The 230,686-nt window shown below is 74.4% G+C and carries 179 protein-coding genes (2 of these 179 cut by a window edge); 88 read left to right on the top strand and 91 right to left on the bottom strand.

Annotated elements, in window-relative coordinates:
• Both ACNJ93_RS25930 and ACNJ93_RS25925 read right to left on the bottom strand, forming a co-directional pair.
• Positions 1-13,143, bottom strand: the 5' portion of a protein-coding gene (locus ACNJ93_RS25930) for a non-ribosomal peptide synthase/polyketide synthase (RefSeq protein ID WP_418959854.1). Its footprint begins 5,037 nt before the window's first position; the window shows 13,143 of its 18,180 coding nt (coding positions 1-13,143); its start codon is at positions 13,141-13,143; its stop codon lies off the left edge, out of view.
• A complete protein-coding gene (locus ACNJ93_RS25925) occupies positions 13,140-27,374 on the bottom strand; it encodes an amino acid adenylation domain-containing protein (protein ID WP_418959853.1) in 14,235 nt (4,744 codons plus the stop codon). The genes ACNJ93_RS25930 and ACNJ93_RS25925 overlap by 4 nt, the downstream gene beginning before the upstream one ends.
• A 301-nt stretch (positions 27,375-27,675) precedes the next feature.
• On the opposite strand from ACNJ93_RS25925, the gene ACNJ93_RS25920 reads away from it, so the two are divergent.
• Positions 27,676-28,674 (top strand): polyprenyl synthetase family protein, encoded by a 999-nt coding sequence (locus tag ACNJ93_RS25920; protein ID WP_418959852.1) that lies wholly within the window; start codon positions 27,676-27,678, stop codon positions 28,672-28,674.
• A complete protein-coding gene (locus ACNJ93_RS25915) occupies positions 28,664-29,809 on the top strand; it encodes a hypothetical protein (RefSeq protein WP_418959851.1) in 1,146 nt (381 codons plus the stop codon). Before ACNJ93_RS25920 ends, ACNJ93_RS25915 begins: the two co-directional genes overlap by 11 nt.
• Positions 29,810-29,918: 109 nt before the next feature.
• On the opposite strand, the gene ACNJ93_RS25910 is transcribed toward ACNJ93_RS25915, so the two are convergent.
• The 8 genes from ACNJ93_RS25910 to ACNJ93_RS25875 all read right to left on the bottom strand — a co-directional run bounded on the left by ACNJ93_RS25910 (position 29,919) and on the right by ACNJ93_RS25875 (position 37,899).
• Positions 29,919-30,848: a TauD/TfdA family dioxygenase gene (locus tag ACNJ93_RS25910; RefSeq protein ID WP_418959850.1), complete on the bottom strand. Its 930-nt coding sequence runs from the start codon at positions 30,846-30,848 to the stop codon at positions 29,919-29,921.
• Positions 30,845-31,717 (bottom strand): enoyl-CoA hydratase/isomerase family protein, encoded by an 873-nt coding sequence (locus tag ACNJ93_RS25905; RefSeq protein WP_418959849.1) that lies wholly within the window; start codon positions 31,715-31,717, stop codon positions 30,845-30,847. Before ACNJ93_RS25905 ends, ACNJ93_RS25910 begins: the two co-directional genes overlap by 4 nt.
• Entirely contained in the window at positions 31,704-32,540 is an 837-nt protein-coding gene (locus ACNJ93_RS25900; protein ID WP_418959848.1) for an alpha/beta hydrolase, read from the bottom strand. The genes ACNJ93_RS25905 and ACNJ93_RS25900 overlap by 14 nt, the downstream gene beginning before the upstream one ends.
• Positions 32,537-34,105, bottom strand: coding sequence for an amino acid adenylation domain-containing protein (locus tag ACNJ93_RS25895; RefSeq protein ID WP_418959847.1), 1,569 nt, complete (start codon positions 34,103-34,105; stop codon positions 32,537-32,539). Before ACNJ93_RS25895 ends, ACNJ93_RS25900 begins: the two co-directional genes overlap by 4 nt.
• Positions 34,089-35,288: an acyl-CoA dehydrogenase family protein gene (locus ACNJ93_RS25890; RefSeq protein ID WP_418959846.1), complete on the bottom strand. Its 1,200-nt coding sequence runs from the start codon at positions 35,286-35,288 to the stop codon at positions 34,089-34,091. The genes ACNJ93_RS25895 and ACNJ93_RS25890 overlap by 17 nt, the downstream gene beginning before the upstream one ends.
• A complete protein-coding gene (locus tag ACNJ93_RS25885; RefSeq protein WP_418959845.1) occupies positions 35,285-36,700 on the bottom strand; it encodes a TrpB-like pyridoxal phosphate-dependent enzyme in 1,416 nt (471 codons plus the stop codon). The genes ACNJ93_RS25890 and ACNJ93_RS25885 overlap by 4 nt, the downstream gene beginning before the upstream one ends.
• The gene (locus tag ACNJ93_RS25880; protein WP_418959844.1) at positions 36,697-36,981 is read right to left on the bottom strand and encodes a phosphopantetheine-binding protein; all 285 of its coding nucleotides are present in this window, start codon (positions 36,979-36,981) and stop codon (positions 36,697-36,699) included. Before ACNJ93_RS25880 ends, ACNJ93_RS25885 begins: the two co-directional genes overlap by 4 nt.
• 138 nt (positions 36,982-37,119) lie before the next feature.
• Positions 37,120-37,899, bottom strand: coding sequence for a thioesterase II family protein (locus tag ACNJ93_RS25875; RefSeq protein WP_418959843.1), 780 nt, complete (start codon positions 37,897-37,899; stop codon positions 37,120-37,122).
• 257 nt (positions 37,900-38,156) lie between these two features.
• Between ACNJ93_RS25875 and ACNJ93_RS25870 the strand changes: the two genes are divergently transcribed.
• The 5 genes from ACNJ93_RS25870 to ACNJ93_RS25850 all read left to right on the top strand — a co-directional run bounded on the left by ACNJ93_RS25870 (position 38,157) and on the right by ACNJ93_RS25850 (position 43,916).
• Complete coding sequence (locus tag ACNJ93_RS25870) at positions 38,157-39,587, top strand: aldehyde dehydrogenase family protein (protein ID WP_418959842.1); 1,431 nt, start codon at positions 38,157-38,159, stop codon at positions 39,585-39,587.
• Positions 39,588-39,657: 70 nt separating this feature from the next.
• A complete protein-coding gene (locus ACNJ93_RS25865; RefSeq protein WP_418959841.1) occupies positions 39,658-40,665 on the top strand; it encodes a terpene synthase family protein in 1,008 nt (335 codons plus the stop codon).
• A gap of 254 nt (positions 40,666-40,919) precedes the next feature.
• Positions 40,920-41,822: an oxygenase MpaB family protein gene (locus ACNJ93_RS25860; protein ID WP_418959840.1), complete on the top strand. Its 903-nt coding sequence runs from the start codon at positions 40,920-40,922 to the stop codon at positions 41,820-41,822.
• A gap of 5 nt (positions 41,823-41,827) precedes the next feature.
• On the top strand, positions 41,828-42,850 hold the full coding sequence (locus ACNJ93_RS25855; RefSeq protein WP_418959839.1) for a cysteine synthase family protein: 1,023 nt from the start codon (positions 41,828-41,830) through the stop codon (positions 42,848-42,850).
• A gap of 34 nt (positions 42,851-42,884) precedes the next feature.
• Complete coding sequence (locus ACNJ93_RS25850) at positions 42,885-43,916, top strand: ornithine cyclodeaminase (RefSeq protein ID WP_418959838.1); 1,032 nt, start codon at positions 42,885-42,887, stop codon at positions 43,914-43,916.
• Between the two features lie 101 nt (positions 43,917-44,017).
• On the opposite strand, the gene ACNJ93_RS25845 is transcribed toward ACNJ93_RS25850, so the two are convergent.
• Positions 44,018-45,169, bottom strand: coding sequence for an acyl-CoA dehydrogenase family protein (locus tag ACNJ93_RS25845; RefSeq protein ID WP_418959837.1), 1,152 nt, complete (start codon positions 45,167-45,169; stop codon positions 44,018-44,020).
• On the bottom strand, positions 45,166-46,305 hold the full coding sequence (locus ACNJ93_RS25840; RefSeq protein ID WP_418959836.1) for a CaiB/BaiF CoA transferase family protein: 1,140 nt from the start codon (positions 46,303-46,305) through the stop codon (positions 45,166-45,168). Before ACNJ93_RS25840 ends, ACNJ93_RS25845 begins: the two co-directional genes overlap by 4 nt.
• A gap of 233 nt (positions 46,306-46,538) precedes the next feature.
• Between ACNJ93_RS25840 and ACNJ93_RS25835 the strand changes: the two genes are divergently transcribed.
• Both ACNJ93_RS25835 and ACNJ93_RS25830 read left to right on the top strand, forming a co-directional pair.
• Positions 46,539-48,206 (top strand): class I adenylate-forming enzyme family protein, encoded by a 1,668-nt coding sequence (locus ACNJ93_RS25835; RefSeq protein ID WP_418959835.1) that lies wholly within the window; start codon positions 46,539-46,541, stop codon positions 48,204-48,206.
• 89 nt (positions 48,207-48,295) lie between these two features.
• The gene (locus ACNJ93_RS25830) at positions 48,296-49,339 is read left to right on the top strand and encodes an LLM class F420-dependent oxidoreductase (RefSeq protein WP_418959834.1); all 1,044 of its coding nucleotides are present in this window, start codon (positions 48,296-48,298) and stop codon (positions 49,337-49,339) included.
• A 54-nt stretch (positions 49,340-49,393) separates the two neighbouring features.
• Here the strand turns inward: ACNJ93_RS25830 and ACNJ93_RS25825 are convergent, their stop codons facing one another.
• Both ACNJ93_RS25825 and ACNJ93_RS25820 read right to left on the bottom strand, forming a co-directional pair.
• On the bottom strand, positions 49,394-50,044 hold the full coding sequence (locus ACNJ93_RS25825; protein WP_418961523.1) for a response regulator: 651 nt from the start codon (positions 50,042-50,044) through the stop codon (positions 49,394-49,396).
• Positions 50,045-50,046: 2 nt separating this feature from the next.
• On the bottom strand, positions 50,047-51,270 hold the full coding sequence (locus ACNJ93_RS25820) for a sensor histidine kinase (protein WP_418959833.1): 1,224 nt from the start codon (positions 51,268-51,270) through the stop codon (positions 50,047-50,049).
• An 83-nt stretch (positions 51,271-51,353) separates the two neighbouring features.
• On the opposite strand from ACNJ93_RS25820, the gene ACNJ93_RS25815 reads away from it, so the two are divergent.
• Both ACNJ93_RS25815 and ACNJ93_RS25810 read left to right on the top strand, forming a co-directional pair.
• Positions 51,354-52,319: an ATP-binding cassette domain-containing protein gene (locus ACNJ93_RS25815; RefSeq protein WP_418959832.1), complete on the top strand. Its 966-nt coding sequence runs from the start codon at positions 51,354-51,356 to the stop codon at positions 52,317-52,319.
• Between the two features lie 2 nt (positions 52,320-52,321).
• Positions 52,322-53,071 carry an ABC transporter permease gene (locus tag ACNJ93_RS25810; protein WP_418959831.1) on the top strand — a complete coding sequence of 250 codons (750 nt, stop codon included), beginning with the start codon at positions 52,322-52,324 and terminating at the stop codon, positions 53,069-53,071.
• 72 nt (positions 53,072-53,143) lie between these two features.
• On the opposite strand, the gene ACNJ93_RS25805 is transcribed toward ACNJ93_RS25810, so the two are convergent.
• From ACNJ93_RS25805 to ACNJ93_RS25785, 5 genes are all read right to left on the bottom strand, one after another.
• Positions 53,144-55,186: a BTAD domain-containing putative transcriptional regulator gene (locus ACNJ93_RS25805; RefSeq protein ID WP_418959830.1), complete on the bottom strand. Its 2,043-nt coding sequence runs from the start codon at positions 55,184-55,186 to the stop codon at positions 53,144-53,146.
• Between the two features lie 71 nt (positions 55,187-55,257).
• Entirely contained in the window at positions 55,258-55,446 is a 189-nt protein-coding gene (locus ACNJ93_RS25800; protein ID WP_418959829.1) for a hypothetical protein, read from the bottom strand.
• A 136-nt stretch (positions 55,447-55,582) separates the two neighbouring features.
• Complete coding sequence (locus ACNJ93_RS25795; RefSeq protein ID WP_418959828.1) at positions 55,583-58,663, bottom strand: AfsR/SARP family transcriptional regulator; 3,081 nt, start codon at positions 58,661-58,663, stop codon at positions 55,583-55,585.
• Positions 58,664-58,847: 184 nt separating this feature from the next.
• Positions 58,848-59,912: a hypothetical protein gene (locus ACNJ93_RS25790; protein WP_418959827.1), complete on the bottom strand. Its 1,065-nt coding sequence runs from the start codon at positions 59,910-59,912 to the stop codon at positions 58,848-58,850.
• A gap of 294 nt (positions 59,913-60,206) precedes the next feature.
• Positions 60,207-60,566 (bottom strand): winged helix-turn-helix transcriptional regulator, encoded by a 360-nt coding sequence (locus tag ACNJ93_RS25785; protein WP_418959826.1) that lies wholly within the window; start codon positions 60,564-60,566, stop codon positions 60,207-60,209.
• A 73-nt stretch (positions 60,567-60,639) separates the two neighbouring features.
• Between ACNJ93_RS25785 and ACNJ93_RS25780 the strand changes: the two genes are divergently transcribed.
• The 4 genes from ACNJ93_RS25780 (at position 60,640) to ACNJ93_RS25765 (ending at position 68,284) form a co-directional block, all read left to right on the top strand.
• The gene (locus ACNJ93_RS25780) at positions 60,640-61,293 is read left to right on the top strand and encodes an NADPH-dependent F420 reductase (protein ID WP_418959825.1); all 654 of its coding nucleotides are present in this window, start codon (positions 60,640-60,642) and stop codon (positions 61,291-61,293) included.
• Positions 61,294-61,413: 120 nt separating this feature from the next.
• Positions 61,414-62,010, top strand: coding sequence for an ArsR/SmtB family transcription factor (locus ACNJ93_RS25775; RefSeq protein ID WP_418959824.1), 597 nt, complete (start codon positions 61,414-61,416; stop codon positions 62,008-62,010).
• A complete protein-coding gene (locus tag ACNJ93_RS25770; RefSeq protein WP_418959823.1) occupies positions 62,010-63,356 on the top strand; it encodes an MFS transporter in 1,347 nt (448 codons plus the stop codon). Before ACNJ93_RS25775 ends, ACNJ93_RS25770 begins: the two co-directional genes overlap by 1 nt.
• 440 nt (positions 63,357-63,796) lie before the next feature.
• Positions 63,797-68,284, top strand: coding sequence for an amino acid adenylation domain-containing protein (locus ACNJ93_RS25765; RefSeq protein ID WP_418959822.1), 4,488 nt, complete (start codon positions 63,797-63,799; stop codon positions 68,282-68,284).
• A gap of 154 nt (positions 68,285-68,438) precedes the next feature.
• Here ACNJ93_RS25765 and ACNJ93_RS25760 read toward each other — a convergent pair whose 3' ends face one another.
• Entirely contained in the window at positions 68,439-69,434 is a 996-nt protein-coding gene (locus tag ACNJ93_RS25760) for a hypothetical protein (RefSeq protein WP_418959821.1), read from the bottom strand.
• 14 nt (positions 69,435-69,448) lie between these two features.
• Positions 69,449-70,309, bottom strand: coding sequence for a hypothetical protein (locus ACNJ93_RS25755; RefSeq protein ID WP_418959820.1), 861 nt, complete (start codon positions 70,307-70,309; stop codon positions 69,449-69,451).
• A gap of 408 nt (positions 70,310-70,717) precedes the next feature.
• Between ACNJ93_RS25755 and ACNJ93_RS25750 the strand changes: the two genes are divergently transcribed.
• From ACNJ93_RS25750 to ACNJ93_RS25715, 8 genes are all read left to right on the top strand, one after another.
• Positions 70,718-70,945, top strand: a complete 228-nt coding sequence (locus tag ACNJ93_RS25750) for an MbtH family protein (RefSeq protein WP_418959819.1) — start codon at positions 70,718-70,720, stop codon at positions 70,943-70,945.
• Positions 70,942-71,286 carry a phosphopantetheine-binding protein gene (locus tag ACNJ93_RS25745; RefSeq protein WP_418959818.1) on the top strand — a complete coding sequence of 115 codons (345 nt, stop codon included), beginning with the start codon at positions 70,942-70,944 and terminating at the stop codon, positions 71,284-71,286. The genes ACNJ93_RS25750 and ACNJ93_RS25745 overlap by 4 nt, the downstream gene beginning before the upstream one ends.
• A gap of 7 nt (positions 71,287-71,293) precedes the next feature.
• Complete coding sequence (locus tag ACNJ93_RS25740; protein WP_418959817.1) at positions 71,294-78,616, top strand: amino acid adenylation domain-containing protein; 7,323 nt, start codon at positions 71,294-71,296, stop codon at positions 78,614-78,616.
• Between the two features lie 29 nt (positions 78,617-78,645).
• On the top strand, positions 78,646-79,629 hold the full coding sequence (locus tag ACNJ93_RS25735; protein ID WP_418959816.1) for a TauD/TfdA family dioxygenase: 984 nt from the start codon (positions 78,646-78,648) through the stop codon (positions 79,627-79,629).
• A gap of 116 nt (positions 79,630-79,745) precedes the next feature.
• Positions 79,746-81,023, top strand: coding sequence for a M20 family metallo-hydrolase (locus tag ACNJ93_RS25730; protein WP_418959815.1), 1,278 nt, complete (start codon positions 79,746-79,748; stop codon positions 81,021-81,023).
• A gap of 80 nt (positions 81,024-81,103) precedes the next feature.
• Positions 81,104-81,754 (top strand): TIGR00730 family Rossman fold protein, encoded by a 651-nt coding sequence (locus ACNJ93_RS25725; RefSeq protein ID WP_418959814.1) that lies wholly within the window; start codon positions 81,104-81,106, stop codon positions 81,752-81,754.
• 29 nt (positions 81,755-81,783) lie between these two features.
• A complete protein-coding gene (gntD, locus tag ACNJ93_RS25720; RefSeq protein ID WP_418959813.1) occupies positions 81,784-82,806 on the top strand; it encodes a guanitoxin biosynthesis L-enduracididine beta-hydroxylase GntD in 1,023 nt (340 codons plus the stop codon).
• 41 nt (positions 82,807-82,847) lie between these two features.
• On the top strand, positions 82,848-83,735 hold the full coding sequence (locus ACNJ93_RS25715) for a dimethylarginine dimethylaminohydrolase family protein (protein WP_418959812.1): 888 nt from the start codon (positions 82,848-82,850) through the stop codon (positions 83,733-83,735).
• A 46-nt stretch (positions 83,736-83,781) separates the two neighbouring features.
• On the opposite strand, the gene ACNJ93_RS25710 is transcribed toward ACNJ93_RS25715, so the two are convergent.
• Positions 83,782-84,735 carry a ScbA/BarX family gamma-butyrolactone biosynthesis protein gene (locus tag ACNJ93_RS25710; RefSeq protein WP_418959811.1) on the bottom strand — a complete coding sequence of 318 codons (954 nt, stop codon included), beginning with the start codon at positions 84,733-84,735 and terminating at the stop codon, positions 83,782-83,784.
• A 111-nt stretch (positions 84,736-84,846) separates the two neighbouring features.
• On the opposite strand from ACNJ93_RS25710, the gene ACNJ93_RS25705 reads away from it, so the two are divergent.
• Both ACNJ93_RS25705 and ACNJ93_RS25700 read left to right on the top strand, forming a co-directional pair.
• The gene (locus tag ACNJ93_RS25705; RefSeq protein WP_418959810.1) at positions 84,847-85,473 is read left to right on the top strand and encodes a ScbR family autoregulator-binding transcription factor; all 627 of its coding nucleotides are present in this window, start codon (positions 84,847-84,849) and stop codon (positions 85,471-85,473) included.
• The gene (locus ACNJ93_RS25700) at positions 85,470-86,450 is read left to right on the top strand and encodes an NAD-dependent epimerase/dehydratase family protein (protein WP_418959809.1); all 981 of its coding nucleotides are present in this window, start codon (positions 85,470-85,472) and stop codon (positions 86,448-86,450) included. Before ACNJ93_RS25705 ends, ACNJ93_RS25700 begins: the two co-directional genes overlap by 4 nt.
• 110 nt (positions 86,451-86,560) lie before the next feature.
• Here the strand turns inward: ACNJ93_RS25700 and ACNJ93_RS25695 are convergent, their stop codons facing one another.
• Positions 86,561-87,124: a TetR family transcriptional regulator gene (locus ACNJ93_RS25695; RefSeq protein WP_418959808.1), complete on the bottom strand. Its 564-nt coding sequence runs from the start codon at positions 87,122-87,124 to the stop codon at positions 86,561-86,563.
• Between the two features lie 266 nt (positions 87,125-87,390).
• Between ACNJ93_RS25695 and ACNJ93_RS25690 the strand changes: the two genes are divergently transcribed.
• From ACNJ93_RS25690 to ACNJ93_RS25675, 4 genes are all read left to right on the top strand, one after another.
• A complete protein-coding gene (locus ACNJ93_RS25690; protein WP_418959807.1) occupies positions 87,391-88,575 on the top strand; it encodes an IS701 family transposase in 1,185 nt (394 codons plus the stop codon).
• Between the two features lie 206 nt (positions 88,576-88,781).
• Positions 88,782-91,937: an amino acid adenylation domain-containing protein gene (locus tag ACNJ93_RS25685; RefSeq protein ID WP_418959806.1), complete on the top strand. Its 3,156-nt coding sequence runs from the start codon at positions 88,782-88,784 to the stop codon at positions 91,935-91,937.
• Positions 91,937-92,641: a LuxR C-terminal-related transcriptional regulator gene (locus ACNJ93_RS25680; protein WP_418959805.1), complete on the top strand. Its 705-nt coding sequence runs from the start codon at positions 91,937-91,939 to the stop codon at positions 92,639-92,641. Before ACNJ93_RS25685 ends, ACNJ93_RS25680 begins: the two co-directional genes overlap by 1 nt.
• Before the next feature lie 27 nt (positions 92,642-92,668).
• The gene (locus ACNJ93_RS25675; RefSeq protein WP_418959804.1) at positions 92,669-94,327 is read left to right on the top strand and encodes a PP2C family protein-serine/threonine phosphatase; all 1,659 of its coding nucleotides are present in this window, start codon (positions 92,669-92,671) and stop codon (positions 94,325-94,327) included.
• Between the two features lie 21 nt (positions 94,328-94,348).
• Here the strand turns inward: ACNJ93_RS25675 and ACNJ93_RS25670 are convergent, their stop codons facing one another.
• The 3 genes from ACNJ93_RS25670 to ACNJ93_RS25660 all read right to left on the bottom strand — a co-directional run bounded on the left by ACNJ93_RS25670 (position 94,349) and on the right by ACNJ93_RS25660 (position 96,021).
• Positions 94,349-94,750 (bottom strand): ATP-binding protein, encoded by a 402-nt coding sequence (locus ACNJ93_RS25670; RefSeq protein WP_418959803.1) that lies wholly within the window; start codon positions 94,748-94,750, stop codon positions 94,349-94,351.
• 88 nt (positions 94,751-94,838) lie between these two features.
• Positions 94,839-95,231: an STAS domain-containing protein gene (locus ACNJ93_RS25665; protein ID WP_418959802.1), complete on the bottom strand. Its 393-nt coding sequence runs from the start codon at positions 95,229-95,231 to the stop codon at positions 94,839-94,841.
• Positions 95,232-95,343: 112 nt separating this feature from the next.
• Positions 95,344-96,021 carry a type III effector protein gene (locus tag ACNJ93_RS25660; protein WP_418959801.1) on the bottom strand — a complete coding sequence of 226 codons (678 nt, stop codon included), beginning with the start codon at positions 96,019-96,021 and terminating at the stop codon, positions 95,344-95,346.
• Between the two features lie 129 nt (positions 96,022-96,150).
• Here ACNJ93_RS25660 and ACNJ93_RS25655 point away from each other — a divergent pair, with 129 nt between their 5' ends.
• From ACNJ93_RS25655 to ACNJ93_RS25620, 8 genes are all read left to right on the top strand, one after another.
• Positions 96,151-96,585 (top strand): Hsp20/alpha crystallin family protein, encoded by a 435-nt coding sequence (locus ACNJ93_RS25655; RefSeq protein WP_418959800.1) that lies wholly within the window; start codon positions 96,151-96,153, stop codon positions 96,583-96,585.
• Between the two features lie 108 nt (positions 96,586-96,693).
• Complete coding sequence (locus tag ACNJ93_RS25650) at positions 96,694-97,143, top strand: DUF2267 domain-containing protein (RefSeq protein WP_418959799.1); 450 nt, start codon at positions 96,694-96,696, stop codon at positions 97,141-97,143.
• A 95-nt stretch (positions 97,144-97,238) separates the two neighbouring features.
• Positions 97,239-97,571 (top strand): hypothetical protein, encoded by a 333-nt coding sequence (locus ACNJ93_RS25645; protein ID WP_418959798.1) that lies wholly within the window; start codon positions 97,239-97,241, stop codon positions 97,569-97,571.
• Positions 97,572-97,728: 157 nt separating this feature from the next.
• Complete coding sequence (locus tag ACNJ93_RS25640; protein ID WP_418961522.1) at positions 97,729-98,394, top strand: nucleotidyltransferase family protein; 666 nt, start codon at positions 97,729-97,731, stop codon at positions 98,392-98,394.
• On the top strand, positions 98,387-98,683 hold the full coding sequence (locus ACNJ93_RS25635; protein ID WP_418959797.1) for a hypothetical protein: 297 nt from the start codon (positions 98,387-98,389) through the stop codon (positions 98,681-98,683). Before ACNJ93_RS25640 ends, ACNJ93_RS25635 begins: the two co-directional genes overlap by 8 nt.
• Positions 98,680-99,474 (top strand): metallophosphoesterase family protein, encoded by a 795-nt coding sequence (locus ACNJ93_RS25630; protein WP_418959796.1) that lies wholly within the window; start codon positions 98,680-98,682, stop codon positions 99,472-99,474. The genes ACNJ93_RS25635 and ACNJ93_RS25630 overlap by 4 nt, the downstream gene beginning before the upstream one ends.
• Before the next feature lie 85 nt (positions 99,475-99,559).
• Positions 99,560-99,886, top strand: a complete 327-nt coding sequence (locus ACNJ93_RS25625; protein ID WP_418959795.1) for a plasmid stabilization protein — start codon at positions 99,560-99,562, stop codon at positions 99,884-99,886.
• Positions 99,887-99,955: 69 nt separating this feature from the next.
• Entirely contained in the window at positions 99,956-100,396 is a 441-nt protein-coding gene (locus tag ACNJ93_RS25620; protein WP_418959794.1) for a VOC family protein, read from the top strand.
• Between the two features lie 52 nt (positions 100,397-100,448).
• Here the strand turns inward: ACNJ93_RS25620 and ACNJ93_RS25615 are convergent, their stop codons facing one another.
• From ACNJ93_RS25615 to ACNJ93_RS25605, 3 genes are all read right to left on the bottom strand, one after another.
• The gene (locus ACNJ93_RS25615; protein ID WP_418959793.1) at positions 100,449-101,462 is read right to left on the bottom strand and encodes an iron-containing redox enzyme family protein; all 1,014 of its coding nucleotides are present in this window, start codon (positions 101,460-101,462) and stop codon (positions 100,449-100,451) included.
• Complete coding sequence (locus tag ACNJ93_RS25610) at positions 101,459-101,749, bottom strand: CDGSH iron-sulfur domain-containing protein (RefSeq protein WP_418959792.1); 291 nt, start codon at positions 101,747-101,749, stop codon at positions 101,459-101,461. Before ACNJ93_RS25610 ends, ACNJ93_RS25615 begins: the two co-directional genes overlap by 4 nt.
• A 105-nt stretch (positions 101,750-101,854) precedes the next feature.
• Complete coding sequence (locus ACNJ93_RS25605; RefSeq protein ID WP_418959791.1) at positions 101,855-102,235, bottom strand: STAS domain-containing protein; 381 nt, start codon at positions 102,233-102,235, stop codon at positions 101,855-101,857.
• A gap of 127 nt (positions 102,236-102,362) precedes the next feature.
• Between ACNJ93_RS25605 and ACNJ93_RS25600 the strand changes: the two genes are divergently transcribed.
• Positions 102,363-103,616 (top strand): cytochrome P450, encoded by a 1,254-nt coding sequence (locus ACNJ93_RS25600; protein ID WP_418959790.1) that lies wholly within the window; start codon positions 102,363-102,365, stop codon positions 103,614-103,616.
• On the opposite strand, the gene ACNJ93_RS25595 is transcribed toward ACNJ93_RS25600, so the two are convergent.
• The 6 genes from ACNJ93_RS25595 to ACNJ93_RS25570 all read right to left on the bottom strand — a co-directional run bounded on the left by ACNJ93_RS25595 (position 103,567) and on the right by ACNJ93_RS25570 (position 108,454).
• The gene (locus ACNJ93_RS25595; protein ID WP_418959789.1) at positions 103,567-105,366 is read right to left on the bottom strand and encodes a thiamine pyrophosphate-requiring protein; all 1,800 of its coding nucleotides are present in this window, start codon (positions 105,364-105,366) and stop codon (positions 103,567-103,569) included. The genes ACNJ93_RS25600 and ACNJ93_RS25595 overlap by 50 nt on opposite strands.
• Entirely contained in the window at positions 105,363-106,370 is a 1,008-nt protein-coding gene (locus tag ACNJ93_RS25590) for an LLM class F420-dependent oxidoreductase (protein ID WP_418959788.1), read from the bottom strand. The genes ACNJ93_RS25595 and ACNJ93_RS25590 overlap by 4 nt, the downstream gene beginning before the upstream one ends.
• Before the next feature lie 100 nt (positions 106,371-106,470).
• Entirely contained in the window at positions 106,471-106,764 is a 294-nt protein-coding gene (locus ACNJ93_RS25585) for a hypothetical protein (protein WP_418959787.1), read from the bottom strand.
• A complete protein-coding gene (locus ACNJ93_RS25580) occupies positions 106,757-107,284 on the bottom strand; it encodes a flavin reductase family protein (protein WP_418959786.1) in 528 nt (175 codons plus the stop codon). The genes ACNJ93_RS25585 and ACNJ93_RS25580 overlap by 8 nt, the downstream gene beginning before the upstream one ends.
• Before the next feature lie 31 nt (positions 107,285-107,315).
• Positions 107,316-108,029 carry a HemK2/MTQ2 family protein methyltransferase gene (locus ACNJ93_RS25575; protein ID WP_418959785.1) on the bottom strand — a complete coding sequence of 238 codons (714 nt, stop codon included), beginning with the start codon at positions 108,027-108,029 and terminating at the stop codon, positions 107,316-107,318.
• Positions 108,030-108,097: 68 nt separating this feature from the next.
• The gene (locus ACNJ93_RS25570; RefSeq protein ID WP_418959784.1) at positions 108,098-108,454 is read right to left on the bottom strand and encodes an STAS/SEC14 domain-containing protein; all 357 of its coding nucleotides are present in this window, start codon (positions 108,452-108,454) and stop codon (positions 108,098-108,100) included.
• A gap of 230 nt (positions 108,455-108,684) precedes the next feature.
• On the opposite strand from ACNJ93_RS25570, the gene helR reads away from it, so the two are divergent.
• A complete protein-coding gene (gene helR / locus ACNJ93_RS25565; protein ID WP_418959783.1) occupies positions 108,685-110,877 on the top strand; it encodes an RNA polymerase recycling motor ATPase HelR in 2,193 nt (730 codons plus the stop codon).
• Between the two features lie 157 nt (positions 110,878-111,034).
• Here the strand turns inward: helR and ACNJ93_RS25560 are convergent, their stop codons facing one another.
• From ACNJ93_RS25560 to ACNJ93_RS25545, 4 genes are all read right to left on the bottom strand, one after another.
• On the bottom strand, positions 111,035-111,850 hold the full coding sequence (locus tag ACNJ93_RS25560; RefSeq protein WP_418959782.1) for an SCO2400 family protein: 816 nt from the start codon (positions 111,848-111,850) through the stop codon (positions 111,035-111,037).
• 200 nt (positions 111,851-112,050) lie between these two features.
• Positions 112,051-112,674, bottom strand: a complete 624-nt coding sequence (locus ACNJ93_RS25555; RefSeq protein ID WP_418961521.1) for a hypothetical protein — start codon at positions 112,672-112,674, stop codon at positions 112,051-112,053.
• Between the two features lie 121 nt (positions 112,675-112,795).
• Positions 112,796-113,392, bottom strand: a complete 597-nt coding sequence (locus ACNJ93_RS25550; RefSeq protein WP_418959781.1) for a TetR/AcrR family transcriptional regulator — start codon at positions 113,390-113,392, stop codon at positions 112,796-112,798.
• Positions 113,393-113,513: 121 nt separating this feature from the next.
• On the bottom strand, positions 113,514-114,782 hold the full coding sequence (locus ACNJ93_RS25545) for an amino acid deaminase/aldolase (protein WP_418961520.1): 1,269 nt from the start codon (positions 114,780-114,782) through the stop codon (positions 113,514-113,516).
• A gap of 156 nt (positions 114,783-114,938) precedes the next feature.
• Here ACNJ93_RS25545 and ACNJ93_RS25540 point away from each other — a divergent pair, with 156 nt between their 5' ends.
• Entirely contained in the window at positions 114,939-116,273 is a 1,335-nt protein-coding gene (locus ACNJ93_RS25540) for a D-arabinono-1,4-lactone oxidase (protein WP_418959780.1), read from the top strand.
• On the opposite strand, the gene ACNJ93_RS25535 is transcribed toward ACNJ93_RS25540, so the two are convergent.
• Complete coding sequence (locus ACNJ93_RS25535) at positions 116,270-117,340, bottom strand: hypothetical protein (RefSeq protein ID WP_418959779.1); 1,071 nt, start codon at positions 117,338-117,340, stop codon at positions 116,270-116,272. The genes ACNJ93_RS25540 and ACNJ93_RS25535 overlap by 4 nt on opposite strands.
• 139 nt (positions 117,341-117,479) lie before the next feature.
• Here ACNJ93_RS25535 and ACNJ93_RS25530 point away from each other — a divergent pair, with 139 nt between their 5' ends.
• The 4 genes from ACNJ93_RS25530 to rfbB all read left to right on the top strand — a co-directional run bounded on the left by ACNJ93_RS25530 (position 117,480) and on the right by rfbB (position 123,123).
• Positions 117,480-119,072 carry an AMP-binding protein gene (locus tag ACNJ93_RS25530; protein WP_418959778.1) on the top strand — a complete coding sequence of 531 codons (1,593 nt, stop codon included), beginning with the start codon at positions 117,480-117,482 and terminating at the stop codon, positions 119,070-119,072.
• Between the two features lie 281 nt (positions 119,073-119,353).
• Positions 119,354-120,331: an NADPH:quinone reductase gene (locus ACNJ93_RS25525; protein WP_418959777.1), complete on the top strand. Its 978-nt coding sequence runs from the start codon at positions 119,354-119,356 to the stop codon at positions 120,329-120,331.
• 88 nt (positions 120,332-120,419) lie between these two features.
• Entirely contained in the window at positions 120,420-121,985 is a 1,566-nt protein-coding gene (locus ACNJ93_RS25520; protein WP_418959776.1) for a class I adenylate-forming enzyme family protein, read from the top strand.
• Positions 121,986-122,118: 133 nt separating this feature from the next.
• Positions 122,119-123,123, top strand: coding sequence for a dTDP-glucose 4,6-dehydratase (gene rfbB / locus ACNJ93_RS25515; RefSeq protein WP_418959775.1), 1,005 nt, complete (start codon positions 122,119-122,121; stop codon positions 123,121-123,123).
• Here rfbB and ACNJ93_RS25510 read toward each other — a convergent pair.
• A complete protein-coding gene (locus tag ACNJ93_RS25510; protein WP_418959774.1) occupies positions 123,111-124,247 on the bottom strand; it encodes an N-acetylmuramoyl-L-alanine amidase in 1,137 nt (378 codons plus the stop codon). The genes rfbB and ACNJ93_RS25510 overlap by 13 nt on opposite strands.
• 264 nt (positions 124,248-124,511) lie before the next feature.
• Here ACNJ93_RS25510 and ACNJ93_RS25505 point away from each other — a divergent pair, with 264 nt between their 5' ends.
• Genes ACNJ93_RS25505 through ACNJ93_RS25495 form a run of 3 tightly spaced genes read left to right on the top strand, consistent with a single transcriptional unit; the run spans position 124,512 to position 127,470 of the window.
• Positions 124,512-125,663, top strand: coding sequence for an acyl-CoA dehydrogenase (locus tag ACNJ93_RS25505; protein ID WP_418959773.1), 1,152 nt, complete (start codon positions 124,512-124,514; stop codon positions 125,661-125,663).
• 28 nt (positions 125,664-125,691) lie between these two features.
• Positions 125,692-126,477 carry an electron transfer flavoprotein subunit beta/FixA family protein gene (locus ACNJ93_RS25500; RefSeq protein WP_418959772.1) on the top strand — a complete coding sequence of 262 codons (786 nt, stop codon included), beginning with the start codon at positions 125,692-125,694 and terminating at the stop codon, positions 126,475-126,477.
• 36 nt (positions 126,478-126,513) lie between these two features.
• Positions 126,514-127,470: an electron transfer flavoprotein subunit alpha/FixB family protein gene (locus ACNJ93_RS25495; RefSeq protein ID WP_418959771.1), complete on the top strand. Its 957-nt coding sequence runs from the start codon at positions 126,514-126,516 to the stop codon at positions 127,468-127,470.
• A 107-nt stretch (positions 127,471-127,577) separates the two neighbouring features.
• Here ACNJ93_RS25495 and ACNJ93_RS25490 read toward each other — a convergent pair whose 3' ends face one another.
• The 4 genes from ACNJ93_RS25490 to ACNJ93_RS25475 form a co-directional block, all read right to left on the bottom strand.
• On the bottom strand, positions 127,578-127,964 hold the full coding sequence (locus ACNJ93_RS25490) for a zinc ribbon domain-containing protein (RefSeq protein ID WP_418959770.1): 387 nt from the start codon (positions 127,962-127,964) through the stop codon (positions 127,578-127,580).
• A 129-nt stretch (positions 127,965-128,093) separates the two neighbouring features.
• Positions 128,094-128,771, bottom strand: coding sequence for a TetR family transcriptional regulator (locus ACNJ93_RS25485; RefSeq protein WP_418959769.1), 678 nt, complete (start codon positions 128,769-128,771; stop codon positions 128,094-128,096).
• A gap of 83 nt (positions 128,772-128,854) precedes the next feature.
• Complete coding sequence (locus ACNJ93_RS25480) at positions 128,855-129,616, bottom strand: SDR family NAD(P)-dependent oxidoreductase (RefSeq protein ID WP_418959768.1); 762 nt, start codon at positions 129,614-129,616, stop codon at positions 128,855-128,857.
• A 32-nt stretch (positions 129,617-129,648) separates the two neighbouring features.
• Positions 129,649-130,803, bottom strand: coding sequence for an acyl-CoA dehydrogenase family protein (locus ACNJ93_RS25475; protein ID WP_418959767.1), 1,155 nt, complete (start codon positions 130,801-130,803; stop codon positions 129,649-129,651).
• 125 nt (positions 130,804-130,928) lie between these two features.
• Between ACNJ93_RS25475 and ACNJ93_RS25470 the strand changes: the two genes are divergently transcribed.
• Positions 130,929-131,534 carry a TetR/AcrR family transcriptional regulator gene (locus ACNJ93_RS25470; RefSeq protein WP_418959766.1) on the top strand — a complete coding sequence of 202 codons (606 nt, stop codon included), beginning with the start codon at positions 130,929-130,931 and terminating at the stop codon, positions 131,532-131,534.
• An 18-nt stretch (positions 131,535-131,552) separates the two neighbouring features.
• Here ACNJ93_RS25470 and ACNJ93_RS25465 read toward each other — a convergent pair whose 3' ends face one another.
• The 5 genes from ACNJ93_RS25465 to ACNJ93_RS25445 form a co-directional block, all read right to left on the bottom strand.
• Positions 131,553-132,704, bottom strand: a complete 1,152-nt coding sequence (locus ACNJ93_RS25465; RefSeq protein ID WP_418959765.1) for a glycoside hydrolase family 6 protein — start codon at positions 132,702-132,704, stop codon at positions 131,553-131,555.
• A 99-nt stretch (positions 132,705-132,803) separates the two neighbouring features.
• Positions 132,804-134,384 carry a serine/threonine-protein kinase gene (locus ACNJ93_RS25460; RefSeq protein WP_418959764.1) on the bottom strand — a complete coding sequence of 527 codons (1,581 nt, stop codon included), beginning with the start codon at positions 134,382-134,384 and terminating at the stop codon, positions 132,804-132,806.
• A gap of 98 nt (positions 134,385-134,482) precedes the next feature.
• Positions 134,483-135,664 (bottom strand): XdhC family protein, encoded by a 1,182-nt coding sequence (locus ACNJ93_RS25455; protein ID WP_418959763.1) that lies wholly within the window; start codon positions 135,662-135,664, stop codon positions 134,483-134,485.
• Between the two features lie 44 nt (positions 135,665-135,708).
• A complete protein-coding gene (locus tag ACNJ93_RS25450) occupies positions 135,709-137,184 on the bottom strand; it encodes an NCS2 family permease (protein ID WP_418959762.1) in 1,476 nt (491 codons plus the stop codon).
• A 156-nt stretch (positions 137,185-137,340) separates the two neighbouring features.
• Positions 137,341-137,658: a hypothetical protein gene (locus ACNJ93_RS25445; RefSeq protein ID WP_418959761.1), complete on the bottom strand. Its 318-nt coding sequence runs from the start codon at positions 137,656-137,658 to the stop codon at positions 137,341-137,343.
• 310 nt (positions 137,659-137,968) lie between these two features.
• On the opposite strand from ACNJ93_RS25445, the gene ACNJ93_RS25440 reads away from it, so the two are divergent.
• Positions 137,969-139,663 (top strand): PucR family transcriptional regulator, encoded by a 1,695-nt coding sequence (locus tag ACNJ93_RS25440; RefSeq protein WP_418959760.1) that lies wholly within the window; start codon positions 137,969-137,971, stop codon positions 139,661-139,663.
• A 59-nt stretch (positions 139,664-139,722) separates the two neighbouring features.
• On the top strand, positions 139,723-140,514 hold the full coding sequence (locus ACNJ93_RS25435; protein ID WP_418959759.1) for a DUF4253 domain-containing protein: 792 nt from the start codon (positions 139,723-139,725) through the stop codon (positions 140,512-140,514).
• A gap of 8 nt (positions 140,515-140,522) precedes the next feature.
• On the opposite strand, the gene ACNJ93_RS25430 is transcribed toward ACNJ93_RS25435, so the two are convergent.
• Together ACNJ93_RS25430 and ACNJ93_RS25425 are read right to left on the bottom strand one after the other, a co-directional pair.
• The gene (locus tag ACNJ93_RS25430) at positions 140,523-141,425 is read right to left on the bottom strand and encodes an EamA family transporter (RefSeq protein ID WP_418961519.1); all 903 of its coding nucleotides are present in this window, start codon (positions 141,423-141,425) and stop codon (positions 140,523-140,525) included.
• Positions 141,426-141,493: 68 nt separating this feature from the next.
• Complete coding sequence (locus ACNJ93_RS25425; protein WP_418959758.1) at positions 141,494-142,021, bottom strand: DUF6584 family protein; 528 nt, start codon at positions 142,019-142,021, stop codon at positions 141,494-141,496.
• Positions 142,022-142,246: 225 nt separating this feature from the next.
• Between ACNJ93_RS25425 and ACNJ93_RS25420 the strand changes: the two genes are divergently transcribed.
• Both ACNJ93_RS25420 and ACNJ93_RS25415 read left to right on the top strand, forming a co-directional pair.
• Positions 142,247-143,041 carry a hypothetical protein gene (locus ACNJ93_RS25420; protein WP_418961518.1) on the top strand — a complete coding sequence of 265 codons (795 nt, stop codon included), beginning with the start codon at positions 142,247-142,249 and terminating at the stop codon, positions 143,039-143,041.
• Positions 143,042-143,356: 315 nt separating this feature from the next.
• The gene (locus ACNJ93_RS25415; RefSeq protein ID WP_418959757.1) at positions 143,357-143,677 is read left to right on the top strand and encodes a protein-tyrosine phosphatase family protein; all 321 of its coding nucleotides are present in this window, start codon (positions 143,357-143,359) and stop codon (positions 143,675-143,677) included.
• Between the two features lie 24 nt (positions 143,678-143,701).
• On the opposite strand, the gene ACNJ93_RS25410 is transcribed toward ACNJ93_RS25415, so the two are convergent.
• Positions 143,702-145,393: a hypothetical protein gene (locus ACNJ93_RS25410; RefSeq protein ID WP_418959756.1), complete on the bottom strand. Its 1,692-nt coding sequence runs from the start codon at positions 145,391-145,393 to the stop codon at positions 143,702-143,704.
• 7 nt (positions 145,394-145,400) lie between these two features.
• A complete protein-coding gene (locus tag ACNJ93_RS25405; protein WP_418959755.1) occupies positions 145,401-146,264 on the bottom strand; it encodes a GntR family transcriptional regulator in 864 nt (287 codons plus the stop codon).
• Positions 146,265-146,413: 149 nt separating this feature from the next.
• Here ACNJ93_RS25405 and ACNJ93_RS25400 point away from each other — a divergent pair, with 149 nt between their 5' ends.
• A complete protein-coding gene (locus ACNJ93_RS25400) occupies positions 146,414-147,271 on the top strand; it encodes a (2Fe-2S)-binding protein (RefSeq protein ID WP_418959754.1) in 858 nt (285 codons plus the stop codon).
• 295 nt (positions 147,272-147,566) lie between these two features.
• Positions 147,567-148,640 carry a DUF2637 domain-containing protein gene (locus ACNJ93_RS25395; RefSeq protein ID WP_418959753.1) on the top strand — a complete coding sequence of 358 codons (1,074 nt, stop codon included), beginning with the start codon at positions 147,567-147,569 and terminating at the stop codon, positions 148,638-148,640.
• A gap of 34 nt (positions 148,641-148,674) precedes the next feature.
• Here ACNJ93_RS25395 and ACNJ93_RS25390 read toward each other — a convergent pair whose 3' ends face one another.
• The 6 genes from ACNJ93_RS25390 to ACNJ93_RS25365 all read right to left on the bottom strand — a co-directional run bounded on the left by ACNJ93_RS25390 (position 148,675) and on the right by ACNJ93_RS25365 (position 158,847).
• Positions 148,675-149,145, bottom strand: a complete 471-nt coding sequence (locus ACNJ93_RS25390) for an ATP-binding protein (RefSeq protein WP_418959752.1) — start codon at positions 149,143-149,145, stop codon at positions 148,675-148,677.
• Between the two features lie 194 nt (positions 149,146-149,339).
• Positions 149,340-150,725 carry a hypothetical protein gene (locus ACNJ93_RS25385; protein WP_418959751.1) on the bottom strand — a complete coding sequence of 462 codons (1,386 nt, stop codon included), beginning with the start codon at positions 150,723-150,725 and terminating at the stop codon, positions 149,340-149,342.
• Positions 150,665-151,327, bottom strand: coding sequence for a delta-60 repeat domain-containing protein (locus ACNJ93_RS25380; protein ID WP_418959750.1), 663 nt, complete (start codon positions 151,325-151,327; stop codon positions 150,665-150,667). The genes ACNJ93_RS25385 and ACNJ93_RS25380 overlap by 61 nt, the downstream gene beginning before the upstream one ends.
• A 144-nt stretch (positions 151,328-151,471) precedes the next feature.
• Positions 151,472-153,214: a pyruvate dehydrogenase gene (locus ACNJ93_RS25375; protein WP_418959749.1), complete on the bottom strand. Its 1,743-nt coding sequence runs from the start codon at positions 153,212-153,214 to the stop codon at positions 151,472-151,474.
• Between the two features lie 41 nt (positions 153,215-153,255).
• Positions 153,256-154,980 (bottom strand): protein phosphatase 2C domain-containing protein, encoded by a 1,725-nt coding sequence (locus ACNJ93_RS25370; RefSeq protein WP_418959748.1) that lies wholly within the window; start codon positions 154,978-154,980, stop codon positions 153,256-153,258.
• A 108-nt stretch (positions 154,981-155,088) separates the two neighbouring features.
• The gene (locus ACNJ93_RS25365) at positions 155,089-158,847 is read right to left on the bottom strand and encodes a S8 family peptidase (RefSeq protein ID WP_418959747.1); all 3,759 of its coding nucleotides are present in this window, start codon (positions 158,845-158,847) and stop codon (positions 155,089-155,091) included.
• Positions 158,848-159,040: 193 nt separating this feature from the next.
• Here ACNJ93_RS25365 and ACNJ93_RS25360 point away from each other — a divergent pair, with 193 nt between their 5' ends.
• Both ACNJ93_RS25360 and ACNJ93_RS25355 read left to right on the top strand, forming a co-directional pair.
• Positions 159,041-160,024, top strand: a complete 984-nt coding sequence (locus tag ACNJ93_RS25360) for a helix-turn-helix domain-containing protein (RefSeq protein ID WP_418959746.1) — start codon at positions 159,041-159,043, stop codon at positions 160,022-160,024.
• Positions 160,025-160,506: 482 nt separating this feature from the next.
• Positions 160,507-160,989 carry a DUF456 domain-containing protein gene (locus tag ACNJ93_RS25355; protein WP_418959745.1) on the top strand — a complete coding sequence of 161 codons (483 nt, stop codon included), beginning with the start codon at positions 160,507-160,509 and terminating at the stop codon, positions 160,987-160,989.
• 86 nt (positions 160,990-161,075) lie between these two features.
• Here ACNJ93_RS25355 and ACNJ93_RS25350 read toward each other — a convergent pair whose 3' ends face one another.
• The 3 genes from ACNJ93_RS25350 to rsgA all read right to left on the bottom strand — a co-directional run bounded on the left by ACNJ93_RS25350 (position 161,076) and on the right by rsgA (position 164,235).
• Positions 161,076-161,516, bottom strand: coding sequence for a GNAT family N-acetyltransferase (locus ACNJ93_RS25350; protein WP_418959744.1), 441 nt, complete (start codon positions 161,514-161,516; stop codon positions 161,076-161,078).
• Between the two features lie 4 nt (positions 161,517-161,520).
• Positions 161,521-163,011 carry an AlkA N-terminal domain-containing protein gene (locus tag ACNJ93_RS25345; protein WP_418959743.1) on the bottom strand — a complete coding sequence of 497 codons (1,491 nt, stop codon included), beginning with the start codon at positions 163,009-163,011 and terminating at the stop codon, positions 161,521-161,523.
• Positions 163,012-163,107: 96 nt separating this feature from the next.
• Positions 163,108-164,235, bottom strand: coding sequence for a ribosome small subunit-dependent GTPase A (rsgA, locus tag ACNJ93_RS25340; RefSeq protein WP_418959742.1), 1,128 nt, complete (start codon positions 164,233-164,235; stop codon positions 163,108-163,110).
• Between the two features lie 428 nt (positions 164,236-164,663).
• Here rsgA and ACNJ93_RS25335 point away from each other — a divergent pair, with 428 nt between their 5' ends.
• Positions 164,664-166,961 (top strand): N-acetylmuramoyl-L-alanine amidase, encoded by a 2,298-nt coding sequence (locus ACNJ93_RS25335; protein WP_418959741.1) that lies wholly within the window; start codon positions 164,664-164,666, stop codon positions 166,959-166,961.
• Here the strand turns inward: ACNJ93_RS25335 and ACNJ93_RS25330 are convergent.
• Together ACNJ93_RS25330 and ACNJ93_RS25325 are read right to left on the bottom strand one after the other, a co-directional pair.
• Positions 166,930-168,180 carry a cation:proton antiporter gene (locus tag ACNJ93_RS25330; protein ID WP_418959740.1) on the bottom strand — a complete coding sequence of 417 codons (1,251 nt, stop codon included), beginning with the start codon at positions 168,178-168,180 and terminating at the stop codon, positions 166,930-166,932. The genes ACNJ93_RS25335 and ACNJ93_RS25330 overlap by 32 nt on opposite strands.
• 1 nt (position 168,181) lies before the next feature.
• Positions 168,182-168,649, bottom strand: a complete 468-nt coding sequence (locus ACNJ93_RS25325; RefSeq protein ID WP_418959739.1) for a cation:proton antiporter regulatory subunit — start codon at positions 168,647-168,649, stop codon at positions 168,182-168,184.
• Between the two features lie 210 nt (positions 168,650-168,859).
• Here ACNJ93_RS25325 and ACNJ93_RS25320 point away from each other — a divergent pair, with 210 nt between their 5' ends.
• Positions 168,860-169,255 carry a VOC family protein gene (locus tag ACNJ93_RS25320; protein ID WP_418959738.1) on the top strand — a complete coding sequence of 132 codons (396 nt, stop codon included), beginning with the start codon at positions 168,860-168,862 and terminating at the stop codon, positions 169,253-169,255.
• Here the strand turns inward: ACNJ93_RS25320 and ACNJ93_RS25315 are convergent.
• A complete protein-coding gene (locus ACNJ93_RS25315) occupies positions 169,195-169,920 on the bottom strand; it encodes a helix-turn-helix domain-containing protein (RefSeq protein ID WP_418959737.1) in 726 nt (241 codons plus the stop codon). The genes ACNJ93_RS25320 and ACNJ93_RS25315 overlap by 61 nt on opposite strands.
• A 49-nt stretch (positions 169,921-169,969) precedes the next feature.
• Entirely contained in the window at positions 169,970-171,082 is a 1,113-nt protein-coding gene (locus ACNJ93_RS25310) for a YihY/virulence factor BrkB family protein (RefSeq protein ID WP_418959736.1), read from the bottom strand.
• A gap of 17 nt (positions 171,083-171,099) precedes the next feature.
• Here ACNJ93_RS25310 and ACNJ93_RS25305 point away from each other — a divergent pair, with 17 nt between their 5' ends.
• From ACNJ93_RS25305 to ACNJ93_RS25240, 14 genes are all read left to right on the top strand, one after another.
• A complete protein-coding gene (locus tag ACNJ93_RS25305) occupies positions 171,100-172,734 on the top strand; it encodes an acyl-CoA dehydrogenase family protein (RefSeq protein WP_418959735.1) in 1,635 nt (544 codons plus the stop codon).
• Between the two features lie 223 nt (positions 172,735-172,957).
• Entirely contained in the window at positions 172,958-174,259 is a 1,302-nt protein-coding gene (locus ACNJ93_RS25300) for a GAF domain-containing protein (protein ID WP_418959734.1), read from the top strand.
• Between the two features lie 119 nt (positions 174,260-174,378).
• Positions 174,379-174,951 (top strand): GNAT family N-acetyltransferase, encoded by a 573-nt coding sequence (locus ACNJ93_RS25295; protein WP_418959733.1) that lies wholly within the window; start codon positions 174,379-174,381, stop codon positions 174,949-174,951.
• 170 nt (positions 174,952-175,121) lie between these two features.
• Entirely contained in the window at positions 175,122-175,205 is an 84-nt protein-coding gene (locus ACNJ93_RS25290) for a putative leader peptide (protein WP_360326930.1), read from the top strand.
• Positions 175,206-175,331: 126 nt separating this feature from the next.
• On the top strand, positions 175,332-177,029 hold the full coding sequence (locus tag ACNJ93_RS25285) for a nitrite/sulfite reductase (RefSeq protein WP_418959732.1): 1,698 nt from the start codon (positions 175,332-175,334) through the stop codon (positions 177,027-177,029).
• Positions 177,030-177,057: 28 nt separating this feature from the next.
• The gene (locus ACNJ93_RS25280) at positions 177,058-177,237 is read left to right on the top strand and encodes a hypothetical protein (protein WP_418959731.1); all 180 of its coding nucleotides are present in this window, start codon (positions 177,058-177,060) and stop codon (positions 177,235-177,237) included.
• The gene (locus tag ACNJ93_RS25275) at positions 177,234-177,941 is read left to right on the top strand and encodes a phosphoadenylyl-sulfate reductase (protein WP_418959730.1); all 708 of its coding nucleotides are present in this window, start codon (positions 177,234-177,236) and stop codon (positions 177,939-177,941) included. The genes ACNJ93_RS25280 and ACNJ93_RS25275 overlap by 4 nt, the downstream gene beginning before the upstream one ends.
• Complete coding sequence (cysC, locus tag ACNJ93_RS25270) at positions 177,938-178,504, top strand: adenylyl-sulfate kinase (protein WP_418959729.1); 567 nt, start codon at positions 177,938-177,940, stop codon at positions 178,502-178,504. The genes ACNJ93_RS25275 and cysC overlap by 4 nt, the downstream gene beginning before the upstream one ends.
• 91 nt (positions 178,505-178,595) lie before the next feature.
• Positions 178,596-179,531: a sulfate adenylyltransferase subunit CysD gene (gene cysD, locus ACNJ93_RS25265; RefSeq protein ID WP_418959728.1), complete on the top strand. Its 936-nt coding sequence runs from the start codon at positions 178,596-178,598 to the stop codon at positions 179,529-179,531.
• Positions 179,531-180,874 carry a sulfate adenylyltransferase subunit 1 gene (locus ACNJ93_RS25260; RefSeq protein WP_418959727.1) on the top strand — a complete coding sequence of 448 codons (1,344 nt, stop codon included), beginning with the start codon at positions 179,531-179,533 and terminating at the stop codon, positions 180,872-180,874. The genes cysD and ACNJ93_RS25260 overlap by 1 nt, the downstream gene beginning before the upstream one ends.
• A gap of 203 nt (positions 180,875-181,077) precedes the next feature.
• Positions 181,078-182,184: an aliphatic sulfonate ABC transporter substrate-binding protein gene (locus tag ACNJ93_RS25255; RefSeq protein ID WP_418959726.1), complete on the top strand. Its 1,107-nt coding sequence runs from the start codon at positions 181,078-181,080 to the stop codon at positions 182,182-182,184.
• 35 nt (positions 182,185-182,219) lie between these two features.
• The gene (locus tag ACNJ93_RS25250; RefSeq protein WP_418959725.1) at positions 182,220-183,017 is read left to right on the top strand and encodes an ABC transporter ATP-binding protein; all 798 of its coding nucleotides are present in this window, start codon (positions 182,220-182,222) and stop codon (positions 183,015-183,017) included.
• Complete coding sequence (locus tag ACNJ93_RS25245; protein WP_418959724.1) at positions 183,004-183,891, top strand: ABC transporter permease; 888 nt, start codon at positions 183,004-183,006, stop codon at positions 183,889-183,891. The genes ACNJ93_RS25250 and ACNJ93_RS25245 overlap by 14 nt, the downstream gene beginning before the upstream one ends.
• A 4-nt stretch (positions 183,892-183,895) precedes the next feature.
• On the top strand, positions 183,896-184,633 hold the full coding sequence (locus ACNJ93_RS25240) for a sirohydrochlorin chelatase (RefSeq protein WP_418959723.1): 738 nt from the start codon (positions 183,896-183,898) through the stop codon (positions 184,631-184,633).
• Between the two features lie 41 nt (positions 184,634-184,674).
• Here ACNJ93_RS25240 and ACNJ93_RS25235 read toward each other — a convergent pair whose 3' ends face one another.
• The 6 genes from ACNJ93_RS25235 to ACNJ93_RS25210 form a co-directional block, all read right to left on the bottom strand.
• Positions 184,675-185,304, bottom strand: a complete 630-nt coding sequence (locus tag ACNJ93_RS25235) for a DsbA family protein (protein ID WP_418959722.1) — start codon at positions 185,302-185,304, stop codon at positions 184,675-184,677.
• 86 nt (positions 185,305-185,390) lie between these two features.
• On the bottom strand, positions 185,391-185,942 hold the full coding sequence (locus ACNJ93_RS25230) for a DUF1697 domain-containing protein (RefSeq protein WP_418959721.1): 552 nt from the start codon (positions 185,940-185,942) through the stop codon (positions 185,391-185,393).
• A gap of 72 nt (positions 185,943-186,014) precedes the next feature.
• Positions 186,015-187,211, bottom strand: coding sequence for a S8 family peptidase (locus ACNJ93_RS25225; RefSeq protein ID WP_418959720.1), 1,197 nt, complete (start codon positions 187,209-187,211; stop codon positions 186,015-186,017).
• Between the two features lie 180 nt (positions 187,212-187,391).
• On the bottom strand, positions 187,392-188,702 hold the full coding sequence (locus ACNJ93_RS25220) for an ABC transporter substrate-binding protein (RefSeq protein WP_418959719.1): 1,311 nt from the start codon (positions 188,700-188,702) through the stop codon (positions 187,392-187,394).
• Positions 188,702-189,544 carry a carbohydrate ABC transporter permease gene (locus tag ACNJ93_RS25215; protein ID WP_418959718.1) on the bottom strand — a complete coding sequence of 281 codons (843 nt, stop codon included), beginning with the start codon at positions 189,542-189,544 and terminating at the stop codon, positions 188,702-188,704. Before ACNJ93_RS25215 ends, ACNJ93_RS25220 begins: the two co-directional genes overlap by 1 nt.
• Positions 189,541-190,482, bottom strand: coding sequence for a carbohydrate ABC transporter permease (locus ACNJ93_RS25210; protein WP_418959717.1), 942 nt, complete (start codon positions 190,480-190,482; stop codon positions 189,541-189,543). Before ACNJ93_RS25210 ends, ACNJ93_RS25215 begins: the two co-directional genes overlap by 4 nt.
• 136 nt (positions 190,483-190,618) lie before the next feature.
• Here ACNJ93_RS25210 and ACNJ93_RS25205 point away from each other — a divergent pair, with 136 nt between their 5' ends.
• The gene (locus tag ACNJ93_RS25205) at positions 190,619-191,476 is read left to right on the top strand and encodes a phosphotransferase (protein WP_418959716.1); all 858 of its coding nucleotides are present in this window, start codon (positions 190,619-190,621) and stop codon (positions 191,474-191,476) included.
• A gap of 46 nt (positions 191,477-191,522) precedes the next feature.
• Positions 191,523-192,353 (top strand): alpha/beta fold hydrolase, encoded by an 831-nt coding sequence (locus ACNJ93_RS25200; protein WP_418959715.1) that lies wholly within the window; start codon positions 191,523-191,525, stop codon positions 192,351-192,353.
• Between the two features lie 11 nt (positions 192,354-192,364).
• On the opposite strand, the gene ACNJ93_RS25195 is transcribed toward ACNJ93_RS25200, so the two are convergent.
• The 4 genes from ACNJ93_RS25195 to ACNJ93_RS25180 form a co-directional block, all read right to left on the bottom strand.
• Positions 192,365-193,084: a 3'-5' exonuclease gene (locus ACNJ93_RS25195; protein WP_418959714.1), complete on the bottom strand. Its 720-nt coding sequence runs from the start codon at positions 193,082-193,084 to the stop codon at positions 192,365-192,367.
• A 107-nt stretch (positions 193,085-193,191) separates the two neighbouring features.
• A complete protein-coding gene (locus ACNJ93_RS25190) occupies positions 193,192-194,457 on the bottom strand; it encodes an SAV2148 family HEPN domain-containing protein (RefSeq protein ID WP_418959713.1) in 1,266 nt (421 codons plus the stop codon).
• Between the two features lie 99 nt (positions 194,458-194,556).
• On the bottom strand, positions 194,557-195,864 hold the full coding sequence (locus ACNJ93_RS25185; RefSeq protein ID WP_418959712.1) for a copper amine oxidase: 1,308 nt from the start codon (positions 195,862-195,864) through the stop codon (positions 194,557-194,559).
• Between the two features lie 49 nt (positions 195,865-195,913).
• On the bottom strand, positions 195,914-196,726 hold the full coding sequence (locus ACNJ93_RS25180; protein WP_418959711.1) for a Tat pathway signal sequence domain protein: 813 nt from the start codon (positions 196,724-196,726) through the stop codon (positions 195,914-195,916).
• A gap of 135 nt (positions 196,727-196,861) precedes the next feature.
• Between ACNJ93_RS25180 and glgX the strand changes: the two genes are divergently transcribed.
• On the top strand, positions 196,862-198,982 hold the full coding sequence (glgX, locus tag ACNJ93_RS25175; RefSeq protein WP_418959710.1) for a glycogen debranching protein GlgX: 2,121 nt from the start codon (positions 196,862-196,864) through the stop codon (positions 198,980-198,982).
• 63 nt (positions 198,983-199,045) lie between these two features.
• Positions 199,046-201,373, top strand: coding sequence for a malto-oligosyltrehalose synthase (treY, locus tag ACNJ93_RS25170; protein WP_418959709.1), 2,328 nt, complete (start codon positions 199,046-199,048; stop codon positions 201,371-201,373).
• A gap of 7 nt (positions 201,374-201,380) precedes the next feature.
• Here the strand turns inward: treY and ACNJ93_RS25165 are convergent, their stop codons facing one another.
• From ACNJ93_RS25165 to ACNJ93_RS25155, 3 genes are all read right to left on the bottom strand, one after another.
• A complete protein-coding gene (locus tag ACNJ93_RS25165) occupies positions 201,381-203,129 on the bottom strand; it encodes a protein kinase domain-containing protein (RefSeq protein WP_418959708.1) in 1,749 nt (582 codons plus the stop codon).
• A 107-nt stretch (positions 203,130-203,236) separates the two neighbouring features.
• Positions 203,237-204,193 (bottom strand): cytochrome P450, encoded by a 957-nt coding sequence (locus ACNJ93_RS25160; protein ID WP_418959707.1) that lies wholly within the window; start codon positions 204,191-204,193, stop codon positions 203,237-203,239.
• Between the two features lie 139 nt (positions 204,194-204,332).
• On the bottom strand, positions 204,333-204,881 hold the full coding sequence (locus tag ACNJ93_RS25155) for an FHA domain-containing protein (protein ID WP_418959706.1): 549 nt from the start codon (positions 204,879-204,881) through the stop codon (positions 204,333-204,335).
• A 156-nt stretch (positions 204,882-205,037) separates the two neighbouring features.
• On the opposite strand from ACNJ93_RS25155, the gene ACNJ93_RS25150 reads away from it, so the two are divergent.
• Positions 205,038-205,991, top strand: a complete 954-nt coding sequence (locus tag ACNJ93_RS25150; protein ID WP_418959705.1) for a GNAT family N-acetyltransferase — start codon at positions 205,038-205,040, stop codon at positions 205,989-205,991.
• Positions 205,992-206,058: 67 nt separating this feature from the next.
• The gene (gene treZ / locus ACNJ93_RS25145; RefSeq protein WP_418959704.1) at positions 206,059-207,816 is read left to right on the top strand and encodes a malto-oligosyltrehalose trehalohydrolase; all 1,758 of its coding nucleotides are present in this window, start codon (positions 206,059-206,061) and stop codon (positions 207,814-207,816) included.
• A gap of 18 nt (positions 207,817-207,834) precedes the next feature.
• Here treZ and ACNJ93_RS25140 read toward each other — a convergent pair whose 3' ends face one another.
• The 4 genes from ACNJ93_RS25140 to ACNJ93_RS25125 form a co-directional block, all read right to left on the bottom strand.
• Complete coding sequence (locus ACNJ93_RS25140; protein ID WP_418959703.1) at positions 207,835-209,007, bottom strand: M24 family metallopeptidase; 1,173 nt, start codon at positions 209,005-209,007, stop codon at positions 207,835-207,837.
• Positions 209,008-209,097: 90 nt separating this feature from the next.
• Complete coding sequence (locus ACNJ93_RS25135) at positions 209,098-210,057, bottom strand: hypothetical protein (protein WP_418959702.1); 960 nt, start codon at positions 210,055-210,057, stop codon at positions 209,098-209,100.
• A gap of 112 nt (positions 210,058-210,169) precedes the next feature.
• Positions 210,170-211,057 carry a LysR family transcriptional regulator gene (locus ACNJ93_RS25130; protein ID WP_418959701.1) on the bottom strand — a complete coding sequence of 296 codons (888 nt, stop codon included), beginning with the start codon at positions 211,055-211,057 and terminating at the stop codon, positions 210,170-210,172.
• Between the two features lie 7 nt (positions 211,058-211,064).
• A complete protein-coding gene (locus tag ACNJ93_RS25125; RefSeq protein ID WP_418959700.1) occupies positions 211,065-211,589 on the bottom strand; it encodes a tetratricopeptide repeat protein in 525 nt (174 codons plus the stop codon).
• Positions 211,590-211,686: 97 nt separating this feature from the next.
• Here ACNJ93_RS25125 and ACNJ93_RS25120 point away from each other — a divergent pair, with 97 nt between their 5' ends.
• Positions 211,687-212,460: a glutamine amidotransferase-related protein gene (locus ACNJ93_RS25120; RefSeq protein ID WP_418959699.1), complete on the top strand. Its 774-nt coding sequence runs from the start codon at positions 211,687-211,689 to the stop codon at positions 212,458-212,460.
• A 20-nt stretch (positions 212,461-212,480) separates the two neighbouring features.
• Here ACNJ93_RS25120 and ACNJ93_RS25115 read toward each other — a convergent pair whose 3' ends face one another.
• The gene (locus tag ACNJ93_RS25115) at positions 212,481-213,116 is read right to left on the bottom strand and encodes a nucleoside/nucleotide kinase family protein (RefSeq protein WP_418959698.1); all 636 of its coding nucleotides are present in this window, start codon (positions 213,114-213,116) and stop codon (positions 212,481-212,483) included.
• Between the two features lie 117 nt (positions 213,117-213,233).
• Between ACNJ93_RS25115 and ACNJ93_RS25110 the strand changes: the two genes are divergently transcribed.
• From ACNJ93_RS25110 to ACNJ93_RS25070, 9 genes are all read left to right on the top strand, one after another.
• Positions 213,234-214,394, top strand: a complete 1,161-nt coding sequence (locus tag ACNJ93_RS25110) for a hypothetical protein (protein ID WP_418959697.1) — start codon at positions 213,234-213,236, stop codon at positions 214,392-214,394.
• A gap of 71 nt (positions 214,395-214,465) precedes the next feature.
• Positions 214,466-214,588 (top strand): hypothetical protein, encoded by a 123-nt coding sequence (locus tag ACNJ93_RS25105; RefSeq protein ID WP_418959696.1) that lies wholly within the window; start codon positions 214,466-214,468, stop codon positions 214,586-214,588.
• A gap of 62 nt (positions 214,589-214,650) precedes the next feature.
• Positions 214,651-216,510 carry a RiPP maturation radical SAM C-methyltransferase gene (locus ACNJ93_RS25100; protein WP_418959695.1) on the top strand — a complete coding sequence of 620 codons (1,860 nt, stop codon included), beginning with the start codon at positions 214,651-214,653 and terminating at the stop codon, positions 216,508-216,510.
• On the top strand, positions 216,507-216,983 hold the full coding sequence (locus ACNJ93_RS25095; RefSeq protein ID WP_418959694.1) for a DUF5825 family protein: 477 nt from the start codon (positions 216,507-216,509) through the stop codon (positions 216,981-216,983). The genes ACNJ93_RS25100 and ACNJ93_RS25095 overlap by 4 nt, the downstream gene beginning before the upstream one ends.
• A 2-nt stretch (positions 216,984-216,985) precedes the next feature.
• Complete coding sequence (locus ACNJ93_RS25090) at positions 216,986-218,290, top strand: MFS transporter (RefSeq protein ID WP_418959693.1); 1,305 nt, start codon at positions 216,986-216,988, stop codon at positions 218,288-218,290.
• Positions 218,291-218,500: 210 nt separating this feature from the next.
• Entirely contained in the window at positions 218,501-220,702 is a 2,202-nt protein-coding gene (locus ACNJ93_RS25085) for a choice-of-anchor P family protein (protein ID WP_418959692.1), read from the top strand.
• Positions 220,703-220,719: 17 nt separating this feature from the next.
• Positions 220,720-222,180, top strand: coding sequence for a choice-of-anchor P family protein (locus tag ACNJ93_RS25080; RefSeq protein WP_418959691.1), 1,461 nt, complete (start codon positions 220,720-220,722; stop codon positions 222,178-222,180).
• 102 nt (positions 222,181-222,282) lie between these two features.
• Complete coding sequence (locus ACNJ93_RS25075) at positions 222,283-222,978, top strand: DNA alkylation repair protein (RefSeq protein ID WP_418959690.1); 696 nt, start codon at positions 222,283-222,285, stop codon at positions 222,976-222,978.
• A gap of 394 nt (positions 222,979-223,372) precedes the next feature.
• Positions 223,373-224,218, top strand: a complete 846-nt coding sequence (locus ACNJ93_RS25070; RefSeq protein WP_418959689.1) for an NADase-type glycan-binding domain-containing protein — start codon at positions 223,373-223,375, stop codon at positions 224,216-224,218.
• 12 nt (positions 224,219-224,230) lie between these two features.
• Here the strand turns inward: ACNJ93_RS25070 and ACNJ93_RS25065 are convergent, their stop codons facing one another.
• From ACNJ93_RS25065 to ACNJ93_RS25040, 6 genes are all read right to left on the bottom strand, one after another.
• Positions 224,231-225,772: a BTAD domain-containing putative transcriptional regulator gene (locus ACNJ93_RS25065; protein ID WP_418959688.1), complete on the bottom strand. Its 1,542-nt coding sequence runs from the start codon at positions 225,770-225,772 to the stop codon at positions 224,231-224,233.
• 151 nt (positions 225,773-225,923) lie between these two features.
• On the bottom strand, positions 225,924-226,439 hold the full coding sequence (locus ACNJ93_RS25060) for a phage tail protein (RefSeq protein ID WP_418959687.1): 516 nt from the start codon (positions 226,437-226,439) through the stop codon (positions 225,924-225,926).
• 19 nt (positions 226,440-226,458) lie between these two features.
• Positions 226,459-228,405, bottom strand: a complete 1,947-nt coding sequence (locus tag ACNJ93_RS25055; protein ID WP_418959686.1) for a putative baseplate assembly protein — start codon at positions 228,403-228,405, stop codon at positions 226,459-226,461.
• A complete protein-coding gene (locus ACNJ93_RS25050; protein WP_418959685.1) occupies positions 228,402-228,842 on the bottom strand; it encodes a GPW/gp25 family protein in 441 nt (146 codons plus the stop codon). The genes ACNJ93_RS25055 and ACNJ93_RS25050 overlap by 4 nt, the downstream gene beginning before the upstream one ends.
• A 5-nt stretch (positions 228,843-228,847) precedes the next feature.
• Complete coding sequence (locus tag ACNJ93_RS25045) at positions 228,848-229,129, bottom strand: PAAR domain-containing protein (protein ID WP_418959684.1); 282 nt, start codon at positions 229,127-229,129, stop codon at positions 228,848-228,850.
• 111 nt (positions 229,130-229,240) lie between these two features.
• On the bottom strand, positions 229,241-230,686 hold the 3' portion of the coding sequence (locus ACNJ93_RS25040; RefSeq protein ID WP_418959683.1) for a VgrG-related protein. 408 nt of this gene lie beyond the right edge of the window; 1,446 of the gene's 1,854 nt are visible here — the last part of the coding sequence; its start codon lies off the right edge, out of view; its stop codon occupies positions 229,241-229,243.

Genomic DNA, 230,686 nt, shown 5'->3' with positions numbered 1-230,686 from the left:
CCACGACACCCCGTCGACGACCAGGTGGTGCAGGAGGACGAGGAGGAGTCCCTGCTCGTCGGGGCCGGCGTCGAACCAGACGACTTCGAGCAGGCGGCCGTTCTCCGGGTCGAGCCGGCGCCGGGCCGCCTCGCCCTGAGCCGACACGGCCGCGGCGAGGTCGCCGGCGTCCCGCAGGTCGACGCGGGTGACACAGGCGCGGGCGTCCACGCTGCCGCGCGGCGCGGTCTCCAGGTTCCAGGGCAGACCGAGCTCGGCTCCGGTGAGCCGGGCGCGCAGGACGTCGTGGTGGTCGACGACGGCCTGGACGGCCGAGGTCAGCGCGTCCTGTCCGAGGCCGCCGGGGACCCGCAGCAGGACGGACTGGTTGAGGCCCTGGAAGGGGCCGCCGAGCTGGTGCAGCCAGCGGACCACCGGGGTGCCGGGGATCGCCCCGACGCCGTCGTCGGCGACGGGTGCGGCCTCGGCGGCGGGCCGGACCGCGGCCACCAGCTCCGCCACGGTCTGGTGGCGGAAGATGTCCCGCGGGGTGAGGACCAGGCCGGCCTGCCGGGCGCGGCCGGCGACCTGGATGGCGTTGATGCTGTCGCCGCCGAGGGCGAAGAAGTTGTCGTCGGCACCGACCTCGGCCAGGTGGAGCACCTCGCCGACGATCCCGCACAGCAGGGCCCGCGGGTCGTCGCCGGCGACGTGCTCGCGTCCCCGCGCCGCCGGGGCGGCGGGCGCGGGCGCCGGCTGCTCGGGGGCGGGCAGCGCGGCCTTGTCGGTCTTGCCGTTGACGGTCAGCGGGATCCGGTCGAGCTCCATCAGGACGGACGGCAGCAGATGCGCCGGCAGGGCGGCGCGCAGGTGCGTCCGCACCGCGCCCAGGTCCAGGCCGCGGCCGGCCTCGGGCACGAGGTAACCGACGAGCTGCCGGACGCCGGGGCGGTCCTCCCGGACGGTCGCCACGGCACGCGCCACGCCGGGCGCCTCGGCCAGGGCGGCCTCCACCTCGCCGAGTTCGATCCGGAAGCCGCGCAGCTTCACCTGGTCGTCGGCGCGGCCGACGAACCGCAGCCGTCCGTCGCGCAGCCGGCTGACCACGTCGCCGGTGCGGTACATCCGGCTGCCGGCCGGGCCGAACGGGTCGGCCACGAACCGCTCGGCGGTCAGGCCGGGGCGGCCCAGGTAGCCGCGGGCCACGCCGATCCCGGCGACGTACAGCTCGCCGGGGACGCCGACGGGCACGGGCCGCAGCCGGTCGTCCAGCACGTAGGCGCGCATGTTGGGCAGCGGCCCGCCGATCGGCGGCACGCCGGCCTCGGGCGCCAGCGGCCCGGCCATGGTGCAGGACACGGTGGTCTCGGTGGGCCCGTACGCGTTGAACATGCGCCGCCCTGGCGCCCAGGTGGCGACCAGGCCCGCCGGGGCGGCCTCGCCCGCCGTCACGAGGGTGCGGACGGTGCGCAGGCTCGCGGGCGACAGCTGGGCGAGCACCGCCGGCGGCAGCGTCGCGTGAGTGACACCCTGCTCGCGCAGCAGCGCGGGCAGTTCGGCGACCTGAAGCAGCATGTCGGCCGGGCCGAGCACCAGGCAGGCGCCGGCGGACAGCGGGGTGCAGATCTCCGACATCGCGGCGTCGAAGCTGAGCGACGCGAACTGCAGGGCCCTGCTCCCCGGGCCCATCGCGTACGGACCGGTCCTGGCCAGGACGATGTTGGGGATGCCGCCGTGCTCGACGACGACGCCCTTGGGGCGGCCGGTGGAGCCGGACGTGTAGATGACGTACGCGGGGGTCCGGGCCGTCAGCGGGGCGGTGCGGTCGGCGTCGGCCGGGTTCCGCACGGGCTGCGCGGCGAGCGCGGCCGCGGTGTCGGGCGCGTCGAGGACGATCCGCTCGGCGTCCGTCGCGTGCGGGATCCGGGCCTCCGCGTCGCCGGTGGTGACCACCAGGCGCGGCCGGGCGTCGTCGAAGAAGTACGCGATCCGGTCGGCGGGGTACTCGGTGTCCACCGGCAGGTAGGCCGCGCCGGACTTCAGCACGGCGAGGACCGCGACGACCATCTCGGGCGAGCGCGGCACCGCGATCGCGACGACCGACTCGGGCCCCGCGCCGCGGCCGATCAGCAGATGCGCCAGCCGGTTGGCACGCTCGTTCAGCTCCGCGTACGACAGCTCGGTCTCGCCCGCGGCGAGGGCGGGCGCGTCCGGGGTGCGGGCGACCTGCGCCTCGATCAGCTGCGGAACGAGGAGGCCGGGCAGCGGGCGGGCGGTGTCGTTCCAGCCGTGGATCAGCTGGTGGTGCTCCTCGGCGGTCAGGATGTCGAGGTCCTCGATCCGCCGGTCCGCGTCCGCGACCACGGCGCGCAGGACCGCGACGAACCGTCGCGTCATCGCCTCGACGGTCTCCCGGTCGAACAGGTCCGCGGCGAAAGCCACGGTGCCGTGCAGGCCCGCCGGCGCGCCCTCGTCGGAGCGCCGCTCGGAGAGCCGCACCGACAGGTCGAACTTGGCGCGTCCCGCACCGTCCCCGGCGGGCTCGCCGACGGCCTCGACGGTCAGCCCCGCGAGGTCCACGTCGGCCCGGGAGACGTTGTCCAGGGACAGCATGACCTGGAACAGCGGGTGGTGCGCGGGCGACCGCCGCGGAGCCGCGGCGTCCACGACGCGCTCGAAGGGCACGTCCTGGTGGGCGTAGGCGGCGAGGTCGGTCTCGCGGACCCGGGCCAGCAGCTCGCGGAAGGACGGGTTGCCGGAGGTGTCGGTGCGCAGCACCAGGGTGTTGACGAAGAAGCCGACCAGGTCGTCGAGCGCCTCGTCGCCGCGGCCCGCCACGGGCGTGCCGATCGGGACGTCCGTGCCCGCGCCGAGGCGGGTCAGCAGGCCCGCGAGCGCCGCCTGGAGGACCATGAAGACCGTGGTCCTGCTGGAGCGCGCGAGGTCGAGCAGACCGGCGTGCAGCTCGTCGTCGAGCGCGAGGGACACCAGTCCGCCCTCGTGCCCGGCCTCCTCCGGACGCGGCCGGTCGGTGGGCAGGGCCAGGACGTCGGGAAGGCCCTGGAGGGTCTTCGTCCAGTGCGCGAGCTGGCGGGAGATCTCGCTGTCCGGGTCCGCCTCGTCGCCGAGCAGCTCGCGCTGCCACAGGGCGTAGTCGGCGTACTGGACCGGCAGCGGCGCCCACTGCGGGGCGCCGCCCGCGCAGCGGGCCGTGTACGCGGCGGCCAGGTCCTGCACCAGGGGGCGCATGGAGGACGCGTCGCCGGCGATGTGGTGCAGCACCAGTACCAGGACGTGGTCCTCCGGGCCGAGCTCCAACAGCTGGGCGCGCAGCGGCAGATCGGTGTCCAGCGCGAAGTCGAGGCGCTGCGCGGCGGCGACCGCCGCGTCGACGCCGGACTCCTCGACCCGCACGACGTGCAGGTACGGACGCGCCTCGGCCGGGTCGAGGACGACCTGCGTGGGCGTGCCGTCGGGGGCGGGGAAGACGGTGCGCAGCGACTCGTGGCGGGTCACCACGTCCGCGAGCGCCGCTTCCAGCGCGGCCGCGTCCAGCGGGCCGCGGAGCCGGGTGACCATCGGGATGTTGTACGTCCCGGCCGTGGCGCCCAGCTGGCTCAGGGCCCACAGGCGGCGCTGGGCGTACGAGAGCGGCACGTCGACGGGCCGCTGCTGCGGGACGAGCGCCGGCCTGGCCTCCCCGCCTCGCTCCAGGAGCGGGGCGAGGGCGGCGACGGTCGGGGTCTCGAACAGCGCCCGCACGGGCAGTTCCACGCCCAGGACCGCACGGATGCGGGAGACGAGGCGGGTCGCCAGCAGGGAGTGCCCGCCGAGGTCGAAGAAGCCGTCGTCGATGCCGACCCGGGACAGGCCCAGGATCTCCGCGAACAGACCGCACAGGATGTCCTCCTGCGCCGTCCGCGCCTCACGGCGGGCCGCACCCGAGGACGTCGGCGCAGGGAGCGCCTTGCGGTCCGTCTTGCCGTTGGGCGTCAGCGGTACGGCGTCCAGGACGACGACCGCCGACGGGACCATGTACTCCGGCAGCACCGCGGCGACGGCGCGCCGAAGTGCCTCCGGATCCAGCGCCGTTGCGTCCGTCGGAACGACGTAGCCGACGAGGCGGCGGTCGTTCGGCGCGTCCTCGCGCACCATGGCCACGGCCCGCGCGACGCCGGGGACGCCGGCGAGGGCCGACTCCACCTCGCCCAGCTCGATCCGGTAGCCCCGGACCTTCACCTGGTCGTCCACCCGGCCCACGAACTCCAGCACCCCGGCGTCGGTCCACCGGACCAGGTCACCGGTGCGGTACATCCGCGCACCGGGCGCACCGAACGGGTCCGCCACGAAGCGCTCGGACGTCAGACCGGGGCGACCGAGGTAGCCCCGGGCGACCCCGTCGCCGGCGATGTACAGCTCACCGGCCACGCCCGGCGGGACGAGGCGCAGCCGCCCGTCGAGGACGTAGACCTGCGTGTTGGCGATCGGCCCGCCGATCGGCGTGGCCCCGTCGCCCGTGATGAGCGCGCTGGTCGACCAGATCGTGGTCTCCGTCGGCCCGTACATGTTCCAGACCGCCGCACCCGCGTCGGCAAGGGCGTCGGCGAGCTGCGCGTCCAGCGCCTCGCCGCCGACGAGCACGCGCAGACCTCGCGCGGCCTCCGGATCCTCGTCCAGCAGCGCACGCCACAGGCTGGGCGTCGCCTGCATCACCGACACGCCCTCGGACCGCACCAGCCGGCCCAACCGCACCGGATCACGCACCACATCACGCTCGGCCACCACCACCGCGGCACCAGAAACGAGCGGCAGGAACACCTCCAGCAACGAGATGTCGAACCCGAACGTCGTCACCGCCAGCCACTTCTCCCCCGCCGACAGCCCCACCTGGGAGCCCATCGACCACAGGAAATTCGCCAGCGCACCATGCGGCACCACGACGCCCTTCGGACGCCCCGTCGAACCCGACGTGTACAGCACGTACGCCGCGTCCCAAGCCGACACCCCGCACTCCACCGCCAGTTCGGCGGCGGGCTCGACGGTGTCGAGGAGCAGCACCGGGACTCCGGCCGCCTCGGGCAAGCTGTCCTCGCTGTCGCGGGTCGACAGGATCACCGACGGGGCGGCGTCGTGGAGGATGTACGCGATCCGGTCCGCCGGGAAGTCCAGGTCCACCGGCAGGAACGCCCCGCCCGCCAGACCCACACCCAGCATCGCCGCCACCGCGTCCACCGAACGCGGCACCGCCAACGCCACCACCGAACCACGCCCCACACCCACACGCGACAGCGCGTTCGCCACACCCACCGCACGGGACCACAACTCCCCGTACGACAGACGCACCCCACCGCACACCACCGCAAGCTCGCCCGGCACCCGCGCCGCACGCTCCGCGAACCACCCCGGCACCACACCCGCCGGCACCACCGCACCCGACGCGTTCCAGCCGCCCAACAACCGCTCACGCTCGGCCGAGTCGAGGACGTCGATGTCGGCGATGGAGCGGTCGGGGTCGGCGACGGCCGCGCGGAGCAGGCGCTCCAGGCGGGCGACGACGGTGTCGACCGTCTCGCGGTCGAAGAGGTCCGCGGAGTAGTCGGCGACGCCTTCGAGGCCGTTCGGGACACCGTTCGCGGTGTGCCGCTCGCCGAGTCCCAGGGAGAGGTCGAAGCGGGCCCAGGCGGACGTGCCGGCCTCGGCGGACACGGACAGGCCCGGCAGTTCGAGGGCGGCGTCACGCGAGTTCTGCACGGTCAGCGTCACCTGGAAGAGGGGGTGACGGGTCAGCGACCGCTGCGGGTTGAGCGCCTCGACGATGCGCTCGAACGGCAGGTCCTGGTGGGCGTACGCCGCGAGGTCGGTCTCCCGGACCCGGGCGAGCAGCTCGCGGAAGGACGGCGCGCCGGAGGTGTCGGTGCGCAGGACCAGGGTGTTGAGGAAGAAGCCGACGAGGTCGTCGAGGGTGTCGTCGGTGCGGCCCGCGATCGGGGCGCCGATCGGGATGTCGTCGCCCGCGCCGAGCCGGTTCAGGACGGCCGCGAGTCCGGCCTGCAGGACCATGAAGAGGCTCGTGCCCGTGGCGCCGGCCAGGGCGAGGAGCCGCCGGTGCAGCTGGGCGTCGAAGGAGAACCGCAGCTTCGCGCCGCGCTGCGCGCCGCTCGTCGGGCGGGGCCGGTCCGTGGGCAGGGCGAGCTCCTCCGGCAGTCCGGCAAGTGCCTCGGTCCAGTGCGCGAGCTGGCGGGCGATCTCGCTGTCCGGGTCGGACTCGTCGCCGAGCAGTTCGCGCTGCCAGAGCGTGTAGTCCGCGTACTGGACGGGCAGCGGCGCCCATTGCGGGGCCGTGCCCTGGAGCCGGGCCGCGTACGCCGTGGAGAGGTCCGCGGCGAGCGGGGCGAGGGAGCCGGCGTCGCCGGCGATGTGGTGCAGGACGAGGACGAGAAGGTGCTCGTCCGGTCCTGTGGCCAGCAGCGTGGCCCGCAGGGGCGCTTCCCGGGTGAGGTCGAAGCCGCGGCCGGCCAGCCCGGCGATCAGCGCCTGGGCGTCGGCCCCGTCGGAGGCGTCGGCCCCGTCGGAGGCGTCGAGGACGGTGAGGCCGACGGGCTGCGCCGCGCCGTCGAGGACGGCCTGGCGCGGTTCGCCGTCCTCCGCCGGGAAGACGGTCCGCAGGCTCTCGTGCCGCAGCACCACGTCGGCGACGGCGGCGGCGAGGGCGTCCCGGTCGAGGGCTCCGGCCAGCCGGAGGACCATGGGGATGTTGTAGAGCGGGCTCTCCGGGTCCATCCGGTTGACGAACCACAGGCGGCGCTGGGCGTACGACAGCGGGACGGAGTCGGGCCGGACGGCCGGCGCGGGCGCCGGGCGGGCCGTGGCCGCCCCGTCGAGGCGCTCGGCGAGTCCGGCGACGGTCGGGGCCTCGAACAGGGCCCGGATGCCGAGCTGGACGCCCAGCACCGCGCGGATGCGGCTGAGCAGCCGGGTGGCGAGCAGCGAGTGCCCGCCCAGCTCGAAGAAGCCGTCGTGGACGCCGACCCCGCCGACGCCGAGGACCTCGGCGAACAGGCCGCAGAGGATCGCCTCCTGCGGGGTGCGCGGCTCCCTGCCCCGTACCGGCGCGGTCTGCTGCGGCGCGGGCAGGGCCGTGCGGTCGGTCTTGCCGTTCGGCGTCAGCGGCACCGCGTCGAGGACGACGAGGGCCGACGGCACCATGTACTCGGGCAGGACGGCCGCGACCTGGCGGCGGACCGCCTCCTCGTGCGGGGCGGCGCCCTCGGCGGGCAGGAGGTAGCCGACCAGGCGGCGGTTGCCGGGGGTGTCCTCGCGGACGGCCGCGACGGCGCGGGCGACGCCGGGGACGGCCGCGAGCGCGGCCTCGACCTCGCCGAGCTCGATGCGGTGGCCGCGGATCTTGACCTGGTCGTCGGCGCGGCCGACGAACTCCAGGACGCCGTCGGCGCGGCGGCGCACGACGTCGCCGGTGCGGTACATGCGCGTGCCGGCGGGCCCGTACGGGTCGGCGACGAAGCGTTCGGCGGTGAGGCCGCGGCGGTTCAGGTAGCCGCGGGCCACGCCGTCGCCGGCGAGGTACAGCTCGCCGGGAACGCCGGCCGGGACCGGGGTGAGGCGGCGGTCGAGGACGTAGGCCCGGGTGTTGCGGAGCGGGCGGCCGATCGGGACGGCGCCGTCGGGCAGTTCCTCGCCCGGGCCGATCCGGTGCTGGACGGCGCTGACGGTGGTCTCGGTGGGGCCGTAGACGTTGAACAGCGCGCCGTCCGGGTGGAGCCGGCGCCAGGAGGCGAGGGCGGCCGAGGTCAGGGCCTCGCCCGCGACGAGGAGTTCGGCGTCGGCGGGGGCCGACCCGACGGAGTCGCTGAGCATGCCGAGGTGGCTGGGCGTCACCTTCAGGAGGGTGAAGTCCTTCTCGACGGCGCCTTCGAGGAAGTCGGTGAGACGGATGTGCCCGCCGACGGTCAGCGGCACGTGCAGCGAGGTCACCGTGGTGTCGAAGGAGACGGAGGAGTGGAGCAGCACCGCGCCCGACACGCCCCGGTAGTCCTCGGCCGCGCCGACGACGTAGTCGGCGAGGCCCGCGTGCCGGACGACGACGCCCTTGGGGGTGCCGGTCGAGCCGGAGGTGTAGATGACGTACGCGGCGTGGTCGGGCAGCAGCCGGCTCGTGCGGTCGGCGTCCACCGGGTTCCGCGCGGGCTGGGCGGCCAGCTCGTCGGCGGTCGCGGGGGCGTCGAGGACGACGACCGGCTGCGTGGCGCCCTTGGGCAGGTGCGGCCGGACGTCCTGGGTGGTGACGACGAGGGCCGGCGCGGAGTCGGCCAGCATGTAGGCGATGCGGTCGGCGGGGTACTCGGTGTCCACCGGCAGGTAGGCCGCGCCGGACTTCAGCACGGCGAGCACGGCGACGACCATCTCGGGCGAGCGCGGCACCGCGATCGCGACGACGGACTCGGGACCCGCGCCGCGGCCGATCAGCAGATGCGCCAGCCGGTTGGCACGCTCGTTCAGCTCCGCGTACGAGAGCACCGCCTCGCCGCCGGACACGGCCGGCGCGTCCGGGGTACGGGCCGCCTGGGCCTCGATCAGCTCCGGCACGAGGAGGCCGGGCAGGGGGCGGTCGGTGTCGTTCCAGCCGTGGATCAGCTGGTCGCGCTCCTCGGCCGTCAGGATGTCGAGGTCCTCGATCCGGCGGTCCGCGTCCGCGACCACGGCGCGCAGGATCGCGACGAACCGTCGCGTCATCGCCTCGATCGTCTCCCGGTCGAACAGGTCGGTGGCGAACTCGGCGAGGGCGTCGAGGCCGGCGGGGGCGCCCTCGTCCGTGAGGCGCTCGTTGAGGCCGAAGGACAGGTCGAAGCGGGCCACGCCGCCGCTGCCCGGCTCGGCGCCGACGGTCAGGCCCGGCAGCTCCAGCGTGGGCTGCGCGGTGTTCTGGAGGGCCAGCACGATCTGGAACAGCGGGTGACGGCCCAGCGACCGGGGCGGGTTGACGGCCTCGACGAGGCGCTCGAAGGGGACGTCCTGGTGGGCGTAGGCGGCGAGGTCGGTCTCGCGGACCCGGGCCAGCAGCTCGCGGAAGGACGGGTTGCCGGAGGTGTCGGTGCGCAGCACCAGCTCGTTGATGAAGAAGCCGACGAGCTCCTCCACGGCGTCGTCCGTGCGGCCGGCGATCGGCGTGCCGAGGGGGATGTCCGTGCCCGCGCCGAGACGGGTCAGCAGGCTCGCCAGCGCCGCCTGGAGCACCATGAACAGGCTGGTCCCGGACTCCCGGGCGAGCGTCAGCAGCTGCCGGTGCAGGGCGGCGTCCAGCTCGAAGCGGATCCGCTCGCCCCGGTGCGAGGAGGCGTCGGGGCGGGGCCGGTCGGTGGGCAGGGTCAGCTCGTCGGGGAGGCCCTGGAGGGTCTTCGTCCAGTGGGCGAGCTGGCGGGAGATCTCGCTGTCCGGGTCCGCCTCGTCGCCGAGGAGCTCGCGCTGCCACAGGGCGTAGTCGGCGTACTGGACCGGCAGCGGCGCCCACTGCGGGGCGCCGCCCGCGCAGCGGGCCGTGTACGCGTCGCCCAGGTCGCGGGCGAGCGGGCGCATGGACCAGGCGTCGCCGGCGATGTGGTGCAGCACCAGCACGAGGACGTGCTCCTCCGGCCCGACCGTGAGCAGCCTGGCGCGCAGCGGCGTCTGCTCGGCCAGGTCGAAGCCCCGGCGGACGGTGTCGGCGACGTACGCGGCGACCTCGTCCCGCGCCACGTCGGCCGTGCTCAGCACGCGGTCCGCGACGGTCCCGGCGTCGAGGACGACCTGCGTGGGCGTGCCGTCGGGGGCGGGGAAGACGGTGCGCAGCGACTCGTGGCGGGTCACCACGTCGGCGAGCGCCGCCTCCAGCGCGGCCGCGTCCAGCGGGCCGTGCAGACGCAGCCCCAGGGAGATGTTGTACAGCGGGCTCTCGGTGTCCAGCTGGTTGATGAACCACAGGCGGCGCTGGGCGTACGAGAGCGGAACCTCGGCCGGCCGCCGCTGCGGGACGAGCGCGGTACGGGCCTCGGCCAGGCCGCCGCCGTCGAGGCGACGGGCGAGGGCGGCGACGGTCGGGGTCTCGAACAGCGCCCGCACGGGCAGTTCCACGCCCAGGACGGAACGGATGCGGGAGACGAGGCGGGTCGCGAGCAGGGAGTGCCCGCCGAGGTCGAAGAAGCCGTCGTCGATGCCGACCCGCTGCAGGCCGAGGATCTCCGCGAACAGACCGCACAGGATGTCCTCCTGCGCCGTCCGCGCCTCACGGCGGGCCGTGCCCGAGGACGTCGGCGCAGGGAGCGCCTTGCGGTCCGTCTTGCCGTTGGGCGTCAGCGGTACGGCGTCCAGGACGACGACCGCCGAGGGAACCATGTACTCCGGCAGCGATTCCGCCACCGCACGGCGCACCGTCTCCCCGTCCAGCACCGTCCCGTCCACGGGGACGACGTAGCCGACGAGGCGGCGGTCGTTCGGCGCGTCCTCGCGCACCATGGCCACGGCCCGCGCGACGCCGGGGACGCCGGCGAGGGCCGACTCCACCTCGCCCAGCTCGATCCGGTAGCCCCGGACCTTCACCTGGTCGTCCACCCGGCCCACGAACTCCAGCACCCCGGCGTCGGTCCACCGGACCAGGTCACCGGTGCGGTACATCCGCGCACCGGGCGCACCGAACGGGTCCGCCACGAACCGCTCGGACGTCAGACCGGGCCGGTTCAAGTACCCCCGCGCCACGCCGTCGCCGGCGATGTACAGCTCCCCCGCCACACCGGGCGGCACCGGCCGAAGGCGCCCGTCGAGGACGTAGACCTGCGTGTTGGCGATCGGCCCGCCGATCGGCGTGGCCCCGTCGCCCGTGATGAGCGCACTGGTCGACCAGATCGTCGTCTCCGTCGGCCCGTACATGTTCCACACGGACGCACCGGCGTCCGCCAGCAGACCCGCCAGCGGGCCGTCCAGCGCCTCACCGCCGACCAGGATCTTCAGCCCCTGCGCGGCCTCCGGGTCCGCCTCCGTCAGCGCACGCCACAGGCTGGGCGTCGCCTGCATCACCGACACGCCCTCGGACCGCACCAGCCGGCCCAACCGCACCGGATCACGCACCACATCACGCTCGGCCACCACCACCGCGGCACCGGAGACGAGCGGCAGGAACACCTCCAGCAACGAGATGTCGAACCCGAACGTCGTCACCGCCAGCCACTTCTCCCCCGCCGACAGCCCCACCTGGGAGCCCATCGACCACAGGAAATTCGCCAGCGCACCATGCGGCACCACGACGCCCTTCGGACGCCCCGTCGAACCCGACGTGTACAGCACATACGCCGCGTCCCAAGCCGACACCCCGCACTCCACCGCCAGTTCGACGGCGGGGGCCACCTCGTCCAGCAGGACGACGGGCGCGTCCACGCCGTCGGGCAGCCCGGCCACCGCGTCCGCGGTGGAGAGCACGGCCACCGGCCGGGCGTCGTCGAGGATGTACGCGATCCGGTCCGCCGGGAAGTCCAGGTCCACCGGCAGGAACGCCCCGCCGGCCAGACCCACACCCAGCATCGCCGCCACCGCGTCCACCGAACGCGGCACCGCCAACGCCACCACCGAACCACGACCCACACCCACACGCGACAGCGCGTTCGCCACGCCCACCGCACGGGACCACAACTCCCCGTACGACAACCGCACCCCACCGCACACCACCGCAAGCTCGCCCGGCACCCGCGCCGCACGCTCCGCGAACCACCCCGGCACCACACCCGCCGGCACCACCGCACCCGACGCGTTCCAGCCGCCCAACAGCCGCTCACGCTCGGCGGGGTCCAGCACGTCGACCGCGCCCACGGGCTCGTCCGCGTCCATGACCGCCGCGCGCAGCACGCGCTCCAGACGGCCGAGGACCCGCTCCGCCTCCGCGCGGTCGAAGAGGTCGGTCCGGTAGTCGACGCGCAGCCGCACGCCCTCGGCCGTCCGGGAGACGACGAGGGTCAGCGGGTAGTGGGTGGCGTCGCGGCCCTTGGCGCCGACGAGGCGCAGGCCGGAGTCCAGCCGGGTGCCCTCGGCGGCCGGGTCCACGGGGTAGTTCTCCACGAGGACGGTGGTGTCGAAGAGTTCGCCGGCGCCGGCGAGCGTCTGGATCTCGGCGAGGCCGAGGTACTGGTGGGGGCCCAGGTCGGACTGCTCGTTCTGCACCCGCGCGAGCGCCTTGGACCAGGGCTCGTCCTGGTCGAGGACGACGCGGACGGGGACGGTGTTGATGAAGAGACCGACCATGGACTCGACGCCGGGCACGTCGGCGGGGCGGCCGGCCACGGTGGTGCCGAACACGACGTCGTCGCGGCCGGTCAGACGGCCGAGGACGACGGCCCAGGCGAGCTGGACGACGGTGTTGAGGGTGACCGCGCCGGAGGCGGCGAGCTCGGCGATGCCGTCGCCGAGGTCGGCCGGGAGCAGGGTCTCGACGCGCTCGGGCATCCGCGCCTCGCGGACGGCGCCGGCCGGGGCGAGGCGGGTGACCTCCTCGACGCCGGCGAGCGTGCGCCGCCAGACCTGCTCGGTCGCGGTCCGGTCCTGGGCGGAGAGCCACTGGAGGTAGTTCTTGTACGGGGTGACCGGCGGCAGGGCGCTCTCGCCGCGCTCGTACACGGTGAACAGCTCGCGCAGGACGACCGGCATGGACCAGCCGTCGAGCAGGATGTGGTGGTTGGTGACGACCAGCCGGTGCAGCTCTTGCTCGCGGCGGACCAGCAGGCAGCGGACGAGCGGCGGCTGGGCCAGGTCGAAGCGCTCGGCGCGGTCCCGGTCGGCGAGCCGGCCGAGTTCGGCCTCCCGCTCGTCGGCGGGCAGATGGGTGAGGTCGGCCTCGCGCCAGGGCAGTTCGACGTCGCGCAGGATGAACTGCACCGGCTTTCCGGACCGTACGGACCGGAATCCGGCGCGCAGGTTGGCGTGCCGGCGCAGCAGCGCGGTCATCGCGTCCTTGAGGCGGGCCGCGTCGAGCGGGCCCTCCAGGTCGACGGCGAGCTGGACGGCGTAGACGTCGGGGCCCGTGCCGTCGTCGAGCAGGGAGTGGAACAGGAGCCCTTCCTGCAGGGGGGTCAGGGGCAGGACGCCCTCGAGTCCGGACGGCTTGCGGGCCGGTCGGCTGGTGTGCGTCACTTCAGATCCTCCAGGTCGGCCAGGTCGGCCTCGAGCTCGTCGATCTCGTCCTGGGCCAGGTCCGCCAGGGAGAGGTCGGATGTCGTCAGACTGCGGGCGGCGCCCCCGTCGGGGGCGGCGTGAGCGGTGGCGTACCGCGTCAGGGCGTCGAGGGCCTCGAACCAGAGGCCGGTGAGGTCGTCGACGTCGGCGTCGTCGAAGAGGCCGCCGGGCCACGTCCACGTCACGGTCAGCTCGGGCCCGGAGGGCCGGTCGTGGGTGACCGCGTTCACCTCCAGGCTGTGGGCGAACGGCAGGCCGGGGTCCGTCGGGGCGATGCGCACGTCCTCGGGCGCGGCGCCCCAGTCGGCGGGGCCGGCCGTGTGGTCGGTGCGCACGCGGCCCAGGTAGTTGAAGCCGATCTGCGGCGTGGTGCCGTCGCGGAGCAGCTCCGCGGTGCGCGGGTTGAGGTGGCGGAGCAGGCCGTATCCGGCGCCCTTGGCGGGGATCGCGCGGATCTGGCCGGTGACCCGGCGCAGCGCCTCTCCCGCGCCGGGGGCGCCGTCCCTGATCTCGTGCCACTTGACGCCGGGGTCGAGGCGCAGCGGGTGCATCGTGGTGAACCAGCCGACGGTGCGGGACAGTTCGGCACCGCCGTCGTCGGTGCGGCCGTGGCCCTCCACGTCGAGCAGGACACCGCCGCCGTGGGCGCCGCGGCCGCGGGCGCGGCGCCATTCGGCGAGCGCCAGGGCGAGTCCGGCGAGCAGGATCTCGTCGGGGCCGGCGCCGGTGGCGGCGGGCACGGCGGTCAGCAGGGCCTCGGTGCGGCCGGCCGGCAGGGTCCGGGCGCGGCGGCGGGTGGTGGCGTGGGTGTCCACGGCCGGGTCGAGGGGCCGCGCGGCGAGGCGCGGGTCGGTCTGCGCGGTCATCCGTTCCCACAGCGCAAGTTCGGCCTCGACGGCGCCGGTCAGGGCGCGGTCGGCGAGGTGCCGGGCCCAGGTGCGGAAGGAGGTGCGGGCGGGCGCGACGGCGGGCTCGCGGCCGGCTTCCGCGTCCGCCCAGCAGCTCATGAGCTCGGGGACGAGGACGCGCCAGGAGACGCCGTCGACGACGAGGTGGTGGGCGAGGAGCAGCAGGCGTCCGTCGCGTTCCGGCCCTGCGTCGAACCAGACGGCGCGGAACATGACGCCCCGGTCGGGGTCGAGCGCCCGGCGGGCGGTCTCGGCCTCCTCGGCGAGCAGGGCGCCGAGGGCGTCGTCGGAGACCGCGCCGATGTCGACGCGGCGGACGGCGTCGGCGGCGTCGGTCTTGCCGGCCGGCGGGACGTCGAGGGCCCAGGGGCCGTCGCCGGTCCGGTCGAGGCGGGCGCGGAGCAGGTCGTGTCCGTCGAGGACCGCCTGGACGGCGGCCACGAGGGCGCGTTCGCCGAGGTTCCCGCCGGTGCGCAGCAGGACGGACTGGTTGAAGCCCTCGACGGGGCCGCCGAGTCCGCGCAGCCACTCCATGATCGGCGTCGCGGGGACGCGACCGGAGCCGTCGTCCGGCGCGGTCGCGGCGTCCGTGTCCGGGGCGGTCGCGGCGAGGGCCAGGGCCTCGACGGTCTGGTGCCGGAAGATGTCGCGCGGGGTGAGGACGAGTCCGGCCTCGCGGGCGCGGCTGACGAGCTGGATGGAGACGATGCTGTCGCCGCCCATGGCGAAGAAGTTGTCGTCGACGGCGACGTCGGCGACGCCGAGCAGGTCCGCGAAGAGCGCGCACAGCAGCTGCTCGCGCTCGTTGCGCGGGGCGCGGCCGCCGCCGCCCGTGTAGTCCGGTGCGGGCAGCGCCCTGCGGTCCAGCTTGCCGGTGCGGGTGAGCGGCAGCTCCGTCAGCTCGACGAACGCGGTGGGCGTCATGTAGTCGGGCAGCAGGGCGGCGACGTGGGCGCGCAGGACGTCGGCGTCGGGCGCGGCGCCGGCCGCCGGGACGACGTACGCGACGAGGCGCTTGTCGCCGGGCCGGTCCTCGCGGACGACGACGACGGTCTGGGCGACGGACGGGTGGGCGGCGACGGCGGCCTCGACCTCGCCGAGCTCGATGCGGAAGCCGCGGACCTTGACCTGGGCGTCGGCGCGGCCGGCGAACTCCAGGGTGCCGTCGGCCCGCCAGCGGACCCGGTCGCCGGTGCGGTACATCCGGGATCCGGGGACGCCGAAGGGGTCGGCGACGAACCGTTCGGCGGTGAGGCCGGGGCGGTTCAGATAGCCGCGGGCCAGGCCCTCGCCGGCGACGTACAGCTCGCCGGTGACGCCGTCCGGGACCGGCCGCAGGCGCTCGTCGAGGACGTAGACGCGGGTGTTGTCGAGGGGGCGGCCGATGGGGAAGGAGTTGCGGGCGACGTCCTCCTCGGTGAGGGCGTGGTGGACCACGCACAGGGTGGTCTCGGTGGGGCCGTAGCTGTTGGTGAGCCGGGCGCCTGGGGTCTGCTCCAGGACCTTGCGGACGGCGGCGGCGGAGGTGGTGTCGCCGCCGACGTAGACGTCGCGCAGGTCGCGGAAGGCGTCCGCGTGGTTCTCGGCGAGGAGCCGGAACACGCCCTCGCTGAACAGGCCGACGGTGACGCGGTGCGCCGTCATCACGGCGGCCAGGGACGCGAGGTCGGTGGCGTCGCCTTCGGAGGCGACGATCCGGGCGCCGCTGAGGAGCGGGCCCCACAGCTCGTACGTGGACGCGTCGAAGGACGGCGGGGAGTGCATCAGCACCCGGTCGTCGGCGCCGTGCCCCCAGTAGCGGTCGCGGGCGAGCCCGGCGACGTTCCGGTGGGTGACGGTGACGCCCTTCGGCTCTCCGGTCGAACCGGAGGTGTACATGATGTACGCGAGCTGGTCGGGGCGGGTGACGGGCAGCCGGGCGCCGGGCGCGTCGGCCGGCGGAAGTCCGCCGTCGACCAGGAGCACGGGCGCGGAGCCGTCGGGGACGCGTGCGGCGGTGGCGGTGTCGGCGAGGACCAGAACGGCCTCGGTGCCGTCGAGAATCCGCCGGGTGCGGGCCTCGGGGCTGCGGAGGTCCAGCGGCACGTAGACGCCGCCGGCCTTGGCGACGGCCAGGGTCGCCACGACGTGGGCGGCCCGGTCGGCGAGGAGCAGCGCGATCCGGTCCTCGGGACGGGCGCCGTGCGCGACGAGGGCGCGGGCGAGCCGGTCGGAGCGCTCGTCGAGGGCCGCGTACGTCAGGGCGAGGTCGCCCCGGACGAGCGCGACGGCGTCGGGGGTTCGGGCGGCCTGCGCGCGGAACAGCTCCGGCAGGGACGCCTCGGGCCGCGGGACGTCGGTGGCGTTGCGGGCGACGAGGAGGTCGTGGAGTTCCTCGTCGGCGAGGACGGCGAGGCTGCCGATCGACAGCTCGGGCTCGTGCGCGGCAGCCGTCAGGAGCCGCTGCAGGCGGGCCGCGAGCGCTTCGGCGGTGGACCGGTCGAACAGGTCGAGGGCGTACTCGATCCGGCCCAGGACGCCGTCCGCGGCCCCGTCGTCGGTGTGCCGCTCCCAGAGGCTGACGGACAGGTCGAACTTGGCGACGGGGGCGTCCGCGCCCTCGACGTCGACCCGCAGTCCGGGCAGGTCGATCTCGGGGCGGGCGGTGTTGTGCAGGATCAGCATGACCTGGAACAGCGGATGGCGGGCCAGCGACCGGACCGGGTTCAGCTCCTCGACCAGCCGCTCGAACGGCAGGTCCTGGTGGGTGTACGCGGCGAGGTCGGTCTCCCGGACCCGGGCGAGCAGTTCGCGGAAGGTGGGGTCGCCGGACGTGTCGGTGCGCAGGACCAGGGTGTTGACGAAGAAGCCCACCAGCTCGTCGAGGGCGTCGTCGGTGCGTCCCGCGATCGGCGTGCCGATCGGGATGTCCCCGCCGGCGCCGAGCCGGGTCAGCAGGGCCGCGAGGCCGGCCTGGAGCACCATGAAGAGGCTGACGCCGTGGGCGCGGGCGAGCGCGGCGAGCGCCGCGTGGGTCTCGGCGCCGACCTCGAAGGGCACGTGGGCGCCGCGGTAGGTGGCGACCTCGGGGCGCGGCCGGTCGGTGGGCAGGTCGAGTTCCTCCGGCAGGCCGTCGAGGGCGGTCCGCCAGTGGTCGAGCTGCCGGGCGAGCTGGCTGTCCGGGTCGTTCTCGTCGCCCATGACGGCCCGCTGCCACAGGGTGTAGTCGGCGTACTGGACGGGCAGCGGCTGCCGGTCGGGGACGGCGCCGGCGGTGCGGGCCGTGTAGGCGCGGGACAGGTCGGCGAGGAGCGGGGTGAGGGACCAGCCGTCGCTGGCGATGTGGTGGGTGACGAGGACGAGCACCGCGGTGTCGGGGGCGTCCGTGGTGAGCAGACGGGCGCGCAGCGGGGGCTGGACGGTCAGGTCGAAGCCGCCGAGGACGGTGTCGGTGATCGCCTGCGGGAGTTCCGCGGCGTCGACGTGGCGTTCCTCCAGGACGGCGGCGCCCTCGACGGGCCCGAGGACGTGCTGACCGGGGACGCCGCCGGTCTCGGGGAAGACGGTGCGCAGGCTCTCGTGGCGGTCGGTGACGTCGCGCAGCGCGGCGCGCAGCGCGGTCCGGTCGAGCGCCCCGGAGAGGCGGAGCACCAGGGGCACGTTGTAGGTGGCGTTGGGGCCTTCGAGCCGGTTGAGGAACCACAGCCGGGTCTGGGCGAAGGACAGCGGGACGCGGTCGCCGCGGTCCGCGGGCACCAGCGCGGGGCGGGTCTCGCCGGGGGTGGTGAGCCGGGCGGCGACGCCGGCGACGGTCGGGGCGTCGAAGAGCGCCTTGACGCCGACGCGGACGCCGAGGGTCGAGGCGATCCGGCTGAGCAGCCGCATGGCGAGCAGGGAGTGGCCGCCGAGGGCGAAGAAGTCGTCGTCGACGCCGACGCGGGCGACGCCGAGCACGTCGGCGAACAGCCCGGCGAGGATCTCCTCCTCCGGGGTGCGCGGGGCGCGGCTCACCGGGGCGCCGAGGTTCTCGGGGGCGGGCAGCGCGGCCCGGTCGACCTTGCCGTTGGCGGTGAGCGGGAGTTCGCCGAGGACGACGACGGCGGTGGGCGTCAGGTACTCGGGCAGCCGGCCGGCGACGTGTTCGCGGACGCGGTCGGGCACGAGCCGCTCGCCGTGCTCGGGGACGACGTACGCGGTGAGCCGCTTGTCGTCCTGCCGGTCCTCGCGGACCAGCGCCAGGGCCTGGCGGACGCCGGGGGCGGACAGCAGCGCCGCCTCGACCTCGCCGAGTTCGATGCGGAAGCCGCGGATCTTGACCTGGTGGTCGGCGCGGCCGACGTACTCCAGGACGCCGGCGGCGTTCCAGCGGACCCGGTCGCCGGTGCGGTACATCCGGGAGCCGGGCGGGCCGAACGGGTCGGCGACGAAGCGCTCGGCGGTGCCGCCGGGGCGGCCGAGGTAGCCGCGGGCGAGGCCGGTGCCGGCGATGTACAGCTCGCCGGTGACGCCGTCGGGGACGGGCAGCAGGGCCTCGTCGAGGACGTAGGCGCGGGTGTTCCACATCGGGCGGCCGAGCGGGACCGGTCCGGCGGCCAGCGGGGCGCCGGCCGGGACGCGGTGGTCGAGGACGCCGACGGTGGTCTCGGTCGGGCCGTAGTGGTTGACGACGGCGACCTGCGGGTGCCGGGCGCGCCAGGCGGCGAGCTGCTCGGCGTGCAGGGCCTCGCCGCCCGTCATCAGCTCGACGGCCGGGGAGAGTTCGCCGGGCAGCGTGTCGAGGATGGGCAGGTGGCTCGGGGTGGCCTTGAGGAACGTCAGGCCGCCCGGGACGTCGAGGGTCTCGTCGAGGTCGCCGACGTACAGGCAGCCGCCCGCGAGCAGGGCGCCGTACAGGGTGGTGACGCCCAGGTCGAAGGAGAGCGGCGAGTGGAGCAGGGCGCGCCCGCTCAGCCCGGGGTACTCGGCGGCGCAGCGCACCACGTAGTCCACCAGGGCCCGTTGCTCGACGACGACGCCCTTGGGCGCGCCGGTGGAGCCGGACGTGTAGACGACGTACGCGGCGTCGAGGGGGGTGACGGGCGCGGTGCGGTCGTCGTCGGCCGGGTCGTCGGTGCGGGCGCGGCCGAGCGCGTCGGCGACGTCGGGGGCGTCCAGGACGAGGACCCGGGCGCCGGCGCCGGCCAGGTGCGGGGCGGCCTCCAGGGTCGCGGCGGTGGTGAGCAGGAGGGCGGGGCGCGCGTCGGCGAGCAGCCGGGTGACGCGCTCGCCGGGGTGCTCGGGGTCGAGCGGCAGGTAGGCGGCGCCCGCCTTGCCGACGGCGAGCATCGCCTCGACGGCGGCGGCCGAGCGGGGCAGCGCGAGGGCGACCAGCGTGTCCTGGCCCGCGCCGTGCTCCAGCAGGAGGTGGGCGAGGCGGTTCGCGCGCTCGTTGAGCGCGGCGTAGGTGAGCCGCTGCTCGCCGTGGACGAGGGCGGGGGCGTCGGGGGTGCGGGCCGCCTGGGCCTCGAACAGCTGCGGGAGGGTGGCGTCGGGGGTGTCGTGCGCGGTGGCGTTGCGGGTGACGAGCAGGTCGTGCCGCTCGCTGCCGTCCATCACGGCGAGCCGGCCGATCGGGCGGTCGGGGTCGCCGAGCGCGGATTCGAGGAGCCGCACGAACCGGCCGGCGAGCGCCTCGACGGTGGGACGGTCGAACAGGTCGGCGGAGTAGCCGGCCGCCGCCTCGACTCCCTGCGGTTCGCCGTGCTCGTCGTACCGCTCGGCGACGGAGAGCAGCAGGTCGAACTTGGCCATGTCGGGGTCGATCCGGGCGACGTCGGCGTGCAGGCCGGGGAAGTCGACCTCGGGGCGGTCGAGGTTCTGCAGGACGAGCTTGATCTGGAACAGCGGGTGGCGGTTGAGGGAGCGGCGCGGGTTGAGCGCCTCGACGAGGCGCTCGAACGGCAGGTCCTGGTGGGCGAAGGCGGCGATGTCGGCGGCGCGGGTGCGCTCCAGGAGCTCGGCGAAGGTGGGGTCGCCGGAGGTGTCGGTGCGCAGCACCAGGGAGTTGACGAAGAAGCCGACGACGTCGTCCAGGGCCTCGTCGGTGCGCCCGACGACCGATCCGCCGATGGGGATGTCGGTGCCGGCGCCGAGGCGGGTGAGGAGGGCGGCGAGCGCGGCGTGCAGCACCATGAAGGAGGTCACGCCGTGGGCGCGGGCGAGGCGCAGCAGGGCGCGGTGGGTCTCGGGGCCGAGGTGGAAGGGCACCAGGCCGCCGCGGTGGCTGGGCAGCGCGGGGCGGGGCCGGTCGGTGGGGAGCGCGAGCTCCTCGGGGAGGCCGGCGAGGGCCTCCTTCCAGTAGGCGATCTGGCCGGAGATGACGCTGTCCGGGTCGGTCTCCTCGCCGAGCCGGTCGCGCTGCCACAGGGTGTGGTCGGCGTACTGCACGGGCAGCGGGGTCCAGGCCGGGGCCCGGCCTTCGAGGGCGGCGGCGTAGGCGACGCTGAGGTCGCGGGCGAGCGGGGCGGTGGACCAGCCGTCGCCGGCGATGTGGTGGACGACGACCACGAGGAGGTGCGTCTCGGGGCCGAGGACGACGAGGCGGGCGCGCAGCGGGGCCTCGCGGGTGATGTCGAAGCCGCGGCCGACCGCCTCGGCGACCAGGGCGTCGGCGTCGCGTCCGGCGGCGTCGACGACGTCGAGGCGGGGGCGGGCCTGCCCGGGGTCGAGGACGACCTGACGGGGGACGCCGTCGGTCTCGGGGAAGACGGTGCGCAGGCTCTCGTGCCGGCCGGCGACGTGGGCGAGGGCGCGGCCGAGCGCGTCGTGGTCGAGCGGTCCGGTCAGCCGCAGGACGAGGGGGATGTTGTACGTGCCGTCGGCCGGGTTCATCCGGTTGAGGAACCACAGGCCGCGCTGGGCGTACGACAGCGGCAGCACGTCGGGGCGGGGGCGGCGGGCCGCTCCGGCGCGGGCGGGGCCGGCGGAGGCGAGCCGGGCGGCGAGGCCGGCGACGGTCGGCGTCTCGAAGAGCGCGGCGACGTCGAGGTCCGCGTCGAGGGCGGTGCGGACCCGGGCGACGAGGCGGGTGGCGAGGAGGGAGTGGCCGCCGAGGGCGAAGAAGTCGTCGTCGACGCCGACCCGGTCGAGGCCGAGCATCTCGGCGAAGACGCCGCAGAGGATCTCCTCCTGCGGGGTGCGCGGGGCGCGGCGCTCCACCGCGTCGAAGTCGGGTGCGGGCAGGGCCTTGCGGTCGGTCTTGCCGTTCGGCGTGAGCGGCATGGCGGGCAGGGCGACGAGCACGGCGGGCACGAGGTGTTCGGGCAGGGCGGCGGCGAGGGCCTCGCGGACGCGCCGGACGTCGTCGGCGCCGACGACGTAGCCGACGAGCTGCTTGTGTCCGCCGGGGCCGGGGACGACGGCCGCGGCGGCGTCGGTGACGCCGTGCTGGGCGCGCAGGTGGGCCTCGACCTCGCCCAGTTCGATGCGCTGGCCGCGGATCTTCACCTGGGCGTCGCGGCGGCCGATGAACTCCAGCTGCCCGTCGGGGCGGTGGCGGACGAGGTCGCCGGTGCGGTACATGACGCTGCCGTCGTCGGCGAACGGGTCGGCGACGAACGCGGCGGCGGTGCGGTCGGGGTCGCCGAGGTAGCCGCGGCCGACGCCGGTGCCGGCCACGTACAGGTCGCCGGGGACGCCGGGCGGGACGAGCTCCAGTTCGTCGCTGAGGACGTACAGGGCGGTGTTGCGCACGGCGCGGCCGATGGGCGCGGTGATCCGGTGCGCGTCGAGGGTGCCGGGGGTGATGACGGCGTGGGTGACGTCGTCGGAGCACTCGGTGGGCCCGTACGCGTTCATCATCGGGACGCCGGGGAAGCGGGCGAACCAGCGGCGGCACAGGTCGGCGGGCAGCTCCTCGCCGGTGACGACGAGCCACCGCAGCGTGGGCAGTCCGGGGACCTCGGCGCCCTCGTCCCAGGTGTCGAGGGCGGCGCGCAGCAGGGAGGGGACGACCTCCAGGACGGTGACGCCGTCGTGGGCGACGAGCCGGAACAGGCCCAGCGGGTCGGCGGCGAGGAGCTGGTTCACGGCGAGGACGCGGCCGCCGGTGAGCAGCGGGGCGATCATCTGCCAGACGGAGACGTCGAAGGTGAGCGGGGCGTTCTGGACGACGGTGTCGGCGCCGGTGAGGGCGAGGTCGTCGACCTTGGCGAGCAGGTGGTTGTTCATGCCCCGGTGGTGCACCATCGCGCCCTTGGGGCGCCCGGTGGAGCCGGAGGTGAAGATGACGTACGCGAGCTGGGCCTCCGCCGGCGGCGCGGTCGCGGCGGCGGGAGCCGTGTCGGCCGGGTCGTCGACCGGCAGGGCGCGGGTCCCGGTCCCGGCGACGATCGCGGCGGCCGTCTCCTCGTGTCCGGGGCCGGTGAGCAGCAGGGCGGCCGAGGCGTCGGCGAGCAGGGACGCGGACCGCTCGTGGGGGGCGCGGGTGTCGAGCGGGAGGTAGGCGGCGGAGGCGGCCTGGATGCCGAGGAAGGCGGTGATCGCGGCGGCGCCGCGGTCGGCGAGGACGGCGACGACGGTGTCCTCCCGGGCGCCGCGGGCGCGCAGCCGGGCGGCGAGCCGGTCGACGCGGTCCATGAGGGCGCTGTACGTGACGTCGCCGTGGTCGTCGGTGACGGCGACGGCGCCGGGGTGCTCGGCGGCGACGGCGCGGACGCGGGCGACGACGTCGGTCATGGTCTCCGGCGCGGCGGTGTCGTTCCACTCCACGAGGAGCCGGTGGACCTCCTCGTCGGACAGGAGCGGGGCGCTGCCGATGCGGGTGCCGGGGGCGGTGGTGGCGGCCTCGGCGAGGCGGGCGAGGCGGGCCAGGAACGCTTCGGCGGTGCCGCGGTCGAAGAGGTCGGTGCGGAACTCCAGGGCGACGAGCAGGCCGGCCTCGTCGCCGCCGGGCGCGCGGTGCTCGCGGACGTTGAACGACAGGTCGAACTTGGCGGCGCCGGTGGGCACGTCGACCAGGCCGAGGGCGAGTCCGTCGGCGGCGGGCAGCGAGCGCTCCGAGCTGTCCATGGAGATCATGACCTGGAACAGCGGGTGGTGGGAGGTGGAGCGGGCCGGGTTGAGCACTTCGACGAGGCGCTCGAAGGGGAGTTCCTGGTGGGCGTAGGCGTCGAGGTTGCTCGCGCGGACGCGGCCGAGGAGTTCGGCGAAGGTGGGGTCGCCGGAGGTGTCGGTGCGCAGCACCAGGGTGTTGGTGAAGAAGCCGACGAGGGCGTCGAGGCTGTCCTCGGGGCGGCCGGTGACGGGCGTGCCGAGGGCGATGTCGGTTCCGGCGCCGTGCCGGGTGAGCAGGGTGGCGACGAGGGCCTGGACGACCATGAACGTGCTGGTGCCGGTGGCGCGGGCGAGTTCCGCGAGGCGGCGGTGGGCGGCCGCGTCGAGGTCGAGGGCGACCAGGTCCGCGGGGGCGGCCGAGGTGGCCTGCCGGGGGTGGTCGGCGGGCAGGTCGAGGTGGTCGGGCAGGCCGTCGAGCTGCTTCTTCCAGAAGGCGATCTGGCGGGCGGCGACGCTGTCGGGGTCGTTCTCGTCGCCGAGGGCGCGCCGCTGCCAGGCGGCGTAGTCGGCGTACTGGACGGTGAGCGGGGCCTGTTCGGGGGCGTGTCTGGCGCGGCGGGCGGTGTAGGCGCCGGTGAGGTCGCCGAGCAGGGGGGCGAGGGAGCCGGCGTCGGCGGCGATGTGGTGGAGCAGGATCAGCAGGACGTGCCGGTCGGGCGCGAGGGCGAACAGGGTGGCCTTCAGCGGGGGTTCGCCGGCGAGGTCGAAGCGGTGGGAGACGGCGGCGGCGAGTGCGGCGTCGAGGGTGGCGTCGTCGGCGGTGCGCACGTCGAGTCCGGGCGCGGTGCCGGCGGGCAGGATGTGCTGGGCGGCGACGCCGTCGGCCGTGCGGTAGACGGTGCGCAGGATCTCGTGGCGGTCGGTGAGGTCGCCGAGCGCGGCGGTGAGGGCGTCGCGGTCCAGCGGGCCGTCGAGGGTGAGCACGAGCGGGATGTTGTAGGCGGCGCCGGGGCCTTCGAGCTGGTCGAGGAACCACAGTCGCTGCTGCGCGTAGGACAGGGCGAGGTCGCCCTCGCGCGGTACGGGGGTGAGCGCGGGGCGCTCGGTGGAGGCGCCGTCGAGGCGGCCGGCGAGCCGGTGGACGGTCGGGGCGGCGAAGAGCGCCTCGACGCCGCAGTCCAGGCCGAGTTCGGCGCTGATGCGGCGGGCGAGCCGGGCGGCCATGAGGGAGTGGCCGCCCAGCGTGAAGAAGTCGTCGTCGGCGAGGACGGCGTCGAGGCCGAGGGCGTCGGCGAAGAGGGCGGCGAGGGCGTGTTCGAGCGGGGTGCCCGGGGCCCGGCCCGCGCCGGCGGCGGCCGGCCCCGGCTCGGGCAGGGCCTTGTGGTCGACCTTGCCGTTGGGGGTGACGGGGATGGCGTCGACGACGGTCACGGTCGCGGGGACGAGGTAGTTGGGCAGGACCTCGGCGAGGGCCTCGCGGACGGCGGCGGCATCGAGGCCGGCGTCGTCCGCGCCGGCGGCGGGCACGACGTACCCGGCGAGGGCGGGCGTGCCGTCCGCGTCCCGGCGCACGGTGACGGCGGCCAGGGCCACGTCGGGCAGGCGCAGCAGCGCGGCCTCGGCCTCGGCGGGCTCGACGCGGTAGCCGCGGATCTTGGCCTGGTCGTCGGCGCGGCCGACGAACTCCAGGGAGCCGTCAGGCAGTTGGCGGACCAGGTCACCGGTTCGGTACATGCGCTCGCCGGGCAGTCCGAAGGGGTTGGCCACGAACCGCTCGGCGGTCAGCCCGGAGCGGCCGAGGTAGCCGCGGGCCAGGCTGGGCCCGGCGACGTACAGCTCGCCGGTGACGCCGGGCGGCACGGGCAGCAGCGCGCGGTCGAGGACGTACACGCGGGTGTCGGCGATGGGGTCGCCGATGGGGGGCGTGCGGGTGCCGTCGAGGGCCTCGCTCATGGTGGCGCAGACGGTGGTCTCGGTGGGGCCGTAGCCGTTGACGAAGAGCCGGCCGGGCGCCCAGCGGGACACCAGTTCCTCGCCGGCCGCCTCGCCCGCGATGAGAATGGTCATGCCCGGGGGCAGGTCGGTCGCCGGGTCCATGACGGCCAGCGACGAGGGCGGCAGGATCGCGTGGGTGATCCCGGCCTCGCGGGTGAAGGCGGCGAGCGGGCCGCCGGGCAGCAGCCGCTCGGCCGGGGCGAGGACGAAGGTCGCGCCGGCGAGCAGGCCCATGCACAGCTCGGGCACCATCGCGTCGAAGCCCATGGAGGCGAACTGCAGGACCCTGCTGCCGGGGCGGACGCCGAGGCGCCGGACGAAGGTGTCGGCGAGGCCGGGGATGCCGGCGTGGGTGACGACGACGCCCTTGGGGCGGCCGGTGGAGCCCGAGGTGTAGATGACGTACGCGGCGTGGGCGGCGGTCAGCGGGGCGGTGCGGTCCGTGTCCGCGAGGTCGGCGCCGGACAGCGACGCCAGCTCGCCGAGGAGGGCCGGGTCGTCGAGGGCGAGCACGGCGCGCCCGGCTGCCTCGGCGACGGCGGCGGTGGAGGCGTCCACGAGGACGCGCACGGGGGCGGCGTCGTCGAGGATGTGGGCGATGCGGGCGGCGGGGTACGCCGGGTCGACGGGGACGTACGCGGCGCCGGCCTTGACCACGGCGAGGAGCGCGACGACGAACTCGGCCGAGCGCGGCAGCAGCAGCGCCACCCGCTCCTCGGGCCCGACGCCGCGGGCGGCGAGCAGCCGGGCGAGCCGGTTGGCGCGCCGGTTCAGCTCGGCGTAGTCGAGGACGGTGTCCTCGAAGGCGAGGGCGGGCGCGTCGGGCGATGCGCGGACCTGGCGCTCGAAGAGCGCGGCGAGCGTGGGGCCTTCGGCGGCGTCACAGGCGGCGGCGTCCTGCGCGGCGGGGAGGGCGACGGCCGCGGCGAGCTCGGCGTCGTCGAGCAGCCCGATCCGGCCGAGCGGGGTGCCGGGCTCGTCGAGCGCGCGGGCGATCCGGCCGACGAACCGCAGGTAGCGGTCCTGGTGGGCGGCGAGTTCGGCGGGGGCGTACAGCTCGGGGTGGGCGTCGAAGTCGACGCGGATGCCGCCGCCGTTGCCCCGGTCGTAGACGGAGACGGCGAGGTCCTCGATGAGCCGCAGCGACATGTTGTGCGCGTCGGCGCGCAGCCCGGCGAAGCTCAGGTCGTAGTCGAAGGGGACGACGTTGAGCAGGGGGCCGAAGAAGCGCCGGTGGTCGTTGGGCAGCCCGAGATCGCGGCGCAGCTCCTCGCCGCGGTAGCGCTGGTGGGCGACGAGACCGCGCAGGGCGACCCGGGTGCGCTCCAGGAGTTCGCCGACGGTGGTGGCGTCGTCGACGGCGACGCGCAGCGGGACGACGTTGGCGGCCATGCCGGGCGCGGTGCGGGACCGGGGCCCCGGCCGGGCGGTCACCGGCAGGCCGAGCACGATGTCGGTGAGGCCGGTCATGCGGTGCATGTAGGCGACGGTGGCGGCGATGACGACGCGGGAGCGGGCGGTGCCGGCCTGCTCGGCCGCGCGCACGAGGTCCGCCCGGACGTCCTCGGGCAGGTGGGCGCTGCGCCGGACGAAGTCGGCGGAGGGCTTCAGCGGGCGGGCGGAGAGGGCGACCGGCTCCGGCCGGTCGGCGTACTGGCCGTGCCAGAAGGCCCGGTCGTCGGCGAGGTCCCGCGACGCGCGGTAGTCGGCGTCCTCGGCGAGGAGGGTGCGGACGGAGGAGAACGGGGTGGCGCCGGGGTCCTCGCCGGCGGCGAGCGCGGTGTACACGTCGGCGACGCGGCGGACCAGGAGGGCGGCGCCGACGCCGTCGAGCAGGATGTGGTGGTACGCGTGGTACCAGAACCAGCGGTCCTCGGCGGCCTTGAAGAGCGCGTAGGTGAACAGCGGGGAGCCCGTCAGGTCGATGCGGCGGCGCAGGTCGCGGCCCATCCATTCCTCGGCGGCGCGGCGGGGGTCGGCCTCGCCGGAGACGTCGACGGTGTGCAGGGTCCACGCGGGATCGGCGCCGATCAGCTGGCGGGGGCCGTCCTCCGTGTCGGTGAAGCGGATGTGCAGGGCGTCCGCCTCCGCGGTCATCCGCCGCAGCGCCCGCTCGAACAGCTCCGGATCCAGGGCTCCGTGGATCTCCAGGTACTCCGCGGCGCGGAAGATCGGGCTGTCGGGTTCGACGGCCTGCGCGAACCACACCCCTGCCTGAGCCCCGGTCAGCGGCAGCAGCTGCTCGCCGTCGGCAAAAGACTGAGACAGGTCCATGATTCCTCGCCATCCACCTACGGGTGCGCGGCAGGAATTCCTTCCGCGCACCGCAAGAACAAACAGGTCAGTGGTTTCTCTCGCAGACAGCGTCTGCACACTGGCGAGGACGGTAGTCCCTGCTGCCCCGACCCCTCTGGACAGCGCCTATACGCCAAGCTGCCTCTTTCCGGGGGCCCTTGGGTGTGCGAGAAAGAGCGTGTTGAGGTCTACCCGGTATCAGGAGATCCGCATGTCCACTACCTTCCCAGTGAGTCATGAATTCACTGGTGTCGCCGTCCGCGAAACACGCGACCGCATCTTGGCGCGGGTCGAGCGACGCATTCATGAATTCCTCGCCGAGGAGCGCCGTTCCTGGGCGGCGCTCAACGCGGATTCGGCCGAACTGATCGACTGTGTGAGCCGCATGGTGGGCAGCGGGGGCAAGCGCCTGCGGCCCGCGTTCTGCGTGGCCGGCTACCTCGCCGGCGGCGGGGATCCGGAGGCGCAGGTCGTCGTCGACGTCGCGGCGGCCCTGGAGCTGCTGCACACCTTCGCGCTGCTCCACGACGACGTCATGGACGACTCGGGGCTGCGCCGCAACGAGCCGACCGCGCACGTCGTGCACTCGACGCTGCACACGGAGCGCGACTGGCGCGGCGAGCCGCGCCGGTACGGCGAGAGCGTGGCCGTCCTCGCCGGCGATCTCGCCCTGGTGTACGCGGAGCGGCTGCTCGCCGACTGCCCGCCGCACGCCCGGCGCATCTGGGGCGAGGTGTGCACGGAGCTGATGATCGGTCAGTTCCTGGACGTACGGGCCGCGGCCCGGTTCGTGCCCGATCCCGAACTGTCCAGCTGGATCGCGCTGTTCAAGTCCGGCCGCTACACGGTCTACCGGCCGCTGGCGATGGGCGCCGAACTCGCCGGCGCGCAGGGGCTGCGTCCCGCCTTCGAGACGTACGGCCTCGCCCTCGGTGAGGCGTTCCAGCTGCGGGACGACCTGCTGGACGCGTTCGGCAGTTCGGACGTGACCGGCAAGCCCGCCCAGCTGGACTTCAAGCAGCACAAGATGACGCTGCTGATGTCGATCGCCCTGCGCCACGAGCCCGAGGTCAGGGAGCTGGTGGCGGACGATCTCGCGGGCGCGGACCCGGAGCGGCTGCACGAGGTGCTCATCCGGACCGGGGTGCGCGACCGGGTGGAGCGGGTCATCGCGGAGCGCATCGAGACCGCGCGGGCCGCGGTCGGCGGTGCGCTGGACGCGGACTGGGCCGACGAGCTGCACGCCATGGCGAGGCAGGCCGCCTACCGTGACAAGTGACCTGACCGCCCCGGCCCCCGCCGTCGCCGGGCCGGTGGTCGCGGGCGGCCCGGCGCGGGCCGCGTCGGGGCGGCTCGCCTCCGAACGGGTCGTCGTGGACTGGGAGTTCGCCCCGGTTCCGGGCTCCCCCGCGTCCTTCTGGGACACGGTCGACCCGGTCGCGGGGCTCGACGTGTTCGCCCGGGCCCTGTCGCGCGGCCCCGACGCCCCGCCCGCCGGTCCGGCGGTCCGTCTGCGGGTCCGGACGGCGGAGGCGTACCGCCCGCCGGCCGGCGAGCCCCCGCCGGCGCCGGGCGGGCCGTGGGCCTCGTACGGCGAGAGCGGGGAGGTCCGGCGCATCCACTGGCCGGCCCGGGAGGCGTCGGGCACGGCCGGGCTGCTGACGGCGTCGCCCGACGCGCCCGGCGCCGACGGCCTGCCCCGCACGCTCGTCGAGGTGTCGGCGAGCCACGAGGGCTTCCGCCGCAAGCTGTCGCGCACGGCGCTGATCGCCCCGCTCGTGCTGAGCGGCGGGATGGCCCTGATCCACGGCGTGGCCGTCGCCCGCGACGACGGGTTCACCGTGCTGCTCGCCGGGGCCTCCGGCTCCGGCAAGAGCACCCTGGGCCTCGCGGCCTTCGCCCACGGCTGGCGGGTGGTCGCGGAGGATCTGGTCTTCGTCACCGCGGACCGGGCCGTCGTCCCGCTGTTCCTGAGCGGCGCGTGGGAGTGCCGGGCGCACCCCGACGACCGGGCGCTCATCGAGCGGGTCACGGGGACGCCGGTGACCGGGCACGCCTCGGGGCTGCCCGCGGACCACCGGGGCCGGGAGTACCTGTTCCCGTCGCGTCCGGGGGCCGGCCCGGCGCCGGACCGGCCGCTCCCGGTGGACCTGGTGGTCTTCGTGGACCGGGACGGCGACGCCCCGGCGTCCCCCGGCGCCCGCGCCGGCCAGGTGCTCGGCGCCGGTCCCGGCAGCACGCTGGGCGCGGTGGCGAAGCTGCTGCGGCTCGACTTCGCGCCGGTGGTGCGGGAGACGGAGCGGACGCTCCGCGGCGTCGTCGAGGGGCTGCCGTCGCGGCGGTTCGCGGCGACCGGGCGGATCGCCGACGACGTGCCGGCGTTCCTCGCCGCCCTCGACCGCTGGGCGTCCTGACGTCCGTGGCGTGCGGAAGCCTCGCGCGGAAAGCCTCGAAGGGCCGGCCCGATCGGGCCGGCCCTTCGAGGCTCGTTCACCGGGTCGGGCCGCCGGCCCGCGCGGCGGGTCAAGCCATCGCGACCAGGATGCGGCGCCGGCCGGTGAACGCCCGGCGGCCGTGCGCGACCGCGACGTTGTCGACGAGGAGCAGGTCGCCGGTCTCCCAGGCGACGTCCACGGCCGTCTTCATGCCCACCTCCTGGACGTGGGTGATGTAGTCGGCCGGGATGGGGCTGCCGTCGGCGAAGAACGCGTTCTGCGGCAGCTCGTCCTCCGGGATCAGCTCGGCGAGCGCGGCGGCGTCGTCGCCGAGTCCGGCCACGTGCCACTGGTCGGCCTGGTTGAACCAGACCTCGGTCCCGGTGACCGGGTGCTCCAGGGTCGCGCGGCGCAGCTGGCTGACCCGCAGGGTGCCGTCGGGCTGCCAGCTCCACTCGGCCTCGGCGCCGTCGAGGAACGCCTCGACCTCCGCCCGGTCCTCGGTCTCGAAGGTGGCCTGCCAGCTCTTGCCGAAGCCCATGCCGTCGTGCAGGTTCTGGGTGTACCGCACGCCGGGGGCGAAGGCCGCGCGGATCTCCGGGTCGATCGACTCCAGCCAGAGCCGGCCGTCGACGAGCGGGGTGGCGCCGCCGGTGGCGGCCGCCACGTCGCAGAAGAACAGGATCCGCGAGGGCCAGGCGTGCGCGTACGACATCTCGTTGTGCATGGAGATCTCGAACTCGGCCGGGTACTCGGTGGAGGTGTACAGGTTCCGGCCGACCTTGGTGCGCGGCGAGTTGCCGTGGACGTACGCGAGCCGGTTCGGCAGCAGCAGGTCGGCGGCGCCGTCGTAGGTGTCGGCGGTGATGCCGAACCCCCGGAAGAAGACGGCCCGTTCCTCGACGAGGAGCCGGCCGACGTCGGCGCCGCGCAGGTACTCCTCCAGCCCCTGCGGGCTGGCGTCGGCGCCCACGTCGGCGGGGCGCAGGATCCGGGGCTGCCAGGCGTGCTCGGTCATGCGGGTGTCCTTTCGTCGGTGGCCGACCGCGCGGGGGCGTCGTCGGCGTGCTGGGGGTCGTGCGGTCCGGCGGTGCCGAAGTCGGGGGCGCGCCGGGCGCGGAAGGCGGCCACCGCCTCCCGCACGTCCGGCGAGTGGGCGGCGACGACCTGGACGGGGGCCTCCCGTTCCAGGGCGGCCTCCAGGGAGGGCGCGTCGGTGTTGGCCTGGAGCACCTGCTTGGTGAGGGCCAGGGAGACGGGGCTGTGGGCGGCGATCTCGGCGGCGAGGCCGAGCGCGGCGGCGGACAGCTCGCCGGGGGCGGTCACCCGGCTCACCAGGCCGCGGGCCAGGGCCTCGTCGGCGGCCACGAACCGGCCGCTGAGCATCATGTCGGAGGCGAAGCCGAGGCCGGTGAGCCGGGGCAGCAGCCAGGAGGCGCCCATGTCGCCGCCGGAGAGCCCCATCTTCACGAAGGAGGCCCGGAACCGGGCCCCGGGGGCGGCGAGCCGGATGTCCGCGGCGAGCGCGAGGGACAGTCCGGCGCCGACCGCGGGGCCGTCGACGGCGGCGATCACGGTCTGCGGCAGGTCGCGCAGCCCGGTGATCGCCCGGGCCTGGCGGCGCAGCAGGGCGAGCAGGTCGAGCGGGGGCAGCGCGGCGATGCGGCCGACCTCGTCGATGTCGTACCCGGCGCAGAACGCGTCGCCGGCGCCGGTGAGGACGAGGACGCGTACGGACGGGTCGTCCTGCAGTGCGGCGCACAGGTCGGTGAGGCGGGCGAACAGCTCCTCGTTCAGGGCGTTCCTGCGGTCGGGGCGGTTCAGCACCGCCACGGCCACGCCGGGTTGCGGCCGGCTGACGAGGAGGGAGGGTTCAGATGCGTTCATGCGTCCTCTCCGGGGAGGCGGCGGCCGCCTCGGTGTGGCGGGCGACGAAGGCGAGCGCGGCGGGGAGCGCGCGGTCGACGAACTGCCAGTCGTGGCCGCCGGGCCGCTCGTGGTACGTGACGGCGTGGCCGCGCTCGCGCAGGGCGTCGCGCACCCGGCGGTTCATGGCGCGCATGCGGTCGTGGTCCTCGGTCCCGACGTCGAGGTACAGGGCGGGCGGCGGCGTGCGGCCGTCCTGGGCGATCAGGCGGTACGGGTCGTAGCGGCGGCGGGTCTCGCTGCCGGGAGGCCCCCACACCCGTTCGTGGCTCTCCACGGTGGGCATGGCGAAGGCGGGGTCGGAGCGGAACCGGGCGTACGGGTCGCCGACGCGCAGCGGCGCCTCGAAGGCCCCGGCGTGCGAGGCCACCGCGCCGAAGACGCCGGGATGGCGCAGGCCCAGGAAGAGCGCGGCGGCCCCGCCCATGGAGAAGCCGCCGACGGCGCGCCCGGAGCGGTCGGCGCGGGTGTGGAACCGCGCGTCGACCGCCGGCACCAGCTCGTGGACGAGGTGGTCCTCGTACCGCAGTCCCGCGTGGTCGTTGACGAACCAGCGGCGGCCGCTCTGCGGCAGGACGACCACGGTGCGGCTGTCCCGGACCAGGTCCACCAGACGGGTGTTGACCAGCCAGGTGTCCTTGCTGCCGCCGTAGCCGTGCAGGAGGTACAGCACCGGATGCGGGGGGCCGTGCTCGCTGTAGCCGCCGGGCAGGACGACGTTGACGCCCTTGTCGCGGCCGAGCAGCCGGCTCGGCCAGCGCAGGGTGAGCACGCGGGCCGTCACGCCGCCTCCCCCAGGGGCCGGGCGGCCAGAGCGCGCCGGTCGGTCTTGCCGGTGGAGGTGCGGGGGAAGGAGGCGACGAGGTGGAAGGCCGCGGGGACCATGTAGCGCGGCAGGGCGGCGCGGCAGTGGTCGCGCAGCTCGGCCGGGTCCGGCACGGCGCCCTCGGCCGGCACGACATGCGCCGCGAGCTCCTTGTCGCCGTCCGCGCCCTCGACGGCGACGCAGACGGCCTCGTGGACGGCGGGCAGCCGCATGAGGACGGCCTCGATCTCCTCGGGCTCGACCCGGTGGCCCCGGATCTTGATCATGTGGTCGCGGCGGCCGAGGTAGAGGTAGCCTCCGTCGCCCAGCGACCGGACGAGGTCTCCGGTGCGGTGGGGCCGGGCCGTCGCCGCGGACGCGCCGGCGGCGGCGCGGTCCCAGTACCCGAGCATCACCGAGTCGCCGGACACGCTCAGTTCGCCCTCGGCGCCGGGGACGTCGGGGACCGGCCGCCCGTCGCTGCCGAGGAGTTCGGTCTCCGCGTACGGGCAGGGGCGGCCGATGGGCGGGGACGCGGTGCGGTCCGGGGCGAGGTCGGCGTCCGTGACCCGGTGGTGGGTGCAGACGTTGGTCTCGGTCGGGCCGTAGAGGTTGTGCAGGGCCGCCCCGGGCAGCGCCTCGCGCAGCCGCCGCAGGTGCTTGAGCGCGAACGGCTCGCCCGCGAACAGCACCGTCCGCAGCCGCGAACCGGTGAGCAGCGCGCGGTTCTTGGCGTCGAGCATCCGGATCAGGGCGCCCGGCACGGAGTACCAGACGGTGATCCCCTCCTCGGCGACCAGCCGGTTGAGCGCCGGGCCGAGCGCCCTGTGGTGCTCGGGCACGAGCACCAGGCAGGCGCCGGCGCCCGCGGCGGCGAAGACGTCGAAGACGGACAGATCGAAGTGGACGGGCGCGTGGGAGGACAGCCGGTCGTCCCCGGTCAGGCCGAACGCGGCGACGGCCCAGTCCACGAAGGCCAGCGCGTTGCGGTGCGAGAGCATGACGCCCTTGGGCGTCCCGGTGGATCCGGAGGTGTACAGGACGTAGGCGAGGTCGTCGGGTCCGACGGCCGCGGGCGCGAAGCCGTCCGGCACGGGCCGGCCGGCGGCCTCCTCCCAGCCGGTGCACCGGATCGCCGCGGCCGGCGCCGGCTCGTCGCCGACGACGACGGCCGTGCGCAGGGCGGCGGGTGTGCCGTGCTCTTCGAGCACGGCGAGCCGCGGCGCGTCGGTGACCAGGCAGCGGACGGCGCAGTCGTCGAGGATGTAGGCGGCACGGGCGGCGGGCGTGGCCGGGTCGACCGGGACGTACGCGGCCCCGCACTTGAGGATCGCGTACAGGGTCACGATCGTCTCGGTCGACTTGGCGAACCACAGGCCCACCCGGTCGCCGGGGCCCACACCGTGCTCGCGCAGGGTCGCGGCGAGCGCGCTCGCCGCCCGGTCCAGGGCGGCGTAGTCGGTGGAGCGGCCCCGGTGGCGGACCGCCTCGGCCGCGGGCCGGGCGGCCACCGCGCGGGTCAGCAGATCATTCAGCGTGCGCATGGCGGTCTCCTGCGGGGCGGGGGGACGCGGCCCGGGCACGGGTGCCGAGGCCGAGCTTCTCGGCGATCACCAGCCGCTGCATGTCGGAGGTGCCGGAGGAGATCCGGGTGCCGAGCGCGTCGCGCAGATTGCGTTCGACGTCGGTGTCGGTGGTGTAGCCGAGGCCGCCGTACACCTGGAGGGCGTCGAGGAAGGTCTCGACGGCGGACTCGCTGGTCCGCAGCTGGGCGGCCTCCGCGTAGTGGGAGGAGACGCCCCGCTCCAGGTCCCAGGCGGCGCGGTGGGTGAGCAGCCGGGCCTCGTCCAGGCGGATGCGCATCTCGACGATCCGGTGGGACACCGACTGGAATCTGCCGATGTGGCGGCCGAACTGTTCGCGGGTGCGGGCGTGCCGGACGCAGTCGTCGATCTGGCGGCCCATGGCGCCGAGCAGCGGGGCGAGGATCAGCGAGCGTTCCCAGGCCATGGTGGCGGCGAGGATCCGGGAGCCCTGCTTCTCCGCGCCGAGCCGGGCGGAGAGCGGGACGCGGCAGCCGCTGAGGGTGATCTCGCCCCAGGGCGCGGTGCGCAGGCCGGCCTTCTCGAAACGGGTCTCGACGGTGAGTCCCTCCTGGCCGCGCTCGACGAGGAAGGCGGTGACGCCGGTGAACCCGAGGGCCGGGTTGACCGTGGCGTAGACGAGGAAGACGTCGGCGAGCGGCGCGTTGGTGACGAAGCGCTTGGTGCCGTCCAGGACGTAGTGGTCGCCGTCGCGGCGGGCGGTGGCGGCGAGGGAGAGGGCGTCGGAGCCGGCTCCGGCCTCGGTGATGGCGTGGGCGCCGATCAGCCGGCCGTCGCACAGCCCGGGCAGGAAGCGCCGCTTCTGTTCCTCGGTGCCGAACAGCAGCAGCGGGATCTCGGCGGCCCAGATGTGGGCGCCCAGGGCGATCATGAGGCCGTTGTCGCGGCAGCCGGCGCCGAGGCCCTCCAGGGCCAGTGCGCAGGTCAGCGGGGAGAGGCCGAGTCCGCCGTACGCGCGGGGCACCGGGAGTCCGAGGACTCCGGCGTCGGCGAGGCGCTGCCAGTCACCGGGCTGGAGCGTCCCGGTGCGCTCCCGGGCCGGGAGGTCGGCGCCGAGGTCCTCGCCGAGGCGGCGGAGGCGGTCGGCGAGGGCGGTCTGCTCCTCGGTGGGGCTGAGGTTCACGGGCGGCCGCCGGCCGGGTCGAGGGCGGGCAGGCGGGCCAGGGAGGCGGCGATGTGGCTGTCGGGCACCACGTGGTCCTCCAGGGTGCCCGCGAGGTACTGGTCGTACGCGGACAGGTCGAGCAGGCCGTGGCCGCTGACGTTGAAGAGGATCACGCGCGGCTGGTTCTCCTCGCGGGCGCGCACGGCCTCGTCGAGGGCGCACTTGACGGCGTGCGCGGACTCGGGGGCGGGGATCAGGTTCTCGGTGCGGGCGAAGAAGGCACCGGCCTCGAACACGTCCTTCTGACCGTAGGCCACGGCCTCCATCAGGCCGCGGTCGTACAGGGCGCTGACGAGCGGCGCCGCGCCGTGGTAGCGCAGTCCGCCGGCGTGCACGCCGGGCGCGACGAAGGTGTGGCCGAGCGTGTACATCTTGGTCATGGGGGTGGTGCCGGAGAAGTCGTTGTAGTCCCAGGCGTAGCGGCCCCGGGTCATCTTGGGGCACGCCTCGGGCTCCACGGCGACCAGCCGCGTGGCGGCGCCGGTGCGGAGCTTCTCGCGGTGGAAGGGGAAGGCGAGGCCGGCGAAGTTGCTGCCCGCGCCCATGGCGCCGATGACCACGTCGGGGAACTCCCCGGCGAGTTCCATCTGCCGCAGGGCCTCCTCGCCGATGACCGTCTGGTGCAGCAGGACGTGGTTCTCGCCGCTGCCGACGGAGAACGCGCCGCGGGTGACGGTCCGGGCGTGTTCGAGCGCCTCGGCGTTGGCGATGGCCACGCTGCCGGCGCCGTCGGGGGAGGCCGCGAGCAGGGCGCGGCCGGCCTCGGTCGTGCCGCTGGGGCTGGGAATGACGCGGGCGCCGTTGAGCTCCATCAGGACCCGGCGGTAGGGCTTCTGCCGGTAGCTGACGTTCACCATGAAGACGGTGCAGGCGAGGTCGAGGGCGTGGCAGGCCATCGACAGGGCGGTGCCCCACTGGCCGGCGCCGGTGCCGGTGGTGATCTCCTGGACGCCGGCCTTCTTGTAGTAGTACGCCTGCGCCAGGGCCGAGTTGAGCTTGTGGCTGCCGGAGGCGTTGGCGCCCTCGTACTTGTAGTAGATGTGGGCGGGGGTGTCGAGCGCCTGCTCCAGGCGGTGGGCGCGGATCAGCGGGGTGGGGCGCCAGCGCTGGTACTGCTCGCGCACCGGGTCGGGGATCTTCACATGGCGCTCGGTCCCGACGCTGCCGCGGTACATGGACAGCGGGATGTTGGCCCCCGTGGAACCGCGGTCCTCGGGGGCGGGGCGGCCGTCGCCGTCGCCGTCCGGCCGCGGGGCGGGTCTGGCCCGGCGTACGTCGGAGGCGGGCACGTCGAGGTCGGCGAGGATGTTGTACCAGTGGGTGGGGACGTCGTCCTCGTCGAGCAGGTACTGGTTGCGCACGGCTCTCATGCCGGGGTCTCCGTCCGCAGGCCGGCGACGTGCCGGCGGACCAGCTCGACCAGGTCGCCGACGGTCTCGAGGTCCGCCTCCATGACGTCCTCGTCCTCGATGTGGCCGCCGAACTCGGCCTCCACGGCGAGCAGCAGCTGGAGCAGGTTGAGCGAGTCGAGCTGGATCACCGGCGAGTAGAGCGAGACCTGCGGACCGATGTCCCGCGGGTCGAGCCGGAGATCGAGGGCCTCGACCATGATCTCGCGGACCTTCTGGGCCACGTGGTCGTCAGACAGCATTTTCGGGGCTCCTAGGACAGGGAATTCGTCGGGTGGGATGTCCGCGCACGGGCGGCACCGGGGGCGCGGGGCGCGCGGAACTCTGAGGAAATGCGCGGGTACTGCGCACGCGGAATGCGGCCGGGCGGCGGACGGGTGTCAGTGCGCACCGGCGAGTACGCCGGCGACGTCCGTCACGATCTCGGGTCCCTGCACCAGGGAGAAATGGTCGCCGGGAAAGACCCGCAGGGAGAATTCCGCGGACGTCAGGTCCGACCAGGCGGCGGCGTGCGCGACGGGGACGCCCGGGTCGGCGTCCCCCACGTACGCCGTCAGCGGCACGGTGACCGGCCGCGAGCCGGCGGGCCGGTAGGTCTCGATCAGGGTGAGATCGGCGCGGAACGAGGGCAGCAGCAGGGCCAGGAGCTCGGGCTCGGCGACCAGGCCCGGGTCCATGCCGCCGAGTTCGAGCAGCCCCTGCACCATCGCCTCGTCGTCGCGCAGATGGAGGTCGCGGCCGCTGCGCGGGCTGAGCGGCGAGCCGTGTCCGGAGACGAACAGCCACCGCGGCCTGGCCCGGTACAGCGCCTCCAGGCGCAGCGTGACCTCGTACGCGAGGGCCGCGCCCATGCTGTGGCCGAGCAGCGCGACGGGCCGGTCGAACAGCGGCAGCAGGACCTGAGCGACGCTGTCGGCGAGCGGCCCCATGGCCGGGACGCAGGGTTCGGCGAACCGGTCCTGGCGCCCCGGGTACTGCACCGCGACCAGCTCCACGTCGTCCGGCAGGGCCTCGGCCCAGTCGCGGAAGGCGCCCGCCGTGCCGCCGGCGTGCGGCAGGCACACGAGGCGGATCCTCGGGGCGGGCAGGGGGCGGAGCCGGCGCAGCCAGCGACCGTCCTGGCTCGCGGCGTTCCTGGCTCGTACCGGGGTGGGTATCACGTGCGGCCTGCTTCCCATGGGCTTCCCGAACGGCCGGGAACTGGATCGTCCCGGCATTTCAAGCACCGCACATTAACGCCTTTTCACGGGTCGTCACCACCCGATTCGAGCGGCAGTTCCGCATACAGAATTCATCCAGCCCACGGCTCGAACATGTTCGTACAGTGGTCCGCCTCATGCAGTGAATTCCCTTGCCTCCGCCCGCCCGTCGGAGGAATTCGACTCATTCGAGCCTGCCGAAAGAGATCCGTCACGCCATGAATTCCCTACCCCTGCGCCAGATGTACGTCGGCGGCCGGTGGACCGAGCCGCGCGCCACCGGGACGATCGCCGTCGAGAACCCGGCGACCCTGCGGGTCGTCGGCGAGATCCCGGACTGCGGCGGCGAGGACGTCCGGCGCGCGGTGGAGGCGGCCCGCGGGGCGCTGCCCGGCTGGGCGGCGAGCGGGACCGAGGAGCGCGCGGCGGCCCTGTCGGCGCTGCGCGAGGCGCTGGTGAAGCACCAGGACGAGCTGGCGGAGACCGTGACCCGCGAGATGGGCGCGCCGATCACGTTCTCCCGGCGCGTCCAGGCGGGGCTTCCGGTGCGGGTGCTCGACGGCTTCCTCGACGGGCTCGCCGCGGCCACCGCCGAGGAGCGCGTCGGCCACTCCCTGGTGGTGCGCGAGCCGGTGGGCGTGGTCGGCGCCATCACGCCCTGGAACTACCCGGTGCACCAGGCGGTCGCCAAGATCGGCGCGGCCGTCGCCGCGGGCTGCGCCCTCGTGCTCAAGCCGAGCGAGCTGGCGCCGCTCTCCTCGTACCTGCTGGCGGAGCTCATCGACGGGATCGGGCTGCCGCCGGGCGTCTTCAACCTGGTCCCCGGCCGGGGCGCGACGGCGGGCGTCGCGCTCACCGTCGACGACGGCGTGGACCTGGTGTCCTTCACCGGTTCGCTGGAGGCCGGCCGGCAGGTCGGCGCGGCGGCGGCCCGGACCGTGAAGCGGACCTGCCTGGAACTGGGCGGCAAGTCCGCCACGCTGGTGCTGCCGGACGCCGACCTCGCGGCGGCCGTCGAGGACGGCGTGCGCAGCGCCCTGCACAACGCGGGCCAGACGTGCACCGCCCGCACCCGGCTGCTGGTCCCCCGTGCGCGCCTGGACGAGGCGCTGGACGTGGCCCGCGCGGTCGTCGCCGCCTACGTCCCGGGCGACCCCGAGGACCCGGACACGCTCCTCGGCCCGCTCGCCTCCGCCGGCCAGCGGGAGCGCGTGCTCGGCCACCTGGAGCGGGCGGCCCGGTCGGGGGCGCGGCAGGTCGCCGGGCAGGACCTGGCGGACCGGTTGCCGGACACCGGCCACTACGTGGCGCCCAGCGTGTGGACGGACGTGAGCCCGTCGTCGCCGCTGGCCCGCGAGGAGATCTTCGGCCCGGTCCTCGCCGTCCTGGCCTACGACGGCGAGGACGAGGCGGTGGCACTCGCCGACGACTCCGACTACGGGCTCGCCGCCACCGTGTGGTCCGGGGACCCGGAGCGCGCCGTGGCGGTGGCCCGCCGGCTGCGGGTCGGCCAGGTCGACGTCAACGGCGCGAAGTTCAACGCCGCGGCGCCCTTCGGCGGTCACCGGCAGTCCGGCGTCGGGCGGGAGCTCGGCCGCCACGGCATCCAGGAGTTCCAGGAGGTCAAGTCCCTCCAGCTGCCCGGCTGACCGCCCCGCCCCACGCCCCCTGATCCCGCACCAGCGACTCGAAACGACGGGTGACACCGTGTCCCTGCGCATGCCGCACATCCATGTGGAGTTCCCCCCGGAGCTCAGTCCGCACGCCGACCGGGCGGAGGCCGGCGCCCGGGCCTTCGTGGCCCGCCACGGCCTGGCCCCCGACGAAGCGGCCCGCCGCCACCACGAGCGCTCCCTGCTCGGCACCCTCATGGGCAGGGCCTACCCGCACTCCGGCCCCGAGGAGCTCCAGCTCGTGACCGACTGGATCAGCTGCATGCTGGTCCTCGACGACCAGTTCGACGAGACCTCGCTGGGCGCCGAGCCCGAGCGGCTGCGGGAGGTCTGCGACGAGGTGCTCGCCTGGTTCACCGAGGACGGCTCCGTCGACGACGACCCGGCCCCCGCGGGCCACTCGCTGACGCGGGTGTTCCGCCCTGCGTACGCCGAACTGTGGCGCCGCACCGCGCCGCTGACCTCCCCGGCGTGGCGCCGGCGGCTCGCCGCGCACATCGGGGCCTTCTTCGACACCTGTGTCTGGGAGTCGCAGAACCGGCTGACCGGCCGCGTCCCGGACCTGGACGAGTACATCGCGCACCGCGGCCGGGCCCTCATGCCGTACCTCGACCTCATCGAGGTCACCACGCACGCCGAGGTGCCCGAGGAGCTCTACACGCTGCCGGCGTTCGCCGAGATGAACGCGGCGCTGTCCGACGCGGACCTGTGGACCAACGACCTCTTCAGCTGCGAGAAGGAGGACCTCCTCGGCGACCCGCACAACCTCGTGCTGGTGCACCGCCACGCGCACGGCACGGATCTGCAGACCGCCGCGGACGCCGTCGGACGGATGGTCCAGGGCCGCTTCGACCGCTTCACCGAACTCAGCCGCACCTTCCCGGACATGCTGACGCCGGCCCAGCGCGCGCTCTTCCCCGGGGACCGCCTGGAGCGCCACATCGCGGGGCTGCGCAGCTGGCTCACCGGCCAGCTCCAGTGGCGCTTCGAGACCCTGCGCTTCGACCCCACGCGGCCCGAGGTCACCAGCGCCACCGGCTCCGCCCCGCTCTAGGGGGTGTCTCGCCGATCATGCCGGGCTCCCGACGCCTGGCACGCACGCTCGCCGCGTTGTCGTCGGTCGCCAACGCTCCGCGTTGACTCCCTCCTCCGCCTTGCGATCGCACGCACCAGACGCCGCTCGCTGATCCGGCCTGATCGACAAGACACCCCCTAGGCCCGCCCCAGGCCCGCTCCAGGCCCGCCCCAGGCCCGCCCCAGGCCCGCCGGCCGACTCCCCCACCGTGACCCACCGTGAACGGGGTTCGCATGCGAGATCGCTACGCCACACTCAGACGACTGGAGACCCTCGACCCGAAGACGGACCACCAGGAGATCCACCGCGTCTCCTCCGACAGCGAGTTCCCCTGGGACTACGGCCGGGGGCTCGAAGTGGCGATCTGGCGCACCTGCTGCGTGCCCGCCATCTCGGGTGTCCTGGACGGCACCGGAGAGTTCGCCCTGCGCGCGCAGAAGCGGTACGACGACACCCGGATCCTGCTCGGCGAACTGGTGCGCGGCGGATACGACTCCGACCGCGGACGCCAGGCGATCCGGCAGATCAACCAGGCCCACCGCAGGTTCGACATCGCGAACGAGGACATGCTGTACGTCCTGTCGACGTTCGTCCTCGAACCCGTGCGGTGGATCGACCGCTGGGCCTGGCGGCCGACCTCCGAGACGGAGCGGCTGGCCGCCTTCTACTTCTTCGTGAACGTGGGCAAGCGGATGAACATCCGCGAACTGCCCACGGAGTACGCCGCGTTCGAGCGTTTCAACCGCGAGTACGAGCGGCTCCGCTTCCGGCGGGCGGCGAGCAACCACCGCGTCGGCACCCAGATCATCGACCTGTACGCGTCCTGGTACCCCCGCCCGCTCGACGGCCTGGTCGCGGCCACGCTGCCGTGCCGTCTCGACGCGCCGGCGCTGGACGCCCTGGGCCTGCCCGCCCCGCCCCTGTGGGCGCGCGTCGCCCACCGCGCCGGGGTGCGCGGCCACGCACGGGCCGAACGCGTCGCGCCCCGGCTGATGGCGCGCCTGATGACCCGGCCCACGGCACGGACGTACCCGGGCTACCCGCACGGCTACGACCTCGCCGACATAGGCCCGCACCGAACCTCCCCGCCCGTGCGGCAGCAGCCGACGGCCCGTGCCGACAGCCCCGAGGACTGACCACCATGACGGAAACCACTGCTCTGGCCGCCCCTCCGGCCGCCATCGGCGACACGCCCCTGCGGCCGGTCGTCGTCCCGGTCGGCGACCGGACCGTGCGGCTCTGGCTGAAACTGGAGGCCGAGAACCCCTTCGGGTCGATCAAGGCCCGTACGGCACAGGCGCTGATCGACGCGCTGGAGACCGGCGGGACGCTGCGTCCGGGGATGCGGGTGGTCGAGTCGACCTCCGGCAACCTGGGGGTGGCCCTGGCCGGCCTCTGCGCGGAGCGGGGCTACGGCTGCACGCTGGTGGTCGAGCCGAGCACCCCGCCCGCCAGCGTCGCGCGGATGCGGGAGTACGGCGCGGAGGTCGTGACCGTCCGCGAGGTGCCGGGCGGCCGGACGCTCGGCGCCCGCCTCCGGGCGGTGCGCGAGATCCTGGCGGCCGGCTCCGACGTCGTGTGGACCAACCAGTACGAGAGCCCCGCCAACCCCGGGGTGCATGAGGGGCGGACGGCGGCGGAGCTGCTGAAGGCCGCGCCGGGCGGCCGGTTCGACGCGGTCGTCGTGGCCGTGTCGACCGGGGGCACGCTGGCGGGGATCGCCCAGTACTTCCGCGACCACGCCCCCGCGACGCAGGTCGTCGCGGTCGACGCCGTGGGTTCCTCCGCGCTCGGCGGGGCGCCCGCCGAGCGGCCGTTCAAGCTGATGGGCTTCGGTTCCGGGCAGGTGTCGGGGTTCGTCCGGCCCCACCACGTCGACCAGGTGGTGCGCGTGACCGACCAGGCCGCCGCCGCGGCCTGCACGCTGGTCGCCCGGCGGACCGGGATCTCGCTCGGCGGCAGCGGCGGCGCCGCGGTGCTCGCCGCCGTCTCCCGCGCGCTGCGCGACCCGTCGCTGCGGGAGCTCGCCTGCGTCTGCCCGGACAGCGGCGAGAAGTACCCGCAGCTGTGCGACGCCCCGGCCGACGGCGGGCCCGGCTGCACCGACGAGATGCGCACGGCTCTGGAACTGCTGCGCGGGGTGCGCGCCGAGGAACCCTCGTGACCCGCCCTGCCGATCCCCGGAAGAGAGACGCCCGATGACGCTCCCCGACTCCTCGACGATCACCTATCTGGACAGCGCGGACGTCGCGCGGCTGTGCGCCGGGCTGTCCGTCGTCGACCTCGCGCACGACACCCTGCTCGCCTACCGCCGCAAGGAGGCGGGCCTCACCCCCGAGGCCGCGCTGCGCTGGACCACCCCGTCGGGGGCGTCGGCGCGCAGCCTGATCCTGCCGGGCTGGTCCGGCGACTCCTACGGCTGCAAGATCATCAACGCGTCGCTGGGCAACCACCTGCTGGGCCGGCCGCGCGCCGCCGGGCTGGTCGTGCTCAACGACCCGGAGACCGCGCGCCCGGTCTGCATCATGGAGGGCGGCCGGATCAGCGCGCTGCGCACCGCCGGCGTCTCGGTCGCCGCGCTGCGGGCCGTACGCGACCCGGCAGCCGTCCGCAGCGTGGCCTTCCTCGGCTGCGGCCGCCAGGCCGAGGTGCACGGGGAGCTGCTCGCGGGCGCCTGTCCCGGCGTCACCGAGGTCTTCGTGCACGACCAGGACGCCCGGCGGGCCGAGGAGCTGGCCGCCCGGTGGCGCGCCGCGCACCCGTCGGTCGCCGTGACGGTGGCCGAGGGCGCACGGGCGGCGGTCGAGCGGGCCGAGGTGACCGTCGCGGTGACGACGACGACGCAGCCGTACGTGGAGCTGGACTGGGTGCCGGCGGGCGGGACCTTCGTCAACGTGTCGCTGGACGACGCGGCGGAGAGCCTGCTGCTCGGCTGCGATCACCTGTTCGTCGACGACTGGGAGCTCGTGGTGGACGACGACCACCGGCTGCTCGGCAGACTGGCGCGGGCCGGCCGCGTCGCGGGGCCGGGGTCCGCCGCCCCGGAGGGCGGCCGGGCCGTGGACGCGTCCCTGCCGGCGCTGTTCTCGGGCGAGTACGCGCGGGCCGTCGCCCCGGGCGACCGGGTCGTCGTGAACCCGTTCGGCATGGGGGTCCAGGACATCGCGCTGGCCGCCGCCGTGTACGCGCGCGCGGCCGAGCAGGGCGTCGGGCTCTCCCTGGCCCACTGAACCCGGGCGGTGCGGATCCCCCGCCGTGCCGCCCCTCCCCCACGACCGTGGCCCCGCCGGTGATCGGCGGGGCCACGGTCGTGCGCGGCGGGGGCGCGCGGTCAGTACGACTTGGGCAGGCCCAGGGTGTAGTGGGAGACGAAGTTGAGGATCATCTCCCGGCTGACCGGGGCGATCCGCGGCACCCGGGACAGCGTCAGCAGCGAGGCGAGGCCGTACTCGGCGGTCAGGCCGTTGCCGCCGAGGGTGTGGATCGCCTGGTCGACGGCGCGGGCGCACGCCTCGGCCGCGGCGTACTTGGCCATGTTGGCCGCCTCGCCCGCGGCCATGTCCTCGCCCGCGTCGTACAGTTCGGCGGCCTTGCGGGTCATCAGCCGGGCGAGCTCCAGCTCCACGTGGATCCGCGCGAGCGGGTGCGCGACGGCCTGGTGGGCGCCGATCGGCACCGACCACACCTGGCGGGTGCGGGCGTAGTCCACGGCCTTGTCGAGGGCGTGCCGGCCGAGACCGGCCGCGAACGCGGCGATCATGATCCGTTCGGGGTTCAGCCCGGCGAAGAGCTGCTGCAGACCGGCGTCCTCCTGGCCGACCAGCGCGTCGCCCGGCAGCCGCACCTCGTCCAGGACGAGTTCGAACTGCCGCTCGGGGGCGCTGAGTTCCATGGGGATCTCGTGGTGGGCGAAGCCGGGCGCGTCCCGGGGGACGACGAAGAGACAGGGCTTGAGGCGGCCCGTGCGGGCGTCCTCGGTCCGGGCCACGATCAGGGTGGAGTCGGACTCGTCCACCCCGGAGACGAAGACCTTGCGGCCGGTGAGCAGCCAGTCGGCGCCGTCGCGGCGCGCGGTGGTGGTCAGCCGGTGCGCGTTGGAGCCGGCGTCCGGCTCCGTGATGCCGAAGGACATGCGGGCGGAGCCGTCGGCGAGTCCGGGGAGCAGCCGGCGCTTCTGCTCCGGGGTGCCGAAGCGGGCGATGACCGTGCCGCAGATCGCGGGCGACACCACGAGCATCAGCAGCGGGTTGCCGGCCGCGCCCAGTTCCTCCATGACCAGCGACAGTTCGGTGATGCCGCAGCCTCCGCCGCCGTACTCCTCCGGGAGGTTGACGCCGAGGTAGCCGAGGCGGCCCGCCTCGGCCCAGAGCTCCTGCGGGCTGCGCGGGTCGGGCCCGTCGCCGCGGCCGCGCGCGAACGCGGCGACGGCCTCCCGCAGGGCCCGGTGCTCGGCGCTCTCCGCGAACGCGGGGCGCGCGCTCACCGGTCCAGCTCCGCGAGGATCTCGTCGGTGTGCTCGCCGTGCCCGGGGGCGGCGGCACGCAGCGAGTCGAGGCCGGAGCCGAACAGCACCGGGAAGCGGACCTGACGGCGCGGCTCCTCGGTGGCCGAGCCCGGCAGGGTGCCGACGAGCTCGCGCGCGGCGACGTGCGCGTCGGCCAGGAAGGCGTCCGCCGTCTCGTAGACGGGGGCCCAGGGCAGGTCGAGGCCCGACAGCGCGGCCGACCACCAGGCCAGGTCGCGGCGGGCGAAGACGCCGTCGAGCAGCTCGCGCACCCGGACCCGGGCCTTGGTGCGCACGGCCCGGCGGTCGTAGGCGTCGTCGTCGAGTTCGGGGAACTCCGCGGCGAACGCCGTGCGGAAGGCCAGCCAGAACTTGTCCTCGAAGGTGGCCAGCGCGATCCGGCCGCCGTCGGCGGTGGTGAACAGGTCGTTGTCGCCGGTGACCAGCGGGCTGTCGGCGGGGTCGGCCGGCGCGCGCAGCGGCAGCGCCAGCGGCGCGGCCCAGGCGGCCGCCGCCTCGTGCAGCGACACGTCCAGGTGCTGGCCCTGCCCGGTGGCCCGGGCGGAGGTCACCGCCACGGCGGTGGACAGCGCCGCGTACATCGCGCCGGCGAGGTCGGCGATCCGCAGGCCCACCCGGTCGACGGTCTCGCCGGGGCGGTGGGGCACGGCGAAGAAGCCCGACAGGGCGAGGAAGTTGAGGTCGTGGCCCGGCCGGGAGGCGTAGGGCCCGTACTGTCCGAAGCCGGTGAGGGAGCAGAGCACCACCCGCGGATTGGCCTCGCGCAGCCGCGCGTACCCGAGCCCCATGGCGTCCAGGACCCCGGGCCGGTGGCTCTCCACGACGACGTCGCTGCGCTCCACCAGGCGCAGCAGGGTCTCCCGGCCGGCCGGGGTGCGCAGGTCCAGGACGAGGGAGCGCTTGTTGCGGTTGAGCGCCGCGAACGTCTCGGGCTCGACCAGCCGGCCGTAGTCGCCGCCGTCCGGGCTCTCCACCTTGATGACGTCGGCCCCGAGATCGGCCATCAGCACCGTGGCGAATCCGCCGGGCAGCAGCCTCGACAGATCGAGGACCCGTACGCCGTCCAGGGCCGGCCGGCCCGCCGTCACTTCCACTGCCACTCCTTCCGGCCCGCCCCCGTCCGGGCGCGGGCGCAAACCAGGCGCACGGTAACGGCGGTGCGGCGGCCGGGACTGGACGCGGTCTGCACGGCTTCTGCCTCCCTCCCCCGGTTCCCTCCCGGGAGGGAACGGCTTCCAGCCGCCGGGGGATCCGGCGACCGGGGCCCCGGCGGTGGGATGGGACCAGCGCCGGACGGACCGGCAGCACCCCGCCGAGGAGATTCCCCATGCAGGTCAGCACCGTTCCGGCCGCCCCGCGCACCGACGCCCCGCTCACCGAGTCCCTCCGCCCCGCCGACTCGGGGCTGCCACTGTCGGACCACACCGTCGGCTCCCTGCTGCGGGAGGTCGCCGCCCGCCGCCCGGACGCCCCCGCCCTTGAGTCGGTGCCGGACGACGGCGGCGCGCCGCGCCGCTGGACGTACGCCGAACTGCTCGCCGAGGCCGAGAGCGTGGCGGGCGGGCTGCGGGAGCGCGTCGGCCTGGGCGCGCGGGTCGCGCTGTGGGCGCCGAACCTTCCGGAGTGGCCGATCGTCGCGTACGCGGCGGCGCTGGCCGGGGTGACGCTGGTGACCCTGAACCCCGCGCTGCGGGCCGGCGAGCTGACGCACGCCCTGCGCACCTCCGAGGCCGAGATGCTGATCCACGCGGACGCCGGCCGCGGCTACCCGATGGGCGAGGTCGTCCGCGAGGTGGCGCCGGGTCTGCCGGGTCTTCGGCACATCGTGCCGCTCGCCGCGTGGGACGCGCTGCGCGGCTCCGCCCCGCTGCCCTCGCGGCAGGAGGTCGCGTCCGTACCGGCGCAGATCCAGTTCACCTCGGGCACCACCGGCGACCCGAAGGCGGTGCTGCTTTCGCACCGTTCGGTGGTGAACGTCGCCCGGCTGACCTTCGAGGGGCTCGGCGTCCGGGACGGCGCGACCGTCGTCTCGCCGCTGCCGATGTTCCACACCGCCGGGTGCGTCATCTCCTGCCTGGGGCCGCTGTGGAGCGGCGGCGTCTTCACCCTGATGGAGCGCTTCGACCCGAAGGTCCTCTTCGAGGTGCTGCGCCGCTCCCCGGGCGCGGTGCTGACCAGCGTGCCGACGGTGCTGACCGCCCTCAACGACGTGGCCCGCGCCTGGGACGGGGAGCCCGCGCGGCTGTCCTCCGTCCTGACCGGCGCGGCGCCGGTCCGCCCGCAGCTGATCACCGAGACCGAGGAGCTGTTCTCCACCACGGTGTTCAACCTGTACGGGCAGACCGAACTGGCCTCCGTGGTCACCCTGACCCGGCCGGACGACAGCGCCGAGGACAAGACCAGCACGGTGGGCCGCCCGCTCCCGCACGTCGCGTGCAAGATCGTGGACCCGGACACCGGCCGGGTGCAGCCCCTCGGCGTCCCCGGCGAGATCTGCGCCCGCGGCTACCAGCAGCTGCTGGCGTACTACGGCGACCCGGAGGCCACCGCCCGGAAGGTGGACGCGGACGGCTGGCTGCACACCGGCGACCTCGGGTCGATGGACGCCACCGGCGCGGTCCGGATCGAGGGCCGGCTGAGCGACCTGATCATCCGGGGCGGCGAGAACATCGCGCCCGGCCCCCTGGAGTCCTTCCTCAGCACGCTCCCGGGCGTGCGCGACGCCCTCGTGGTGGGCGTTCCCGACGACCGGTGGGGCGAGATCGTGGCCGCCGTGGTGCTGCCCGCCGCCGACCGCCCCGAGGGCCCGGACCTGGACGCGTGCGTCGCCCGCTGCCGCGAGCAGCTCTCCCCGCACAAGATCCCGGCCCGCTGGTACCTGGCCGAGGGCCTGCCGCTGACGGCCTCCGGGAAGATCCAGAAGTTCCGGGTGCGGGAGCTGATCGCCGAGGGCGTCCTCCGCCGCCTCGACGCCCCTGCCGCGCAAGCCGCCTGACGTTCCGTCACCGACGTGGCCGCCCCGCCCGTCGCCGCCCGCTTCGCACCTCCGCCCCCCGTCCCGCCGTCACCCCCGGAGCGCCCGCCATGAAGATCTCCATGCAGCTGAAGTACGACACCGACATCGTCGCCGCCGCCGGACAGGTCGCCGAACTGGAGCGGGCCGGGCTCGACCTCGTCTGGGTCCCCGAGGCGTACGGCTACGACGCCCCCAGCTTCATGGGCTTCCTCGCGGCCCGCACCGAGCGCATCGGGATCGGCTCCGGCATCCTGTCCGTGTTCAGCCGCACCCCCGCACTGCTCGCCATGACGGCGGCCGGCGTCGACGCCCTGTCGGGCGGGCGCTGCCACCTGGGCCTCGGCTCCTCGGGCCCGCAGGTCGTGGAGGGCCTGCACGGCGTGCCGTACGCCGCGCCGGTGGCCCGTACCCGCGAGACCATCGAGGTCATGCGCGCCTTCTGGCGGCGCGACGAACCGGTGCGCCACCAGGGCCGCACGGTGACGCTGCCGCTGCCCGAGGGCCAGGGCACCGGACTGGGCAAGCCGATGCGGCTGCTGACGCCGCCGGTCCGCCCCTGCGTGCCGGTGTGGGTGGCGGCGCTGGGCCCGAAGAACGTCCGGATGGTCGCGGAGACCGCCGACGGCTGGCTGCCGCTGTTCTTCGTCCCCGAGTGGTGCGACCGCGTGTGGGGCCCGGCGCTGAAGGAGGGCGCCGCCGCACGGTCTTTGGAACTCGGGCCGCTGCAGATCTCCGCGGGCGGCCTGCTCGCGATCGGTCCGGACGCGGAGCGGGCGCGGGAGCTGGCCCGGGGTCAGCTGGCGCTCTTCGTCGGCGGCATGGGCGCGCCGGGCCACAACTACTACCACGACCTGGTCAGCCGGTACGGCTACGCCCGCGAGGCCGAGGCCATCCAGCGGCTGTTCCGGGCCGGCGACAGGGCCGGGGCGGCCGCGGCGGTGCCCGACGCGCTGCTGGAGGCCACCACGATCTGCGGCACGGCGAGCTATGTGAAGGACCGCCTCGACGCCTACCGGGAGGCGGGCGTCACCCACCTCCAGGTCGTCCCGGTGCCGCAGGAGGGCGAGTCCGAGGCGGCGGTCGTCTCCCGGCTGCGGGACCTCATCGGCTGAGGCGTCGCCGCCCCGCCCCTCCCGGGTCCGCCGCCGGCGGGCCCCGCGGCCGTCTCAGCCCACGCCGACGAACCCGGACTCGTACGCGAGGACCACCGCCTGCGTGCGGTCGCGCGCCCCCAGCTTTGCGAGGGTGCTGCTGACATGCGTCTTGACGGTCTGCACGCCGAGGAACAGCCGCCCGGCGATCTCCGCGTTGGACAGCCCCTGCGCCATCAGCCGCAGCACGTCCGCCTCCCGCTCGGTGAGCTGGGCGCGGGCGAGCCCGTCGCCCGCCTCGCGCGCCGGACGTCCCTGGACCAGCGAGCGGATCGCGGCGGGGAACAGCACCGAGTCCCCGGTCGCCACGGTACGGACGGCCTGCACGATCTCGGCCGGCCGGGACCGCTTGAGCAGGAAGCCCGACGCCCCTTCCCTGAGCGCCTCGTAGACGTAGTCGTCCCGCTCGAAGGTGGTGATCACCAGCACCCGCGGCGGATCGGGCACGGCGGCCATGAGGTCGCGGGTGGCGGTGATGCCGTCGACCGTGGGCATCCGCACGTCCATGACGACGACGTCCGGGCGGAGCGCGCGGACGAGCGGCACCACCTCGCAGCCGTCGGATGCCTCGCCGGCCACGGTGATGCCGGGGGCGTTGCCGAGAATGGCCGACATGCCGGCCCGGACGAGTTCCTCGTCGTCGACGAGCAGCACGGAGATGTCCATGATCACGATCCCAACCGTAGGGGGAGACGGGCGCTGACGGTCCAGCGCCCCGAGTCGGCTCCGGCGGTGGCCCGGCCGCCCAGCAGCGCGGCGCGCTCGCGTACGCTGCGCAGCCCCTTGCCGGTGCCGCGGGCCGCGGGCGCGTCCTCGACCAGCCGGTTCGCCACGGACAGGCGGACCTGCTCGTCCGTGACGTCGACCACGACGTCGACGGGGGAACCGGGCGCGTGCTTCATGGCGTTGGTCAGCGCCTCCTGGAGGATGCGGTACGCCTCGCGGGAGACCACGCCCGGGACCGCGTCGACGTCGGCCGCGGTGCTGGCCCGCACCGTGACGCCCGCCGCGCGGCTCGCCTCCAGGAGCTGTCCGACGTCCGTGAGCGTGGGGCGGACGGTACGGGTCGCCGGCTCGCCCTCCTTCAGGTAGCCGAGGGTGCGCTCCAGGTCGTCCATCGCGCGCCGGCCGGTCTCCTCGATGGCGGTCAGCGCCCGGATCACCGCGTCCCGGTCGGCGTCGAGGAGTTCGCGCGCCACGCCGGCGTGGAGCACGGTGACCGTGAGGGCGTGACCGATGGAGTCGTGCAGTTCGCCCGCGAGCGAGTTGCTGGCCAGCAGCCGGTCCGCCCTGCGCTCCGCCTCCGCCAGCCGTTCGGCCGTGGAGGGGCCCAGGAGCCTGCGCGCCAGAGCCAGTTGGGCGTCGCCGGCCGCCACGACCATGGCGAAGGCGAGGAGCAGCAGCGGCGGCACCAGGCCCACGTACCAGATGTACCGGTGACCGCCCGGGACGGTGACGCCCAGCAGCGTCCGGGAGGTCTCGACGGCCGGCGCGGTCGCCAGCGTCCCGGCGGCGGACAGCAGTTGGGCCACGACACTGGCCACGAGCAGCCCCCACCAGCACCGCAGCACCAGCCAGACGCTGGTACGCCAGCGGTCCGAGAGGTTCCTGGCCGGGCCGCGGCCGATCGCGTCCGGGTCGTCCGGCACGAGCAGCAGCAGCGCCTGGATGCCCTCCGCACGCCGCACCCCCGGCACCAGGCCGAGCAGCAGCAGCGGGACCACCGGCACCAGCGCGCAGGCCGCCAGCGTGCGCCCCAGGTTCTCCGTGATGCCGGGCCACACCAGCACGCAGACCGGTCCCACGGCCGCGCCGACCAGCAGATGCAGTCCGCGGGTGTACGTGCGCCCCTGGCGCAGGGCGAGGACCAGGCGGGACGTCGGACGTCTCATGTGGATCGGCTCCCTCTCCGGGGGGAAGCGGCTCCCGCCGCCGGGGGATCCGTCCGGGGCCGCCGGACGGTTGGCTGGAGGACATGAACAGCGACGACGCAACGGCACGGGGTGCGGGGGACGCACCCGCCGTCGAAGTACGGGGCCTGGTGAAGGCCTACGGCGACCGGACGGTGGTGAACGGCCTCACCTTCCAGGTGCGGGCCGGCGCGGTCACCGGGTTCCTCGGCCCGAACGGGGCCGGGAAGTCCACCACCCTGCGGATGATCCTGGGCCTCGACCGGCCCACGGCCGGGGAGGTGCTGATCGGGGGCCGGCCGTACGGCCGGCTCGTGGAGCCGCTGCGCCATGTCGGGGCCCTGCTCGACGCCGGGGCGGCGCACCCGGGGCGGACCGCCCGCGACCATCTGCTGTGCGTCTCCCACGCCGGGCGCCTGCCGCGGACCCGGGTCGACGAGGTGCTGGAGCAGGTGGGCCTGGAGTCGGCGGCGAAGCGGCGGATCGGCGGGTTCTCGCTGGGCATGCGCCAGCGCCTGGGCATCGCCGCGGCGCTGCTCGGCGACCCCGAGGTGCTGATCCTCGACGAGCCGGTCAACGGCCTGGACCCGGAGGGCATCCGCTGGCTGCGGCACTTCCTCAAGGGCCTTGCGGCCCGGGGCCGGGCGGTGCTGATCTCCAGCCACCTGATGACGGAGACGGCTCTGCTGGCGGACCGGCTGGTCGTCATCGGCCGGGGCCGACTGCTGGCGGACGTGTCCATGGCCGAGTTCGCCGCGGAGCACGGCCGTTCCCGGGTGAGGGTGCGCGCCGACGAGCCGGAGCGGCTGCGCGAGGCCCTGGTGCGCAAGGGCCTGCGGGTGGCGGCGGGAGACCGCGGCGCGCTGGAGGTGTACGCGGCCGAGGCCGCAGACGTCGGCCGGATCGCGGCTCACGAGGGGACCGCCGTCCTGGAACTGGTCCAGGTCGAGGACTCGTTGGAAGAGGCTTTCATGCGGATGACCGCCGATTCGGTGGAGTACGGGGGACGCCCCCTGGAAGAGGTGGCCTGAAGATGACTGTCAACGCGGTGCTCCGGTCGGAGTGGACGAAGATCCGCTCGGTGCGGCCGGTCCTGTGGTCGCTGCCCCTGGCCGCCGCCCTGCTCGTCGGCATCGGCGCCGGGGTGTCGGGCTCGGTGGGGGCCGAGGAGGCGGACGGACCGGGCTTCGACCCGGTGCAACTCGGCTACTACGGCATCCTCTTCGCCCATGTCGTCGTGATCGCCTTCGCCGTCCTCGTGGTCGGGAACGAGTACCAGCACGGCGCGATCCGCGTCTCGCTGGCCGCGGTGCCCCGGCGGGGCCTGATGTACGCGGCGAAGCTGACGGTCGCGGCCGCGCTGGCCCTGGCGGCCGGGGTGGTGGCCTCGCTGGGCACGTTCTTCCTCTCGCAGCGGCTGCTCGGCTCGTACGGCATGGCGTTCGGGGAGGCGGGGACGGCGCGGGCGGTCGTGGTGTGCGCGCTGTACTTCCCGCTGCTCGCCATCATGTGCATGGGGTTCACGGCGATGCTGCGGAGCCTGATGCTCTCCATGGGCGTCCTCGTGCCGGTGCTCTTCCTGGTCTCCCCCGTGCTGGCCGAGATCCCGGGCCTGAAGGAGCTGGCCTGGTACCTGCCGGACCGGGCCGGCCAGTACGGGCTGCGTCTGGAGCCCGCCGTGGCGGCCCCCTACAGCCCGATGACGGGTGTGCTGGTCATGGCCGCGTGGGCGGCCGCGGCGGCGGTCGGCGGCTGGCTGACACTGCGCGTCCGTGACGCCTGACCGGCGGGCCGCCGGAGGGATCGCGTGAGGGGACGGGGACGGTGGGCATCGACGACCGTCCCCTCACGCCGTTCACTGCTCCCAGGCGTGCAGGCGCACGAGCGGCGGGAACGCGTACGTCCCGCCGGCGCCGCCCTGGGGTTCGAGCAGCTGGTGGTCGACCAGCCGCTCCAGGAGGTCCTCCGCCTGGCGTCCCCCGCAGCGCAGCACGGCGGCGGCATCGGCGGGGGTGAACGCCCGGGCGCCGGACCGGGCGAGGGCGCGCACGGCGTCCCGCAGCACGGGCTCCAGGGCGTCGTGCGCGGAGCCGAGGCGCTCCCGTACGGACAGGTCGCCGGCGACCAGCTCCGACAGCCGGCGGTCCTCGTCGGCCAGCCGGTCGGCCAGCCGGGCGAGCGTCCAGTGCGGGCGGGCGGCGAGCCGCATGCCCGCGATCCGGACGGCCAGCGGGATCCCGTCGCACAGCTCCGCGAGGGTCTCGGCCGCCGCCCGCTCCGACAGCACCCGCCGCTCCCCCGCGATCCGCGCGAGCAGCGAGACGGACTGGTCGGTGGTGAAGCGTTCGACGCGGAAGTGCTGGGCGCCCTCCAGGCCGGACAGCGGGGCCCGGCTCGCCAGCAGGGCGGCCGCGCCGGGCCCGGCCGGCAGCAGGGGCCGGACGGCCTGTTCGCCCGCCACGTCGTCGACGACCACGAGAACCCTGCGGCCGGCCACCAGCTCCTGGTACCGGGCGGCGACGTCGAGCAGGCCGGCGGACGGCCCCGCGGCCGGCCCGCCCAGGGCGCGGACGAAACCGGTCAGCACCGTGCGGACCTCGTCCGGAGTGCCGGTGCGCATCCGGGCGTGCAGGACGCCGTCGGGGAAGTGGCGCGCGACGGCCGCGGCGATCTGGACGGTCAGCACGGACTTGCCGACGCCGACGGGTCCGTGGAGCGCGGCGACCGGCGCCGCGCCGAACGCCGCGAAGGGCCCCCGGCCCGTCAGGTACTGGCGGATCGGGAAGTGCTCGACGCGGCCGACGAAGTCGCCGACGGCCTGCGGGAGCGGGGTGGTGTGCGCGGCGGTGCGGCCGGCGGTCGCCGTCGCGGCGTCCTCGCGCAGCACCGCCATCTGGGCGTCGCGCAGTTCGGCGCCGGGCTCGATCCCGCTGTCGGTCCGGAGCCTGCGGTCGACCGCGGCGAACAGCTCCAGGGCCTCCGCCCGTCGGCCGGAGCCGGCGAGCGCGGTGAGCAGCCGGGCGTGCAGGCCCTCGTGCAGCGCCTCGTGCCGGGCGATCGGTCCGAGCCGCGCGAGCACCTCCTCGTGCTGCCCCCGGGCGAGGGCGAGGTCGGCGAGCCGCAGCGCCGCGGCGACCCGTCGCCGGGAGTGCTCGACGGCGGCGGGGTGGCCGGTCAGGCGGGGGGACGCCCCGTCGAGGATCGGCCCGCGCCAGAGCCGCAGGGCCTCGCCGAGCAGGGCCTGCTCGTCGACCGCGTCGTCGCAGGCACGGGCGTGCTCGGCCTCGCGGGTCAGCCGGCCGAACTCGAGGACGTCCAGCCGGTCGTCTCCGAGGCGGAGTTCGTAACCGCCGCCGCGGCGCAGGACCGTGGCGCGGTCCGGGCCGGGGGCCGTGCGCGTCTCCAGCAGCACCCGGATGCGGGAGACGTAGGTGTGGATCAGCTGACCGAAGGTGTCGGGCAGTTCCCCGTCCCAGAGGACCTCGACGATCTCGTCGCGCTCGACCACCTGATTGGCCTGGAGCGCGAGCAGTCCGAGCAGGGTCTGCTGCTTCGGCGTGCCGGTGACCAGCTCCGCCGTGCCGCGTGCGGCGGAGAGCCGGCCGAGGATCCGCAGGACCAGCGGGTCGTCCTCGGTGACGTCCCCGTCGGCGTCGGCCGCGCCGGCCACCCGCGCCAGCAGTTCGGGCTCGTGCAGGGCCTCGGCGATCCTGCGCAGCGACCCGGCGCGCGGGGCGCGGACCCGGCCGCGCTCGATCTCGCGCAGCGTGCGCAGCCCGATCCCGGACCGCTCGGCGAGGTCCCGCTGGCTGACCCCGTTGCGGGTCCGCGCGGTGCGGACCAGATGGGCGACGTCGCGTTCCCCGCACGCCGTCGCCGGAGTGTTACCACCCGTCATGATTCCCCCATGGCGTGTCGATCGCGTTCCCCGGTCCGTCCCGGTCGACGGTGACGGACCGTGCCGGCGAGTCAGCCGCGGCTGTTCCACTCCTCCTGGGGGTCGGTGATGATCGGGCCGTCGGCCACCACGGCGGTCGGCGCGGGGGCCGCGAGGTCCGTCCCGGCGGCGGCCAGGAGGGCGAGGCCGAGCACCGCGGCGGCGGCGCAGGCGGTGCGCAGGGTCACGAAGGCGCGGGTGGTGGAGGTGTGGGCTCGCATGCGCTCGGTCTTCCGTTCGCTCGTCGTTCGTGCTGTCGAGTGAGACTGTGCCAACTGCCGATCTACGCTGGATAGTTCCTGGATATGCGCTCTGACCTGCGCATATATCCGTCCGCCCGGCGGAGCGGCGAGCGCGTCACGGGTGCGCGCCGAGCGTGGCGAGCAGCCCCGCCGCATGCTCGGCGTCGGGGAGCCCGAGCCGGGTGAAGAGGGTCTGCGCCTGCCGGGCCCTGACCGCGGCGGCCTCGGTGTCGCCGCGGTCGGCGAGGGTACGGGCGAGGACCAGCAGGGCGAGCCCCTGGTCGCGCTCGGCGCCGCGCCGCGCGCAGAGCACGAGGGCGCGGGTGGCCTCGCCGACGGCCTCCTCCAGGCGGCCCATGACCCGCAGGGTCTCGGCCAGCCGGAACCGGGCCTGCGACTCCTGGCCGAGGATCTGCCACGTCTCGCACAGGGCGAGGCACCGGGTGTGACTCTCGACCGCCTCGGCGTACCGGCCCAGCTCGTGCAGGGCCATGCCCCGCACGCAGAGCGCGTAGGCGGCGCCGTGGTGGTCCTCGACCTCCAGGAGCGCGGCCAGGGCCTCGCCGCAGGCGGCGAGCGCCTCCTCGGCCCGGCCGCTGCGCAGCCTGGCCTGTGCCGCGTTGAGCCGGGTCACCAGCTCGCCCGACCGGTGCCCGAGCTTCTGCGCCAGCTCGATCGCCTGGTCGTAGCAGCGCACCGCGTCCTCGTAGCGGTGCTGGAACTGGGCGATCAGGCCGCGGTCGTTCAGGGTCTGCCGCAGGATCACCAGGTCGCCGACCCGCTCGCAGGCCTCCGCGGCGCGGCGGGCGTACTCCTCGGCCTCCGCGAGCCGGGCGCTCTGCAGCGCCGTGTTCCCGCACACGAAGTACGCCCGGCCGGCGACGTGGTCGTCGCCGCGCCGCGCGGCGGTCTCCGCCAGCGCCTTCGCCGCGGCGGCGAGTTGCCCGTACGGGATGTCCTTGCCGAACGGGGTCAGGGCGATGAACAGGTCGGCGGCCACCCGCAGGGTGCGCGACCCGGCCCCGGCGGGGCTGCGGACCGCCAGCGCCAGCGCGTTGGTGAGGCACTCGAACTCGGCGGTCACCCAGGCGCGCGCCTCGGCGAGGCCGGCGAAGTCCTGCCCCGGAGCCACCCCGTCGGTGAGGAAGATCCCGTCGGGATCGCCGGGCACCATGCACTGGAAGGCGGCGCGCCCGGCGGCCAGCAGGTGCTCCAGCAGCGGCAGGAGGACGGGGATGCCGCTCTCGACGCCCCCGTCCCCCGGCGGGACGCCGAGCTGGAGCGCGAAGGCCCAGACGAGGTCGTGGTAGCGGTACCGGCCGGGCCGCGGCGCCTCCAGCATGGCCGCGTCGACCAGGGACTCCAGCAGTTCCTCGGCGTCGTACGCGTCGATGCCGAGGGCCGCGGCGGCCACTTCGAGGCCGATGCCGGCCCGGGCGACGGGGGCGAGCAGCTGGAACGCCCGGGCCTGCTCCGGGGGGAGCTGGCGGTGGCCGAGCTCGAAGGTGGCGGCCACCGCCAGGTCGCCGGCGCGCAGCTCGCCGATGCGCCGGCGCTCGTCGGCGAGCCGGCGGGTCATCGTCTCGATCTGCCAGCGCGGGCGGGCCGCGAGGCGCGCCGCCACGATCCGCACCGCGAGCGGCAGATGGCCGCAGGCGGTCACGAGGGCGGAGGCGGCGTCGGGCTCCGCCGCCACGCGTTCCTCGCCGACGATGGCGGTGAGCAGGGCGATGGCCTCGTCGGACCCGAACACGTCCAGGGCCACGGCGGTGACCGCGCTCGGGATGCCGACGAGCCGGGTACGGCTGGTGACGAGCACGGCGCAGTCGGCGGAGCCCGGCAGCAGCGGGCCCACCTGGGCGGGGTCGCGGGCGTTGTCGAGGAGCAGCAGCACGCGCCGGCCGTCGAGCAGGGTGCGGAAGAGCCGCGCCCGGTCCTCGGTGGTGGCGGGCAGCGCGTGCGTCGGCACGCCCATCGCCGAGAGCATGCTGCCGAGGACGGCCGACGGCTCGGCGGGCTCCAGCCCGCTGCCGCGCAGATCGGCGTAGAGCTGGCCGTCGGGGAACTCGTGCTTGATCCGGTGGGCGACGCGCAGCGCGAGCGTGGTCTTGCCGAGGCCGCCCATGCCGCTGATGGAGGCGACCGGCAGTGAGGTGCGGCGCGGGTCGGTGAGCACCCGGCAGAGCTCCGTCACCTGCTCGGTCCGGCCGGTGAAGTCGAAGGCGTCGGGCGGGAGTTGGGCCGGTCGGACGAAGGCCGGCACGGCGGGCTTCGGGTCCGGGTCCGGGCCGGGGGCCGGCGCGGGGCCCGGGGCCGCGATCGCGGAGGCGGCCGCCGACGCGCCTTCCGGGGGGCCGGTCGCGGCGTCCGGGGCGGCGGCCGTCCCGCGCGGGACCGGCCGGGCGCCAGGAGGGCCTCCGGCGGCCGCCGGGGCCGGCTCGGCGTCGCGCGCGGGCGGGCCGAGCAGCGGGTCGCCCGCGAGGACCCGCTCGTGCAGGGCGGCCAGTTCGGGGCCGGGGTCGACGCCGAGCTCCTCGGCGAGGACGTACCGGGCCCGGGCGAAGACGGCGAGCGCGTCCGCCTGACGCCCGGAGGCGTACAGGGCGCGCATGAGGAAGCCGTACGGCCGCTCCTGGAGCGGGTGTTCCTGCGTGAACACGGTCAGGTCGGGGATGACCGCGCCGTACCGGCCGGCGCTCAGCTCGTGCTCGAAACGTTCCTCCTGGAGCCGGAGCCGCAGCTCGACGAACCGGGCCCGCTGCTGCTCGGCGTACGGGCCCGGCACGCCGGCCAGCGGCGCGCCCTGCCAGAGGCCGAGCGCCTCGGTCAGCAGCCGCCCGTACGTCTCGCCGTCGCCCGCGGAACGCGCGCGGCCGGCGTCGGCCGCGAGCTGCTCGACGCGGTGCAGGTCCACCGAGAGCGGCGGGACGACCATGCGGTAGCCGTCCGGCTGGGAGAGCAGTAAGCGCGGGGCCCCGGAGTCCTCCTCCAGGAGCTGCCGGAGCCGCCACACGTAGGTGCGCAGGCTGGCGAGGGCGGAGCTCGGGGGCTCCTCGCCCCAGACGGAGTCGATGAGTTCCTGCGTGGCGGCCACCCGCCCGGAGCGCAGCAGCAGCGCCACGAGGAGGGCCTGCTGCTGCGGCGAACCGATGGTGACCGGAGTCTCGCCCCGGAGCACGGACACGGCTCCGAGCACGCTGAACCGGATAAGCCCCCCCATGGCTCCTGCCTTCTGCGCTCACCGCTGCACGACCCCCGTGTCGCGCAGTCTCCGGACGCGAGGCATCCGGTCACGAGATCATTACATGAGGAACTCAGAACCGGCACCTGCCGAGCTTCGCTGACCGCGAAGCCCGGCACCGGGTCGCCATGACGGTGCGTCAGTCCTCCGTCAGGACCACCTGCACCAGATACGGGAGGAGGCGCACGGCCCGCGGATCGTGGTCCAGCAGCACCGCCACGGGGGTGCGCCCGCGGGCCCGGAGCGCCTCGACGAATCCGGTCCGCCCCGGCGTTCCGCGCTCCGCCGGAACCGGAGGGCCGGGCGCCTCCTGCTCCCGGGTCACGGCGGGAACGCACGGGACCGCGGAGCCCGCCGGCACACTCGGGCCCGCGCCGAGGATCAGCGCGCGCCGCACCGCGGTCGCGACGGCCTCCGTCCGGGTGGCGCCGACGGCGACGACCGTGCCGGTGCCGCCGTCCCGGTCCGCGGCCGCAGGCAGCCGGATCGCGCAGGCCGGCACCGAGAGCAGCGCCGACAGGTCGTGGGCGACGGGTTCGCCCAGGTCACGCAGCGCGCGCAGGGGGGCGTCGGCGTCGCCGGGCAGGGCCAGCCGGGGGACCCGCGCCCCGGGCTCGGCGAGCCGGTGCGCCACCAGCTCCTCGCAGTGCCGGGTCAGCGCGGTCTCCACGGCCGCGCCCCAGGTCAGCCCGGCCGCCGCACCGGGCAGCGGCCGGAACGGCGCCCCCGGCGCCGGGGCGGCGTACGCCTCGGCGGCCGGCACGCGGCGCAGCCGCCCGGTGACGAGGTCGAGGCCCCAGACCTCGCGGACGCGCCGAGCGTGGGCCACGGCGGCGAACGTCCCGGACACGGCGAGCGCGCCGAGCACCGCGTCGAGGCGGGCGCTCCGCGCCGCACCGCCGTACCCGGGGACGAGGACGCCGGGCGTCCCGTCGGGCAGCACGCCGAACGGGTCGAGCACGGAGATCCCGCACGCCCACAGCCCCGCCGGTCCGGGCTCGGCGTCCGGCACCGCCGCGAAGAGGCCCGTACGGGGGTCGGCCGCGGCGGCGGCCCGTTCCAGGAGTTCGGCCGGGTCGGCGCCCGCGCCCGCCTGCCGGCCGAGGAACGCGGCTCGGGCGCCGGCCTCGGTGCGCGCGGGCCCGGCGATCCGGGCGTCGCCGTCCGGGCGCGGCCGGAAGTCCTCACTCCATCGCGGATGCATGGTTGCCTCGGCTCCGTTCCCTCGGTCATGTCGGTCGTCAGAAGCTCACGGAGCCCCCGTGTCCCGATGAAAGAGGACGGAGATCTGCGTCCGATCAACGCGCGATATACCCTGGCCGAATCCCGCTCCCCGGCACCCCGGCCACCGCCCCGAGACGCCCGTCTCCTCGGCGGCCCCGGGCCCCCCGCGCCGTGGCCGGCTCTCCCCAACATGGCCGACACGCCCCCACCCGGACCGCGCCTTCCCGTCAAGTCGCCCCGGGGAGACCGCTGCCGACGCGGGACCGGCCGTGGGCTACCGGTCGGCGGTGCGCGCGGTCTCCTGGGCCGCCATGACCTCGTCGCCGTGCTCGAAGGCCCAGGCGCCGAAGGCGTCGATGGGGGCGAGCAGGGTCCGGCCCAGGCCGGTGAGCCGGTAGTCGACGCGGGACGGTGCGTCGGGGCGGGTCCGCCGGTCGACCAGGCCGTTGAACTGCAGCCTGCGGAGCGTCTCGGTGAGCACCTTGGAGCTGATGCCGCCGATGCGCTCCCGCAGTTCGGCCGGGCGCAGGGGCCCTTCGCGCAGCACCCAGATCACCACGGGGTCCCAGGTGTGGGAGACCAGGTCGAAGGCGAGGCGGGCGCGGCAGTCGGCGAGAAAGGTGTCGGTCGTCACGCACCACATGGTGCCCGAGCGCCTGTCTAGCGTTCCTGTGAACGGTCGAAGCCGGCACGGAGAGGAACGTGTGATGAGGATCGGCGTACTGGGCACGGGCAACATGGCCGACGCGCTCGCCACCCACTGGGTGCGGGCCGGGCACGAAGTGACCGTCGGCGGACGGGACATCGACAGGGCGGAGCGGCTCGCGGCGCGCATCGGAGGCGGGGCGAAGCCCGCCGGCCTGCGCGCGGCGGCCGAGGCCGGCGAGGACGTGGTGCTGGCCGCGCTGCCGTACGCGGCGGGGGCGGACGTGGCGCGGGAACTGCGCGCGGCCCTGGCGGGCAAGGCCCTGATCGACTGCTCCAACCCGCTCGGACCGGACTTCCGGCTCCTGACGGAAGGCGGCCCCTCGGCCGCGCAGCGGCTGTCCGCGGCGGCGCCGGAAGCCCACGTGGTGAAGGCGTTCAACCTCTGCCACGAGGACGTCTGGCGCATGCGGCCGCCGGTCTTCGACGGGCGCCCGCTGGCCGTGCCCGTCTGCGGGGACGACGACGGAGCGCTGGCGCTGGTACGGGAGTTGGTGCGCGACACCGGCTGCACCCCCGTCGCCGGCGGCGCCCTCGCCCGCGCGGGCCTCCTGGAGGCGACCGCCGCGCTGTTCATCGCCCTGTGGATCGTCGAGGGCGCGGACGCCCAGGCGATCGCCCCGCCACTCGCCTACGCGGCCGGACCGAATCACTAGTCCACGGCGGCCGTTTCATCTCCTCCGCGCCCGGAGGACTCGTGCCCCGGGGGCCCCTCACGGAGGAGAACCGCCAAGAGGTCTTTGCAAAGAAGCCTTTGCGGTCTATGGTGCTGTGACATGGCACAGATTCCCGCCGAGAACTCCGTCGTCCTGGACGCCAAGGGCCTGCGCGCCCTGGCGCATCCCGTGCGTGTGCAGCTCCTCGGGCTGCTGCGGGCACACGGGCCCGCCACGGCCACGCAGTTGGCCGCGCGTCTGGCCCTGAACTCCGGGGCCACCAGCTATCACCTGCGCCAGCTCGCCGCGGCCGGCTTCGTGGCCGAGGACGCGGAGCGGGGGAACGCGCGGGAGCGGTGGTGGCGTTCGGTGCACCAGCTGACGCGCTTCAGCTCCGAGGACCTCGCCGACCGCGAACCCGAGGCGGCGATGGCGTACCTGCAGTCGGTGCACACCACGTACACCCTGCGCACCCAGCAGGCGCTCGACGGTCTGCAGACGCTGCCCCGGCCGTGGCGGGAGGCGTTCGACATGAGCGACGCCGCCCTGCGGCTCACTCCCACGGAGGCCCAGAACATGCGGGACGAGATCTGGTCCGTGATCGACCGGTACCGGCGCGCGCCGGGCGACACCGAGCCCCAGGACGCCGAGCGGGTGTGGGTGAACGTCCACGTGCTGCCGGACATCGACATCGCCGAACAGGAGGCGGAGAGCTGATGTTAGAGACGGAGACGGAGAAGGAGAAGGCCGGGCGGGCGCGGCTGCGGCCGCTCGCGGGGGTGCTCGCCGCGATCCTGGTCGCGCACAGCGGCACCAGGATCTCGGCCATCGCCCTGCCCTGGTTCGTGCTCGTCACGACCGGCAGCGCCACGCAGACCGGTCTCGTCGCGTTCTGCGAGATGGGCCCCTACGTGGCGGTCAAGGCGTTCAGCGGGCCGCTGGTCGACCGGGTCGGCCCCCGCCGGATCTCCTGGATCGCCGACGTCGTCAGCGCGGCCGCCGCGCTGACGATTCCGCTGCTGCACGCCAGGGGCATGCTGTCGTTCGGGACCCTGCTCGTCCTCGTCGGGGTGATCGGCACGGTCCGCAGCCCGGGCGACCTGGCGAAGGACGTCATGATCCCGGAGGCGGCCGGGCTCAGCCGGGTTCCGCTGGAACGGGCGACCGGCCTGCAGGGCGTCGTCGAGCGCCTGTCCGGGACCGTCGGCCCCGCCGCCGGAGGCGCGCTGGTGGGATTCGTCGGCCCGATGGTCGGCCTGGGCGTCAACGCGGCCTGTTTCGCCCTGGGTTCGCTGATCATCGCCATGGCACTGCCGCGCGCCATGGGCCGGCCGCAAGAGCGCCCTGCGGAGAAGGCGACAGCGGCCGAAGCCGGCGGCCGGGACGGCGGCTACTGGCACAGCTTCCGGCAGGGCTTCGCGTTCCTGCGCCGGGAGCCGATGCTGCTGACGCTCTCCGTGATGCTCGGCATCACGAACCTGCTGGACGCCGCGTACGCCGCCGTGCTCATCCCCGTGTGGGCCAAGGAGTCCGGCCACGGTCCGGCGGCGATCGGGCTCATGCTGGCCGCGTTCAGCATCACGGCGACGCTCGGCAGCTTCGTCGCCGCGGCGGTGGCCCACCGGCTGCGCCGCCGGCCGGTGTTCTTCCTCGGCTGGCTCGTCATGGGCGCGCCGCGGTTCCTGATCCTCATGACGGACGCGCCGCTGTGGGTCGTGGCGGCCGTGATCGGCGTCGGCGGCCTCGGGGGCGGGTTCATCAACCCGATCATCGGCGCGGTCACGTACGAGCGGATCCCGCCGGACATGGTGGGCCGGGTCCGGGGCATCGGCGAGGCCCTCACCTGGGCCGGCATCCCCCTGGGCGGCCTGCTCGGCGGCGCCGCCGTGGCCGGCGTGGGCCTCGCGCCGGTGCTGCTGACCGCGGGCGTCCTGTACTTCCTCACCACCAACCTCGCGGGTCTGCGCCCCGAGTGGCGCGAAATGGACCGCCACCGCGGCAAGGCGGCGGGCGGGCCGAACCTCCCCGCCACCCCGGTGGAGACCGCCCGAGCGGCCTCGTAGAAATCTGCCGCCGGCCGGACCTCGGCACCGTCTCCCGAGAAATGCAGGGAGGCGGTGCCGTTTCACTCTTCCCTTCCCTTGGGTTCCTTGGGCAGGGAATCCGGCGATTCTAGATTTCCCGTCGTTCGGTCGCCATCCACCACCGGGTGGAAGCGGTGTCGAACTTCATCCCCGCGGGGGAGGAACAGGCGCCGTGAACAGCGCATATGACCTCCTCCCCGGAGCGGCGGAGGGCTCCCGCAATGGCCTCGACGAGTGCGTTCTCCGATCGGCCGCGCCTATAGTCCTCGCGTCGGCTGCGGTGGGCCTCATCGTTGTTTCGCCGGCGTCGGTCCACTTCGCAGCCGTCGCCAGGCTTTCGAATTCCATGAGCCGAGCTGCGCGCGACGGTTGATCTCCAGTGGTGTCAGACATCGACCGATCAGGAGCTTGGAGAGACGATGACGGAGTTCAGCGAGTCGAAATTCCCCGCCGCGCCCGCGGCGTCCGGCGTTCCGGACGGATGGGCGCCGCGGCGGGCCATCCGGGCGGAGACGATCCACGGCGGGTTCGAGGCACAGGCGTCCCGTACTCCGCACCGCGTCGCCCTGCGCACCCGCGGTGCGACGCTGACGTACGAGGAGCTCAACGGCCGGGCGAACGTCCTGGCGCGCCGGCTGCGTGCCCACGGAGTCGGCGCCGAGTCGCTCGTCGTCGTGTGCCTGCCGCGGTCCGTGGAACTGCTGGTCGCCTTCCTCGCGGTGATGAAGGCCGGCGGGGCGTACGTGCCGCTGTCCCCCGGCGACCCGGAGCAGCGGCGGCGGCACATCGTGGAGGACGCCCGGCCCACCGTCGTCCTCACCGACGCCGGGCATCTGGACGACCGGGAGTTCGCCGGCACGACGGCGTTACGCGTCGACGAACTGCTGGAGCACGTCGCGACCGCCGGCCCGGCGGAACGCGGCGATCTCGGCGTGGACGTCCTCCCGCAGCAACTGGCGTACGTCATCTACACGTCCGGGTCGAGCGGGCGCCCCAAGGGTGTGATGTGCCATCACCACGGGGTGGCCAACTACCTGGACTGGGCCGTCGAGACGTACACGAAGCTCGGCGACGAGGGTGCGCCGCTCTTCTCCTCGGTCGGCTTCGACATGGTCGTGCCCAACATCTACGCGCCCCTGTGGTGCGGCCAGGCCGTGCGGCTCGTCCCCGACGACCAGGACCTGCCCGCACAGATCGCCGAGGTGCTGTCCTCGGGGCCGTACGGATTCATCAAGCTGACCCCGGGCCAACTCGACCTGATCACCTCGACGGTCGACTCGGACGCGGCCCGGAGCCTGGCCGGTCTGCTCGCTGTGGGGGCGGACCGCTTCCCGGTGCAGGCGCTGCATCGGTGGCGCGCGCTCGACTCCGGCACACCCGTACTCAACGAGTACGGCCCGACCGAGGCTTCGGTGGCCAACGCCTTCTTCATGACGCCGGACTCCTTCTCCGGGGAGATCATCCCGATCGGCAGGCCGATCGAGAACACCTCGATGTACATCCTGGACGACGACCTCCGGCCGGTGCCGGCCGGCGAGGAGGGGGAGATCTTCATCGGCGGGGTGTGCTGCGCCCGCGGCTATCTGGGGCGGCCCGACCTGAGCAGCGAGAAGTTCGTTCCCGACCCGTACGCGTCCGAGCCCGGATCCCGGATGTACCGCACCGGCGACCGGGCGGTCTGGGACGACGACGGCAACGCCGTCTTCCTGGGCAGGTCGGACCGTCAGCTGAAGATACGCGGCTACCGCGTCGAACCGGGCGAGACGGAGGCGGCGCTCCGTCTGCACCCGGCCGTCCGTGACGCGGCGGTCGTGGGCCATGCCGCCGGGCCCGACGTGCCGCTCGTCCTGAAGGCCTACCTGGTCGTCGACGGGGCGGTGCCGGAGGGCCTGCCCGAGTGGCTGGCAGACCGGGTCCCGGACTATGCCGTCCCGCGGCAGTACGCCGCCGTGGACGCGATCCCGCTCGACGCCAACGGGAAGGTCGACCACGGGGCACTGGCGCGCCAGGAGACCGAGCGGACTCCCGAGCCGGCGCCGGCCCCCGACGGCCCTGCCGGGGAAGGGGCGCAGGACGTGCTGCGCGAGGCGTGGAGGTCCGTGCTGGGGGTGAGCGAGGCCGGACCCGAGGCCAACTTCTTCGAGCTGGGCGGCGATTCGATCGCGACGGTGCGTCTGAGGGCGGCCCTGCGGGAGCAGGGCTACGAGCTGAGCCTCGCCGATGTGTTCCGCTCGCCGACGCTCGGCGCCCTGGCGTCCCTGGTGGTCCGCTCGGACACGGTGGCCGAGACCGCGGTCGACGTGAGCGGACCGCTGCCACTGACACCGATCCAGCAGTGGTTCGTCGACCGCGTACGCGTGGACCGGGACCACAACAACCAGTCGATCCTGCTGGAGTGGAAGGACGAGCCGGAGGTCTTCGCTCTGGAGAGCGCCCTCGAAGCGCTCGTCGGCGCCCATGACGCCCTCCGGTTGCGCTTCATCCAGGGGGCGGACGGCTGGCGGCAGGAGGTCGGCGAGGTACCGCCCGGCTTCGAGCTGCTGTCCGAGGTCCACCTCGACGAGGACGCCTACGCGGAGCAGGCGCTCCAGGAGGCGGCCACCCGGCTGCAGCGCTCGCTCGACATCGAGAACGGCCAGGTGCTCCGCGCCGCGCTCATCTCGAGCGCCGCGCGCCCGAGTCTGCTCCTGATCGCCGTCCACCACCTCGCGGTCGACACCTTCTCCTGGCCGCGGATCGTGCGCGATCTGGACGTCGCGTACACGAACCTCGCCGCCGGACGCGAGCCCGGCCTGCCCGAGGACTCGTTCGCCTTCTCGCAGTGGGCAAGCGCGCTCGCCGCCGCACGGCCCCGCGACGCGGGCGCGTCCGGCGGCGCCGGGGAGGCGGCGCGCGAGGCGGTCTCGCTGCCCCGCGACGTGCCCGAGGGTCCGAATACCGTGGGGAGCGCCGAGTGCGTCGAGGTGCGGCTGCCGGAGTCCGCCACGCGCACGCTGCTGCGCAGGACGCCGAGCGACTACAGCAGCCCGGTCGAGGTGGTGATCCTGACCGCGCTCGCCGATGCCCTGGGCGCGGCGCACGACCTGCCGTCGGTGGCCTTCGACGTGGAACGGCACGGCCGGGACAGCCGCGTCCCCGGTCCCGACCGCTCCGACGCGGTGGGCTGGTTCGCGGGCGTGCACCGGGTGACGCTCGACTCGTTCACCCTCGACGCCGAGAGCGACCCGGCGCTGCGCGAAGCGGTGCACCGGGTCAAGGCGGCCCTGGTCGCCGGGCCCCCGGACCGGCTGGAGTGCGACATCGAGGCTGCGCCGGCCAACCCGGGCATCGTCCTGTTCAACTACTCGGGGCATCTGGAGACGCAGTTTCAGGCGGAGAGCTTCGGAGCCGCCCTGGGGGCCGCCGGCGAGGAACGCTCGGCCCGCCAGGAGCGCAGCCACGACATCGAGCTGGAGGTGGAGGTCGCCGACGGGCAGCTCACGTTCCGCTGGTTCCACGCGCCGGCGCTGCACCGGCGGCAGACGGTCGAGTCGGTCGCGCGGCGCTGCGTGCGCACCCTGGAGCTCCTGGTCCGACGGGGGGCGGGGGTGCGTGCCGCGCGGGTGCCGTCCGACTTCCCGCTGGCGTCGGTCACGCAGGAGCAGCTGGACCGGGTGCTCAAGGAGACCGGCGGGGCGGACGACCTGTACGACCTCACGCCCCTCCAGAGCGGCATGCTGCTGCACAGCCTGACGGGCGGCGACTACGGCGGCTGTCACGTCATCGAGTGCGCCCCCGGGCTGGACGACTCCGTTGTGGCCGAGGTGTGGCGCGAGCTGGTCCGGCGGCATCCCGTGCTGCGCAGCAGCGTGCAGTGGCAGGGACTGGACCGGCCCGTACAGGTGGTGCATCCGGCGGAGTCGGCGGACGTCGAGCTCGCCGACTGGTCGGAGGCGCTCATCGACACGGCGTCCGACCGGGGCCGGGACTGGCGCCCGCGGGTCACCGTGGCGCGGATGGGCGACGGCCGGCTGAAGGTGGTGCTCAACTGCCATCACCTGTGGATCGACGGCTGGAGCGTCGGCGTCCTGACCGACGAGGCGAGCCGGCTGCACCGGGCGCGCACGGGCGGCGGAGGGTCGCTGCCGGCACCGGTCCCGTACCGCCGCTACGTCGAGTGGCTGCGCGACCCGGAGCGCCGGGCCGCGGCGCGCGACTACTGGAGCGGGAGGCTCGGGGGCAGCCGTGCCTGCTATCTCGATCCGTGCCGCCGGTCCGCCGGGGGCCGGGAGCGGGCGCTGACCGTCGAACTGTCGGAGACGACCCGGACGCGCCTTCAGCGCCTGGTGAGCCGGCACGGCGTCACGCCCGCCGTGGCCACGCTCGCGGCGTGGGCGGTCACGTTGTCGGCCGCCGTGGACCGGGACGACGTCATGGTGGGATGCGTGGTGGACGGCCGGACCTGGGACCTCGCGGACATCGACCGCATCGTGGGGCTGGTCATGAACACCGTGCCGGTCGTCTGGGACCCGGCCGGCGGGGCGACGCCCGCCGCGGCCCTGGCGGACCTCAGGGACCAGCTGAGCGAGTCCGTGCGCCACGGCCACCACTCGCTGGCCGATCTGCAGCGGACGGTGCCGGGCGCCCAGGGGGAGCCCTTCGACAGCATCTTCGTCGTCGAGGACGTGTCGGACGCGAGTTCCGCCAGGACGTTCCAGCGCGCGGACGGCCACGAAGAGGTGCACTACCCGCTCTCGCTCACGCTCCTGGTGGACGGCGGTCAGCCCGTCGCGCTGCGGTTCGCCCACCACGACGGGGGCCTTCCGGCCGACGAGGTCCGGAGGCTGGCGGAGCGGGTGCTGAAGGCACTCGACCTCATGGCGTCGGACGCTTCCGGCACGGTACGCGCCCTGCGGGCGCTGCTGTGAGGTAGGCGCCGGCGCGCCCCGGCCACGTGCCGGTGTGCCACCCCCCGGTCCACCGAACGGTGGCCGGGGGGTGGCCCTTTCAGGCACGCTTTCCCCCCGGGACATACGACTGCCGGCCGGGGCGAAGGCCCCGGCCGGCGGTGGCACCGGTTGGCTAGGCGGTGGGGAGCAGGTCGGCGAAGCAGACGTCCTCGCCCGTGCATCCCCGGCGGAGTTTCGGCGAGTCGTGCCCGATGCCGAGCTCCAGCCGGCGCGCGCCCTGCGCGAGGGCGGCGCGGAGCGGGCCGAGCATGCAGGCGAAGTGGTAGACCACCGTGCGGTCGAGCTCGGGTACGTCGGAGATCCCGAGGGTGTGCGCGTCCATGGCGTCGTCGAACGTCCGGCACAGCATGTGCGCGATCGCCCGGCCCTGCCATCGGGTGCGGACGAAGAAGTGCCGGCCCGGGCGCCGGCGGTAGTTGTCGATCCGCCACCGGACGATGTCGACGGACTCGTGGATGCCGTTGCGCCGGGAGACGCCGGCGATGCCCGCGGCGGCCTCGGCGACAGCCTCGTCCGAGAACGGCACGACGTCGTGCTCGAGCCCGAGTTCCGCCGCTTCGCGGACGTCCCGGTTCCAGTGCCGCCGGCGCCGTGCCGGAAGGCGCTGGAGGAAGTCGGCGACGTCGGCGGCCCCGCCGAGCTCCAGCGTGCACCAGACGCCGTGCTCGCGGACGGCGGCCGCGGGGACCGCGTCGAGGTAGGCCGGCAGGTCGCCGGCCGTGAGGAAGGGGGACACGACCGCGTCGGCCGTCTGCGCCGCGCGGTCGACGGCGGCCGCGACCAGCGCGGCCAGCAGCTCGCGGCGCTCCTCCGGCGCGACTCCCACGAGGGAGCTGCCGGACCGCAGCCGGGCCGGTCCGCCGCCGACGAGCGCCACCGCGCCCTTGTGGGCGTCCAGCCCGAGATACCGGCGATAGTCGTCGTTGAGCGACTCGACCTGCTTGATCAGGACGACGGGCAGCCGCCCGCGCCCGCGTCCCGCCCGGTGCTGGACCTCGAAGTAGTCGAGCCGGACGTCGAGTGCGCACAGCGCCTTGTCGTCCGTCATGGCGTGAGCGTTGCGGGCCAGGACGGAGCGGGTGACCTCGTCGGACAGGTGGCTCACCATGGCGTGCTCCCCCTTCACCACAGCAGCGCGCGGACCTCGTCCGGCCAGCGGACGGTGTCCGGTCCGTGGGCGGCGACGAGGGCGAACGCGAGCCGCTCCAGGCCGAAACCGACACAGGCGCTGTGGGCGGGCTCCCCGTCGGCCGACCGGATGTCGAAGATGCGGCCGAAGTGGTCGCGGTGGCAGTTGATCGACGCGACGGCGACGGGGTGGTCGCCGATCGGGACGACGACCTCCGCCTTCATGCCCTCCTCCCGCTGGTTCTCGGCCATGACCTGCCCGGTCGTGCCGAAGAACGGGTCCGACGCGGCCTCGACCCGTACGTCGAGGCCGAGCCGGCGGAGGAAGGCGGGGGCGCGCTCGTACCAGGTGCCGAACCAGGCGGCCGCGTCCGCGGGGCTTCCGATCGTCACGAATTCACGCAGCCGGAACGACACCAGACGTCCGGGCTCGGTCGACGGTTCGTGACGGAAGCAGAATCCGCTCGCGTCCACCGTCTTTCCGCCGTCCAGCACCGTCCCGCCGTAGAGGGGATACACCGAATAGCACACGGCGGGGGCCAGGACGAAGTCGGTCAGCCGTGTCCGGTCGCTCCAGTCCTCGCCCTCCGCGACCGCCCGCTCCAGGATTTCGTGGGCGCACTCGTCGCCCTGGAAGGCGTGTATCGCGCCGAAGAGTTGCGGGAACGACGCGACGTACTCGCTCTTCTCGAAAACGGCACGCGGAAGGATCGGCGGAAAGCGCAGCACGACGGGGCGGGCGTCCTCGGCCTCCGCGGACAGCGCGCGCGTCAGGCCCTCGTAGACCGCTTCGAGTTGGGCGCCCCATCCGTACAGTCCCGTGGCCGTGTTGACCAGGAGACCGTGGTCGCGCAAGGCATTCGGAAGGGTGGCCGGAATGGTCTCCCCCAGCCCTTTCACCATATCGTCTGTCATCTTTTTCCCATCGTGGAGGAGCGTGCTTTTCCGTCGGGGTGGGAAGTTCGGTCGCCGGCGGCCCTTCGTGCGCGGCCCGGCCGACGCGAGGACTATAGGTCCGCGGAGCCGCCGGCGTACCGGGAAGGCCCCGCCGGAAGCGCCGCGCTCCTCCCGCGGGACACAGCGAATCGGCAGGTCAACCCGCCCGCCTCTCCCTCGCGGGGATGAAGTTCCAACTCGGTTCAGCCCGGCGGTGGATGGTGACCCGTCCTGCTCGGGAGCTAGCTTCTTCGGCGAATGGTTCGACCGCCCGAAAACCATGCGGGCCGATTCCCGTGTCGCGCTCAGAGCATTCATGGAGTGGCCATGCCCCAGGAGCAGTCCAACGAGCAGTTCGATGAGCAGGAGTTCACCGTCGTGGTGAACCACGAAGAGCAGTACTCGATCTGGTGGTCGCACCGGCCGCTGCCGTCCGGATGGACCGACGCCGGTTTCCGCGGCAGCCGCGAGGAATGCCTCGCGCACATCGCCGAGGTGTGGACCGACATGAGGCCGCTCAGCCTCCGCGCGCGCATGGACGGAGTGCCTGCGTGACGACGGAGAACAGCGCGCCGGCCCCTGCGGAGCAGTCGCGGCGGAATGCGCCCGCGCACGGTGTCGAAGAAGTCGTCCGCGGAATCTTCCGGGACGTGCTCGCCAAGGACGAGCCGGTGGACGTCTCGCGCAGCTTCTTCCGCATGGGCGGCACGTCCATCATGGCCGCCAAGGTGGCCGCCCGGATATCGGCCCGATTCGGCATACGGCTCTCCCTGAGAACCGTCTTCGAGTATCCGGCCGCCGAAGATCTGGCCCAGGTTGTGGAATCCGAGATTCGCAGCGACGTGTCCGGCCTCTCGGACGCCGAGATCGTCGCCATGACGACGCGTGAGAAGTGAGGTCAGCATGACCGAGGACATCCAGGCCCTCCGAGAACGCATCCTGAGGAGCCGCCTCGAGGGCACTGTGTCCTCGGCGGCCCCTGTCGCCCCCGTGGCCGGCCGGGGACGAGCCGCGCCGCTGTCGCCGAGTCAGCGCCGGCTCTGGTTCCTCGACTCGATCAACCCGGACAGCGGCGAGTACCTCGTCCCCATGGTGCTGCGCCTGCGTGGCACGGTCGACGCCCGGGCCCTGGGAGGGGCCTGGGCGCGCGTCCTGGAGCGGCACGAGGTTCTGCGCACCCGCTACCGCGCCGAGGGCCCGGAGCCGGTACAGGAGGTGACGGACCATCCGGGGAGCGCACTGGTCCACAGCGATCTGCGTGACCTGGACGCCGACGTCCGAGAGAGCCGCGGGCAGGAGCTGGTGCGGGGCCTGGCCCGCTCCCCCCTGTCCCCGGCCGAGGGCCTGGTGGCCCGCGCCGGCCTGGTCACCCTGGCGGCGGACGACCACTACCTCGTGGTGACGGTTCATCACATCGCCTTCGACGCCTGGTCGGAGCCGATCCTCTGGCGCGAACTGTCGCTCGCCTACCGGGCCGAGCGCGGCGATGCCGACGCGCTCCCGCTGCCGCTCCCGATCCAGTACGCGGACTACGCCGAGCTGCAGCGGACCCGGCTCGCGGACGGCACGCTGGCGGACTCGCTGGCGTTCTGGCGACGGCAGCTCGCCGGCCTCGTGCCGCTGGAGCTGCCCACGGACCGCCCCCGCCAGGCCGTACGGTCCTCCGCGGGCGCGTCCCTGCCCGTCACCGTCCCACCTGCCGTCGCGGCCGCCGTCCGGGCGGCCGCGGAGGAGCACGACACCACCCCGTTCGTGGTGCTCCTGACCGCCTTCCAGATGCTGCTGAGCCGCTACACCGGCCGGCGGGACATCGCCGTGGGCGTGCCGACGGCCGGCCGCGACGAGGAGGCGACGCAGGAGCTCATCGGCTGCTTCGTCAACACGGTCGTCGTCCGTACCGACTGGTCCGACGACCCCGGATTCTCCGACCTCGTCCGGCGCAACAAGCCGCGGATCCTGGACGCGCTGGAGCACGCCCAGGTCCCCTTCGACGTGCTCGTCGGCGAATTGGCGCCGGAACGGGACCTCTCTACGCCGCCGCTGGTCCAGGTCATGTTCAGCTACGGCGACGGCGACCCCGACGGGATCGCGCTGCCCGGCGTCGAGGCCGTGCGCGTCCCGGACCTCAGTGAGAACTCCAAGCTCGACCTGACCCTGCAGCTCGACTCCGCGGCCGACGGCACCATGTCCGGCGCCCTCGAATACTCCACGGCGCTGTTCGACCCGGACACCGCACGGCGGTTCGCCGCCAACTTCCTCCGGCTCCTCGAGAGCGCGACGAACAGCCCCGGCACACCCCTGTCCGCCCTGGACCACATCACCGCCGAAGAGCTGGACGCGCTGCTCGCCGCGGCGGACGGCGGCACGGCGGAGCGGCCCCCAGGCGCGTTGCACGAGGTGATCGCCGAGCAGGCCCGGCTCTCCCCAGACGCGCCGGCCGCCCTCGCGGGCGGCACACGCCTCACCTTCGGCCAGCTGGACGCGGAGGCGAACCGCCTCGCCCGGCACCTGCGCGGCCTCGGGGTCGCGCCCGGCTCGGTCGTCGGCGTGCACCTGCCCCGGGACACACGTCTCGTCGTCGCGCTCCTGGCGGTCCTGAAGGCCGGCGCCGCCTACGCCCCGCTGGACCCCGGCGACTCCGCCACCAGGCGGAGCTACATTCTGAGCGACGCCGGCGCCCACGTCGTGGTGACCGACGAGCCCGGCGCGAGCGCCCTGGCCGAGGGCCTGGACGGGCGCACCGTCGTCCTGGTGGACCGCGACGCCGCCGCGATCGGCGCGCATCCGGCCGACGGTTTGGACGCCCCCGCCGACCCCGACGCCCTCGCCTACCTCATCTACACCTCGGGGACGACCGGACGGCCCAAGGGCGTCATGGTCACCCACCGCGGCCTCATGAACTACCTGTGGTGGACGGTCGACACCTACCTGCGGGCCCCGGGTGGCACCGCGCTCTTCTCGTCCGCCGCCTTCGATCTGGGCGTCCCGAACCTCTACACCTCGCTCCTGCGCGGCCGCCCGGTCCACCTGCTGCCCGACGCCGATCCCACCGAGCTGGGCGCGCGGCTCCTCGCCTGCGGGCCGCTGAGCTTCGTGAAGATGGCGCCGGGCCACCTGGAACTGCTGGCCGAGCAGCTCGGTCCGCGGCAGCGCCGCGCCCTGGCCGGGCTCGTCGTCGCCGCGGGCGACCGCTTCAGCAGCACGCTCGCCAACGACTGGCTGGCCGACGCCGGCCCGGGAAGCGTCGCCGCCGAGTACGGGCCGACGGAGATCACCGTCGGCAACTCCGGGCTGCGTCTGGACGAGCCGGTCGGGACGGAGCTGGTGCCGATCGGCTCGGCCATGCCCGACACGACGATGTACGTGCTGGACGAGGCCATGCGGCCGGTGCCCTTCGGCGTCGTCGGCGAGGTGTACATCGGCGGGGTCGGAGTCACCCGCGGGTACCTGGGCAAGCCGGCCCTGACGGCGGAGAAGTACCTGCCCGACCCGTTCTCGCGGACGCCCGGCGCGCGTCTGTACCGGACGGGCGACCTCGCGGCGGTGCGGCCCGACGGCCAGGTGCACTTCGTGGGCCGGGTCGACAAGCAGGTCAAGATCCGCGGCTACCGGGTGGAGCCGGCCGAGGTCGAGAACGCGATGGCCGCGCACCCCGCGGTGCGGACCGCCCTGGTCGTGGCCCGGCGGTCGGACGCGGGCCGGCACGAACTGGTCGGCTACGCGGTGCCCTCGGCGGAGGGCACCGCCATCGACCAGGCCGCCCTGCGCGCGTTCGTGGGCGAGCGGCTGCCCGAGTACATGGTGCCGTCGGCGATCGTCGTCCTGGACGCCCTGCCGCTGACGGACGTCGGCAAGATCGACACCGAGGCGCTGCCGGCTCCCGACCGGGCGTCCCGCGGCGTCGGCGACGAGCTGGTCACTCCCCGCACCGATGCCGAGGCGGAGGTCGCGGCGGTGTGGCGCACGGTGCTGGACGCCTCCGACTTCGGCGTCCGCGACAACTTCTTCGCCCTCGGCGGGGACTCGGTGCGCGCGGTGGCCGTGGTGGGCGCCCTGCGGCGCAAGGGCTACGAGGTCACCGTGCGGGACGTCTTCGAGCACCGGACGGTGGAGGCCTTCGCCCGCATCCTGGGCCCCCGTTCCGACGGAAGCGTCGACGCGCCGCTGGTCGAGCCGTTCGCGCTGCTCGACCCGGCCGACCGGGAGCGGCTGCCCGACGGGGTGACCGACGCGTACCCGCTGTCCCGCATCCAGCTCGGGATGATCCTCGAGATGGAGTCCTCGGGCGACGAGGCCAATTACCACAACGTCACCTGCTACCTGGTCCGCGACGAACGGCCGTACCGCCACGACCTCCTGCAGGAGGCGATCGACGCCACCGTGGCCCGGCACGAGGTCCTGCGCACGTCGATGGACCTCACGACGTACAGCGAGCCGCTGCAGCTCGTGCACGCCGAGGCGCACCTCTCCGTCGGCACGGAGGACGTCCGTCATCTGCCGCCGGAGGCGCAGCGGAACGCGGTGCACGCCTACATGGCCGCGGAGCGGGACCGCCTGTTCGACCTGAGCGCGCCGCCGCTGTTCCGGTACTTCGTCCACCGGTGCGAGGACCACTGGTGGCTGACCTTCACCGAGTTCCATCCGATCCTGGAGGGGTGGAGCTTCCATGTGCTCCTCGCCGAGGTGTTCGACCGGTACCGGGCCCTGTACGACGACACGCCGTACACGCCCGATCCACTGCCCCGGCTCCGCTACGCCGACTTCGTCGCGCTCGAGCAGAAGGACATGGGCGACCCGGCGCACGCCGCCTACTGGCGGGACGTCGTCGCGCACCACGCGAAGCTGGAGCTGCCGTCCGCGTGGGGCGGCGCCCCGGGGCCCGTACGACGCCTGGTCACGCGCTACGACGACCTGCTGGACGGCCTGGGCGAACTGGCCCGGACGGCGGACGCCTCGCTGAAGAGCGTGATGCTCGCGGCCCATCTCCGCGTGATGAGCATGATCACCACGGAGGAGGCGTTCTCCACGGGCCTGGTGTGCGACACACGTCCGGAGGTCGAGGGCGCGGACCGCGTTCCGGGCCTGTACGTCAACACGGTCCCCTTCCCGTTCCGGCGCGGCGCCCGCACCTGGCGGGAGCTGGTGCAGCAGGTGCGCGACACGGAGATCGCGATGTGGCCGCACCGCCGGTATCCGCTCGGCGACATCCAGGAGGGCCGCCGGCACGGCCGCATGATCGACGTGGCCTTCGCCTACCTGGACTTCCACGTCCTCGACTGGGACCTCATCGACGAGGACGCCGTCGAGGACGACAGCCCGAACGAGTTCCGGATGATGGCCGTCGCGCAGACCGGGATGCTGACGGTGTCCAGCCGGCCCCAGGACGCGGATGCCCGTGACCAGGCCCTGCTGGGCGCGCTCTACCGCGCGGTGCTGGAGGCCATGGCCGCCGATCCGGACGGGGACGCCCGGCAGGTGCTGACGCCTGCCGCGTACCGGTCCCTCGCCCACGGGCCCGAGTCGCCGGCGGCCCCGGCCGACGAGGAGGAGCTCTCCGTCCACGGGCTCGTGGAGCGCCAGGTCGCCCGCGTCCCGGACTCCCTCGCGGTGGTCTGCGGCAAGGACGAGCTGACCTACCGGGAGCTGAACGCCCGCTCGAACCGGCTCGCGCGCCGTCTGGTGGCGCACGGTGTCGGTCCCGAAGCGGTCGTGGGCGTCCATCTGGAGCGCTCCGTCGACCTGGTCGTCGCGTACCTGGCGGTCCTCAAGGCGGGCGGCGTCGTCCTGCCGCTCGACCCCGAGTATCCGCGCGAGTGGCGGCGCTCGCTGCTGGCGCAGGCGGGGCCCTCGGCCCTGGTCACGCAGGAGACCTGGCTGCCCGACCTCGGGGAGCTGCGGATACCGGCCGTGTGCCTGGACGGCGAGCAGGACCCGCCGGCCGACGGCTCCGAGGAGAACCTGACCGGCGGGTGGTACGGGGGCGACCAGCTCGCGTACGTCATCTACACCTCCGGGTCCACGGGCCGGCCCAAGGGTGTGGAGAATACGCACCGCGGGCTGGCCAACACCCTGCGGTGGGGCCAGGACCGGATCCCGCTGGGGCCGGACGACGCGGTGCTGCAGATGGTGCCGATCAGCTTCGACGTGTCGCTGTGGGAGATGTTCCGCCCGCTGACCGTGGGCAGCCGGCTGGTGCTCGCGGAGCCCGGCGGCCACCGGGACCCGCACTACTTGGCCGACCTGGTGGCGAGCCGCCAGGTGACGGCGATCCACCCTGTGCCGTCGATGCTCGCCATCTTCCTGGACACGCCCGAGGTCGCGCGGCGGTGCGGCAGCCTGCGCCACATCGTGCCCGCCGGCGAGGCGCTGCCGCACGAGTTGCAGCAGCGGACGCTGCGGGAACTGCCGTGGGTCCGGCTCCACAACCACTACGGCCCGGCCGAGGCCGCGATCATCGCCACCGCCTGGGAATGCCGGGCGGACGACGGGCGGACCACCGTGCCCATCGGCCGGCCCGTCGGGCGGAGCCGGGCGGTCGTCTGCGACAGCGACCTCAACCCGGTGCCGGCCGGGGCAGCGGGTGAACTCTGCCTGGCCGGCGACCTGCTGGGGCGCGGGTACCACGCCGCCCCGTCCCTGACCGCCGACCGGTTCGTCCCCGCCCCGATGGGCGCCCCCGGCGAGCGCATGTACCGCACGGGCGACCTGGCGAGGATGTCCGCGGACGGGGTGATCGAGTTCCTGGGCCGCATCGACCGGCAGGTCAAGCTGCACGGCGTACGGATCGAGCCGAGCCAGATCGAGTCGGTGCTGGTCGAGCACCCCGCGATCCGCGACGCCGTCGTGGTCGTGGACGGCACCGGCGGCGCCAAGCGGCTGCTGGCGTACGTCGTGCCGGACGCCGTGACCGCGGCGGAGGTGCGCCGCCAGCTGGCCGGCGCACCTCCGGCCGCCGGGCCCGCTCCGCAGGACACGCCGGCGGACGGGACGTGGACGCAGCCCGAGGCGCTCGTCGCGGGCGTACGGCGCTGGTGCCAGGAGCGGCTGCCCGTGGCGCTGGTGCCGAGCGCGGTGGTCCTCATGGACGGGTTCCCGCTCTCGCACAACGGAAAGCTCGACCAGGCGGCGCTGCCCGCGCCCTCCGCGGCGGCGGCCGGCCCGCGACTGGCGCCGCGCAGCCGGACGGAGCTGGACCTGCTGCACATCTGGGAGCGGACCCTGGGGACCGGGTCCATCGGCATCGAGGACGACTTCTTCGCGGCGGGCGGCAACTCCCTGCTCGGCGTGCGTCTCATCGCGACGATCAGGAAGGAGCTCGGGATCGATCTGCCCATGGCCGGTCTCCTGGACGCGCCCACCGTGGCGGCCCAGGCCGCTTCCCTGGTCGCCCGCCGGCCCCGGCGGCCGCGGACCCTCGTCCCGCTCCGGCTCGGCGACGGTCGTCCCACGTTCTGTGTGGCTCCCGTGGGCGGCACGGCGTTCTGCTACCTCGACCTGGCGCGGGCGCTGCCCGGGGACGGGCCGGTCCACGGCCTGCAGTCGGTCGGCGTCGAGCCGGGCGAGCGGCCGCACACCGGCGTCGCCGCCATCGCCGCGGCCCATCTGGCCGTCGCTCGCCGGGCGCAGCCCGAGGGCCCGCTGCGGCTGGCCGGCTGGTCGTTCGGCGGCCTGGTGGCCCACGAGATGGCCCGGCAGTGCGCCGAGGCCGGCGATGAGGTCGAGCTGCTCGCCCTCATCGACCCGGCCCTGCCGCCCTCGCTCCTGCCGCGCCCGCCGGCCGAGGCGGCCGGCGGCGAGGAGGAACCGGCGGTCGTCGCCGCCTACCTGGCCTTCCTCGACCGGCTGCACGAGGTGGACCTGGCCCTCGGCGCCGACGCACTGGCGGCGATGTCCCCGGCGGAACGGCGCCGGCTGCTGGTGACGCGGATGCGCGCCGCGCAGCTCGTCCCCGCGGACGCCGCCGACGGCGAGGAGCTGCGGCTCTTCGAGGTCTTCGCGGCCAACTGGCGCGCCCTGCGGGACCACCGGCCGCGTCCCTACGCCGGCCGGGTCCTCGTCTTCGGCGCCGACGACGGCGACGAGGACGGACCGGCCGCGGCGGCCCGCCGCGTGTGGACGCGCCTGTGCCCGGGCGACGCGCGGTTCGTCTCCCTGGCCGGCGACCACTACGCGGCCGTGAAGGCGCCGAACACCGCCACCGTGGCGCGTGCCGTGGCGAGGTCCTGATGCCACCCACGGAACTCTCACCGGAGCAGATGATGACGAAAACCGGTCCGATCACCACCACCCAGGAAAAGGAGTCCATCCATCTCGGCCTGGAGGTACGGCAGGAGGTCAAGCGGCTCGCCGAGCAACTGGCGGGGACCGCGCCGGGCCTGCTGGACGAACCCCGCTGGCTGGCCGCGGCCCGCGACCTCTCCTGCGGCCTCCCTGCCGCCGTGCGGGCGGCGCTGCGGAACTTCGCCGCGGACTCCGGCCAGGCGGGCGTGATACAGATCCACGGCCTGCCCGTAGGGCCGCTGCCCCCCACCCCCACCCGCCAGGAGTCCGTGGAGCGGACGGCCACGGTTCCCGCCTCGGCGCTCGTGCTGTGCGCGATGGTGCTGGGCGAAGTGGTGGGCTTCGCCGGCGAGAAGCACGGCGCCATGGTGCACAACGTGGTCCCGGTGCCCGGCGAGGAGCGCACCCAGAGCAACGCGGGGTCCGTCGGCCTGGAGCTGCATACCGAGAACGCGTTCCATCCCCACCGGCCCGACTTCGTAGCCCTGTCCTGCCTGCGCCAGGATCCGGACGGGGAGGCCGGACTGCGCATCGCGTCGCTCCGTCGGGCCGTCGGGCTGCTCACCGACGGACAGCGGGCGGTCCTGGCCGAGCCCCGCTTCCGGACGGAACCGCCGCCGTCGTTCAACGGGACGGGGACGGCCGTGGCGCACCCGGTGCTCTCCGGCGCGTACGAGGATCCCGACGCCCAGGTGGACTTCCACGCCACCACGCCGCTGGACGCGGGCGCCGCGCGGGCCATGGCCGCGCTGCGCGAGGCGCTCGAAGCGGTCCGCGACACCGTCTACTTCGCCCCCGGCGACCTGGCGATCGTCGACAACCGCGTGGCCCTGCACGGCCGCACCCCGTTCACGCCCCGGTACGACGGCCACGACCGGTGGCTGCACCGGGTGTTCGTCCACACGGACATCCGTCGCTCCCGGGCCCTGCGCGAAGGCGGCGGTCATGTCGTCGGCTGAGCGGCCCCGTGCCCCGCACGAACGGATCCGGCGCATCCCTCCGAAGCTCTCACCGTCTCCCGACTCCCGGTCCGGCCGGCGTCCCCGGAGCCCGATCGCCACGACAGGTGGTAACGATGCATAACCCTGTACCCGTCGCAGACAAGCTTCGCTCCGACGCTCCCCCTCGGATCGACGGCGCCCGGCTGCTCGACCGTCTCGACCGTCTGGCCGAGATCGGCGCGGGCGAGAACGGCGGCGTCACCCGGATGGGTTTCAGCGAGGCCGACCGGGAAGCCCGGGCGCATGTGGCCCGGCAGGCGGTGGAGGCCGGTCTCACGGCCGCCGTCGACGCCGGCGGGAACCTGCTCATCCGGCGCCCCGGCGGTCACCACGGCTCCGGTCGTCCGCCGGTCCTCGTCGGCTCGCACCTGGACACGGTGGCGAACGGCGGCCGCCTTGACGGGGCCTACGGGGTGATCGCCGCGCTGGAGGTGCTGCAGACCCTGCACGAGGCCGGGGCGGAGACGGACCACGAGACCATCGCCGTCGCCTTCGCCAACGAGGAGGGCTCGCTCTTCCCCCAGCCCTTCTGGGGTTCCATGGTGTTCGCGGGACGCCTGGACGCGCTGCCGAGCGAGCCGGAGGACTACTCCGGCAAGCCGCTGCGCGAGGCCCTCGCACGGGCCGGCGGCGACCTGTCGCGGCTGGCGTCGGCGACCTGGGCGCCGGGCTCCCTCACCGCGTACCTCGAACTCCACGTGGAACAGGGCCCGGTCCTCGAACGGCTGGACAGGACCATCGGGGTGGTCGATTCCATCACCGGACGTACCCAGCTCTCCGTGCAGGTTCACGGCAGGGCGGGGCACGCGGGAACCACGCCCATGGAAGGGCGCCGGGACCCGCTCGTCGTCGCGGCCCGGCTGGTCGACGCCGTCCAGGCGCTGGCCCGCGAGGAGAAGCTCTGCCGGGTGGCCACCGTCGGACGGCTGGACGTCCGGCCGAACTCCCCCAACACCATTCCCGACCTGGTACGGCTCGACGTCGACCTGCGGGACAGCGACCCCGCCCGGCTCCGCGCGGCCGAGCGCACGGTGCGGGAGACCCTGGCGACCCTGGCACGCGCGGGGAACGTACGGGTCTCGGTCGACGCCGGCGTGCGCACGGCCCCCGTGCAGACGGACCCAGCGATCCGGGACGCCATCGCCGCGTCGGCGACCGAACTCGGGTACGCGCAGCTGACGCTGCCGAGCGGCGCCGGTCACGACGCGCAGATCGTCGCCGACATCGGGCCGGTCGGCATGATCTTCGTCCCCAGCGTCGACGGCGTCAGCCACGTTCCCGCCGAGCGCACCGCCCCCGACGACCTGGTCGCCGGCGCCGAGGTGCTGCTGCGCACGGTGCTGAAGCTCTGACCGGACACGGCCCCTTCCCGCATCGCGCGGCGGCTCACCCGTGCCGCTCACCCCTTCCCTGCTCTGATCGGAGTTCTCCCATGCACGACTTGCGTCAACGTCCCGCGGTCATCGCGGCGTTCTGCGGGGCACGCCCCGGCAAGGATCCCGTCCACACCGCCCTCGCCCGGGAGTTCGGAGCGGCTCTGGGTCGGCGCGGCTGCGGGCTGGTCTACGGCGCCGGCGGCGCCGGCGTGATGGGCGCGGTGGCCGGTGCCGCCCTGGCCAACGGCGCCGGCGTCACCGGCGTGGTCCCCCAGGACCTCCACGAGCGCGAGCGCTCCCAGCAGGCGCTGGGGCAGATCTTCGTCGTCCGGACGATGCACGAGCGCAAGGCCCTGATGTACCGGCTGTCCACCGGTTTCGCCGTTCTGCCCGGCGGGTTCGGAACGCTCGACGAGCTCATGGAGGTCGCCACCTGGAACCAGCTCGGCCTGCATCGCAAGCCGGTGGTCCTCCTCAACGCGAAGGGCTACTTCGACGCGCTCCTGGCCTTCCTCGACCGTGCGGCGCAGGAGGGCTTCCTGGCCCCCGAGGACCGGGCGCTCGTCCGCGCCACCGACGACGTCGAGGAGGCCCTCGACCTGCTGATCTCGCCGACGTGGGAGGCCGCCGCGGCGCTCGCCGCGCACGGGACTCCGGCCCGCGACGAGCTGCGGCCGGCCCTGGACGCTCAGGCACCGACCCGGTGAGCCCGGGTCCTTTCATCGGAGGTTCGCTGATGCCCACACCGCACCCCGTCGACGTGCTCCACTACGACGTGACGCCGACGGACCTCACCGTGATCGAGAGTCTCCTGGCGCGCACCGCCGACGTCTACGGCGACCCGGAGGCGCCTGAGTTCCTGCTCGACGCGCCGCGGCTCGCCGCCGGCCTGCCGGACGCGCTCATACGTTTCCTGCGCACGTTCCGGCTGACCGAGCCGGCCGCCGCCGTGGTCGTGCGCGGCTTCCCGGTGGACGACGAGGCCATCGGGCCGACCCCGCTGCACTGGTCGAAGCAGGCCGATCCGGCGTCCACGCGGCGTGAGGAGTTCTTCTTCGCGCTGCTGGCCTCGGTCCTGGGCGAGCCGTTCGGCTGGTCCACCCTGCAGAACGGCCGGCTGGTGCACAACGTGATCCCGATACCGGGCGAGGAGTGCCAGCAGAGCGGCCACGGCAGTACGGATCTGCTGGAGTGGCACACCGAGGACGGCTTCCACCCGAACCGCTGCGACTATCTCGGCCTGATGGGCCTGCGCAACCACGGCGAGGTGCCCACCACGTACGCCAGCGTCGTCACCCTGGACCTGCCGGAGGACGTCCTGCAGGTGCTGGCCGAGCCGCGGTTCCTGATCCGCCCCGACACCGAGCACCTGCGCAACGCGGCCGCCGGCGCGGCGGGTCCACGGTCGACGGTGCAGCAGATCGGTACGGCGCCCGTCCCCACGGCCGTGCTCTTCGGCGGCCCCGACCGGCCGTACCTGCGGATCGACCCGTACTTCATGTCGTCGGTGCCGGGGGACGGCCGGGCCGCGGACGCGCTGGAGCTGGTGATCAAGCAGCTCGAAGCGAACCTGGAGGACTTGGTCGTGCACGCCGGGGAAGTCCTGTTCATCGACAACTACCGCGCCGTACACGGCCGCCGTCCGTTCCGCGCCGCGTACGACGGCACCGACCGCTGGCTGAAGAAGCTCGTGCTCAGCCGCGACCTGCGCACCTCACGCGCCCTGCGGCAGAGTGTCGACTCGCGCGTTCTGCATTGACGGCGCCGACCGGGCCGTGTCTCCGCACTGAGAGGGCAACCATGAACGACCGCTCTTCCGCAGCAGCGCCGGGAAATCCGCTGAAGCGGTTCCTGCTGTGCAGTCCCGACCACTTCGACGTCACGTTCGAGATCAACCCGTGGATGTCAGCCCGGCGGCGTCCCGACAGGAAACAGAGCTGGGCGGAGTGGGATGCCCTGGTGGCCGCGCTGCGGGCGGCGGGCGCCGAGGTCCACCACTTCCCCTCGCTGCCCGGCCTGTCGGACATGGTCTTCCCCACGGACGTGGGCGTGGTGGGCGGGGACCGCTTCGTGCGGGGCCGCTTCCGGCATCCCGAGCGCCGGGACGAGGCCGCGCACGGCGCGACGTGGCTCCTGGAGCACGGTTTCACGGAGATTCCGTGGCCCGACGACCCCGGCATGTACCTGGAGGGCGGCGACGTGCTCCGGTTCGGTGACGTGCTGCTGTGCGGCAACGGTCCGCGTACGTCGCCCCGCGCTGCGGAGCACCTGTCGCGGGTGTTCGACGTGCCCGTGGTGACCGTTCCCCTGGTGGATCCGCGCTTCTACCACCTGGACATGTCGTTCTGCCCGCTCGACGCCCGGCGGGCGGTGTACGCGCCCGACGCGTGGGACCGGGAGGGGCGGCGGGCCGTCGCGGAACTGGTGCCGGAGCCGCTGATCATCAGCATGGAGGAGGCGCTCACGTTCAGCGCGAACTCGGTGGTCGTCGGGCGCACGGTGGTGATGCCTTCCTGCCCCTCGCGGATCAGGACGCAGCTCGAGGACTGGGGCTTCACCGTGTGCGTCTCGCCGGTCGGCGAGTTCCTCAAGGCCGGCGGCGGCATCCGCTGCATGGCGCTCGACCTCGATCTGCTGGGCGGCTCCCGGGCCGCGGCCGGACCGCTCCAGGATCCCACGCACGCCTGACCGGGCGTCACCCGCCGGACTTGTGGGCGGGTGACGCCCGTCCCGGCTAGTCGACCCGCCTCGCCTCGGTGGTGGCCGAGAAGACCCGGTCCCCGTTCTGGAGGCCGTGCAGCGCGATCGTGCGGGGCAGCGGGGACGGCCGGCTGTCGTCGGACTCGACGGTGAGGGTGCACGGGGTGTCGAACTCCACGTACCGGTGAAAGGCGATGTCCATGGCGATTGGCATGAGCATGTCATCCATGGGATGCAGGGCGTGCACGGCCTGGCGCACGGCCTCCAGCAGCAGCATCCCGGGGACATGATCGACCGGGTGGTCGAAGAGCACCGGATGCCCGGTGTCGATGCGCAGCCGCCACGCCGGGGACTGCGGCGTCACGTCGACCCCGGAGAGCACCACGTCCTCCTGCCGGCCTCGCCCCACCGCGCCGGCGGGCAGCGGTTCGGGCGGAATGGGGGCGGACCGGAACACCCCGAGGGTGTTGCTGCGCTCCGCTCGCATCCGCCGGTAGACCGCCGGCGTGTGGCAGCCGAAGCGGGTGTCGGCGACCGCGAGCAACATCTCGTCGCGGACCACGGCGAAGTGCATGGACATCTCCGCGGGAAGGCCGCGCACCCGCCGGATGTCGGAGCAGGTGACCTGCAGTTCCAGTTCGGCCGGCGCGTCCCCGATGCGCATGGCCTCCGGGTTCGCCGTGAACGAGAAGTGGGACCAGCTCAGCTGGTGCCCGAACGGCACCTGGTAGGCGGCGTGGACGAGCAGCGGGAAGGTCTGACGGATCGTCTCGCACAGCAGCAGCGGGTCGTAGAGCCGGCGGCCGGTGGTGTAGAAGCTGTGGCGGCGGGGCCATTGGGCGCTGACGGTGAACCGGTCCGGTGCGGTGGCCTTCCAGTCGGTCAGAAAGACCTCGGCCAGTGCTGTCCGGTGCACGTACTCCCGGGGGACGGTGGTGGTGAGCCCCGGGTGGACGAGCTTGGATGGGTGTTCCGCGGATGTCAGCATGCGTCTCCTAGGGGAGGTCGTTGAAGGCTGGCCTTCGAAGCGTGCTGAAGACTGGTGCTGTAAAAAATAGAGGTCACTCTGTTTGTTTCCAAGGGTTGTGAGAGGCCGAAAATGGCAGATGTGAAACAGGAACGGGCGATCCGCACACGGGAGTTGATCATCCGCGCGGCGGCCGAGGCCTTCGACGAGACCGGTTACCACGCGGCCAGCATCACGACGATCAGCAAGAAGGCGGGCGTCACCCAGGGCGCCATGTACTTCCACTTCAAGACCAAGCAGGCGTTGGCGCAGGCGGTGATGCTGGCGCAGGGTTCCTTCGTCGAACTGCCCGGGCAGAGCACCGGGCTGCAGCGACTTCTCGACACCAACTTCTATCTGGCCCGGCAGTTGCAGCAGAACGTCCTGTTCCGGGCGGGCGTCCGACTCGCGGTCGAGCAGGGTGACTTCGGCCTTCAGGACGACACGGCCTACCAGGAGTGGGCCGACCAGTTCCACGCCATCCTCGTCGAGGCCGACACGTGCGGGGAGTTGCTGCCGGACGTGGACACGCGGGAGTTCGCCCAGGTGCTGGTGGGCGCGTACAGCGGGGTCCAGTTGTTCTCCAAGATCGCCTCGGGGTCCGCCGACCTTCCGCAGCGCATCGCCTCGCTGTGGCGTTACCTGCTGCCGGCGATCGCCACACCCGAGACCATCGCGCGGCTTCGCGTGGAACCCTCCGGGCACGACCAGAGTTCATGAGCGGCCGCCGCATGGTGCTCACCGGCGCCACCGGTTTCATCGGGGGCGCCGTGCTGCACGAGCTCGCCGGGCACCGTGCCGCCGAGGGCCGCGCGGCCGGCCCGCACGTGCGGGTGGTGGGGCGCCGTCCACCGGCCGGCCCCACGGGCGGCTATGACGAGTGGGTCGCCGCGGACCTGGCGGAACCGGCCTCCCTGCGGGGAACGTGCCGGGACGCGGACGTCCTGCTGCATCTGGCGTCGGCGCTCGGGCCGGACGCGGCCCGGTGCGCGGACGTCAACGACCGTGGCACGGCGGCCGTGATGGAGGAGGCCCGCCGGGCCGGCGTCGGGCGCATCGTGCACCTGTCGACCGCCGCGGTCTACGGTCCGGGCCCGCACCGCGGCATCGAGGTGGACGAGGTCGCCCCGGCTCCGGTCTCGCCGGCCAGCGTCAGCAGGCTGGCCGGCGAGCGTCACGCCCGCGCGGCCGGCGCGTGGGTACTGCGTCCCGGCCTGGTCGTGGGCCGGGGGGACCGCTGGGTCGTCCCGGCACTCGCCGAGCTCGTACGCCGCGTGCCCGCCCGGTGGGACGAGGGCCGCGCCCTGCTGTCCATGGTCGCCGTCGCCGATCTCGCCCGGCTGATCGCCCGATTGGCCGGAACGGACACCGAGCCCGGCACCTTCCACGCCGGGCATCCGCTGCCGGTGCGCAACGCGGACGTGATGGAAGTGCTGGCGGAGCACGGCGTACTGCCCGCCGTGGACGTCGGCCTGCCGTGGGACGCGTGCCTGGACCGACTGCGAGCCACGTCCGGCCGGATCGGCGAGCGCCAGTTCTCCCTGCTGGCGCGCGACCACTGGTACCGCAGCGACCGGATCTGGCAGCTGGCCGACTGTCCGCCCGGGCCCGGGCCGCTGACGGCCCTGGCCGACGCGGCGGCCTGGTACCGCCGTCTGCTCGGCGCCCCGGCGGAGGGCGAGGCCCCACCCGCGTAGCACCCGCCCGACCTCGGACCAGGAGGTGTCCGGAACGCAGCTTCGTCCGCCCTGAGGGCAGGGCTCGCGGCACCAGGCGTCGCGAGCCAGGCGGGACTTGCCGGACGCCCCTAGTGCGCCGCCGGTGCGATGCCGTTCAGGACGAGGCGCCAGCTGCGCTGCAGCCGGGCGACCGATCCGTCGTGGCCGGCCGCCGCCGACGTGTCGGCGCCCTGCAGGGAGACCTCGGAGCCCCTGACCAGCAGCTCGATCAGCAACGTCACATCGTCCGGCAGTGCGCCGACGTCCAGTTGGCCGCTCTCATGCGCCTGGCTGGCAAGGCTGCTCACCAGCGGCCGCCACAGCGCCGGCCAGGCGGAGCCGCCGGTCCGTTCCCGCGACAGCCGCACCGCGCACCGTACGAGAGGGTCCGCCTCCAGGAGACGGGTCAGCTCCATCGCCAGGCCGACGGCCCGCTCCAGCGGCGGCGCCTGCCGCTGGGCGACGTGCTCCACCAGCGCGCGGACCGGGGACAGGCCCGTTTCCACGACGGCGTCCGCGAGTTCGGCCTTGCTGGAGAAGTGGAAGGTCAGGGCGCCCATGGAGATCTCCGCAGCCTTGCAGATCCGCGACAGCGACGTCCCGTGGAACCCCTGCCGGCTGAACTCGTCCGCCGCGGCCCTGATCAGGAGCATGCGCGTGCGAAGCGCCCTCTGTTGCTTGACCATAGCCAGCTGTCTCTCCTGTCGTCGTTGCGTGCACCAGCCACCCTCAAGGGCACACGGGATCGGCACCAAGGGGAAGTTGCCTGTGTCGGACGGTTCTGGCCGGAATGTACGCATGCGCGCGGGCCGAGTTGCCGAAGTCGTGCGGAGTACCGCTTCCGGGGGTGAAAAAAAGAGGGTGACCGTTATTCTTTTTGCCTGTCCCTCTCCCAACGCGCCGACAGGAGACATGGGTTGTGCTCACTTCACGCGCGCTCCGGCCTCGGGTCACGGCCATCGACTTCGCTGAACGGATCTTCGCCCACCTCCCGCGGGCGGATCAGCGACACTGGGCGCACGCCTACCTGGAGGGCCTGCTGCGCACCCCGGGGAAGAAGTCGCTGCGCCGGCTCGCGGCCTCCGTCTCCGACTCGCCGACCGCCTCGCAGTCGCTGCACCAGTTCGTCAACGACAGCCCCTGGGACTGGGATCCGGCCTACCGTCAGCTGATGGGCTGGGCCGAGCAGTGCCTGAACCCGCGAGCCTGGGTCATCGACGTCGCCGTGCTCCGCAAGCAGGGCGAGCACTCGTGCGGGGTGCACCGCCGCTTCGTGCCCGGCACCGGACGGTCCGTCAACTGCCAGGTGGGAGTGGGAGGGTTCCTCGTCACCGCAAACGAGGCCGTACCGGTGGACTGGCGGCTGCTGCTGCCCAGGACCTGGACGGCCGACCCCCGGCGCCGCTCCCGGGCGCGCATCCCCGACGGCGCGTCCTGCGCCGGCCCGGAGGGCCACGCCCTGGACCTGGTCCGGTCGATGAGCGGGCGCACCCGGCTCGCCGGCGTGCCGGTCGTCGCCGACCTCACCGCCCACGACACCTCCGCGACGCTGGTCCGCGGCCTCGGTGCGCTCGGCCGCGACTTCGTCGTCGCGGTGCCCGGGCTCCTCCCCGTCGTGGCCGGCCGGCACCTGGTGGCCCGCCGCCGCGACGGCGGCGGGCCGCCGACGGCGCTGGAGGCGGGCCGCTGCCTCGCTCCGGCGCACGACCGCGGCAGCGGCACCGAGAGCGCGACCGTGCACGACGAGCAGGGCCGGCCGCTGGCGGTCCGGTCCGCTCCGGTGCACCTGCCGGGCCCGGGTTCCGCCGGCACCGCACTGCACCGGACCTTCCGCCTGTTCTCCGTACGCCCGCTCCACCACCACGGGCCGGCCGGCCTGTGGCTCACCAGCATGACCGGCAGGAGGCTCGACGAGCTGGTCGCGCTGTCCCGGCTTCGGGTCCGGGCAGCGCAGACCGTCCGGGTGCTGGAGAGCGACTTCGGGCTGCGCGACTTCGAAGGCCGGTCCTATCCGGGCTGGCACCGCCACACGACCCTCGTGACGGCCGCCTACGCGCACAGCCGGCTGAACCTGGCCGACCGGCGCACCGCCCTCTCCTCCTGACCGCCGTCGAGGAGGCTCCCCCGTGGCGGGGGCTCGCCCGTCCGCCGGGCGCCACCCCGACCTGCCCGCACGAACGGTCACGCGGTGACCGCCGCACCACGCCCCGGAGCCATGGTCCCGCACCGGATCCGCGCACCCCGGGGTCGAGTCCCTTCCCGTCACCGGTACCTCAACGACGTCTGGAGCAGGAAGCGTTGAAGACATCAATGCCTGAACAGCGCCCCGTCCACGAGCTGTTCGCCGCGCGGGCCCAGGCCCGCCCCGACGCCCTCGCCGTGATCTGCGGCGCCCGGACGCTGACCTACGGCGAGCTGGACGCCCGCGCCGGCGGGGTCGCCAGGCTGCTGACGGACCTCGGCGTGGGCCCTGGTGTTCCCGTCGCGGTCTGCGTCGAACGGTCGGAGCACCTGATCGTGGGCCTGCTGGGCGCGCTGAAGGCCGGGGGCGCGTACCTGCCGCTCGACCCCGAGTATCCGGCGCAGCGCAACCAGTTCGTCCTGAAGGACACCCGGGCCCCGGTGGTGCTGACCACCCGTACGCTCGCCCCCGGGCTGAAGGACGGCGAGGCCCGCGTCCTGCTCCTCGACGAGCTGGGACCGGAGCCGGCCCGTACGGCGGGGCCGCCGCCGACGGCCGGTCCCCGGGACCTGGCGTACCTCATCTACACGTCCGGCTCGACCGGGACGCCGAAGGGCGTGATGGTCGAGCACGGCAACCTGACCAGCCACCTCCGCGCGATCACGGAGGCCTTCGCCTACACCGAGGACGACCGGACCCTCGTCTCGGTGAGCGCCGCCTTCGACGTATCCGTCGAACAGATGCTCGCCCCGCTCGTCCGCGGGGCGACCGCGGTCGTCCGGCCCGACGACGTCGTCGCGCCCCGGGACCTGATCCGGTACGTGCGGGACCACTCCGTCACCATTCTCAACACGACACCCGTCTATCTGGAGGCGGTGCTGCGCGAGAATCCCGACCTGCCCAGCGTCCGGCTCGTCATCTCGGGCGGCGACGTGTTCCGCCCCGAACTCGTCCAAGCGGCCCGCACCGGCCTCCCGGGACGCCGCGTGCTCAACGTCTACGGCCCGACCGAGGCGACCGTCACCGCCGTGGTCCAGGACGTCGGCGAGGTCGCCGAGGGCGAGCCCGTCCCCATCGGCCGGCCGGTCTCCGGCACCCGGGTCCATCTGGTCGACGAGGACGGCGACGAGGTCGCAGCGGGCGAGGTCGGGGAGATCGCCATCGGCGGGGACAGGGTCGCCCGCGGCTACCTCAACCAGCCCCTGCTGACCGCTCGGCAGTTCGTCCCCGACCGCTTCGGCCCGCCCCACGGACGGCTCTACCGGACCGGCGACCTCGGCCGGTGGCTGCCCGGCGGCTCGCTGGAGTTCCTCGGACGCGTCGACGACCAGGTCAAGATCCGCGGCTACCGGATCACGCTCGGCGAGATCGAGACGGCGCTGGCCGCCCTGCCCGACGTGTCCGGCGCGGTCGTCGTGGAGCGCCCCGACGCCGCCGGCGACAGCCGGCTCATCGGCTACGTGACGACGACGGGCGCCGGCGCCGCGAAGCCCGCCGAACTGCGCGAGGCGCTCCTGGCCGTGCTGCCCCGGTACATGGTGCCGGCGGTCGTCGTGGAGCTGGACGCCTTCCCCCTCACGCCGAACGGCAAGATCGACCGCGAGACCCTGCCCGAGCCGGCCCCGGCGCGCTCCTCGGCGCCGCAGGCCGCCGCCCGGCCGGCGAGCCCGGCCGAGGACCGGCTGGCGGCGATCTGGGCCGACGTCCTGCGCCTCGACAGCGTGGGCGTGCACGACAACTTCTTCGCGCTCGGCGGCCATTCGCTGCTCGCCTTCCAGCTCGCCTCCCGGGCCAGTGCCGCGACCGGCCGGGACATCCCGCTCAACGCCGTCTTCGAGCACCCGACGGTCGCCGGCATGGCCGCCTTCGCCGAGTCCCTCCGGCCGGCCGGCGACGGCGCCCCGGCGCCGACGCGCGACCCCGGGCGCACCGAAGGGCCGCTCTCGGCCGGGCAGGAGCGCCTGTGGATCGTCCAGAGCCTGGACGCCGAGGGACACCACTACAACGTGCCCTCCCTGTGGCACCTGTCGGGCGAGTTCGACGCCGACGCGCTCGAGACGGCGCTCGACGCGCTGGTCCGGCGTCACGAGATCCTGCGCACGGCCTTCGTCGCCGGGCCGGACGGCCCGCGCCAGATCGTCCGGCCGGCCGACGCGGCACGGCTGCGCCTGACGCACGAGTCCGTCGAGCACGCCGCGTTCCGCCCCGAGAACGGCATCCCCGCCCAGGCCCGTGCGTTCGCCGAGGAACCGTTCGACCTCGGCGACCCGCCCCTGGTCCGCGCCCGCCTCTTCACCGATGAACACCGTCCGGGCGACGGCCTGTTGCTGCTGGTCTTCCACCACATCGCGGTCGACGGCACCTCGCTCGCCACGGTGTTCCGCGACCTGGAGGCCCTCTACCGCCGGGCGGCCGGGGAACCGCACGCCGCGCTCGCCGAGCCCGCTCTGCAGTTCCTCGATTACGCGGTCTGGGCACGGCAGCGGACGACGGCGGGAGAGGACCGCGAGTCCCCGCTGGCGTACTGGCGCGACCGGCTGAAGGACCTGGCGCCTCTGGAACTCCCGGCCGACCGGCCGAGGCCCGCCTTCTGGTCCGGGCGCGGCGCCGCGGTGGACTTCGCGCTGCCCGCGGACGCGGTCGCGGGGCTGCGCGGCCTCGGCCGCGAGGAGAACGCGAGCTCCTTCATGGTCCTGCTGGCCGCCTTCCAGGTCGTCCTGGCCCGCTGGAGCGACCAGCGGGACATCGCGGTCGGGGCGGCCATGACCAGCCGCTCGCTCCCCGAACTCCAGGACCTCGTCGGCTTCCTCACCGACACCATGGTCCTGCGCTGCCGGGTGACGGACGGGCAGACCTTCCGCGACGTCCTGGCGGACGTCAGGGCCACGACCCTCGCCGCGATGGAGCACAACCAGGTGTCGTACGACCAGGTCGTCGAGGAGCTGCGACCCGAACGGCACCTGGACCGCAACCCCGTGTTCCAGGTGTTCTTCTCGCACGAGACGGAGAACGACGTTCCGCACTGGACGCTGCCGCGCGCCACGGCGACCCACCGCCACTGGCCGATGTCCTCGTCGAAGTTCGACCTCGACCTGACCTGTGTCGAGACGAAGCAGCGGATCTCCTGCTCCCTCACCTACGCCACGGACCTCTTCGACGCCGCCACCATGGAGCGGTTCGCCGGCGACCTGCAGTCCCTCCTGGGGTTCCTGGCGCGTACCGGCGGCCCCGACACCCCCCTCGCACAGTGGCAGCCGCCCACGACCCGAAAGGACGCCGGCTGATGCACACCAGGACAGCCGTCATCGCCACCGAGGCCCTCGTCCGCGACGGCATCCGGTCCATGCTGTCGGCCGACCGCACCATCAGCGTGGTGGGCGAATCCGCGCACGCGGACGACATGGCCGCCCTGCGACGACGGGCCCAGCCCGATCTGTTCATCATGGACGCGTCCACGCTCCCCGCCCGTGAGACCGTCCACGCAGGGCAGATCCGCACCCTGGTCGCCACGGCGGACCGCCCGCTGATCCTCCTGGCCGACGAGAACGTCCCCACCGACATGGAACTCCTCCGGCTCGGGGCCTGCGTCCTCAAGCGGGCGACCATGACCTCCACCGACCTGGTCTCCTCCGTCAAGCTCCTCGCCACCGGCTACGTGCCCGTCGAGCGCCGTCTCGCCCAGCAACTCGCCCGCCGGGCCCTCGAACAGCGGACCGACGAAGCCGCTCACCTCCGGCTCCTCACCCCCCGCGAACGGGAGGTCTTCCAGCTCCTCGCCCGAGGCATGTCCAACACCGAGATCGCCACCTCCCTCACCCTCGCCAACAGCACGGTCAAGACGCACGTCCAGCAGATCCTCAAGAGACTCGGCCTCACCAGCCGGCTCGAAGTGGTGATACTCGCCCACCGGCCCGGCCGCGCCACCCGGCCCCCGGCCGCCCACGCGCGGAACGGGCGGCGCATTCCGTCCCGGGCGGGGGACGGGTGAGGGCGCCCGGCATGACATGCTCGTGTTATGACGGGTGACCGCGACGACGCACGAGTGCCCGAACCGGGAAGCGAGCGCCTCGTGGAACCGGACGGGGCCTCCCTGTTCGCCACGAGCCGTTACCTGGCGCGCCGCCCTGTGACGACGGTGGGCGCCGGGGCTCCGGTGCTGCCGGTGGCCGGCGTCCAGGAGGTGCTCGACGGCCTGCCCGGTTCGGTGATCTTCCTGGTGCCCCTGTTCGGGCCGGGCGGCGAGGTGACCGACTTCCGGATCATGGCGGCCTCGCCCGACGCGACCGACGTCGCGGCCCGCCGCGGCAGGGAACTCGTCGGGCTGAGCATCCTGGACACCTACCCGACGGTGGCCGGAACGGAGCTGTGGGACGGCTATCTGCGGGCGCTGGAGAGCGGCGGCCTGTACGAGGGGGAGCCTTTCGAGTACGAGGAGATCCTCGCCGGCGTCCCCCGGCTGTCCCGCTTCGCCGTCCGGGCGGCCGCCTGCCAGGGCGGGCTGATCGTGTCCTGGGTGCGCCTGGACAGCGGCGAGCGCGAGCAGCGCCGCCTCACGGTGATGCAGCGGCTGGGCAGCATGGGCTGGGCGGACTGGGACCTGGTCCGGAACAGCATCACGTGGTCGGACGAGGTGTACGTGATCTTCGGCCGGCACCGGGCGCTGGGCCCGATGACGCTGGAGGAACTGCCCTCCCGCGTCGTCCCCGAGGATCTGGACGCGCTGGGCGAGGCCGTACGGCGGCTCCTTGAGGACGGCGTGCCCGTCGACCACGTCTTCCGCATCACCGCGCCGGGCGAGGACGTACGGCACATCCGCATCGTCGCCGAGGCCGAGGTGGACGCCCTGGGAGCGCCGGTGGAGGTCCACGGCTTCTTCCAGGACCTGACCGCGGCGAAGCGAGCCGAGGAACAGCTGCTGCGGCAGGAGCGCGCGGTCCTGGCCCAGCACGGGCTGCTCGCGGCGGAGCGGGAGCTGGCCGCCCGGCTGCAGCACGCGCTGCTGCCGCTGCCGCAGCAGTCGCTGCGCCTGGCCGGCCTCACCGTGAACGTGGCCTACCGGCCGCTGCAGGAGGGCCTCAACGTCGGCGGCGACTGGTACAGCGCCATCGAACTGCCGGACGGCAGCGCCCTGCTCGTCGTCGGCGACGTCGCCGGTCACGGCCTCGACGCGGTCGCCACCATGGCGCAGCTGCGGTTCACCGCCAAGGGCATGGCGATCACCGGGACGCCGCTCGCGCGGATCCTCTTCCGCCTGAACACGCTGCTGCTGCACGGCCCCGAGGGCAGTTTCCGGACGGCCACGATGATCGTGGCCCGCTACGACCCCGCCACCTCCCTGCTCACGTGGGTGTCGGCCGGTCACCCGCCCCCGCTGCTGCTGCGCGGCGGCGAGGCGCGCTACCTGCCGGCTCCCGAGGGCGTCCTGCTGGGCGCGATGACCGCGCCGCGGTACGAGGCGGCCACCCTGCGCATGCTGCCCGGCGACGAGCTGCTCCTGTACACGGACGGGCTGATCGAGAAGCCGGGCGAGGACATCGACCAGGGCCTGGACCGGCTGGCCCGTACGGCGGCCGACTGCGGCGGCGGAAGCGACGTCCTCGACGGGGTCCTGGGCTGCCTGCTCCGTCCGGACACGCGCCACGACGACGTCTGCGCCCTGCACGTACGACTCTGAGCCCGGGGCACGCCCCCGGGCTCAGCCCGGGACCGGCAGTTCGGCCCAGACGGTCTTGCCGTGCGGCTCGGGCCGGGTCCCCCAGTCCAGAGCGAGGTTGTCGACGATGAACAGGCCGTGCCCGCCGGTCGCCTCGGCCCGGTGGGCACGGGGCCGGGGCGGGTCGGGGCTGGGGTCGGTGACGGCGATGCGCAGTACCCCGTCGCGATGGTCCAGGGACAGGCGCAGGATGCCGCCGGCGTGCCGGGCGGCGTTCGACAGCAGCTCGGCGGCGACCAGGACGGCGTCGGTGTCATGCGCCGCGAGGTGCCACTCGGTCAGCGTCTGGCGTATCCATCCGATCCAGGCGCTGAACGCCCGGGCGTCCCCGGGCCCGTCGAGAGCGAGTTCGCCGTGGTGCACAGCGGAGGGCTGAAGCCCCATGACCGGTCCCCTTGGATGCCGTCGGCTTCTGTGAACCAGGCGACTGCCCACCGTCCGCGCGGCTACACGCCGTCGGGGCCGTCCGTCGTCACGCTGCGTCGCGCGCGGCCGCGGCCTCCTCGACCGTGGCGTGCACGGAGAAGCACACGGCGGCGCCCGTCACGCCCAGCACCCGCCGCACCGTCGGGCTCGGGGCGACCAGGGCGAACGGCACGGCGTCGAGGCGGGCGGCGTCCCGCACCGCCAGGAGGACGTTCAGGCCGGCGGCCGTGAACAGCTCCACGGCGTCGAGATCGATCGCGAGCAGGGCGGGACGCGAGTCCAGCGCGCGGAACAGGACCGCGCGGGCGGCGTCCTGCGTGCCTTCGTGCAGGTCACCGGCGAGGACGCAGACCACGGTGTCCCCCTTGCGCACGGTGTCGGCCTTGAGTTCGGACGCCGGCATCAACGGTTCGGCCCCCTGCGACGGATCGGTGCTCATGACCGCCTCCTTGCCGCTCGGTCGCCTCGGCGAGCCGCCGCAGGCGTGGCGGGCGGACTTCGGTCGGAGCTGTTACCACCGTACGCCCCTCCCGGTCCCGCCGCCGGGGGCGTCAGCCGCCGCGGCGCTGGTGGCCGCTGTCCCGGCGGAGCTGTTCGGTGCGGTGGACGACGGCGTGGACGCGCGCGGCGAGCTCGGGGTGCCGCGGCTCCAGGTAGCCGTGGGTGCCGGTCAGCGGGCCCACGAGGCTCGCGGCGTCGTCGTCGGCGAGGGCCCCGGCCAGATCGGCGAGCGGGGTGCGGGCGGCCGGGGGCAGGTCCGTGAGGGCCGCGATCCGGCCGGCGAGTCCGCGCAGGTCGGCGGCGTTGGCGCGGGCCCAGGCGGTGACGGTGCGGTCGGCGGCGCGGCGGTCCCGGGTGGCCTGGACGCGCTCCTCCCCCGTGCTGCCGGGGGTGCCGGGCCGGAGGCGCAGATAGCGGCGCTCGGCGGCCTGGCGGCTGGAGACGCCGAGGGGATGGGCCAGGTCCGCCCAGCTGGCGCCCGCCTCCCGGGCGGCCTCGATGAGGCCGGGCTCCCAGCCGGCGAGCTGGTCCCGTACCTCGCGCAGCAGCAGGAGCGCGGCGAGGGCCTGCTCCGGGCCGGCCGGCTCGGGGCCCGAGTACCGGTCCGCCGGCGTCTGCGCGGCCTGCACGGCCTCGTTGATGCTGGTCAGCGCGGCGGCCGCGGCGAGGAACGACGCCGGACCGGTCCCGCGCGGCGTCGGCGGCGTGGGCTGTTCCTCGGCGGTCATGGCGCCTCCTCCCCTGTGTCGTCGGAAGGACGACATCGACGGTTGTCATCGGATGGACGACATGCTACAACGGAAGCAGGTGAAGCGCATTGGCGAAGAGAGCCTGAGCAGCACTGGAGGTGTTCGACGATGTTGATGCGCACCGACCCGTTCCGTGAGCTGGACCGTTTCGCCCAGCAGCTGCTGAACACCAGCGGCACCTGGTCCCGGCCCTCGGCGATGCCGATGGACGCCTACCGGGAGGGCGACGAGTACGTGATCGCCCTCGACCTTCCCGGCGTCTCGACCGACGCCATCGACATCGACGTCGAGCGGAACATGCTGACGGTGAAGGCCGAGCGCCGGCCCGTCGCCAAGGCGGACGGCGTGCAGATGGAGCTCTCCGAGCGGCCCCTGGGAGTCTTCTCGCGCCAGGTCATGCTGGCCGACACACTGGACACGGAACACATCAGGGCGGACTACGACGCGGGCGTGCTCACCCTGCGGATCCCCATCGCCGAGCGGGCCAAGCCGCGCAAGATCTCCATCGGCGGCGGCTCCGAGCGCAAGGAGATCCGCGGCTGAGCCGTTCCGGCCGCGCCGTGACGCGGGGGCGGGACATCCCCTCCGGCCTCGCCCCCGCGCCGCCGGAACCCCGAGGAGGGGCGGCCGACACCCGAGAAGGGGGCAGCGATGCCGATGCGATGGGAGGCGTTCCTCGACCGGGTCGTGGAACGCGGTGAGTACGCCTCGGCCGAGGAGGCCGAGCGCGCGGCCCGCACGGTCCTGGGGCTGCTGGGCGCCCACCTGGTGGGCGAGGTACGGGCCGAGCTGGCCGCCCGGCTTCCGGAGTCCTTCGCGCTCATCCTGCTGAACCCGCTGCCCGCCGTCGAACCGCTCTCCCCCGAGCGGTTCGTCCGCGCCACGGCGGCGTGGATCGAGGGGGCCACGGAACGGACCGCGACCTGGGACGTGGGCGCGGTCCTCAGCGTGACCGCGGACGCGGCGGGCGAGGACATCACCCGCCGGATGCTGCTGCAGCTGCCCGCGGGATACGACCTGCTCTTCGGCCGCCCCCAGCACGCGACGGCCGCGGCGTCCCCGGCCTCCCGGGGGGACGTCCCGCCGCCGGACGCGGGCTGACCCGGGCCCGGGCCGCCGGTCGGCGGCCCGGGCCCTTCGCCGCCGGCCGCGGGCGCCCGCATGCCGACGCGGACCGCTCCGGGGATGCTCGGAACATGACCGGGAACGACATGACCGAGAACGAGATCAGACTCAAGGCCATCGCCGCTCTCACGGGCCTGCGCGCCGGAGTCGAGGAGAGCTTCGTCTCGGACCTCCTGGGCGAGGTGATCCCCACCCGGTTCACCGTGCCCGCCGACGCGGGCGTCGAGGAGGTCGGCACGGCGGTCCTGGGGCAGCTGTCGGCCCCCCTGAGCGCGCTGATCAGCGGCTTCATCACGGCGTTCGAAGCGGTCGCGGACGCCTACGACGGCACCGGCGCGGAGCCCCACACCGACAGCATCCTCCAAGAGCTGGCGCTGCGGCTGGCCGGCGACGACCTGGACTGACGGCCGGGCCCGGGCCGGGCCCGGCCGGGGGAGGGTCGCGCATTCTTCGCGGCCGACGGGGTACAGGCAGGTCCCCGGGTTCTCGCCGAGAGAGGCGCGCGTGCGGCAGGAGGAGACTGAAATGAACCTCGTCGAAGGTGCCCCCTCGACCGTGAGCATGCCACCTTCCGGCCCGCGCCCCCTGGGGGCCGGGGTCACGGCGCGTGCCGCGGGCGATCACCGGGGGCGGAATCTCCCCCCGGACCACACGCAGGCGATCCTGGAGGTCACCAAGGAGGTAGCCGCCGTCCTGAAGGGTTCGGGCTGCCCGTTCGCCCTGGTGGGCAGCGTCGCGGTGTACGCGTACGGCATTCCGGTGCGGCTGCAGCACGACGTGGATTTCGCGGTGCGCCGCGAGGACGCCGAAGAGGTCACCCGGCTGCTCGCCGAACGCGGCGTGGAGATCGTCGAGCCGCCCGAGGACTGGCTGGTCAAGGGTCGCAGACGCGGCGAGGACATCGACCTGATCTTCGCCCTGGCCGGCCGGCCGGTCACCTCCGAGCTCCTGGACCGCTCCGTGACCCTGCCCGTGGACTCGGTCCACATGCCGGTGATCGAACCGACCGACCTCATGATCGGGCGGCTCGCGGCCTTCTCGGAGCACCACTGCGACTTCGGGCCGCTGCTGCCCGTCGCGCGCGGGCTGCGCGAGCGCGTCGACTGGAACCGCGTCCGCGAGGAGACCGGCGACCGGCCCATGGCGGCGGCGTTCCTGTACCTGCTCGAACTGCTCGACGTCATCGACGGGCACGGCGACCGGGAGGACGGACGTACCGATGGCTGAACGCGACCCCCGAGCGGCCCACGGGGCCGCGCACGCCCATCCGGCCCACGAGGCCGAGTACCGGATCGCCCGGCTGCGGGACCGGCTCGCCGGTGACGACGTCGCCGAACTCGGCGTCCGGATCGAACTCCGCGGCGATTCCGTTCTGCTGACCGGCGCGGTGCCCACGGCCGCCCGGCGCGACGAGATCCTGCGGCTGGCGCGGGCGGAGCTCTCGGGGCTCGTCGTACGCGCCGACCTCACCACGCCGTCCGCCGACGCGCCCGACCGCGTGGAGAGGCTGCCATGACGGCGGACAGGACGGCCGGCACGGAAGCCGGGCACGAGGTCAGGGACGAGGTCAGGGTCGCGGCGGTCGGCGACATCCACCTCAGTCCGGAGTGCGCGGGACTGCTGCGCCCGGCGTTCCTGACCCTGCGCGAGCGCGCGGACGTGCTGCTGCTGGCGGGCGACCTGACCCGGCACGGCACCCTCGACGAGGCCCGGGTGGTGGCCGACGAGGTACGGGACCTGGGGATCCCGGTGGTCGCCGTGCTCGGCAACCACGACTACCACTCCGACGAGGAGGACGAGGTGACGGGCGCCCTCACCGACGCGGGCGTCGAAGTCCTGGAGGGCCGGTCGGTCACGTTCTCCGTCGACGGCCGCACGCTCGGGGTGGCCGGCGCGAAGGGGTTCTGCGGCGGTTTCGCGGGCCGCAGCGCCGGCGCGTTCGGCGAGCCGGTGATGAAGGCGTGGGTCCGCACGGCGCACGACGCCGCCGAGCGGCTGGCCGGCGCGCTCGAGGAACTGGCGGCCGACGACTGCGACGTGCGCATCGCGCTGACGCACTTCGCGCCCGTCCCCGACACGCTGTCCGGCGAGCCCGTCGAGATCTATCCCTTCCTGGGCAGCTACCTGCTCGCCGAGGCGATCGACTCCGTCGGCGCGGACCTCGCCGTGCACGGCCACGCCCATCTGGGCACGGAGCACGGCATGACGGCCGGAGGGGTGCGCGTGCGCAACGTCGCCCAGCCGGTCATCGACCGCGCCTTCGCGCTCTACCGGCTGCCGGTCCACGACCGTGCGCCGGCCGGGTGACGGGGTCCGTCGCGTCGTTTCCGGCCCCGCGCACCGGGCAGTCGCCCCCACGAACCCCGACCCATCGGACCTGAAAGGGGCCGTCATGCCTCGCGGATCGAGCTCCAAGCGGGAGCGGCAGTACGAGCACATCAAGGAGAGCGCGCAGAAGCGCGGGGAGAGCACCGAGCGCGCCAAGGAGATCGCCGCCCGCACGGTGAACAAGGAACGCGCCCGTTCGGGTGAGTCCAAGAGCGCGAGCAAGAGCTCCACCCAGGGCAAGTCCTCCTCCGCGCGCGGCGGGGAGCGATCCGGCCGGGGTTCGGACGGACCGACCTACGACGAGCTGTACGCCGAGGCGAAGCGCCGCGACGTCCACGGCCGCTCGTCCATGAACAAGGCCGAGTTGAAGCGGTCCCTCGGGCGAGGCTGATCCGCGCCGGGCCCGAGCCGGGGCACGATGGGCCACCCGTGGCCGTACCGCCCCACCGAGGAGAGCCGCATGCCGATCAAGCGGATGGACAACGTCCTCATCGTCGTCGAGGACCTGGACGCCGTCATCGCCTTCTTCGTCGAGCTCGGGATGGAACTGGAGGGCCGTAGACCCCTCGAAGGCCGCTGGGTGGAACGGATCATCGCGGTCGAGGACGTGCGGGAGGAGATCGCCGTGCTCCGCGTCCCCGGCGGCCCCGGCCGGGTCGAGCTGGCGTGCTTCCGGACGCCGAAGGCGATCCGCCAGGAGCCGGCGGACCCGCCGGTGAACACCCTCGGCCTGCGCCGGATCATGTTCGCCGTCGACGACCTCGACGACACCGTCGCCCGGCTGCAGACCCACGGCGCGGAACTCGTCGGCGAGGTGGTGCGGTACGAGGACGTCTACCGCCTCTGCTACCTGCGCGGCCCCGAGGGCATCGTCATCGGGCTGGCGGAGGAACTCGGCTGAAACCCCGTGCGGCGGGGGCCGGCCGGTCGGCCGGCCCCCGCCGCACGGCTGCTCACAGCGGCCGCCGCAGTGCCGTGCGGCCCGCGTCCCACGCCGAAGCGACCGCGTCGCCGAGGCATTCCTCCAGGAACTCCGTCGCCTCGATGCCGTACACCACGTCGTCGGCGAGCTCCGGTTCCTCGTCCAGCAGGCCGCCGACGACCTCCCGGCGCACCAGCTGCTCGTGGACGGCGTCGGCCTCCACGTGCTCGTCGTAGAAGTGGACGGCCGCCTCGCCCGCGCCGATGCGGCGCATGGCCGCCACCATCCAGGACGCCGCCGGCGACGAAGTGGCCTCCAGCAGCGCAAAGTGCCCGACGAGCGCGCCGCGTCGCGCGCGGTGCAGGCCGAAGAGCGACATCACGTTGACCGCCGCCAGGGCCTCCGCCCCGACGTGGTCCAGGTAGGCGCCGTAGGAGGCGTCGAGTCCGAGGTCGCGCATCAGGTCGGCGAACAGACGCGCGTGCATGCGCTCGGCCCGCCCGCAGCCGAACTCGTCGTACTGCACGGTCATCATCGCGGCCTTGGCGCGGCCGACCAGCCGGGGCACCACCCACAGGTGCGGGTCCGCCTCGCGGAGCTGGTACACGGACCGCAGCACCGCGTACTCGCGCAGATGGTCCGGCGTCCCGCGGTCCAGCAAGAAGCGGGTGACGGCGCCCCCGTCGGCCCCGTCGGCCAGGACCGCCTCGAACGCCTCGTCCACGCTCCCGTACCGCCCCCGGCGCTCGCGCAGCGCCTCCTCGAAGCGGTGCTCCAGCGCGCCGCGCAGGCGCAGCAGTTCCGGGTCCCATTCCTTGTCGTCGGTGACCCCGGCGAAGCCCCGGTAGTGGAGCTCGTAGCAGAGGTGGAGGGCCAGCTGCAGGTCCTCGCCGAGCGGATCGGCGCCCGCCACGTCCCCGCCGTCCGGGAGGCGGTCCCGGGAGGACTCCAGGTACTCCGCCACCGCCGCCGACAGGTCGCCGCGCGGGCCCGGGAGCCCGGGCGCGGGGCCGGTGCGCACGTCGAGTGCGTGGGGCGCCGTCATGACCGGGCCTCCTCGGCGGCGTCCCGCACCGCCGCCCGCGCCCGTGCCGCGGCGCCCCCGCGCTTGCGGGGACGGTGGCTGGTGTCGCAGAACGGCATCCGCAGGCTGCGCCTGCACGTGCAGAGGGCGACCATGGGCCGCTCGCACAGACGGGTCTCCCCGTCGGGCAGGACCACTTCGACGGGGCCCTCGATCAGCAGGGGGCCCTCGCCGACGACGACGACACGCGGGGCGGCGTTCTGGCTCTGCCGCCCCACGTCCTGCTCCTCCTCGTAGGACGTGCTCATGGCCGGTTCCTCCGCTCGGGTCGGTGTATCGTCACCCCGGCGTCTGCCCGGGCGGCCCCGCCGCCATGCCGACCGCTTCTCGCACCGCGGCGCCCCGGGCGCTCCCTACGCGCAGGCGGTCACGGCCCGGGACCGCAGGGAGGCGCCGTGCGACTCCCAGCCGAAGAGGCCGACCCGGCCCGTGATCTCCAGCAGCCGCACCATCTGGTGGCTGGGCGCCGCGAGCCGGACGCTGTGGCCCCGGTCCAGGGCCTCGTCGCGGGCGGCGAGCAGCACGTTGAGCCCGGTGGTGTCGCAGAAGGACGAGTTCCGCAGGTCGATCACGATCTCGGCGCCGTCCGGCGCCTGCGCGATCCCCGCGAACAGCAGGGCCCGCAGTTCGTCGGCGTGGTGCAGGTCCATGTCGCCCCGCAGGCCCAGGACGTACGGGTCCTCGGTACGGGTGTCCGTCTCGGTGTGCGGTGTGTGCTCCTGGTCGGATCCCATGACACACCTCCTCGTCACCCCGCGCATGCCCGGCCAGTGCGCCGGCACGCCTTGCGCGAAGGGCCGTACGGGTGAGGGCGCGGGCCGGGTGATTGCCCCGGCCCGCGCGGGGCATTCGCCCCGCGTGATGATCGACAGCACTCCGGCCCTGTTCCTCAAGGGGTACGACTGGCTGCCCGGCGTGTACCGGCGCGGCGGCGGCGACGGCCCGGTGGAGACGCGTCTCCTGGGCAGACCGGTGCGCGTGCTGCGCGGGCCCGAGGCCGTGGCCTTCTTCTACGACGAGGGCCACGCGCGGCGGAGCGGGGCCCTGCCCGGGCCGGTCCTGGACACCCTCTTCGGCCGCGGGGCCGTGCACACCCTGGACGGGGCCGCGCACCGCGCCCGCAAGGCGCTGTTCCTGACGCGGCTCACCGAGCCGGCGGCAGTCGAGGCGCTGACGACCCAGGTGTGCGAGGAGTTCCGGGCGGCTCTGGGCGGCTCCGGCGAGCGCGAGGTCGTCCTCTTCGACGAGGCCGCGCGGGTCCTGGCCCGGGCCGTCGCCGGCTGGCTGGGCCTGCCCGGAGGCGACGCGGAGAGCGCCGACCGGCTCGCCCGCGACTGCGTGGCCATGGTCGACGGCTTCGCCACCGCCGGGCCCCGCCATCTGCGCGCCCGCCGCGCGCGCAGCCGCCAGGAGGCGCTGCTGTCCGAGGCGGTCGTCGCCGCCCGCACCACACCCGCCGACGCGCCGTGGACGCCGTTCGAGGCGGTCGTCACGCACCGGGAGGCCGACGGCACGCTCCTCGACGCCCACACGGCCGCCGTGGAACTGCTCAACATCGCACGGCCGACGGTGGCGCTCACCTGGTTCGTGACCTTCGCCGCCCACGCGATGAGCGGGAGCCCCGCCGTGCGGCGGCGCCTCGCGGACGGCGACGCCGCCTTCGCCGTCGCCTTCGCCCACGAGGTCCGCCGCTTCTACCCGTTCGTGCCCTTCGTCGGCGCGCTGGCCACCGAGGGCCTGGTCGTCGCCGGCGCGCACGTCCCGCCGGGGACGATGCTGCTGCTCGACGTGTACGGGCAGAACCACGACCCGGAGCTGTGGGAGGCGCCCTACCGCTTCCTCCCGGACCGGTTCCTGGGCGCGCCGCCCCACCCCGACCGTCTGATCCCGCAGGGCGGCGGCCCGCGGGACGGGCATCGCTGCCCCGGCGAGGACATCACCGTCTCCGTACTGGCGGCTCTGTCCCGCGAGCTGGCCCGCCTCGCGTTCACGGTGCCGGACCAGGATCTGCGGATCCCCCTGCACCGCATCCCGACCCGGCCCCGCAGCGGCCTGCGGCTGGTCCTCAGTCCCCGTCGCCGTGGCGGGGCAGCAGCTCCTGTGCCTTCGCCTTGAGGCCCTGCGCGACGACGTGGCCGCGGCGGCCGCCGCCGTGGGCGAGCGAGGCGAGGGTGGACTCCATCTGCTCCCAGGTGGAGTGCGGCGGGATCGGCGGCACGTCGGGGTCCGTGCGGAAGTCCAGGACCGTGGGCCCGTCCGCGGACAGCGCCTGCCGCCAGGCGTCCTCGACGTGGTCCGGGTCGACGACGCGGATGCCGTCCATGCCGAGGGACCGGGCGAAGTCCGCGTAGGGCACGTCGGGCAGGGACTGCGAGGGCTCGAAGGGCGGGGTGCCGCCCAGCGCCCGCAGCTCCCAACTCACCTGGTTGAGGTCCCCGTTGTTCCAGACGGCGACGACGAGGCGCGGATCGGTCCACTCGGTCGCGTACTTGGCGACGGTCACCAGCTCCGCGAGCCCGTTCATCTGCATGGCGCCGTCCCCGACCAGCGCGATCGCGGGCCGGTCCGGGTGGGCGAACTTGGCCCCGATCGCGTACGGCACGGCGCAGCCCATCGAGGCCAGCGTCCCGGACAGCGAGCCGCGCATGCCGCGGCGCATCGTGAGGTGCCGGGCGTACCAGTTGGCCACCGAGCCGGAGTCCGCGGTGATCATCGCGTCGTCGGGGAGCAGCGGATCGAGGGCGTGCGCCACGTGCTCGGGGTTGACCGGGTCGGCGGACAGCGCCGCCCGTCGGGCCATGACGGCCTTCCAGCGGCGGTTTCCGGCGATCACCGTCTCCTGCCAGCGGCGGTCCTGCTTGCGGGTGAGCAGCCGCAGCAGCCGGCGCAGGGTGTCGGCGGCGTCGCCGACGAGGTTCACCTCGTACGGGTAGCGCAGGCCCACCAGGTGCGGGTCGATGTCGATCTGCACGGCGCGGGCCTGCCCGTACGGGGGCAGGAACTCCGAGTACGGGAAGTTGGAGCCGACGGTCAGGAGCGTGTCGCAGTCGCGCATCATCTCGTACGAGGGCCGGGTGCCGAGCAGCCCGATCGTGCCGGTCACGTACGGCAGTTCGTCGCTGAGCGCGTCCTTGCCGAGGAGCGCCTTCGCGACGCCCGCGCCCAGGACGTCGGCGATCTCCTCGACCTCGCGGGCGGCGCCGGCCGCGCCCTGGCCGATGAGCATGGCGACCCGCTCGCCCCGGTCGAGCAGGGCCGCGGCGCGGGCCAGGGACTCGTCGTCGGGGACGGGGTTCCAGCCGCTGGAGTCGAGGCTGGAGGGGACCATCTTGTGGCTGTGCCGGGGCGGTGTGTACGGCAGGTCCTGCACGTCGCCGGGGACGATCACGGCCGTGGGCGCGCGGCGGGCGTAGGCGGTGCGCACGGCCCGGTCGAGCACGTTGGGGAGCTGTTCGGGCACCGTGACGGTCTCCAGGAAGTCACTGGCCACGTCCTTGAACAGGGCGTGCAGATCGACCTCCTGCTGGTACGCGCCGCCCATGGCGCTGCGGTCGGTCTGGCCGACGATCGCCACGAGGGGGACGTGGTCCAGCTTGGCGTCGTACAGGCCGTTGAGGAGGTGGATCGCGCCCGGCCCGGAGGTGGCGGTGCAGACGCCGACGTGGCCGGAGAACTTGGCGTGGCCGACGGCCGCGAGGGCGGCCGTCTCCTCGTGTCGGGCCTGGATGAACTGGGGGTCGTCCCCGGCCCGGGACCAGGCGCCGAGCAGTCCGTTGATGCCGTCGCCCGGGTAGCCGAAGACGTGGCTGACGCCCCAGGCGCGGAGGCGGTCGAGCAGTTGGTCGGCGACGGTCTCCTTCGTCATGACCGGTCGTCCCCGTCCTTCCCGCCGTCCTTCCCGCCGTCCTTCCCGCCGTCCGTCCGCACCAGCGGCAGGACCTCCTTGGCGTAGAAGTCGAAGAAGCCCCGCTGGTCGGGGCCGATCTGGCCGACATGGACGCGGTCGAAGCCGGCGTCCACGTACGCGCGCAACTGCCGGGCGTGCTCCTCGGGGTCGGGGCCGCAGGCGACGGCGTCGCCGACGATCTCCGGCGTGACCAGCTCGGACGCCTGCTCGAAGTGGCGCGGGGTGGGCAGGACCTGGTTGAGCTCGCCGGGCAGGTGCTCGGTCGGCCACAGCCGGTGGGCGGTCCGGACGGCTTCCTCGCGGGACGGACCCCAGCAGACCTTGGTGGACCCGAGGACGGGCCGTTCGGGGTCGCGGGCGCGGAAGCGGGCGACCAGGTCGGTGTCCGGGGTGGTGGTGACGAAGCCGTCGCCGATCCGCGAGGCGAGGTCGGCGGCCTTCGGTCCGAAGGCGGAGATGTCGATGGGCGGCGGGGTGTCCGGGAGGGTGTAGATCCGGGCGTTCTCGACGGTGTAGTGGGGGCCCCGGTGGGTGACCTCCTCGCCGGTGAACAGCTTGCGGATGACCTCCACGGCCTCCTCCAGCATGTCCAGGCGCACGTCGGCCGGCGGCCAGACGTCGCCGAGGATGTGCTCGTTGAGCGCCTCGCCGCTGCCGAGTCCGAGCCGGAAACGGCCGTCCAGCATGACCTGGGAGGTGGCGGCCGCCTGGGCGATCACGGCGGGGTGGATGCGTACGGTGGGGCAGGTGACGGCGGTCTCCACAGGCAGTCCGCAGCTCTCGGAGAGGGCTCCGATCACCGACCAGACGAAGGGGCTGTGGCCCTGCGCGTCGTTCCAGGGGTGGTAGTGGTCGGAGATCCACAGGGAGGTGAACCCCGCGTCCTCCGCCATGCGGGCCTGCTCGACGAGGTCCGCCGGGCCGAATTCCTCGCAGGAGAGGAAGTAGCCGAATTCGGTCATGACACCTCCATCGGATGTGTGCCGGTTCCGTCGGGCGGCTGCCCGGGCGCCCCCAGGGGAAACGTGGGCCGGGGGCGCGCCGGGGTGCCTTGCCGAGCGGTCAGTCGTCGTCGGGGCGGCGCCGCGGCGGGTGGGGGCGGGTCTGCTCCTCCCGCCCGGTGCCGGGGCGCTGGTGCTTGGCGCCGTGCCCGCCCGCGTCGCCGGACGGGGCCTCGTGCGTGGGCTCGCCGGACGGGGCGCCGTGCGGGGTCTCGCCGGACGGGGCCCGGTTCGCGGCGTCCGGGCCGTTCGCGGCGTCGCCGTCCGACGCCCCGCGCGGTCGTTCGTCGGCGCGCCCGCGCGCCGCTCCCGTGCTGCGCCGCGGCCGGCGGCGGGACCGTTCCTGGTCAGTCATCGCGGACTCCCTCGTCGCTCGCGTGCCCGGCCCGCAGCCCGCGCACCTGGCGCCGCCGCAGCGGCCGCCCTTCCGTTCCGTCCCCGTCGGCGCACTCCACGGGGCTGAGGACGAAACCGATGTGGTCGCCGCCGGGGAGGATCCGTTCGATCCGGCCGGTGAACCAGACCCGTACGTCGGTCAGCACCGGGCAGCCGTCCGTACCGGGCCGCCACGCGACGCCGGCGAACTTGTCGACCCGGTCGCCGGTCCGCTCCCCGAAGTGGGCGGCCAGGGCGCGCTGCTCCCGGCCGAGCACGTGCACGGTCAGGTGGTCGGCGTCGCGCGCGATGCCGTACGTGCGGTTCGCCGGCGACAGCCAGGTGACGAAGAGCGGCGGATCGATGGAGCACTGGGAGGCGAACTCGACGAGGCAGCCGCCGCGCCGCCCTCCGGCGGCCGCGGTGACGACGTACATCGCCCCGTCGAGGGCGTCCGCGACGCCGGAGAGGTCCGCGTCGTCGGCTCGCGAGGTGCTCATGCTGCGTCTCCTCCGCTCGGGGCGCCGGCCGTCACGGGGCGAGGGCCCGGCGCGGGGAGCGGCCCGCGGACGTCTCGCGCACCGGTGCGCGCTCCGCGCGGATCACCACCAGCTCCTCGCTGCGGACCCCGGGTGCCACGAGCCCCCGCTCCTCGAACCAGGCGGCCCGCTCCGCCATGACGGGCCCGAACCGCTCGCGCCGCCGGGCGACCACCCGGGCAGGGCACAACCCCGCCCGGTTCAGCGCGGCAAGGCTCTCGTCCACCCCGGCGAGCGAGGACTGGACGATCAGGAGCACGCCCCGCGGCGCCAGCACCGACGGCGCGGTACGGCAGATCCGGTCGAGCAGCAGCCGCCCGTCCCAGCCCGCGTCCCAGGCCCGGCCCGCGCCCCGTGCGGGCGTCCGCGGCGAAGCAGCCGGTACGTACGGGGGGTTGACGGTCACCAGGTCGAAGCGTTCCTCGGCGACGGGCTCCGCCAGATCCCCGCGCCGGACCCGGACGCGGGCGCCGTGGCGGCGCGCGTTGATGCGGGCCGCGGCCACGGCGGCGCGGGAGATGTCGACGGCGGTGACCTCCGCCCCGCTGCGGGCGGCGGCGATGGCGACGACGCCGGTGCCGGTGCACAGATCGAGTGCCCGGACCCCTGGGCCCGGTTTCTCCCGGGCGAGGCAGTCCATCAGCAGGGCCGAGTCGGCCTGGGGCGCGTAGACACCGGGGGGCGTGATCAGTCTCGTCGCTGCCATGCGCCGCGGATACCCCGCGACCCCGGCGGCACACGTCCGCCGGCCGCGGGCGGCGCCGGCCGGCCGGGTCAGGCGGCCACCCACGCGGTGGCCTCGGCGCGCCGGGCCAGGGGGAAGACCTTCAGCTCGCCCGGGCTCATCCAGCCGAAGAGGGCGGTGGCCTGGCGCATCCACTCGATGTCGGTGACGAGCGCGACGCGCTTCCAGGCGCGCAGGTGCTCCATGCCGACCTTGGCGTCCTCCCACAGGGCCCCGCCGGTCATGCCGTCGAAGGACGGGACGACGAGCAGGAACCGCACGTCACCGGCGCGGGCGGCCTCGGTGAGGGCCGGGATCACCGTCCTGCGGTAGTCCACGGCGGCGATCTCGCCGGTCGCCTGGAAACCGATGACGCCTTCGGGCATGCCTTCCAGCTTCGTGATCACGTTCCGAGCGTCGCGCACGTCGCCGGGCGCGGCAGGGCGGGGCCCGCCGAACGGGTGACGGGGGCGCGTCCGCAGGGGCGCATGAAAAAGGGCAAGGCGCGAACGCGCTCCTTGCCACTCTCAAGGTATAGCGCACCGGGGGGCTTGCGGCAAGGCCCCCTTCGTACCGCAGAATCGCCTGCCTGAGCCGGAAGCCGGGGAATTGGGAGTTTCACGCCTTGCGTATGCATATGTCTGCCGTTGCCTCGTCCGAGTCCGCGTCCGCGTCTGTCGCCGCGGCCTCGGGCGAGTCCGCGTTCCGTCTGCCGGCGCGGCTCGCCGCCAAGGCCGATCCCGCGCTCGTCGCGGACGACGAGAAGCACTTCGCCGCCATCGCCGCCTGCCTGGAGGAGTCCGTCGCCGAGCTGACCGAGCGGCTCGCCGCCCTGCGCAGGGCGCCCGGCGGCGCCGGACGGGAGGCGCTGGAGCGGGACAGCGAGATCCACCGGCTGACCGGGCGGCTGCGCACCCTGCGGCGCTTCGGTCTCGACCTGTGCCTCGGGCGGATCGTCGGCGCGGACGGCGCCGAGCCCGCGTACATCGGGCGGCTCGGGCTGACCGACCGCTCCGGGCGCCGGCTGCTGCTCGACTGGCGGTCGCCCGCCGCCGAGCCGTTCTTCGCCGCGACCCACGCCGAACCGATGGGCCTGGCGAGCCGGCGCCGCTACCGCTGGACCGGCGGCCGGATCGCCGACTACTGGGACGAGGTCTTCACCGCCGACGCGCTCGACGGGCACGCGGCGCTGGACGACCAGTCCGCGTTCATCGCGAGCCTCGGCGGGGAGCGCTCGGCGCGGATGCGGGACGTCCTCGCGACCATCCAGGCCGACCAGGACGCGATCATCCGCGCGGGCTCGCGCGGTGCGCTGGTCGTGGACGGCGGTCCCGGCACGGGCAAGACCGTGGTCGCCCTGCACCGTACGGCGCATCTGCTGTACTCCGATCCGCGCCTCGGGCACCGGCGCGGAGGGGTGCTGTTCGTCGGCCCGCACCAGCCGTACCTGGCGTACGTCTCGGACGTCCTGCCGAGCCTCGGCGAGGAGGGCGTGCGGACCTGCACCGTGCGGGACCTCGTCCCCGAGGGCGCGACCGCCGGGGCGGAGAGCGATCCGGAGGTGGCGCGGCTGAAGTCGTCCGCGGAGATGGTGAAGTCGGTCGAACTGGCCGTCCGGTTCTACGAGGAGCCGCCCGCGGAGACGCTGACGGTCTCGACCTCCTGGGCCGACCTCCGGCTGACCGCCGACGACTGGGCGGAGGCCTTCGAGGCCGTGGACGGCATCCCGCACAACGAGGCGCGCGACCGCATCCGCGAGGAGCTGGCCGCGATCCTGCTGGACCGGCTGGGCGACGACGAGGTGCCGGAGGACGAGTTCCGGCAGGAGGTGCTGCGGGACCGGGAGCTGGCCGGCGCGCTGGACCGGGCCTGGCCGCTGCTCGACGCGACCGACCTGGTCGGCGACCTGTGGTCCGTGCCCGCGTACCTGCGGCTGTGCGCCCCGTGGCTGGGCCCGGACCAGGTGCGGCGGCTGCAGCGCGCCGAGGCGCACGCCTGGACGGTGAGCGACCTGCCGCTCCTGGACGCGGCGCGGCGGCGGCTCGGCGACCGGGAGGCGTCCGTCCGGCAGCGGCGGCGCGAGGCCGCGGCCGCGGCCGAACGGGCGCGCATGGCGCGGGTCATCGACGACATCGTGGCGGCGGACGCCGACGGCGAGGGCGCGGTGACGATGCTGCGCGGCCGGGACCTGCAGGACACGCTCGTCGACGGCGCGGCGCTGCCGGGCGCGGAACGGGAGCCGCTGACGGGGCCCTTCGCGCACATCGTCGTCGACGAGGCGCAGGAACTGACCGACGCGGAGTGGCAGATGCTGCTGCAGCGCTGCCCGTCCCGGAGCTTCACCGTCGTCGGGGACCGGGCGCAGGCGCGGGACGGGTTCACCGAGTCGTGGCGGGAGCGGCTGGAGCGGGTCGGCCTCGACCGGATCGAGGTGGCCTCGCTGAGCATCAACTACCGTACGCCGGCCGAGGTGATGGCGGAGGCCGAGCCGGCGATCCGCGCGGCGCTCCCGGACGCGAACGTGCCGACGTCGGTGCGCGGCAGCGGAGTACCGGTGGTCCACGGGCCGGCCGAGGACCTGGAGTCCGTGGTGGACGGCTGGCTCGCGGAGCACCCGGAGGGGGTCGTCTGCGTGATCGGCGACCCGTCGTACGCACCGCGCTCGGAGCGGGTGCGGTCGCTGACGCCGGGGCTGGCGAAGGGCCTGGAGTTCGACCTGGTGGTGCTGGTCGATCCGGAGCGGTTCGGCACGGGCGTGGCGGGCGCGGTGGACCGGTACGTGGCGATGACGCGGGCGACGCAGCGACTGGTGGTCCTCAGGAGCGCCTGAGGGGAGGCGGGTGGCGGGGCGGCCGCGCCGCCGGCTCGGGGCGGGGCAGGTCGGGGGCGGGCCGGCTCGTCAGCTCGGGTTCGGGCCGGTCACCTCGGCCCGGGTCGGCCGGGGTCAGCTCGGCCCGGCTCGGCCCGTCAGCTCGGGTTCGGGCCGGTCAGCCGAGGCAGATGACCAGCAGGCAGAGTTCCTGCCGGGCGGGCTGCTCGGTCGGGGCCGGCTGCGTGCCGGTCGTGGGCGCGTCGGGCGAGGTGGCCGGGTCGGTCGCGGGAGCCGGCGCGGTCTCCGTGGGGCGGGTGGCCGGCGCGGGCGCGGCGGAGGGTTCCGTCGGCGCGACGGAGGGCCGGCCGTCGGCGGGGACGAGGGGGAGCGTCCTCGGCACGGAGGCACGGGGCGCGGCGGGCGCCTCGGCCCGCTGGGCGCCGGTCCCGGCGCGCTTCGGGGCCTTCGGCGGCGGGGTGGCGCGGTGCTCCGCCGAGTCGTCGGCGGACGCCGGCGGCGCGGCCGGGCTCGGGGGCGGCGTCGTGGGCGCGGGCTCGTGCGCCGGAGTCCGCTCGTCGGGCGAGGTGTCGGGCAGGTCCTCCGGGGCGGAGGCGGCGAGGGCACGGCCGGAGGTGTCGCGTTCCAGCGCGGCGGCGGTCATACCGCCGCCGAGGAGCGCGAAGGCCGTGGCCACGACGGCCCGGCGCTGGTTCTTCCTCCACCGCGCCCGCTGCCGCCGCCGCGCCGCCCGTCCCTCGGGGACGTCGGCGCCCGGCGCCGGGTCGACGTCGGCCGGGTCGCCCGGCCCGGCCGGCAGGTCCCCCGGCCCGGCGGCGGCCGCGTTCGCGAACGCGGCTCCGCCCGGGGTCACGTCCATGGTGTCGGCCGGGGTGAGCACGATGCTCGGCGCGATGTCCGGCGCGTAGGCACCGCATCCGGGGCAGACGAGGGCGCCGTTGAGGTGGCGACGGCACGCGGAGCAGTAGTCCATCTGCGTCTTCCTGAGTCGACTGCGCCGTCGGCCGACGGACCGGCCACGACCTGAACACGTTCGCGAACGAAATCGAACGGCCGCAACGCTAACCAGCCTTTCGGAAGACCCTGTGCAGCCCGTGTGACGCTCTTGCACGGATTCCGGTCAGCCACGATTGAGCGGCCACGGACGGCAGACGACACCAACCTCCCTGAAACTCAAGGTAGTTGCAGTGCCAACGCCCGGGCGAGGGCATGTGTCACGGGCTCGGCGTGGCGGCCGAGGTGACGGCTCGCCCATGCGGCGGCCACGTCGAGGAAGGCCCCGAGTTCGCGCTCGGCACCGGCGAGGAGGCGGCGGAGCTCGGCGGCGGGCAGTTCGAGGACGGGGCTGTCGGGGCGCTCGGCGTCGACCGTCAACCGCACGGTGTCGCCGATCCGTTGGGCCATCGGGTCGGGGTCGTGGCCGAAGCCGGCGCTCCCGCCGCCGTCGAGGACCTCGTACCAGGCGCGCCACTCCTCCAGGCCGCTGCAGCACCCGGGGACGAGCTCGGCCCCGGTGGCGGTGTCGGTGACGCGCAGGCCGCCGGCGGCGTAGAGGGCGTCGAAGGTGAGCATTCCGTGAAGGAACGACGCGAGGGGCTCGTCGGGCCGCGGCGGCCGTTCGTCCCCGTCCCCCGGATCGAGGTCGTTGCACGAGGCGACGAGCATCACCGCGGTCCCGATCTCCGTCTCCGTCATCGCCCCGCCGACCGGCAGGAAACCCCGCGGTCGCTCCCCCGGCGCGAGCACGGGCCAGAGCGCGAAGTCGTCACGACCGAGCACTTCCAGGACGGGCTGCATCACGATCACCCCGCGAAGTGTTCCCCCTCCGCGGCCCCGCAGCGACCGATTTCCTCCTACGGGGCCCGACGACGGCCCCGGCGCCGCCCGCCGGTCGGTCTGTCTGTCTGCTGGAGAGGCGTCAGTCCGCCGGCGTGGACGCCGACGTGAGGTAACGGGCGAATTCGTCCAGGGACGCCGCGGCGGCCTCGTCGTCGCGGTCGATGAGCCACGTCAGGGTGAGGCCGTCCAGGACGGCCGTGCCGTGGCGGGCGAGGACCGGGAGGGGGACCGTCCAGCGGATGCGGAGGGCTCGCGCCAGAGCGTCCAGGTAGTCGCTGCCGACGGCGACGTAGTGGCGGTACTGCCGGCGGGCCACCACGGTCAGTTCGGGCCGCCGCAGGGCGTACTGGGTGAGCTCGTACGTGACGAGGTGCTCCTCCGGGCGGCTGCGCACCCCGTCCCAGTAGGCGTGCAGGTGGGCGCGGATCGCCTCCCCCGGGGTGGTGCCCTCCGGGAGGTCGCGCGGCGGGGCGAGGGTGCGCTCCATGATCCGTTCGGTGACGGACTGGAGCAGTTCCTCCTTCGAGCGGAAGCAGTAGTGGAACGCGCCCAGCGGCACCTCCGCCTCCGCGACGACCGCGCGCGTGGTCGTCCTGGCGACGCCGTCGCGGATCATGACCCGGATCGCCGCCTCGACCAGCTGCTCGCGTCGGTCGTCGGCTGACAGGCGGGGCATGGCTGCGGCTCCTCCGGAGGGCGGGGTCGGTGCGGGACGGTCACGGGCGGGACGAAGCGGGCGCCCGTACGGGCGTGCCGCCGCCGGTCAACGTACCCCAGCGGCTCCCCCGCCCCGGCCGTCACAGGAACGCGCGCTGTTCCCCGCGGTACGTCGGGACCACGTCCACGATCCGGTCGCCCTCGACCAGGTGCAGCCGGTCCACGCGCTCGCACAGCTCGCCCGCCTTGGCGTGCCGGAACCAGACCCGGTCGCCCAGCCGGAGACCGTCCGCGGCCGCGCCGGTCAGCGGGGTCTGGACCTCGCCCGCCCCCTCCGCGGCCAGCAGCCGCAGGCCCCGCGGCCGGACGGGCACCGGGAGCCGGTCCGCGCCGGGCGCGCCCGACGCGATCCAGCCGCCGCCGAGCACGGTGACGTGGCGCGGCGCGGGCCGGCGCACGACGGAGAGCGCGAAGTACGCGGCGGGCAGCGGTCGGAACGCCCGGTAGTGGTCGAAGAGCACCGGGGCGTAGATCCCCGAGCCCGCGCCCAGCTCCGTGACGGCCGGCTCGGCCGAGGTGGCCTCCAGGCTGCCGGTCCCGCCGCCGTTCACGAACTCCAGCGGGGCGACGGCCCGCACCGCCCGGATCGCGGCGGCCCGGCGGGCCCGCAGCTCCCGCGCGGAGAGCCGCTGCACGAGTCGTACCGCCGCCTGCCTGGGGCCCGCCCCGGGCCGGTCGTCGCCGACGCCGGCGATCTGGCCCTCGTACGACATGACGCCGACGAGCCGGAGCCGCGGCCGGGCGAGCACCGCCCGGGCCAGCGCCGCCGCCTGCTCGGGCGCGTGCAGCGGGGAGCGGCGCATGCCGAGGTGGACCCGGCCGCCGAGGAGCCGCAGGGAGGCGTCCAGGTCGAGGCAGACGCGGACGGGCGGGCCGGAGCGGCCGACGGCGGCGGTGACGAGGTCGAGGTGCTCGACGGAGTCGACCATGAGGGTGATCCGCGCGGCGGCGCGCTCGTCCGACGCGAGCCGGCGCAGCGCGTCCACGTCGGCGGTGGGGTAACCCACGAGGATGTCCTCGACAGACCCCGCCCGCCCGTCGCCGCCGCCCTCGCACTCACCGGAGTCCGCCAGCCACAGCGCCTCCGGCAGGGTGAAGGCCAGCACCCCCGAGAAGCCCGGCAGGCCCAGGACGTCGCCGATCAGCGCGCGGCAGCGCAGCGACTTGCTGGCGAGGCGGATCGGCTTGCCGCCCGCGCGCCGGGCCATCTGCGCCGCGTTGGCCCGCAGCGCGCCAAGGTCGACCACGGCGAACGGGGGCTGGAGCCCCGCCGTGGCCGCCTCCAGCTCCTCGAAGCCGGCCGGCGCGACGGGGCGCCGGGTGTCGTTCTCCGGTGCGACGCCTCCCATGACGTACCGCCTCTCCGCGCACTGTCCCGACCGTTCGCCGACCGTCACGATCTCCTGGACGCGCGTCCAGGTCAAGGGTCCTGACCCCTTGACCTGGACGGTCGACCAAGTACACCCTGCTCACCAACCGCCGACCCGGCCGAGAGGACTCCTGGCATGAGCACGATCTGGCGCAATTGGGCGGGCAACGAGGAGGCTCGGCCCCGGCGCCTCCTGCGCCCCGCCACCACCGCCGACGTGGCCACCGCCGTGACGGACGCGGTGCGCGAGGGACTGCGGGTCAAGGCCGTGGGCGCCGGGCACTCCTTCACCGGCGTGGCCGTCGCACCGGACGTGCAGCTCGTGCTCGACCGGCTGGACGAGGTGCACGCGGTCGACGCGGAGTCCGGGCTCGTCACCGTCGGCGCGGGGATGCCGCTGTGGAAGCTCAACCCGCTGCTCGCCGCGCACGGCCTGGCCCTGGAGATCCTCGGGGACATCGACCGGCAGACGGTCTCCGGCGCCGTCTCGACCGGCACGCACGGCAGCGGCACCGCGTTCGGCGGCCTCGCCACGCAGGTCCGCGCGCTCGAACTCGTCCTGGCCGACGGCTCCGTGGTCACCTGCTCGGCCGGCGAGCGGCCCGAGCTGTTCGCGGCGGCCCGCGTCGGCCTCGGCGCCCTCGGCGTGCTCACCCGGGTCACGCTCCAGTGCGTGCCGCAGTTCGCCCTGCACGCGCGCGACAGCCAGCTCCCGGTCGAGGAGACGCTGGAGCGGGCGCAGGAACTCGCCGACGCCGACGACCACTTCGAGTTCTTCTGGTTCCCGCACAGCACCACCACGCTGACCCGGCGCTTCCGCCGGCTGCCCGGCGACGCTCCGCTCGCGCCGATCGGCGGGTTCGCCCGGCGCCTGGACGAGACCGTCAGCGGCCTCGGTTTCGAGGCGCTCAACCGGATCGGCACCCGCGTCCCGGCGCTCGTACCGCCGTTCGCGCGGTTCGCCGCGCGCGCGATGTCGGCGCGGGAGTGGACGGACCACTCGTACAAGGTCTTCGCCTCGGTGCGCGACGTGCGCTTCCACGAGGGCGAGTTCGCGATCCCCCGCGAGCACGCGGTCGACGCGCTGCGCGAGATCAAGCGCTGGGTCGACGCGAGCGGCGAGCCGGTCTCCTTCCCGCTGGAGGTGCGGTTCGCCGCCGCGGACGACATCTGGCTGTCCACCGCGCAGGGGCGGGCGAGCTGCTACATCGCCTTCCACCAGTACCACCGGATGCCGTACGAGCGGTACTTCCGCGCCTGTCAGGACATCCTGGGCGGCTACGGCGGCCGGCCGCACTGGGGCAAGATGCACGACCTCGACGCCGGCGAACTGCGGCCCAGGTACCCGCACTTCGACGACTTCGTGGCGCAGCGCGACGCGCTCGACCCGACGGGCGTGTTCACCAACCCGTACCTCGACCGCGTCCTCGGCCCGGCGCCTCAGGCGGCCGTCCGCCGGGCCGGCGGCTAGAACCGCCCGCGATAGCCGTCCAGGACGCCGCGCAGCCACGGCGCCCGCGCCTCCGGCAGCCGGGCGAGGGTCCGGATGAACGCCACTCCACAAGGGCGGAAGTCCTGGCGCGGCCACGGCAGCAGCGGCTCTTCGCGCAGGACGTCCCGGGCCAGGCGCCCGCTCGTCGGTTCGGGCAGCGGAGTCGGCTCGCCGAAAACGAGCCACCACCACACGACGGCGGCCAGCGACACGACGTCCGGCCGCCGTCCGGCACCCTCCCCCACCGGCCCCCACGCCTCCCCCGTCTGCGGATGCCGCGGTACGAGAAGGAGGTCGGCGGACGCGCCCGGCGCGGGCAGTCCCGGCCCCGCCAGGACCATCCGCTTCGCCGGCGCCTCCGGGGCCCGTGGCAGCAGACCGTCCAGCGTGCGCCGGAACACCTCCGCCGCCCGCCCCTCCGGCACGTCCACCGGCCGGCCCCCCGAGGCCGCCACCAGGCGGGCCAGGGTCACGCCGACGGCCGCCTCCCACACCGGGCTCCAGCGCCCGAGCTCGTCCACCGGCGAGACGATCTCGTGCTCGGCGAGCAGCGTCTCCCACGTGAACGGCTCGGGCGGCGATCCGGCCGCGACACGGCGTACCGCGCCCGGGTCGAGCCACACCGCCTGCCAGAGCGAGCAGTCGTCGATCCGGGTGGCGACCAGGGCGCCGCAGGTCAGGCACGCCATGTTCGGGCCGTCGCGCCCGTCGATGCCGCAGCAGGCCCCCTCGCCGCGCCGCTCGGGGACCAGCACGGTGCCCCACGCGTCGCCGGGGGCGATGAGCACCGCCCCGGGCGGGCCGTACGAGATCCCCCACACCGGTGCGTACCAGCCCCGCGCCTCGGCCTCCCCCTCCGGGAGGTCCTCCCAGCGCCGCCACGGCGGCCCGGAGGGCAGCGGGTCGACGGCGAAGGTGCTCTCGTCCATCAGGACCGGCATCGACACACCGTTGCCGTACACCTGGTGGGCATGATCGGGAAACTCGACCTGGTGCAGGGGCGCGGTCAGCTCCGCGTCGCACCCCGCACAGACGAAGACGAACAAACGTCCTCCTGTTCGTGAACAGGCGGATCATTCCATTTCCGCGATGTGACGCCAACGTGTTTTTCCTCCCGTCGCGGGCCCGGCCCGCCTGCGGCAGGATGCGCGGAACGCCGCGGTTACGACCTTCCAGGAGAACCCCGTGATCTTTCGCAGTCCCCACCCCGACGTCGTCATCCCCGACGTCAGCGTGCACGAGCTGCTCTTCGGCTCGATCGACGCGGCCGACCGGGACCGGGTCGCGGTCGTCGACGGCCCGTCGGGCCGCTCCGTCACGTACGGGGAACTCGCCGCGCGCGTGGAGCTGTTCGCGGGGGCGCTGGCCGCGCGCGGTCTGAAGCCGGGCGAGGTCGTGGCGCTGCACGCGCCCAACTGTCCGGAGTTCGCGGTGGCGTTCCACGGCATCCTGCGCGCCGGCGGCACGGTCACCACCGTCAACGCCCTGTACACGCCGAAGGAGATCGCGGCCCAGCTGCGGGACTCGAAGGCGGTCCGGTACGTGACGGTGAGCCCGCTGCTGCCGGCCGCGCTCGCGGCGGCCGAGGAGGTCGGCCTGCCGGCCTCCGACGTGTACACGCTCGACCCGGCCGAGGGCCACGAGTCGCTGGGCGCGCTGCTCGCGGAGGGCCGTCCGGCGCCCGAGGTGACGATCGACCCGGCGACCCACCTGGCGGTCCTGCCGTACTCCTCGGGCACGACGGGCCGGGCCAAGGGCGTGATGCTGACGCACGCCAACCTCGTCGCGAACATGTGCCAGAACGAGTACGTGCTGCCGATGTCGGCCGACGACACCGTGCTCGCGGTGCTGCCGTTCTTCCACATCTACGGCATGAACGTGCTGCTCAACGGCACGCTCAAGGCGCGCGGCACGCTGGCGTCGCTGCCCCGCTTCGACCTCGCGGACTTCCTGCGCACGGTGCAGGACCACCGCTGCACCTTCCTGTACGTCGCGCCGCCGATCGCGGTCGCCCTGACGAAGCACCCGATGGCCGACCAGTACGACCTGTCGTCGGTGGACACGGTGGTCAGCGGCGCGGCGCCGCTGGACGAGGCGCTCGGCGAGGCGCTGGCGGCGAAGCTGGGCTGCCGGATGATGCAGGGCTTCGGCATGACGGAGCTGAGCCCGGTGTCGCACCTGACGCCGGTGGACGGCTCGCTGTCGGTCGGGTCGATCGGCTTCGCCGTGCCGAACGTGGAGTTCCGGCTCGTCGACCCGGAGACCGGCGCGCAGGTCGAGCCGGTCGAGGGCGACTACAGCGCGACGGGCGAGCTGCAGGTGCGCGGCCCGAACGTGATGGCCGGGTACCTGGGCAACGAGCAGGCCACCGAGGAGACGATCCTGCCGGACGGCTTCCTGCGCACCGGCGACATCGCCCGGCTCGGGCCGCGCGGCGAGGTGTACGTGGTCGACCGGCTGAAGGAGCTCATCAAGTACAAGGGCTACCAGGTGCCGCCGGCCGAGCTGGAGGCGCTGCTGCTGACCCACCCGGCGATCGTGGACGCGGTCGTGGTGGGTTACCCGGACGAGGACGCCGGCGAGGTGCCGCGGGCCTTCGTGGTGCGCCGGGAGGGCGCGGAGCTGACGGCGGACGAGGTGATGGCCTTCGTCGCGGAGCGGGTCGCGCCGCACAAGAAGGTGCGCATCGTGGAGTTCACCGACGCGGTGCCGAAGTCCGTGGCGGGCAAGATCCTCCGCAAGGACCTGCGCTCGCTGCCGCTGGGCGGCGGCGCGTAGCACGCACCCGGGTGTACGGGGCCGTCGCGGCGGGTTCGCGCCACGACGGCCCCGGCGCCCCACGGGGCGGGCCGTACACTGCGCCTGCCCAAGAGAGCTGCTCGGGCCGGGTGTTCACGTTCCCCCGGGCAGGAGGCGAGGCCGCGGCGGCCGGCCCGTCATGACGGAAACGTGCGGCCGTGGCCCGGACTTGACGAAGTAGGGCGGAGCGGTCTAAAGGACCTGACACAGTCGGCTCGGGGGCCGACCGGCGGGCTCGTTGTGTGGACAGAATCCGAGCCATGCGTGCTGCCTACATCGCGCAGTTCGGGCCGCCGGAGGTCATCCGGTACGGGGAGCTGCCGACGCCTCAGCCGGGACCCAGCGACGTGCTCGTGGACGTCGAGGTCTCCGCCGTCAACCATGTCGACACCTTCGTGCGCTCGGGAGCCTGGCGCACCCCGGTCCCGATGCCCCTGGTGATCGGCCGGGACCTCGCGGGCACGGTCGCCGCGGTGGGACCGGGCGCGGTCGGCTTCGCCGTCGGCGACCGGGTCTGGTGCAACAGCCTCGGCTACGCCGGCCGGCAGGGCGCCGCGGCCGAGCAGGCGGTCGTCCCCGTGGACCGGCTCTACCAGCTGCCGGACGGGGTCGCTCCCGCGGACGCGGTGGCCGTCGCCCACCCGGCGACGACCGCGTACCTGGCGCTGTTCACGCACGGCCGGCTCCGGATGGGCGAGACCGTCGTCGTGCTCGGCGCGGGCGGGAACGTGGGCAGCGCCCTGGTCCTCATGGCCTCGCTGGCGGGCGCCCGGGTGATCGCGGTGGCCGGTGGACGCAGCGCGGAGGACGTGCGCCGGCTCGGCGCGGCGGAGTTCGTCGACTACCGGGACCCGGACGTGACCGGGCGGATCAGGGAACTGGCGCCGCGCGGCGTCGACATGTTCGTCGACACCTCCGCACGCAACGACCTGTCCGGCGCGGTGGAGGTCCTGGCCCGGCGCGCCCGGATCGTCCTGCTGTCGGGTCTGACCACGCGGCCGGAGCTGCCCGCGGGTCCGCTCTACACGAAGGACTGCTCGATCGTCGGCTTCGCGATCTCCCAGGCGTCGATCGACGAGCTGGCGGAGGCCGCGACGGGGCTCAACCGGCTGCTGGCCTCGGGGCGGTTGCGACCGCCCGCGGTCGAGCCGATGCCGCTGAGCGAGGCGGCCGAGGCGCACCGCCTCGTCGAGTCCGGCAAGGCGACCGGGAAGGTCGTCCTCTTCACCGGGGCGTGAGTCTCCCGTACGGCGTGCCGCCGTCTCCGCACCCGCTTCGGCGCATCAAGGAAGTCACCGACATTCACACCGAGGGGATGTGCTCGCGATGATCCTGCAGCGCATAGGTAACAAAGGCATCCGCCTGGCAACACTCTTCGACAGGGCCGCCGCGAAACACCCCGCGAGCCCGGTGGTCCTCGACCACGACCTGGACATCGCCCCGGAACTGGGACGGCGGCCCACCCTCACCGAAGTGGCCGCGCTGATCGACGACTTCGCGGCCCGGCTGTGGGCGGCGGGGGTCCGGCCCGGCAAGCGGGTCGTGGTCCACAAGACCAACGGCTTCGACATCACCCTGCTCGCCTGCGCCGTCAACCGCGTCGGCGGCGTCCCGGTGCTGCTGTCGCCGAAGCTGGACGGCGAGACTGTCGCCGAGCTGCTGCGCCGCGTGGACCAGCCGTACCTGATCACCGACGAGGCCAAGCTCACCGAGGAGCTGCCCGCGGAGGTGCTGACGCTGGCCGTGCGGACGCTGCTGACGTCCGGCTCGTACGAGGGCGCCACCCCGTTCGCCTCGCTGGCCGGCTCGCCGCGGGTCGCGCCCGTGGTCATGCCGCCCGACCACCCGACGCTGATCACCCACACCTCCGGCACCACCGGCGTGCCCAAGCTGGCCGTGCACACCGGCCGTACCTTCCAGGCCCGTTACCGCCCGCAGGGCACCGTGGCCAAGCTGGTCGGGCCGCACGAGCCGGTCGCCATCCACGTCTCGTTCGTGCACTCGCGGATGTTCACGGCGCTGCCCATCTCGATCCTCCAGGGCCACCCGGTGATCATCCTCAAGGAGGACGAGCCGGAGGTCGTCGCCGAGCTGTTCAGCCAGGTCCCGCCCGGCCTGATCGAGGCGCACCCGAACACGTTCATGCGCTGGGAGGAGCTGGTCGACGACCCGCGCCGCCCGCTGGCGAAGGTCAAGTACTTCAGCTCCACCTTCGACGCGATCCACCCGCGGACCGTGCACGCGCTGCTCGGCGCCTCGCGCCGCAAGGGCGCGCTGTTCATCCAGATGTACGGGCAGAGCGAGGTGGGCCCGATCGCCGGCCGGACCTACAGCCACAAGCGGGGCGCGGAGGCCGACGGCCGCTGCGTGGGCGCCCCGTTCCCCGGCATGACCGGCGTGCGCGTGGTCAGCCGGGACGGCAACCCGGTGACGAAGTCCAACCCGGGCTTCATCGAGGTCCGCAGCGACGGCCGGATCGTCACGTACCTCGGCGAGCACGAGCGCTGGGCCAAGCAGGTCAACGACGGCTGGTGGCGGATGGGCGACCTCGGCTACCGGACCAAGTGGGGCTGTCTGCACCTGCTGGACCGCGAGGTCGACCGGATCGACGGCATCGACAGCACCCTGGAGATCGAGGACAAGCTGTTCGCCCGGCTGCCCGAGCTGACCGAGGCGATCATCGTGCCCGGTCCGGACGGGCGCGCCGTGCCGGTGATCTCCACCAAGGACGACAAGCCGGTCGACCCGATCGCCTGGCGCACCGCGGTGGCGGACCTGCCGGCGATGGCCGAGCCGGTGCTGTACCGGCTGGAGGACCTGCCGCAGACCGCGACCACCAAGATCAAGCGCCTGGAGCTGATCCGCCAGCTGGAGGCCCTGCAGCAGGGCTGAGCCGGCGCGCCCGCGACCCGGAGACTCCCACGGGGGGCCTCCGGGTCGCGCGCGTTCCGCGGCCGGGCCCGCGGGGCGCCGCTTGCTACGGTGCTCGCATGCGTGGCGGAGTACCGGCCCCGGAGGGCGCGCGGTGAGGATCCTGGTCACCGGCGGCGCCGGGTTCGTCGGTTCGCACTACGTCCGGACGCTGCTGGAGGGCGGGTACCCCGGCGCCGAGGGCGCCCGTGTCACCGTCCTGGACAAGCTCACCTACTCCGGCGACCGCGCCAACCTGCCGGCGTCCGCGCCGGGCCTGGAGTTCGTGCGGGGCGACATCTGCGACGCGGCGCTGGTCCGCGAGCTGATGCCGGGGCACGACGCGCTGGTGCACTTCGCGGCGGAGTCGCACGTCGACCGCTCCATCGAGGGGGCCGGCGCGTTCTTCCGCACCAACGTGGTCGGCACGGACGTCCTGCTCGACGCGGCGCTGCGCTCCGGCGTCGGGCGCGTGGTGCAGGTCTCCACGGACGAGGTGTACGGCTCGATCGCGGCCGGCTCGTGGACGGAGGACAGCCCGCCGGCCCCCAACTCGCCGTACGCGGCCTCGAAGGCCGGCGCCGACCTGGCCGCCCGCGCGTACCACCGGACGCACGGCCTGGACGTCTGCGTGACCCGCAGCTCCAACAACTACGGGCCCCATCAGCACACCGAGAAGCTGATCCCGCTGTTCGTCACCCGGCTCCTGGAGGGCCGTCAGGTCCCGCTGTACGGCGACGGGCACCACGTCCGCGAGTGGCTGCACGTGGACGACCACTGCCGGGCCGTGCACGCGGTGCTGACCCGCGGCCGGGCGGGCGAGATCTACCACGTGGGCGGCGGGACCGAGCTGCCGAACACCGCGCTGGTCGCGCGGCTGCTGCGGCTGTGCGGCGCGGACGAGTCGGCCGTCGTGCGGGTCGCGGACCGCCCCGGGCACGACGAGCGGTACTCCCTGGACAGCACCAAGATCCGGCGCGAGCTGGGCTGGGAGCCGCGGGTCGGCTTCGAGGAGGGGCTGCGGGAGACGGTCGCCTGGTACCGGGACAACCCCGGCCGGTGGAAGACCGCCGGGGAGTCCGGGCGGGCCGGCGGGCGCGGGGGCGCTCAGCCGGCCTGAGCCGTCAGCCGGATCTCGGGGAGCGCGGAGTAGAGGTTGGCTCCGGGGCACTCGGTCGGGTAGCCGTCGCGGTGACCGGAGATCCGGTTGAGCAGGACCTTCTGCCCGGTCGTGTAGTACCCGTTGTTCGCCCCGGCCGTCAGGGTGACGGTTCCGGCGGGGTCGTGGCCGCGCAGGCGCAGCTTCCAGCCGGCGACGCGGGCGACGGCGCTGCGGGCCGCGGCCTCGGCGGTGGCGGTGTTGTAGTTGCCGAGCACCGAGACGCTGGCCGTGTCGGTGTTGAAGCCGTAGGTGTGCGCGCCCTTGACCGGCTGGTCGATGCCGCCGCCGCGGCCCTCGAAGACCTGGCCGCACTTGTCGACGAGGAAGTGGTAGCCGATGTCGTTCCAGCCCTGGCTCTGCACGTGGTAGAGGAAGATCCCGCGGACCAGGGAGGCCGACTGGCCGCAGTCGTAGGCGTTGGTGCCGGCCGTGTGGTGGACGAAGACCGCCTTGACCTCCGTCGTGTACGTCGGCGGGCTCTTCACCAGGGACTCGTCGGCGCCCCACCAGGAGCGCCAGGTGACCGGCGGCAGTCCGGTGTCGGCGGGCACGGCCGGCGCGGTCTCCGGGACCGTGTCGGGGGTCGGGGCGGGCAGGTCCGGGTCGCCGGGGTCCACGAGCTCCACGCGCAGTCCGGCGGGGAGCCGGCCGCCGGTGGCCCGGAACTGGACGCCGTCGGAGGCCCCGGTCCACAGCGGCTCCGCCCCGGCCCGTACGCCGGCGGCGGGCTCGCCGCCGGACTCGGGGACGCGGGCGTCGGTGTCGAGGGTGCGCCAGGTGGTCCACATCCCGGTGCGGGCGTCGCGAGTGCGGATCTGGGCGGTGCCGTCCAGCTTCGCCCGGGGGTCGTCCCAGGTGAGGCCGATCAGGCTGAAGGGCCCGGTGGTGCGGGCGGGCAGGGCGCGGGTGCCCGGGTCGGCGCCGGTGGGCACGGGCACCGAGTGGACGGAGCCGGGGCGGCCGGCGGGGCGGCCGTCGGGACTCATGGTGGCGGTGGCGGTGGTCGCCGCCGACAGGGACAGGAGGGCCCCGGCGGCCCCCAGCACCGCGGTGGCCGCGGTCAGCGTGCGTGCATGTGCCATCGGTACTCGGTGCTCCCGGTGCGAGTGGAAGGCGTCGCAGCGCTGTGTACCGGGGCGGCGACCCGAGAAAACCTGGAAAGCGTACAAATCGCCCGAACCGCACGCCCCGCGCCTACGATCGGCGGCAGCCTCAGCAAGGGCGCGAGCTTCGTCACGGTACGGCGTTCCCCGAGTCGCTGGCGTCGTGGCACTGAGTGTGTTTTGCTGAGGGTACTCAGTGCCAAAAGCCACGCTGCAGCCGTTGTTTCTAGGGAGAACGCCACGATGGGCAAGGACTTCGACCTGTACCGGCCGTCGGAGGAGCACGACATGCTCCGGGAGACGGTCCGTTCGCTCGCGGAGGCGAAGATCGCCCCGTTCGCGGCGGAGGTGGACGAGGAGGGCCGGTTCCCGCAGGAGGCCCTGGACGCGCTGGTCGCGTCCGACCTGCACGCCGTGCACGTCCCGGAGACCTACGGCGGCGCCGGCGCGGACGCCCTGGCCACCGTGATCGTGATCGAGGAGGTCGCCCGCGCCTGCGGTTCGTCCTCGCTGATCCCCGCGGTGAACAAGCTCGGCTCGCTGCCGGTGATCCTGTCCGGCTCGGAGGAGCTGAAGCACAAGTACCTCGCCCCCCTCGCCGCGGGCGAGGCGATGTTCTCCTACTGCCTGTCCGAGCCGGACGCCGGCTCCGACGCGGCGGGCATGAAGACCCGCGCGGTGCGCGACGGCGACTTCTGGGTGCTGAACGGCGTGAAGCGGTGGATCACCAACGCGGGCGTGTCGCAGTACTACACCGTGATGGCCGTCACCGACCCGGAGAAGCGGTCGAAGGGCATCAGCGCGTTCGTGGTGGAGAAGGACGACGAGGGCGTGTCGTTCGGCGCGCCGGAGAAGAAGCTCGGCATCAAGGGCTCCCCGACCCGCGAGGTCTACCTCGACAACGTCCGCATCCCGGCCGACCGGATGATCGGCGCCGAGGGCACCGGCTTCGCCACCGCGATGAAGACCCTGGACCACACCCGCATCACCATCGCCGCCCAGGCCATCGGCATCGCCCAGGGCGCCCTCGACTACGCCAAGGGCTACGTCACCGAGCGCAAGCAGTTCGGCAAGCCGATCGCCGACTTCCAGGGCGTGCAGTTCATGCTCGCCGACATGGCCATGAAGCTGGAGGCCGCCCGCCAGCTCACCTACGCCGCGGCCGCGAAGTCCGAGCGCGTCGACGGCGACCTGACCTTCTTCGGCGCCGCCGCCAAGTGCTTCGCCTCCGACGTCGCCATGGAGGTCACCACCGACGCCGTCCAGCTCCTCGGCGGCTACGGCTACACCCGCGACTACCCCGTCGAGCGCATGATGCGCGACGCCAAGATCACCCAGATCTACGAAGGCACCAACCAGGTCCAGCGCATCGTCATGGCCCGCAACCTCCCGTAATCCCCCGCCTTCTGAAAGGAGCCAGGCCGTGACCCTGAGGATCGCTGTCTGCGTGAAGTACGTTCCCGACGCCACCGGCGACCGCGGTTTCGCGGACGACCTGACCACCGACCGCGAGGCGGTCGACGGTCTGCTGTCCGAGCTCGACGAGTACGCCGTCGAGCAGGCCCTGCGGATCTCCGAGGAGGCCGAGGACGCCGAGGTCACCGTGATCACGGTCGGCCCGGACGACGCCAAGGACGCGCTGCGCAAGGCGCTGTCGATGGGCGCCGACAAGGGCGTCCACGTCAACGACGAGGACATCCACGGCTCGGACGTGTTCGGCACCTCCGCCATCGTCGCCAAGGCGCTGGAGAAGACCGGCTTCGACCTGGTCGTCTGCGGCATGGCGTCCACCGACGGCACCATGGGCGTGCTGCCCGCGCTGCTCGCCGAGCGGCTGAACGTGCCGCAGGTGACGCTGCTCTCCGAGGTCGCGGTGGAGCGCGGCATGGTGACGGGCCGCCGTGACGGCGACGCCGCCAGCGAGCAGCTGGTGGCCCCGCTGCCGGCCGTCGTGTCGGTCACCGACCAGTCCGGCGAGGCCCGTTACCCCTCCTTCAAGGGGATCATGGCGGCCAAGAAGAAGCCGGTCGAGGAACTCGACCTGGACGACCTGGAGATCGACGCCGACGAGGTCGGCCTCGCCGGGTCCTGGACCCTCGTCGAGTCGGCGACGCCGCGCCCGCCCCGCACGCAGGGCACGATCGTCACGGACGAGGGCGACGGCGGCAAGCAGCTCGCCGTGTTCCTCTCCGCCCAGAAGTTCATCTGACCGCACCGCTGTTCACCGTTTCAGGAGCAATGAATCATGGCTGAGATCCTGGTTCTCGTGGACCACGCCGACGGTGCGGTCCGCAAGCCGGCCCTCGAACTGCTGACCCTGGCCCGCCGCATCGGCGAGCCGTCCGCCGTCGTCCTCGGCGCGGGCGAGGCCGCCGCGTCGATCGCCGCCACCGCCGCCGAGTACGGCGCGGGAACCGTGTACGTCGCGGACGGCCCGGAGTTCGCCGAGCAGCTCGTCGTGCCGAAGGTCGACGCGCTCGCCCAGATCGCCAAGGACAAGGGCGTCGCCGCCGTCCTGGTGACCTCCTCGGGCGAGGGCAAGGAGGTCGCCGCGCGCGTGGCGCTGCGCCTCGAGTCCGGTCTGATCACCGACGCGGTGGAGCTGGAGGCCGGCGAGGACGGCCCGGTCGCCACCCAGTCCGTGTTCGCCGCCTCGTACCAGGTGAAGTCCCGCGTCTCGCACGGCGCGCCGGTCATCACCGTCAAGCCCAACTCCGCCGCGCCCGAGGCCGCCCCGGCCGCCGGCACGGTCGAGAACGTGGCCGTCTCCTTCACCGGCAACGCCGCCAAGGTCGTCTCGCGCACCGCGCGGGTCTCCTCCGGCCGCCCGGAGCTGACCGAGTCCGCGATCGTGGTCTCCGGCGGCCGCGGCGTCGGCGCCGCCGAGGGCTTCGAGGTCGTCGAGAAGCTCGCCGACTCCCTCGGCGCGGCCGTCGGCGCCTCCCGCGCCGCGGTGGACGCGGGCTGGTACCCGCACTCCAACCAGGTCGGCCAGACCGGCAAGCAGGTCTCGCCGCAGCTGTACATCGCGGCGGGCATCTCCGGCGCGATCCAGCACCGCGCGGGCATGCAGACCTCGAAGACGATCGTGGCGGTCAACAAGGACCCCGAGGCCCCGATCTTCGACCTGGTCGACTACGGCGTGGTCGGCGACCTGTTCGAGGTGCTGCCGCAGCTGACCGACGAGATCGGCACGCGCTAGCCGGGGTGCGCGCGCCCGCCGCGGCGGGCGCGCGCCTCGGGGCCCGGAACACACGGGAGCCGGCCGGGACCATGGAGTCCCGGCCGGCTCCCGTGTGTCCGTGCCCTTCAGATCCAGCCGTCGAGCGGGACCTCTTCGCAGAGCCGTACGACCGGCTCGGTGCCGGGGCGCGGGGAGGCCGCGGCGAGCTTGACCCGGACGCCGGGGCGCACCGCGTGCAGCGGGCCGTCCACCCGGCAGCGCACCACGAAGCCCTCGGTCATGTGCACGGGCCACAGGTCGGCCTCGGCGGCGGAGACCCCGCGGCGGACCGAGACGATGCCTTCGCCGGTGCTGCGTTCGGGGGTGAGTTCGGTGGACCCGCAGGTCGGGCAGAGCAGGCGCTGGAAGGTCGTGGTCTGACACCACTGACAGCGCTGGAAGTAGAGCTCCGAGCCGGCTACCGGCTCGTCGGTCCGGGTGGCGGTCCCGTTCCTGAATCCCGTGTGGAACACGATGCCTTCTCCTTGCACTCGACGGCTCGACTGTGCATGGAGACCAAGATATGGCACTGAGTGCCATGAAAGAAAGCACTCAGTTCCCTCTGTTATCGATTCTCAGCCGAATGCGGCGGCGGGCGGCGCTCAGCCCTCGCCGAGCGTGGACTCCATCTCGCGCACCACCCGCCACATCGGGGTGTTGCGCCGCGTGATGACCACGACGACGTCCTCGTCCGCCCGGTCGGCCGGCGTCTCGGCGCCCGAGCCCGCCGGGTCCCAGGTCTCGCGGACGAACTGCAGCGCCCGGTCCACCTCGGCGAGCGGGTCGCCCTTGCCGCCGGAGCGCAGCCAGGAGCGCAGCACGTGGTTGTGCGCGGCGACCACGGCCGCGGCCACCACGTTGGCCCGCAGGGTGCCGTCGCGGCGGTCGGCGAAACGGGTGCGCAGGTAGTCGCCGAGGGTCTTCTCGTACCGCCAGACCACGGAGAGTTCGTAGGTGCGCAGGCCGTTCACCTCGCGGGTGAGCCGGTAGCGCTGCACGGAGAAGGTGGGGTTGTCCGCGTACATCCGCATGACCTGGCGGGTCGCCTCGCAGACCCGGACCAGCGGGTCGTCGGCGTCGGCGCTCGCGGCGAGGAAGGCCTGCATCTGGGCGAGGGCCTGCTCGTGGTCGGGGAAGACCACGTCCTCCTTGGACGGGAAGTACCGGAAGAACGAGCGCCGGCCGACCCCCGCGGTCTTCACGATGTCGTCGACCGTGGTCTGCTCGTAGCCGCGCTCGAGGAAGAGCTGGAAGGCCGCCGCGACGAGGGCGTCGCGCATCGGGGATTTTGCGGGGCTGGTGCTCATACCCCGAACCTAACACTCAGACCCCTCGCGCGGCGGCACTTGGTGCCACGCTGCGATCAGCGCGCGGCCATGCGCAGCGCGCCGTCCATCCGGACGGTCTCGCCGTTCAGGTAGTCGTGCTCGGCGATCATCGTGACGAGCCGGGCGTACTCGGACGGCTCCGCGAGCCGCTGCGGGAAGGTGACGCTCGCGGCGAGACCGGCACGGATCTCCTCGCTGAACCCGGCCATCATCGGCGTGTCCACGATGCCGGGGGCGATGGTGACGACCCGGATGCCGTACTGGGCGAGGTCGCGGGCCGCGGTGATCGTCATCCCGGCGACGCCGGCCTTGGAGGCGGCGTAGGCGATCTGGCCGACCTGGCCCTCGAAGGCGGCGATCGACGCGGTGTTGACGACGAGTCCGCGCTGCCCGTTCGCGTCCGGCTCCTGCCGGGCGATGACCTCGGCGGCCAGGCGCATCACGTTGAAGGTGCCGAGCAGGTTGACGTCCAGGACCGTGCGGAACAGGTCCAGGTCGTGCGGGCCCTTGCGGCCCAGCACCCGGGCGGACGGGGCGATCCCCGCGCAGTTGACGGCGAGCCGCAGCTCCGCGCCGTCGGCCTCGATCCGCGCGAGCGCCTCGCGGACCGGGTCCTCCCGGGTGACGTCGGCGGCCAGCAGGGTGACGCCGTCGGGCTGCGGGCCGGCCGCGGCCACGGCCTTGTCCAGGTCCAGCCCGTAGACGGCGGCGCCGCGGGCGGCGAGCGCGGCGGCGGTGGCGGCGCCGAGACCCGACGCCGCGCCGGTGACGAGCGCGGCGGAACCGGCGATGTCCATGGAACTCCTCGAATCGTGTACGGGTGCGGTGGTCAGGCGGCGAGCCCGCGGCTGATGACCAGCCGCTGGATCTGGTTGGTGCCCTCGAAGATCTGCATGATCTTCGCCTCGCGCATGTAGCGCTCCACGGGGAAGTCGCGGGTGTAGCCGTACCCGCCGAGGACCTGGACCGCGTCGGTGGTCACCTTCATGGCGGTGTCGGTGGCGATCAGCTTGGCGGCGCTGGCCTGGCGGCTGAAGGGGCGGCCGAGGTCGCGGCGGCGGGCGGCGTCCAGGTAGGTGGCGCGGGCGGAGTCGACGGCGGCGGCCATGTCGGCGAGCAGGAAGCCGAGGCCCTGGTGGTCGATGATGCGGCGGCCGAAGGTGGTGCGCTCGTTGGCGTACGCGACGGCGGCGTTCAGCGCGGCCTGCGCGAGGCCGGTGGCGCAGGCGGCGATGCCGAGGCGGCCGGAGTCGAGCGCGCTGAAGGCGATCTGCAGGCCCTGGCCCTCCTCGCCGATGCGCCGCTCGGCGTCGATCAGCGCGCCGTCCCAGTGGGCGGAGGTGGTGGGGACGGCCTGGAGGCCCATCTTGCGCTCGGGCAGGCCGAAGGTCAGGCCCTCGGTCTGTCCGGGGGCGAGGAAGCAGGAGACGCCGCGGCTGCCGGGGCCGGTGCGGGCGAACAGGGCGTAGAAGCCGGCCTTGCCGCCGTGCGTGATCCACGCCTTGTTGCCGGTGATCCGGTAGTGCGCGCCGCCCGCCTCGTCGGTGACCGGCTCCGCCTTGCAGGTCAGGGACGCCGCGTCCGAGCCGGCCTGCGGCTCGGAGAGGCTGTAGCCGCCGATGGTCTCGCCGGCGAGCATCGCGGGCAGCCAGCGCTCCTTCTGCTCGGGCGTGCCGAAGGAGTGCAGGGGGTGGCAGGCGAGGGTGTGCACGCTGGTGGCGACCGCGACGGCCGCCCAGCGGGCCGCGAGCTCCTCCAGGACCTGCAGGTAGACCTCGTACGGCTGGCCTCCGCCGCCGTACTCCTCGGGATAGGCGAGGCCCAGCAGGCCGGCCTGCCCGAGGGTCGCGAACAGGCCCTCCGGGTACGACTCGGCGGCCTCGTGCTCGTCCACGCGGGGGGCGAGCTCCTTGTCGGCGATCTCCCGGGTGAGGGCGATCAGGTCCGCTGCTTCGGGGGTGGGGAGCAGGCGGTCGACGTCCATGGCGACTCCAGTGACGCAAGGGCGCGGGTGAAACGGTACTGCGAGCGGTACCTCAGTACCGCTGAGCGTAGCGCAGTCCGGGGACGGCGTAACCCCCGGAACCGGCCGCCCGGCATACTGTTCGGGTGATCGAGACCCCCGGAGCCGACGCGCCGAAGCTGACGGGCCGCGGCGCGGCCCGCCGGTCCGAGCTGTTCGACGAGCTCGTGGCGCTCCTGGTGGGCGAGGGCTTCGCCCGCTTCACGCTGGACGATCTCGCGGCCCGGCTGCGCTGCTCGAAGCGCACGCTGTACGGCCTCGCGGGCAGCAAGGAGCAGCTGGTGCGGGCGGCGGTGGTGCAGTTCTTCCGGCGGGCGACCACCCGCGTCGAGGCGGTCCTGGCGGCCCAGACCGAACCGGCCCAGCGGCTGTCCGCCTACCTGCGCGCCGTCGCGGCCGAACTCGCCCCCGTCTCCCCGCAGTTCTTCGACGACGTGGCCGCCTTCGAGCCGGCCGCCGAGGTGTACGAGCGCAACACTCGGGCGGCCGCCGGGCGGGTGCAGCAGCTGATCGAGGAGGGCGTGCGGGCCGGCGTCTTCCGCGAGGTGCACGTCGCCTTCGCGGCGGACGTGATCGCCTCGGTGATGGTCCGCATCCAGCAGCGCCAGGTCGCCGCCGCGACCGGCCTGAAGGACGCGGAGGCGTACGAGCAGCTCGCGGAACTCCTGCTCAGCGGATTGCGGCGGGCCTGAGGGGCGGCCGCGCCCCGCTCACCGTACGAGCTTCGGGCGGGCCAGGCGGACTAGCTCCAGGGCCTGGTCGCGGAACCACTCCCCGGCCGCCGGGTCGACCGCGCCCCGCTCCGGGTCCTCGGGGCCCGAGGTGCCGCGCAGGCAGCGGCCGTCCGACTCCCCCGGCGTCTTGATCCACAGCCGGGCGTCGTGCAGCGGGTCGCCGGTGTCGGCGGTCGGGCGGGCCCCGGCGCCCCGGTCCGGCGGGTTGCACCAGTCCTGCGGGTCGGTGTACGCGCCGGCCGGCGGCGACCACGGCCCGCGCCCGTTGCGGCTGGAGTCGGTGACGAAGTGCTTGAGGCGGTCGGCCGGGAGCGCGGCGGCGTGCTCGTCCAGCCAGGCCTGCGCCGACGCCCGGGTCCACCGCTGGTTCGGGCAGGCCGCGGGGTCGCCGCCGCCCGTCGCGTACGCGAGGCAGGACGCGAGGAGCTTGCCGTACCAGGTCGTGGCCTCGTCCGTGTGGTAGTTGGAGACGTTGACCGCGAAGCCGGTGGCCCGGTCGACGCCCGCCTCGATCAGGCGCGGCGTCAGCGCGCCGACGGTGTGCCAGCCGGGGTGACCGGCGTCGAGATAGACCTTGACGCCCTGCAGGCGCTCCAAGGCGCCCACGGCGTACCGCAGTTCGGCGTACCGCGCCTCGGTCCGCGTGCCGGCGGCGTCGTCCCGGCCGCAGTCGGAGGGCAGCAGCGCGACCCCGTCGGGTTCGAGCACCACCAGCGCGCGGTGGGGGCCGATGCCGCGGGCGACGGCGTCGATCCAGGCGCGGTACTCGGCGGTGGTGCCGGCGCCGCCGCCGGAGTAGCCGGAGCAGTCGCGGCCGGGGATCTGGTACAGGACGAAGACCGGCACCGTGCCCTGGCGCGCGGCGGTGCGGACGACCGTCCGCGCCTCCGCCTCGGTGTCCTCGGGGCCCTCGTCCCCGAGCCAGACGGCGTGCGGGGTGCGGATCAGCGCCAGCAGCCCGGCCGCCTCCTCCGTATCGCCGCGCGCGAGCAGGTCGCGGTAGTGGGCGTGCGCCTGGGGCGAGCCCTCGGGCGCGTGGAAGCGTACGGGCTCGCGCGAGCCCGCCGCCGCGCCGAGGGAGGCGAGAGCGAGGGCGAGGCCGAGGGCGGTGACGAGACTGCGGCGCATGAACCGTCCTTCGACGTGCCGGGGAAGGGTTGCGCTGATCTTTCCGCCCGGCAGCCCCGGCCACGCCCGGCGAGAGCCGCGGTCACCCGTCCGTACGACTCACGGGTTCGGCACGTCGTCGGGGTCGTCGTACAGGTCGGGCGCGAACCGGCGCAGGGCGTCGCGCAGGAGCGCCCCGTCGAGCATGCGGGGCTGCCGGACGAGCGGACGGTAGATCCACAGCCCGCCGCCGTTGCGCGCGGCCGTCTTGTGCCTGGTGCGCCAGGTCTGCGCCGGCTCCCTGCCGGGGCGGAACCAGACCGCGACGGCGGCGGGGTCCGCCTTCCCCGGGTTCTCCCGCTCGACGGCGATGCGCTCCAGCGACTCCCAGCGGACGGAGTACTCGACGGGACCGGGAGGCACCTGGGGCTCCCGCCAGTGGCGGAAGGCGATCCCCTCCGCGTCGATCGTGATCGTGTCGGACTTGCTCAGGGCGCCGTGGAGCAGGCCGAAGAGCCAGAGAAGGAGCCCGCCGAACACGCCCAGCACCCCGGTGCCGAGGACCGCGTTCCAGAACGGATTGGGGTCGCCGATCTCCACCGAGCCGATCTCCAGGACCGGTTCGCCCACCGTGAGCAGGCCGGCGACGAAGCCCAGGGCCGCGGCCCAGCCCGTTCCGGCCGTCGCGGCGTAGCCGCCGTACCTCGACGCGAGCATGCCGCGGCTCTGCGTCACGGTCACGGTGTCCTCCGGCCGCCGCACCACGGTCGTCCGCGGCACCGTCTCCCGCTGGGGCGCCCTGTCCGTCCGCCGGTCCTGTCGCTCCTCCCCCCGCTCCTCCCCGACCGTCGTGCGTTCCGACCGGGGCCGCCGTACGGGCCCCGACTGCGCGGCCAGCAGTTCCCGTGCCTCCTCGACGCCCGGGCGGGCGCTGGGCTCCTTCGCCAGCAGGGCGCTGATCAGCGGCTCCAGGCGACCGGCCCGTTCCATGGGCCGAGGCTGCTCCGTGAGGACGGCGGTGGGGTTCTCGGGGCGGAACGGCAGAACGCCCTCCACCGCCTCGTACAGCAGCACGCCCAGCGAGAAGAGGTCCGAGCGGCCGTCGCACTCCGCGCCCTGCCAGCGTTCCGGGGCCATGTAGCCCGGCGAGCCGATGACCAGGGTGGTGCGGGTGAGCCGGGGGTCGGTGCGGCCGAGCGCGATGCCGAAGTCGGCAAGCAGGACGGCCCCTTGGTCCGAGAGCAGGACGTTGCCGGGTTTGACGTCCCGGTGGACGACGCCCGCGCGGTGCGCGGCGTCCAGCGCCCCGAGCAGGGCCCCCGCGATGTCCGCGGCACGGTCGGGTGCCACCGGACCGTCGTGCTTCAGCCGGTCGGCCAGGGAGCGCCCGTCGACCCACTGCATGACGATCCAGGGGACCTTCCAGCGGCCCTCGTCGACCTCGACGACGTCGTACACGGTGACGATGTGCGGGTGGTCGCGGAGCCGGGCCGCGTGCCGGGCCTCCCGGGCGGCGCGGGCCAGCAGTTCGGCGCGGGCCTCGTCGGGCAGCGGGCCGTCCAGGCGCACCTGCTTGACCGCCACCTCCACGTCGAGCACCGGGTCGTGCGCCTGCCAGACCTGACCGAAACCTCCGGCGCCGAGCGGGCGGGTCAGGGTGTACCGGCCGCCGATCGCCGTGCCGGGCCGTGCCTCTGCCACGTTCGCTCCCCCAGTCCCGTACCGCCGCGGCGGATCAGCCGGTCACGGTGGTCAGGATAGGGACGCTCCCCTTGCCGCGGGCGGCTTTCACCGGACCGTCACGTACCGGCGGCCTTCAGGCACCGGTCGTGGGCCGGCCGGGCCGGTGGGGCGGCGGGAGCTTCAGGGGAAACCTCGTGGTGGAGGGGGGTGCGGGTGCCGGTGAGAGGGAGGCCGCTGCCGCCGCGGCGGTGGGCGACGATCTCCGCGCCGATGGACAGGGCGGTCTCCTCCGGGGTGCGGGCGCCCAGGTCGAGGCCGATCGGGGAGCGCAGCAGGGCGAGTTCGGGCTCGGTCACGCCGGCCTCGCGCAGCCGCCGCTCGCGGTCCGCGTGGGTGCGGCGGGAACCCATCGCGCCGACGTACGCGACGGGGAGCCGGAGGGCCCGTTCGAGGAGCGGGACGTCGAACCGGGGGTCGTGGGTGAGAACGCACAGCACCGTGCGGGCGTCCAGCCGGCCCGCGTCGGCCTCCGCCTCCAGGTAGCGGTGCGGCCAGGCCAGGACGACGTCGTGGGCGTCGGGGAAGCGGGCGGCGGTGGTGAAGACCGGCCGGGCGTCGCAGACGGTCACCTCGTAGCCGAGGAACCGGCCGACGCGGGCCAGCGCGGACGCGACGTCGACGGCGCCGAAGACGAGCAAGCGCGGCGCGGGGAGGGAGGACTCGACCAGCAGGGTCAGCGGGCGGCCGCAGCGGCCGCCGTCCTCGCCGAGCCGCACCGTGCCGGTGCGCCCGGCGTCGAGCAGCGCGCGGGCCTCGTCCGCGGCGGCCCGGTCCAGCGCGGGGCCCCCGCCGAGGCCGCCCTCGTACGAGCCGTCCGGCCGGACCAGCAGGGCGGCGCCCAGGAGCTCCGGCGGACCGTCGACGACGCGGGCCAGGGCCGCCGCCTCCCCCGCGGCGGCGGCGGCCAGCGCGGCGGGCAGGACCTCGCCGCGGACCGGGGTGACGAGGACCTCGATGCTGCCGCCGCAGGTCAGGCCGGCCGCGAAGGCGTCCTCGTCGCTGTGGCCGAACCGCTCGACGACGGTCCTGCCGTCCTCCAGCGCCTGCCGGCACAGCTCGTACACCGCGGCCTCCACGCACCCGCCGGAGACCGAGCCGATCGCCGCGCCGCCGTCGTCGACGGCGAGCGCGGCGCCCGGCGGCCGGGGCGCGCTCCCGTCGACCGCCACGACGGTGGCGACGGCGCACGCCCGGCCCTGCTCGACCCACCGGTGCAGCGCTTCGGCGACGTCCAGCATCTCGGCTCCTCCTCGCGGGTGACGTGGAGGGCGACGGTACGGGCTCAGCCGACGCCGAGCCAGCTCTCGATGGGGTGGATGGCGAAGTAGACCAGGAAGATCGCGGTCAGGCCCCACATGAAGGCCCCGACCTCCCGCGCCTTGCCCTGGGCGGTCTTGATCACGGCGTAGGAGATGACGCCGGCCGCGACACCGGTGGTGATCGTGTACGTGAACGGCATCAGCACGACGGTGAGGAAGACCGGGATGGCGACGGAGCGGTCGCCCCAGTCCACGTGCTTGGCGTTCTGCATCATCATCGCGCCGATGACGACCAGGGCCGCGGAGGCGACCTCGGCCGGGACGATCGCGGTGAGCGGGGTGAAGAAGAGGCAGAGGGCGAAGAAGCCGCCGGTGACCACCGAGGCGAGACCCGTACGGGCGCCTTCGCCGACGCCGGTCGCGGACTCGACGAAAACGGTCTGGCCGGAGGCGCCGCCGGCGCCGCCGAGGACGCCGCCCGCGCCGTCGATGAACAGGGCCTTGGACAGGCCGGGCATCCGGCCGCGGTCGTCGGCGAGCTTGGCCTCGGTGCCGACGCCCAGGATGGTGGCCATGGCGTCGAAGAAGCCGGCCAGGACCAGGGTGAAGACGATCATGGTGACCGTGATGTAGCCGACGTCGCCCCAGCCGCTGAACGACACCTGGCCGATCAGCGAGAAGTCCGGGGCGGAGACGGCGCTGCCGTGCAGCTCGGGGGCGCCGGCGAACCAGGAGCCGGGGCCCTTGCCCGGAATGTCGGCGACCGCGTTGACGACGACGGCGACGACGGTGCCGACGACGATGCCGATGAGGATGGCGCCGGGCACGTTGCGGGCCTGCAGCGCGAAGATCAGCAGGAGCGTGACGGCGAAGAGCAGGACCGGCCAGCCCTGGAGCTCGCCGAGCGGGCCGAGGACCACCGGGCCGCCGCCGGGGGACGGGTTCTCGTGCACGAAGCCGGCCTTCACGAAGCCGATGATGGCGATGAAGAGGCCGATGCCGATGGTGATGCCGTGCTTCAGGGCCAGCGGGATGGCGTTCATGATCATCTCGCGCAGACCGGAGACGACCAGCAGACAGATCACCGCGCCGTAGGCCACGGACATGCCCATGGCCTGGGGCCAGGTCATCAGCGGGACGACCTGGGAGGCCATCACGCCGGAGACGCTCAGGCCGGCCGCGAGGGCGAGCGGGACCTTGCCCCAGAAGCCCATGAGCAGCGTGGTCGCGGCGGCGCAGAGCGCGGTCGCGGTGATCAGCGCGGGCTGGCTGAGGACGTTGCCGTCCACGTCCTTGCCGCCGAGGATCAGGGGGTTGAGCAGGAGGATGTACGCCATCGCCATGAAGGTGGTGATGCCGCCGCGCACCTCCGTTCCGACGGTGGATCCTCTTTCGGAGATGTGAAAGTACCGGTCGAGCCAAGAACGGCCGGCGGGAACGTTCGAGCCGGAGCCCGCGTCCTCCGCGGCGGTCTTGGGCTCCACAGACGACTGGGTCATGGGGCCTACTCCCAAGGTTCACAGGGGCACCCGCGCGAGGCGGGATTTGGGATATGTGACTGGCTGCACGACCCGGGGGACGGCCCGAGACGAACGGAGTGAATCGGTACTGCACTGCTGCGGCGGGGTCTCCGCCGAGGCTGGTCCTGCGGGGGCCTACGGGGCGCCGGTGAGCGCCTCGGCGCGGACCGGCGTCCTGTCGGGCTCCCGTCCCGGCGCGTCCCGGAACGCCGCGAGGGCGGCCGGGGCGGACGACGGGGTTCCACCGGTGCCGCGCGTGCCGTGGAGCGCGTGCGGACCGGCGGGTTCGAGCACGTCGGCCGGGGCGGCCCGCGTCTCGAGGATCATGGGGAGGGGGTGGTCCGTGAGGGCCGGGGGCATGAGGACGGCCTCGCCGGCGTCCTGGGCCGGGACCGCGCCGAAGCCCGAGGCGGAGAGCGTCCGCTCCCGGCTCATGGGGCGGGGGAAGTCCATGGCGGCCCTTCTTGGTGCAAGTGGCGGGGGGTGTGGGCGTCCGGTGGGGAAGGCCGGGCTCCACGTCGTTCCACGTGGCTGTTCACGTGCCGTTCATGTGGCGTGTGGCCTAGTACACAAGCCGGGATCGCCCGGGTGCAGTCACCGAAACCATGAAGGAGTTGGCTGGTCTCCCGTCTCGTCTTGTAGATTCGAACGAAAGGCGGCGTCACGGTCACCTCACTGTTTCCCTCCGGAAACACGAGTACCCGCCCACCGCCGAGTACCAGACACCTTTGAGACCACTGACGAAGAGAACGGCGGCGACGAGATGCGGCTGCGCGCACTGCTGGAGACCGACGCGCTGGGGCTGCGGCTGCTGGGCGGCGAGGACGAGCTCGACCGCACGGTCCGTGGCGTGATGACGACGGACCTGAAGGATCCCAGCCGGTACCTCTCCGGCGGCGAGCTGGTGCTCACCGGCCTGGCCTGGTTCCGGGAGCCGGAGGACGCCGAGCCGTTCGTCCGGATCCTTGCGGCCGCGGGGGTGGCCGGGCTCGCGGTGGGCGAGGCGGAGCTCGGCGACATCCCGGACGATCTGGTGCAGGCGTGTTTGCGCCACCGGCTGCCGCTGTTCGCAGTTCACGAATCCGTTGCATTCGCGACTATCACCGAGCACGTTGTTCGACAGGTCTCCGGCGAGCGAGCGGGCGACCTGGCGGCCGTCGTGGACCGGCACCGGCGGCTGATGACCTCCGGTCCGGCGGGGGGCGGACCGGAGGCGGTTCTGGACCTTCTGGGCTCCGACCTGGACCTTCGCGCCTGGGTCCTGTCCCCCACGGGCCGCCGGATCGCCGGGGCGAGCGACGCGCTGGACGCCCCGCTCGCCGCCACGCTGGCCGGGGAGCACCTGGCCGCCACCCGCACCGGGCGGCGCGGTCCGCACCGGGTCGCCGTGGGCGGAACCACATATTCGTTGTTTCCGATCCGAAACACCGGGCGTACGGCGGCTCCCGCCTCCCGTGACGTCCGCGAGACGGTGCTGTCCGACTGGCTGCTGGCCGTCGAGGCGGACGCCGGCGACTGGCCGGCGGCCCGGCTCGACCTGCTGCAGGGCGTCACCCAGCTGATCGCGGTCGAGCGCGACCGGCGCGACGCGGCGCGCACCGTACGGCGCCGGCTGGCGCAGGAGGTCCTGGAGCTGGTGCAGACCGGCGCCGCGCCGGCGGAGATCGCCGCGCGCCTGCGGGTCGCCGCGCCGGTGCTGCTGCCGGGCCTCGGCACCGCGCCGCACTGGCAGGTCGTCGTGGCCCGCGTGGAGTGGGACCACGACGGCGGCACGGGCCCGGCGGTCGAGGCCGGCCCGGTCGCGCAGGCGCTCCTGGAGGAGATCCTCGTCGACCCGGCGACGGCCGGCGCGGACTCCGCCGACCGGATCGCCGTCGCGCACACCGGCGACGAGGCCATCGCCCTCGTACCGCTGCCGGCGGTGCCGCTGCCGGACAGCGAGGACGAGTCGCCCGCGCAGACCGGCCTGCACGCGGACGCGCTCCTCGCGGCCGTCCGGGGGCCGCTGTCCGCGGGCCTCGCCGACGACGGCCGGCTGACGCTGGGCGTCTCCGCGGCCGTCCACTCCGCGGAGGGCCTGCGCGGCGCCCTGGAGGAGGCCCGCCACGCCCGGCGCGTCGCCGCGGCCCGCCCGGGCCGGGTCTGCGCGGCCGGCCACCACGAACTGGCCTCGCACGTCCTGCTGCTGCCCTTCGTCCCCGACGACGTGCGCCGCGCCTTCACCGCCCGCCTGCTGGACCCCCTGCGCGACTACGACCGCCGCCACCGCGCCGAACTCATTCCCACCCTGGAGGCGTTCCTCGACTGCGACGGCTCCTGGACCCGCTGCGCGACGCGCCTCCACCTGCACGTCAACACCCTGCGCTACCGCGTCGGCCGCATCGAACAGCTCACCGGCCGCGACCTCTCCCGCCTGGAGGACAAGCTCGACTTCTTCCTGGCGCTGCGGATGTCGTAGGGCCGGGGGCCGGGACGGGTTTCGGTCGAATGTCAGTGCCCGTCCCTAGAGTCGCGGGCATGGCGACTCTTCCCAACCCGCTTCCCCTGCTGGCCTCCGACCCGAGCGGCCGCGCCGCCGGTCTCCGGCTCCCGCCGGGGCGGCTGGTCGACATGACCCTCGACGGCCCGTGGCACGAACCGCTGCTGTGGTACGCCGACACGCCCGCCGGGCCCGGGAGTTGGTCGAAGCTGGGCGGGCCGGCCGCCCGGGCGGGGCTGCTGCCCGTGCTCGTGGATGCGGCCGGCGCCCACGGCGGGCCCGAGCACTGGGAGTTGATACCGGGCGAGGTGTCGTACCCGGGGGATCACGACCCGGAGACGGTCCTCGCCGAGTGCTGGGAGGCGTGCGCCGACGAGGGTGAGGAGTGGCTCGGTCTGTGCGCGGGCCGGCCCGCCGCCGGGGCGGAGACCGGTGCACGGGCCGCCGGGACCGCCGAGGCGCTGGCCGCCGAGTGCCCCGCCTGGTTCAAGGACCCGCGTCTCGCGCTCGTTCCGGCACGCCGGAGCGCCGACGTCCCCGCCGCCATCGGCTGGGCGGGCCCGTTGAACCATGAGAACGACGTGGCACGCCTGTGCGCGGTGCTGCGCTCCTGGGAGGACCGCTTCGGGATACGCGTCGTCGGTCTCGGCTTCGACGTCCTGGTCGTGTCCGTGGCCGCCCCGCCCGTCAGCCTCCCCGAGGCCGAGGAACTCGCGGCCGAGCACTTCGCCTTCTGCCCGGACAACGTCTGGCAGCGCGGCCCCGGCACGCTCGAGGCCTACGCCCGGGGGCTCGTCGGCGAGCACGTCTGGACGTTCTGGTGGGACTGACCGCCGCGTCAGCCGTCGGAGCGGGCGCTGCGGGCGGCGCCCGCGGAGGCGGCCACGACGCAGAGGACCGCGAGCCACTGGGTGACGTTCAGGGACTCGTGGAGGACGACGAGGCCGATGAGGGCCGCCATCGCCGGTTCGAGGCTCATCAGGATGCCGAAGACGCGCGGCGGGATCCTGCGCAGGGCCTCCAGGTCCAGGGAGTAGGGGATCACCGACGACAGGAGCGCCACGCCGAGGCCCGCGAGCAGGACCCACGGCTGGAGCAGCGACATGCCGCTGTCTGCCACGCCGAACGGCACGGCCACCAGGGCCGCGACGGCCATGCCCAGGGCGAGGCCGTTGCCCTCGGTGGTGTGGCGGCCCAGGGCCGCGCCGACCAGGATGTACAGGCCCCAGAACACCCCCGCGCCGAGGGCGAACAGCAGGCCCACCGGGTCGAGTTCGCCGCGGCCCTCCATCAGCAGGACCACCCCGCCGCCCGCGAGCAGCGCCCAGAAGGCGTCCAGCCAGCGCCGCGACCCGGCCAGCGCCACGGCCAGCGGGCCGAGGAACTCGACGGTCACCGCGATGCCCAGCGGGATCCGTTCCAGCGCCAGGTAGAAGCACAGGTTCATCAGGCCGAGCGTCAGGCCGTAGCCGAGGACCACGGTCCAGGTGCGGCGGTTCATGCGCACCGACGGCCGCCACAGCAGCATCAGCACCGCCGCCGCGAAGAACAGCCGCAGCGCGACCGTCCCGAAGCTGCCCACCGCGCCGAACAGGTTCTTGGCCAGGGCCGCGCCCACCTGGACGCTGAGGATGCCGAGCAGCACCAGCGCCGTCGGCGGGATCGCCCCGAAGGTTCGTCCGGCCGCCGCGGCCAGGGATGTCCGGGGGGACGAGCCGTGTCCCGTCGTGTCGACGCTCATCGTGACCACGGGGCGATTGTCGACCGACGAGCGCCGTGGGGCACCTGATTTTCCGGCCGGCGAACGGGTCAGTCGAAGAGGGCGACCACTCCGACGACCCAGACCGCGAGGAACGCGAGCACCCCCACCACGCATCCGACGCCCGCCAGCACGGCCCCGACCGTCCACGGCTCGGAGGGCTCCTCGTACGGACCCTCCGGTTCGTCCCGGTAGGAGTCGGGGTCGTCCCAGTCGACGGGGTGCCCCAACTCCTCGGCGCAGGCGGTCCGCACCGCGACGAGCTGCCCCTCCGCGAAGGGGGTGGCGGCCAAAGCCTCGGGGCCGCGCCAGGCAAGGGCCTGCATCCGCCGCCCGGCGGAGGCGTACCGCCCCTCGAAGGCGGCGGTCTCGTCGGCGTCCCGGTCCTCCTCCAGGTACGTCCAGCGCCCGGCCTCGGCGGCGTCGCCGTAGAGCCGGTACACCTCCGCCAGCCGCCGGCGGAGCGTCAGGTCGTACGGGTAGGACGAGACGAGACCGCGCAGACGCCGGCGCGCGAGCGGAACCCGGCCGGCGGCCAGGTCCGCGTCGACTCGGGCAAGGGTCTCGGGCAGGGGCATGCGGCCATGATCGGACACCGCGCCGCACCACGTCGACCCGGTTCGCCGCCGAACAGGAACAAGATCGCACCGAGCGGTAATTCATGTTCGATTACCGGTAAACGGCGGGGGATTGTGAATTCATTCACCTAACCTCTTGGCCGGGCCCGCCCGTTCATGCTGAGATTCGATCTGACTCAACAGCTCAATGGCGCGCTCGGGGAGGGCAATGTGGCGGACACCGCCATGTCTGGTTCCGGTTCCGAATCAAGGGATGGCGCCGATCCGTCCCTCGCCCATGGCAAGGAGACGCCCGTGCAGACCGCCATTTGGCGACTGCGCTCCCGTGGCTGCTGGACCGACGCCGCGGCCCTGCTCCTCCCGCACACCGACGACCCGGCCGCGGCGCTGCAGCGTGCCGCGCTGCTGATCGAACGGTGCCTCTACACGGAGAAGGGCTGGGCCGAGGCCGAGGAGGCGCTGCGGGCGGCCGAGGCGGTGGCGCAGGACGACGAGGAGCGCGGGGCGGCCGCCTGCGAACGGGGTTATCTCGCGTACGCCTCCACGCTGCTGGGGGTCCGGGACCGCGCCGACGAGGCGCGCGCCGCGCTCGGCCGGGCGGCCGCGCTGATCGGGCCCTCGGCGCAGGGGCGACCGCTGCTGGACTTCCGGCGCGGGCTGGTCGCGCAGAACCTCGGCGACTCGCCGCAGGCGGCGCGGGCCGCGTACCGGCGGGCCCACGCGGGCGCGACGGCGCAGAACGACCCGCTGCTGCTGTCGTCGACCTGGCGTCACCTCGCCGGGCTCGCCCTGCACGAGGGCGAGTTGGCCGACGCCCGACACGGCTTCGCGGAGTCGCTGCGGATCCGGGAGGAGCTCGGCTACCTCGTGGGCACGGCGCCGGCGCTGGCGTCCCTCGCGGCCACCGAGACCGAGCCGGAGGCCGGGCGCCTGCGGGCGGAGGCGCGCCGGCTGTTCCAGCTCCTCGGTGGGGTGCCGACCTGGCTGGCGGGGCAGTTGGCCGCCAGCCCGGCGGCATGACGCCCGGGCCGGCCGCCGGCCCGCCGCCCGGGCGCGGCGTACCACCGTCGGGGCGCGGCGTACGTCCGTCGGGACGCGCCGCACGACGGTCCCGGCGCGGCGGGAAACGGCGGTAAAGGCATGGCCGGAACACGCCGAAAGGACGAGGACGTACCCGAGCCGGGCACTCCCTGGAGCGAGATCATTCCGGGGCTCTGGATGGGCGGCCACTTCTGGGACGACGGTTCCGGAATTCCCCGGCCGGCCGTCGCGAGGGGTGAATTCTCGCTGGTCGTGAGTCTGTTCACTCGTTCGGGTCATGGTCCGGACGACGGAGTGGATCATCTCGTCCTCGAAATCCCCGACAATCCGCTGACGTTCGAACAACTCGGGTCGGTACGGGACGCGGCCGCGCGCACGGCGGCCGCGGTCCGGGACGGCCGGCCGGTGCTCGTCCGCTGCTTCGCCGGCTACAACCGCGCCGGTCTCGTCACCGCCCAGGCGCTCGTCGACCTGGGGCTCGACGCCGAGGAGGCCGTCGCGCTGATCCGGCGGCGGCGGTCGCCGTGGGCGCTGCACAACGAGGTGTTCGTGCAGTACCTCGAGACCGGCCTCGACGTGGCACAGCTGCTGACGGGGCTCGAACCGCCGCGGTGACCCCGCCGGGGCCCGTGCCCGGGCTCAGGCTCCGGCCGCCGCGCGGAGCAGCAGCAACGACTCCTCGGTGGCGACGGCCGCCGTGCCGTCGGGCGTGAGCGCGAGGGCCCGTACCGGAGGTCCGGGGCGGAACGGCACCGGGCCGCCGCGGCGGTGCAGTTCGACGAGTCCGTCCGCCCAGGCGACCAGGAGCAGCGGGCCGTCCGGGCCGGGGGCGGCGGCCAGCGCGACGACCGCGCAGGCGCGTTCCGCGAGGGGGGCGGGGCGCGGCGTGCAGCCGGGCCGCCACGTACGGACCGCGCCGTCCGCGCCGCCGCTGCAGGCCAGCGGGGCGGGGCCGGCGACGTACGCCAGGGCGGTCACCCGGCCGGCGTGCAGGGCGGCCTGGTGCACTCCGTCGATGCCGAAGGCGTGCACGGACCCCATCCGGTCGCCGACCAGGACCGCCCCGTCGGCGGTGGTGAGGGCCGTCCCCGGGTGCCGGGCGAGCGTCTCGGCCACGGCGCGGGTGAGGCGGCCGCCGGGGCCCCGCTCGGTGCGCAGCCGGCCCCGCTCGTCCAGCAGGAGCAGGGTGCCGTCGTCGAGCGCGGCGAGGGAACGGGGGCGTCGTACGGAGGTGCCGACCGTCCCGGCGGCGGGGGTGGCGTCGGCGGCGTCCAGGACGTGCACGGCGCCGAGGTCGTCCGCGAGGAGGAGCCGCCCGTCGCCGTCCAGGGCCAGCGCGGCGGCCGGGCCGGGCCGGGCGGCGGTCAGCCGCCAGGGCTGCTCGCCGGACAGCGCGGTCAGCTCGGCCCGCAGGGCCGGGTCGGCGTCCTCGCCGAGCGCGGCGAGCAGCGCGAAGGCCCGTACGGGCGGGGGCACGTCGCGCACGACGGCCTGCCCGGCCCGCATCCAGGCCCGCCCCAGGCCGCCGCGCTCGGCGCCCTCGCGGTCGTAGGCCACGGTGACCCGCCGGGGGTCCGCCGCGCAGACGGCCCCGGCATCACCGAGCGCCGGCCCCCCGGCCTCCGCCCGCCGCGCGCCGGGCAGCCGGGACGCCTGCGCACCGTCCACCGGCAGGAGCGGAACGCGCCCGGACACGGCGTCCGGCTCCGAGGGCCCCGCGCCGCCCGCCGGGGACACCCCGGCGTCACGCCGCAGGGGCCCGGCGGACGGCGGCACCGGTCCGCGTGCGTCCCCGCCCGGCCCGGCACCCGCCTCGGGTACGGCTCCGTCCGGCCCGGCCGGTACGGGCACGGCGTCGCCCCGCACCGCGACGGCCGGCCCCGCCGGCGACGGAAGGTCGTCCGTCAGGGTCGTCAGGTCGTCGTCGTCCGGCCAGTGGGCGGCTTCCAGTTCCTCCAGGAGGATCGCGGGGCCCTGGGAGAGTCGGGGCGTCAGGGGGTCCGGGGACTCCACCAGCAGGCGCAGGCAGCCGAGGTCGGCCAGGGAGAGGATCAGCTCGGCGAGGGCCTTCGGGTCGTCGGCGTCCGCCAGGCCCGGCAGGGCCAGCGTGCGGCGCCGCCCGTCGCTCAGCAGGGCCGACAGCAGCTCCGCCGGGGTCCGCGCGGCCACGCCCAGCGTGTTGGCGAGCGACCAGACCGCACCGGGCAGACCGTGGCCCGCCAGGGACAGGACCGTCACACCGGGCAGCCTGGCCGGCGGCAGCTCGGGTACCAGACAGAGCCGCGGCGCGCGCGGGTCGGCGAGCCAGGCGCGCAGGAGAGCCTCGGGCACGTGGGCGTCAGCCTTCCGATCCGGTGAAGTGCTCCCGTACGAGGGACCGCACGACGGGAAGGTCCTGGGCGATCAGCGCGTCCAGCAGCGCGCTGTGCTCCGCCGCGTCCGCCACCAGGTCCGCGTGGCGGGCCACCGGGGCGCTGGTCAGGGGCCACTGGGAGCGGCGGTGCAGATCGTCGGCGACGGCCACCAGCTGGGCGTTGCCGGCGAGCGCCAGCACAGCGCGGTGGAAGGCGCGGTCGGCCTCCGCGTAGCGGGCGCGGTCGCCGCGCGCCGCCGCCGCGCCCGTCGCCTCGGCCAGGGGCCGCAGCTCGCGCCAGCGGTCGGCGGGGACGGTACGGGCCAGGTCCAGCATCACCGGGACCTCGATCAGCGCCCGCACCTCGGCCAGCTCCGCAAGCTCCCTCGGGGTGCGGACGGTGACCCGGAAGCCGCGGTTCGGGACGACCTCCACCGCGCCCTCCAGGGCCAGCTGCTGCATCGCCTCGCGGACCGGGGTGGCCGAGACGCCGAAGCGCTCGCCCAGCGCCGGAGCGGAGTACACCTCGCCGGGGACCAGCTCGCCGCCGACGAGCGCGGTGCGCAGGGCGTCGAGGATCTGTCCGCGCACGGAGTGGCGGCGCACCACCCGCGGGGGAGGCGGCTCGCTGTGGGTGTGCTCGCCGCGTACCGGCTCGCCCCGTACCTGCCCGCCGCCTGCCGGCTCGCCCGGCACCCGCTCCCCGCCCGTCCGCGGCCCGGGCACGCGGGGCTCCGTCGCCCCGCCGCCGTGCGCGGGCGCCCCGAAGGGGGCCTCGTCGAACGAGACGCCGCCGGAGGCCGCGTACGGCCGCTCCGCCGCACGCTCGCGCGCTCTGCCCTGCTCCACCCGGGTCCTCCTGCGGCCTCGTGCCGAGCCCGGCTCGCGATACCGGGTTCCCCTGTGCACCATAGGCGGACAAGCAGGGAGTTCAAACATCGAACGCATCGGGTAAGGTAAGGCTAACCTGCTAACGATCGCGATTCGGTGGTCCCTGAATGGCCGTCCCCGCTCTGCTTTCCGCCGCGCCCGCAGCCCCCGCCTCCCCCGTGGCGGCCGCCTACGCCCGGCTCACCGAGGTCTTCCCCGGACTGCGGATACAGGAGCTCGGACACGGCGAGGCCGCCCCGCGCGGCGCCGGCTGGGTCGGCGCCGACGAGCTCGCGGCCGGCGGACCCGCCCTCGACGCGTTCCTCGCCTGGGACGACGCGCAGGTGCTGCGCGACTACGGCGCGCAGGCCCGCCCCGACGTCGTCGCGAGCTTCGGTCTGCACCGGTACGCCTGGCCCGCCTGCCTCCTGGTCACGGTCCCCTGGTTCCTGCACCGCCGCGTCCCCCGCGTCCCCGTCGACGCCGTGGCGTTCCAGCGGGCCCGCGGCCGCATGGCGGTCCGGATCACCGACTTCGCCTGCCTGCCCGGCGACCCGGCCGCCGCCCTGCCCGGCGCACGGGTCGTCCCGGACGAGGAGGCCCTGCGGGCGGAGGTCCGCGAGGCCCTCGCCGAGCACTTCGCCCCGGTCCTGGAGGGCTTCGGGCCCCGGATGCGGCGCGGACGGCGGGCCCTGTGGGGCATGGCGACCGACGAGATCGTCGAGGGGCTCTGGTACATCGGGTCGCTGCTCGGCGAGGAGCCCCGGGCCATGGCGGAGCTGGAGCTGCTGCTGCCGGGCACGGCCAAGCCGTACGTCGGCTCCGCGGGCTTCCGCGAGCTGTCCGGGCCGGACGGGCGGGCGCTGCCGACCCGGGACCGGGCGAGCTGCTGCCTCTTCTACACGCTGCGCCCCGAGGACGCCTGCGTGACCTGCCCGCGCACCTGCGACGCGGAGCGGCTGCGCCGGCTCACGGCGGCGGCCTGAGCCCAGGGGACCGCGGCGGCCTGAGCCCGGCGGGGGCCGCGGAGCCGGCACCCGGCCCGCCGGGCCCCCGGCGGATCAGCGGCCGGTTTCCTGCCGCCCCTCTTTCATGCCACCCCTCCGGATGACATGAATCGAACACAACTTGGCACGCCTGCACGGCAGTTCGAGCAGATCGCACCTATTCGACCGGCTCGTCGCCCCGTTGGCGTGCTCTTGCTCCGAAAGCCTCTGAGGAGGCTCGGGCGTCGGCCAGTATGGGCCGCCGAAACGCCCTACGCGATGCAAGGGACACCGCATGAGACTGACCGACATATCGCTGGACTGGCTGCTTCCGGGCGGCGTGATGCTCGTCGGAGTCCTGACGGCGGTGGCGGTGCTCGCGCGCGGCAAGCGCGCCGGTGACCAGACCTCGGCCGACGACTCCTGGGAACGCAGCGAGGAGCGCCGCCGCCGCAAGGAGGCGATCTACGGCACCGCGTCCTATGTGCTGCTGTTCTGCTGCGCGGCCGTCGCCGCCGCGCTCTCGTTCCACGGACTCGTCGGCTTCGGCCGGCAGAACCTCAACCTCTCCGGCGGCTGGGAGTACCTCGTCCCGTTCGGCCTCGACGGCGCGGCGATGTTCTGCTCGGTGCTCGCGGTCCGCGAGGCCAGCCACGGCGACGCCGCCCTCGGCTCCCGGCTCCTCGTCTGGACCTTCGCCGGCGCGGCCGCCTGGTTCAACTGGGTGCACGCCCCGCGGGGCCTCGGCCACGACGGCGCCCCGCAGTTCTTCGCCGGCATGTCGCTGTCCGCGGCGGTCCTGTTCGACCGGGCGCTCAAGCAGACCCGCCGGGCGGCGCTGCGCGAACAGGGCCTCGTACCCCGGCCGCTGCCGCAGATCCGCATCGTCCGCTGGCTGCGGGCCCCCCGGGAGACCTTCGCCGCCTGGTCGCTGATGCTCCTGGAGGGCGTCCGCACCCTGGACGAGGCGGTCGACGAGGTGCGCGAGGACCGACGCGAGAAGCAGCAGAACCGGATGCGCCGGCGCGAGCAGCAGAAGCTGGACCGGGCCCGGCTCCGCGCCCTCAGCGGCCACCACCGGGCGTTCGGGCTCGGCCGCGGCGGCCGTCAGGTCGAGATGCCGCCGCTGGCGGCCGGAACGGCCTCCGCGGCCACGGGCGTCGGCCCGTCGGTCGCGGAGCCCGCCATAGCCGACCCCGGACAGCTGCCGCTTCGCCCCCGTCCCTCCCTGCAGGCCGTGAAGGGCACTGACGTCCGGGGCGCGGATGCCCGGACGGTGGACCTCACCGCCGAGGACGACACCCAGACGCTGCCCCGGCTCGACTCCCTGGAGCGCAAGCTCAAGGACCTGGAGCAGCAGTTCGGCTGAGCCCGTTCCTCCCGGACTCGCCGGCCCGGCACGCTCAGGCGGCCGCGCCGGCGAGTTCGAACCAGACCACCTTGCCGGGCCCCGTGGCCTTGATGCCCCAGGCGTCGGCCAGGGCCTCGACCAGGACCAGGCCGCGGCCGTGCGTGGCCTCGTGGACCAGCGGGCCGTCCGCCGGCGCCGCCGCCCCGTGCGCACCGCCGTCGGCGTGGGGTGCGTGCGGCACGTACGGCTCCGGCAGTTCGGGCACGAAGTCCCGGACCTCCACCCGCAGGGTGTCCCGGGTGCCGGGGACGACGGTGGCGGTCACCACCGCTCCCCGGTCGGTATGGATCAGCGCATTGGTCACCAGTTCACTGGTCAGCAGCTCCGCGACGTCACTCGCGCCGGGCTCGCCCCAGTGCCGCAGCATCGCCCGCAGCGCGTGTCTCACCTCCGGTATCGCCGCGAGTTCGGCGCCGCCCACCTTTCTGCGCAGTTGAGTCGGTCGTCCTGCCTCCCCGTTCATAACCCCCACCCACACGTCGGAACGACCCTTCCCCTCGAACACGCTCACGGGGATGCATGCCCCACCGGAACGCCCGCATTCCTGCCGAACCGTCGGTGAACGGAAGCATCGGGCATGGTCACGCGTGCGCCCCCGGCGCGGAACGCGGGGGCGCGGGGCGCGGACGCGCCGTCGGACGGCGGTCGCCTCGACGGCTAGGGGCAGCTGTTGCGGATGTCGCCGGGGTCGGTGGTGCAGGTGTCGAAGCCGAAGCCGCCGTAGGCGGCGTCGTTGGAGGCGACGCTGTCGCGGGTGTCGAGGGTGTCGTTGCCGGCGTCGCCGTTGAGGCGGTCGTTGCCGCTCTGGCCGATCAGGCGGTCGTTGCCGCTGCCGCCGTTGACGAGGTCGTTGCCGGGTCCGGCGTAGACGGTGTCGCTGCCGCCGCCGGCGTTGACGGTGTCGCTGCCGCTGAGGGCGCAGATGACGTCGTTGCCGGCGGTGCCGTTGATCGTCTCGAAGGAGCTGGTGCCGACGATCGTGCAGCCCCGGGCGTTGTTGACGGTGGTGGCGAAGACCCTGCTGTCGTTGGCGGTGTTGGGGTCGTCCTGGTCGACCGCGCCGATCGCCGCGCCGTCCCACAGGGTGCCGGTGGCGCGGGGCTCGACCCGCAGCGTGAAGCTCGCGGACGCGCCCGGCGCGATGGTGCCCAGCGGGCAGGTGGCGGTGGTCGCGGTCAGCGTGCACGCGCCGCCCTGGCTCGGCGTGGCCGAGATCATGGTGCCCGAGCCGCCGGTGATGCTGTCGGACACCGACACACCCGTCGCCGTGGTCGTCGTGCTCGTGTTCGTCACCGTGATCGTGTACACGGCCTGGTCACCGAGACTGACCGTCGTCGAACCGGTCTTGTTCACCGACAGATCCACGGTGACCGGCGGCTCGACGCCGCCACCGCCGAGGTAGCGCGCCAGGAAGGTGTCGGCGGGGTTCTCGATGTGGCCGGAGGCGACGATCCTGCCGTCCGGCTGGAGGGCCACGGCAACGCCCACGTCCGAGGGCCCGACGTCCGTCGTCACCCGGCCGTCGCCGCCGAAGTCCGGGTCCAGACTGCCGCCGGTGTTGTACCTGGCCATCGCGAGATCGTCGTTGTACGCGCCGGAGACGACGATCCGGCCGTCGGACTGGAGCACCACGTCCGCGGCGTAGCCGCTCGCCGGCCCGAAGGAGGTGGTCAGCCTGCCGTCGCCGTCGAAGGAGGGGTCCGGTGCGCCGGCGGCGGTGAGCCGCGCCATCGCGAAGGTCGTGCCGAGGACGTTGCCGGTGGCGACGATCCTGCCGTCCGGCTGCAGGGCGAGGGCAGCGGCACCGCTGCTGTCGGCGTCGAAGGAGACGGTCGCCCTGCCGTCACCGCTGAAGCTCGCGTCCGGAGTGCCGTTCTCGAGGTAGCGGGCGAACGCCATGGCGCCGGAACTGGAGCCCCCGGCCACGATCCTGCCGTCGGTCTGCACGGCCAGGTCGTAAATGCCACCCTGGAAGACGTTCGTCACTCTGCCGTCGTCGTCGAACGTGGTGTCCAGGGCACCGTCGACGGTGTAACGCACCATGAGGCGCCGAGGTCGCTGACGCCTCCGGCGACGATCTTGCCGTCGGGCTGCAGGGCCACCGCGGTGGCTCGCGCACTTCCGGTGGGGTCGTTGACGCCTGTCGTCACGATCCCGCCGTTGCCGAAGCTCGTGTCCGGCGTGCCATCGGCGTTGTAGCGCACCACGCCGAACAGGTACCGGCCGAATTCCGGGTACGTCGTCCCGGCAGCGACGATCTTGCCGTCCGGCTGCAGCGCGAGGGCCGCGGCCGTGTCGTCCCAGAAACCGCCGATGTCGGTGAGAACGATGCCGTCGCCCCCGCCGAACGTGGAGTCGAGGCTCCCGTCGGCGTCGTACCGCGTCAGCAGGAAGTCGCCGAGTTCCTCGGCGCTGTTGTACCTGTGGCCCAGCGTCAGGATCTTGCCGTCGGGCTGGACGGCCACATCGGCGCTCCGCTCGTATCCCCCGGCATCCGTGACGACCTTCCCGTCGCCGCTGAACTCGGGATCGAGATCGCCCGGAGCGGCCGTCGCCGCTGCGGCGAGGCTCAGAACGAGCGCGAGGGCCGTCGCGGCCGTCGCACCGAGGCGCGCCGCGCGGCGCCAGGGAGAAGAAGGGGGCATGTGCGTCCGCTCCGTGTGTGGGGATGCTCAGGCCCCGCACCCTCGCGGCAGGCCGCGGCGCGCCCCGGGAGCGGCGTGGCGCGTGCACCCTGTCGGACGCCTGGTTCCACTCTCCGGGACGAGCGCGCGGCCACTCCCCCGGCCCTACGGCCGGGGTACGTTGCGGAGGTTGGAGCGGGCCAGCTGGAGCATGCGGCCGACGCCGCCGTCCAGGACGATCTTGCCGGCGGAGAGCGCGAAGCCGGAGACCATCTCGGCCTTGATCTTCGGCGGGATGGAGAGCGCGTTCGGGTCGGTCACCACGTCGACCAGCGCCGGGCCGCGATGCTTGAAGGCGTCCTTCAGCGCGCCGGCGAGCTGCTTGGGCTTCTCGACCCGTACGCCGAAGGCGCCGCACGCGCGGGCGACGGCGGCGAAGTCGGGGTTGTCGTTGGTCGTCCCGTACGACGGGAGGCCGGAGACCAGCATCTCCAACTCGACCATGCCGAGCGAGGAGTTGTTGAAGAGCACCACCTTCACCGGCAGGTCGTACTGGACGAGCGTGAGGAAGTCGCCCATCAGCATGGCGAACCCGCCGTCGCCGGACATCGAGACGACCTGCCGCCGCCGGTCGGTGAACTGGGCGCCGATCGCCTGCGGCAGCGCGTTGGCCATGGAGCCGTGGCTGAACGAGCCGATGATGCGGCGCCGCCCGTTGGGCGAGAGGTAGCGCGCCGCCCAGACGTTGCACATGCCGGTGTCGACGGTGAACACCGCGTCGTCGTCGGCGAGTTCGTCCAGGACGGAGGCGACGTACTCGGGGTGGATCGGCACGTGCTTCTCGACCTTGCGGGTGTACGCCTTGACCACCGTCTCCAGGGCGTCGGCGTGCTTCTTCAGCATCCGGTCGAGGAACCGCCGGTCGGTCTTGGCCCGCACCCGCGGGATCAGACAGCGCAGCGTCTCGCGGACGTCGCCCCACACCGCCAGGTCCAGCTGCGAGCGGCGGCCGAGGTGCTCGGGCCGCACGTCCACCTGGACGATCTTCACGTCGTCGGGCAGGAACGCGTTGTACGGGAAGTCGGTGCCGAGCAGGATCAGGAGCTCGCACTCGTGGGTGGCCTCGTAGGCGGCGCCGTAGCCGAGGAGCCCGCTCATGCCCACGTCGAAGGGGTTGTCGTACTGGATCCATTCCTTGCCGCGCAGGGCGTGGCCGACCGGGGACTTGATGCGCTCGGCGAACTGCATCACCTCGGCGTGCGCGCCGGCGGTGCCGCTGCCGCAGAAGAGGGTCACCCGATCGGCGGAGTCGATCAGCCGGACCAGGGCGTCGATCTCGGCGTCGCCGGGGCGGACGGTGGGGCGGGTGGTGACCAGCGCGGTCTCGACGGACTTCTCGGGGGCCTGCTGGGAGGCGATGTCCCCGGGCAGCGCGACGACGCCGACCCCGCCCCGCCCGACCGCGTGCTGGATCGCGGTGTGCAGAACGCGCGGCATCTGGGCCGGGTTGGAGATCAGCTCGCAGTAGTGGCTGCACTCGCGGAACAGCTGGTCGGGGTGCGTCTCCTGGAAGTACGAGAGGCCGATCTCGCTCGACGGGATCTGCGAGGCCAGCGCGAGCACCGGGGCCATGGAGCGGTGGGCGTCGTACAGGCCGTTGATCAGGTGCAGGTTGCCGGGGCCGCAGGAGCCGGCGCAGGCGGCGACCCTGCCGGTGATCTGCGCCTCCGCGCCGGCCGCGAACGCGGCGGCCTCCTCGTGCCGGACCTGGACCCAGTCGATGCCGCGGTGCCGGCGGACGGCGTCGACGACCGGGTTGAGGCTGTCGCCGACCACCCCGTACAGCCGTTGGACCCCGGCGCGCACGAGGATGTCGACGAACTGTTCTGCGACGTTCTGTCTGGCCATGGATCCATCAACCCATGGACCGCGGGATCGCGCCTGTGCGGTTACGCCTCCCAGACCGCGACGCCGGTGCGGTCGTCCGCGTAGCCCTTCACGCGGAGCTGGGTGTCCGCGAGGAAGGCCGCGAGGCCCGGCGGCTCCCGGTCGGCCCAGCGGGCGGCGAGTTCGGCGGCGAGCGCCGGCTCGCCTCGGAGCGGCTCCGCGAAGCCGTTCGAGGCCAGCAGGAGGATGTCGCCGGGGCGGGCGACGGAGGCGCGGAACCGAAACGGTTCGGCGGGCGGGGGCAGGGGGTCCTCGACGTACGGGCCGGGTGGCGTGACGATGCCGAGGTCCACGGTGAGCCCCTCGGCTCCGGGCTCCTCCTGCGGTGCCGCTGCCTCTCGCGGAGAGGGGTTCGGTACGGGCTTCGGCGAGCCGAAGCCGACCACCGGCGCGCCGGTCAGCGCGGCGGGCTCCGGGATCAGCGGCTCTATGTCCTGCCACGCGCCGTCGCGCAGCCGGAACAGGCCGCCCTGACCGATGCCGAAGAACACCCGGGTCCGGCACTCCGGATCGGCGGAGAGCAGCAGGCAGCGCAGGGTGGCGGTGTACTCCTCGGGCGCCAGGCCGTGTTCGGCGGCGCGGTTGCGCAGCCGGCCGTAGGTGCGGTCGGTGAGCCGGTGGAGTCCGGACTTGAGGTCGCCGCGCCGGCCCGCCCGGATGTCCTCGGAGAGCCGGGCGTGGCTGCGGCCGACGGCCTCGCCGATCCAGCGGCAGGCGTCGGCGGCGGCGAGGTGCGCCGACTCGGCGGCGCGGGCGCCTCCGGCGACGGCGACGAGCACGAGCGCGGCCTCGTCGTGCCCGAACCGCGCGGTGAGCAGCGCGTCGCGGCGGGGCTCGCCGCGGTAGCGGGCGGAGTCGCCGCGGACGGAGGCGGCGCGCAGGGTGCAGGCGCCGTAACGGGCTCCGTCCAGCACCGTGTCGGGGACGAGTTCGCCCAGCTCGCCCGGGCGGGCTGGCGGCAGCGCGGTGGGCTCGGGCTCGTACGTGGGCGGCCGGTCCCCGACGTGGCCGGTACGCGGCCGGGGGACGGCGGTGGTCCCCGCCTCGACGGCCGGGGCCGGCGGTACCGGTGGGGCGGGCGGTGCGGGAGGCACGGGGGGCGCAGGGGGGCGGGAGGGGAAGGTGCGCGGGGTCCGCGCCCCGTCGAGCGGCGCCTCCCACGGCGCCCGGCCGGGCGGCGCCGGCGGAGGTGACGGGGGCGTCGACGGCGCCGAGGCGGCGGGGGCCACGGGGAGTCCGGCCCCGAGCCCCGCCTCGGGCGGGGCGGCGTCCGCCGACGGGGCCTCAGGAGGCGGCTCGGTGCCGGCCGTCGGTGGTGCCGCCGGCGGCGGGGGCACCACGGCCCCGGCCGGGGTGGACGGAGGCGGGGGCGACGCGGGCGCGGCGGGCGCGGGTTCGCGCTGCGGCGGTGCCGGTACGCGGAGCGTGCGCGTCGGGTCGTCGGCGGAAGGCGCGTGAGGGGGCCGGTGGTTCTCCCCGTCCGTCGCGCCCTTCGCGTCTTTCGCGTCTTTCGCGTCTTTCGCGTCCGTCGGCCCCGAAGGTCCCGCCGTGTCCGCCCCAGCCGCCGCGTCCGTCGCACCCGCCGGCCCCACCGCGCCCGCCGGTCCCGTCGCTCTCGTCGCCGAGGCGAAGCGGTCGTCCAGGCTGTCGCCCGACGTCGTCGGGGCCGTGTCCGGCGCCGCGTCGTCGTAGAGCTTGTCCCACCAGTTGTCCCCCTGCTGAGTCATGCCCTTATTGTCCACCGCGAGAGGCATGCGAAAACGGGACATCCGGAAAAAGTGGTCCGCCGGGCGGCCCCACCCCCCACGGGAAGGTCGCCCGGCGGACCGGCGTGATCAGCGCACGTCGTAAGCGCGGACCACGGTCTGGGTGACGGAGTTGCCTTCGGCGTCCGTCAGTTCGGATGTGAGGGTGACCTGCTTGCCGGACGCTCCCGCGTGGTTCACGGTCGCGGTCCAGACGCCGTCCTGCCGGGCGACCGGCGCGACCGTCCAGGTGGCGCCGCCGTCGTAGGAGTACGAGAGCTTCGCCGAGGTGAGCGCGCCGGGCGTGTGGCCCGCGTGACCGGTCACGGTCAGGCCGATGTGCTGACCGTCGGTCGCGGCAAGGGTCTTGAGTCCGTCCTCCGGAAGGTCGTACCGGGGGAAGAGGACCGGGATGCCTTGAGAGTAGACGCTCTCGTCCGCCTTGGAGGTGAATTTCCAGGAGGAGTTGACGGAAGTCGAGCGGTGCCAGACCTTGCTGCCGAGTTTCGTGACGTTCTGTTCGAGCGTGTACTCGGCGCTCTCGGACGGGACTTCGAAGACCCCGAACGGCCAGGCGGACTCGCCGATCAGTTCGCCGTCCTTGCGCAGGCGCAGGTTGCCGACGTCGCCGAAGGAACCGGGCTCGCCGTGGTGGGTGTTGTCGCCCCACATGGCGTCGGCGAAGCCGATGAGGTCGCCCTGGCGCTCGGCGACGAGCACCGGCTTCCCGGCCGCGTCGCGCGGGGCGGTGGGGGCGATCACGCCGTCGTACCAGTTCTCGGTGCGCCGCTCGCCGGCCTCGTACGCGCGCGGGGTGCCGATCATGAACTCGCCGAACGGGAAGCTGGAGCAGAGCATCTTGTCCCAGACGGTGTCCCCGGCCGTGTAGTACTCGGTGCGGACGCCGGGCGCGGGGGCCGACTCCAGGCCGGCGAAGGAGGCCGAGGCGCCGCTCGGGCGCCGGGCCGTGCCGAAGTCCAGGAAGTCGTTGGCGACGCCCATGGCGGTGTACGTGGACCGGGTGCTGCCCAGGGCCGTGTCTCGGACCCGGTACTCCGTGTCGTCACGGATCGCCCCGGACTCCGGGAACGCCAGCTGGTGGACGTACGGGCTCTTCGCCGTGGCCTTCCACGCGAGGGTGACCTCGCCGGCGGAGAGCTTGCCCAGCAGCGTCGCGGCCTCGGCGGACTCCACCGCGAGGACGGGGAGTCCGGCGGTGCCGAAGCCGGCGTTCGGGTACCAGCGGCCGGGGGCCGCGCGGTGGCCGAGGACGGCGATCGCGCCGGCGGCCTTGGCGTTGCGGGCGACGGTGCCGGAGAACGGCTCGCCGTCGGGGAAGCGCACCAGGGCGATCCGGCCCTTGACCTGGGCGGCCGCCAGTTCGGCCGGGGTTCCGGCGCCCGCGTCGACGAGGCGAGCCGTGCCGGTGCCGTCGAGGTTGTCGGAGCCGGTGGAGCCGGTGACGGGGTGCAGGGCGAGGCCGTCGGCGGTCGTGAGCGCGGAGATCTGCGGGGCGGCGGTGCGCCAGTAGCTGCCGAACTCGAAGTCGCCGTCGCGCGCCTCTCCTTCGACGGAGGCGTAGTGGCCGCGGACCGTACGGCCGGCGGCGACGGTGCCGGCGTGCAGCCAGGTGTCGTCCCAGGACCGGGCGAACCCGAGGGTGGCGGCGCGCACTTCGGACGGGCGGTCGGTGCGCACGCTGAGCCGGTGGGCCCTGCGGGCGTCGAGGACGACGACGGTGTCCTTCGTGAGCCGCAGTTCGGGGCGGGCGAGGTAGCTCAGCGAGTCGTCGAGCGTGGCGCCGGGCCCGGGGTCGCGGGTGGTGACGAAGGAGGAGAGGAAGTAGCTGCCGGGGCGGAGCCGGTAGACCTGGTCGGCGGCGCCCTCGTTGAAGCGGCGCTCCCCGGTGGCGGTGTCGGTGCCGATGACGTCGAGGGACGACGCGCCGTCGGCGGGCCTGCCCTGACGGTCGATCAGCTTCACGCGCAGGGTGACGGTCTCGGGCTCGACGTACAGCGAGAAGGGCGTGGAGACGTGGACGCCGCCGGGGCCGGTGGCGACGACGCGGCCGGTGACGTCGCCGTACTGGGCGCGGTCGAGCCGGGCGGCGGGGTCGAGCCGGAGCGGGACCTCGACGGTGGCGCCGGCCGGGACGGTGACGGTGTCCTGTGCGAGCCGGGCGACGGGGGACCGGACGGCGGAGCCGTCGTTGCCGGTGACCCGCTGGACGGCGAGGCTCAGGGTGACGGGCTCGTCGGAGGTGTTGGTGTACGGCACGGCGGCCGTGGTCCGGTCGGCGCTGTTCTGCGGCCAGGGGAAGGCACCGCCCTGGACGGCGGGCGCGCCGAGGACGGTCTGGCCGATCGCGGCCCGGACGTCGAGCCGGCCGCCGCCGGTCTCGCGGGCGTCGCCGGGGACGCCGCTGTCGGCGGAGGAGACGAGCGCGGCCTTGATCTGCCGGGCGGTCCAGTCGGGGTGGCGCTGCTTGAGGATCGCGGCGGCGCCGGCGACGTGCGGGGTGGCCATCGACGTGCCGGACATGCCCTGGTACGCGTACACGCCCCGGCCGCCGGCCGCCGCGGCGGAGATCCCGACGCCGGGGGCGGCGATCTCGGGCTTGAGGGTGCGGCTCAGGGTCGTCGGGCCGCGGCTGGAGAAGTACGCGGTGGAGTCGTCGCGGTCGGTGGCGCCGACGGTGAGGACGCCGGGCGCGCAGCCGGGCGAGGAGACCGTGTTGAGCGAGGGGCCGGTGTTGCCGGCGGCGACGACGAACAGCGTGCCCTCGTTCCGGGCGAGTTCCTCGGCGGCGACGCTCATGGGGTCGGTGCAGTCGGTCTCGGACGGGCTGCCGAGGCTCATGGAGACGACGTCGGCGCCTTGGGCGACGGCCCATTCCATGCCGGCGATGATCCAGGAGGTGGCGCCGGAGCCGTGGTCGTCGAGGACCTTGCCGTTGAGGAGTTCGGCGCCGGGCGCGACGCCCTTCTTCCTGCCGCCGCTCGCGGCGCCCGAGCCGCCGACGGTGGAGATCGTGTGGGTGCCGTGGCCCTGGCGGTCGTCGGCGCTGTCGGAGTCGGTGAAGTTCCGGGCGGCGACGACGCGGCCCTTGAGGTCGGGGTGCTCGGCGTCGGCGCCGGTGTCGAGGACGGCGACCTTGGTGCCGGTGCCGTCGTAGCCGGCGGCCCACGCCTCGGGGGCGTGGACCTGCCGCGTGGAGCGTTCCAGGGTGGCGTGGACCTTGCGGTCGAGCCAGAGCTTCTTCAGGCCGGAGGCGCCGCGGGCGGCCGGGGCCTCGACATCCTTCCAGAAGGCGCCGGCCTGCTTCTTGTCGGCGGCGAGGGCGACGCCGCGGACCGCCTTGAGGACCTTGCCGCGCTGCGCGCCGCGCGGGGCGGCGGGCACGGAGCGGGCGACGTCGGAGCCGTACACGGCGATCAGCGGCAGGCTGGGGGTGGCGGTGTCGTCGTAGCCCTGCCGGATCAGGCCGGTGACGTTGAAGAGTTCGTGGTCGACGCGGCCTCCGGCGAGGGCGGCGGTGGCGTCCTCCGGGTACACGTAGAGGTCCGTGCCGGAGCGGCGGGTCTGCACGAGCGGCGTGCTGCCGTCCTCGCGGGGCAGGGCCGTGGCGGCGGGGTTGCCGTCGGTGTCGTGGGTGACCAGGATCCGGTCGCCGGTGACGAGGGTGACGGTGGCGGACCTCTCCCCCGGCCCGGCGGCTCGGGTGCCGACCGGCGGGCGCTTCCCGGCCGGGTCGTCCTGCGGCGTGGCCGCCGTGGACGGCGCGACCGCGGTGACGGCCAGGACGGCAGCGGAGGCCGCTCCCAGTGCCGTACGCGATATCGGACGCATCGCTCTCCCCAGATGAATCCGGGCATGCGCCACCTAAGCGGAGCGAACCCGGAGGCTGTTGGTGCTGCGGTGGCGCCACATTGGCAGAGGAGCGGGTGGTGCAGCGATGATGAGCCGAGGCGGGAATGCGCCGTGGCCGATTCCCGCCAGGAGCGTGTGAGAACCTGCAGGTCCGCTGAGGGGTGGGGCAGCTGTGCTGGGAGCGATAGGTCTCGACGAACGCCAGGAGTCCGCGTATCGGGCGCTGGTCGCGCTGGGGGCGGCCGAGGTCGCCGATCTCGCCCATCATCTGGCTCTTCCGGAACGGGAGACCGAGCGGGCGCTGCGCCGTCTCGAGGCGCAGGGTCTGGCCGCGCAGTCGACGGCGCGGACCGGCCGCTGGGTGGCTGCCCCTCCGGGGGTGGCGCTGGGCGCGCTGCTGACGCAGCAGCGGCACGAGCTGGAGCAGGCGGAGCTGGCGGCGGCGCTGCTCGCGGAGGAGTACCGGGCGGAGGCCACGGAGCCGGCGGTGCACGACCTGGTGGAGGTCGTGACCGGGCGCAGTGCCGTGGCGCATCGTTTCCTCCAGCTGCAGCTGGGGGCGACGGAGGAGGTCTGCGCGCTGGTCACCGGCAAGCCGATCGCGGTGACCGACGTGGAGAACGACGCCGAGGAGCGGGCGGCCTCCAGGGGCGTGGCGTACCGGGTGGTCCTGGAGCGCGAGGTGCTGACGGCGCCCTCGGGCTTGGGCGAGCTGACGGCGGCGCTGGGCCGCGAGGAGCAGATCCGGGTGGTGGACAAGGTGCCGACCAAGCTGGTGGTGGCGGACCGGACGCTCGCGATGGTGCCGCTGACCGGCCGGGGCGCCGAGCCGGCGGCCCTGGTCGTGCACGCCAGCGGGCTCCTGGAGTCGCTGATGGGGCTGTTCGAGTCGGTGTGGCGCGACGCGCTGCCGCTGCGGCTCGGGGCGGGCGCGCAGGTGACGGAGGACGAGACGCCGGGCCCGGACGCGACGGACCTGGAGGTGCTGTCGCTGCTGCTCGCCGGGATGACGGACGCGAGCGTGGCCAAGCAGCTGGACCTGGGGCTGCGGACGGTGCAGCGGCGCGTGAAGGGCCTGATGGAGCTGACCGGGGTGACGACCCGGCTCCAGCTGGGCTGGCACGCGTACGAGAAGGGCTGGGTCGCCCGCCGCTGAGCTGGGGCCTGTCGCCGGAGGCCCGGGCCGGGCCGCGGTGCGGCCCCGGCGCCGGACGCCCGAGCCGGGCCGTCGGCGGAGCCCGGCGCCGGACGCCCGCCCCTGGCAGACGGCGCAGCCGGGGCTCCGGACGCCCGGGTCGGGCAGTCGGCGTAGTCCGGCCTCCGGACGCCCGGGTCGGGCCGTCGGCGTAGTCCGGGAGCGGCCGTCGGGTCAGGGCCCGGACAGGCCGGTCGGCGCACCCCGGGAGCGGCCGTCGGCACAGGGCCGGGACAGGCCGGGCGGCGCAGCCCGCGACCGGCCGGGCGGCGCACCCCGCGAGCGGCCGACGCGCGCGGTCCCAGCGCCGTCCGCCTTACCCCGGACCGGCCTCCCCCGCCCCCGCGACCCGACCGTGCCGCAGCCCGCGCACGGGCCCGTCGGCGCAGCCCGTTCGGACGGGCTGACCTGCACGGACGGGGGAAGTCGGTCAGGCTGGGCAGATGGGTGTGTGGCAGCTCCTGCTGATCGGGTTGGTCATGCTGCTCGGCCTGGTCGGGGTGCTGACGCCCGGCGTGCCGGGGCCTTGGCTGGTGTGGGCGGCCACGCTCTGGTGGTCGCTGCACGAGCAGACCAAGCTCGCCTGGATCCTGCTGGTGGGCTCGACCGCGCTGCTGCTCGTCACGCAGGTGATCGTCTGGCAGCTGCCCCCGCGCCGGATCCGGGGCCTGGGGATCACCCGGCGGATGGTCGCCTTCGCCGGGGTGGGGGCGCTGCTCGGCTTCTTCCTCGTTCCGGTGATCGGGGCGATCCCGGGTTTCGTCGGCGGTGTCTATCTGACGGAGCGGCGACGGCTCGGCGGCCACGGCCAGGCCCGCGCGTCGACCCGCCGGCTGATGCGGGCGGTGGGCACGAGCGTGCTGGTGGAGCTGTTCGCCTGTCTGCTGATCGTCGGCGCATGGCTGGGTGCGGTGATCCGGGGCTGAGCGCCCCGGACCGGGAACACGGTCCGGGGCGGCGACGGCTCCGGGAGCGGCGCCGGATCCGAAGCAACGCCGGATCCGGCTCGGCGTCAGCGGGGCAGGTCGATCTGGTACTTCATGAACCCGGTGTCCCGGGCGACCTTGTCGTACAGCCGGCGGGCCGTGGTGTTCGAGGTCTTGGTGTTCCAGTAGACCCGGTTGCAGCCGCGGTCCTCGGCCCACCGCGCCACGGCGTCGATCAGCGCGCCGCCCACGCCCCGGCCGCGGACGTCCGGCTCGGTGTACAGGTCCTGGAGGTAGCAGACGTCGGGGCCCGAGGTGCTCGGGTGCACGAAGAAGTGCGTGATGCCGACGAGCCGTCCGTCGAGGCGGGCGCCGAGCGCGTGCATGCGGGTGTCGTCCTGGAACTCCCGCCAGGCCCTGTCGTACATCTCCTGGCCCTCGGTCCGGCCGTAGAAGTCGATGTACGCGCGGAAGAGCGTCTCCCACGCCTCGCGGTCGGCGGGCCCGAGCCTGTCAGTCGTGATCATGGGGTCATTGTGCAGGTCCGGCCGCCAGATATCGAACGGCATACGAACGCCAGGGCCGCCAGGACTCCGGCGCCCCCGCGGGCGCGACGTCCGGGTCGCCCAGGGCCCGCGTGCGGATCGCGGCCGCCGCCCCGGGAGTGACGCCGTCGACGGCGAGCAGCGCCCGCTCGGCCTCGTCGCGGTCCGCGCCCGGGTCGAGCCGTACGGACCCGGCGGCGAGCGCGACGGCCAGCGCCCCGGCGACGGGGTGACCGGTGAGCGCGGCGGGCTCGGGGAACAGATGGGTGAGCCCGCCGCAGGGTGTGTCCAGTGCGGTGCCGTACGCGGCGACCAGGCGGGCCGCCTCGCCGGGGCCGAGCAGCGCGCGGAGCGCGTACTCCTCCGGTTCGGCCGCGCCCGGCGAGCGGACGCCGGGGCGGGCGGCGACCAGCGGAGCGAGCGCCGGGTCCGCGGAGAGCCGCTCCGCGACCGCGTACGGGTCGGCGTCCAGGTCGAACAGGCGGCGCAGCCGCTGCACGGCCGTGGTGAGGTCGCGCAGGTCGGCGACGTGGATCCGGGCGTCGAGCCAGCCCCCGCCGGACGTCTCGTCGACGGCGGCGACGCCCCAGCCGTACGGCAGGCGCAGGGTGCGGCGATACGTGCGGGCCCCGGGCGGCCCGGTGACCTCCTCGACGCCCGGCAGCGCCTCGGCGGCGAGCAGGTCGAACACCTCGCGGGCCGCGTACGGGCCCCGGTGCGCGAGCCGCAGGGGAACGCCGGCGACGGTCGCGACGCGCGTGGCGGCGGGGGTGTGGTGCGGTCCGGGCCGGGTGGCGGCCGCCGTGTGCCCCGGGCGGGTGGCGACGGCCGTGCGCCCGGGGCGCGTGGCGGCGGTACGGCCGGTACGGGCGCGGGTGCTCCGGGCGGTGCCGGTGCCGGACTCGGCGCGCAGGGCGCTGGGGGTGCGGGCGTAGATGCGGCGGATGGTGTCGTTGAACTGGCGGATGCTGGCGAAACCGGCGGCGAAGGCGATGTCGGTGACCGGCAGTTCCGTGGTCTGCAGCAGCAGCCGGGCGGTGTGCGCGCGCTGGGCGCGGGCCAGGGCGATCGGCCCCGCGCCGAGCTCGGCGGTGAGCTGGCGCTGCACCTGCCGGGCGCTGTAGCCGAGCCGGACCGCGAGGCCGGGCACGCCCTCGCGGTCGACGACACCGTCGCCGATGAGCCGCATGGCGCGGCCGACGACGTCGGCGCGGACGTTCCACTCGGCCGAGCCGGGCACGGCGTCCGGCCGGCACCGCCGGCAGGCCCGGAACCCGTGGCCCTGCGCGGCGGCGGCGGTCAGGAAGAACCGCACGTTGGCGCGTTTGGGGGTGACGGCGGGGCAGCTGGGGCGGCAGTAGATTCCGGTGGTCTCCACCGCGAAGAAGAACGCGCCGTCGAACCGGGCGTCCCGGCTGCTGACCGCCTCGTACCGGCTGTCGTCGCCGCTGTCGTACCTGTTCTCGTCGTCCCTCACACCCCCAGTGTGGGCGACGGGGCACGGGACGACTCGCGGTTTTCGGACACCGCGTTCGCCGCCCCGTCCCCGTGCCTCGCGCTGCTTCCCCGCGCGTTACCGGGCCCGGCCGCCGCGCTTGGCGGCCATCGCGGCCCGGCCCTCGGCGCCGCGCCGCTTCCACTCCTTCAGCATCTCGGAGCGGACCCGGGCGTCGGTCTTGGCGACGATGCGCTGGTTCTCCCGGAGCAGCTTGCGGTAGCTCTCCAGGCGGCGCACCGACAGCGAGCCGTCCTCGATGGCCGCGGTGACGGCGCAGCCGGGCTCCGACTCGTGGGCGCAGTCGTGGAAGCGGCAGTCCGCGGCCAGTTCCTCGATCTCCGCGAAGACCTGGCCGACGCCGGTCTCGGCGTCCCACAGGCCGACGCCGCGCAGCCCGGGGGTGTCGATCAGGGCGCCGCCGCCGGGCATCAGGAGCAGGTTGCGGGTCGTGGTGGTGTGCCGGCCCTTGCCGTCGACGTCGCGGGCGGCCTGCACCTCCATGCTGTCCTCGCCGGTCAGGGTGTTGGCGAGGGTCGACTTGCCGGCGCCGGAGACGCCGAGCAGCACGCTGGTGCCGCCGCCGACGATCGCCCGGAGGGTGTCGACGCCCTCCCCGGTCTGCGAGCTGAGCGGCAGCACGTCGACGCCCGGGGCGACCTGCTGCACGTCCTCGACGAGGTGGGACAGGGTGACCGGGTCGGGGACCAGGTCGGCCTTGCTGAGCACGACCAGCGGCGCCGCGCCGGACTCCCACGCGAGGGCGAGGAAGCGCTCGATCCGGCCGAGGTCGAGTTCGACCGCGAGCGAGACGGTGATGATCGCGTGGTCGACGTTGGCGGCGAGGACCTGCCCCTCGGAGCGCTGGGACGAGGTGGAGCGGGCGAACGTGGTCCGGCGCGGCAGGTAGGCGCGGACGTAGCGGGGGGTGCCGGCGGTCTCGACGGCGGCCCAGTCGCCGGTGCAGATCACCCGCAGCGGGTCGTGCGGGGTGACGAAGGCGGTGTCGGCGCGGACGAGCCCGTCCTCGGTGACGATGTCGCACTGGCCCCGGTCGACGCGGACGACCCGGCCGGGGACGAGCCCTTCGGCCGCGTACGGGGCGAAGGCGGCCTGCCAGTCCTCGTCCCAGCCGTACGGGGCGAGCAGAGAGCCGGAAGCGGAGGAGGAAGAGGAAGAAGAGGCGGATGAAGCGTGGAGAGACAAGGGGAACCCTTCACAGGGGTGGCCCCGGCGGCGCGCTCCGTACGGAACGCGCGGAAGAAGAAGAGAAAGGTCAGCCGGAGGCCACGGAGGTGGAGTGGACGGTCTTCTGGGGGCGGGCAACGCCCTGCGCGACGACAGCCATCGGTCACACCTCCTGGTTCGCTTCACCGGCCGCGGCGGCCGGCGGCCGCTGCGGGAACGAGGCGTACGTTACCTCCGCCCTCGGACGCCCCGCCAACTCTTTTTCGGACGGGGCCGAAGCCGGTGCGTGCCCGACGTCGGAGCGGACCGGAGCCGGAGCGGGATCCCGAGCCGGAGCCGCCTACCCGTACCCCGGCGGAGTGAAACGTTCCGACCTCCGATAGGTTGCGCGCGGCAGGCGCTCAGGCGCGCGAGGTACGACGACACGACACAAGGGGTGGGGCCGCATGAAGCGGCGTCGGGTGTGGGGCACGGCGGCAGCCGTGGTCGCCGGCATCTCGGGAGTCCTGGTCTTCCAGGGCATGACCGGGAACGCGGACGGAACGTACGACGGCAAGGCGCAGGGCCCTGTCGAGACGAAGAACAGCACGGTGGCGCTGAAGACCGCCGACGGCGGCCGCAGCGCCTCGCTGGCGCAGCAGGACACCGAGCCCTTCAGCATGCTCGGCGTGACCTGGGCCGACCCGGACGCCCGGATGCCGGGCAAGGTCGAGGCGCGGGCGCGCAGCGCCGAGTCGGGCGACTGGTCCCGCTGGATCGAGCTGGACGACCACGGCACCCCGGACCCGACGGCCGAGCGGGGCGGCACCGAGCCGGCCTGGTTCGGCGCGTCCGACGGCGTCGAGGTGCGCGTGGTGGCGAGCGGGAAGGCGACCGCCGTCCTGCCGTCCGACCTGCGGCTGACGCTGGTCGACCCGGGCAAGGGCGGCGGGAAGACGCAGGCGATGGCGCCGGCCGGGTTCGCGGCCGAGGAGAGCGGGACCCCCACCCCGCCCGCTTCCGAGCCGAGCACCGAGAGCCCCGCGCCCGAGCCGTCGGCTCCCGAGGCGAGCCCGACCACCGAGGAGCCGCCGCCGGCGCAGTCCACGGAGCCCGCGCCGCCGGTGCCGAGCACCAGCGCCCCGGAGACGGCCTCCCCGTCCGCCTCGGCCCCCACCACCCCGGCCCCGACGCCCACGGCGACCGGTCCGACGGCCCCGCCGTCGACGGCGGCCCGGCCGGCGATCACCTCGCGGGCCGGCTGGGGCGCGGACGAGAGCCTGAGCCCGGAGGCGCCCACGTACCTGCCGGGCGGGAAGGTCAAGGCGGTCGCCCTGCACCACACGGCGGCCAGCAACGACTACACCTGCGCCGACTCGGCGGCGATCGTGCGCGGCATCTACGCGTACCACGTGAAGCCGGTGTCCCAGGGCGGCAACGGCTGGAAGGACATCGGCTACCACTTCCTCGTCGACAAGTGCGGCACGATCTTCGAGGGCCGCAAGGGCGGCGTGGACATGCCGGTGGTCGGCGCGCACACGTACGGCTTCAACAGCGAGACCACCAGCATCTCGATGATCGGTGACTACCGGACCACGGCGCTGACGAAGTCCCAGCTGATCTCGGCCGCGCGGATCTCCGCGTGGAAGCTCGGCCAGTACGGCGTGGACCCGGCCGGCACGACGACGCTGACCGCCGGCGCGGCGGGCGGCAACTACTTCGGCAAGACCTGGGCGCAGGGCGCGCAGCTGCCCTTCTCCACGATCTTCGGCCACCGGGACGGCTTCAACAGCGAGTGCCCCGGCGGCACCGCGTACGGCCAGCTGTCCACCATCCGTTCCTGGGCCGCGGGCCCGGTGGCGGGGCTGCGCGTGACCTCGGTGACGGGCGCGACGCTGTCCGGCGGCACGTACTACACGCGCGGTCCGGTGACCGTCGCCTGGACGTCGACCACCCCGTCGGCGTTCATCCTGCGGCACGAGGTGCTGGTCGACGGCAACGTGGCGGCCACGGCCTCCGGTTCGGCGACGTCCGCCGCGGTCACGGTCCCGGCGGGCAGCCACTCGATCGCGGTGCGCGCGGTGCACTCGTCCCGCAAGACGACGGCCACGCCGGCGCTGACGGCGGTCGGCGACACCACCGCCCCGGTCTTCTCCACCACCCCGCGGGTCTACCTGCGCACCGGCACGGTGAGCGCCACCGCCGCGCCGCTGAACCTGGTGTGGAAGGCGACGGACGCCGCCGCGCTGCGGGACGTCCGGCTGACGACGCCGGTGGCCAAGGTGTACGGCCCGACGGTGACCACCGCGCCGCACTCGGCGAAGCCGGGCGTCACCACGACGTGGACGCTCAACGCGTACGACCAGGCGGGCAACCGGACCACCGCGTCGGTGGGCTCGACGCCGATGATCCTGCAGGAGACCTCCGCGGTCCGCTCCGGCACCTGGACGGCGAAGTCGTCGACGAGCTACCTGGGCGGCAAGTCGCTGTCCAGCGGCACCAAGGGCGCCTCGCTGACCTGGACGTTCACCGGCCGCTCGGTCTCGTGGGTGGTGTCGCGGGCGTCCAACTCGGGCCAGGCGTACGTGTACGTGGACGGGGTCAAGGTCGCGACGGTCGACCTGCGGTCCTCGACGGCGCTGTACCGGAACGCGATCTGGACCCGCAGCTGGTCCTCGGCGGCCAAGCACACGGTGAAGATCGTGGTGGTCGGCACCTCCGGCCGGCCGACGGTCACCACCGACGGTCTCGTCTACCTGCGCTGAACAGACGCGCCAGGACGGCGCCGGCTCCCACCCCTCGCGGGTGCGGAGCCGGCGCCGTTCCGCGTCCGAGGGCGAGTCTCAGCCGGGTGACGAAGGGCTCGGTCCAGCGGGCGGCCAGCGGGCCGACCAGCACCATGAGCAGCACGTAGGCAGTGGCGAGGGGCCCGATCCGCGGCTCGGTGGCGGCGGCGAGGCCGGCGATGACCACGGAGAACTCGCCGCGGGCGACCAGCGCCCCGCCGGCCCGCAGCCGGCCGCGCGAGCCGACGCCGGCCCTCCGGGCCGCGTACCAGCCGGTGGCGACCTTGGTGACCAGAGTGACGACGGCGAGCAGCGTCGCGACGCCGAGGACGGGCGGGATGGCGCCGGGGTCGGTGGACAGGCCGAAGAAGACGAAGAAGACCGCGGCGAACAGATCCCGCAGCGGGGTGAGCAGCCGGTGCGCGCCCTCGGCGACCTCGCCGGAGAGCGCGATGCCGACGAGGAAGGCGCCGACGGCGGCGGAGACCTGGAGCCGCTGGGCGATCCCGGCGACCAGGACGGTCAGGCCGAGGACGACGAGCAGCAGCAGCTCGGGGTTGTCGGAGGAGACGGCGCGGCTGAGGTGGTGGCCGTGGCGGACGGCGAAGTACAGCACGATGCCGACGGTGCCGAGGGCGATGAGGAGGGCGAGGCTGCCGCCGGCCAGGCCCACGCCGGCGACCAGGGCCGTGAGCAGCGGCAGGTACAGGGCCATGGACAGGTCCTCGAGGACGAGGACGCCGAGCACGGCGGGGGTCTCCCGGTTGCCGAGCCGGCCGAGGTCGGTGAGCACCTTGGCGACGACGCCGGAGGACGAGATCCAGGTGACGCCGGCGAGCGCGACGGCGCCGACGGGCCCCCAGCCGAGCAGGACGCCGGCGACCGCGCCGGGGGCGGCGTTGAGGACGAAGTCGACGAGCCCGGAGGGGTACTGGGTGCGCAGGCTGCCGACGAGTTCGGAGGCGGAGTACTCCAGGCCCAGGGTCATCAGCAGCAGGATGACGCCGATCTCCGCGCCGACGGCGACGAACTCCTCGCTGGCGTCGAGCGGCAGCAGGCCGCCCTTGCCGAAGGCGAGTCCGGCGAGCAGGTAGAGGGGGATGGGCGAGAGTCCGATGCGGGCGGCGAGGCGTCCGATGAGCCCGAGGGTGAGGAGCAGCGAACCCAGTTCGAGGAGCAGGGCGGTCGTGTCGTGCACGTCACCCTCCGCCGATGATCGCGGCGAGCGCGTCGACGCCGTCTCGGGTGCCGACGGCGACGAGGGTGTCCCCGAGGGCGAGCCGGAAGTCGGGGCCGGGGGACGGGTGGACGCTGGTGCGGCGCAGCACGGCGACGACGGACGCGCCGGTGCGGCTGCGGGCGCGGGTGTCACCGAGGGGCCGGCCGGCGTACGGGGAGCGGGAGCCGACCGGGATGTGCTCGGTGACGAGGTCGAGCCCGTCGGTCTCGATGCCTTCCAGGCGGGCCGGGTCGATCAAGTGGGCGAGCGCGGTGGCCTCTTCCGGGTCGAGCGCGACGGACTCGCAGGAGTCCGGGTCGTCGTGCCGGTAGACCCCGATGAACCGCCGTCCGTCGTGGTGCACGACGACGGACAGGTGCCCGCCGGACTCGGTGGTCACGTCGTACTGGGTGCCGACGCCGGGGAGCGGGATGCGACGGGTGCCCATGACGGTCGCCCCTCTGGGAACAGCGGCCGGTGCGGCAGCGCCTCGACCGGGAAGATATCCGGACGTTCCACCGCAAAAACGACGCTCTCACGGTACCACCGGCCGTGCGTCCGGGCCCGCGGCGGAGGCCGCCCGGGGCGCGGCGGGGGCGGGGCCGGCGGGTCCGATTCGTTCAAGACCCGGCCGCGGGCGGCTCCTAGCGTGAGGGGCATGAACGCACCTCGACTCGATGTCATCGGACTGGTCGTGGCCGACATGGCCGCGTCGCTCGCCTTCTACCGCCGGCTCGGGCTCGGCCTCCCGGCCGGGGCCGAGGACGCCCCGCACGTGGAGGCCGTGCTGCCGGGGGGCCTGCGGATCGCCTGGGACACGGAGGAGGTCGTACGGTCGTACGACCCCGAGTGGACTCGCCCGCGCGGCGGGGACCGGATGGGCCCGGCCTTCCGCTGCGACTCCCCCGGCCACGTCGACGCGGTGTACGAGGACCTGGTCGCCGCCGGGTACCGGGGGCACCTGAAGCCCTGGGACGCCTTCTGGGGGCAGCGCTACGCCGTGGTGCTGGATCCGGACGGCTGCGGGGTCAGCCTCTTCGCGGACGCCGCGTAGGCGCTCAGCGTGGTGCCGGCCAGGGCCCGCGCCTCGCGCGCGAGGTGGGCCTGGTCGGCGCAGCCCGTCGCCGCGGCGGCCTCCGCGAACGGGACGCCGGCGGCGACGAGCGCCAGGGCGCGCCGCAGCCGCAGGATGCGGGCGAGGGTCTTGGGCCCGTAGCCGAAGGCCGCGAGGGAGCGGCGGTGCAGCTGCCGCGCGCCGAGCCCCACGGCGTCTGCCGTGGCGGCCACCGGCCGGCCGGCCCGCAGCCCGGCGACCACGGCCCGCAGCAGCGGATCGGGGGCCGGCGCGCGGACCGCGAGGTCCAGGGCCAGCCGCTCCAGAGCGGCCGCCGGGTCCGGGGCCGCGGCGATCGGCTCGCCGAGCCGCCGGGCCTCCCGCGCGCCCCACAGGTCCGCGAGCTCCACCCGCCGGTCGCGCAGTTCGTGCGCGGGGACGCCGAGCAGCGCCGGCGCGTCGCCGGGCGCGAACCGCACCCCGGCCCAGGCCCCGCCGCCGGGCGGGTGCGGCCGGGTGTCGGGCCCGGCGACGAGCAGCCGGCCCTCGCTCCACAGCAGGTCCATGCACCCGTCGGGCAGCACCGGCCGCGCCTCGGCCGCCGGCCGCGCGCCCACCGTCCAGACCACGGCCCCGTCGAGCCGCGCCGCCCGCTCCGCGTACACGCCTCCAGCGTAGGGGCGGGAGCCCGTCGACCGCGCTCCCGGAAGTCCGTCAGTCGCGCTCCCAGCCGCTGTGGAGGCGGGACTTGACGTCGTCGGGGGGCAGGAAGCGGGACCAGCGCTCGGGGAACTCCGAGGGCATGTCCGGGTCGTCCTCGTCGACGTCGTCCGCCTCCGCGCGGGCGCGGGCCAGCAGTTCGGCGGCCTGGGCGGCGCGGGCGCGCTCGCTCGCCTCGCGGGCGGCCGCGGTGGCGACGGAGGGCCACACCCGGTCGATCGCCGCGTTCACCGCCGCGCCGACCAGCACCGCGAAGGCGGAGATGCCGATCCACAGCAGCACCGCGATCGGCGCGGCGAGCGAGCCGTAGATCGTCGGTCCCTCGACCTGGCTGGTCAGGTAGATCCGGAGCAGGAAGCTGCCGAACACCCACATCGCGAGGGCGACCAGCGCGCCGGGGATGTCCTCGATCCACGGCGAGCGGACCGGTACGGACACGTGGTACAGGGTCGTCAGGAAGGAGACGGACAGCAGGATGACGGCCGGCCAGTACAGCACGGCCACCACTTCCGTGCCCCACGGGATCAGCTCCACCACCCGGTCCGGGCCCACCACGGCGAGCGGCAGCACGACCGCGCCGATCAGCAGGGCGATGAGGTACAGCAGGAAGGCCAGGAGCCGGGTGGCGACGATCCCGCGGTGGCCGTCGAGCCCGTACATGACCGTGATCGTGTCGATGAAGACGTTCACGGCCCGCGAGCCGGACCACAGGGCGATCGCGAAGCCGATGGAGATCACGTCCGGCCGGCCGCCCCGGGTCACGTCCTCGAGGAGGGGTTTCGCGACGTCGTTGACGCCCCGGTCGGACAGCACCGTGCCGGAGGCGCGCAGGATGTTCTCCTGGATGGACGCGACGGTCGTGGTCTCGGTCCAGTCGTCGACGTAGCCCAGCAGGCCGAGCAGGCCCAGCATCAGCGGCGGCAGGGAGAGCAGGGTGAAGAACGCGGCCTCCGCCGCGAGACCGAGGATGCGGTACTCGATGCACGAGTTGACGGTGTCCTTCAGGAGCAGCCAGACCAGCTTCCGCTTCGAGACGTTGCGGTAGAGGACCCGGGCCCGGTGGAGTCGGCCCGGAGGCCGCTCGGGTGTTTCATTTGCTGCCTGCACCTCCTTACCGTATCGGCATGGCAGCCACCACCCACACAGTGACCAACCAGGCTCCGCCCCTGGTGGGATACGACGCGTTCACGTCCGACCGGGTGCTCGTCGAGGCCCTCGAACGCCATCTGGACCCCGAGCTCCTGCCGGGGGCGCGCGAGGAACTCGCCGCGCTCGGGGAGAGCGCGGGCTCGGCGCAGGCCCAGGAATGGGGTGTCCTCGCCAACGAGTACCCGCCGAAGCTGCGCACCCACGACCGGTACGGCCACCGGATCGACGAGGTGGAGTTCCACCCGGCCTGGCACCGTCTGCTCGGCAAGGGCGTGACGGCCGGGCTGACGAACGCCTGGGGCCGTCCGGGCGGTCATCTGCGGCGCGCCGCCGGGTTCCTGGTGTGGACCCAGGTGGAGGCCGGGCACGGCTGTCCGCTGTCGATGACGCACTCCGCGGTGCCGGCGCTGCGGACCGACCCGGAGCTGGCCGCCGAGTGGGAGCCGCTGCTGACCGCCGAGGTGTACGAGGAGGGCCTGCGGCCCGCCCCGGAGAAGGCCGGCGTGCTCTTCGGGATGGGCATGACGGAGAAGCAGGGCGGCAGCGACGTCCGGGCGAACACCACGCGGGCACGGCCGCTGGACGCCGAGGGCGAGTACCTGCTGACCGGTCACAAGTGGTTCTGCTCGGCGCCGATGTCGGACGGCTTCCTGGTCCTGGCGCAGGCGCCCGGCGGGCTGACCTGCTTCCTGGTGCCGCGGGTGCTGCCGGACGGCAGCAGGAACGCGTTCGCGATCCAGCGGCTGAAGGACAAGCTGGGCAACCGGTCGAACGCCTCGGCCGAGGTGGAGTTCGACGGCACGTGGGCGCGCCGGGTCGGCGAGGAGGGGCGCGGGGTGCGCACCATCATCGAGATGGTGGCGGCGACCCGGCTGGACTGCGTCCTGGGCTCGGCGGCCCAGATGCGGCAGGCGCTGACGCAGGCCGTGCACCACGCCTCGTACCGCAGCGCGTTCGGCGGGGTGCTGATCGAGAAGCCGCTGATGCGCAACGTGCTGGCGGACCTGGCGCTGGAGTCGGAGGCGGCGACGACGCTGGGGATGCGGCTGGCCGCGGCGTACGACGCGGACACCGACGCCGAGCGGGCGTTCCTGCGGCTGGCGGTGCCGGCGGCCAAGTACTGGGTGACCAAGCGCTGTACGCCGATGGTGGCGGAGGCGCTGGAGTGCCTGGGCGGCAACGGGTACGTGGAGGAGTCCGGGATGCCGCGGCTGCTGCGCGAGGCGCCGCTGAACTCGATCTGGGAGGGCTCGGGCAACGTCCAGGCGCTGGACGTGCTGCGGGCGCTGCAGAGGGAGCCGGAGGCGCTGAACGCGCTGCTGCAGGAGGTCGGCCTGGCGCGCGGGGCGGACCACCGGCTGGACGCCGCGATCAAGGGGCTGCTGACCGAACTGGCCGATCTGGACGGGATCGAGGCGCGGGCCCGACGCCTCGTGGAGCGGATGGCGCTGGTGCTGCAGGGCTCGCTGCTGGTCCGGTACGCGCCGCCGGAGGTGGCGGACGCGTTCTGCGGTTCGCGGCTCGGCGGGGACTGGGGGACGGCCTTCGGGACGCTCGCCCACTCGCTCGATCTGGCGAAGGTGGTGGAGCGGGCGCGGGTGGCCGTCTGAGCCCTCGGGGAACACGAAAGCCGAGGGTGGTGCTGCGCCGACACGGCACCACCCTCAGCTGGAACACCACCCTCACGCACCGGCGGCGGGTCCGCCAGGGTTGCAGACGGTTGCAGGATTGTCCGAACCGGCCCGCGTCGGGGAGGCCGGGGCGGCACGATGGGCGAGCACGCCCGCACCACTGCAGAACCGATACAGCACCACCGGTGCCTGGGGGATACCGATGAACGAATCCGCGCTGGACCTGCGCAGGCTGGCCGCCATGGACGCCGCTCAGGCGACCCGGCTGCTCCACCGGGTGCGGGAGGCGACCCTGGCCGGCCGACGGCCGCCGATCGCTCCGCGTCCGGTGATCGACGCCTCGTGGCGGCGGATGTCGCGCCTGGGCCTCGACCCGGACCAGAGCAGCGCGTCCGAGCTGCTGCGGCGGGACGAGCTGGAGGAGCGGCGGCGGACGACGGTGATCGGCGAGGTCATGCGGACGCTCAGCGCCGGTCTGAGCGGGATCGCCGACGCCTCGATGCAGATCATGGTGGTCACCGACGAGCACGGCCGGGTGCTGTGGCGCGAGGGCAATCTGTCGGTGCTTCGCAAGGCGCACGGGATCTGTCTGGAGGAGGGCGCGGCCTGGAGCGAGTCGTCCACCGGCACCAACGCGGTCGGCACGGCGCTCGCGGTCCGCAGGGCCGTCCAGGTCCATTCGGCCGAGCACTATCTGCAGACCCTGCACAACTGGACCTGCGCCGCCGCGCCCGTGCACGATCCGCGCGACCAGCGGCTGCTCGGCATCGTGGACGTGAGCGGTCCGGCGTCGAGCTTCCACCCGGCGACGCTGGCGCTGGTCGGCTCGGTGGCGCAGCTGGCCGAGGCGGAGCTGCGGGAGCGGCATCTGCGGTCGATCGAGCGGCTGCGCGCGGTGGCCGCGCCGATCCTGTGCCGGGTGGGCGGCCGGGCGATCGCGGTGGACGCGCACGGCTGGACGGCGGCGGTGACCGGGATGGCCCCGGTGGACCGGGTGGCGCTGCCGAAGTCGATCGGGGCGGGCCGGGTGTGGCTGCCGTCGCTGGGGATGTGCGCGGTGGAGCCGCTGCCGGGCGGCTGGCTGCTGCGGGCCGACGAGGACGCCCCGGCGGAGGCGGGGGCGGCGAGCCGGGTGGTGCTGGACCTGAGCCGGCCGCGCCGCTGGACGGTGGCGGTGTCCGGGGCGGCGGGCAGCTGGACGCAGGAGCTGAGCCCGCGCCACGCGGAGCTGCTGTGGGTGCTGGCGCGCAGCCCGCAGGGGCGGACGGCGGCGGAGCTGGCGGAGGACGTGTTCGGCGACCGGACGAGGACGGTGACGGTCCGGGCGGAGATGTCGCGGATCCGCCGCAACCTGGCGAGCGTGCTGGCGCACCGCCCGTACCGCTTCCGCGAGGAGGTCGAGGTCGACCTCCGCGTCCCGGCCGACCCCGGCGACCTCCTCCCCCACTCCGCGGCCCCGGCGGTCCGCGCCGCCCGCACCGCGCCCCCGGCCCCGGGGGCGTGAGCGGAAGCCCGTCCGCAATACGGACAGGATGCTCACGTACCGGATGGGTGAGCCGTCGGCGCCGGGGCCCGGGCCGCCCCGGCCTGGGCTTCGCGGGGTCCGCATGATGCGATGAGCGCATGAGCACCATCACTCTCACCACCTGGTCCCTCGAACAGACCTCCCCGGACGACCTGCGTCCCGCGACGCCGCCGGAGGGCGGGGACGTGACGATCGTGCGGGCGGAGCTGCCCTCGCCGGAGTTCAGCCGGTTCCTCTACACGGCGGTCGGCGGCGACATCCGCTGGAACGACCGGCTGCCGCTGACGTACAAGGAGTGGCAGAGCATCGTCGAGAAGCCGGGCGCGGAGCTCTGGGTGGCGTACGAGAAGGGGACGCCGGCCGGGTACGTGGAGCTGGACCCGCAGGACGACGGCGTGGTGGAGATCGTCTACTTCGGCCTGATCCCGGCGTTCCGAGGCCGCCGGATCGGCGGTCACCTGCTCAGCGAGGGCGTCCGGCGCGCCTGGGACCTGGCCGAGCGCTGGCCGGACCGGGAGCCGACCCGCCGGGTCTGGCTGCACACCTGCTCGCTGGACGGGCCGCACGCGATGGACAACTACCTGCGCCGGGGCTTCAGGCTGTTCGACACGAAGGTGGAAGAGGTCGAGGAGACCGAGACCCCCGGCCCCTGGCCCGGCGCGCACGCCTGAGCCGCCGCGGGGTCTCCCCCGGCGAACCGGCGCGGGGCATCCCCCGCGCCGCGGGCCCGCAGGAGGGCCCGACCGTGACCCAAACCACATTGTCTCGCGATGCGGGACGTTGATGTCCACATGATGGATGAAGCTGGACTGGGTCCAAAGTCCCGTGACACTCTGCGGTCATGTCTGGAACTGGAATTGCCTTGGTGAGTCGGCGGCACGTCGACCTCGGCCGCGTGTCCAGCGCCATCTGTCCGGTGCGCTGAGAGAACCAGCAACGCCGCGATTCCTTTTCTGCCCGACCCTGCTGCGCACCGTCGCGCCCTCCTCTGACGCCTGCCCGAAGGCGCAGGTCAGAGCCGCCCTCCTGCAGTCCCGAAGGACAAGACGCCATGGCCGCCACCCCGGAAAACCCCACCCCCGCCACGCCGCGCCGCAAGGTGAGCCGTCACCGTGGCGAGGGTCAGTGGGCCGTGGGGCACTTCACCCCGCTGAACGGCAATGAGCAGTTCAAGAAGGACGACGACGGTCTCAATGTGCGGACACGCATTGAGACGATCTATTCCAAGCGCGGTTTCGACTCCATCGACCCGAACGACCTCCGGGGCCGGATGCGCTGGTGGGGTCTCTACACCCAGCGCAAGGAGGGCCTCGACGGCACCAAGACCGGTGTCCTGGAGCCGGAGGAGCTGGACGCCGAGTACTTCATGCTGCGCGTGCGCATCGACGGCGGCCGGCTGACGACCGAGCAGCTGCGCGTCATCGGCGAGATCTCGCAGGAGTTCGCCCGCGGCACCGCCGACATCACGGACCGGCAGAACGTCCAGTACCACTGGATCCGGATCGAGGACGTCCCCGAGATCTGGAACCGCCTGGAGGCCGTCGGCCTGTCCACCACCGAGGCCTGCGGCGACACCCCGCGCGTCATCCTCGGCTCGCCGGTCGCCGGCATCGCCGAGGACGAGATCATCGACGGCACCCCCGCCATCGAGGAGATCCAGCGCCGGATCGTCGGCAACAAGGACTTCTCCAACCTGCCCCGCAAGTTCAAGTCCGCGGTCTCCGGCTCGCCGCTGCTCGACGTGGCGCACGAGATCAACGACATCGCCTTCGTGGGCGTGGAGCACCCGGAGCACGGCCCCGGCTTCGACCTCTGGGTCGGCGGCGGCCTGTCCACCAACCCCAAGCTGGGCGTGCGGCTCGGCGCCTGGGTCTCCCTGGAGGACGTCCCCGACGTCTACGAGGGCGTCATCTCGATCTTCCGCGACTACGGCTACCGCCGGCTGCGCAACCGCGCCCGGCTGAAGTTCCTCGTCGCCGACTGGGGCGCGGAGAAGTTCCGCCAGGTCCTGGAGGACGAGTACCTGAAGCGCAAGCTCACCGACGGCCCCGCGCCCGAGCAGCCCGCCGGCCGCTGGCGCGACCACGTGGGCGTCCACAAGCAGAAGGACGGCCGCTACTACGTGGGCTTCGCCCCGCGCGTCGGCCGGGTCGACGGCGCCACCCTGACGAAGATCGCCGAGGTCGCGGAGGCGCACGGCTCCGGCCGGGTGCGCACCACCGCCGAGCAGAAGATGCTGATCCTCGACGTCGAGCAGGCGCAGGTCGACTCGCTGGTCTCCGCCCTGGAGGCGCTGGACCTGCGGGTCACCCCCTCGCCGTTCCGCCGCGGCACGATGGCCTGCACCGGCATCGAGTTCTGCAAGCTGGCGATCGTCGAGACCAAGGGCCGCGGCTCCACGCTGATCGACGAGCTGGAGCGCCGGCTCCCCGAGTTCGACGAGCCGCTCACCATCAACATCAACGGCTGCCCGAACGCCTGCGCCCGTATCCAGGTGGCGGACATCGGTCTCAAGGGCCAGCTGGTCCTGGACGACGACGGCAATCGCGTCGAGGGCTACCAGGTCCACCTGGGCGGCGCCCTCGGCCTGGAGGCCGGGTTCGGCCGCAAGGTCAGGGGCCTGAAGGTCACCTCCGCCGAACTGCCCGACTACGTCGAGCGGGTCCTCAAGCGCTACCAGGCGGAGCGCGAGGACGGCGAGCGCTTCGCCACCTGGGCGGCGCGCGCGTCGGAGGAGGCACTTTCGTGAGCGTGGCGAGCGAAACGAGGGGTGGCGCATGAGCGAGCGGGCCGCGCCGTTCCACTGCCCGTACTGCGGCGACGAGGACCTGCGTCCGGGCGAGCAGGGCCACGGCGCGTGGGAATGCCGGGCGTGCAGTCGAGCCTTCCAGCTGAAGTTCCTGGGGCTCCTCGCCCCGGGCGCTTCGAGCAACTCCACCGGAGGGGAAGAGATATGACGATCACTCAGGACGCGACCGCGGCCGACCTGAAGGCACTCGCCGAGCAGGCCGGCCGCGAACTGGAGGACGCCTCCGCGCTGGAGATCCTCCAGTGGGCGGCGGCCACCTTCGGCCCCCGCTTCTGCGTCACCTCGTCCATGGAGGACGCGGTGGTCGCCCACCTCGCCTCCCGGGCCATGCCCGGCGTGGACGTGGTCTTCCTGGACACCGGCTACCACTTCCCGGAGACCATCGGCACCCGGGACGCGGTGGACGCGGTGATGGACGTCAACGTCATCACCCTGACCCCGCGTCAGACGGTCGAGGAGCAGGACGCCGAGTACGGGCCGAGGCTGCACGACCGCGACCCGGACCTGTGCTGCGCGCTGCGCAAGGTCAAGCCGCTGGAGGAGGGCCTGGCCGGGTACGCCGCGTGGGCGACCGGTCTGCGCCGCGACGAGTCCCCGACCCGGGCGAACACCCCGGTCGTCGGCTGGGACGAGAAGCGGCAGAAGGTCAAGATCTCCCCGATCGCCCGCTGGACGCAGGACGACGTGGACGCGTACGTCGCCGAGCACGGCGTGCTCACCAACCCGCTGCTGATGGACGGTTACGCCTCCGTCGGCTGCGCGCCCTGCACCCGCCGGACCCTGGAGGGCGAGGACGCCCGCGCCGGGCGCTGGGCGGGGCGGGCCAAGACCGAGTGCGGACTGCACGGATGACGGACACTCAGGATGTTCAGGAGAAGCACGTGACGGGTGCCACCATCTGGCTCACCGGTCTGCCGAGCGCCGGCAAGACGACCATCGCGTACGAGCTGGCCGGCCGGCTGCGCGGCGAGGGCCACCGGGTCGAGGTGCTCGACGGCGACGAGATCCGCGAGTTCCTCTCCGCGGGCCTCGGCTTCGGCCGCGAGGACCGGCACACCAACGTCCAGCGGATCGGCTTCGTCGCCGAACTGCTGGCGTCGAACGGCGTGAAGGTCCTCGTCCCGGTCATCGCCCCGTACGAGGACAGCCGCGAGGCGGTCCGCAAGCGGCACGCGGCCGAGGGCACGCCGTACGTCGAGGTGCACGTCGCCACTCCGGTGGAGGTGTGCTCCGTCCGCGACGTGAAGGGGCTGTACGCCAAGCAGGCCGCGGGCGAGCTCAGCGGGCTGACCGGCGTCGACGACCCGTACGACGAGCCGAAGAACCCCGATCTGCGGATCGAGTCCCAGAACCAGACCGTGCAGGAGTCCGCGGCCGCGCTTCATGCGCTGCTCACCGAGAGGGGTCTGCTGTGAGCGACGCACGCGCGGCCACCGGCCCGCAGACGAGCACGAAAGCCGCACCGGTGCGCCGCGCGGGCGGAGAAGCGAACGAAAGGGTTGCAGCATGACGACCGTCGCTCATGTCCACGAGGCGACCGACAGCCCGTTCGCGCTGTCGCACCTGGACTCCCTGGAGTCCGAGGCCGTCCACATCTTCCGTGAGGTGGCGGGCGAGTTCGAGCGGCCGGTGATCCTGTTCTCCGGCGGCAAGGACTCCATCGTCATGCTGCACCTGGCGCTGAAGGCGTTCGCCCCCGCGCCGATCCCCTTCACGCTGCTGCACGTCGACACCGGGCACAACTTCCCCGAGGTCATCGAGTACCGCGACCGCACGGTCGAGCGCCACGGGGTGCGGCTGCACGTCGCCTCCGTGCAGGAGTACATCGACGCCGGCAAGCTCCGCGAGCGCCCCGACGGCACCCGCAACCCGCTGCAGACCGTGCCGCTCACCGAGGCGATCCAGCAGCACCGCTTCGACGCCGTGTTCGGCGGCGGCCGCCGCGACGAGGAGAAGGCACGCGCCAAGGAGCGGGTGTTCAGCCTCCGCGACGAGTTCTCCCAGTGGGACCCGCGCCGCCAGCGCCCCGAGCTATGGCAGCTGTACAACGGCCGGCACGCCCCCGGCGAGCACGTCCGCGTGTTCCCGCTGTCCAACTGGACCGAGCTGGACGTCTGGCAGTACATCCAGCGCGAGGGCATCGAGCTGCCGGAGATCTACTTCGCGCACGAGCGCGAGGTGTTCGCCCGCAACGGCATGTGGCTCACCGCCGGCGAGTGGGGCGGCCCGAAGGAGACCGAGACGGTCGAGACGCGGCTGATCCGCTACCGCACCGTCGGCGACATGTCCTGCACCGGCGCGGTGGACTCCGACGCCACCACGCTCGACGCCGTGATCGCCGAGATCGCCGCCTCCCGCCTGACCGAGCGGGGCGCGACCCGCGCCGACGACAAGCTGTCCGAGGCCGCGATGGAAGACCGCAAGCGCGAAGGGTACTTCTAATGAGCACGTCCACCCAGCAGCCGGCCGCCGAGCTGGCCGCCACCACCCTGCTGCGCTTCGCCACCGCGGGCTCCGTCGACGACGGCAAGTCCACCCTCGTGGGCCGTCTCCTGCACGACTCCAAGTCGGTGCTCGCCGACCAGCTGGAGGCCGTGGAGCACGCCTCCCGCTCCCGCGGACAGGAGGCCCCCGACCTGGCGCTGCTCACCGACGGCCTGCGGGCCGAGCGCGAGCAGGGCATCACCATCGACGTGGCGTACCGCTACTTCGCCACCCCGCGCCGCCGGTTCATCCTGGCCGACACGCCGGGGCACGTGCAGTACACCCGCAACATGGTCACCGGCGCCTCGACGGCCGAGCTGGCCGTGGTCCTGGTCGACGCCCGCAACGGCGTCGTCGAGCAGACCCGCCGGCACGCCGCCGTGGCCGCGCTGCTGCGCGTCCCGCACGTCGTCCTCGCGGTGAACAAGATGGACCTGGTCGACTACGCGGAGCCCGTCTTCGCGAGGATCGCCGAGGAGTTCACCACGTACGCCACCGAGCTCGGCGTCCCGGAGATCACCGCGATCCCGATCTCCGCGCTGGCCGGCGACAACGTGGTGGAGCCCTCCGCCAACATGGACTGGTACGGCGGCCCGACCGTCCTGGAGCACCTGGAGACCGTGCCGGTCAGCCACGACCTGACGGCCTGCCACGCGCGCTTCCCCGTCCAGTACGTGATCCGCCCGCAGACCGCCGAGCACCCCGACTACCGCGGCTACGCGGGCCAGATCGCGGCCGGCGCGTTCCGGGTCGGCGAGGAGATCACCGTCCTGCCCTCCGGCAAGCGGTCCACCATCACCGCGATCGACGCGCTCGGCGAGCCGGTCGACATCGCCTGGGCCCCGCAGTCGGTGACCATCCGCCTCGCGGACGACATCGACATCTCCCGCGGCGACCTGCTCGCCCCGGCCGACGACGCCCCGGCGACCAGCCAGGACGTCACGGCCACCGTCTGCCACGTGGCGGACCAGCCGCTGACCGTCGGCCAGCGGGTGCTGCTCAAGCACACCACCCGCACCGTCAAGGCGATCGTCAAGGAGATCCCGTCCCGGCTCACCCTGGACGACCTCTCCCAGCACCCGGACCCGGGCCGGCTCGTCGCCAACGACATCGGCCAGGTCAAGGTCCGCACCGCGGAGCCGCTCGCCCTCGACGCGTACGCGGACTCCCGCCGCACCGGCTCCTTCCTGCTGATCGACCCCGCCGACGGCACCACCCTCGCGGCCGGCATGGCCGGCGAGTCCTTCGCCTCCACCGCGCGGGCGAGGACCGTCGAGGACGAGGACGGCTGGGACTTCTGATGACGACCGACGTCTACGGGACCTTCGCCAAGGAGGGCGGCCGGGTCGGCTCCGGCGCCCTCGGCGCGGGCCGGGGAGGTGTCGCGCGATGTGCGTGCTGACGCCGCCGCGCGCCGTACCCGGCGCGCGCCCGCTCCACCCGCTGCACCCCGCACGACATCGACGAAGACTTCTCAGACCCTGAACAGAGGGGACCGCCACCCGTGTCTGCTTCCCGTACCACTCTGCGCCGCTCGCTCGCAGCCGCCGCGGCCCTGCCGCTGCTGATCGGCGCACTGGCCTCCTGCGGCTACGGCTCCCAGGCCAAGTCCGACGAGAAGAAGGTGGCCGCCGAGGGCGAGAAGCTCTCCGCCGACGCCGTACGACTCGGGTACTTCCCCAACCTGACGCACGCCACCGCCCTGGTCGGCGACCAGGAGGGCATCCTCCAGAAGGAGCTGGGCGGCACCGAGCTGAAGGTCTCCACCTTCAACGCCGGCCCCTCCGAGATCGAGGCGCTGAACGCCGGCTCCCTCGACATCGGCTTCATCGGCCCCTCCCCCGCCATCAACGGCTACACCAAGTCCAAGGGCAAGAACCTGCGCATCGTCGCGGGTTCGGCGTCCGGCGGGGTGAAGCTCGTGGTGAACCCGGCGAAGATCAAGACCCTGGACGACGTCAAGGGCAAGCGGATCGCCACCCCGCAGCACGGCAACACCCAGGACGTGGCCTTCCTCAACTGGATCTCGGAGCGCGGCTGGAAGGTCGACGCCGACAGCGGCAAGGGCGACGTCTCGGTGCTCCGCACCGACAACAAGGTGACCCCGGACGCCTACGCGTCGGGTTCCATCGACGGCGCGTGGGTGCCGGAGCCGACCGCGTCCAAGCTGGTGAGCGAGGGCGCGAAGGTGCTGCTCGACGAGACCGACCTGTGGCCGGACAAGAAGTTCGTGATCACGAACGTGATCGTGTCGCAGAAGTTCCTGAAGGAGCACCCGGACGTCGTCGAGGCGGTGCTGCGCGGCTCGGTGAAGACCAACGCCTGGATCGCCGCCAACCCGGAGAAGGCCAAGACCTCGGCGAACACGAAGCTGAAGGCGCTCACCGGCAAGCCGCTCGGCGACCAGGTGATCGACAGCGCCTGGCCGTCGATCCGGTTCACCGACGACCCGCTGGCCGCCACGCTGCAGGCGCAGGCCGGCCACGCGGTGAAGGCCGGTCTCCTGGAGAAGCCCGATCTCCAGGGCATCTACGACGTGACGCTGATCAACAAGGTCCTCAAGGCCGCCGGCCGGCCCGAAGTATCCGACGCCGGTCTCGGCGCCGAGTAACCCGCCCCGCAGCCCCGTTCCCCAGGAGGTGACCCATGGCCACGACCACGACGCTCGTCAAGGCCGAGGACCGCGCCGAGACGGCCGGCCACGCCGCGCGGATCTCGCACGTCTCGAAGTCCTTCGGCGGACCCGCCGGCGGACAGCTCGTCCTCGACGACATCTCGCTCGACGTCGCCCCGGGCGAGTTCGTCACCCTCCTGGGGGCCTCGGGCTGCGGCAAGTCCACCCTGCTCAACCTGGTCGCCGGGCTCGACCGGCCGTCCGCGGGGTCCATCGAGACCCCGGGCGGCCGGCCGGCCCTGATGTTCCAGGAGCACGCCCTGTTCCCCTGGCTCACCGCGGGCAAGAACATCGAGCTCGCGCTGAAACTGCGCGGCGTCCCCAAGGCGGAGCGCCGCCCCGAGGCCGAGCGCCTCCTCGAACTGGTCCGGCTCGGCGGCTCGTACGGCAAGCGGGTCCACGAGCTGTCCGGCGGCATGCGGCAGCGCGTCGCCCTGGCGCGGTCGCTGGCGCAGGCGAGCGACCTGCTGCTGATGGACGAGCCGTTCGCTGCACTCGACGCCATCACCCGGGACGTGCTGCACGACGAGCTGACCCGGATCTGGCGGGAGACGAACCTGTCGGTCCTGTTCGTCACCCACAACGTGCGCGAGGCCGTGCGGCTGGCCGAGCGCGTGGTGCTGCTGTCGTCCCGGCCGGGCCGGATCGCCCGCGAGTGGACGATCGACATCCCGCAGCCGCGCCGTATCGAGGACGCCGCCGTGGCGGAACTGTCCGTCGAGATCACCGAAGAACTGCGTGGGGAGATCCGCCGTCATGGCCAGCACTGAGACCACCGCCGTCAAGGGCGACGACCTCGCGGGCCTGGAGGCCGGGCTCGACGCGCTGGACAGCGTGCAGATCCGCCGCACGCCGGTGCGCGAGGTGCTGCTGAAGAAGGTCCTGCCGCCGGTGCTGGCCGTCGTGCTGGTGCTCGCCGTGTGGCAGCTGCTCGTCGTCGCGGAGGTCGCCGACGAGGGCAAGCTGCCGTCCCCCGGCGCGGTCTGGGACAGCCTGGCCACCATGTGGCTGGAGGGCACCCTGTTCGGCGTGCTGTGGACCAGCGTGTCGCGGGCCCTGCTCGGCTTCCTGCTGGCGCTGGCCATCGGCACCCCGCTGGGTCTGCTGGTGGCCCGGGTCGGCGCGGTGCGGGCGGCGATCGGGCCGATCCTGTCCGGTCTGCAGTCCCTGCCGTCGGTCGCCTGGGTGGCCCCGGCGGTGCTGTGGCTCGGCCTGAACGACTCGATGATGTACGCGGTGATCCTGCTCGGCGCGGTCCCGTCGATCGCCAACGGCCTGGTGGCCGGCGTGGACCAGGTCCCGCCGCTGTTCCTGCGGGCCGGGCGGACACTCGGCGCGACCGGGCTCAAGGGCGCCTGGCACATCGTCATGCCGGCGGCGCTGCCCGGTTATCTGGCGGGCCTGAAGCAGGGCTGGGCGTTCTCCTGGCGCTCGCTGATGGCCGCGGAGATCATCGCCTCCTCGCCGGACCTGGGCCTCGGCCTCGGCCAGCTCCTGGAGAACGGCCGGAACAACTTCGACATGCCGGGGATCTTCCTGGCGATCATCCTGATCCTGCTGGTCGGCGTCGCCATCGACCTGCTGATCTTCAGCCCGCTGGAGCGCACGGTGCTGCGCCGCCGCGGCCTGCTGGTGAAGAGCTGAGCCCATGAACGCGCCGTCCCTTCTCGTCATCGCCCACGGCAGTCGCGATCCGCGGCACGCCGCGACCGTGCACGCGCTGGTGCGCGAGGCGTCGGCGCGGCGGCCGGGGCTGCGGGTGGAGACGGCGTTCCTGGACTTCAACCTGCCGTCGGTGACGGGGACGCTCGACCGGCTCGCGGCCGAGGGGGTGCGGGACGTGGTGGCGCTGCCGTTGCTGCTGACCCGCGCCTTCCACGCGAAGGCCGACATCCCGGCGGTGCTCCGGGAGGCCCCGGCCTCCCTGCGCGTCCGGCAGGCCGAGGTGCTCGGCCCCTCCCCGCTGCTGCTCGCGGCGGTGGAGCGACGGCTCTACGAGGCGGGCCTCAGGCCCGCGGACAAGCGCTCGACCGGGGTCGTCCTGGCCTCGGCGGGCTCCACCGACCCGGAGGCGATCGCAGCGATCGCAGAAACGGCGCGGGAGCTGCGGCGCACCGGTTGGTGCTCCGTGCGGCCTGCGTTCGCCTCCGCATCCCTTCCGCGCACCGAGGACGCCGTCCGCGCGCTGCGCGCCGACGGCGTCCGCCGGGTCGCGGTCGCCCCGTACGTGCTGGCGCCCGGCCGGCTGCCGGACCGCATCGCGGCGGGTGCCCGGGAGGGCGGGGCGGACGTGCTCGCGGACGTCCTCGGCCCGGCGCCGGAGCTGGCCCGGCTGCTGATCGAGCGGTACGACGGGGCGCGGGCCGAGGAGCGCGTGGCCGCCTGAGGCCGTGCGGCCGGAATGTCGGGGCGCCGGGACCTCGTGGTTCAGCTGAAGTCGAGGCCGCCGGTGCGGGTGCGCTTCAGCTCGAACAGGTCGGGGTGTCCGGCCAGCACGCGGAAGCTGTCGAAGAGTTCGGCGGCCTTCTCGCCGCGCGGGATCGCGCGGAGCACCGGCCCGAACCAGACCGTGCCGTCCACGTGGATCGTCGGGGTGCCGACGTAACCGCCCGCCTCGGGGTCCTTGCCGGCCTCGTGGCTGACGCGCACGGCCGCGTCGTGTGCGGGGTCGTGGGCCGCGGCGGCCAGTTCGGCGGGCAGGCCGAGCTCGGCGAGGGACTCGGCGACGACCTGGTCGAAGTCCTCGATCTTCTTCTCGTGGATCCGGACCCCGTACGCGGTGTAGAGGTCGCGCAGCACCTGCGGGCCGTGCCGGTCGGCGGCCGCGGCGGCGACCCGGACCGGGCCGATCGACTTGTCGACGAGCGTGCGGTACCAGTCGGGGAGCTCGTTGCCCTCGTTGTGGAAGTACAGGCTCATCACGTGGAAGCGCAGTTCGATGTCGCGCTGCCGCTCGACCTCCAGCATCCAGCGGGAGGCGATCCAGGCGAACGGGCAGGCGGGGTCGAACCAGAAGTCGACGACGGGCGCGGCGGCGGGTGCGGTCTCGGTGGTCATGGCAGCGAGCGTAGTCAGCATGTGGCCTGTGTCAGCGGGCCAATCCGCACTCCGTCAACTGGGCCACCTGCCGCCGTTCCTCTCGCTCAGTCCCGGGTCATCTCGACGAGCCTGACGACCGTGTTCCAGTTGCGGGTGGTGGCCACGACGCCCTTGGTGCGGGACGGCCGGCTCAGCGCCTCGGCCAGCTTGGAGCGGCCCAGGCCCTCGGGTGCGTAGAGGTAGAGCGCCCGGTCCCCGAGCCGGAACTCCTCGGGCAGGTAGGCCGCCGGGTCGAGGTCGGCGAAGGCCCCGGGCGCGACGGGCGCGGAGTAGTAGGTGACGTGCAGCTGCTTGCCCTGGAGTTCGGCGGCGGGGAACGGGCAGGCGTCGACGACGGCGGCGAGGTAGCCGGCGTCGCGGACGAGGCAGTCGACGGGGAAGCCGAAGTGCTCCTCGACGGCCTGTTCCAGCTCGCGGGTGAGCTGTTCCTCGCCGGCGCCGGAGTCGGTGGTGAAGACCGCGTTGCCGCTCTGCAGGTAGGTGCGGACGCGGGTGTGTCCGAGTCCTTCGAGCAGGGAACGCAGGTCGGCCATGGGCACCTTGCGGTGACCGCTCACGTTGATCCCGCGCAGCAGGGCGGCGTAGGTCGTCGGCATGGGCCCACGATAAGCGGTCGCCGTGCCCCGTGGGGGAGGGCACGGCGACCGCGGGTCAGTGCCGCGTCGTCACTACTCGACGATCTTCAGCAGCTTGTTGGCCGTGCCCTGGGACGGGTTGGTGATCTTCCCGTCGTTGGCGCCGTCGACCAGGGCCTTGGCGACCTGGTCGGGGGTGGCGTCCGGGTGTCCGGCGAGGTAGACCGCGGCCGCGCCGACGACGTGCGGCGTGGCCATGGAGGTGCCGGAGATCGTCTTGGTGCCGGTGTCGCTGTCGTTCCAGGCGGAGGTGATGTCCGAGCCCGGGGCGTAGATGTCCACGACGGAGCCGAAGTTGGAGAAGTCCGACTGCGCGTCGTCCTTGGTCGAGGAGGCGACGGTGATGGCCTCCTGGACGCGGGACGGCGAGCCCTGGCCGGCGTCGGAGGACTCGTTGCCGGCCGCGACGCCGAAGGTGACGCCGGCGGCGATGGCCTTCTTGACCGCCTCGTCGAGGGCCTCGTCGGCGCCGCCGCCGAGGCTCATGTTGGCGACGGACGGGCCCTGGTGGTTCTGGGTGACCCAGTCGATGCCGGCGACGACCTGCTCGGTGGTGCCGGAGCCGTTGTCGTCGAGGACGCGGACCGCGACGATCTTCGCCTTCTTGGCGACGCCGTGCGCGGTGCCGGCGATGGTGCCGGCCACGTGGGTGCCGTGGCCGTTGCCGTCGTCGGCGCTGTCGTCGTTGTCCACGGCGTCGAAGCCGTGCGTGGCCCGGCCGCCGAAGTCCTCGTGGCTGATGCGGACGCCGGTGTCGATGACGTACGCGGTGACGCCCTCACCGGCCTTGTCCGGGTAGGTGTACTTCTGGTCGCCGGCGGTCTCGGCCTGGTCGACCCGGTCCAGACCCCAGGACGGCGGGTTGTCCTGCGTCTCGTTGATCGAGAACTTCTTGTTCTGGACGACCTTGGCGACGGCCGGGTCGGCGGCGAGGCGCTTGGCCTCGGTCTCCGAAAGTCCGCTGGCCGAGAAGCCGTTGATCGCGGAGTTGTAGCTGCGGCGCAGCTTGCCGCCGTACTCGGCGGCGAGCTTCTTCTTGTCGGCCTTCTCGTCGAGCAGGACGACGAAGCTGCCGTCGACGGCGCCTTCGGCGTTGAGCCCGTACACCTTGCCTTCGGCAGGGGCGGCGCCGGCGAACGGCATGGTCATCGCGGTGATTCCGGCAGCGACGGCCGCGGCGGTGATTCCGGCGGTGAGCGTCAGCTTGCGGGCACGCTTGTGAGTTGCCATGAAGAGGGGTCTCCTCGAGAGCATGTGTGGGGGGTTGGGCCGCCGGCAGGAAAATCTCCGGCGACTGCCAAAAGACCCTTGCCCAATGACGCGCTCAGATCAAGACCTTCATACAGCTGTGATTTACTCAACAAGCTTTCGTAATAACAAGTCGGACGTACCTCTCAACTCACCTGTCTGCTACCGCTGGTAGCGGTCCAGGACCCGATTTCCGTCCTTCACAAGCCTTTTACGCAGCTCCCTCATATCGATCGCACCGCTGTAGTACTCCTGGAATGCGGGCGTCGCGACTTTGTCCTTCCACTCGGGATATCCGCGTACGGATTGCGCGGGCGCGGACCGCAGATGCGCGGCCACGGCGGCTCCGGTCGCCCAGCCGTCCTTCGCGGTGTGCAGGGAGGGGTCGGCGAGCGCGGCGGTGCCCGTCGGCAGCATCCAGTCGCCGCGGGCGAGCCGGACCATGTTGCGCGGCTGCAGCAGGAAGTCGAGGAAACGGGCGGCCTGTTGCTTGTGGGGGCTGTCCTCGGCGATGGACAGCGTCTGCGGGCTGACGCCCTGGGCGAGCCCTTCGGGTCCGGCGGGGGCGGGGAGCACCATCCAGTCGAAGCCCTCGGGGGCCTGCTGGACGATCTGCTGCCGGTACGAGAAGCCCAGCGGGACCATGGCGTACTTGCCGGCGAAGAAGCCGGGCAGGGTGTCGGAGCCGCCGCTGCCCAGAGTCGAACGGGAGGCGCTGCGATCGGTGTTGACCTGGTAGTGCACGGTGGCGGGCATCACCGCGTCAGCCTCGGTGAAGCGGATCGTGACCTTGCCGTCGGCGCCGCGGTGGAAGAGCCTGCCGCCGGCGGACAGGCCGAGGTTGAGGCTGACCGAGACGGGCTCCTTCAGCGGCCAGGCGATCGCCTGTCCCCCCTCCCCCATGCGCGCGGTCAGCTCCTTGGTGACCTGTCTGAACTCGGGCCAGGTCCAGGGGCGTTCGGGGGTGGGGATGCGGACGCCGGAGGACTCCAGGACCTTCCGGTTGGCCATGATCACGCGCGGTTCCTGGAGGAACGGCACGCCGTAGACGCCCTCGCCGAAGGTGGTGGTCTCCCAGCTGCGGGCCGGGATGTCGGCGCGCAGCCGGGCGGGCAGCAGCCCGCGCAGGTCGGCCAGGTAGCCGCCGTAGGCGAAGTCGGCCAGGTCGTCGGAGGCGTCGTGGATGACGTCGGGGGCCTCGCCGCCCTCGAAGGCGGTCAGCAGCTGGTCGTGCACGCTGTCCCAGCTGCCCTGCACGTACTCGACCCGGACATCGGGGTGGGCGGCGTTCCACTCCGCCACGAGCTGCTTGTTGGCGTCGACGGACTCCTTCTGCCAGGCCAGGGACTGGAAGCGGATCCGGACGGGGCCGCCGTCGCGGGCGCCGTCGTCGCGGTCCGCGGTGCAGCCGGCGAGCAGCAGGGCGAGTGCGGCGGCGACGGCGGCGAGCCGCGGGAGCCGGGGGCGGCGCATCAGGACTTCACCGCCCCGGCCAGCATGCCGCCGGTGATCCGCTTCTGGATGATCGCGAAGATCACCAGGGAGGGCAGGGTGGCGAGGAAGGCCGCGGCGGCGAGCGGCCCGAGGTCGGCGACGCCCTCCGCGCCGAGGAAGTGGGTGAGGACGACCGGCAAGGTCTGCTTCTCCGGGGTCTTGAGCAGGACGAGCGCGAAGAAGAACTCGTTCCATGCGGTGATGAAGGCGAAGAGCGCGGTGGCGACGATGCCGGGGGCGAGCAGCGGCGCGGTGACCGAGACGAGCGTCCGCAGCCGGCCGGCGCCGTCGACCGCGGCGGCCTCCTCCAGTTCGGCCGGGACGGCCCGTACGTAGCCGATCAGCATCCACAGGGCGAAGGGCAGCGCCCAGACCACGTAGACCAGGACGAGTCCGCCCAGGGTGTTGATCAGGTGCAGGTTCTTCAGGACGAGGAAGAGCGGGATGATCACCAGGACGAACGGGAAGGCCTGGCTGACCACCACCCAGCCGGTGGCGGCGGTCCCGAGTCTGCTCCGCCGGCGCGCGATCACCCAGGCCAGGGGGGTGGCGACGAGGACGGCGATCAGCGCGGCGGCGAGCGCGGCGAGCAGGCTGTTCCCGGCGGCCCGCAGCAGCGGCTGCTCGCCGAAGGCCTGCCGGAAGTTGTCGAGGGTGGGGTCCTCGGGGATCCAGGCGGGGTGCAGCGAGCCCAGTTCGCGGGCGGGCTTGAAGGCGGTGGAGACCAGCCAGAGGAACGGGAAGGCGAGGAAGACCAGGTACGCGAGCAGGGCGAGGTACTGGCCCGTGCGCGCGGCTCTGCCGGTACGGAACGCGCTCACCGCTCCTCGCCTCCCCTGAGCCGGCCGACCAGGTGCAGGGCGAGGAGCACGGAGATCACCGCGACCATCACACAGCCCATGGCGGCGGCGTAGCCGAACTGCCCGTACCGGAACGCCTCTTCGTAGGCGAAGAGCATCGGCAGCCGGGTGCGGCCGCCGGGTCCGCCGTTGGTGAGCACGTAGACCAGGGCGAAGGAGTTGAAGTTCCAGATGAAGTTGAGCGCGGTGATGGCCAGGGCGACCGGCCGGAGCGCGGGCCAGGTGACGGTGCGGAAGCGGCGCCAGGCGCCGGCCCCGTCGAGGGCGGCGGCCTCGTGGAGTTCGCGCGGGGTGTTCTGCAGGCCGGCGAGCAGGGTCACGGTGGTCTGCGGCATGCCGGCCCAGACGCCGACGAGGATCACGGCGGGCAGGGCGGTGGCGAGCCCGGTGAGCCAGTCGCGGCCGTCGCCGAGGCCGAGGTCGCGGATCGTCTCGTTGAGGATGCCGGCGTCGGGGTTGTAGACCAGCCGCCACATGATGCCCACGACGACCTCGGGCATGGCCCAGGGGACGATGGCCAGCGCCCGGGCCAGCCAGCGCAGGCGCAGCCTCTCGTCGAGCAGCAGGGCCAGGCCCAGGGCGAGCAGGAACTGAGGGACGGTGACGCCGACGGCCCAGAGCAGGCCGATGCGGAAGGACTCCCAGAAGAGGGTGTCGTGCAGCAGGTCCCGGAAGTTGAGCAGCCCCACCCATTGGGTGGCCTGGGTGCGGCCGGACTGGGCGTCGGTGAAGGCGAGGGCGAGCCCGTAGAGCAGGGGGCCGACGCTGAGCAGCAGGATCGGGAGGAGTGCGGGCAGCACGAGGAACCAGGCGCCGTGGTCGCGGCGTCTTCGGTCCGGTCTTCGCCCGGCGGCCGGCTCCGTGGCACCGGACCGCTTCGTCGCGGTCACTGAACTCACTGTTCGACCCCTTTTGTGGTCTTCTGTGATCTCGCTTCCGCCTCCGTCATCGTCCTGACGGTCCGTCGGTTCGTCAAGGCGGTCCGCGTCGGTGCGAGACTTTGTCGCGATTCGCACCTGAGCTGGGGAGACATCGATGGACGAGGCGCGGGCCCGGGAGATCCTGGCCGCGGCGGGACTGCCGACGGCCGGGGCCGCACTGCTGGCGCTGGGCGAGAACGCCGTGTTCGCCACGGGCGGTCTGGTGGTCAAGGTCGGCCGTGACGCTGAGCTGCTGGAGCGGGCCGAGCGGGAACTGGCGCTGGCCGCCTGGCTGGCGGAGGCGGGCGTGCCGGCGGTGCGCCCGGCCGAGCCGAAGGCCCGGCTGGTGGAGGGCTGCCCGGTGACGGTCTGGCACCGGCTGCCGGACGCGGTCCGCCCGGCCGAGCCGCGCGACCTGGCGCCGCTGCTGCGGCAGGTGCACGCGCTGCCCGAGCCGGAGGGCCTCGCCCTGCCGCGGCGCGAGCTGCTGGGCGGGGTCGAGCGCTGGCTGCGGCTGGCCGGGAACGCCATCGACCCGGCGGACGCGGCCTTCCTGCGGGAGCGCCGGGACGCCTTCGCCCCGGCGGCCGCCGCGCTCGTCCCGCGGCTGACGCCGGGACCGATCCACGGCGACGCGCTCCCCCGCAACGTGCACGTCGGCCCGGACGGGCCGGTCCTGGTCGACCTGGAGACCTTCTCCTCGGACCTGCGCGAGCACGACCTGGTGGTCCTGGCGCTCTCCCGGGACCGGTACGGGCTCGACCCGGCGGCGTACGAGGCGTTCACCGAGGCGTACGGCTGGGACGTGCGGGAGTGGGAGGGCTGCGCGGTGCTGCGCGGGGCGCGGGAGACCGCGAGCTGTGCCTGGGTGGCCCAGCACGCGCCGACGAACCCGAAGGCGCTGGCCGAGTTCGAGCGGCGGGTGGCCTCGCTGCGGGACGGCGACCCCGAGGTGCGCTGGTACCCGTTCTGACATGATGGCCGGGACCGGAAATCCCTTGTCAGGACGGGGCGTTGCGATGCGTGTGGAACTTTCCGAAGTGACCCTGGACGTGGCGGTGAGCGGTGAGGGCCCGGCCGTGCTGCTGCTCCACGGCTTCCCCGACTCGCACGAGCTGTGGCGGCACCAGATCCCCGCGCTGAACGCGGCCGGGTACCGGACCGTCGCCCCCACCCTGCGCGGCTTCGGCGACTCGTCGCGGCCGGAGGGCGGGCCGGAGGCGTACCACCCGGCCAAGCACGTGGGCGATCTGCTGGAGCTGCTGGCCCGGCTGGAGACCGACCGGTTCCATCTGGTCGGCCACGACTGGGGTTCGGGCATCGCGCAGGCGCTGGCGCACGTCGCGCCGGACCGGGTGGCCTCCCTGAGCATCCTGTCGGTGGGGCACTGGGCGTCGATCCAGGAGGCGGGCTGGGAGCAGCGGCAGCTGTCCTGGTACATGCTGCTGTTCCAGTTCGCCGGCGTGGCCGAGGACTGGATGACCCGGGACGACCACGCCAACCTGCGCGAGATGCTGGGCGAGCACCCGGACGCGGAGAAGATCCTGCGGGCGCTGAAGGAGCCGGGGGCGCTGACCGCCGCGCTGAACATCTACCGGGCGGCCCTGCCGCCGGAGCAGATGTTCGCCCCGGTGCGCGAGTCCGCCCCGCTGCCCGGCCCGGTGATGGGCGTGTGGAGCACGGGCGACCGCTTCCTCACCGAGCGGTCGATGACCGGCACCGCGAAGCACGTGGACGGCTCCTGGCGCTACGAGCGGATCGAGGACGCGGGCCACTGGCTCCAGCTGGACGCCCCGGAGCGGCTGAACGCCCTGCTCCTGGACTTCCTCGCGGAGAACCCGCTCGGCTGACCGAAGCCGGCTCAGTTCACGGCGGGGACGAGCTCCCGCAGCGGCCACGACGGGTCGACGACCGCCTCCGGGTCTCCCTTCCTGCGCAGGAAGGCCTGGAAGTCCTCGGCCCGTTCGCGGTACCAGGAGATCTGCCGCTCGTGCAGCTCGGCGGGGGCGAGCGCGGCCACCGACGGGTGCCGCTCGGCTATCGCCACCGCGACCCGGACCGCCGCGAGGGCGTCCGCGGCCGCCTGGTGCGCCGCTTCGAGGACCACGCCGTACTCGGCGCACACGGCCTCCAGGGTCCGCTTGCCGCGCCGGTACCGGTCCACGGAGCGGTCGATGGTGTACGGGTCGACGACCGGGCCTATCGCCCCGCCGAGCCGGTCACCCAGCGACGGCAGTCCGTGCCGGCGCAGCTCGGCCTCCAGCAGGGTCAGGTCGAAGGAGGCGTTGTACGCGACGACCGGGACGCCCCGGTTCCAGTAGCCGGTCAGGAGCTCCGCGAGCTCCTCGGCCACCTCGCGCGCGGGCCGCCCCTCCGCGGCCGCGCGCTCGCTGGTGATGCCGTGGATGGCGGAGGCCTGCTCCGGGATGCGGATGCCCGGGTCGGCGAGCCAGTCGCGCTGGTGCACCACCCGCCCGTTCTCGACGCCGACGACGGAGGCCGTCACGATCCGCGCCTCCCGCGGATCGGTTCCGGTCGTCTCCAGGTCGAAGCCGACCAGCAATTCCCCATGCCAGGCCATCGGGTCCTCCTTACGTGTTCTCCCCCGTGGTGAATTCACCCTCGCACGCGCCACTGACAACGCCCCCGGAGCCACCGCTCCGACCGGGGACAGAAACGGACAAACAGTCAGGAAACCGGACGGGAATCGAGCCAGACCGACTCGAACTCCTCCCGGTAGGTGGTGAAGAGTCCGTGTTCTCCCGCACCGCCCGCGCGCCCCTCCCGCACCACGTTCCGCCCCCCGCCGCGGAGCACGAACACCGGCGCCTCCATGCCCCGCGCCCGGCGCAGGTACGACTGGACGACCGCGATCCCGTCCGGCCCGTCCCCGTCCACCAGATAGGCCGTGAACCGCGGGGTCTCGTCGAAGACGTGGATCTGGAAGGCGCCCGGATCGCGCAGCATGGAGCGCACCCGTCGCATGTGCAGGATGTTCATCTCCACCGAGCGGCTCAGCTCGCCCTTCTTCAGCCCCAGTTCCCGCTCGCGCCGCTTGACCGCGCTGCTCGCCGGGTTGAGGAACAGCAGCCGTATCCGGCAGCCGGACTCGGCCAGCCGCACCAGCCGCCGCCCCGAGTAGTTCTGCACCAGCAGGTTCAGGCCTATGCCCGTGGCGTCGAGCCGGCGCGCCCCGCCGAACAGGTCCTCGGCGGGCAGCTGCCGCTGCAGCCGCACCCGGTCCGGGTGCACCTGGACCACGTCCGCGTACCGGTCGCCCACCAGGTCCTCGACCGCGTCGACCGGCAGCCGGTCGGCCGACGGCACGTCCGCGCCGGTGCCCAGGATCTCCAGGAGCCGGGCGGAGGCCCGCTCCGACTGGGCGAGCACGGTCAGCGACAGGGCCCGGTTGCGGGAGACCACGTTGCGGGCGACCTCCAGCTCGTCGAGGGCCATCTCCACCTCGCGCCGGTCGTCGAAGTACGGCTCGAAGCAGGGCCAGTGCTGCACCATCAGCTCCCGCAGCTGCGGCAGCGTCAGGAAGCTGAGCACGTTGTCGTCCGCCGGGTCGAGCAGATACCCCTTGCGGCGGGACACCTCGCGCACCGCGACCGCCCGCTGCACCCACTCCTGCCCGGCCGGCCCGGCCGCGGCCACCACCCAGTCGTCGCCGTGCACCGGCTCGTACACCGGGCGCAGCACGGCCGCGACCACGGCCCGCAGCCGCTGCTCGACGAGATTCAGCCAGATGTACGCGCGGCCGGCCCGCTGGGCGCGGGTGCGCACCTCGCTCCACGCCTCCGGGCCCCAGTCGAGTTCCGCCCCGATCTCCATCGGACGCACCAGCGGGACCGCGCCCGGCGGCACGATGACGGTGTCCGGGTCGACCGGGTTCACGGGGTCCCCCTCGTGACCCGCGTCACCTGGGGGAAGCTCCAGACCTCCCGAGCTCACCCACGCACCGCCTTCTGCTCCTGGACGCCCGTTTCCAACGATCAAGGAAGGTTACTCCGGGAGGAGGAGGCGGTGCAGCCGGATCGCCAGGCTCGCGGCTCAACTACCCAGTCGCGGAGCCCCGTTCTGGTCGGCGAGATCTGCCGGAGTGAGCGGATTCATAGCGGTTACGTCCCTGGGCGCGAGCTGGAAACCCTGCCAGTGGACCGGCATCGGCTGCTGGTCCTCGTCCCGGGCGACATGGTGGAACCCGATGTTGACCCAGACCGCCGGATCGGTCAGCGTCTCGCCGTTCACCCACTTGTCGACGCTGTCGGGCGCGCCCTGCCCGCAGTTCAGGATGTTGTTGCTGGCGAACTGCTCGCACGGCTTGGTCTGCGTGACGTACACGTCGTGCCGGGTGAATCCGCGGCCGGCGTGCTTGGCCGAGGGCCCGGGCACCAGCTCGTACGAGCGCGGGTGGCCGTCCTTGTTCTTGCCGTTGGCGCTCACCACCCGCCACCAGCGCATCGTCCTCGCGTCCCCGGCCAGCTCCTTGGTGACCGGGGTGCGGGTGGTCTTCACGGTGGGCTGCCCGTCGCCGCGCGGCGGGGTGACGGTGGAGTCGAACTGCTCGATCCGGTCCCTGACGCTGCCGTCGAGGCCGAAGTCCAGCCGCCAGAACACGTTGTGGGCGTGGCTGGTGGCGTACGAGCGGGCGCCCGGGCCGATGGGCCAGCCGCGGCCGTCGGTGGCGTTGTAGTCGCCGGGCGAGAGGCTGCCGGTGGCGCCGACGTTGGCGGAGATCGTGCCGTCGGAGGAGAACCGCCACTCGGTGATGTACTCGTACCAGGCCACCTTGTTGACGGTGTAGACGAGCAGGTCCTTGCCCTGGGACTGCCAGACCTTGGTGCCCTCGTCGTTGGCCATCCGGTAGGCGTGGCCGCGGGCCCGGGTGGTGGTGCACAGGCCGTTGACGTTCCCCGCGTCGGGGATCTTCACGGGGGTGAGGGTGCCGCCGGGGCACTCGGCGGGGCGCAGGTTCTGCAGCCCCCAGCCGAAGCCCGCGCCGGTGAGGTCGTCGTACTCGGCGTTGCCGTCGTCGTACGGGACGTGGATCTGCGCGAGCTTGGCGCTGTTCAGGACGCGGATCGGGGCGGCGGCGCCCTTGGGCTGGTAGGTGATCTTGTTCAGGACCAGCCCGTGGTCGGTGTCGTAGCGCCAGCACATGCGCCAGGTGGTGCCGCCGTCGAGCTTCTGCTCGATGCGGTACGCGGTGGAGCAGTCGGGCCGGGCGGGCGGTGCGGGCGCGGCCGGGGCGGCGACGGCGGTGGCCGGGCCCGCGGCGGCGGCGGTCGTGCCGAGCAGGGCGGCGGCGGCCAGGACGGCGCCGTGCCGGCGGGCGCGGCGGAGTCGGGACACGAGCATGACGGAGGTACTCCCTCGTACGAAAGGCGGCGGACGGGGGCGGCGGTGGTCAGCCGACGCGGGTGACGGTCCGGGCGCTGAGGTCGACGATCAGGTTCCGGGTGTCGATCCAGGAACCGTTGCGGATCTTGGTGACGAGCCGGACACAGCGGTGCTCGCCGCACTTCTTCAGCGCCGCGGGCACGTTCGTCTCGCGGTAGGTGCGGTACGCGTCGCCGTTGAACCAGAGCTGGTCGGGCGAGGTCAGGGCCTTGCCGGTGGCGTCCCGGTAGTCCTCCTTCACGCCCTTGCCGAGCGGGCTCGCGAGGATCAGCTCCAGGGCCTCGCGCAGTTCGCGCGGGTGCGCGGAGGGCTGCACGCCGCGCAGCGCCTGGGAGGCCTCGACCTTGCCGGTGTCGAGGTTCACCGTGCGGGTGACCAGTTCGTTCCGGCCGTAGTCGTAGTACCGGACCAGGGCCCGGCGCGGCGGCGCGGGCCCGTCCGCCTCCGCGGCCGGCGGCTCGGCGAGCACGGTGGCCAGGTGCTGCGGTCCGCGGCCCCCGTCGACGTTCCGGTACGCGGCCCGGTCCGGCGGGGTCAGCGCCAGCGCCTCGGCGCGCCGGAGCTCGTCGTCGGTGAGCGGGTCGGCGCCCACGCCCCTCGTCCCGGCGGGCGGCACGCTCGCCACGGTCGCCGGCGGGGGCGCGTCCTGCGCGCCCCGCTCCCCCGGCGCCGCGGCGGCCCCGCCGGCGCGGCCGCCCGCGGCCTCGTCGGCGCCCGCCGGGCCCGGCAGGGTGATGGCGACCATCACCGCGGTCCCCGTCACGGCCAGCGCCGCGCCCGCCACCACCTTCCCCAGATGGCGGCGTACTTTTTCGTACACGTTTCCCCCTCTGTCCCCCTATGGAGCGTTGGTCACCCGGTAGGACGGGTCGAAGTCCTAGGAGGTTGCGCGTCTTTCCGGCAGGATCTGGCCGAAAGGCCCAACACCCGGATCAGAAGTGGAAGAGTCGTATCTATGCAGGTCTGGCCGGGACAGGCGTACCCCCTGGGCGCCACCTACGACGGCGCCGGCACGAATTTCGCGGTCTTCTCCGAGGCCGCCGCGCGGATCGAGCTGTGCCTGATCCACGACGACGGCTCGGAGACCGCGGTCGAGCTGCGCGAGACGGACGCGTTCGTCCGGCATGCCTATCTGCCCGGGGTCATGCCCGGTCAGCGCTACGGCTTCCGGGTGCACGGCCCGTACGCGCCGGAGCGGGGGCTGCGCTGCAACTCCGCGAAGCTGCTGCTCGACCCGTACGCGCGGGCGGTCTCCGGCGCGATCGACTGGGGCGAGGCGGTGTACGGCTACCACTTCGGGCGGCCGGACTCCCGCAACGACCTCGACTCCGCGCCGCACACCATGACCTCGGTGGTGGTGAACCCGTACTTCGACTGGGGCGACGACCGCCGGCCCCGGACGGACTACCACCGCACGGTCATCTACGAGGCCCATGTGAAGGGCCTGACGATGCTCCACCCGGACCTCCCGGAGGAGCTGCGCGGCACCTACGCGGGGCTCGCGCACCCCGCCGTCATCGGCCACCTCCAGGAACTGGGCGTCACCGCCCTGGAGCTGATGCCGGTGCACCAGTTCGTGAACGACCACCGGCTGGTCGACGCGGGCCTGTCGAACTACTGGGGCTACAACACCATCGGCTTCTTCGCCCCGCACAACGCGTACGCCTCCTGGGGCGACCGCGGCCAGCAGGTGCTGGAGTTCAAGTCGGCGGTGCGGGCGCTGCACCAGGCGGGCATCGAGGTCATCCTCGACGTGGTCTACAACCACACCGCCGAGGGCAACCACCTGGGCCCCACGCTCTCCTTCCGGGGCCTGGACAACCCCTCGTACTACCGGCTCGCCAACGACCCCCGGTACTACATGGACACCACCGGCACCGGGAACTCGCTGCTCATGCGCTCCCCGCACGTGCTCCAGCTGATCATGGACTCGCTGCGGTACTGGGTGACCGAGATGCACGTGGACGGCTTCCGCTTCGACCTGGCGGCCACCCTGGCCCGGCAGTTCCACGAGGTCGACCGGCTGTCGTCGTTCTTCGACCTCGTCCAACAGGACCCGGTGGTCTCCCAGGTGAAGCTGATCGCCGAGCCGTGGGACGTCGGCGAGGGCGGCTACCAGGTGGGCAACTTCCCGCCGCTGTGGACGGAGTGGAACGGCAAGTACCGGGACTGCGTGCGCGACCTGTGGCGCGGCGAGCCGCGGACGCTGGCCGAGTTCGCCTCCCGGCTCACCGGCTCCTCCGACCTGTACCAGGACGACGGCCGCCGGCCGCTCGCCTCGGTCAACTTCGTGACCTGCCACGACGGCTTCACACTGCGCGACCTCGTGTCGTACGACAACAAGCACAACGAGGCCAACGGCGAGGGCAACCGGGACGGCGAGAGCCACAACCGCTCCTGGAACTGCGGGGCCGAGGGCGAGACCGACGACATCGGGATCGTGGAGCTGCGGGCCCGGCAGATGCGGAACTTCATCGCCACGCTGATGCTCTCGCAGGGCGTGCCGATGCTCAGCCACGGCGACGAGTTCGGCCGCACGCAGGGCGGCAACAACAACGCGTACTGCCAGGACAACGAGGTCTCCTGGGTGCGCTGGCCCAAGGCCGGCGACGAGGAGCACGGCACGCTGCTCGAGTTCACCCGCGCGATGGTGCGGCTGCGCCGCGACCATCCGGTGTTCCGGCGGCGGCGCTTCTTCCACGGCCGGCCGGTGGAGGGCACCCACGACGAGCTCACCGACATCGCCTGGTTCACGCCCGAGGGCGAGGAGATGACGGCCCGGGACTGGCAGGCCGCCCACGCGCAGGCGCTGACGGTCTTCCTCAACGGCAACGCGATCTCGGAGCCCGGCCCGCAGGGCGAGCGGATCGCGGACGACTCCTTCCTGCTGATGTTCAACGCCTCGCAGCAGGAACTGGAATTCGCCGTGCCGGACGACCACGGGCGCAGCTGGCGGATGGTGGTGGACACCTCGCACCCGGAGGGGATGCCGCCGGAGGAGGGACCGCGGGTGTCGGCGGGCGAACGGGTGCCGCTGGCCCCGCTGAGCCTGGTGGTGCTGCGCCGGCCGGCGTAACGCACACGATCGGACGTATGACCGGATGACAAGAGGGGCGCTTCGCCGGGTACGTACGTTCGCATGACGTCTGCGCCTCTTGCGACCTACCGGCTCCAGCTCCAGCCCGCGTTCCCGTTCGCGGCCGCCGAGCGGGCCGTGCCGTATCTGGCCCGGCTCGGCGTGTCGCACCTGCATCTGTCCCCGGTCCTGGAGGCCGTGCCCGGCTCCACGCACGGCTACGACGTCACCGACCACCGGGCCGTCCGCGCCGAGCTGGGCGGCGAGGAGGGACTGCGGTCCCTCTCCGCGGCCGCCCGCGCCCACGGCCTCGGCCTGGTCGTGGACCTCGTGCCGAACCACATGGCGGCCTCCCCCCGGCACAACCACGCCCTGCGCGCGGTGCTGCGCGACGGGCCCGAGTCGCCGTACGCCCGCTGGTTCGACGTCGACTGGGCGGCCGGCGACGGACGGATCCTGCTGCCGGTGCTGCCCGGCCGGGTCGGGGCGTTCCTCGACGAGATGCGCGTGGCGGACGGGACGCTGCACGTGGCCGGGCAGGAGTTCCCGCTGCGGCCGGGCACCGAGCGGCTGCCGCTGACGGAACTGCTCGACGCGCAGTGGTACCGGCTCGGCTGGTGGCGGCTGGCCCGCACCGAGCTGAACTACCGGCGCTTCTTCACCATCTCCGACCTGATCGGGGTGCGCGTGGAGGACCCGGAGGTGTTCGCCGCCACGCACGGCACGATCGTGGACCTGGTCCGGGAGGGCGTGATCGACGGGCTGCGGATCGACCATCCGGACGGGCTCGTCGACCCGGACGGCTATCTGGAGCGGCTGCACGCGGCGACCGGGGGCTGCTGGACGGTCGTCGAGAAGATCCTCACCGGGTCCGAGCGCCTGCCGGCCGGCTGGCCGGTGGCCGGCACCACCGGCTACGACGCGCTGCGGCACGTCGACGGGGTCTTCACCTGCCGGACGGGAGCGGACGAACTGCGGGACCTGTACCGGCGGTTCGCGGGCCGCGCCGGGGACCGGGGCGGCGACTGGGAGGCGACGGAGCGGCGCGCCGCGTACGAGGTGGTCACCCATGACCTGGAGGCGGAGACTGCGGCGCTCACCCGTACGGCCTCGCGGATCTGCGCCGCCGACCCCTGCTTGCGCGACCACGCCCCCTGGGCGCTGCGCACGGCGGTGCGGGAGCTGCTGGTGCGCGTCCCGGTGTACCGCACGTACCGGACCGGCGGGGAGGAGGTGCTCACCGAGGAGGCCGCGCGCGGCGCGAAGGCGGCGTTCGCGGTGCCGGAGGAGGCGACGGCCGTCGACCTGGTGCGGGACCTGGCGCTCGGGCGGCTCGGGGACGGGCCGGACCACCGGGCGTTCCGGGCCCGGTTCGCGCAGACCTCGTCCGCGCTGCGGGCCAAGTCCGTGGAGGACCGGGCGTTCTACCGGTACACACCGCTGCTCTCGGCGAACGAGGTCGGCGGGGACCCGGGGCGGCCGGCGGTGTCGCCGGAGGAGTTCCACGCGTACTGCGCGCACCTCGCCCGCGACTGGCCGGCCTCAGGGACGGTGCTCACCACGCACGACACCAAGCGCAGCGCGGACGTGCGGGCCGCCATCGCCGTGCTCGCGCAGTGCCCGGAGCGCTGGGCGGAGCTCCTGGAGCAGGTCGCCGGCATCCCGGCGCCCGACCCGCACCTGGCGTGGACGGCCTGGCAGACCGCCTTCGGCTTCGGTGCCGCGGACCCGGAGCGGCTGGGGCCCGCGCTGCTGAAGTCCGTCCGCGAGGCGGGCCTGCAGACCGGCTGGACGGAGCCGGACCCGGCGTACGAGCGGGCGGTGGCCGAGTTCGTGGCGGCGGGCCCGGGCCGGATCCCGCTGCGCACGGCGTCGGAGGCGGCCTTCGCCCTGGAGCCGCACATCCGGGCGCAGTCGCTGGGCGCGGCGCTGGTGCAGCTGACGATGCCGGGGGTGCCGGAGCTGTACCAGGGGACGGAGCGCGCGTACCGGGCTCTGGTCGACCCGGACAACCGGGCGCCGTTCACGATCGGCCCGGACGACGAGAAGACGGCCGTGACGCGGGCGGCCCTGGCGCTGCGCCGCCGCCGGCCGGAGCTGTTCGGCACGCGGGGCGGCTACACGCCGCTGACGGCCGAGGGTCCGGCGGCGGGCCACTGCCTGGCGTTCCTGCGGGGCGACGGCGCGGTCACGGCGGTGACGCGGCTCTCGCTGCGGCTGGCGGAGTCGGGCGGCTGGCGCGACACCGCCCTGACCCTGCCGGAGGGAGTCTGGACCGAGCTCCTGGACGGCGGCCGCCCGTTCTTCGGCGGCGGGCCGGTCCTCCTGAAGGACCTGTTCACGGACCGGCCGGTGGCCCTCCTGGAGCGCGGGGAGCGGCCGCGGGACTGATCCGGGACTAACAACGGGGCAGGGCCACCGTGCCGTTGGTGAGTTTGGTGCTGGAGGCCCAGCCCTCGGTCTTCGTCCCGGCGATGCGGGCGTAGATCCACTTGTTGCCGTAGGCGTTGGTGACGTAGCAGTGGTAGTAGACCTTCGTGCCCGCCTTGACGGCGCTCACGTACGAGCATTCCGCGTAGGGCCCGGTGTACAGGTGCGAGTTGGCGGAGAGGGTGCCCTCGGCGTCGCTGAGGTTCTGGTGGGCCCAGCCGGTGCAGCCGGTCGACACCGGGGTCGGCTTCGTCGCCGTGGGGCTCGGCACGGGCTTCGTGGGGGCCGACGGGGTCGCGGCGGGCTTGTCGGCGCCGGGCTTCTTCGTGGGCGACGCGTCCGGCTCGTCGTCCTCGGGCCGGTCCGGCTCCTCGGACGCCGAGGGCTCGGCGGACGCCTCGGGCGAGCCCGCGGGCGACAGGCTGCTCGCCTCGGTCGGCCAGGGGACGTCCGCCGGGGTGCCCTCGCCGGACGGCGCCGCCTGGACGCCGCCCCGGGGCGTGTCGCCCTGCTGGGACGTCAGGGCGTAGGTGATCCCGCCGCCCACGGCGAGGACCACGACGGCGGCCGCCGCCGCGACGAGGGTGCGGTGGCCGCTGCGCCGCCGGGCGCGGCGGGCCGCCGTACGGCTGGTCTCGGGGGCGGGCGCTCCGGCGGGCGCCGCGCCCGGCCCGCCGTGCTGCGGGAACGTCGCCGGCTGGTGCGGCTGCGCGTAGCCGGGGTGCGGGGCCTGCGGCACGGGCTGCGGGCCCTGCGGTACGGACTGCGGGTACACCGGCGGGCCGAAGCCCTGGGCCGGGGCGGTGGGGGCGGCGGGCCCCGGATCCGGCGCCGGGGCGGCGGTCCCGAACCCGACCGTGCCGCCCGAGGCGACGCGTTCCAGCATGCCGCGCGCCTGGTCCGCGGTGGGCCGGTCCTCCGGTTCCTTCGCCATCAGGGCCTGGAGCACCGGCGCGAGGGGTCCCGCCCGGCGGGGCTCCGGCAGCGGCTCGCTGACGATGGCCGACAGGGTGGACCAGGCGGACGTGCGGCGGAAGGGCGAGGTGCCCTCCACGGCCGCGTACAGCGTCATGCCGAGCGACCAGATGTCCGAGGCGGGACCGGGCTCGCGGCCCTGGGCGCGCTCCGGCGGCAGGTAGTCGAGCGAGCCGATGATCTCGCCGCTGCGGGTCAGCTTCGCCATGGCGTCGTCGCCCGGCGTCTCCATGGTGGCGATGCCGAAGTCGGTGAGCACCACTCTGCCGCCGTGCTCCAGGAGCACGTTGGCGGGCTTGACGTCCCGGTGCAGCACGCCGACCCGGTGCGCGGCGTCGAGCGCGTCCATCAGCTTGGCGCCGATCGCGGCGGCCTCGTGCGGCTCCAGGGCGCCGCGCTCGGTCAGCACGTCGTCGAGCGAGGAGCCCTCGACGAGTTCCATGACGATGACCGGCAGGCCCTGTTCCTCGGTCACGTCGTGGACGGTGATCACACCGCTGTGCCGGATGCGGGCGGCGGCCTGCGCCTCGCGCTGCATCCGGGTCCGCAGATCGGCCAGTTCGGCCGGGGAGGCGTCGGTGAAGGCGCGCAGGATCTTGACGGCGACCTCGCGGTTGAGAAGGGTGTCCACCGCCCGGGCGACCACGCCCATGCCGCCGCGCCCGATCATGGCGGTCACCCGGTAACGCCCGCCGAGCATCTTCCCCGTCAGCTCGTGGGCGTTCGCATCCCCCGCCGTCACCGCATGCTCCGTTCCTCGCCGTTCACGTTCCGCCGATGCGGAAGGCACCAGAGTAGAGGCAGGTTCGTGAGGGGATTGCGGGGGCCCTGCGCAGGTCCTGGGGCCGGTCAGCCGCCCGGGCGGACGAGGAGGTTCCGCGGTCCGCGGGTGATCAGTCCGGTGTGCTCCGGGCGGAACCCCTCGGCCCGGCGCAGCCTCGGCATCGCGTCGAACAGGGCGCGCAGCGCGTACCGGGCCTCCAGACCCGCCAGCAGCACGCCGGGGCAGGGCCCGCTGCCGTAGGTGAGCTGGCCGGGGTCGTCGCGGAGGTGGTCGTACGTCTCCGGCTCGCGGAAGCGCTCCGGGTCCCGGCCCGCCGCGCCGATCAGCAGCGCCACGGGCACCCCGGCGGGCAGGACACCGCCGCCGACGGGCACCTCGGCGAGGGTGCGGCGCATCGTGATCTGCACGGGCGGGTCGCGGCGCAGCGCCTCGGTCCAGGCCCGGTCGACGACCTCGTCCGGGGCCTCGCGCAGGGCCGCGGCACGGTCGGGGTCGGCGAGCACATGGGCGAGGAACGTGGCGAGGGCCTTCTCCCGGACGGCGATCTGGGCGGTGCACTGGCCGGCGAGGGCGCTCGCGGCGCGGCCGCGTACCAGCCGCATCATGTCGCGGTAGGGCACGCCGACCGCGGCGGCGACGGTGCCGGCGGGCAGCCAGTGGCAGAACTCGGCGACCAGGTCGACCTGCGAGCGGCCGGCCAGCCGCCGGGCCAGCACGTGCGCGGTCCGCTCGGCGACGGCCCGCAGCTCGGACCCGTCCACGTCCTGGTGGCCGGTGGCGCAGGGCGGGTCGCCGGGCCGGTGGCCGTGCCCGAAGCGGGCGTCGGTGAGGGCGGCGGCCACGTCCGCGTACCGGCTCAGCAGCCAGGCCCGCAGCAGCGGGTCGTAGGTGAGCGGGAACTCCTCGCGCAGCCTGCGGTAGAGGCGGTACGGGTCGCGGCTCCCGCCCGGCTGGACGGGGCTGGGCGGCACGGTCCGGGGGACGGGCGCGCCGGGTGCGCCGGAGTGCAGTTCCTGCGTCATGCGGGCCCCCTCGCTCGGTGCGGCCGCCGGGAGGACGGCCGCTCCGTCGCGGCACGCCTGGCCCCACCTCACCACCCGGGGGCCGCGACCGCAGTCCGCGTTGCGCCGAACGGGTGAGGGGTCGGGCGGCCGGGCGGGGTCAGCGCGTGGCGAGGGTGAAGCTCATCTGGCCGAAGCCCACGACGTCCCCGGCGCGGACCACGACGGTGCCGGTGACCCGGCGGCCGTTGACCGTCGTGCCGTTCGTCGAGCCGAGGTCGCGCAGCAGCCACGTGCCGCCCTGCCCGCTCAGTTCGGCGTGCAGCCGGGACACCGTCTCGTGGCTGAGCCGCAGCCCGTTCACCGGGTCGCGGCCGATCCGCAGCGGGTACGGGCCCGGCTCGGGCAGCAGCAGCTTCGGGAGCCGCTCCGCCGTCCAGGCGCGGCCGAGGCGGGCGGTGAACGCGGACACCTTCTCGACGGCGCCGACGACCTTGCGGGTCCAGCGGCCCTCGGTGTGCAGATCGGCGGTGAGCACGGCCAGTTCGTCCGGGCGGCGGGCCGCCAGGGCCTTCTCCATGCGGAACAGGAACGTGTCGTGCGAGAGCCGGCCCTGTGCCGCGCCCTCCCGGAGTATCACCAGCGCCCGGTCCCGCTCGGCGTCGGAGAGCCGAGCGGAATGCGTGGGGTACTCGAACGGGGTCGTCACATCGTGATTGTCGGTCCGAGGGCCCCGAAGTGTCCAGAAGCCATAATCCGTACCCGCGTTCCAAGATCGCTGCTACGGTCGGCGTCCCGACTTCCCTGGAGGAATCCCCTGTCGAACGCCGATCGGACGCCGGCGCCCGGCGACCACGACGACCTCGTGCTGCGCCCCCTGGCCGGACCGGAGGAACTGGATCTGTTCCTCGGCCTGACGTACGTCCTCGACCACGAACTGGCCGGTGACCTGGAGTCCGGGCGCAGGCGGCCCGAGTGGATGTGGGTCGCGCTGCGCGGCGAGCGGCTGGTGGGCCGGATCGCCTGGTGGACCAAGGCCCGCGGCGAGGACCCGATGTTCCTCGACTTCTTCGACGTCGACCCGTCCCTGCCGGAGCAGGAGGCGCGGGACGTGGGCCTGCGCCTGCTGGAGACCGCGACCGCGGCGGTCGTGCCGGCGGGTGCGGCGCGCCCCGAGTACGGGCGGTTCCTGCCGCCGGACTGGCGCGAGGACGCCGAGGTGCGCGGGTACCTGGAGACCCTGTTCGCGGTCCTGGAGAAGTCCGGCGCGCGGCAGCTCGTGGAGCGGCTGCGCCTGGAGTGGCGGCCGGGGACGCCGGTGCCGGAGCCGTCCGGCCGGCTGGTCTTCCGTCCCGTACGGGACCGCGAGGACCTGGTCGCGCTGATGACCCCCGTCATGGAGGGGACCCTCGACGCGCACGGGCAGGCGGAGCTGGCCTCGGGCCTGACGGCCCGGCAGGCGGCGGAGCAGCACTACGACGGGGAGTTCGCGCACTACACCACCCCGCGGGAGTGGTGGCGGATCGCGGAGCTGCCCGGGACCGGCGAGCCGGTCGGCTTCGTGATCCCGGCCCGCAACAACTACCACCCGATCATCGCGTACATCGGCGTGCTCCCCGCCCACCGCGGCAAGGGCTACATCGACGAGGTGCTGCGCGAGGGCACCGCGGTGCTCGCGGCGCAGGACGTGCCGCGCATCCGGGCCGCGACCGACGTGGGCAACGTGCCGATGGCCCGGGCGTTCGCCCGCGCCGGGTACACGGCCTTCGAGCGCGCGGTCGACTTCGTGTGGGACGCGCCGGACGCCTCCGGTTCCTGACCGCGCGGCGACGTCCGCTGCCAGGATGGTTCCCGTCGTTCCGGAACGTCGGCGAGGGGATGGGCCAGTGCTGTTCGAGGTGTGGGCGCCGCACGCCCGCGACGAGGTCGTCCTTGAACTGGAGGGCCGAGCGGTCCCGTTGACCCGGGACCCGGCCAGGGAGGGCTGGTGGCTGACGGAGGCGGAGGCCGCCGACGGCGACCGGTACGGCTACTCCCTCGACGGCGGGCCGGTGCTGCCGGACCCGCGGGCGCGCCGGCTGCCGGACGGCCCCGACGGGCGGAGCGCGGTCGTCGACCACTCCCGGTACGCCTGGCGGCACGCCGTCCCGCCGCGGGCGCTGCGCGGCGCGGTCCTGTACGAGCTGCACGTCGGCACGTACACGCCCGAGGGCACGCTCGACGCGGCGGCGGCCCGGCTCGGCGAACTGGCCGAACTCGGCGTCACGCACGTGGAGCTGATGCCGCTCTGCTCGTTCCCCGGGGTGCACGGCTGGGGGTACGACGGGGTCGCGCCGTGGGCGGTGCACGAGCCGTACGGCGGGCCCGAGGCGCTGAAGCGCTTCGTCGACACGGCGCACGGCCTGGGTCTCGGCGTGGTCCTGGACGTGGTGCACAACCACCTCGGCCCGTCCGGGAACCGGCTGCCGGAGTTCGGCCCGTACTTCACCGACACCCACCACACGCCCTGGGGCGCGGCGGTGAACCTGGACGCGCCGGGCTCCGACGAGGTCCGCGCCTACTTCCTCGGCAGCGCGCTGGCCTGGCTGCGGGACTACCGGATCGACGGGCTGCGGCTCGACGCGGTGCACGCGCTCGCCGACACCCGGGCGCTGACGTTCCTGGAGGAGCTGTCGGCGGCGGTCGACGCGCTCGCGGCGGAGGAGGGCCGGGAGCTGTTCCTGATCGCCGAGTCCGATACGTGCGACCCGCGCACCACCCGGCCGCGCGCGGCCGGCGGCCTCGGGCTGCACGCCCAGTGGAACGACGACTTCCACCACGCCCTGCACACCGCGCTCACCGGCGAGTCGCAGGGCTACTACGCGGACTTCGCCCGCGCCCCGATGGCCGCCCTGGCCAAGACCCTCGGGCACGTCTTCTTCCACGACGGCACCTGGTCGAGCTTCCGCGGCCGGCACCACGGCCGTCCCGTCGACCGGGTCCGCACCCCCGCGCACCGCTTCCTCGGCTACGCGCAGACCCACGACCAGGTCGGCAACCGGGCGCTCGGCGACCGGCTCTCCGCCACCCTCTCCCCCGGCCTGCTGGCCTGCGCGGCGACGCTGGTGCTGACCGGCCCGTCGGTGCCGATGCTGTTCATGGGCGAGGAGTGGGGGGCCCGGACGCCCTGGCAGTACTTCACCGACCACACCGACCCCGCCCTGGCGGAGGCCGTCCGGCAGGGGCGGCGGCGGGAGTTCGCCGCGCACGGCTGGGCGGAGGAGGACGTGCCGGACCCGCAGGACCCGGCGACCCGGGACCGGTCGGTGCTGGACCGGTCCGAGCGGGACCGCGAGCCGCACGCCCGGCTGCTCGCCTGGTACCGCGAGCTGATCGCGCTGCGCCGCAGCCACCCGGACCTGACCGACCCGGACCTCGCCGCGGTGCGCGCCGCCTTCGACGAGCAGGCCCGCTGGCTGGCGTTCCGCCGCGGCGACCTGCGGATCGTGGTCAACCTGGCGGACCGGCCGGCGGACGTGCCGCTGGGCGGCCGGCACCGGGTGCTCGCCGCCTGGGAGCCCGTCGAACCGCCGGGCCCGGACGGCCTGCTGCGGCTGCCGGCGGAGTCGTGCGTGGTCCTGGCGAACGGCCTGGCGCGCGGATAGGGGCCGCCCGCGGCGGGGCTATTCGACGACGGCCATCGTGTGCGGGGTGGCGTTGAGGCGGCGGCCGCCGGTCTCGGTGACCGTCACGATGTCCTCGATGCGGACGCCGAACCGGCCCGGCAGATAGACGCCCGGCTCCACGGAGAAGCACATGCCGGGGACGAGCGGCCGCTCCTCGCCCTCGATCATGTAGGGCGGTTCGTGGGTGGTGACGCCGATGCCGTGGCCGGTGCGGTGGATGAAGTACTCGCCGTAGCCGGCGTCCGCGATGACGGCGCGCGCCGCCCGGTCCACCTGCTGGCAGGCGGCGCCCGGCTGCACCGCCTCGAAGCCCGCCTGCTGCGCGGCCCGTACGACGTCGTGGACGCGCTGCTCCTCCTCGGTCGGTTCGCCGACGTGGACGGTGCGGGTGGTGTCGGAGCCGTAGCCGTGCTTGAGGCCGCCGAAGTCGAGGACGACCATGTCGCCGTGCTCGATCGTCCGGTCGCCCGCCTCGTGGTGCGGGTTGGCCCCGTTGGGCCCGGAGCCGACGACCGTGAAGTCCACCTGCGAGTGCCCGAACTCCAGCAGCAGCGCGGCCAGGTCGGCGGCCACGTCGGTCTCCTTGCGCCCCGCGAAGCGGACCTTGAGGATCTCCTCGTACGCCCGGTCGGCGGCGGCGCCGGCGGCCTCGATCCGGAGCAGTTCGTGCGCGTCCTTGACCGCGCGGAGCATCGGCAGCGCCTCGGTGAGGGAGACGTACTCGGTGCCCGGCAGGGTCTTCTGCAGGCCGAGCAGGTGCATCGCCCAGGCGTTGTCGCTGACCCCGAAGCGGCCCTGGGCGTCGAGCAGCGGGGCGGTGACGGCGTACGGGTCCTTGCCGTCGGTCCAGTCGCGCAGGGTCAGCGCGGGCGCGCCGGCGGCCTTCTCGGCGTCCGGGGCCTCCAGCGTGGGGACGACCAGCACCGGGTCCTGCCCGGCGGCGAGCACGAGGACGGTGAGCCGCTCGGTGACCGCGGTCGGCTGGTAGCCGGTCAGGTAGACGAGGTCCGGTCCCGGGGCGACCAGCAGTCCGGTGAGCCCGGCGTCGGCGGCCGAGCGCGCGGCGCGGTCCATGCGGGCGCGGTAGTCGTCGGCGGTGAAGGGCGTGGGCGCGGACTCGGCCGGGGTGGCGGGCCGGGGCGCGGCGGCGGGCTCGGGCGTACTCGGCATGGGGACGGCCTCCTCGTGGACGTACAGCATCCTGCCGTGCGGCGGCGGCCCGCGCGAGCGCAGCCGGGTCGGTCTGGGCCGGTGTTCTCGTCAGTCGGGGCCGGGGTTCTCGGCGACGAGACGTTCCAGCAGGTCCTCGAAGTCGCCGCCGACGACGATCCGCAGCCCCTCGCCGTCCTCGTCGTGGTCGCTGAGCTGGGTGAGCGTGCCGTCGCGCCACCAGAAGACGTACGGGCTGATGGCGCCGGGGGTGTCCGCGTAGCCGGCGGCCGCGAAGGAGGCCATCGCGCCGAGGGCCGGGATGATCCCGGTGTCGCGGATGGGGTGGAAGGCGAGCTGGTGCCGGAACGGCATCGCCACGAGGGCGCCGTGCTCGCCGAGGGGCTCGCCGGTGACCCGGCGGACCACGGCGGCCAGGTCGAGGACGCGGCTGGCGGTGTAGAAGGAGTCGCCGAGCAGCACCTCGAAGCGCATGCCGTCGGAGTCCCGCACGGTCTCGTGGCCCTCGACGGGCAGCCCGCGCAGATTGGCCAGCGCCCGGTCGCGGAGCTGCTGGAGGTCGCCGAGGGGTTCGAGGGCCTCGTCGGTGAGCATCATGACGCTCTCCGGGAGGTCCAGCGCGAGGATCTCGTACAGGCCGGGGGCGACGCTGCGGGCGTAGCAGAAGGCCGTCGGGTCGATGCCGCCGGCGCCCACCACGCGCGGGTACAGCTGCGCCCGGATCTGCTCCGGGGAGAGGGTGTCGAGGGCGGACGGCCCGTCCAGGGTGCGCAGCACCCGCTCGACGTGGCTGCGGATCAGCTCCGGCCAGGCGCGCGGGCCGCGGTCGTCGTTGTGGCAGACGGCGGCCAGGTTGCCGAGGCCGAAGTGCCGGTCGCTGTCGTCGCTCACCATGTCGGCGTAGACGGTCACTTCGAGGCCGTGCTCGGCGAACGCCTCGCGCACCTGGCCCCGGAACAGCGCCGCCTCGCGCTCGGAGAAGTAGCCGAACTCGGCATCCCGGGGTGCCTCGTCCCCGTCCCGCTTGGGCTTCCGCCGGAACAGACCCACGCCCGCCGCCTTCCCTCGAACCCGCCGTCCCCTGCCGCAGGGGCCGCTTCGGCGCCGGCGCCTCGGCCGGCCCCACCCTACCGAGGGGTGACGTACCCACGCGGGGGCGGTCTCATGGGCCCCGGTCCGCGCCCGTCAGCGCGGCGAGGACGCGGGCGGCCGGCCCGGCGGGGGCGCCGCCCGGGTGCAGGAGTTCGGTGCGGTGGACGAGCCGGGGCGCGACGAGCGGTACGGCGACGGCGCCCGCGCCGCGGGCCGCGGCGGCCGGCAGCAGCGCCAGACCGTGCCCGGCGGCGGCCAGGGCGACCAGGGTGCGCACGTCCGTGCCCTCGTAGCGCAGGGCGGGCCGGAAGGCGCGCGGCGTGCCCGCGGCGGCGCGGAGCCGGTCCAGCGGCAGCCCGGCGGCGGGCGCGTCGAGCCAGCGGGCGTCGGCGAGGTCGGCGAGCCGCAATCCGGTCCGGCGGGCCAGCGGGTGGTCGCCGGGCAGCACCACGGCGAGCGGCTGCTCCGCCGCGCCGGGCAGGACGGCGGCGGTGAGCGGCGCGACGTCCGGCAGCGACAGCGGGTCGCTGGGCGCGGCCGCCCCGTCGACCAGCCCGAGGTCGGCGCCGCCGGTCGCGACCGCGGCCGGCACCTCGGCGCGCGGCAGCACGCGCAGCGTGACGCCCGTCGCGGGCAGCGCCGCGAGCACCGCGGGGTGCAGCGCCAGCGGGGCGGCGGCGACCGTCAGCTCCTCCCGGGGCGCGGCGCCGTAGCGGGCCAGGTCGGCGCGGGCGGCGTCGATGCGCAGCAGCAGGGATCCGGCGTGTTCGAGCAGCCGCTCCCCCGCGGGCGTCGGCGCCACGGGGCGGCGGCCGAGCAGCGGCACGCCGAGGTCCTGCTCCAGGGCCGCGATGTGCTGGGAGACCGCCGACTGCGTGTACCCGAGGGCGCGCGCCGCCGCGGAGAACGAGCGGAGCTCGGCGACGGTGACGTAGGTGCGCAGCAGGTGGGGGTCCATGCCGCGGTCAGTCCCGCGCCGGGTCCACGAGCGCCTGCGCGTAGTACGCGAGGGACCGGTTGTAGCGGGGCAGCAGCGGGGCGAGCGCGCCGAGCGCCAGGGCGGCGGCCTCGCGCTCGCGGCCGGTGTCCGCGAGGCAGAGCCCGAGGAAGGCGTCGACCGCGCCGGCGAGCGCCCGTTCGTCGGCGTCGAGCCGGTCTGCGGGGATCGCCCGCTCGGCGGTGAGGAGTGCGGCGCCGCGCTCGGGCTGTCCGAGGTTGCGCAGGCTGCTGGCCAGCTGGATCACCGCGCGGCGGCGGCGCAGTCCGGTGAGCCCCAGGTCGAGGGCGCGGCGGTAGTACGCGACGGCCTCGGCGGGCAGGCCGGTGGAGTCGTGGGCGGCGCCCTGCTCGAAGAGCGCCGGCGCGTCGTCGGCGGGCCGCTCGGCGGCCAGTTCGGCGACCCGGGCGCGGAAGTCGGCGGGCTCGTACGCGTCGAGGGCGGCCCAGAGGGCGGCGACGCGGTCGTCCCAGGAGGGGGCTTCGGTGGTCATGATCAGGAGCCTAGCCGTCCGCTCATAAGCGTTCGCGATGGACGGTGCAGGGATCATCGTTGGACGTGAACCTCCCGCGCCGACCAGCATGTTCGTCATGACGACGCAGATGACCACCGCGACGGACCCGACCCCCCGTACGTCCCGCACGCCCCGGATCGCCCTGGTGGGCGACCGTTCCCCGCACGTCCGCTCGCACGTCCGCGTGCCGATGCTGCTCGACGCGCTCGCCGAGCGGGACGGCCTCGTCCTCGACGCGTACTGGATCGAGACCCCGGACGCGGCGGAGCCGGACGCGGTGAAGGGCTTCGACGCGGTGTGGCTGCTGCCGGGCAGCCCGTACGCGAGCGAGGAGGGCGCGCTGGCGGCGATCCGGACGGCGCGCGAGGACGGGATCCCGTTCCTGGGGACCTGCGCGGGCTTCCAGCACGCGCTGATCGAGTACGCGCGGGACGTCTGCGGGCTGCCGCGCGCGGCGCACGCCGAGAACGACCCGGCGGCGGACGACGGCGACCTGCTGATCGCGCCGCTCGCCTGTTCGCTGGTCGGCCACGAGGGGCCGGTGCGGGTGACGCCGGGCTCGCTGGCCCAGCGGGTGATCGGGGCCGAGCGGTCGACGGAGCGGTACCACTGCAACTACGGCCCGGACAGCCGCCATCTGGACACCCTGCGGGCGCACGGGATGCGGTTCACGGGGGTGGACGACGACGGGCAGGTGCGGATCGCGGAACTGCCGGCGCACCCGTTCTTCCTGGCCACGCTGTTCCAGCCGGAGCTGGCGGGGGACGGCACGAAGCCGCACCCGGTCGTGCGGGCGCTGGCCGTCGCGGCGGCGGCGCGGGCCGGGGTTCACGGCCGTTCCCGCGCCTGATCCGCCGGACCGGCCCTCGGTCAGCTCATCGGGACGACGAGGTGCGCGCGGTGGCGGCCGCGCGCCACCAGGCGGGCGTTGGCCTCGTCGGAGTCGCGGACCCAGCGTTCGGCGCGGGCCCGGTCCTTGCCGAACCGGACGTGGCGCTCGACGAGGCGGGGGACGCGGCGGCGGTCGTCGAGGTCCAGGTACCAGACCTCGTCGAGCAGCGCGCGGACGGCGGCCCAGTCGCCCTCGTCGTGGAGCAGGTAGTTCCCCTCGGTGACGACGAGGGGAACGCCGTCGGGCACGGGGATCGCCCCGGCGACCGGCTCCTCCAGGGAGCGGTCGAAGGCCGGGGCGTGGACGGTGACGCCCGGTTCGGGGGCGCGCAGTCGGGTGAGCAGATGCGCGTAGCCCGCCGCGTCGAAGGTGTCCGGGGCGCCCTTGCGCTCGGTGCGGCCGAGGCGGCGCAGCTCGGCCTGGGCGAGGTGGAAGCCGTCCATGGGGACGAGCACGGCGTGCCCGTCGAGGCGGGCGACGAGCCGGGCCGCGAGGGTGGACTTGCCCGCGCCGGGCGGGCCGGCCAGGCCCAGGATGCGCCGGCCGCCGGGGGCCGCGAGGCGTCGGGCGCGGGCGACGAGTTCGTCGAGGCGGGCGGAGTCCATGGGGGCCATTGTCGCGCGGGCCCCGGCGTTCCGGACCTGGCGGGCGGCCGCCCGTCGGCGGGCGGCCAGTCGGTCGGCGGCCAGTCGGTCGGCGGCACGTCGGCGGGCGCTGTTAGGTTCGGCGCCATGACGGACCCCCTGTTGAGCACGCTCCGCGCGCAGCCGCGGCTGGCCGAGCTGGCCGCGTTCCCCTTCGGCTTCGACCTCGACCGCGCCGGCCACGGCGAGGACGTCGTCCTGGCCTCCGGCGCCCCGCTGGAGCCGATCGCGGGCGACGACACGGGCGGCACGTACTTCCTGTGCGACGGGAAGGCGGTGCTGTACGCCTCGTCGGAGGGGGAGGCCGGGCTGATGGGGACGAGCGTCGCGGAGGCGCTGGAGATCCTGATCGGCCTGCCGGGCTGGTGGGACGTGCTCGCGCCCGACGCGGACCCGCGGGAGGCCACGACCGTCCCGTACGGCCCCGACACGGACGCGGCACGGGCCGAACTGCGCGCGGGCCTGGGGCTCCCGGAGCGCACGCCCGAGGAGCTGCTCGCCCGGCTGCACGCGGCGCTCCTGCGCACCGAGCCGGAGTACGTGCTCCTGAACGCGGAAGAGGGCCTCGCCTACGAGCTCCTGGACGCCCTGCCACGCCCGACGCTCCGCGAGCAGGTGCTCGCGGCGGGCGTCGAGGGCGAACTCCCGGACGAGGACGACGAGTTCGCGTGGATCGGTCTGGCGGTCGCATCCGGGCTGACGGCCGAGGCGCGGATCCGCCTGATCCGGCTCCTCGACGACACGGGGCCGGACGCGACGCGGCTGGCCCGCATCGCGGAGGGCCTGGAGGCGGCGGGCGACCCGGCGCACGCCGCCCGCGCCCAGCGGCTGGTCCTCTCCCTGCAGGACACCGCGTTCGACCGCGGCTCGGCGGGCCGGGCCCTGGCCCGTCTGGAGCGCCTGTCCGGCGACGCGGCGGCGGCCCGGCGCAGCCTGGACCGCGCGGTCGCGGCCCTGGACGCCCGCCCGGCCGGGCCCCGGAAGGACGGTCAGCAGGAGCTGGACCTCGGCCTCCCGGAGCCGCCCGTCGACACCTCGGCGGAGAACTGGCGCCGTCTCGGCCTGGGCCGCATGATCGCCGAGGAGTACCTGCGTCTGGCCCTGGCGGAGGCCGATTCCGGTCACCCCGAACCGGCCCGCACGGCCCTGGACAAGGCCCGGGAGCTCCTCGCCGCCCGGACCGGCCCGCACGACGCCCTGGGCCCCCTCGTCCAGGAGGCCACCTGGGCGGTCCAGCGCCTCCGCTGACCGAAAGCGTCCCTTGCGTACCGCGAGTAACGCCGCTTACGGTCGGCGGACTCGAGGAACGGGAGGGAACCGTGGAGAGCACCAGGCGCACCCAGGAAGACGCCCCGACCAAGCCGGAGATCAAGAAGGTCGCCGTCCGGGACGAGGGCAGAAAGCGCGACCGGCTCACCATCGAGAAGCGGCCGGCGTCCTGAGCGGGCGGGAGCCGGCGTCCGGGGCGGCGCCTCGAACGCCGGACGCCGGCGACCCGCCCCGGTTGCGCGTCCATCTGGTGACCATGCCCTGGCAGCCGGTCGACCTGCCGTCGTTGCAGATCGGGCTGCTGCGCGCGCTGCTGGCCCGGACCCGGCCCGGCGACGAGGTGAGCGAATACCACGGTTCGCTGCGCTGGGCCGAGTTCCTGCTCGAACGGACCGACGGGCTGCTCCGGCCCGCCGACCACGTCGAGGTCGGCAGCGACTCGATCTTCGACGGGCTCGGGGACTGGGTCTTCTCCGGGGTGCTGTACCAGGACCCCCACTGGGGAGTCGCCCGTCTCGCCGCGTACGCGGAGCGCCGTGGCATCCCCGTGGACAAGGCGCACGCGATGCGGGCGCACGCGGCGGAGTTCGTCGCGCTCGCCGCCGACGAGATCCTCGCCGGCGAGCCGGACGTCGTCGGCTTCACCAGCACCTTCATGCAGAACGTCGCCTCGCTGGCGCTCGCCGCCGAGCTGAAGCGCCGCCGCCCCGGGCTCACCGTGGTCTTCGGGGGCAGCAACTGCGACGGGCCCATGGGCCACGCCCTGCACCGCAACCACCCGTTCGTCGACCATGTCGTGCGCGGCGAGGGCGAGTACGCGTTCCCCGCCCTGCTCGACCGAGTCGCCGCCGGCACCGCGCCGCACGACGTGCCGGGAGTGTGCTGGTGGGACGGCGCGGTCTCGCGGGCGAACGAGGAGTCGCGGCGCACCGTCGCCCCGGCCGACATCCCCTCGCCGGACTACGACGTCTGGCACGCCGAGGTCGAGTCCTCGCCCGTGGCCGAGTACGTCCGCCCCAAGCTGGTCGTCGAGGGCGCGCGGGGCTGCTGGTGGGGCGAGAAGCACCACTGCACGTTCTGCGGGCTCAACGGCTCCGCGATGGCCTTCCGCGCCAAGTCCGGCGAGCGGCTGTGGCAGGAGGTGGAGCGTCTGGTCCGGCGGCACCGGATCCTCGACGTCGTCACCGTCGACAACATCATCGACATGGCGTACTTCGCCGACTTCCTGCCGCGCGCCGTCGCCAGCGACTGGGACCTGCTGATGCACTACGAGGTCAAGTCCAACCTGACGCGCGAGCAGTTGGCGCTGCTGGCCCGGTCCGGCGCGGTGCACATCCAGCCCGGCATCGAGAGCCTGAACAACCGGGTCCTCGGTCTGATGGACAAGGGCGTCACCGGCAGCCGCAACGTCCGCACCCTGCGCGAGTGCGCCGATCTGTCGCTGACGTGCACGTGGAACTACCTGTACGGCTTCCCGGGCGAGACGGCCGAGGACTACGACCCGGTCGTGGCGCAGTTCCCCGCGCTCGTCCATCTCCAGCCGCCCGGCGGCGCGTTCCGCATCCAGCTGGAGCGCTTCAGCCCGCACTTCGCCGATCCGGCGCTCGGCTTCGCGGAGCGCCGGCCGGCCGAGATGTACGGGCACGTGTACGACCTGCCGGAGGCCGAACTCGCCGATCTGGTCTATCTCTTCGACACCCCGCCGCGCGGACTCGGCGGACCGGCGGAGCAGCGGCTGATCGAGGCGGTGGCGAAGTGGCGGGCCGGGCACGCCGGTTCGACGCTCCTCGTGGAGACGGACGAGGACGGGGACCTGCTGGTGCACGACCGCCGCACCGGCTGGCCGGAGCGGACGCACCGGTACACCGGCTGGGAGGCGGCCGCGTTCCGGCGGCTGGAGGACGGCCGTTCGGCCGCCGCGCTGGGCCGGCTCCTCGCCGAGGACGGCCTCGACGTGCCGGCCGGCCGGCTCGCCCGGTGGCTGGACGAGGGCGTGGCGCGAGGGCTGCTGTTCTTCGACGGCCGCGCGTACGTCTCGCTGCCGCTGCGCCACGCGCCGATCGGCGCGCCCGCCGACGAGGAGGTACGGGTATGAGCGGTACGGTCACCCTCCCGCTCGGCGCGGGCGGCCGGGCCGCGGCCGAGGCCGTACGGCTGCTGCGCGACTGCCAGAGCGAGGCCCGCACCCTGCGCTGGGCGCCCGACACCGGCGCCCCGCCCTTCGACACCGCCCTGCTGCACCATCTGCCGCCGCCGGAGACCGGCGCGCCGGCGTGGCGCGAGCGGTACGCGTACGGCCTGCTGTACCACCGGCGCGGGCCGGACTTCGTGACGGTGATGGACCGCCGGGACCCCGCCGCCTCGGCCCGGTTCACGCTGGACGCGCCGCGGCTGGTGGCCGCGTTCCTCGCCGTGCAGGAGCCGGCGGAGCTCGCCGCGCTGGACGCCGCCGCGCGCGCGGCGGTGGCGGTGCTCGCCGAGGAACGGCTGGTCCTGGTCACGGACGGCTGGGCCGTGGCGCTGCCGCCGCGGCTGCGCCGCTGGCCCGTGCCCTGCACGAGCGTCTGACCGTGACCGCTTCGCCCGGCCCCTCCACGCAGGACGCGGCGGTCGGCGCGGGCCGCCCCGCGCCCTGGCGGGCGCTGCGCCGGCACCGCCCGTTCCTGCTGCTCTGCGGCGAGCAGGCGGCCAGCTCGGTGGGCCGGCAGATCACCGCGCTCGCGCTGGCGCTGCTGGCGGTGACCCAGCTGCGCGCCGGGCCGTTCGGGGCGTCGGCGCTGCTGGCGCTCTCGTACCTGCCGGGCGCGGTGCTCAGCCCGTTCGCGGGCCTGCTCGCGGACCGGGCGCGGCTGCGCGCGCTGGCCGTCACGCTCACCGCGCTCCAGGTGCTCGTGGTCGGCTCGGTGCCGCTGGCCGGGGCGCTGGGCCGGCTCGGGCTGCCGCAGCTGTACGTCGTGGCGGGCCTGTCGGGGGCGCTGACCTGGACGCTGTCGGTGGTGCTGCAGGCGGCGCTGCCGCGGGTGGTGCCCCCGGAGCTGCTGCTGACCGGCAACGCGGCGCTGACCGGGGCGCGTACGGCGGGGCAGATCGGCGGGCCGGCGCTCGGCGGCGTCCTCGTGGGCCTCGCCGGCGCGTCGCCCGCGCTGCTGGCCGGAGTGGTCGCGTACGGGGTGGAGGCGCTGCTGCTGTTCGCGCTGCCGGCGGCGCTGAACCGGTCCGTGGCGCCCGCCGCGCCGGGGCCGCGGTTCTCGGGGCTGTGCGAGGGCTACGCGGTGGTGCGGGCCGAGCCGGTGCTGCGCCGGCAGGTGCTCGCGGGGGCCGGGTTCAATCTGGGCAGCGGGGCGGCGGACGCGCTGTTCGTGCTGTACGCGGGCCGGGAACTGGCCTTGAAGCCGTGGCAGTTGGGGAGCGTGTACGCGACGTTCAGCGTGGCGACGGTCGCCGGGGTGATGCTCGCGGGCCGGTTCGCGCGGTCGGCCGGGCTGTACCGGGCGACCCGTGTCTGCGCGCTCGTGGCCGCCCTGGCGATCTTCCTGGTCCCGGCGGCCTCGCTGGGGCTCGCCTTCCCCGCGCTGCTCGCGTACCAGCTGGTCTTCGGCGCCGCGGCGACGGTCTGGGCGATCTCGATGACCACGACGCAGCAGCTGATCGCCCCGCCGGGCCTCCAGGGCCGGGTCGCCGGTTTCGCCCAGGCGGCGCTGCTGGCCACGGTCCCGGTGGGCGCGCTGGCGGGCGGGGCGCTGGCGGCCCGGCTGGGGAGCGTGCCGGTGCTGACGGCCGCGGCGGCGACGGCCGTCCTGGCGGCGCTGGCGTTCTGGCTGCCGCTGCGCGGCGCGCCGAAGTCCCCTGCGCAGCGCCCGACTTCGGCGGAATGAAACGTACCGGCATCGGTATCCGGACAAGCCCGTCCGGTGAAGAGACGGTGGCGCAGGTGTGGCGGGTTGCCGCACGGGCCCGAGGGGCCGGTGGGCTGACCCGGTGCTTCACCGGGCCCTCACACCCCGCGTTCGAACACGTTGCGGGGGATCTGTCGACCCCGCGCGGGTGACCCGCCGGTAGCCCCGACCGGATCGATGAATCGTCAATTGACTGAGACACGTCAGTACCCACAGGCTCGCCGGGTCACTGCCCGAGCGCGTCGCTGCACTCGCAGGCGACGCCTGGTTCTGGGGGGAACCATCACTCAGCGCAGACGATCACGGGGCGCCGGCACCTTCCTGCACGGCGCGATCCTCGCACTCACCACCGCCGCGGCGCTCGCGGCCGGATCGCTCGGCCGGGCGGAGGCGGCCGCAGCGCCGGATCCGGGCCGGGCCGCCGAGTCCACCGTCCACCTCACCTACCGCGGACACGAGTTCACCGTCCCGGCCGGCTGGGACGTCGTCGACCTGGAGAAGAACCCGGACGCCTGCGTCCGGTTCGACCGCCCGGCCGTCTACCTGGGCACAGCAGGCAGCCGACTCGACTGTCCGGCCAAGGCGTTCGGCCGCGCCGAGGCGCTGCACGTCCGCCCGGCCCCGGCCGGCCCGGCCGCCGCGCAGGCCCGCGTCACGGAGAACCGCGCCGCCCGCTCGTACGAGGCGACCGCCCGCGGCATCGCGGTCACCGCCTCGTACGGGGGCGACCGGGAGCTGATCCGGCGCGTCCTGCGCAGCGCCTCGCTGCCCGTCGACACCGCGCGCGAGGGGACGGCCGTCCGGCCGCTCGCCGCCGCGGCGGCGCTCCCGGCCGACGCCACGTCCTTCCAGGGCAAGGGCTTCGACCGCTGCGCCGCGCCGGCCTCGGCCCAGATGGACACCTGGAAGCAGTCCTCGCCGTACGGCGCCGTCGGCGTGTACATCGGCGGGGTCAACGCGGGCTGCGGCGTCACCGTCGACGCGGCCTGGATGCGGGCGCAGTACGACAAGGGCTGGCGCTACTTCCCGATCTACGTCGGCCCGCAGGCCTCCCGCGACGCGGGCAGCTGCGACGAGGACTGCGCCGTCATCACCGACCCGGTGCCCGAGGGCGCGGCCTCCGCACGCGACGCCGTCGCCCAGGCGAACGCCCTGGGTCTGCCGGCCGGTTCGGTCCTCTACTACAACATGGAGGCGTACGCCTCCCCGACGCACACCGGCAAGGTCCTGCCGTTCGTGCGGTCCTGGACCGCGACCCTGCACGAACTGGGCTACCGCTCCGGCGTGTACGGCAGCCGGGACTCGCTGATCATCGACCTGGTGGGCGCGGACGAGAGCTATCTCCAGCCCGACGTCATCGACTTCGCCGCCTGGGACGGGAACGCGACCACGCAGGACCCGAAGATCCCGGACACCATGTGGGCGAACCACCAGCGGATCAAGCAGTACGCGGGCGACATCCGGGAGACCCACGGCGGGCTGACGCTCGACATCGACGCCAACCTGCTCGACGTCGGCGAGGGCGTCGTCCAGCCGCCGGCCAAGAAGGACACCGCGCTCGCCTGGTCCGGGCCCGCGTCCGTCTCCAACGGCTCGCCGGCCGCGCTGGCGGCCACGCTCACCGAGAAGGACGGCGGCGCACCGGTCGCCGGCCGCAAGGTCGGCCTCACCCTCGGCTCGGGCGCGGGCGCCCAGAGCTGCGAGGGCACCACCGACGCGGCGGGAAGGGCCAGTTGCACCGTGCCGTCGGTGAACCAGCCGCTGAACGCGGACGCGACGGTGCCGGCCGCGGCCAGGTTCGCCGGCGACGACGCGTACAAGGAGTCGGAGGCCACGGCCACCGTCCGGCTGCAGTACGTGTCCGGCCGGGCGTTCGGTCTCCAGGCGGACGTCCCGCTGCTCGGCCTCCCGGTCCGCGTCGGGCCGACGCCCGACACCGGCCAGGTCCGCACCGCGGGCGCCGAGTCCAGGGCGCCGGCCTGCGCGAACGGGATCAACGCGCTGGTCCTGTCGGCGCAGACGCTGTGCGCCCGGGTCGACACACGGACCGGCCCCAGCGCCGCCACGTCCACGGCGAGCGTGGAGGAGGCACGGATCGGACTGCCCGGACTCCCGGTCGTCGCCCTGTCCGGCGTCAAGGCCACGTCGACCGCGAGCTGCACGGCCGCCACGGGCCGCACCGAGCTGACGCTCACGGTCGCCGGGACGCCCGTCGAGGTCGGCGACCTGCCGAACGTGAACGTCGACCTCGGGCTCGGGGCCCGGCTCGTCGTCAACGAGCAGGTCCGCACCGCCGGGGGGCTCACCGTCAACGCGGTGCATCTGACCGCACCGGGCGGCATCGACGTGGTCGTCGCTTCGGCGACCGCCGCCGCACACAACTGCGCGTGAAGAAGGGGGACTTCACCATGAGAACACTGATCGCACGGGCGAAACGCGGGGGCGTGCTGCTGGCCGCCCTGGTCGCGGCGACGCTCCTGACGCCGGCCGCCCCGGCGTCGGCGGCGGAGGACACGGGCGGCACGGGCGTCACGGGAGCCACGGGCACGCTGGCCGAGCCGGCCTTCCTGGCCCCGTTCGAGTGCGGCTCCCAGTGGACGTACTCCACGTACCCGGGGCACGGCAACGTCCTGGACTTCATCCGCTCCGACGGCAAGGAGACGCTCGGCTCGCCGGTCCTCGCCTCGGCGCCCGGCGTCGCCACCCGCCGCTACCAGGAGGGCGGGGCCGGCCAGTACATCGTGCTCGACCACGGGGACGGCTGGGTCACCGAGTACATGCACCTCGACACGTACGGCGTCGAGGACGGCGCCCGCGTCGCCCAGGGCCAGAAGATCGGCACGGTCGGCAGCACGGGCGCCAGCACCGGCCCGCACCTGCACCTCCAGCACAAGCTGAACGGCGCGCTCCAGGACATCGAGCTGGAGGGCGGCTCGCTGGTGCCGTACCCGGGCGAGTACGGCCAGAAGTTCATCCGCAGCACCAACGGCTGCGGGGGCACCGAGCCGCCGGAGCCGGTCCAGAAGGACACCACGCTCACCTGGACGGGGCCCGCGAGCGCCTCGAACGGTTCGGCGGCCCGGCTGTCGGCCACGCTGAAGGAGAAGGACGGCGGCGCGCCGGTCGCCGGCCGCAAGGTCGCCTTCACGCTCGGGTCCGGCGCGGCGACGCAGGGCTGCGAAGGCACGACGGACGCGCAGGGCGCGGCGAGCTGCACGGTGCCGTCGGTGGACCAGCCGCTGAACGCGGACGCCACCGTCCCCGCGGCGGCGGCCTTCGCCGGCGACAAGGAATACAAGGCGTCCGAGGCGACGGCGAGCCTGAAGCTGCAGTACGTGAGCGGGCGGGCGTACGGTCTGGCGGCCCGGGTGCCGGTGCTGCTCCTGCCGCTGACCGTCGCGCCGACGCCGGACACCGGCGCGGTGCGCACGGCGGGCGCGGAGAACAGGGCGCCGGCGTGCACCCAGAACGTCCAAGCCCTGGTCCTGTCGGCCGAGGCGCCCTGTGCCCGGGTCGTCACGACCACCGGCCCGAGCCGCTCCACGGCCACCGCGACCCTGGCCCGCGCGACGGTGGGCCTGCCGGGCCTGCCGGTGATCCAGGTCTCGGGGGTGACCGCCACCTCCAGCAGCAGCTGCACCGCGAAGGAGGGATCGGTCTCGCTGGACCTGAGCATCGCGGGCACGCCGGTGACCGTGCCGGACACGCCGAACCACACGATCGACCTCGGCATCGGCGCGAAGCTCGTGGTGAACGAGCGGACCGAGTCCGCCGACGGCCTGACGGTGAACGCGCTCCACCTGACGGCCCCGGGCGGCGTGGACGTGATCCTCGCCTCCAGCACCAGCGGCGCCCACCACTGCGCCTGACACCCACCCCGGACCCCGGCCGGCCTCCCGCCGGCCGGGGCCCGGCCTCGTCGTCCCTCCCGTCGTAGGGTGAAGGCCGCACGTGAGGACGGGAGACCCGAGGTGGCCGAGACGACGCCGACCGAGACGACGGTGACCGGGGTGCTGGCCGAACTGGCCGCGTTGGAGGACCCGAGGATCCGCGAGGTGAACGAGCGGCACGGCGACGACCACGGCGTGAACCTCGGCAAGCTGCGCGCCCTCGCGAAACGCCTGAAGACACAGCAGGACCTCGCGCGCGGGCTGTGGGGCACGGGCGACACGGCGGCGCGGCTCCTGGCCCTCCTGATCAGCCGCCCGAAGGCGTACACCCGCGACGAGCTGGACGCCATGCTCCGCGAGGCCCGCACGCCCAAGGTGCACGACTGGCTGATCGGCTACGTGGTGAAGAAGAGCCCGCACGCCGAGGACCTGCGCCTGGCCTGGACCGCCGACCCGGACCCGGTCGTGGCGAGCGCGGGCTGGGCCCTGACGGCCGACCGCGTCGTGAAGCGGCCCGAGGGCCTCGACCTGGGCGCCCTGCTCGACGTCGTCGAGGCACGGATGAAGGACGCCCCCGACCGCCTCCAGTGGGCCATGAACACCTGCCTCGCCCAGATCGGCATCGCCCACCCCGCCCACCGCGCCCGCGCCGTCGCCATCGGCGAGCGCCTGGGGGTCCTGAAGGACTACCCGACCTCCCCCGGCTGCACCTCCCCGTACGCCCCGGTCTGGATCGCCGAAATGGTCCGCCGCCAACAGAGGCCCGCCGGCTCCTGACCGCCCGAAAGGGCAGCGGGGGGCGCGTCGGTGGTTGCCCTCGGGGGCGTGGGAGGGGCGTGCGGTGTGGCGCAGCATGGGGGCGGAGAGGGGTGAGGGGGCCGTGGTCCATTGCGCTGAATGCGGCAACCGGTGCGCGCCCGGTGAGCAGTTCTGCGGATCCTGCGGGGCCTTCCTGGAGTGGACGCGGTCGGACGACCGGGCCGCCGCCGTCCCGGCGGAGCCGGACGCCGCCGCGCCGGGGAGGGCACCCGCCGGACCCGAGAGCCGCCCGGACGCCCCGCCGGCGCCGGACGCCCCGCCCAGACGTGACGACCCGCCGACGCGTGACGCCCCGTCGGCGCCGGGCGCCTCGTCGGCTCACGCCGGCCCGCCGGCACCCGCCGTCCCCCCGATGCCCGCCGCCCCGCCGCTGCGGGCCGTGCAGCCGCGCGTCGAGGAACCGGGGCGGCCGGCGCCGGCTCCGGTGCGGGACCGGGAGGCCGTCGAGGAGCCGCTCCGGGCCGGGGACCTCGTCTGCGGCCAGTGCGGCAGCGGGAACGTGCCGACCCGGCGCTACTGCCGGCGCTGCGGGGCCTCCCTCGCGGACGCCCCCGTCGTGCCCCGGCCGCCGTGGTGGCGGCGGCTGTTCGCGCGCCGCCCCCGGCGCACGCCCCTCGCCGGGGAACGGCCGTCGCGCCGGCAGTGGCAGCGGCCCCGGTTCGTCCTGCCGCTGCTCCTTCTCGTGGCCCTCGGCGCGGCCGGGTACGCCTTCCGCGGCGAGGCGGGCCGCGCGGTGGAGGCCGTACGGGACCGGACCTCGAAGACCGAGCAGGTGCACGCGACGAAGGTGACGGCGTCGAGCGCGCGCGGACAGCACCCGGCCGCCCTCGCCGTGGACGGGACCACGGACAAGTACTGGGCGCCCGCGCGGCCCGGAGCCGCCGAGGGCGAGTACCTGGAGGCGACGTTCGCCGCGCCGATGCGCCTGCTCGACGTGGTGGTCCACCCGGGCGCCTCGCCGGTCGCCGAGAAGTTCCTCACGCAGGCGCGGCCCGGCGGCCTCGTGGTGACCGTGACCGCGGCCGACGGCCGGACGACCGTCCGGACCCTGCGGCTGGCCGACGTACCGGGTCCGCAGCGCTTCCACCTGCCCGTCAGCGACGCCGTCCGCGTCCGCCTCGCGGTCCACGGCGCGTACGGGGAGCGGCCCGACCGGCATCTCGCCGTCGCCGAGGTCGAGTTCTTCAAGCGGCGCTGAGCCGCGGCGCTCCTACAAAACGCCCAGGGCGTCCAGCATCTGCGCGTGGCGGCGCTCCGCCCGGCGGGCCGCCACGGGGTCGCCGGCCTGCCGGTGGGCGGCGATCAGCAGCCGCCACACGGCGTCCTGGAAGGGGTCCAGGGACAGCGCGTGCGTGGCGGCCGCCACCGCCGCCTCCGCGCGGTCCCGGCCGAGCTCCACCTCGGCCAGCGTGTGCGCGGCCCGCACGGCCTGATTGCGGTACCGGTCGCGGACCGGCACCACCCACTCCGCCGGGCCGTCCTCCGGCAACAGCTCCCCGGTGTAGAGCCGCAGCGCCCGCCCCAGCGGCCCCGCCGCGCGCTCCGCGTCCCCGTGCGCGGCCGCCCGTAAGCCCTCTCCGACGGCCGCCTCGAAGGCCCGCACGTCACAGCTGCTCCCCGGGTCGAGCACCAGCATGTACGCCTCGCCCGACCGCACCAGCAGCTGGGACCGGCCCCGGTCGGGGCCCGGCTCCAGGACGGTCCGCAGGGCCGACACGGCGACCTGCAGTCCGCGCCCGGCCGTGCGGGCGGGGCTCTCCGGCCACAGCGCGGCCATCAGCTCCTCCCGGTGCACGGGCCGGCCCGCGTGGACGGACAGCAGCCGGGCCAGCGCCCGGACGCGCGGCCGGGTGCGGCTGAAGTCCAGCGGCCGGCCGGCGAGCGCGGCCTCGTACCGGCCGAAGCAGCGCAGAGACAGCGGCGCGTCCCGGTCCGCGCGGGCGTGGTCCGGGACTCCGGCGGGCCGGGCGGGCGGCGCGCAGCGCCGGGCCAGGTGTGCCCGCAGCAGCGGCACGCCGGGCTCCAGGCCGTACTCCTCGGCGCACTCCGGCGGTTCGGCTCCGGCGGGCCCGTCCGGGGCGCGCTCGAGGAGGTCCACGAGCCGGGGCGGCAGCATGCCCAGGACCTCCCGGTCCAGGAAGGTGCGCAGGGCGGCCGAGTCCAGCGGGTCGCGGCCGGCCAGGACCGCGGGCGCGCTGAGCTTGAGCACGGCCGGCCAGCCCTGGGTGAGTTCGGCCAGCCCCTGGGCGGCCCCGGGGGCGTCGGCGAGCAGGGCGGCCATCTCGCCGCGGTTCAGACGCAGCTGACGGGCGTTCAGCACCGCCGTCTCGGCCAGCTCCAGCCGGGTGAGGTTCAGCGCGGGCATCCGGCGGCCCGCCAGGACGAGCCGCAGGTTCGGCGGGGCCAGCAGGGCCAGTTCCTCCAGGACGGCCTCGGCCGGGCCGCCGTGCACGTGGTGGACGCCGTCCACGAGCAGCAGCACCGGGTCGGGGCACCGCTCGACGGCCAGCAGGACGGACTCCACGGACACCTGTCCGGCCAGGTCGAGCTGCCGCCCGAGCCGAGCCAGCAGCGAATGCGCTCCGAGGGTGTCCCGGGACGGCCGCCAGTGCAGCACCCTCCCGGAGAACGCCTCGGCGGCGTAGGCGAGTTGGGTGGTCTTGCCGTATCCGGCAGGAGCGACGACCAGCGTCAGGGGTGCCGTCCCCCGGGCGAGCAACGGCACCAGCCGCTCGCGCACCGTACCGCGCATGAGGCCTCTTCCCCCGACGGAAGCCAAGAATCGATTCTCACTCTCCGCATTTGAGCAGTAACTCAATACTCCACCCGAACCGTACGGTGCAAGAGCTGTGCGCCCTCGGTGCAGAAAGGGGGCACGATTGTGCCGACACCGTGAACGAGCGTCAGGCCCCCGGGGTCACCTCGACGGTGAACGGCAGGTGCACCGGCCGGTTGCGGGCCACGAACTCCGCCACCGCGGCCACGTCCACCTCCGCCGCGTCCGCGCCCCGCAGACGCACCGTCAGATACGGCCGGGGCGCGCCCGGCAGCGGGGCCCGCGGGGTCGCCGACCACACCGTGCCGCCGCTCTCCTCGATCTCCGCACCGATCCCGAAGACCTGCCGGATCTGCTCCGCCAGGCCCCGCGCGGTGCCCCGGGCGGCGTGCGCCCGCACCGCGCCGCGCACCTCGCCCTCCGCGCCCACCCAGGCCGCGAGCAGCGTCAGGACGTCGTCGGGGCTCAGCCGCGGATCGAAGTAGGCGGGCAGGCTGTCGAGGACGGCCGGCACGGGCGCCAGCACCTCGTCCAGCCCCTCCGTGAACCGCTGGACGAAGTCGTCCTCCGCGTACACGCCCGGCAGCTGGAGTCCCAGCGGATGCCGGGGGCGCAGCCCGGGCACGATCCGGCGTTCGCTCACCGTCCCGCCTCCTCGCCGCTCATCGCGCGTCCACCCGTACCTGGTGGTCGTAGCTGAACACCAGCGCGCCCGCGTCCAGGACGATCCGTTCCACGGGTTCGCCCCGGCGCCGGGTCTCGAGGTCCGCGGGGAAGAGCCGCACGCTCTCCACCGCCTCCACGCCCGGGACCTGCTGCAGCACCGCGTACACCTCGCCGCTGTGCACGGCCCGTCCGAACGGCCAGCCGTCCCCGCCCGGCCCGCCCGTGAGCGGGTTCAGATGCCGGTACAGGGCGGCCAGCGCGGTCCGCTGCACCCGGGCGACCGGGACGCCGGCCGCCGCCTGGAGCACCGCGACCACCGTCACGCCCTGGTAGTACGGCGGTTCGACGACGAGCCGGGCGCCCAGCACGCGCCGCGCGTCCAGGTGCGCCGCCACGGCGGCCAGCAGCTCCGGCGGGCAGGCCATCCGCCCGAACTCCAGGCGTCCTTCGCCGTCGTCCTCGGCGGCCGGCACCAGCAGCACCCGCACCCCGCCCGCGCCGGCGTCCACGCACCGCACACGGGCGACCTCCGGGGCCGCCTGCCGGGTCAGGTACTCGTAGTCCTCGGCGGTCACCGCCCGGTCCCGGGTGCGCAGCGCCAGCGCGCCGCGCAGGCGGGCGTTCGCCACGTCCTCGCCGTCGACGCCGCCGCCGGCCGCCCGCCGGTTCTCCACCCGGGCGACGTACGGGATCGAGCTGCGCAGGACCGCGAGCGCGCGGCGCGCCACGTTGCCGCGCCGGCCGCCGCCCGCGAGGTACGAGCGGACCCGCACCGGAACGCCCCGGGCGGGGACCGCCCCGTACCGGCGCAGCGTGCCGTCGGCCTCCCGGACCGCGGGGCCGAAGCTCACCTCACCGGTGCTGCGGTCGAGCCGGACGTGCCGGTCCAGGGGGCCGGACTCCCCGAAGTGCTCGACCTCGGTCCACGGCGTCCACCCGCCCTCGGGATCCGCGGTCTCCACGACGAACGGGGGGCCTCCCGCGACCACTGGGGCGCGGTCCAGCGCGAACGTCTGGGCGGGCAGTCCTTCGGACACGCCGAGGAGTTCCCCGTCCACCCGCTCGGCGTGGACGGCGGGGGCGGTGCCGCCGACCGTGAACGCCTCGGCGGTCAGCAGCTCGGGGGTCGCGGAGTACGTGCGCTGACCCTCGGCCGGGGCCTGCACGACGCACCGCAGCCAGCCGGCCCGCTGCCGGGCCTCCACGGAGGCCAGGTGTCCGGCGGGCAGCTGGATCAGCACGTCGCCGGGCCGGTTGAATCCGCCCGTGCCGTCGCGGTCGACCTCACAGCGGGTCCAGCCCTCGGCGGTCCACGCCTCCCAGGCCAGCGGCGGGTGTTCGGGGTCGATGCCGTGTCCGGCGACCGGGAAGTCCAGGCGCAGCGCGACCACGCAGGAGGGCGCGGCCTGCGAGAGGCCGAAGAGCAGGGCGTCGCCGGGGCGCGGCACGGCGGAGAAGCAGGGCACCCCGCGGCCCGCGGAGAGTTCCGCGCCCCGGTCGGCCGCGACGGCGCCCGGCTCCCCGGCCACGGCGGCGAGCACGGCCAGTTCCACGGGCACGACGGCCAGTTCCCTGACGGTGGAGAAGACCACGGCCTCCTCGGTCTCCGTGCGGTGCGTGGCGACCTCGGTCCCCTCGCGCACCCGCACCGTCTGGGCCTGCGGCGCGGAGAGCCAGAAGGTGACGTCGGTGCGGGCGGCGGCGGGCGGGTACAGGGTGAGCCCGATCAGGTCGAGGAACGCCAGGTGGTTCTTGTCCGGGACCCGGTTCAGCCGGTAGATCAGCTGGTCGGTCATGTGCGCGAACGCCTCGATGAGCGTGACGCCCGGGTCGGAGACGTTGTGGTCGCTCCACTCGGGGCAGCGCTGCTGGATCATCCGCTTGGCCTCGTCGACGAGGTCCTGGAAGCGCCGGTCGTCGAGATTGGGCTCGGGCAGCGTCACCGGTCCCCCGCCTCCCCGCCGCTCCCGGGCGTCGACGGGCCGTCGTGCGCGGGAATCACGTAGAAGGGAAAGACCAGGTTCCGGGGGTCGTTGGTGCCCCGCGTCGTGTAGCGGATGTCGATGTAGAGGGTGCCCTCGTCCTGCGCGTCGAAGGTGACCGCGACGTCGGCCACCTCGATCCGCGGTTCCCAGCGCTCCAGCGACAGCCGCACCTCGTACGCGAGGTGGGCGGCGGTCGCCGCGTCGGCCGGCGCGAAGACGTGGTCGTGGATCGCGCAGCCGAACTCCGGGCGCATGGGGCGCTCCCCGGGCGCGGTGCCGAGGATCAGCCGGACGCTCTCCTCGATCTCCCGGTCGCCGCCGACCAGCGCCACGGAGCCGGTCGCGTCGGTCCGTACCGGAAAGGCCCAGCCGGAGCCGATGAACTGCTCTCCCACGGCGTTCAGCCTCCGATCAGGACGGTGACCGCGCCCATGACGATCGGCGCCCCGCAGGCGGCCAGGTCGCCCATGCGGGCCGCCGGGAGACCGCCGATGAGGACGGTGGGACAGCCGGGCGGGGCGATCACGGACGGCGGGTGCACGGCCGGCGGCGGGAAGGAGCAGAGGTGCGGGGTCGAGACGACGGCCGCGGGCAGCCCCGCGATGAGCACGGTGGGCACCCCGGGCGGCCCGATCACTCCCGGGTGCCCGGTCGGGTCACCGACGCGTGCGGCAGGCGGCATCTGTCGTGTCTCCTCTGGTCGTTCCGGCGGCTGTGGCGCCCGTGGGTGCTGGAGGTGCCAGTAGTGCAGGTGGTGCGAGTAGTGCCAGTAGTGCCAGTAGTGCCAGTGGTGCTAGTTGATGCGGACGAGGGCGGCGCTGATCGAGCAGCTCGCGCCGCCCTTGATCTCGGTGCTGGCCTGTCCGTCGACCCCGACCGTCGTGCCCTTGACGTTCACCTGGCCGTTGGTCTGGAACTTCAGCGCCCCCGCGCCGCCGTCGACCTCGACCCCGGTCTGCGCCGTCACCTGGACGGACTGGCCGGACAGTTCGAGCTTTCCGGTGCCCGCGTCGAGGGTGATGCCGGAGTCGGCCTTGACGGTGACGCTCTCCCTGGCGGTGATCTCGACCTTGCCGTCGCTGTGCACGGTGACGGACGTGGCCTTCTGGTCGAGGTGCAGGGTGAGCTTCCCGTCGCCGGTGGCCAGGCGCACGCCCTTGGGCCCGTTCGCCGCGTCGAGCAGTTCCAGCCGGTTGCCGGAACGGGACACCAGGGAGCGCCGGTTGGTGGCTCCGCTGGTGGAGTCGACGAGCGGGGCTTCGTGTGCGGAGGGCTTGTCCTGGCCGTTGTAGAGCCCGCCGAGGACGTACGGGTGGTCCACCCGGCCCTGTTCGAAGCCGACCAGCACCTCGTCGCCGACCTCGGGGCCGAAGACGCCCCCGCCGCCCTTGCCGCCCGCCTCGGCGGTCCTGGCCCAGTCGCTGACGTACTCCCCGTCGAGCCAGGGGAACGTCAGCTTCACCCGCCCCCGCCCCTCGGGGTCGCGGGTGTCGGTCACCGTCGCGCTGACGAGCCCGCCGATCCGGTCCTGCGCGAGCCCGCCGCCCCCGCGCGAGGCGAGACCGTACAGGGAGCGGTCGGAGCGGCCCCCGACGGTGATCCACGTCTGGTAGCCGGTGTCGGGGTCGAACACGTGCCGGCTCGCGGAGACCGTGTACTTGCCCTCGAAGGGCGCCCCGACGTTGGCGAGGGTGACCGCCGTCCCGGCGCGCAGCTGGGGGATGCCCATCGCGACCGCGTCGAGCTCGGCGAAGGAGGCGGCGAGGTCCGCGGCGAGCGCCTTCGCCGCCTGGTCGGCCTCGGCCTGGGTGCCGTACGGGGTGTCCGTGGCCAGGAAGACCGCCGGGCCGAACGCGTCGGCGGCCTGCCCCGGGGTCAGCCCCAGCTGCAGCCGGTCGCTGCGGCCGGCGGGGGCCCGGCCCACGACGGCCGCCTTGGCCTGGACGTCCCAGCCGCGCACCTCGACCTGCTGGACCTGGTCGGCGGCCGTCACGGCGGCATGGCAGCGCAGCAGGTTCCGGCCGAACTCGAGCACGTACGGGCTGGCCTGCGGCCGGGTGGAGGTCGACGGGGCGGTGTGGGCCTCGGCCGGAGTACGGAACACGAACTTGCCGTCGACGACGGCCACTTCGGCACCGGCGAGGTCCGCGAGCCGGTGCAGGAACTCCCAGTCCGTGATCCCGGGCTGGGCCAGATGCTCGTGGACGGTGGTGGTGGAGTCGACCGAACCGATCGGCAG

This window comes from Streptomyces tritici, assembly GCF_048500665.1.
Taxonomy (GTDB): domain Bacteria; phylum Actinomycetota; class Actinomycetes; order Streptomycetales; family Streptomycetaceae; genus Streptomyces; species Streptomyces tritici.
The sequence above is the reverse complement of the archived record's forward strand: the minus strand, read 5'-3'. Positions and strand labels throughout refer to the sequence as shown.

Excerpts from the sequence above, each read along its gene's own strand:
- ACNJ93_RS25925 (WP_418959853.1), bottom strand. The coding sequence starts at position 27,374 with ATGGACCTGTCTCAGTCTTTTGCCGACGGCGAGCAGCTGCTGCCGCTG.
- ACNJ93_RS25910 (WP_418959850.1), bottom strand. The coding sequence starts at position 30,848 with ATGACCGAGCACGCCTGGCAGCCCCGGATCCTGCGCCCCGCCGACGTG.
- ACNJ93_RS25905 (WP_418959849.1), bottom strand. The coding sequence starts at position 31,717 with ATGAACGCATCTGAACCCTCCCTCCTCGTCAGCCGGCCGCAACCCGGC.
- ACNJ93_RS25895 (WP_418959847.1), bottom strand. The coding sequence starts at position 34,105 with ATGCGCACGCTGAATGATCTGCTGACCCGCGCGGTGGCCGCCCGGCCC.
- ACNJ93_RS25885 (WP_418959845.1), bottom strand. The coding sequence starts at position 36,700 with ATGAGAGCCGTGCGCAACCAGTACCTGCTCGACGAGGACGACGTCCCC.
- ACNJ93_RS25880 (WP_418959844.1), bottom strand. The coding sequence starts at position 36,981 with ATGCTGTCTGACGACCACGTGGCCCAGAAGGTCCGCGAGATCATGGTC.
- ACNJ93_RS25870 (WP_418959842.1), top strand. The coding sequence starts at position 38,157 with ATGAATTCCCTACCCCTGCGCCAGATGTACGTCGGCGGCCGGTGGACC.
- ACNJ93_RS25865 (WP_418959841.1), top strand. The coding sequence starts at position 39,658 with ATGCCGCACATCCATGTGGAGTTCCCCCCGGAGCTCAGTCCGCACGCC.
- ACNJ93_RS25860 (WP_418959840.1), top strand. The coding sequence starts at position 40,920 with ATGCGAGATCGCTACGCCACACTCAGACGACTGGAGACCCTCGACCCG.
- ACNJ93_RS25855 (WP_418959839.1), top strand. The coding sequence starts at position 41,828 with ATGACGGAAACCACTGCTCTGGCCGCCCCTCCGGCCGCCATCGGCGAC.
- ACNJ93_RS25850 (WP_418959838.1), top strand. The coding sequence starts at position 42,885 with ATGACGCTCCCCGACTCCTCGACGATCACCTATCTGGACAGCGCGGAC.
- ACNJ93_RS25835 (WP_418959835.1), top strand. The coding sequence starts at position 46,539 with ATGCAGGTCAGCACCGTTCCGGCCGCCCCGCGCACCGACGCCCCGCTC.
- ACNJ93_RS25830 (WP_418959834.1), top strand. The coding sequence starts at position 48,296 with ATGAAGATCTCCATGCAGCTGAAGTACGACACCGACATCGTCGCCGCC.
- ACNJ93_RS25825 (WP_418961523.1), bottom strand. The coding sequence starts at position 50,044 with ATGGACATCTCCGTGCTGCTCGTCGACGACGAGGAACTCGTCCGGGCC.
- ACNJ93_RS25820 (WP_418959833.1), bottom strand. The coding sequence starts at position 51,270 with ATGAGACGTCCGACGTCCCGCCTGGTCCTCGCCCTGCGCCAGGGGCGC.
- ACNJ93_RS25815 (WP_418959832.1), top strand. The coding sequence starts at position 51,354 with ATGAACAGCGACGACGCAACGGCACGGGGTGCGGGGGACGCACCCGCC.
- ACNJ93_RS25810 (WP_418959831.1), top strand. The coding sequence starts at position 52,322 with ATGACTGTCAACGCGGTGCTCCGGTCGGAGTGGACGAAGATCCGCTCG.
- ACNJ93_RS25805 (WP_418959830.1), bottom strand. The coding sequence starts at position 55,186 with ATGACGGGTGGTAACACTCCGGCGACGGCGTGCGGGGAACGCGACGTC.
- ACNJ93_RS25800 (WP_418959829.1), bottom strand. The coding sequence starts at position 55,446 with ATGCGAGCCCACACCTCCACCACCCGCGCCTTCGTGACCCTGCGCACC.
- ACNJ93_RS25790 (WP_418959827.1), bottom strand. The coding sequence starts at position 59,912 with ATGCATCCGCGATGGAGTGAGGACTTCCGGCCGCGCCCGGACGGCGAC.
- ACNJ93_RS25780 (WP_418959825.1), top strand. The coding sequence starts at position 60,640 with ATGAGGATCGGCGTACTGGGCACGGGCAACATGGCCGACGCGCTCGCC.
- ACNJ93_RS25775 (WP_418959824.1), top strand. The coding sequence starts at position 61,414 with ATGGCACAGATTCCCGCCGAGAACTCCGTCGTCCTGGACGCCAAGGGC.
- ACNJ93_RS25770 (WP_418959823.1), top strand. The coding sequence starts at position 62,010 with ATGTTAGAGACGGAGACGGAGAAGGAGAAGGCCGGGCGGGCGCGGCTG.
- ACNJ93_RS25765 (WP_418959822.1), top strand. The coding sequence starts at position 63,797 with ATGACGGAGTTCAGCGAGTCGAAATTCCCCGCCGCGCCCGCGGCGTCC.
- ACNJ93_RS25760 (WP_418959821.1), bottom strand. The coding sequence starts at position 69,434 with ATGGTGAGCCACCTGTCCGACGAGGTCACCCGCTCCGTCCTGGCCCGC.
- ACNJ93_RS25750 (WP_418959819.1), top strand. The coding sequence starts at position 70,718 with ATGCCCCAGGAGCAGTCCAACGAGCAGTTCGATGAGCAGGAGTTCACC.
- ACNJ93_RS25740 (WP_418959817.1), top strand. The coding sequence starts at position 71,294 with ATGACCGAGGACATCCAGGCCCTCCGAGAACGCATCCTGAGGAGCCGC.
- ACNJ93_RS25735 (WP_418959816.1), top strand. The coding sequence starts at position 78,646 with ATGATGACGAAAACCGGTCCGATCACCACCACCCAGGAAAAGGAGTCC.
- ACNJ93_RS25730 (WP_418959815.1), top strand. The coding sequence starts at position 79,746 with ATGCATAACCCTGTACCCGTCGCAGACAAGCTTCGCTCCGACGCTCCC.
- ACNJ93_RS25725 (WP_418959814.1), top strand. The coding sequence starts at position 81,104 with ATGCACGACTTGCGTCAACGTCCCGCGGTCATCGCGGCGTTCTGCGGG.
- gntD (WP_418959813.1), top strand. The coding sequence starts at position 81,784 with ATGCCCACACCGCACCCCGTCGACGTGCTCCACTACGACGTGACGCCG.
- ACNJ93_RS25715 (WP_418959812.1), top strand. The coding sequence starts at position 82,848 with ATGAACGACCGCTCTTCCGCAGCAGCGCCGGGAAATCCGCTGAAGCGG.
- ACNJ93_RS25710 (WP_418959811.1), bottom strand. The coding sequence starts at position 84,735 with ATGCTGACATCCGCGGAACACCCATCCAAGCTCGTCCACCCGGGGCTC.
- ACNJ93_RS25705 (WP_418959810.1), top strand. The coding sequence starts at position 84,847 with ATGGCAGATGTGAAACAGGAACGGGCGATCCGCACACGGGAGTTGATC.
- ACNJ93_RS25700 (WP_418959809.1), top strand. The coding sequence starts at position 85,470 with ATGAGCGGCCGCCGCATGGTGCTCACCGGCGCCACCGGTTTCATCGGG.
- ACNJ93_RS25695 (WP_418959808.1), bottom strand. The coding sequence starts at position 87,124 with ATGCTCCTGATCAGGGCCGCGGCGGACGAGTTCAGCCGGCAGGGGTTC.
- ACNJ93_RS25685 (WP_418959806.1), top strand. The coding sequence starts at position 88,782 with ATGCCTGAACAGCGCCCCGTCCACGAGCTGTTCGCCGCGCGGGCCCAG.
- ACNJ93_RS25680 (WP_418959805.1), top strand. The coding sequence starts at position 91,937 with ATGCACACCAGGACAGCCGTCATCGCCACCGAGGCCCTCGTCCGCGAC.
- ACNJ93_RS25675 (WP_418959804.1), top strand. The coding sequence starts at position 92,669 with ATGACGGGTGACCGCGACGACGCACGAGTGCCCGAACCGGGAAGCGAG.
- ACNJ93_RS25670 (WP_418959803.1), bottom strand. The coding sequence starts at position 94,750 with ATGGGGCTTCAGCCCTCCGCTGTGCACCACGGCGAACTCGCTCTCGAC.
- ACNJ93_RS25665 (WP_418959802.1), bottom strand. The coding sequence starts at position 95,231 with ATGAGCACCGATCCGTCGCAGGGGGCCGAACCGTTGATGCCGGCGTCC.
- ACNJ93_RS25660 (WP_418959801.1), bottom strand. The coding sequence starts at position 96,021 with ATGACCGCCGAGGAACAGCCCACGCCGCCGACGCCGCGCGGGACCGGT.
- ACNJ93_RS25655 (WP_418959800.1), top strand. The coding sequence starts at position 96,151 with ATGTTGATGCGCACCGACCCGTTCCGTGAGCTGGACCGTTTCGCCCAG.
- ACNJ93_RS25650 (WP_418959799.1), top strand. The coding sequence starts at position 96,694 with ATGCCGATGCGATGGGAGGCGTTCCTCGACCGGGTCGTGGAACGCGGT.
- ACNJ93_RS25645 (WP_418959798.1), top strand. The coding sequence starts at position 97,239 with ATGACCGGGAACGACATGACCGAGAACGAGATCAGACTCAAGGCCATC.
- ACNJ93_RS25640 (WP_418961522.1), top strand. The coding sequence starts at position 97,729 with ATGCCACCTTCCGGCCCGCGCCCCCTGGGGGCCGGGGTCACGGCGCGT.
- ACNJ93_RS25635 (WP_418959797.1), top strand. The coding sequence starts at position 98,387 with ATGGCTGAACGCGACCCCCGAGCGGCCCACGGGGCCGCGCACGCCCAT.
- ACNJ93_RS25630 (WP_418959796.1), top strand. The coding sequence starts at position 98,680 with ATGACGGCGGACAGGACGGCCGGCACGGAAGCCGGGCACGAGGTCAGG.
- ACNJ93_RS25625 (WP_418959795.1), top strand. The coding sequence starts at position 99,560 with ATGCCTCGCGGATCGAGCTCCAAGCGGGAGCGGCAGTACGAGCACATC.
- ACNJ93_RS25620 (WP_418959794.1), top strand. The coding sequence starts at position 99,956 with ATGCCGATCAAGCGGATGGACAACGTCCTCATCGTCGTCGAGGACCTG.
- ACNJ93_RS25615 (WP_418959793.1), bottom strand. The coding sequence starts at position 101,462 with ATGACGGCGCCCCACGCACTCGACGTGCGCACCGGCCCCGCGCCCGGG.
- ACNJ93_RS25610 (WP_418959792.1), bottom strand. The coding sequence starts at position 101,749 with ATGAGCACGTCCTACGAGGAGGAGCAGGACGTGGGGCGGCAGAGCCAG.
- ACNJ93_RS25605 (WP_418959791.1), bottom strand. The coding sequence starts at position 102,235 with ATGGGATCCGACCAGGAGCACACACCGCACACCGAGACGGACACCCGT.
- ACNJ93_RS25600 (WP_418959790.1), top strand. The coding sequence starts at position 102,363 with ATGATCGACAGCACTCCGGCCCTGTTCCTCAAGGGGTACGACTGGCTG.
- ACNJ93_RS25595 (WP_418959789.1), bottom strand. The coding sequence starts at position 105,366 with ATGACGAAGGAGACCGTCGCCGACCAACTGCTCGACCGCCTCCGCGCC.
- ACNJ93_RS25590 (WP_418959788.1), bottom strand. The coding sequence starts at position 106,370 with ATGACCGAATTCGGCTACTTCCTCTCCTGCGAGGAATTCGGCCCGGCG.
- ACNJ93_RS25585 (WP_418959787.1), bottom strand. The coding sequence starts at position 106,764 with ATGACTGACCAGGAACGGTCCCGCCGCCGGCCGCGGCGCAGCACGGGA.
- ACNJ93_RS25580 (WP_418959786.1), bottom strand. The coding sequence starts at position 107,284 with ATGAGCACCTCGCGAGCCGACGACGCGGACCTCTCCGGCGTCGCGGAC.
- ACNJ93_RS25575 (WP_418959785.1), bottom strand. The coding sequence starts at position 108,029 with ATGGCAGCGACGAGACTGATCACGCCCCCCGGTGTCTACGCGCCCCAG.
- helR (WP_418959783.1), top strand. The coding sequence starts at position 108,685 with ATGTCTGCCGTTGCCTCGTCCGAGTCCGCGTCCGCGTCTGTCGCCGCG.
- ACNJ93_RS25560 (WP_418959782.1), bottom strand. The coding sequence starts at position 111,850 with ATGGACTACTGCTCCGCGTGCCGTCGCCACCTCAACGGCGCCCTCGTC.
- ACNJ93_RS25555 (WP_418961521.1), bottom strand. The coding sequence starts at position 112,674 with ATGCAGCCCGTCCTGGAAGTGCTCGGTCGTGACGACTTCGCGCTCTGG.
- ACNJ93_RS25550 (WP_418959781.1), bottom strand. The coding sequence starts at position 113,392 with ATGCCCCGCCTGTCAGCCGACGACCGACGCGAGCAGCTGGTCGAGGCG.
- ACNJ93_RS25545 (WP_418961520.1), bottom strand. The coding sequence starts at position 114,782 with ATGGGAGGCGTCGCACCGGAGAACGACACCCGGCGCCCCGTCGCGCCG.
- ACNJ93_RS25540 (WP_418959780.1), top strand. The coding sequence starts at position 114,939 with ATGAGCACGATCTGGCGCAATTGGGCGGGCAACGAGGAGGCTCGGCCC.
- ACNJ93_RS25525 (WP_418959777.1), top strand. The coding sequence starts at position 119,354 with ATGCGTGCTGCCTACATCGCGCAGTTCGGGCCGCCGGAGGTCATCCGG.
- ACNJ93_RS25520 (WP_418959776.1), top strand. The coding sequence starts at position 120,420 with ATGATCCTGCAGCGCATAGGTAACAAAGGCATCCGCCTGGCAACACTC.
- ACNJ93_RS25510 (WP_418959774.1), bottom strand. The coding sequence starts at position 124,247 with ATGGCACATGCACGCACGCTGACCGCGGCCACCGCGGTGCTGGGGGCC.
- ACNJ93_RS25505 (WP_418959773.1), top strand. The coding sequence starts at position 124,512 with ATGGGCAAGGACTTCGACCTGTACCGGCCGTCGGAGGAGCACGACATG.
- ACNJ93_RS25495 (WP_418959771.1), top strand. The coding sequence starts at position 126,514 with ATGGCTGAGATCCTGGTTCTCGTGGACCACGCCGACGGTGCGGTCCGC.
- ACNJ93_RS25485 (WP_418959769.1), bottom strand. The coding sequence starts at position 128,771 with ATGCGCGACGCCCTCGTCGCGGCGGCCTTCCAGCTCTTCCTCGAGCGC.
- ACNJ93_RS25480 (WP_418959768.1), bottom strand. The coding sequence starts at position 129,616 with ATGGACATCGCCGGTTCCGCCGCGCTCGTCACCGGCGCGGCGTCGGGT.
- ACNJ93_RS25475 (WP_418959767.1), bottom strand. The coding sequence starts at position 130,803 with ATGGACGTCGACCGCCTGCTCCCCACCCCCGAAGCAGCGGACCTGATC.
- ACNJ93_RS25465 (WP_418959765.1), bottom strand. The coding sequence starts at position 132,704 with ATGCGCCGCAGTCTCGTCACCGCCCTCGGCCTCGCCCTCGCTCTCGCC.
- ACNJ93_RS25455 (WP_418959763.1), bottom strand. The coding sequence starts at position 135,664 with ATGCTGGACGTCGCCGAAGCGCTGCACCGGTGGGTCGAGCAGGGCCGG.
- ACNJ93_RS25450 (WP_418959762.1), bottom strand. The coding sequence starts at position 137,184 with ATGACCCAGTCGTCTGTGGAGCCCAAGACCGCCGCGGAGGACGCGGGC.
- ACNJ93_RS25445 (WP_418959761.1), bottom strand. The coding sequence starts at position 137,658 with ATGGACTTCCCCCGCCCCATGAGCCGGGAGCGGACGCTCTCCGCCTCG.
- ACNJ93_RS25440 (WP_418959760.1), top strand. The coding sequence starts at position 137,969 with ATGCGGCTGCGCGCACTGCTGGAGACCGACGCGCTGGGGCTGCGGCTG.
- ACNJ93_RS25435 (WP_418959759.1), top strand. The coding sequence starts at position 139,723 with ATGGCGACTCTTCCCAACCCGCTTCCCCTGCTGGCCTCCGACCCGAGC.
- ACNJ93_RS25430 (WP_418961519.1), bottom strand. The coding sequence starts at position 141,425 with ATGAGCGTCGACACGACGGGACACGGCTCGTCCCCCCGGACATCCCTG.
- ACNJ93_RS25425 (WP_418959758.1), bottom strand. The coding sequence starts at position 142,021 with ATGCCCCTGCCCGAGACCCTTGCCCGAGTCGACGCGGACCTGGCCGCC.
- ACNJ93_RS25420 (WP_418961518.1), top strand. The coding sequence starts at position 142,247 with ATGTCTGGTTCCGGTTCCGAATCAAGGGATGGCGCCGATCCGTCCCTC.
- ACNJ93_RS25400 (WP_418959754.1), top strand. The coding sequence starts at position 146,414 with ATGGCCGTCCCCGCTCTGCTTTCCGCCGCGCCCGCAGCCCCCGCCTCC.
- ACNJ93_RS25395 (WP_418959753.1), top strand. The coding sequence starts at position 147,567 with ATGAGACTGACCGACATATCGCTGGACTGGCTGCTTCCGGGCGGCGTG.
- ACNJ93_RS25390 (WP_418959752.1), bottom strand. The coding sequence starts at position 149,145 with ATGAACGGGGAGGCAGGACGACCGACTCAACTGCGCAGAAAGGTGGGC.
- ACNJ93_RS25385 (WP_418959751.1), bottom strand. The coding sequence starts at position 150,725 with ATGGTGCGTTACACCGTCGACGGTGCCCTGGACACCACGTTCGACGAC.
- ACNJ93_RS25380 (WP_418959750.1), bottom strand. The coding sequence starts at position 151,327 with ATGCCCCCTTCTTCTCCCTGGCGCCGCGCGGCGCGCCTCGGTGCGACG.
- ACNJ93_RS25375 (WP_418959749.1), bottom strand. The coding sequence starts at position 153,214 with ATGGCCAGACAGAACGTCGCAGAACAGTTCGTCGACATCCTCGTGCGC.
- ACNJ93_RS25370 (WP_418959748.1), bottom strand. The coding sequence starts at position 154,980 with ATGACTCAGCAGGGGGACAACTGGTGGGACAAGCTCTACGACGACGCG.
- ACNJ93_RS25365 (WP_418959747.1), bottom strand. The coding sequence starts at position 158,847 with ATGCGTCCGATATCGCGTACGGCACTGGGAGCGGCCTCCGCTGCCGTC.
- ACNJ93_RS25355 (WP_418959745.1), top strand. The coding sequence starts at position 160,507 with ATGGGTGTGTGGCAGCTCCTGCTGATCGGGTTGGTCATGCTGCTCGGC.
- ACNJ93_RS25350 (WP_418959744.1), bottom strand. The coding sequence starts at position 161,516 with ATGATCACGACTGACAGGCTCGGGCCCGCCGACCGCGAGGCGTGGGAG.
- ACNJ93_RS25335 (WP_418959741.1), top strand. The coding sequence starts at position 164,664 with ATGAAGCGGCGTCGGGTGTGGGGCACGGCGGCAGCCGTGGTCGCCGGC.
- ACNJ93_RS25325 (WP_418959739.1), bottom strand. The coding sequence starts at position 168,649 with ATGGGCACCCGTCGCATCCCGCTCCCCGGCGTCGGCACCCAGTACGAC.
- ACNJ93_RS25320 (WP_418959738.1), top strand. The coding sequence starts at position 168,860 with ATGAACGCACCTCGACTCGATGTCATCGGACTGGTCGTGGCCGACATG.
- ACNJ93_RS25305 (WP_418959735.1), top strand. The coding sequence starts at position 171,100 with ATGGCAGCCACCACCCACACAGTGACCAACCAGGCTCCGCCCCTGGTG.
- ACNJ93_RS25300 (WP_418959734.1), top strand. The coding sequence starts at position 172,958 with ATGAACGAATCCGCGCTGGACCTGCGCAGGCTGGCCGCCATGGACGCC.
- ACNJ93_RS25295 (WP_418959733.1), top strand. The coding sequence starts at position 174,379 with ATGAGCACCATCACTCTCACCACCTGGTCCCTCGAACAGACCTCCCCG.
- ACNJ93_RS25290 (WP_360326930.1), top strand. The coding sequence starts at position 175,122 with ATGTCTGGAACTGGAATTGCCTTGGTGAGTCGGCGGCACGTCGACCTC.
- ACNJ93_RS25285 (WP_418959732.1), top strand. The coding sequence starts at position 175,332 with ATGGCCGCCACCCCGGAAAACCCCACCCCCGCCACGCCGCGCCGCAAG.
- ACNJ93_RS25280 (WP_418959731.1), top strand. The coding sequence starts at position 177,058 with ATGAGCGAGCGGGCCGCGCCGTTCCACTGCCCGTACTGCGGCGACGAG.
- ACNJ93_RS25275 (WP_418959730.1), top strand. The coding sequence starts at position 177,234 with ATGACGATCACTCAGGACGCGACCGCGGCCGACCTGAAGGCACTCGCC.
- cysC (WP_418959729.1), top strand. The coding sequence starts at position 177,938 with ATGACGGACACTCAGGATGTTCAGGAGAAGCACGTGACGGGTGCCACC.
- cysD (WP_418959728.1), top strand. The coding sequence starts at position 178,596 with ATGACGACCGTCGCTCATGTCCACGAGGCGACCGACAGCCCGTTCGCG.
- ACNJ93_RS25260 (WP_418959727.1), top strand. The coding sequence starts at position 179,531 with ATGAGCACGTCCACCCAGCAGCCGGCCGCCGAGCTGGCCGCCACCACC.
- ACNJ93_RS25250 (WP_418959725.1), top strand. The coding sequence starts at position 182,220 with ATGGCCACGACCACGACGCTCGTCAAGGCCGAGGACCGCGCCGAGACG.
- ACNJ93_RS25245 (WP_418959724.1), top strand. The coding sequence starts at position 183,004 with ATGGCCAGCACTGAGACCACCGCCGTCAAGGGCGACGACCTCGCGGGC.
- ACNJ93_RS25240 (WP_418959723.1), top strand. The coding sequence starts at position 183,896 with ATGAACGCGCCGTCCCTTCTCGTCATCGCCCACGGCAGTCGCGATCCG.
- ACNJ93_RS25235 (WP_418959722.1), bottom strand. The coding sequence starts at position 185,304 with ATGACCACCGAGACCGCACCCGCCGCCGCGCCCGTCGTCGACTTCTGG.
- ACNJ93_RS25230 (WP_418959721.1), bottom strand. The coding sequence starts at position 185,942 with ATGCCGACGACCTACGCCGCCCTGCTGCGCGGGATCAACGTGAGCGGT.
- ACNJ93_RS25225 (WP_418959720.1), bottom strand. The coding sequence starts at position 187,211 with ATGGCAACTCACAAGCGTGCCCGCAAGCTGACGCTCACCGCCGGAATC.
- ACNJ93_RS25220 (WP_418959719.1), bottom strand. The coding sequence starts at position 188,702 with ATGCGCCGCCCCCGGCTCCCGCGGCTCGCCGCCGTCGCCGCCGCACTC.
- ACNJ93_RS25205 (WP_418959716.1), top strand. The coding sequence starts at position 190,619 with ATGGACGAGGCGCGGGCCCGGGAGATCCTGGCCGCGGCGGGACTGCCG.
- ACNJ93_RS25200 (WP_418959715.1), top strand. The coding sequence starts at position 191,523 with ATGCGTGTGGAACTTTCCGAAGTGACCCTGGACGTGGCGGTGAGCGGT.
- ACNJ93_RS25195 (WP_418959714.1), bottom strand. The coding sequence starts at position 193,084 with ATGGCCTGGCATGGGGAATTGCTGGTCGGCTTCGACCTGGAGACGACC.
- ACNJ93_RS25185 (WP_418959712.1), bottom strand. The coding sequence starts at position 195,864 with ATGCTCGTGTCCCGACTCCGCCGCGCCCGCCGGCACGGCGCCGTCCTG.
- glgX (WP_418959710.1), top strand. The coding sequence starts at position 196,862 with ATGCAGGTCTGGCCGGGACAGGCGTACCCCCTGGGCGCCACCTACGAC.
- treY (WP_418959709.1), top strand. The coding sequence starts at position 199,046 with ATGACGTCTGCGCCTCTTGCGACCTACCGGCTCCAGCTCCAGCCCGCG.
- ACNJ93_RS25160 (WP_418959707.1), bottom strand. The coding sequence starts at position 204,193 with ATGACGCAGGAACTGCACTCCGGCGCACCCGGCGCGCCCGTCCCCCGG.
- ACNJ93_RS25140 (WP_418959703.1), bottom strand. The coding sequence starts at position 209,007 with ATGCCGAGTACGCCCGAGCCCGCCGCCGCGCCCCGGCCCGCCACCCCG.
- ACNJ93_RS25130 (WP_418959701.1), bottom strand. The coding sequence starts at position 211,057 with ATGGACCCCCACCTGCTGCGCACCTACGTCACCGTCGCCGAGCTCCGC.
- ACNJ93_RS25125 (WP_418959700.1), bottom strand. The coding sequence starts at position 211,589 with ATGACCACCGAAGCCCCCTCCTGGGACGACCGCGTCGCCGCCCTCTGG.
- ACNJ93_RS25120 (WP_418959699.1), top strand. The coding sequence starts at position 211,687 with ATGACGACGCAGATGACCACCGCGACGGACCCGACCCCCCGTACGTCC.
- ACNJ93_RS25115 (WP_418959698.1), bottom strand. The coding sequence starts at position 213,116 with ATGGCCCCCATGGACTCCGCCCGCCTCGACGAACTCGTCGCCCGCGCC.
- ACNJ93_RS25110 (WP_418959697.1), top strand. The coding sequence starts at position 213,234 with ATGACGGACCCCCTGTTGAGCACGCTCCGCGCGCAGCCGCGGCTGGCC.
- ACNJ93_RS25095 (WP_418959694.1), top strand. The coding sequence starts at position 216,507 with ATGAGCGGTACGGTCACCCTCCCGCTCGGCGCGGGCGGCCGGGCCGCG.
- ACNJ93_RS25080 (WP_418959691.1), top strand. The coding sequence starts at position 220,720 with ATGAGAACACTGATCGCACGGGCGAAACGCGGGGGCGTGCTGCTGGCC.
- ACNJ93_RS25070 (WP_418959689.1), top strand. The coding sequence starts at position 223,373 with ATGCCCGCCGCCCCGCCGCTGCGGGCCGTGCAGCCGCGCGTCGAGGAA.
- ACNJ93_RS25065 (WP_418959688.1), bottom strand. The coding sequence starts at position 225,772 with ATGCGCGGTACGGTGCGCGAGCGGCTGGTGCCGTTGCTCGCCCGGGGG.
- ACNJ93_RS25045 (WP_418959684.1), bottom strand. The coding sequence starts at position 229,129 with ATGCCGCCTGCCGCACGCGTCGGTGACCCGACCGGGCACCCGGGAGTG.